The sequence below is a fragment of the Advenella sp. FME57 genome, from assembly GCF_014897675.1.
Taxonomy (GTDB): domain Bacteria; phylum Pseudomonadota; class Gammaproteobacteria; order Burkholderiales; family Burkholderiaceae_B; genus Advenella.
Genome location: NZ_JABUXU010000009.1, coordinates 1 through 219,204, shown reverse-complemented (window position 1 = coordinate 219,204; position 219,204 = coordinate 1). Strand labels below are relative to the sequence as shown.

At 54.5% G+C, this 219,204-nt stretch carries 203 protein-coding genes and 3 tRNA genes; 82 read left to right on the top strand and 124 right to left on the bottom strand.

Annotated features, from left to right (window positions below):
• Positions 1-72: 72 nt before the first annotated feature.
• Positions 73-747, bottom strand: a complete 675-nt coding sequence (locus INT32_RS12590; protein ID WP_193089074.1) for a hypothetical protein — start codon at positions 745-747, stop codon at positions 73-75.
• Positions 748-1,351: 604 nt separating this feature from the next.
• Here INT32_RS12590 and INT32_RS12585 point away from each other — a divergent pair.
• From INT32_RS12585 to INT32_RS12575, 3 genes are all read left to right on the top strand, one after another.
• On the top strand, positions 1,352-1,636 hold the full coding sequence (locus INT32_RS12585; RefSeq protein WP_193089073.1) for a hypothetical protein: 285 nt from the start codon (positions 1,352-1,354) through the stop codon (positions 1,634-1,636).
• A gap of 8 nt (positions 1,637-1,644) precedes the next feature.
• Complete coding sequence (locus INT32_RS12580; RefSeq protein ID WP_193089072.1) at positions 1,645-2,406, top strand: Bro-N domain-containing protein; 762 nt, start codon at positions 1,645-1,647, stop codon at positions 2,404-2,406.
• A gap of 146 nt (positions 2,407-2,552) precedes the next feature.
• Positions 2,553-2,813 carry a helix-turn-helix domain-containing protein gene (locus tag INT32_RS12575; protein ID WP_193089071.1) on the top strand — a complete coding sequence of 87 codons (261 nt, stop codon included), beginning with the start codon at positions 2,553-2,555 and terminating at the stop codon, positions 2,811-2,813.
• A 486-nt stretch (positions 2,814-3,299) separates the two neighbouring features.
• Here INT32_RS12575 and INT32_RS12570 read toward each other — a convergent pair whose 3' ends face one another.
• From INT32_RS12570 to INT32_RS12560, 3 genes are all read right to left on the bottom strand, one after another.
• Positions 3,300-3,647 carry a single-stranded DNA-binding protein gene (locus tag INT32_RS12570; protein ID WP_193089070.1) on the bottom strand — a complete coding sequence of 116 codons (348 nt, stop codon included), beginning with the start codon at positions 3,645-3,647 and terminating at the stop codon, positions 3,300-3,302.
• Positions 3,648-4,090: 443 nt separating this feature from the next.
• Positions 4,091-4,633, bottom strand: a complete 543-nt coding sequence (locus INT32_RS12565) for an isochorismatase family protein (RefSeq protein WP_193089069.1) — start codon at positions 4,631-4,633, stop codon at positions 4,091-4,093.
• Between the two features lie 264 nt (positions 4,634-4,897).
• Complete coding sequence (locus INT32_RS12560; protein WP_193089068.1) at positions 4,898-5,767, bottom strand: class D beta-lactamase; 870 nt, start codon at positions 5,765-5,767, stop codon at positions 4,898-4,900.
• Positions 5,768-5,888: 121 nt separating this feature from the next.
• Between INT32_RS12560 and INT32_RS12555 the strand changes: the two genes are divergently transcribed.
• Positions 5,889-7,487, top strand: a complete 1,599-nt coding sequence (locus INT32_RS12555) for a hypothetical protein (RefSeq protein WP_193089067.1) — start codon at positions 5,889-5,891, stop codon at positions 7,485-7,487.
• A 136-nt stretch (positions 7,488-7,623) separates the two neighbouring features.
• Here the strand turns inward: INT32_RS12555 and INT32_RS12550 are convergent, their stop codons facing one another.
• From INT32_RS12550 to INT32_RS12525, 6 genes are all read right to left on the bottom strand, one after another.
• Positions 7,624-8,304: a metallophosphoesterase gene (locus INT32_RS12550; RefSeq protein ID WP_193089066.1), complete on the bottom strand. Its 681-nt coding sequence runs from the start codon at positions 8,302-8,304 to the stop codon at positions 7,624-7,626.
• Between the two features lie 80 nt (positions 8,305-8,384).
• Positions 8,385-8,666 (bottom strand): hypothetical protein, encoded by a 282-nt coding sequence (locus INT32_RS12545; protein ID WP_193089065.1) that lies wholly within the window; start codon positions 8,664-8,666, stop codon positions 8,385-8,387.
• Positions 8,667-8,817: 151 nt separating this feature from the next.
• Positions 8,818-9,252 carry a hypothetical protein gene (locus INT32_RS12540; protein ID WP_193089064.1) on the bottom strand — a complete coding sequence of 145 codons (435 nt, stop codon included), beginning with the start codon at positions 9,250-9,252 and terminating at the stop codon, positions 8,818-8,820.
• Positions 9,253-9,452: 200 nt separating this feature from the next.
• Positions 9,453-9,962, bottom strand: a complete 510-nt coding sequence (locus tag INT32_RS12535; RefSeq protein ID WP_226816965.1) for a GNAT family N-acetyltransferase — start codon at positions 9,960-9,962, stop codon at positions 9,453-9,455.
• 261 nt (positions 9,963-10,223) lie between these two features.
• A complete protein-coding gene (locus tag INT32_RS12530; RefSeq protein ID WP_193089063.1) occupies positions 10,224-11,504 on the bottom strand; it encodes an aminotransferase class V-fold PLP-dependent enzyme in 1,281 nt (426 codons plus the stop codon).
• 275 nt (positions 11,505-11,779) lie between these two features.
• Positions 11,780-12,748 (bottom strand): LysR substrate-binding domain-containing protein, encoded by a 969-nt coding sequence (locus INT32_RS12525; RefSeq protein ID WP_370540222.1) that lies wholly within the window; start codon positions 12,746-12,748, stop codon positions 11,780-11,782.
• A 99-nt stretch (positions 12,749-12,847) separates the two neighbouring features.
• Between INT32_RS12525 and INT32_RS12520 the strand changes: the two genes are divergently transcribed.
• The 3 genes from INT32_RS12520 (at position 12,848) to INT32_RS12510 (ending at position 16,315) form a co-directional block, all read left to right on the top strand.
• Positions 12,848-13,828 (top strand): tripartite tricarboxylate transporter substrate binding protein, encoded by a 981-nt coding sequence (locus INT32_RS12520; RefSeq protein ID WP_193089062.1) that lies wholly within the window; start codon positions 12,848-12,850, stop codon positions 13,826-13,828.
• A 13-nt stretch (positions 13,829-13,841) separates the two neighbouring features.
• Positions 13,842-15,458 carry a gamma-glutamyltransferase gene (ggt, locus tag INT32_RS12515; protein ID WP_193089061.1) on the top strand — a complete coding sequence of 539 codons (1,617 nt, stop codon included), beginning with the start codon at positions 13,842-13,844 and terminating at the stop codon, positions 15,456-15,458.
• A gap of 410 nt (positions 15,459-15,868) precedes the next feature.
• Complete coding sequence (locus tag INT32_RS12510) at positions 15,869-16,315, top strand: universal stress protein (protein WP_226816963.1); 447 nt, start codon at positions 15,869-15,871, stop codon at positions 16,313-16,315.
• 9 nt (positions 16,316-16,324) lie between these two features.
• Here INT32_RS12510 and INT32_RS12505 read toward each other — a convergent pair whose 3' ends face one another.
• The 3 genes from INT32_RS12505 to INT32_RS12495 are packed head-to-tail and all read right to left on the bottom strand — an operon-like array spanning position 16,325 to position 18,040.
• Positions 16,325-16,804, bottom strand: coding sequence for a nuclear transport factor 2 family protein (locus INT32_RS12505; protein WP_193089059.1), 480 nt, complete (start codon positions 16,802-16,804; stop codon positions 16,325-16,327).
• Between the two features lie 52 nt (positions 16,805-16,856).
• On the bottom strand, positions 16,857-17,474 hold the full coding sequence (locus INT32_RS12500; RefSeq protein ID WP_193089058.1) for a glutathione S-transferase family protein: 618 nt from the start codon (positions 17,472-17,474) through the stop codon (positions 16,857-16,859).
• Positions 17,471-18,040, bottom strand: a complete 570-nt coding sequence (locus INT32_RS12495; RefSeq protein ID WP_193089057.1) for a pyridoxamine 5'-phosphate oxidase family protein — start codon at positions 18,038-18,040, stop codon at positions 17,471-17,473. Before INT32_RS12495 ends, INT32_RS12500 begins: the two co-directional genes overlap by 4 nt.
• Before the next feature lie 135 nt (positions 18,041-18,175).
• On the opposite strand from INT32_RS12495, the gene INT32_RS12490 reads away from it, so the two are divergent.
• From INT32_RS12490 to INT32_RS12480, 3 genes are all read left to right on the top strand, one after another.
• On the top strand, positions 18,176-19,084 hold the full coding sequence (locus tag INT32_RS12490) for a LysR family transcriptional regulator (RefSeq protein ID WP_193089056.1): 909 nt from the start codon (positions 18,176-18,178) through the stop codon (positions 19,082-19,084).
• Positions 19,085-19,507: 423 nt separating this feature from the next.
• On the top strand, positions 19,508-20,512 hold the full coding sequence (locus INT32_RS12485) for an NADP-dependent oxidoreductase (RefSeq protein ID WP_193089055.1): 1,005 nt from the start codon (positions 19,508-19,510) through the stop codon (positions 20,510-20,512).
• A 337-nt stretch (positions 20,513-20,849) separates the two neighbouring features.
• Positions 20,850-21,203, top strand: coding sequence for a hypothetical protein (locus INT32_RS12480; protein ID WP_193089054.1), 354 nt, complete (start codon positions 20,850-20,852; stop codon positions 21,201-21,203).
• 200 nt (positions 21,204-21,403) lie between these two features.
• Here the strand turns inward: INT32_RS12480 and INT32_RS12475 are convergent, their stop codons facing one another.
• The 3 genes from INT32_RS12475 to INT32_RS12465 all read right to left on the bottom strand — a co-directional run bounded on the left by INT32_RS12475 (position 21,404) and on the right by INT32_RS12465 (position 25,303).
• Entirely contained in the window at positions 21,404-23,302 is a 1,899-nt protein-coding gene (locus tag INT32_RS12475) for a bifunctional UDP-sugar hydrolase/5'-nucleotidase (RefSeq protein ID WP_193089053.1), read from the bottom strand.
• A 124-nt stretch (positions 23,303-23,426) separates the two neighbouring features.
• Positions 23,427-24,029, bottom strand: a complete 603-nt coding sequence (locus INT32_RS12470) for a glutathione S-transferase family protein (protein WP_193089052.1) — start codon at positions 24,027-24,029, stop codon at positions 23,427-23,429.
• A 41-nt stretch (positions 24,030-24,070) separates the two neighbouring features.
• Positions 24,071-25,303 (bottom strand): MFS transporter, encoded by a 1,233-nt coding sequence (locus INT32_RS12465; RefSeq protein WP_370540221.1) that lies wholly within the window; start codon positions 25,301-25,303, stop codon positions 24,071-24,073.
• Positions 25,304-25,852: 549 nt separating this feature from the next.
• On the opposite strand from INT32_RS12465, the gene alkB reads away from it, so the two are divergent.
• On the top strand, positions 25,853-26,521 hold the full coding sequence (alkB, locus tag INT32_RS12460; RefSeq protein ID WP_193089051.1) for a DNA oxidative demethylase AlkB: 669 nt from the start codon (positions 25,853-25,855) through the stop codon (positions 26,519-26,521).
• 73 nt (positions 26,522-26,594) lie between these two features.
• Here the strand turns inward: alkB and INT32_RS12455 are convergent, their stop codons facing one another.
• The 6 genes from INT32_RS12455 to INT32_RS12430 form a co-directional block, all read right to left on the bottom strand.
• On the bottom strand, positions 26,595-27,533 hold the full coding sequence (locus INT32_RS12455) for a Bug family tripartite tricarboxylate transporter substrate binding protein (RefSeq protein ID WP_370540225.1): 939 nt from the start codon (positions 27,531-27,533) through the stop codon (positions 26,595-26,597).
• A 171-nt stretch (positions 27,534-27,704) separates the two neighbouring features.
• Positions 27,705-28,685 carry a tripartite tricarboxylate transporter substrate binding protein gene (locus tag INT32_RS12450; RefSeq protein ID WP_193089050.1) on the bottom strand — a complete coding sequence of 327 codons (981 nt, stop codon included), beginning with the start codon at positions 28,683-28,685 and terminating at the stop codon, positions 27,705-27,707.
• A 117-nt stretch (positions 28,686-28,802) separates the two neighbouring features.
• Positions 28,803-29,741, bottom strand: a complete 939-nt coding sequence (locus tag INT32_RS12445) for a hydroxymethylglutaryl-CoA lyase (RefSeq protein WP_193089049.1) — start codon at positions 29,739-29,741, stop codon at positions 28,803-28,805.
• A 101-nt stretch (positions 29,742-29,842) separates the two neighbouring features.
• Complete coding sequence (locus INT32_RS12440; protein WP_193089048.1) at positions 29,843-31,033, bottom strand: CaiB/BaiF CoA-transferase family protein; 1,191 nt, start codon at positions 31,031-31,033, stop codon at positions 29,843-29,845.
• 378 nt (positions 31,034-31,411) lie between these two features.
• Positions 31,412-32,332 (bottom strand): LysR family transcriptional regulator, encoded by a 921-nt coding sequence (locus INT32_RS12435; RefSeq protein WP_193089047.1) that lies wholly within the window; start codon positions 32,330-32,332, stop codon positions 31,412-31,414.
• Complete coding sequence (locus tag INT32_RS12430; RefSeq protein ID WP_226816961.1) at positions 32,322-33,236, bottom strand: helix-turn-helix transcriptional regulator; 915 nt, start codon at positions 33,234-33,236, stop codon at positions 32,322-32,324. Before INT32_RS12430 ends, INT32_RS12435 begins: the two co-directional genes overlap by 11 nt.
• 272 nt (positions 33,237-33,508) lie before the next feature.
• Here INT32_RS12430 and INT32_RS12425 point away from each other — a divergent pair, with 272 nt between their 5' ends.
• Positions 33,509-34,954, top strand: coding sequence for an MFS transporter (locus INT32_RS12425; protein WP_226816959.1), 1,446 nt, complete (start codon positions 33,509-33,511; stop codon positions 34,952-34,954).
• Between the two features lie 358 nt (positions 34,955-35,312).
• On the top strand, positions 35,313-36,227 hold the full coding sequence (locus INT32_RS12420; RefSeq protein WP_193089046.1) for a DMT family transporter: 915 nt from the start codon (positions 35,313-35,315) through the stop codon (positions 36,225-36,227).
• A 50-nt stretch (positions 36,228-36,277) separates the two neighbouring features.
• On the opposite strand, the gene INT32_RS12415 is transcribed toward INT32_RS12420, so the two are convergent.
• Positions 36,278-36,979, bottom strand: a complete 702-nt coding sequence (locus INT32_RS12415; protein WP_193089045.1) for an MgtC/SapB family protein — start codon at positions 36,977-36,979, stop codon at positions 36,278-36,280.
• Between the two features lie 483 nt (positions 36,980-37,462).
• On the opposite strand from INT32_RS12415, the gene cysK reads away from it, so the two are divergent.
• Both cysK and INT32_RS12405 read left to right on the top strand, forming a co-directional pair.
• A complete protein-coding gene (gene cysK / locus INT32_RS12410; protein ID WP_193089044.1) occupies positions 37,463-38,380 on the top strand; it encodes a cysteine synthase A in 918 nt (305 codons plus the stop codon).
• 138 nt (positions 38,381-38,518) lie between these two features.
• On the top strand, positions 38,519-40,213 hold the full coding sequence (locus tag INT32_RS12405; protein WP_193089043.1) for an argininosuccinate lyase: 1,695 nt from the start codon (positions 38,519-38,521) through the stop codon (positions 40,211-40,213).
• 122 nt (positions 40,214-40,335) lie between these two features.
• Here the strand turns inward: INT32_RS12405 and INT32_RS12400 are convergent, their stop codons facing one another.
• Positions 40,336-41,610, bottom strand: a complete 1,275-nt coding sequence (locus tag INT32_RS12400) for a porin (protein WP_193089042.1) — start codon at positions 41,608-41,610, stop codon at positions 40,336-40,338.
• A gap of 286 nt (positions 41,611-41,896) precedes the next feature.
• Between INT32_RS12400 and INT32_RS12395 the strand changes: the two genes are divergently transcribed.
• Positions 41,897-42,073, top strand: coding sequence for a hypothetical protein (locus tag INT32_RS12395; protein ID WP_193089041.1), 177 nt, complete (start codon positions 41,897-41,899; stop codon positions 42,071-42,073).
• Positions 42,074-42,237: 164 nt separating this feature from the next.
• On the opposite strand, the gene INT32_RS12390 is transcribed toward INT32_RS12395, so the two are convergent.
• Entirely contained in the window at positions 42,238-42,555 is a 318-nt protein-coding gene (locus INT32_RS12390) for a hypothetical protein (protein WP_100697340.1), read from the bottom strand.
• A gap of 246 nt (positions 42,556-42,801) precedes the next feature.
• Here INT32_RS12390 and INT32_RS12385 point away from each other — a divergent pair, with 246 nt between their 5' ends.
• Positions 42,802-43,962: an enolase C-terminal domain-like protein gene (locus tag INT32_RS12385; RefSeq protein ID WP_193089040.1), complete on the top strand. Its 1,161-nt coding sequence runs from the start codon at positions 42,802-42,804 to the stop codon at positions 43,960-43,962.
• 33 nt (positions 43,963-43,995) lie between these two features.
• On the opposite strand, the gene INT32_RS12380 is transcribed toward INT32_RS12385, so the two are convergent.
• From INT32_RS12380 to INT32_RS12370, 3 genes are all read right to left on the bottom strand, one after another.
• Positions 43,996-44,955, bottom strand: a complete 960-nt coding sequence (locus INT32_RS12380; protein ID WP_226816957.1) for a tripartite tricarboxylate transporter substrate binding protein — start codon at positions 44,953-44,955, stop codon at positions 43,996-43,998.
• A 661-nt stretch (positions 44,956-45,616) separates the two neighbouring features.
• On the bottom strand, positions 45,617-46,198 hold the full coding sequence (locus INT32_RS12375) for a hypothetical protein (RefSeq protein ID WP_193089039.1): 582 nt from the start codon (positions 46,196-46,198) through the stop codon (positions 45,617-45,619).
• 319 nt (positions 46,199-46,517) lie between these two features.
• Positions 46,518-46,602 (bottom strand) — tRNA-Leu (locus INT32_RS12370).
• A gap of 405 nt (positions 46,603-47,007) precedes the next feature.
• On the opposite strand from INT32_RS12370, the gene dapC reads away from it, so the two are divergent.
• The 5 genes from dapC to INT32_RS12345 all read left to right on the top strand — a co-directional run bounded on the left by dapC (position 47,008) and on the right by INT32_RS12345 (position 53,562).
• Entirely contained in the window at positions 47,008-48,210 is a 1,203-nt protein-coding gene (gene dapC / locus INT32_RS12365; RefSeq protein ID WP_193089038.1) for a succinyldiaminopimelate transaminase, read from the top strand.
• A gap of 209 nt (positions 48,211-48,419) precedes the next feature.
• Positions 48,420-49,241, top strand: a complete 822-nt coding sequence (gene dapD / locus INT32_RS12360) for a 2,3,4,5-tetrahydropyridine-2,6-dicarboxylate N-succinyltransferase (protein ID WP_193089037.1) — start codon at positions 48,420-48,422, stop codon at positions 49,239-49,241.
• A gap of 2 nt (positions 49,242-49,243) precedes the next feature.
• Positions 49,244-50,386: a succinyl-diaminopimelate desuccinylase gene (gene dapE, locus INT32_RS12355; protein ID WP_193089036.1), complete on the top strand. Its 1,143-nt coding sequence runs from the start codon at positions 49,244-49,246 to the stop codon at positions 50,384-50,386.
• 47 nt (positions 50,387-50,433) lie between these two features.
• The gene (prmB, locus tag INT32_RS12350) at positions 50,434-51,333 is read left to right on the top strand and encodes a 50S ribosomal protein L3 N(5)-glutamine methyltransferase (protein WP_193089035.1); all 900 of its coding nucleotides are present in this window, start codon (positions 50,434-50,436) and stop codon (positions 51,331-51,333) included.
• A 282-nt stretch (positions 51,334-51,615) separates the two neighbouring features.
• Positions 51,616-53,562 (top strand): ABC-F family ATP-binding cassette domain-containing protein, encoded by a 1,947-nt coding sequence (locus INT32_RS12345; RefSeq protein ID WP_193089034.1) that lies wholly within the window; start codon positions 51,616-51,618, stop codon positions 53,560-53,562.
• Between the two features lie 93 nt (positions 53,563-53,655).
• Here the strand turns inward: INT32_RS12345 and INT32_RS12340 are convergent, their stop codons facing one another.
• The 10 genes from INT32_RS12340 to leuC form a co-directional block, all read right to left on the bottom strand.
• Positions 53,656-54,324 carry a phosphoribosylanthranilate isomerase gene (locus tag INT32_RS12340; RefSeq protein ID WP_193089033.1) on the bottom strand — a complete coding sequence of 223 codons (669 nt, stop codon included), beginning with the start codon at positions 54,322-54,324 and terminating at the stop codon, positions 53,656-53,658.
• Between the two features lie 138 nt (positions 54,325-54,462).
• Entirely contained in the window at positions 54,463-56,169 is a 1,707-nt protein-coding gene (locus tag INT32_RS12335) for a TRAP transporter large permease subunit (protein WP_193089032.1), read from the bottom strand.
• A 2-nt stretch (positions 56,170-56,171) separates the two neighbouring features.
• Positions 56,172-56,786 (bottom strand): TRAP transporter small permease subunit, encoded by a 615-nt coding sequence (locus INT32_RS12330; RefSeq protein ID WP_193089031.1) that lies wholly within the window; start codon positions 56,784-56,786, stop codon positions 56,172-56,174.
• A 114-nt stretch (positions 56,787-56,900) separates the two neighbouring features.
• Positions 56,901-58,001 carry a TRAP transporter substrate-binding protein gene (locus INT32_RS12325; protein WP_193089030.1) on the bottom strand — a complete coding sequence of 367 codons (1,101 nt, stop codon included), beginning with the start codon at positions 57,999-58,001 and terminating at the stop codon, positions 56,901-56,903.
• A 459-nt stretch (positions 58,002-58,460) separates the two neighbouring features.
• On the bottom strand, positions 58,461-59,273 hold the full coding sequence (gene truA / locus INT32_RS12320; protein WP_370540224.1) for a tRNA pseudouridine(38-40) synthase TruA: 813 nt from the start codon (positions 59,271-59,273) through the stop codon (positions 58,461-58,463).
• A gap of 28 nt (positions 59,274-59,301) precedes the next feature.
• Positions 59,302-59,517 (bottom strand): hypothetical protein, encoded by a 216-nt coding sequence (locus tag INT32_RS12315; RefSeq protein ID WP_193089028.1) that lies wholly within the window; start codon positions 59,515-59,517, stop codon positions 59,302-59,304.
• A gap of 2 nt (positions 59,518-59,519) precedes the next feature.
• The gene (asd, locus tag INT32_RS12310; RefSeq protein WP_193089027.1) at positions 59,520-60,650 is read right to left on the bottom strand and encodes an aspartate-semialdehyde dehydrogenase; all 1,131 of its coding nucleotides are present in this window, start codon (positions 60,648-60,650) and stop codon (positions 59,520-59,522) included.
• Between the two features lie 121 nt (positions 60,651-60,771).
• Entirely contained in the window at positions 60,772-61,848 is a 1,077-nt protein-coding gene (leuB, locus tag INT32_RS12305; RefSeq protein WP_193089026.1) for a 3-isopropylmalate dehydrogenase, read from the bottom strand.
• Positions 61,849-61,878: 30 nt separating this feature from the next.
• Positions 61,879-62,535, bottom strand: a complete 657-nt coding sequence (gene leuD / locus INT32_RS12300) for a 3-isopropylmalate dehydratase small subunit (RefSeq protein WP_193089025.1) — start codon at positions 62,533-62,535, stop codon at positions 61,879-61,881.
• A gap of 4 nt (positions 62,536-62,539) precedes the next feature.
• Entirely contained in the window at positions 62,540-63,943 is a 1,404-nt protein-coding gene (leuC, locus tag INT32_RS12295; RefSeq protein ID WP_193089024.1) for a 3-isopropylmalate dehydratase large subunit, read from the bottom strand.
• 406 nt (positions 63,944-64,349) lie between these two features.
• Here leuC and INT32_RS12290 point away from each other — a divergent pair, with 406 nt between their 5' ends.
• A complete protein-coding gene (locus tag INT32_RS12290) occupies positions 64,350-65,633 on the top strand; it encodes an aspartate aminotransferase family protein (RefSeq protein WP_193089085.1) in 1,284 nt (427 codons plus the stop codon).
• 116 nt (positions 65,634-65,749) lie between these two features.
• Positions 65,750-67,078: a fumarylacetoacetase gene (gene fahA, locus INT32_RS12285; RefSeq protein ID WP_193089023.1), complete on the top strand. Its 1,329-nt coding sequence runs from the start codon at positions 65,750-65,752 to the stop codon at positions 67,076-67,078.
• Positions 67,079-67,139: 61 nt separating this feature from the next.
• Here fahA and INT32_RS12280 read toward each other — a convergent pair whose 3' ends face one another.
• From INT32_RS12280 to INT32_RS12265, 4 genes are all read right to left on the bottom strand, one after another.
• Positions 67,140-67,754, bottom strand: coding sequence for a glutathione S-transferase family protein (locus INT32_RS12280; protein ID WP_226816975.1), 615 nt, complete (start codon positions 67,752-67,754; stop codon positions 67,140-67,142).
• Between the two features lie 384 nt (positions 67,755-68,138).
• The gene (gene aroC / locus INT32_RS12275) at positions 68,139-69,194 is read right to left on the bottom strand and encodes a chorismate synthase (RefSeq protein WP_193089021.1); all 1,056 of its coding nucleotides are present in this window, start codon (positions 69,192-69,194) and stop codon (positions 68,139-68,141) included.
• 168 nt (positions 69,195-69,362) lie between these two features.
• Positions 69,363-70,847 (bottom strand): YdiU family protein, encoded by a 1,485-nt coding sequence (locus tag INT32_RS12270; RefSeq protein ID WP_193089020.1) that lies wholly within the window; start codon positions 70,845-70,847, stop codon positions 69,363-69,365.
• 2 nt (positions 70,848-70,849) lie between these two features.
• Positions 70,850-71,224 (bottom strand): DUF2069 domain-containing protein, encoded by a 375-nt coding sequence (locus tag INT32_RS12265; protein ID WP_370540223.1) that lies wholly within the window; start codon positions 71,222-71,224, stop codon positions 70,850-70,852.
• A gap of 332 nt (positions 71,225-71,556) precedes the next feature.
• Here INT32_RS12265 and INT32_RS12260 point away from each other — a divergent pair, with 332 nt between their 5' ends.
• Together INT32_RS12260 and INT32_RS12255 are read left to right on the top strand one after the other, a co-directional pair.
• Positions 71,557-72,981 carry a YihY family inner membrane protein gene (locus tag INT32_RS12260; RefSeq protein ID WP_193089018.1) on the top strand — a complete coding sequence of 475 codons (1,425 nt, stop codon included), beginning with the start codon at positions 71,557-71,559 and terminating at the stop codon, positions 72,979-72,981.
• Positions 72,982-73,216: 235 nt separating this feature from the next.
• Positions 73,217-73,675 carry a CBS domain-containing protein gene (locus INT32_RS12255; RefSeq protein ID WP_193089017.1) on the top strand — a complete coding sequence of 153 codons (459 nt, stop codon included), beginning with the start codon at positions 73,217-73,219 and terminating at the stop codon, positions 73,673-73,675.
• 196 nt (positions 73,676-73,871) lie between these two features.
• Here the strand turns inward: INT32_RS12255 and INT32_RS12250 are convergent, their stop codons facing one another.
• Genes INT32_RS12250 through INT32_RS12240 form a run of 3 tightly spaced genes read right to left on the bottom strand, consistent with a single transcriptional unit; the run spans position 73,872 to position 76,779 of the window.
• A complete protein-coding gene (locus INT32_RS12250; RefSeq protein WP_193089016.1) occupies positions 73,872-74,678 on the bottom strand; it encodes a metallophosphoesterase in 807 nt (268 codons plus the stop codon).
• Positions 74,679-74,686: 8 nt separating this feature from the next.
• Positions 74,687-75,709 carry a diacylglycerol kinase family protein gene (locus tag INT32_RS12245; RefSeq protein WP_193089015.1) on the bottom strand — a complete coding sequence of 341 codons (1,023 nt, stop codon included), beginning with the start codon at positions 75,707-75,709 and terminating at the stop codon, positions 74,687-74,689.
• A gap of 11 nt (positions 75,710-75,720) precedes the next feature.
• Positions 75,721-76,779, bottom strand: coding sequence for an alcohol dehydrogenase (locus INT32_RS12240; protein WP_193089014.1), 1,059 nt, complete (start codon positions 76,777-76,779; stop codon positions 75,721-75,723).
• Between the two features lie 277 nt (positions 76,780-77,056).
• On the opposite strand from INT32_RS12240, the gene INT32_RS12235 reads away from it, so the two are divergent.
• Complete coding sequence (locus INT32_RS12235; RefSeq protein ID WP_193089013.1) at positions 77,057-77,344, top strand: hypothetical protein; 288 nt, start codon at positions 77,057-77,059, stop codon at positions 77,342-77,344.
• Here the strand turns inward: INT32_RS12235 and yfaE are convergent.
• From yfaE to INT32_RS12210, 5 genes are all read right to left on the bottom strand, one after another.
• Complete coding sequence (gene yfaE, locus INT32_RS12230) at positions 77,298-77,630, bottom strand: class I ribonucleotide reductase maintenance protein YfaE (protein ID WP_193089012.1); 333 nt, start codon at positions 77,628-77,630, stop codon at positions 77,298-77,300. The two genes, INT32_RS12235 and yfaE, sit on opposite strands and share 47 nt — an antisense overlap.
• The gene (gene nrdB / locus INT32_RS12225) at positions 77,627-78,760 is read right to left on the bottom strand and encodes a class Ia ribonucleoside-diphosphate reductase subunit beta (protein ID WP_193089011.1); all 1,134 of its coding nucleotides are present in this window, start codon (positions 78,758-78,760) and stop codon (positions 77,627-77,629) included. Before nrdB ends, yfaE begins: the two co-directional genes overlap by 4 nt.
• Before the next feature lie 28 nt (positions 78,761-78,788).
• Positions 78,789-81,062: a class 1a ribonucleoside-diphosphate reductase subunit alpha gene (gene nrdA, locus INT32_RS12220; protein ID WP_193089010.1), complete on the bottom strand. Its 2,274-nt coding sequence runs from the start codon at positions 81,060-81,062 to the stop codon at positions 78,789-78,791.
• Positions 81,063-81,366: 304 nt separating this feature from the next.
• Positions 81,367-82,461: a tRNA dihydrouridine(20/20a) synthase DusA gene (gene dusA, locus INT32_RS12215; protein WP_193089009.1), complete on the bottom strand. Its 1,095-nt coding sequence runs from the start codon at positions 82,459-82,461 to the stop codon at positions 81,367-81,369.
• A gap of 2 nt (positions 82,462-82,463) precedes the next feature.
• Positions 82,464-84,248: a ClcB-like voltage-gated chloride channel protein gene (locus INT32_RS12210; RefSeq protein WP_193089008.1), complete on the bottom strand. Its 1,785-nt coding sequence runs from the start codon at positions 84,246-84,248 to the stop codon at positions 82,464-82,466.
• Positions 84,249-84,428: 180 nt separating this feature from the next.
• Between INT32_RS12210 and INT32_RS12205 the strand changes: the two genes are divergently transcribed.
• The 3 genes from INT32_RS12205 (at position 84,429) to INT32_RS12195 (ending at position 87,190) form a co-directional block, all read left to right on the top strand.
• Positions 84,429-85,397 (top strand): homoserine kinase, encoded by a 969-nt coding sequence (locus INT32_RS12205; RefSeq protein ID WP_193089007.1) that lies wholly within the window; start codon positions 84,429-84,431, stop codon positions 85,395-85,397.
• A 5-nt stretch (positions 85,398-85,402) separates the two neighbouring features.
• On the top strand, positions 85,403-86,218 hold the full coding sequence (locus tag INT32_RS12200; RefSeq protein WP_193089006.1) for a BPSS1780 family membrane protein: 816 nt from the start codon (positions 85,403-85,405) through the stop codon (positions 86,216-86,218).
• Positions 86,219-86,458: 240 nt separating this feature from the next.
• A complete protein-coding gene (locus INT32_RS12195; RefSeq protein ID WP_193089005.1) occupies positions 86,459-87,190 on the top strand; it encodes a M48 family metalloprotease in 732 nt (243 codons plus the stop codon).
• 56 nt (positions 87,191-87,246) lie between these two features.
• Here INT32_RS12195 and INT32_RS12190 read toward each other — a convergent pair whose 3' ends face one another.
• On the bottom strand, positions 87,247-88,212 hold the full coding sequence (locus INT32_RS12190; protein WP_193089004.1) for a LysR family transcriptional regulator: 966 nt from the start codon (positions 88,210-88,212) through the stop codon (positions 87,247-87,249).
• A gap of 104 nt (positions 88,213-88,316) precedes the next feature.
• Between INT32_RS12190 and INT32_RS12185 the strand changes: the two genes are divergently transcribed.
• From INT32_RS12185 to INT32_RS12170, 4 genes are all read left to right on the top strand, one after another.
• Entirely contained in the window at positions 88,317-89,300 is a 984-nt protein-coding gene (locus tag INT32_RS12185) for a tripartite tricarboxylate transporter substrate binding protein (protein WP_193089003.1), read from the top strand.
• Between the two features lie 13 nt (positions 89,301-89,313).
• Positions 89,314-90,897, top strand: a complete 1,584-nt coding sequence (locus tag INT32_RS12180) for a sulfatase (RefSeq protein WP_193089002.1) — start codon at positions 89,314-89,316, stop codon at positions 90,895-90,897.
• A gap of 148 nt (positions 90,898-91,045) precedes the next feature.
• Entirely contained in the window at positions 91,046-92,029 is a 984-nt protein-coding gene (locus INT32_RS12175; RefSeq protein ID WP_193089001.1) for a tripartite tricarboxylate transporter substrate binding protein, read from the top strand.
• A gap of 130 nt (positions 92,030-92,159) precedes the next feature.
• A complete protein-coding gene (locus tag INT32_RS12170; RefSeq protein ID WP_193089000.1) occupies positions 92,160-92,351 on the top strand; it encodes a hypothetical protein in 192 nt (63 codons plus the stop codon).
• Positions 92,352-92,387: 36 nt separating this feature from the next.
• On the opposite strand, the gene INT32_RS12165 is transcribed toward INT32_RS12170, so the two are convergent.
• From INT32_RS12165 to INT32_RS12155, 3 genes are all read right to left on the bottom strand, one after another.
• The gene (locus INT32_RS12165; protein ID WP_193088999.1) at positions 92,388-93,317 is read right to left on the bottom strand and encodes an electron transfer flavoprotein subunit alpha/FixB family protein; all 930 of its coding nucleotides are present in this window, start codon (positions 93,315-93,317) and stop codon (positions 92,388-92,390) included.
• A 1-nt stretch (position 93,318) separates the two neighbouring features.
• Positions 93,319-94,068 carry an electron transfer flavoprotein subunit beta/FixA family protein gene (locus tag INT32_RS12160; RefSeq protein WP_193088998.1) on the bottom strand — a complete coding sequence of 250 codons (750 nt, stop codon included), beginning with the start codon at positions 94,066-94,068 and terminating at the stop codon, positions 93,319-93,321.
• Between the two features lie 220 nt (positions 94,069-94,288).
• Entirely contained in the window at positions 94,289-95,215 is a 927-nt protein-coding gene (locus INT32_RS12155) for a histone deacetylase family protein (protein WP_193088997.1), read from the bottom strand.
• Between the two features lie 196 nt (positions 95,216-95,411).
• Between INT32_RS12155 and mltB the strand changes: the two genes are divergently transcribed.
• On the top strand, positions 95,412-96,536 hold the full coding sequence (gene mltB / locus INT32_RS12150) for a lytic murein transglycosylase B (RefSeq protein WP_226816949.1): 1,125 nt from the start codon (positions 95,412-95,414) through the stop codon (positions 96,534-96,536).
• Positions 96,537-96,795: 259 nt separating this feature from the next.
• Here the strand turns inward: mltB and aceA are convergent, their stop codons facing one another.
• The 8 genes from aceA to orn form a co-directional block, all read right to left on the bottom strand.
• On the bottom strand, positions 96,796-98,097 hold the full coding sequence (aceA, locus tag INT32_RS12145; RefSeq protein ID WP_193088996.1) for an isocitrate lyase: 1,302 nt from the start codon (positions 98,095-98,097) through the stop codon (positions 96,796-96,798).
• 564 nt (positions 98,098-98,661) lie between these two features.
• Positions 98,662-98,811: a hypothetical protein gene (locus INT32_RS12140; RefSeq protein ID WP_193089093.1), complete on the bottom strand. Its 150-nt coding sequence runs from the start codon at positions 98,809-98,811 to the stop codon at positions 98,662-98,664.
• Between the two features lie 232 nt (positions 98,812-99,043).
• On the bottom strand, positions 99,044-100,375 hold the full coding sequence (locus tag INT32_RS12135; protein ID WP_193088995.1) for an MFS transporter: 1,332 nt from the start codon (positions 100,373-100,375) through the stop codon (positions 99,044-99,046).
• Positions 100,376-100,418: 43 nt separating this feature from the next.
• Positions 100,419-100,991: a CDP-diacylglycerol--glycerol-3-phosphate 3-phosphatidyltransferase gene (pgsA, locus tag INT32_RS12130; protein ID WP_193088994.1), complete on the bottom strand. Its 573-nt coding sequence runs from the start codon at positions 100,989-100,991 to the stop codon at positions 100,419-100,421.
• A 51-nt stretch (positions 100,992-101,042) separates the two neighbouring features.
• Entirely contained in the window at positions 101,043-102,872 is a 1,830-nt protein-coding gene (gene uvrC, locus INT32_RS12125; RefSeq protein ID WP_193088993.1) for an excinuclease ABC subunit UvrC, read from the bottom strand.
• Entirely contained in the window at positions 102,835-103,863 is a 1,029-nt protein-coding gene (nagZ, locus tag INT32_RS12120; protein WP_193089083.1) for a beta-N-acetylhexosaminidase, read from the bottom strand. The genes uvrC and nagZ overlap by 38 nt, the downstream gene beginning before the upstream one ends.
• A gap of 106 nt (positions 103,864-103,969) precedes the next feature.
• Positions 103,970-104,395, bottom strand: a complete 426-nt coding sequence (acpS, locus tag INT32_RS12115; RefSeq protein WP_193088992.1) for a holo-ACP synthase — start codon at positions 104,393-104,395, stop codon at positions 103,970-103,972.
• Between the two features lie 20 nt (positions 104,396-104,415).
• Positions 104,416-104,961, bottom strand: coding sequence for an oligoribonuclease (orn, locus tag INT32_RS12110; RefSeq protein WP_193088991.1), 546 nt, complete (start codon positions 104,959-104,961; stop codon positions 104,416-104,418).
• 53 nt (positions 104,962-105,014) lie between these two features.
• On the opposite strand from orn, the gene INT32_RS12105 reads away from it, so the two are divergent.
• The 3 genes from INT32_RS12105 (at position 105,015) to INT32_RS12095 (ending at position 108,009) form a co-directional block, all read left to right on the top strand.
• A complete protein-coding gene (locus tag INT32_RS12105) occupies positions 105,015-106,286 on the top strand; it encodes a M48 family metallopeptidase (RefSeq protein ID WP_193088990.1) in 1,272 nt (423 codons plus the stop codon).
• Complete coding sequence (gene rsgA, locus INT32_RS12100) at positions 106,283-107,173, top strand: ribosome small subunit-dependent GTPase A (RefSeq protein ID WP_193088989.1); 891 nt, start codon at positions 106,283-106,285, stop codon at positions 107,171-107,173. Before INT32_RS12105 ends, rsgA begins: the two co-directional genes overlap by 4 nt.
• Positions 107,174-107,478: 305 nt before the next feature.
• Complete coding sequence (locus tag INT32_RS12095) at positions 107,479-108,009, top strand: AAA family ATPase (protein WP_193088988.1); 531 nt, start codon at positions 107,479-107,481, stop codon at positions 108,007-108,009.
• Positions 108,010-108,083: 74 nt separating this feature from the next.
• Here the strand turns inward: INT32_RS12095 and INT32_RS12090 are convergent, their stop codons facing one another.
• The 8 genes from INT32_RS12090 to INT32_RS12055 form a co-directional block, all read right to left on the bottom strand.
• On the bottom strand, positions 108,084-108,803 hold the full coding sequence (locus INT32_RS12090; RefSeq protein WP_193088987.1) for a CoA pyrophosphatase: 720 nt from the start codon (positions 108,801-108,803) through the stop codon (positions 108,084-108,086).
• 218 nt (positions 108,804-109,021) lie between these two features.
• Positions 109,022-109,408 carry a 50S ribosomal protein L19 gene (gene rplS, locus INT32_RS12085; RefSeq protein WP_193088986.1) on the bottom strand — a complete coding sequence of 129 codons (387 nt, stop codon included), beginning with the start codon at positions 109,406-109,408 and terminating at the stop codon, positions 109,022-109,024.
• A gap of 544 nt (positions 109,409-109,952) precedes the next feature.
• On the bottom strand, positions 109,953-110,165 hold the full coding sequence (locus INT32_RS12080; RefSeq protein WP_193088985.1) for a hypothetical protein: 213 nt from the start codon (positions 110,163-110,165) through the stop codon (positions 109,953-109,955).
• Positions 110,166-110,759: 594 nt separating this feature from the next.
• The gene (locus tag INT32_RS12075) at positions 110,760-111,404 is read right to left on the bottom strand and encodes a peroxiredoxin (protein WP_193088984.1); all 645 of its coding nucleotides are present in this window, start codon (positions 111,402-111,404) and stop codon (positions 110,760-110,762) included.
• Positions 111,405-111,558: 154 nt separating this feature from the next.
• Positions 111,559-113,352 (bottom strand): acyl-CoA dehydrogenase, encoded by a 1,794-nt coding sequence (locus INT32_RS12070; protein WP_193088983.1) that lies wholly within the window; start codon positions 113,350-113,352, stop codon positions 111,559-111,561.
• A gap of 150 nt (positions 113,353-113,502) precedes the next feature.
• Positions 113,503-114,645 carry a CaiB/BaiF CoA-transferase family protein gene (locus INT32_RS12065; protein WP_193088982.1) on the bottom strand — a complete coding sequence of 381 codons (1,143 nt, stop codon included), beginning with the start codon at positions 114,643-114,645 and terminating at the stop codon, positions 113,503-113,505.
• A gap of 2 nt (positions 114,646-114,647) precedes the next feature.
• Complete coding sequence (locus INT32_RS12060) at positions 114,648-115,628, bottom strand: tripartite tricarboxylate transporter substrate binding protein (protein WP_193088981.1); 981 nt, start codon at positions 115,626-115,628, stop codon at positions 114,648-114,650.
• A 74-nt stretch (positions 115,629-115,702) separates the two neighbouring features.
• On the bottom strand, positions 115,703-117,376 hold the full coding sequence (locus INT32_RS12055; RefSeq protein ID WP_193088980.1) for an acyl-CoA dehydrogenase family protein: 1,674 nt from the start codon (positions 117,374-117,376) through the stop codon (positions 115,703-115,705).
• Between the two features lie 102 nt (positions 117,377-117,478).
• Here INT32_RS12055 and INT32_RS12050 point away from each other — a divergent pair, with 102 nt between their 5' ends.
• Complete coding sequence (locus INT32_RS12050; RefSeq protein WP_193088979.1) at positions 117,479-118,363, top strand: LysR family transcriptional regulator; 885 nt, start codon at positions 117,479-117,481, stop codon at positions 118,361-118,363.
• Between the two features lie 102 nt (positions 118,364-118,465).
• Here INT32_RS12050 and INT32_RS12045 read toward each other — a convergent pair whose 3' ends face one another.
• Genes INT32_RS12045 through INT32_RS12000 form a run of 10 tightly spaced genes read right to left on the bottom strand, consistent with a single transcriptional unit; the run spans position 118,466 to position 128,317 of the window.
• The gene (locus INT32_RS12045; RefSeq protein WP_193088978.1) at positions 118,466-118,798 is read right to left on the bottom strand and encodes a DUF192 domain-containing protein; all 333 of its coding nucleotides are present in this window, start codon (positions 118,796-118,798) and stop codon (positions 118,466-118,468) included.
• Positions 118,799-119,674 carry a type II secretion system F family protein gene (locus INT32_RS12040; RefSeq protein WP_226816947.1) on the bottom strand — a complete coding sequence of 292 codons (876 nt, stop codon included), beginning with the start codon at positions 119,672-119,674 and terminating at the stop codon, positions 118,799-118,801.
• A gap of 15 nt (positions 119,675-119,689) precedes the next feature.
• Positions 119,690-120,535 (bottom strand): type II secretion system F family protein, encoded by an 846-nt coding sequence (locus INT32_RS12035; RefSeq protein WP_193088977.1) that lies wholly within the window; start codon positions 120,533-120,535, stop codon positions 119,690-119,692.
• Positions 120,532-122,529, bottom strand: a complete 1,998-nt coding sequence (locus INT32_RS12030) for an ATPase, T2SS/T4P/T4SS family (RefSeq protein WP_370540220.1) — start codon at positions 122,527-122,529, stop codon at positions 120,532-120,534. The genes INT32_RS12035 and INT32_RS12030 overlap by 4 nt, the downstream gene beginning before the upstream one ends.
• Positions 122,530-122,539: 10 nt before the next feature.
• A complete protein-coding gene (locus tag INT32_RS12025; RefSeq protein ID WP_193088976.1) occupies positions 122,540-124,069 on the bottom strand; it encodes a type II and III secretion system protein family protein in 1,530 nt (509 codons plus the stop codon).
• 11 nt (positions 124,070-124,080) lie between these two features.
• A complete protein-coding gene (gene cpaB, locus INT32_RS12020) occupies positions 124,081-125,124 on the bottom strand; it encodes a Flp pilus assembly protein CpaB (RefSeq protein ID WP_193088975.1) in 1,044 nt (347 codons plus the stop codon).
• 14 nt (positions 125,125-125,138) lie between these two features.
• Positions 125,139-125,858, bottom strand: coding sequence for a hypothetical protein (locus INT32_RS12015; protein WP_193088974.1), 720 nt, complete (start codon positions 125,856-125,858; stop codon positions 125,139-125,141).
• A 38-nt stretch (positions 125,859-125,896) separates the two neighbouring features.
• Entirely contained in the window at positions 125,897-126,607 is a 711-nt protein-coding gene (locus tag INT32_RS12010; RefSeq protein ID WP_193088973.1) for a pilus assembly protein, read from the bottom strand.
• Position 126,608: 1 nt separating this feature from the next.
• Positions 126,609-128,021 (bottom strand): Tad domain-containing protein, encoded by a 1,413-nt coding sequence (locus tag INT32_RS12005; protein WP_193088972.1) that lies wholly within the window; start codon positions 128,019-128,021, stop codon positions 126,609-126,611.
• A gap of 11 nt (positions 128,022-128,032) precedes the next feature.
• Positions 128,033-128,317, bottom strand: coding sequence for a Flp family type IVb pilin (locus INT32_RS12000; protein ID WP_193088971.1), 285 nt, complete (start codon positions 128,315-128,317; stop codon positions 128,033-128,035).
• A gap of 273 nt (positions 128,318-128,590) precedes the next feature.
• Between INT32_RS12000 and INT32_RS11995 the strand changes: the two genes are divergently transcribed.
• From INT32_RS11995 to INT32_RS11985, 3 genes are read left to right on the top strand one after another with little or no spacing between them, the layout of a single operon-like run.
• Complete coding sequence (locus tag INT32_RS11995) at positions 128,591-129,481, top strand: amidohydrolase (protein ID WP_193088970.1); 891 nt, start codon at positions 128,591-128,593, stop codon at positions 129,479-129,481.
• The gene (locus tag INT32_RS11990) at positions 129,478-130,089 is read left to right on the top strand and encodes a DUF4286 family protein (RefSeq protein ID WP_193088969.1); all 612 of its coding nucleotides are present in this window, start codon (positions 129,478-129,480) and stop codon (positions 130,087-130,089) included. Before INT32_RS11995 ends, INT32_RS11990 begins: the two co-directional genes overlap by 4 nt.
• Positions 130,090-130,097: 8 nt before the next feature.
• Positions 130,098-130,652 (top strand): carboxymuconolactone decarboxylase family protein, encoded by a 555-nt coding sequence (locus tag INT32_RS11985; protein WP_193088968.1) that lies wholly within the window; start codon positions 130,098-130,100, stop codon positions 130,650-130,652.
• Positions 130,653-130,756: 104 nt separating this feature from the next.
• On the opposite strand, the gene INT32_RS11980 is transcribed toward INT32_RS11985, so the two are convergent.
• From INT32_RS11980 to INT32_RS11970, 3 genes are all read right to left on the bottom strand, one after another.
• Entirely contained in the window at positions 130,757-131,461 is a 705-nt protein-coding gene (locus tag INT32_RS11980) for a Crp/Fnr family transcriptional regulator (protein WP_193088967.1), read from the bottom strand.
• 119 nt (positions 131,462-131,580) lie between these two features.
• Entirely contained in the window at positions 131,581-132,252 is a 672-nt protein-coding gene (ung, locus tag INT32_RS11975; protein WP_193088966.1) for a uracil-DNA glycosylase, read from the bottom strand.
• An 88-nt stretch (positions 132,253-132,340) separates the two neighbouring features.
• Complete coding sequence (locus INT32_RS11970) at positions 132,341-132,616, bottom strand: hypothetical protein (protein ID WP_193088965.1); 276 nt, start codon at positions 132,614-132,616, stop codon at positions 132,341-132,343.
• Positions 132,617-132,996: 380 nt separating this feature from the next.
• Between INT32_RS11970 and INT32_RS11965 the strand changes: the two genes are divergently transcribed.
• On the top strand, positions 132,997-134,238 hold the full coding sequence (locus INT32_RS11965; RefSeq protein ID WP_193088964.1) for an MFS transporter: 1,242 nt from the start codon (positions 132,997-132,999) through the stop codon (positions 134,236-134,238).
• A gap of 46 nt (positions 134,239-134,284) precedes the next feature.
• On the opposite strand, the gene INT32_RS11960 is transcribed toward INT32_RS11965, so the two are convergent.
• Both INT32_RS11960 and INT32_RS11955 read right to left on the bottom strand, forming a co-directional pair.
• Positions 134,285-134,446, bottom strand: a complete 162-nt coding sequence (locus INT32_RS11960; RefSeq protein ID WP_024006252.1) for a DUF1328 domain-containing protein — start codon at positions 134,444-134,446, stop codon at positions 134,285-134,287.
• Between the two features lie 146 nt (positions 134,447-134,592).
• Complete coding sequence (locus tag INT32_RS11955) at positions 134,593-134,898, bottom strand: hypothetical protein (protein ID WP_193088963.1); 306 nt, start codon at positions 134,896-134,898, stop codon at positions 134,593-134,595.
• Between the two features lie 475 nt (positions 134,899-135,373).
• On the opposite strand from INT32_RS11955, the gene INT32_RS11950 reads away from it, so the two are divergent.
• Positions 135,374-136,549: a nitronate monooxygenase family protein gene (locus INT32_RS11950; RefSeq protein WP_193088962.1), complete on the top strand. Its 1,176-nt coding sequence runs from the start codon at positions 135,374-135,376 to the stop codon at positions 136,547-136,549.
• On the opposite strand, the gene INT32_RS11945 is transcribed toward INT32_RS11950, so the two are convergent.
• From INT32_RS11945 to INT32_RS11930, 4 genes are all read right to left on the bottom strand, one after another.
• Positions 136,534-136,986, bottom strand: a complete 453-nt coding sequence (locus tag INT32_RS11945) for a YaiI/YqxD family protein (RefSeq protein WP_193088961.1) — start codon at positions 136,984-136,986, stop codon at positions 136,534-136,536. The genes INT32_RS11950 and INT32_RS11945 overlap by 16 nt on opposite strands.
• A gap of 403 nt (positions 136,987-137,389) precedes the next feature.
• Entirely contained in the window at positions 137,390-138,802 is a 1,413-nt protein-coding gene (locus INT32_RS11940; protein WP_193088960.1) for a 3'-5' exonuclease family protein, read from the bottom strand.
• 265 nt (positions 138,803-139,067) lie between these two features.
• The gene (locus INT32_RS11935) at positions 139,068-139,838 is read right to left on the bottom strand and encodes a YoaK family protein (protein ID WP_193088959.1); all 771 of its coding nucleotides are present in this window, start codon (positions 139,836-139,838) and stop codon (positions 139,068-139,070) included.
• Between the two features lie 128 nt (positions 139,839-139,966).
• A complete protein-coding gene (locus INT32_RS11930) occupies positions 139,967-140,767 on the bottom strand; it encodes a sulfite exporter TauE/SafE family protein (protein WP_193089080.1) in 801 nt (266 codons plus the stop codon).
• Positions 140,768-141,004: 237 nt separating this feature from the next.
• Between INT32_RS11930 and INT32_RS11925 the strand changes: the two genes are divergently transcribed.
• From INT32_RS11925 to INT32_RS11905, 5 genes are all read left to right on the top strand, one after another.
• Positions 141,005-141,892 carry a LysR family transcriptional regulator gene (locus tag INT32_RS11925; RefSeq protein ID WP_193088958.1) on the top strand — a complete coding sequence of 296 codons (888 nt, stop codon included), beginning with the start codon at positions 141,005-141,007 and terminating at the stop codon, positions 141,890-141,892.
• A gap of 45 nt (positions 141,893-141,937) precedes the next feature.
• Positions 141,938-142,279 carry a hypothetical protein gene (locus tag INT32_RS11920; protein WP_193088957.1) on the top strand — a complete coding sequence of 114 codons (342 nt, stop codon included), beginning with the start codon at positions 141,938-141,940 and terminating at the stop codon, positions 142,277-142,279.
• Between the two features lie 320 nt (positions 142,280-142,599).
• Positions 142,600-142,752, top strand: a complete 153-nt coding sequence (locus INT32_RS11915) for a hypothetical protein (protein ID WP_193088956.1) — start codon at positions 142,600-142,602, stop codon at positions 142,750-142,752.
• Between the two features lie 523 nt (positions 142,753-143,275).
• Entirely contained in the window at positions 143,276-143,707 is a 432-nt protein-coding gene (locus tag INT32_RS11910; protein WP_193088955.1) for a PaaI family thioesterase, read from the top strand.
• Between the two features lie 17 nt (positions 143,708-143,724).
• A complete protein-coding gene (locus tag INT32_RS11905; RefSeq protein WP_193088954.1) occupies positions 143,725-144,684 on the top strand; it encodes an alpha/beta fold hydrolase in 960 nt (319 codons plus the stop codon).
• A gap of 166 nt (positions 144,685-144,850) precedes the next feature.
• Here the strand turns inward: INT32_RS11905 and INT32_RS11900 are convergent, their stop codons facing one another.
• Both INT32_RS11900 and INT32_RS11895 read right to left on the bottom strand, forming a co-directional pair.
• Entirely contained in the window at positions 144,851-145,633 is a 783-nt protein-coding gene (locus tag INT32_RS11900; RefSeq protein WP_193088953.1) for an SDR family oxidoreductase, read from the bottom strand.
• Positions 145,630-145,956, bottom strand: coding sequence for a nuclear transport factor 2 family protein (locus tag INT32_RS11895; RefSeq protein ID WP_193088952.1), 327 nt, complete (start codon positions 145,954-145,956; stop codon positions 145,630-145,632). Before INT32_RS11895 ends, INT32_RS11900 begins: the two co-directional genes overlap by 4 nt.
• Positions 145,957-146,104: 148 nt before the next feature.
• On the opposite strand from INT32_RS11895, the gene INT32_RS11890 reads away from it, so the two are divergent.
• The gene (locus tag INT32_RS11890) at positions 146,105-146,437 is read left to right on the top strand and encodes a helix-turn-helix domain-containing protein (RefSeq protein WP_193088951.1); all 333 of its coding nucleotides are present in this window, start codon (positions 146,105-146,107) and stop codon (positions 146,435-146,437) included.
• Between the two features lie 284 nt (positions 146,438-146,721).
• Here the strand turns inward: INT32_RS11890 and INT32_RS11885 are convergent.
• The 6 genes from INT32_RS11885 to purN all read right to left on the bottom strand — a co-directional run bounded on the left by INT32_RS11885 (position 146,722) and on the right by purN (position 153,078).
• Positions 146,722-146,798: transfer RNA gene (locus INT32_RS11885), tRNA-Val, on the bottom strand.
• 86 nt (positions 146,799-146,884) lie between these two features.
• Entirely contained in the window at positions 146,885-147,049 is a 165-nt protein-coding gene (locus INT32_RS11880) for a hypothetical protein (RefSeq protein WP_193088950.1), read from the bottom strand.
• Positions 147,050-147,092: 43 nt separating this feature from the next.
• Complete coding sequence (locus INT32_RS11875; protein WP_193088949.1) at positions 147,093-149,357, bottom strand: UvrD-helicase domain-containing protein; 2,265 nt, start codon at positions 149,355-149,357, stop codon at positions 147,093-147,095.
• Positions 149,354-150,556, bottom strand: coding sequence for a fatty acid desaturase (locus INT32_RS11870; RefSeq protein ID WP_193088948.1), 1,203 nt, complete (start codon positions 150,554-150,556; stop codon positions 149,354-149,356). Before INT32_RS11870 ends, INT32_RS11875 begins: the two co-directional genes overlap by 4 nt.
• A gap of 382 nt (positions 150,557-150,938) precedes the next feature.
• On the bottom strand, positions 150,939-152,300 hold the full coding sequence (locus INT32_RS11865; protein ID WP_193088947.1) for an RsmB/NOP family class I SAM-dependent RNA methyltransferase: 1,362 nt from the start codon (positions 152,298-152,300) through the stop codon (positions 150,939-150,941).
• 100 nt (positions 152,301-152,400) lie between these two features.
• Positions 152,401-153,078 carry a phosphoribosylglycinamide formyltransferase gene (gene purN, locus INT32_RS11860; protein ID WP_226816943.1) on the bottom strand — a complete coding sequence of 226 codons (678 nt, stop codon included), beginning with the start codon at positions 153,076-153,078 and terminating at the stop codon, positions 152,401-152,403.
• Positions 153,079-153,127: 49 nt separating this feature from the next.
• On the opposite strand from purN, the gene INT32_RS11855 reads away from it, so the two are divergent.
• The 8 genes from INT32_RS11855 (at position 153,128) to INT32_RS11820 (ending at position 161,488) form a co-directional block, all read left to right on the top strand.
• Positions 153,128-154,093 (top strand): bifunctional riboflavin kinase/FAD synthetase, encoded by a 966-nt coding sequence (locus INT32_RS11855; RefSeq protein WP_193088946.1) that lies wholly within the window; start codon positions 153,128-153,130, stop codon positions 154,091-154,093.
• Positions 154,083-156,950 carry an isoleucine--tRNA ligase gene (gene ileS / locus INT32_RS11850; RefSeq protein WP_193088945.1) on the top strand — a complete coding sequence of 956 codons (2,868 nt, stop codon included), beginning with the start codon at positions 154,083-154,085 and terminating at the stop codon, positions 156,948-156,950. Before INT32_RS11855 ends, ileS begins: the two co-directional genes overlap by 11 nt.
• Entirely contained in the window at positions 156,943-157,461 is a 519-nt protein-coding gene (gene lspA, locus INT32_RS11845) for a signal peptidase II (RefSeq protein WP_193088944.1), read from the top strand. Before ileS ends, lspA begins: the two co-directional genes overlap by 8 nt.
• Positions 157,458-158,675 (top strand): bifunctional phosphopantothenoylcysteine decarboxylase/phosphopantothenate--cysteine ligase CoaBC, encoded by a 1,218-nt coding sequence (gene coaBC / locus INT32_RS11840; RefSeq protein WP_193088943.1) that lies wholly within the window; start codon positions 157,458-157,460, stop codon positions 158,673-158,675. The genes lspA and coaBC overlap by 4 nt, the downstream gene beginning before the upstream one ends.
• A gap of 33 nt (positions 158,676-158,708) precedes the next feature.
• Entirely contained in the window at positions 158,709-159,332 is a 624-nt protein-coding gene (locus tag INT32_RS11835) for a DedA family protein (protein WP_193088942.1), read from the top strand.
• Between the two features lie 55 nt (positions 159,333-159,387).
• Entirely contained in the window at positions 159,388-159,906 is a 519-nt protein-coding gene (locus tag INT32_RS11830) for a hypothetical protein (RefSeq protein WP_193088941.1), read from the top strand.
• Positions 159,903-160,349 carry a dUTP diphosphatase gene (dut, locus tag INT32_RS11825; RefSeq protein WP_193088940.1) on the top strand — a complete coding sequence of 149 codons (447 nt, stop codon included), beginning with the start codon at positions 159,903-159,905 and terminating at the stop codon, positions 160,347-160,349. Before INT32_RS11830 ends, dut begins: the two co-directional genes overlap by 4 nt.
• Before the next feature lie 137 nt (positions 160,350-160,486).
• Positions 160,487-161,488 carry a tripartite tricarboxylate transporter substrate binding protein gene (locus INT32_RS11820; RefSeq protein WP_193088939.1) on the top strand — a complete coding sequence of 334 codons (1,002 nt, stop codon included), beginning with the start codon at positions 160,487-160,489 and terminating at the stop codon, positions 161,486-161,488.
• Between the two features lie 378 nt (positions 161,489-161,866).
• Here INT32_RS11820 and INT32_RS11815 read toward each other — a convergent pair whose 3' ends face one another.
• From INT32_RS11815 to clpS, 6 genes are all read right to left on the bottom strand, one after another.
• Positions 161,867-163,024, bottom strand: coding sequence for an ABC transporter substrate-binding protein (locus INT32_RS11815; protein WP_193088938.1), 1,158 nt, complete (start codon positions 163,022-163,024; stop codon positions 161,867-161,869).
• Positions 163,025-163,117: 93 nt separating this feature from the next.
• On the bottom strand, positions 163,118-163,774 hold the full coding sequence (locus INT32_RS11810) for a membrane integrity-associated transporter subunit PqiC (RefSeq protein ID WP_193088937.1): 657 nt from the start codon (positions 163,772-163,774) through the stop codon (positions 163,118-163,120).
• Complete coding sequence (locus tag INT32_RS11805; RefSeq protein ID WP_193088936.1) at positions 163,771-165,618, bottom strand: intermembrane transport protein PqiB; 1,848 nt, start codon at positions 165,616-165,618, stop codon at positions 163,771-163,773. The genes INT32_RS11810 and INT32_RS11805 overlap by 4 nt, the downstream gene beginning before the upstream one ends.
• 89 nt (positions 165,619-165,707) lie before the next feature.
• Complete coding sequence (locus INT32_RS11800) at positions 165,708-166,985, bottom strand: paraquat-inducible protein A (protein ID WP_193088935.1); 1,278 nt, start codon at positions 166,983-166,985, stop codon at positions 165,708-165,710.
• Between the two features lie 2 nt (positions 166,986-166,987).
• Positions 166,988-169,288 carry an ATP-dependent Clp protease ATP-binding subunit ClpA gene (gene clpA / locus INT32_RS11795; protein WP_193088934.1) on the bottom strand — a complete coding sequence of 767 codons (2,301 nt, stop codon included), beginning with the start codon at positions 169,286-169,288 and terminating at the stop codon, positions 166,988-166,990.
• A gap of 43 nt (positions 169,289-169,331) precedes the next feature.
• Positions 169,332-169,640: an ATP-dependent Clp protease adapter ClpS gene (gene clpS, locus INT32_RS11790; RefSeq protein ID WP_193088933.1), complete on the bottom strand. Its 309-nt coding sequence runs from the start codon at positions 169,638-169,640 to the stop codon at positions 169,332-169,334.
• A gap of 238 nt (positions 169,641-169,878) precedes the next feature.
• Between clpS and INT32_RS11785 the strand changes: the two genes are divergently transcribed.
• Genes INT32_RS11785 through INT32_RS11775 form a run of 3 tightly spaced genes read left to right on the top strand, consistent with a single transcriptional unit; the run spans position 169,879 to position 171,057 of the window.
• Entirely contained in the window at positions 169,879-170,127 is a 249-nt protein-coding gene (locus INT32_RS11785; RefSeq protein ID WP_014751120.1) for a cold-shock protein, read from the top strand.
• A gap of 18 nt (positions 170,128-170,145) precedes the next feature.
• Entirely contained in the window at positions 170,146-170,691 is a 546-nt protein-coding gene (locus INT32_RS11780) for a DUF192 domain-containing protein (protein WP_193088932.1), read from the top strand.
• Positions 170,692-170,700: 9 nt separating this feature from the next.
• Complete coding sequence (locus INT32_RS11775) at positions 170,701-171,057, top strand: hypothetical protein (RefSeq protein ID WP_193088931.1); 357 nt, start codon at positions 170,701-170,703, stop codon at positions 171,055-171,057.
• Positions 171,058-171,149: 92 nt separating this feature from the next.
• On the opposite strand, the gene sodB is transcribed toward INT32_RS11775, so the two are convergent.
• Together sodB and xseA are read right to left on the bottom strand one after the other, a co-directional pair.
• Positions 171,150-171,725, bottom strand: a complete 576-nt coding sequence (gene sodB / locus INT32_RS11770) for a superoxide dismutase [Fe] (protein WP_193088930.1) — start codon at positions 171,723-171,725, stop codon at positions 171,150-171,152.
• Between the two features lie 50 nt (positions 171,726-171,775).
• Complete coding sequence (gene xseA / locus INT32_RS11765; RefSeq protein WP_193089078.1) at positions 171,776-173,083, bottom strand: exodeoxyribonuclease VII large subunit; 1,308 nt, start codon at positions 173,081-173,083, stop codon at positions 171,776-171,778.
• Positions 173,084-173,658: 575 nt separating this feature from the next.
• Here xseA and lpxK point away from each other — a divergent pair.
• The 7 genes from lpxK (at position 173,659) to rpsT (ending at position 179,514) form a co-directional block, all read left to right on the top strand.
• Complete coding sequence (lpxK, locus tag INT32_RS11760) at positions 173,659-174,735, top strand: tetraacyldisaccharide 4'-kinase (protein ID WP_193088929.1); 1,077 nt, start codon at positions 173,659-173,661, stop codon at positions 174,733-174,735.
• Positions 174,736-174,764: 29 nt separating this feature from the next.
• Entirely contained in the window at positions 174,765-175,070 is a 306-nt protein-coding gene (locus tag INT32_RS22385; protein WP_193088928.1) for a Trm112 family protein, read from the top strand.
• Position 175,071: 1 nt separating this feature from the next.
• Positions 175,072-175,860 carry a 3-deoxy-manno-octulosonate cytidylyltransferase gene (gene kdsB, locus INT32_RS11750; RefSeq protein ID WP_193088927.1) on the top strand — a complete coding sequence of 263 codons (789 nt, stop codon included), beginning with the start codon at positions 175,072-175,074 and terminating at the stop codon, positions 175,858-175,860.
• A 65-nt stretch (positions 175,861-175,925) separates the two neighbouring features.
• Positions 175,926-176,585: an adenylate kinase gene (gene adk, locus INT32_RS11745; protein WP_193088926.1), complete on the top strand. Its 660-nt coding sequence runs from the start codon at positions 175,926-175,928 to the stop codon at positions 176,583-176,585.
• Between the two features lie 17 nt (positions 176,586-176,602).
• Positions 176,603-177,361 (top strand): 3-hydroxyacyl-CoA dehydrogenase, encoded by a 759-nt coding sequence (locus tag INT32_RS11740; RefSeq protein ID WP_193088925.1) that lies wholly within the window; start codon positions 176,603-176,605, stop codon positions 177,359-177,361.
• Positions 177,362-177,443: 82 nt separating this feature from the next.
• On the top strand, positions 177,444-179,057 hold the full coding sequence (gene murJ, locus INT32_RS11735; protein ID WP_193088924.1) for a murein biosynthesis integral membrane protein MurJ: 1,614 nt from the start codon (positions 177,444-177,446) through the stop codon (positions 179,055-179,057).
• A 190-nt stretch (positions 179,058-179,247) separates the two neighbouring features.
• Positions 179,248-179,514 (top strand): 30S ribosomal protein S20, encoded by a 267-nt coding sequence (rpsT, locus tag INT32_RS11730; protein ID WP_193088923.1) that lies wholly within the window; start codon positions 179,248-179,250, stop codon positions 179,512-179,514.
• Positions 179,515-180,237: 723 nt separating this feature from the next.
• Here the strand turns inward: rpsT and INT32_RS22155 are convergent.
• Positions 180,238-180,537 (bottom strand): DUF3579 domain-containing protein, encoded by a 300-nt coding sequence (locus INT32_RS22155; protein WP_014751133.1) that lies wholly within the window; start codon positions 180,535-180,537, stop codon positions 180,238-180,240.
• 292 nt (positions 180,538-180,829) lie between these two features.
• Here INT32_RS22155 and argF point away from each other — a divergent pair, with 292 nt between their 5' ends.
• Together argF and INT32_RS11715 are read left to right on the top strand one after the other, a co-directional pair.
• A complete protein-coding gene (gene argF, locus INT32_RS11720; protein ID WP_193088922.1) occupies positions 180,830-181,780 on the top strand; it encodes an ornithine carbamoyltransferase in 951 nt (316 codons plus the stop codon).
• A gap of 194 nt (positions 181,781-181,974) precedes the next feature.
• Positions 181,975-183,195, top strand: a complete 1,221-nt coding sequence (locus tag INT32_RS11715) for an argininosuccinate synthase (RefSeq protein WP_193088921.1) — start codon at positions 181,975-181,977, stop codon at positions 183,193-183,195.
• Positions 183,196-183,548: 353 nt separating this feature from the next.
• Here INT32_RS11715 and INT32_RS11710 read toward each other — a convergent pair whose 3' ends face one another.
• The 5 genes from INT32_RS11710 to INT32_RS11690 all read right to left on the bottom strand — a co-directional run bounded on the left by INT32_RS11710 (position 183,549) and on the right by INT32_RS11690 (position 191,764).
• The gene (locus INT32_RS11710) at positions 183,549-185,429 is read right to left on the bottom strand and encodes a potassium transporter Kup (RefSeq protein WP_193088920.1); all 1,881 of its coding nucleotides are present in this window, start codon (positions 185,427-185,429) and stop codon (positions 183,549-183,551) included.
• Positions 185,429-186,535, bottom strand: coding sequence for a HAMP domain-containing sensor histidine kinase (locus INT32_RS11705; RefSeq protein ID WP_193088919.1), 1,107 nt, complete (start codon positions 186,533-186,535; stop codon positions 185,429-185,431). Before INT32_RS11705 ends, INT32_RS11710 begins: the two co-directional genes overlap by 1 nt.
• A gap of 66 nt (positions 186,536-186,601) precedes the next feature.
• The gene (locus tag INT32_RS11700) at positions 186,602-187,288 is read right to left on the bottom strand and encodes a response regulator transcription factor (protein WP_193088918.1); all 687 of its coding nucleotides are present in this window, start codon (positions 187,286-187,288) and stop codon (positions 186,602-186,604) included.
• 258 nt (positions 187,289-187,546) lie between these two features.
• Complete coding sequence (locus tag INT32_RS11695) at positions 187,547-190,627, bottom strand: AAA family ATPase (protein WP_193088917.1); 3,081 nt, start codon at positions 190,625-190,627, stop codon at positions 187,547-187,549.
• Positions 190,628-191,764, bottom strand: a complete 1,137-nt coding sequence (locus INT32_RS11690) for an exonuclease SbcCD subunit D (protein WP_193088916.1) — start codon at positions 191,762-191,764, stop codon at positions 190,628-190,630.
• Between the two features lie 303 nt (positions 191,765-192,067).
• On the opposite strand from INT32_RS11690, the gene INT32_RS11685 reads away from it, so the two are divergent.
• Both INT32_RS11685 and INT32_RS11680 read left to right on the top strand, forming a co-directional pair.
• Positions 192,068-192,382, top strand: a complete 315-nt coding sequence (locus INT32_RS11685) for a hypothetical protein (RefSeq protein ID WP_193088915.1) — start codon at positions 192,068-192,070, stop codon at positions 192,380-192,382.
• Between the two features lie 61 nt (positions 192,383-192,443).
• A complete protein-coding gene (locus INT32_RS11680) occupies positions 192,444-192,668 on the top strand; it encodes a hypothetical protein (RefSeq protein WP_193088914.1) in 225 nt (74 codons plus the stop codon).
• Positions 192,669-193,221: 553 nt separating this feature from the next.
• Here the strand turns inward: INT32_RS11680 and INT32_RS11675 are convergent.
• The 7 genes from INT32_RS11675 to INT32_RS11645 form a co-directional block, all read right to left on the bottom strand.
• Positions 193,222-193,297 (bottom strand) — tRNA-Val (locus tag INT32_RS11675).
• Between the two features lie 57 nt (positions 193,298-193,354).
• Entirely contained in the window at positions 193,355-194,287 is a 933-nt protein-coding gene (locus INT32_RS11670; RefSeq protein WP_193088913.1) for a DUF808 domain-containing protein, read from the bottom strand.
• Between the two features lie 347 nt (positions 194,288-194,634).
• Positions 194,635-194,907: an HU family DNA-binding protein gene (locus INT32_RS11665; RefSeq protein ID WP_014751147.1), complete on the bottom strand. Its 273-nt coding sequence runs from the start codon at positions 194,905-194,907 to the stop codon at positions 194,635-194,637.
• A gap of 197 nt (positions 194,908-195,104) precedes the next feature.
• Positions 195,105-196,349: a cystathionine gamma-synthase family protein gene (locus INT32_RS11660; protein ID WP_193088912.1), complete on the bottom strand. Its 1,245-nt coding sequence runs from the start codon at positions 196,347-196,349 to the stop codon at positions 195,105-195,107.
• 19 nt (positions 196,350-196,368) lie between these two features.
• Positions 196,369-197,103 carry a 23S rRNA (guanosine(2251)-2'-O)-methyltransferase RlmB gene (gene rlmB / locus INT32_RS11655; RefSeq protein WP_193088911.1) on the bottom strand — a complete coding sequence of 245 codons (735 nt, stop codon included), beginning with the start codon at positions 197,101-197,103 and terminating at the stop codon, positions 196,369-196,371.
• Positions 197,104-197,203: 100 nt separating this feature from the next.
• The gene (rnr, locus tag INT32_RS11650) at positions 197,204-199,657 is read right to left on the bottom strand and encodes a ribonuclease R (RefSeq protein WP_193088910.1); all 2,454 of its coding nucleotides are present in this window, start codon (positions 199,655-199,657) and stop codon (positions 197,204-197,206) included.
• A 161-nt stretch (positions 199,658-199,818) separates the two neighbouring features.
• Positions 199,819-200,586, bottom strand: a complete 768-nt coding sequence (locus INT32_RS11645; RefSeq protein ID WP_193088909.1) for a TSUP family transporter — start codon at positions 200,584-200,586, stop codon at positions 199,819-199,821.
• A 215-nt stretch (positions 200,587-200,801) separates the two neighbouring features.
• Here INT32_RS11645 and INT32_RS11640 point away from each other — a divergent pair, with 215 nt between their 5' ends.
• On the top strand, positions 200,802-201,191 hold the full coding sequence (locus tag INT32_RS11640) for a SirB2 family protein (protein WP_193088908.1): 390 nt from the start codon (positions 200,802-200,804) through the stop codon (positions 201,189-201,191).
• Positions 201,192-201,270: 79 nt separating this feature from the next.
• Here the strand turns inward: INT32_RS11640 and INT32_RS11635 are convergent, their stop codons facing one another.
• Both INT32_RS11635 and INT32_RS11630 read right to left on the bottom strand, forming a co-directional pair.
• A complete protein-coding gene (locus tag INT32_RS11635; protein WP_193088907.1) occupies positions 201,271-201,741 on the bottom strand; it encodes a GNAT family N-acetyltransferase in 471 nt (156 codons plus the stop codon).
• A 17-nt stretch (positions 201,742-201,758) separates the two neighbouring features.
• On the bottom strand, positions 201,759-203,570 hold the full coding sequence (locus INT32_RS11630; RefSeq protein ID WP_193088906.1) for an ABC transporter ATP-binding protein/permease: 1,812 nt from the start codon (positions 203,568-203,570) through the stop codon (positions 201,759-201,761).
• Positions 203,571-203,775: 205 nt separating this feature from the next.
• Here INT32_RS11630 and INT32_RS11625 point away from each other — a divergent pair, with 205 nt between their 5' ends.
• Positions 203,776-205,350, top strand: a complete 1,575-nt coding sequence (locus INT32_RS11625) for a TerC family protein (RefSeq protein WP_193088905.1) — start codon at positions 203,776-203,778, stop codon at positions 205,348-205,350.
• Between the two features lie 284 nt (positions 205,351-205,634).
• Here the strand turns inward: INT32_RS11625 and INT32_RS11620 are convergent, their stop codons facing one another.
• The 3 genes from INT32_RS11620 to INT32_RS11610 form a co-directional block, all read right to left on the bottom strand.
• A complete protein-coding gene (locus INT32_RS11620) occupies positions 205,635-206,429 on the bottom strand; it encodes a phosphoadenylyl-sulfate reductase (RefSeq protein WP_193088904.1) in 795 nt (264 codons plus the stop codon).
• A gap of 398 nt (positions 206,430-206,827) precedes the next feature.
• Entirely contained in the window at positions 206,828-208,441 is a 1,614-nt protein-coding gene (locus tag INT32_RS11615; RefSeq protein ID WP_193088903.1) for a GMC family oxidoreductase, read from the bottom strand.
• 141 nt (positions 208,442-208,582) lie between these two features.
• The gene (locus tag INT32_RS11610; RefSeq protein WP_193088902.1) at positions 208,583-209,545 is read right to left on the bottom strand and encodes a D-2-hydroxyacid dehydrogenase; all 963 of its coding nucleotides are present in this window, start codon (positions 209,543-209,545) and stop codon (positions 208,583-208,585) included.
• 92 nt (positions 209,546-209,637) lie between these two features.
• Here INT32_RS11610 and INT32_RS11605 point away from each other — a divergent pair, with 92 nt between their 5' ends.
• The 5 genes from INT32_RS11605 to INT32_RS11585 all read left to right on the top strand — a co-directional run bounded on the left by INT32_RS11605 (position 209,638) and on the right by INT32_RS11585 (position 214,561).
• Positions 209,638-210,462, top strand: a complete 825-nt coding sequence (locus tag INT32_RS11605) for a ferritin-like domain-containing protein (RefSeq protein WP_226816939.1) — start codon at positions 209,638-209,640, stop codon at positions 210,460-210,462.
• A gap of 81 nt (positions 210,463-210,543) precedes the next feature.
• Positions 210,544-211,797, top strand: coding sequence for a D-amino acid dehydrogenase (locus tag INT32_RS11600; RefSeq protein ID WP_193088901.1), 1,254 nt, complete (start codon positions 210,544-210,546; stop codon positions 211,795-211,797).
• A gap of 393 nt (positions 211,798-212,190) precedes the next feature.
• Positions 212,191-212,664 (top strand): TM2 domain-containing protein, encoded by a 474-nt coding sequence (locus INT32_RS11595; RefSeq protein WP_193088900.1) that lies wholly within the window; start codon positions 212,191-212,193, stop codon positions 212,662-212,664.
• A gap of 66 nt (positions 212,665-212,730) precedes the next feature.
• Positions 212,731-213,234: a T6SS immunity protein Tdi1 domain-containing protein gene (locus INT32_RS11590; RefSeq protein ID WP_193088899.1), complete on the top strand. Its 504-nt coding sequence runs from the start codon at positions 212,731-212,733 to the stop codon at positions 213,232-213,234.
• A 43-nt stretch (positions 213,235-213,277) separates the two neighbouring features.
• The gene (locus INT32_RS11585; protein ID WP_193088898.1) at positions 213,278-214,561 is read left to right on the top strand and encodes an amino acid deaminase; all 1,284 of its coding nucleotides are present in this window, start codon (positions 213,278-213,280) and stop codon (positions 214,559-214,561) included.
• 167 nt (positions 214,562-214,728) lie between these two features.
• Here the strand turns inward: INT32_RS11585 and INT32_RS11580 are convergent, their stop codons facing one another.
• Entirely contained in the window at positions 214,729-215,694 is a 966-nt protein-coding gene (locus INT32_RS11580) for an acyltransferase (RefSeq protein WP_193088897.1), read from the bottom strand.
• Between the two features lie 51 nt (positions 215,695-215,745).
• Between INT32_RS11580 and INT32_RS11575 the strand changes: the two genes are divergently transcribed.
• The 3 genes from INT32_RS11575 (at position 215,746) to INT32_RS11565 (ending at position 218,628) form a co-directional block, all read left to right on the top strand.
• Positions 215,746-215,973, top strand: coding sequence for a hypothetical protein (locus INT32_RS11575; RefSeq protein ID WP_193088896.1), 228 nt, complete (start codon positions 215,746-215,748; stop codon positions 215,971-215,973).
• Between the two features lie 398 nt (positions 215,974-216,371).
• Positions 216,372-217,727: a cytochrome c gene (locus INT32_RS11570; RefSeq protein WP_193088895.1), complete on the top strand. Its 1,356-nt coding sequence runs from the start codon at positions 216,372-216,374 to the stop codon at positions 217,725-217,727.
• On the top strand, positions 217,720-218,628 hold the full coding sequence (locus INT32_RS11565; RefSeq protein WP_226816937.1) for a c-type cytochrome: 909 nt from the start codon (positions 217,720-217,722) through the stop codon (positions 218,626-218,628). Before INT32_RS11570 ends, INT32_RS11565 begins: the two co-directional genes overlap by 8 nt.
• The last annotated feature ends 576 nt before the right edge of the window (positions 218,629-219,204 follow it).

The following is a 219,204-nucleotide window of genomic DNA, read 5'->3' as shown; positions in this document are numbered from 1 at the left end:
CTTAGTGTAAGAAAAATTCTACGCTTCAGCTGTATTATTTTAGGGGATAGTTACATAACCATTTCCTCGGTTTCATTTATGAGAACCTACAGCGCTTAAATCTGCAAGTAGAGATTTTAAATCAGCAACAGCACTACAATTATCCTCCTCAAGCTTCTTAATCTGTTCAAGAGCAAATCCTGGATAGGGAAATACTGTGCTATGAGTATTAATGAAACTAAAAATTAATTGAATTCTGTTTAATCGCTTTATTACGTAAAATTTTAAATTATTAAGCCGTTCAAGTTCGTAAGGTTCCAAATAGTCTGAGTAAGCGACATAGTCAAATGAGAATTTTTTTTGTAGTTCGGAGAACGGAGTAGAAATATCGGCAAGATGTAGCTTCATTCTTTCGCAAAATATTTCGAGATCCATAGTTTGAGCGGCTTTTATCAATACCGAATAATTTATTGATTCACGATCCAATGCAGTTTGCAGCTCGTGCAACGGTTCCCTCATAGTGAGCGCAATACCTGTCCGTCGTTTTAATATTTGATCTTGTACACGTGAATCTTCACGTCTCCAACTCTCTTGGGCTATATAAACGGCGAAGGCCGCTGCAAATACTGAACCAACTGCGCCCAATGCACCTACTACATCAAAAGTAGATGGATTCGATACTGCCTTGAAATTAGATAGGAGCAGCCAAAGTAAAGAGAATACTGCACCGCCAATAAAACAAATTAAACCAAATGTCCGGTCTCTCATTTTCGCCGCCGATGGTAGAGATTAGTAGTGGCACTATTCTATGCGAGATTTAAGAATTTATAGTTGCATTTTATGAAGTAAATCTAACCGCATTTGTAGTCGCATTAAAAAATTGACCGCAACGTTGACCGCAACGATTTAATCAGCTAATTGCGGTATCGCGATGCAAGTAACTACACACCGCATAAATTCAACCCAGTACAGTATTATCCAACGCAGCTAAGTGCCAAAGATTGCTCCTGAACGTTTATATCGCTGGGAACAAAAGAAATGCTCTACGTACGCAATTTAGAACACATAGAAGTCAAGCAACACCCAAATATTGACTCCGCCCAAAATCCAGGCTTATACTATTTCCGTACCCGAACAACGGGTACCGGGTTTAGCAGCCTGAAATCCAACTCGGCGGACATACCGCCCCATTTCTATATTGGCGGTTTTTTTACGTCCGTACGCCTCTGTGCGCCTTCTTTGGGCGGGCACTGGTGGGGGCATCTTCGGATGCGCCGGTTTCCGAGTGGACCGGTCTGCTAACCCTGTCAGTTGCCCGCCCACCTCATTTAGCAGTGAGGAGCGAGTTTCATAAAACCCACTCGGAGGCCATATGCCTAGGACTCATCACGCCCCTGCTCGCCTTGAGCAACCATCTCAACCACTTATCGACTTCCTGACGAACGACGTTTCGATCTGGCTGCAAGCCGGCTCGGAATCGCTGGCCGAGCTGGCCGAACTCCTACGCGCCATCAGGAAAATCGCTCAAAACTCATGCAACCCCGCGATCTCGGACTTGGCTAATCTCGGCATCCGGGTGGCTGAAGACTATTCCAATTGCGTTGGATGTTGCGTCGAGGAATTACAAAGGACTTATTTGGACATTGCTTTAACCTGAGGTACAAAATGAAGATCATTCCATTTCAAACCCCTGAATTTTCAATCCGTGCAGTAGAAATTGACGGAGAACCATGGTTTGTCGGCAAAGACGTAGCCGAAGCATTGGGCTACGTAAATGCGTCCGATGCAATATCGAAACATTGCAAGGGGGTCGCGAAACGCTACCCCCTTCCTACAGCTGGCGGAAAACAAGAAATCCGCATCATCAACGAACCGGACCTGTTCCGGCTTGTCGTCAATAGCCAGCTTCACTCTGCTGAGAAGTTCGAACGCTGGGTATTCGAGGAAGTCTTGCCTACCATCCGCAAGACCGGTGGATACCAGGTCAGGGCCGAGCCTAGAAAACAGACAGCCGAGGCTTTGAAACTCACGCCTCTGGCGATTCGAGCTGCGCGTGCTTTCGGCTTAGATAAAAATGCTGCCGCTATTAGTGCCAACCAGCTTGTGCGCAAATTGACAGGAGTGAACCTTCTGGAAGATTTTGGCAGCACGCATTTGGTCGCTGAAAACCAAGAGGCTTTGTTTTATACACCCACCGAACTTGGCAAGATGCTTCCAGGTGAGCCATCGGCGCGAAAAGTAAATTTGCTGTTGGCGGAAGCTGGGTTACAGGCTAAGCAGGGAGAACATTGGAAGCCCCTCGAGGCTGGCCAGGACTTTAGCCGACTCTACGACACAGGGAGAAGACACGGCAACGGTGCGCCCGTACTGCAAATTAAATGGTCGGATACTGTGTTGCCGCTATTGCGAAAAGAGGAAGTGGCCTGATAACCCAGCTTAGTTAACCCCCTTTCGGAAGGCGGAGGTTCGCTACCCTGCCCGCCTTCTTACTAAACCACGTCCGGCGATGGCAACCAGCCAGGAGTCGCCGAAGCTTAACCAAACAGTAAAACAACTGAAATGGGAAATTTCCAATGAACATAATCAAAGAGTCTGCATCAACGGAAACGATCAAAGTTGACAAATCTGAGTTTGATAGAATGTTGATTCGTGCCGGTGAAATAGGTGCACAGAAAATGCTTGAAAAAATTGCTGTATTTCACCTCACTGATGCTGCAAAGCTGCTCGGTGTCAGCTATACCACGCTTCATAAGCGGATCGCAGCTGGTAAAATAAAAACAGTTGATGGTAGGATTACCGGTGCAGAAATCACGAGATATCTGAATTTGGAGTGATCCGACTTAATTTCTACTAACAGCAGCCCGGTAACCCGCATAAATGCTAGCATCTTGGTGCCTATTATCGGCACCATTTAAAATCAAAGACTTACGTCAATCATTGCTGGTTGGCGTTTTTGTTTTGTGATGTCATGAAGCCGCTATGCAAGCTTTTAAAATCAAAGCGACGGGCTTTATACAGAAGGCGGCATCAGATAAGTACAAAAGTTTCGTAGTGAGTCATCACCAGCAAACACCATCGTGTTTTCTTAGCGTGAGTCAATACTCTTGTTAGTCACTTCTCGGTTTTTAGCCGGTTTTTAACCCAAAGCTTGCACTCACGTATCAGCATATCCACCCTCTCAGGGCAAATCTATACGGATAGGCGTTTAAAGCCAGACTGTGCCATCCTGCTCTTGTATTTCTTTCAGCGTTCAGCGTTCAGCGTTCAGCGTTCAGCGTTCAGCGTTCAGCGTTCAGCGTTCAGCGTTCAGCGTTCAGCGTTCAGCGTTCAGTATCATTTTCGTCCTCATTCACCGCTTGGCGCTTGCGCTTCACTTGGTAGGGTGTAAGCACAATATGGCAAACGACGTCCAGCGTCGGGCGGGTGTCGCCAGCCTTGTCCATCCATACCTTCGGTGTTAGCGACCCCGATACGGCCACGCTGTCACCATCATCTAACGCCAGTAGTGTGGCCTGGGCTTTATCCTCAAAGGCGATGACACTGCACAGCAGGGTTTCGCCATTCCCTGCTGCCGCCTTCACTTTGGCGGTGGTATAGGTATCGCCCGTTTTACCGGTGCCCTGTTTGGCGCTGCCGTACAGTCTGCCTGCTATTAACCCATCAATCATTATTCACCTCGTTTTGTTGAAAATCCTTGCATCGGTGCAACGTGAATACGGCTGCCCCACCAATAAGAGCGATACGCTGGCCGCACCTGCCCGCATGATAGCGCTGGCACTCGGCGCAGCTACGTCGGTTATCCCGTTGACTATCTCGCACAATCAGATACCACGCCAGCTCCTGCGGCTCGCCCCATATCACCCCTTGCTTTGAAAAGCTAACACCCTGCTGCCCTCCTGATTTGCTGGGCTTTCGAGGCTATTCATTGCTGTTATTGTCGCTGTTTCTGCTATTTTTTCCTGTGGTTGCTGCTTTTGCAGTCGCAACAATAGCAGGAATAGCAGTCTCAGGATACTTGGGACAGTTTCGGTGCCGAATATACTTTTATTGTCGGAGCGGCAATGTCATTATTGGCGTTGATTCTTGTACTTAGAAAAAAAAAATGTACGACCTATGGACTGACCTGCAACTCCGAACTCGCAATGACCGAAGCAAAGTCCGCATCCAATAAAGCAAGTGTCACATTGTGAATCTGTGCTGCTCCAAGCTGATATTGGTCAAGTTCGAAGCTAATCACGGCGTCTTTCACAACTGTCATCTTAAGCCCCAAATCTGATCCCGCTCTAACGCTCGAATTGATACAGAAGCCCACAACCGCACCAATGACGACGAGCTCCGATATCCTGGCTGTTTGCAAATAGGCGAACAGTTCAGTTGAACTGAAAGCGGATGATGTGCTTTTGATGAATACCGGTTCTTCTGCTAATGCCTGAAACGATGCCAGTGGCAAAGACGATGGGGAGCTCTCGTGAAAAAGCGATCCTTGCTCTGCCGATTGATGGCGAACGTGCACAATTGGCTTTCCGGCCTGCCTGAACTGCTCAAGTACGCGTTGCATGTTTTCGATGCAGTTTTCGGGGTAATACTCAATACCCTGCTCAATGCGGTCCGCAACGAAATGCTGCATATCAATGATAAGTAAAGCTTGTCGCACCTGCTTTTTCCCTTTCGAAAACAAATCCGGTTAATACCGTTATAAATCGTCGTCTTTATTCTGCCTTACAATCTGCACATTGACGCCATCGCAGCAGACCAGCCATATTAACTGCAAATGACGACACTTGCACTGCACAACCTAATATTTCCTATACCACGCGCTGGGTGCCCTGCAAAACACCATATAGAAAAATGCTGTCTGCTACGACATCTTGCCGGTCCGGCCCGCCAAGTGCGTGCCGGATTTTTCCACGCCAGACGATCAGATCAGTCCAAGCTCCTTGAGTACCGATTTGGTCACCTCCAGGCGCAATTGTGCACCCACCGTTTTTGTGATGTCCATATTCATGGCATAGATATAGGTGTTATTGGCGGTCTCCACATAACCCACCAACCACCCCAGCGCAACGTCTTTTGCATCGCCAAAACCGACCATGCCGGTTTTGCCGCTTAAGGTCCAAGACGGTGTTTTTTCCAGTACGATCGCCTGTTTTACGATATTGGTATTCCGCCGGGCAACCCCGAGCTGCTGAAAATAAAAATGCTGCAAAAATGAAATCTGCTCAAGTGCAGATATTTTCAGTTTACCTTTCAGCCAGAACTGGTCTATTGCACCAGAAATATCGCGATTGCCATAACGGAACTGGTCCACGTATTGCTGCATACGTTGCGGGTTGATACGTCGAGCCAGTTCCTGGTAATACCAGACGACAGAGTTAGATAGCGCGCTGTTAAGAGTCTGGTCTTTCGCCCAGACAGCCGGCCACCAGGCCTGGCGCGGATTACGTTTCTGATTCCAGTCTAGACTGAAATCTGCTCCACTGGCTACGCCCGTCTCAAGCGCAATCAGCGTATTCGGTATCTTGTACGTGGATGCTGGCAAATATGGGCGATTGGCGCGAGCGGAATTATGACAGATCACTTCTCCCGTTTTTGTGTTCAGTAGTGCGATCGTGCCTTGCACCGCGGCTTTCTCAAACACAGCAGTAACCTTGGGGCTGTCGATGCAATGGGTGTTTGCGTAAGCTGATGTGCAGGCCAAAACCAGTACGACCACGCTCGTACTAATCGCTCGGAAGATAGGCGAATGCTTCATAGAAAAAATCCTTGAGTGTGAAGTTGGTAGCGTCAATCCAATGCCGGATCAGGCCAGACGAATGGTAAGTTCATGATTCAAGTGGGTAAAATGGCTTATCGTAACGATCGTAACTCCTCTATCCCTGTGCTACCATGACATCTTGGATTCTGCCTATATGTCTGCATCGACACTCAACATTGAATTGACTCCAGCACTCAGGATCAACGGTAAGCCGGCACGGTACCAATCGCTCTGGCTGCTTTTGCGTGTCTATTACGCTGGACATACCGATCATCCGGATCTGCCGGCCTACGAGATCCGGTCCCGCTTTCCAGGTAAAACCAATGGACGCATGATCATCTCACGCGCGTTTGAAGATTTTCGTGATTGGGGTGTTGATGTGGGCTGGGGATGGGACAGGTCCATACCAACCGGTTTGCTCAATACCCGAAACCGCAGTCGCGGGCCTTTTTGGCTCGACAAAAAAAGCACACGCAGGATAAAGATCACTGCAGGTGGAAAAAAAGCCAGTCTTGATTCGCTTGCTAGGTTTCTCGGAATCAATAAACCGGGTCAGCAACCATCCAGCCCGCTCGCGTATGCGATGCAGGACGTGGGTTACTGGAACAATCTGACACAGGCAATGCGCCTTGCCAAGGACGGCTTTACCGGCACAAATGCTTCTGGCGTGGCCGAACACTTTCAAACGGCTCGACTGGCGGCACATGATCGTTTCCAGTCGGCATTAGCTATCCTCAAGGAAAGCCTGGCCTTGCGTAAGCAGGGGCAGATTCAACGCAGTTGGGAGGCACTCGATAGCCTGTCGCCCTTTCTGGCCAATGACACAGAGGATGATCATGAGTCGATGGCGGCTTTTGCGGCTATGGCGGGCATCGCCAGGGCATGGAATCTGTATATGACAGAAGGAACCCGGGCAGCGCATGTAGAAATCAACCGGCTCCACGCAGATGGCCGCTCTCGACTGGTTGTTCGTTACAACCCGCGCGTACGCTTTGAGTATCTGAATCTGAAAGCGCTTATTTTCAGAGCAATCGCCCTGGAGGTCGTCGATGCGCCGATGGCTGAACGCAGGCATGCAGCTGGCCAGTCAATTACCCATTTTTCCCGTGCATTGCGAGCCGCATATGAAGCCGATTCGATCGAAGCGGCGCAGGACGTAGCAGCCAACATCGGTTTGAGTCTTTGGCTATTATGGAAGAACGCTTTGCTGGACGCTCCCTCGGACACCGCAGAGACGACCGTCCAGATGCAGTCCTTGCGCTGGATATGTCTGTCGGAATGGATCTGCGATCGATTCGGGGTTGGTGGTGGCTCGATATGGAATACGATATTTCTGCTTAGGATTGTACGCGGGGCTTGTTCAGTGAGGCAGTCGCCCACGCTTGAGCAGTTGCGCCGATCACCACCCCTGAGCGTGGCGCAGGTGGTAGCGGGAACCAAACCATTTCATGCAGCATTTTCTGCCGCCAAGGGTTATACCGACTGGTCCAGTGTCATCCGTTTTACATTGGAGGAACACGATAGCGGCCTGCTCAGATACGAAACTTTGCAACTGGCCAATTTACTATTGGAGGCCATCTGGTTCTATACTTTTGAAAACGGGCTGGGCCAGCCTGCAATGACGGCAAGCGAGAGACTGGCCGTGTTGCTGCAAGACTTGTCTACGCCCAAGCGCCGGTTTTTCAGGGATAGTATCAGGACCCTTCCAGATATCGTGCAATCTGTTTTTGAGGAAGCACTGCAGGACCCATAAGTGTCAGGATCCGATCTTGCCTGGCCCGTTCATCCGACCGCTCGAGCCCCATGCCAGCCATCAGTACGATTGGATTTTGCTTGCCTCGATGCTTGCATAACGACAGCCACAGTGCTCCGCTGACCACACGTCGCAGTCACAACAGCCCTGGCTTGCTGATTTCCAACAAGGTGAAATGCCCGTTGTACCCACCCGGCAGCCACCCGCCTGTATCAATATGATGGACATTGCCAAGTGTCAAAATCGTTGGATGGCAATTGTGACCGACGATGACATGATCAATGCCATTCACCGGTGTCACGTCTTTGCGTTCAAATCGATCGCGTGCCCACATTGCGCGCTGGCGGTGTGCCTTGGACTCAAAATAGTTTTCGAGATCGTTCCAGTGTCGACACGGCACATCTGCATGAACGATGCCAATTCGCCCATTCGCCGTGACTACCTCTATGGCCATGGGCAGAAGCTCCAGCTTGGCAACCAGCATCTCCCGATCATTCGCCTCTTTCTCAATGAACCAGCTTCCGCCGTTAAGCCGGTAATTTTCGTCATCCATCCGACCAATGCGATGATAGCGAATCGCATAATCGTCATGATTGCCACAAACGGCATAAAACCAGCTGGTGTCGATCAGATTGATCACCTGTTCATTTTCAGTGCCACGATCGACCAGATCACCCACCGAAAAAAGCCGGTCTTTGCCAGCATCGAACGTTAATGCTTTTAACGCCTGCATCAGCTTTGTATAGTGGCCATGGATATCGCCGACAACGAAATCCCGGCCGGCACAGTTCAAATCGAATTTGTGTACGTATGCCATTTACCTTGCTCCGTAACACTCGCCATCAGGACTCATGCTGAGGCTGGCCTGTTCACACAGGAAGAAAGCGAGTCAATGTTCTATTTTTTATTGTTTTTGTGGTTTCTGATCGCGTACCAACAGGGAATTGCAATCATGACCAGCGCGCTAAGAATTGCAAAAGCAATTTCTGTCCCTTCGGTATCGGACGGGGAAAAGTAAAAAAGAGAAGCACATACGGCAGCCGCGCTGAACGCGAACACCGAAGCAACGATCTGGCGCACGTAAAGCGGTTCCCTCTCTTTTCCTGATGGCGCAAAAAAGAATGCCACGACTGTGGCAGCCACCATCAATATCCCAATCAGCTGGGCCCACAAATCCATGGCAATCCCCGTCTTCGTTCAACACATGATCATTATACGGTGCCCGGCCCGGACATGCAGCACCGCAGCGGCTGTTGATACACCCTGGCGCTATGCGGTTTCAATAGCGGCAACAGCGTATAGTCCAATCCTCTTGCCAAAATCCATTACCCTATTTAACGCGCGTCAGTACACCAGAATCTTCATTGATGTCCAATGGCCTGTCCAGCACTTTCAATTTACCTTCATTAACCGCTTGCAGCGTGTTCCTGGACCTGATGCCGAATAACCAATCGTCTTCATTCTTCTTGTCGACGCTAAGGCGCAACAGCGTATGCAATCCTGATTTTTCCATGGTCCAGTTACCGTGAAGCGATTTTCCCACTGCCCCTCCGCTAAGCACAAACCGCCCCTTGGCATCCAGCTTAAGCTCAATATCGTCACCTGAAAACGTGCCAGCAAGGAACGTTTCTTCCGATTTAGCGATAGGACCCGGATCAGTGCCGGCAGCAGCCGAAGGCGTAACGAGCGTATTCGCATTAACCATGGACCCGAATATGCCAAGGCATACCAGGATGACTGTCCTGGTTAAATTGGTTATCTTCACGTTTTTTCTCTCCAGATATGTTACGAACTGACCCTATTGCATTTGAAAATACATACATCTGCGTATTGATACTTCAGCTTTTTTTCCTATCTGTCCATGCTATTGTGCGCCCTGCCTTGCATCATATGGTGCACGATAGTAGTGAGGCCACAAAAGACACTGTAACATTCGAGACCGTAACAGTAATGGCTGTGAACCAGCTATTGAGTAGCTTCAAAAGCCTCATGAAAAGACACCCGGCCAAACGGTATCTCCGCGGCAAAAGCCAACACCTGAAAATACCTGGCTGGTGCGTCTGCGTACACCAAAGACGAATTGGCCTTAAAGCCAAAACGGCTGTAGAAAGCCGGGCTTCCTAACACCACACAGCCGCGTGCACCCAGGCCTTGCAATTGTGCAAGCCCCGAACGGATTAACTGAGTACCGATACCCTGCCCCTGCCACTGAGGAAGCACGCTGACGGGACCCAAACCATACCAGCCCTGCTCACCCGAAGAGATATTGACTGGTGACAAAGCGATGTGGCCCACTATCGTGCCTTCATAAAGTGCCACCAAAGATATCTCCAGCTGGTTGGTTCGCCTTAAGCCATTGACAATAAACTGTTCCGTATGGCTGGCGAACTGCTCTGGCTCAAATGCAGTTTGGGTTACCCATGCAATAGCATCGATATCGTCCGGTTGTTCGTTACGAATGGTAATATTCAACATGGTTTTGCCGGGAGAGTGAGCTGACCGCGCCGGAATATAAAGAGCAAACCATAGCCGATAGCACGGCAAGATGCAACTCGTAAATAATGAACGAAAACCGCCGAGAGCTGGTGCGCTTTACGCGTACGCCAGCCGCTCGGTCAAGGGGCATGGCATCGATCATCTCCCACATATTACGGAGCATGCGATCCAGCACACATGGACTTAACGGCTCAACACAAATGTGTTTATTAACTTACCGTTGTTTTATTTAAACTGCTTTTATTTACCCAGTTTGTTCATGGCAACAATAAACTTGTCCATGTCACTATCACGAGTGAAAAGTGCAGGCGACACGCGAATAGCGTCACCGTTATGAATACCGCCACGGCGCACGGTTAGAATACCGTATTGGTCCTTCAACATTTTTACCAGGCCATCATTCTGTTGCTTGTCGCGCGCATTGCCATACCGAAAGGAGGTAATGCCTGCATGCAGGTCAGCAGCATCGGGCGTCAATATATTGACCGATTTATTACTCCTGAGCGCATCGACCCAGTAGTCTCGCAAATAGGTCAGCCTTTGCTGCTTGGCCTTCGCCGATATTTTCTGGTGCAAATCCAGCGCAACGGGAACGGTGAGCAAGGCGGCAAAGTTGGTTGTACCAGTGTGTACCCGAGAGCGGATATCATCCGACTCATAATCTTCGTCCGCATAATCCGGATCAATATCCATCAGGCGATTTTTTGAAATATACATAAAGCCCACGCCTACGGGCGCTGATATCCATTTGTGAAGATTAAAACCCACGAAGTCTGTGCTTAAATCTTTCACATTGAAATCTATCTGCCCCCATGAATGTGCCGCATCCACAATGACGTCCACACCCCGGGCACGGGCCATCTGAGCGATTTCGGCCACAGGAATGACCAGTCCCGTCCGATGAGAAAGATGCGTCAATAAAAGCAGCTTTAACTTAGGTGTGCTTAAAATTTTTTCGTAGGTGTCAAGAATGTTCTGTCGGGTAGCAGGTTCTGGGATATTGAATGTCTTTACCTGCGCCCCGCGCCGTTGCTGTAGCCAATTCATTGCATACTGCATTGAGTCGTAATCAAGATCGCTATAGGCAACAACATCGCCCGGCTGCAGCGCATTATAGCCAGTGATCAATTTTTGCAGTGCTTCTGTTGCGCCTCGTGTCAGTGCAATTTCCGAGACGTCTGCGCCGACGGCGCGTGCAACCTGCTCGCGCACTTTTTCCAGGGCTCCACTGAATTGGGTACGTGCATAAATGGTGTTATTGGTATTGATAAAATCGGTGCTCTCTTTGTAAGCTGAAAGTACCGGTTGCGGCATTGCCCCCCAGTATCCATTCTCCAAGTTCGTTATTTCGCGGTTAACTACATAGAGTTCCTGTATATGCTTCCATGCGGCATCTGACGCAGAAAGTGGAGCGGAGATGGTGCCTGTACTGTTGCGTGCCTGCGAGATACTCGGGACCCACGAAAGTGCCGTACTGGCCAGAGAGCCCAAAACCATCTGGCGCCGGGAAATATTTAACATGATGTTTGCTTTACTCAATTAAAAAAATAAAGCGATCATCATAAGAACAATCTATTGCTCCCTCATGACAGCGCAATGGTCAGTTGTGTATCCAGACCTTTCAGATGGCATAGCTATGCAAGGAGCCAAAAAAACTTTTCGCACACGCCAGGCAACGCCCTGCCTGCTAACGAGCGGCGATCGCTGCAGCCCGGGTACACCGCGCATGCCGTCAACACGGCTTAATCTAGCTGACTATGTCGACCAATACAGGTGCTGTCGCACATTCAATAGCATCACAATGCCACGTTGAAGCGGCTTTCAGCCGTCCTTAATGGATCCGCTTGCCGGCGAAGTTCGGCAAGAAAATCGCCGAGCACCGGATGCGAGTCGCGTTCACGATATACAGCGCCCACCGGGCCGAAGCCGGCAGTCAATGGCAAAGCATGCACCAACCCCAAACGATGCAAATGCGCTCCCAACGAAGCCGAACACACTGCGACATAATCGGTCTGCCTCAGAACCGTTTCAATGGTGATAATGGACGCGGTTTCCAGGCGTGGGCGCACACCCGCCCCGCCATTTTCCAGCAACACGGTGTCCAGCCGGTTTCGCATAAGCGTATTTTTTTCCGGCATGATCCAGGGATACGGCACCAGATCCGACCACAGCGGCTTCGCTTTTTGACGTACGGCATGCTGCAAGCCGACAATCGCCACAATACGGTCTTCGAACAGCACTTCGTGGGTCAGACCTGCCGCATAGGCTCTTGCGTCTATGGAGCCGACAACAATATCGAGTTCCCGTGCCTCCAGCCGCTCAAGCAACAGCGAAAAAGCACCCTCGGTCATATGAATGGCCATTTGTGGAACCTGCATCTGAAAGGTACAGATTGAGTTGGGAATCAGATGAGCCAGCCCCGCCGTGACGCTGCCAACATGAAGACTGGCTGGCGCACCCTGAGCCAATAATTCCAGTTCATCCTGGGTTCTGGCAATATCTCCTAGCAGCCGGGTCGCCAGACGCAGCAAAACGTCACCTTCTGGCGTAAACCTGATCCGGCGGCCACGTACAACCAGCCTGACCCCAAGCAATGTCTCAAGCTCGTTCAGCCAGTGAGACATTGCCGATTGGGTCATATGTAATGCACGAGCAGCCTCGGACAATGTACCGGCATTTCTGAGAATAAGAAAATATTCCAGATGCCGAACCTTGAGGCGGCGCGCCCAGGCAATACTATTTGCACTTGATGTATGAGCATTCACTCATGTACCGTCCATAAAATTTCATAGAAATATCCTGCATTTGCACACTAGCACCTATATACAATATGCGGAACTACAAAATATTGATAAGGCATAAACATGAGAGTTTACTCCAGTCTACACAAACTGATCCCCACCGCACTGCTGCTGGCCTGCCTGGGACAGGCAAACGCCGCAGACGAATTTCCCCAGCGAGCAATAAAAATTATCGTTTCGCAACAAGCTGGCGGCGGCACAGACAGCCTTGCTCGCATGTGGGCAGAAAGCGTCGGAAAAACGCTCAACGTACCCGTTGTCGTAGAGAACAAGCCCGGCGCGGGTGGCGTAATCGCAGCCAAGGCTGTCTTGTCCCAGCCAGCCAATGGCTATACGCTATTTATGGCCGGCGTTTCCCAGATGGTGCTCAATAAGTTCGTCTATCAGCCCTTGTCCTATTCTCCTGAAGAGGACTTCGCCGGCATTGGCATGCTCACAACCGTGCCTTTTGTACTGGTGGCCAGCACGCAATCTGGTATCAACAGCTACGACGATTTACAGAAAGCAGCCAAATCCGATCCTGAAAAAATCACTTTTGCGTCCTCTGGCAATGGCAACTCTACACACCTGGTTGTGGAAATGCTGATGAAACAGGCGGGTTTTAAAATGCTGCATGTCCCTTATCGCGGCGAACCGGACAGTATTGTTTCCACCGTGGGTGGCAACACTCAAATTGTGGCGCCGGTCTTAAGCAGCGCCCTGCCCCTGATCAAGGAAGGCAAGCTCAAGCCCCTGCTGGTTTTCAATGACAGTCGTGTTCCTGAACTTCCTGATGTACCCACCGCGGGAGAATTGGGTTTGCAGGGCTTCGGAAACATCGGATGGAGCGCCGTGGCTGTCAAGGCAGGCACGCCAGAGGTAGTAATTAAGAAACTGCATGCAGCAACACAGGCGTTCCTGAATGACCCGGCAGCCCAGGAGAAATTTGCCGCCGTTCAGGTCCGGGCAATGCCCGGTCCAGCGTCGGCTTTGATCGACTTCACTGTTCGCGATACAGCCAAATGGCAACAAGCCGTGGGCGACCTGAATTTGAACGTCAAATAAACAGGTATGACAAATGAATAGACATGGCATGGTGGTCTGCCCTCAACCTGAGGCCGCAGAATCAGGCATCGAAATCCTGCAGGCAGGTGGCAATGCGGTGGATGCCGCAGTAGCTTGTGCTTTTTCCCAAACTGTGGTCGATCCCTTGATGTGCGGTATTGCCGGGTTTGGCACGGCAGCGCTTTACCTGCCCGGCAAGCAAGCGCATGAGTATGTGGATTTTCACGCACCAGCACCGGGCCTGGCCCGGGCTGATATGTGGGAACATCTTCTGCAGGGTGAAGCGCGCGATGGATTCGGTTTTTCAATCAAGGGGCGGCTCAATGACCTGGGGCCTCAATCGATCGGCGTGCCGGGCACATTGCTGGGTCTGAAGCGCATGCACGAGCGACATGGCCGCCTGCCCTGGCGCGACGTGATTGCACCGGCGATCGAATGGGCGCGCGGCGGCTACTTTGTTCGTCCGGCCATGTATGCATTCTGGATTGACGAGCCCCTGGCAGGCCGGACTGCCAATCGCGAGCGGCTGACTCTGACCCAATCCGGACGTGATTTATATTGCCGTGCCGACGGCTCGCCTAAAACAATCGGCACACCACTATACAACCGTGATTACGCCGCCACATTGGAGCTGATCGCGCGCGATGGACCAGATACCTTCTACCGCGGAGACATCGCGCAGCAAATGATCACTGATCTGGCAAATCAGGGCGGGATTCTGTCACTGGACGATCTATCGGCTTACGAACCGACATTGAACCGACCGCTGGTCGGCACTTACCGGGATCGCCGCATCACAACCAATCAGCCACCTGGGGGCGGTGCAATGCTCATCCACATGCTCAACATCCTCGAGCGTTTCGATTTGCCCGTTTACAGACATAATGGCGCCGATTATATACAACTGGTCTGTGAGGCAATGAAACAGGCAACGGTTGACAAAGACCGCCATATCGCGGACCCGGCATTTGTAGACGTTCCCCTGGAACAAATGTTATCCAAGTCATATGCCGACGCCATTGCACGGATGATCCGCGCAGGCCAAAAGATCGACGTACCGCGATTTAACGATGCAATTGCACCACCTAAAGACACCACTCATTTATCTGTCGTCGATGCCGATGGGAACTGCGTGGCGATGACGCATTCGCTGGGTATGCCGTCTGGCGTCATTACGCCAGGACTCGGCTTTATGTATAACGGCTGCATGGGCGTATTTGATCCGCGTCCAGGTCGTGCGGGCAGCATTGCGCCGGGAAAATCACGCTTTACTTCTTCCTGCCCCAGTATCGTTTTTAGAAACGACAAGCCGGAAATCATAGTGGGTGCGCCAGGAGGCACACAAATCGTCATGGGTGTTCTGCAAACCATCCTGAACGTCGTCGACTTTGGTATGCCAATTGAATCCGCGGTGTCGGCTGCCCGGTTCTCATCGACCAGCAATATCGTCGACATATCAAATCGTATCCCGCGGTCAGTGAGCCGCGCAGTAGAGGCGATGGGATATCAGGTGGCGAGGAACCCATTTGGACACACCATAGCCTGGGTTCATGCCATCCATATCGACCAGACAGGCGCGTTATCTGGTGCGGCAGACCCGGGCCGTGACGGTGTTGCCTATAGCCTCTGAGGCGTTCAGCGGCCAGGCGTCCCGCCCAGGGCTGCCTGGCAGGTAACTGCTCTATCTGGGCCCGGACCTTTTCGCTGGCCGTTCAACTCCGTTTATGGACATGACATAACTATGAATCACCGAGAGATCCGTTCATGCGATCTACCAGGCGAAAAAATCATAAAGAGAAGATCCCTTCAAATCAGATCATTGATCACTTTAGCATGAAAATAACCTAGTGCAATTTTCCACAACAGCGTCATGATGCCTATCAGTCGTCTTGGTGATTAACGTAATAAACTATTTCTTACATTATTCTGAATAAAAATTGATTTAGTTCAATAATTACAGTTGTGGTTGTAATACACTTTAATGGCATCCCCAACATATCACATATGGGGCGCCTTTTTTCTGTTCCAGGGAGTTATATGATGAGCAAAACTATTTTAGTCCCAATCGATGGATCGAAAAACGCGAGCAAAGCGCTGGACTGGGCCATCTCCATGGCGAAACTGGCCGGCCTGAAACTGCTTGTGATCAATGCGCAGCCAAGCTTTCAGACGGTACATGCCAAGGCGCTGTTCAATCATGAGGATATTGAACAGTATCAGCAGCAGTTGTTCAATGAAGTGACTGAGCCGGCGCGAGCCATGCTGCAGCAGTCTGACGTGCAACACGAAGTCAAACTGCTGATTGGCGACGCAAAAAACTGCATTGTTCAGGAAATTACCGACAGGCAGAACAGTAACTCGCCTGTAGAAATGATTGTGATGGGCTCGCGCGGTACCAACCCGTTGTTCTCGGGGTTGCTCGGTAGCGTTAGCTACGCTGTCATCCATTCGGCCATATGTCCGGTAACCATCATTCCTCACGACTAGGCCGGCAAATTACAATCCCAGCTGGCTCAGGCCTGGGTGGTCATCGGGGCGTCTTCCCTGTGGCCACCGGAACTTGCGATCACTTTCAGCAATGGGCAGATCATTGATGGACGCATGACGTTGCAACATCAATCCGTTGCCATCAAATGCCCAGTTTTCATTGCCATACGACCGAAACCACTGCCCCGAGTCATCGTGCCATTCGTAGGCAAACCGCACGGCGATGCGCGCGCCATCAAAAGCCCATAACTCCTTGATCAGACGGTAGTCCAGTTCCCTGATCCATTTGCGCGTCAGAAAAGAAACAATTTGTTCCCTGCCGTTGACAAACTCCGCCCTGTTGCGCCATTGGCTATCGACGGTATAGGCAAGAGATACACGCTGCGGATCGCGTGAGTTCCAGCCATCTTCGGCCAGACGCACTTTCTGGATGGCTGAATCAAGCGTAAACGGCGGCACCGGCTGCCGTATTTCAGATGTCATTTCCATAAACAAGTTCCTTTTTCTGTAAAGTAAGACCAATGACTAACGCCTGGCAAAGTCATTTTTCTGCAATGCAATACATTCCGGGCATACCCACATATCCTGGCAACGCCTGTATACGCCCAACCCACTTGATCAGCGCCGGATAAGGCGCCAGGGTGATTTTGCTTTCAGGTGATAATGCAATGTATGGATATACAGCGATATCGGCAATGGTAATATGGTCGCCGACAAGCCAGTCTGAATCCTGAAGCTGCTGCTCTACAATACTATACAGTCTTTGTGTTATCTGCTCAGCCGCAACCAGATCCAGTTGCCGGCCAAATTTGTAGTGCAAGCGCAGGTCATTGGGCCCGCGCGCAACTTCATTGGCTGCAGTAGACAGCCACGCCATTACCTGCGCCATGGCCTTGGGATCGTTTGTGGCAAGCCAGCCGTGATCGCCATACTGCTTCGCGAGATAAACCAGGATCGCCTGGCTGTCACGCAATATCACATCCCCATCAACCAGCACCGGCATCTGGCCAAACGGGTTCATATGCAAAAACTGAACCGACTTATGCTCGCTGTCCATTAAGTTGACAGGACAACTGTGATAGTGAACGCCCAGCAAGGACAAGAGCAGACGTACTTTGTGGCAATTGCCAGACGGAGCAAGGTCATAGAGCGTAATCATTGAGATTCCTTTGTTTCGATCATGGCGGCAAACTCATCTTCGGTAAAGCGCGCCGTAATATGCTGCGGACAGTTAAAATCCAGCGCCTGTACGGTAATGATATATCCGCGCTCAACCCGGGCGCGATAGGCTGGCATTTGCAGGCGGGCAAGCAGCTGCGGCTCATCGCTATCGTGAATAATTCGCGCGCGGCCCCATATCTTCAGGCGCCGGCGATGAGCAAAATCCATAACAATGAGCATGACACGATCATCGTTCATCAGATTGCCAGCTGAAATATACTGCCGGTTGCCGGCGTAGTCAGCAAATCCCAAAGTATGATCATCCAGGATTTTCAAAAAACCCTTGGGTCCACCCCTGTGCTGCACGTAAGGCCAGCCGTTTGCGCCAACGCTCGACATAAAGAAGGTATCAATGTCTGGAATAAACGCCCGTTCCCGCTGCGCAATTGCATTGCGCTCTTGCGAGTCTTCTTCGAACAGGCTATTTCTTTCGCGACTGCCGTACTGCTCCTGCGCTGCACGGACGGCGGGTGTGAAAGTGATGGTTGAAAATGCGCGTGACATGGATACTCTCTCCCGCTGTTTGTCTTGGTTCGATGCCGCAATGTTGTGCTGCGGACACTGTTACTATGCAGTATTTCTTTATATAGAAGAATAGTCGTACAATACATTTCACTCTTGCATATATCGGAATAATAGATGGATCGTTTGCGAGCCATGTCAATCTTTGTGGCGGTAGCGCACGCCGAAAGTTTTTCTGCTGCCGCCCGCAATCTGGGAATGTCGGCACCGGCGGTCACCCGCGCCATTTCCGAATTGGAAACTCATCTGGGCGTGCGCTTGCTAACGCGCACCACCCGTATCGTCAGGACCACCGAAGCGGGTATCCGTTATCTTGAAGACGCACGACGGGTTATTGCCGACGCTGATGAAGCAGACGAGGCAGTGTCCGGCATCACGACCGAACCGCGAGGGCGTTTAGCGATCACCGCGCCCGCCCTGTTTGGCCGCATGTTTGTAACGCCGATTATCGTGCAGTATTTGCGCCGCTACCCGGCAGTAAATGTGACCTCGCTGTTTGTCGACCGGGTTGTCAACCTGATCGAAGAAGGCTTGGACGCGGGCCTGCGCATTGGCCATCTACCCGATTCCAGCATGAAAGCCATCCGTGTCGGCCAGGTTCGTACCGTCGTGTGCGCAGCTCCTGCATACCTGGCTGCCCATGGTGTACCGGGTACGCCCGATCAATTGCACGCCCATACCATTATTACAACTAGTGGTATCTCACCTGTTCCGGAATGGCGGTTTGTTCATCAGGACAAGACCAGTGCCATTCGCATGACACCGCGACTGACCCTCACCACAAATGATGCAGCGATCGAGGCCGTCCTGGCCGGGTTCGGGATCACGCGGCTGCTGTCGTACCAGATAGCCCCTTACCTTACTTGTGGCAAACTGGAAATCGTACTGCACGATTATGAACCAGCACCCTTGCCTATTCACGTGATTCACCATGAACACCGACAGGCGGCGGCCAAAGTACGCACATTCGTCGACATGGCTGTGACCTGCTTGCGCGAAGACACAGCACTTGCGTATCGGCCTTGATGCCAGTATCGTCGTTGTGCCTGGCCTGATCACCGGGATGAACCGGGAGTGACGCTTAGTCACCGCACCGTTCATGACACTTGCATAAAAAAACAGATCGCACCGCGGGGTATTTTTATGACAGATAGCATTTCTTACTCAAAAGATTGGACCCAGCTCCCTTTACACAAAGCGGCCCATCCCTTCCATAGGTAGAATATGACAGAACAGCAGAAACCAATAGCATCTGCAATACACGATAAACCGTGTTGAACCCTGCCCGACCAGCGCGCTTGTGCCATAAACGGCAGAGTGTCACCCTTTTCCGGCCTGCAGCCTTGCGGTGCCGACCGCTGAGGCAAATATGCGAGACTTGGTCATGAGTACGGCTCAGCCAGAGTGTTTAATAATCTGATAGACGATTGTACAAATGTAGAGGGATATATGAATACGCTTGAAAACGAAGTCATCCGGGTAATATCCAAACCAACAGGCATTCCTGCCGCAGAAAATTTCCAACTGGAAAAGCAGCCGGTACCCGAACTTCAAGCTGGGCAAATACGGGTGCGCAATGAATGGCTGTCTGTGGATCCAGCAATGCGTGGCTGGCTGGCCGATGCCAATAACTACGCAAGTGTAAATGTCGGCGACGTGATGCGTTCGCTTTGTGTAGGAACGGTCGTCGAATCCGCGATATCGACAGTCAACAAGGGCGAACGCCTGATGGGCTGGTTCGGCTGGCAAACCTACGCCACGGTCAAACCCGAGGCGATTGTCCAGAAAATAACCGCCAGTGATCTTCCCCCCTCCTTGTATCTGGGCGTATTGGGCTTGAACGGCATAACAGCTGCCACTGCACTGGACAAACTGGGCTCCCCCAAACCAGGTGACACCGTCGTGGTGTCCACCGCTGCCGGCGGGGTGGGCTCTTGCGTGGGGCAACTTGCCAAAACAATGGGCTGCCGTACAGTAGGCTTGACCAGTTCAGCTGAAAAAGTCAAAGCGTGTTATGAAGCATTTGGCTACGACCATGTCATTAACTATAAGACTGACGATATTGATCAGGCCATCAAAAATTCATGTCCAGACGGCGTGGATGTCTATTTTGATAACACGGCAGGGGCCATTTCAGACGCAGTCATGCAGCATCTGGCTATCGGCGCTCGTGTGATTGTATGCGGAACAGCCTCAATCCCGAGCTGGAATCCACCGCCCATGGGCCCTCGCGTAAACCGTATTCTGCTGACTCGCCGAGCCCGAATGCAGGGTTTCATCCTGTTCGACCATAAGGACACCTATGCTTCTTACGTCGAGCAGCTCGAGCAATTGGTCAGAGCAAAAGAATTGACTTACCGTGAACACATCACTGATGGTCTGCGCACAGCGCCGGGCGCAATTGCTGAACTGTATCGAGGTGAGAACCTGGGCAAGCGACTGATCCGGATCTAGTACGTAGTAAACCGTCTCCTGATACGCGAACCGGCGCATATACTTGCAAATGTAACATCAGCAGGCTGTGCTTTCGGTCGCGGTCGCGGTCGCGGTCGCGTTGTGATTTCACAGCGCTGGCTCCAGGGGCATATGAGTCAGGCACTGACGTTGCGGCAAAGAAATTTATTCGCAGGCAATGCCGATCACTGCTATATTGCTGCATATGGAGCATAGATCGGCATACGATAAATTACTGGGAAAGGTGCGATATAACAAAGCCGGTGCCAGATTGCAGATTAAACCGGCAGCAGTCTGGATTATTGCAAGTGCCAGAAATAGAGACAGGAGCAATCCGATGAAAACATGCCCAAAGTGCACCACCGAACTTGAAGACGCTGCGACCAAATGCGTCTCTTGCGGTTTTCAGCTGGAAGAACCGCAACGAACCCTGACCGGAAAAGTCGCCAAGTGGCTTTTTATCGCCTTTAACCTTGCCATGATTTGCTGGGTTGTGGTCGGCATGGGCGTACTTGATCGAGGATCGCAGTCCAGCGCCCTGCCTCGCGGCACCGAAGATTCCGAAGGCATGGGCGTAACCATGATTATTATGATATGGGTCATTTGCAACTTTATCTTTGGACTGGTTGTTTGGGATACAAGGGCAAAGAACAAGGCATTGCAGGAGTCGCATAACAAAATTGACGAGTAAAACGTATCGGGTAATTTTTACAGCGGTTTTTAAAATAGCACCTTCCAACGGCCTGCTCTATTGCACTGTTACGGCTGTTTGTGCCGGGCTTTGGTTCGCTCGTTATTCAAACCAAAGTACTCACAAAAAATCAGAAAATCAACAAAACCTGACGATCGTGAGCGAATAACTAAGGCGCTTATTGCACTCCTGAGCAAGCTTTAAATCTGCCGCTTCTCCCTGACAATCCTCGGCTGATAAGGTTCCATCTCCGGTATCGTCTTGTGCTGCTTCAAATAATTTTCCAGCACATCCAGCATGATCAGTGTCGTCGTCGCCGGCATATGTGCTGATTCAATGGTTGTCGCGTTGGCCTGCGCTGTATCTTTACTTTCAATGCGATTGGTTATTTTGCTTTCAACGTCCGCCCTGGTCGCATCTGTTGGCGCTGCCTGGTCAAATTCAAATGGCACGGTCAATCCCCAGGCGGCCACTTTATATTTTTCATCGACCATCAACGGCTGACTGCCAACCATGACGTTCGTAATACGCTTGCCCGACTCCTGGTCGGGGTCGATCCGGTAGCGCAAGCCACCGGTTCGCAACATATCCTGTTCTGAACGCTTGTACGCGTCAGGGTCGAAAAGCGCCTGAGCGGCGGCCTCCAACATGGCATGGATATGCCTGCCGCGCACCGCTCCCAAACACATTTGTGTGTCGCCCAATGCCAGCTGGTTGATGATATCTTCGCGGACAATTGCAGCGCCAGGCAACAGCGTCGACCCCCAGCGGTATCCGGGATACAGGGCTATTTGCGCCCCGCTGCGCTGCAACATGGCTTGCAACAAGAGTTCGTCCCAGGTGCCGTTGAAAGTGCCCCGGCGGTACAGCAGCCCTTCGGTCATGGCGATTTGCTCTGACAAGCTGGTATTGGCTGTCGCATAGGCATTATCGACCGTCTTTGCCAGGCGGCTGTCGGCCTGTACAAAACTGGCCACTACTGGCAACAGGCTATAGCGAAAATCCGCCAAGCCGCCTTTGTCGATGTCCAGATCCAGCACGGCCAGAAACCGCCCCTGTGCGCCGGCGTTAGTGACTGCCGTCTTACCCTTATTGTTGGAAACAAGAATGGGTTCGGGCAATGGGGTCGCCGAACGTCCGCCCAATATCACATCAATACCAGTGACACGAGTTGCCAGTTGCAAATCTGCATCCACACCGGCTCGGGAAAGCAAGAGCACGGCTTGCGCACCTTTTGTCCGCACATCGTCGACGATGCGCTGTAAATTGTGTTCATCCAGACGCATCACCGATCGCTCTTTGATGCCGGTCTTGGCGTCTGGCATGGTGTGTTCATCGCAGTTGCCCTTGGCAAACGGTTCGTTATGCGCCACCTGCCCAATAATGGCAACCGTGATACCGTTTCGCTTGCGCAGTATATAGGGCTCAAATAGAGGATTATCGTTAACCAGATCGAACGCATTGTGCGCAATGTATGGATAGTGCGCAGCTCGCCCCTGTGCGGGTGCCGGTAAATTGGGATCCGACGGCTGTGTCTGGCCAGCATCCTTTGAAGCAATGGCTGCCTGAATATGCGCCTGCTCCGGCAAGCCCAGGTCTATGCCCAGGGCATGATGGACCGTAATCGCCCCATCAGTTGTTGCCCAGGGGGCCGATGATTGCAGATTGCCATTGCCGCCGTCCAGCAGCCACGCTTGCTCGCGGGAACGCTTGACGATGCCAATCAATGACGCAAGGTGCGCCACCCCACCCAGCATGCCGTAGTGGGCTGCCGAGGCAGCATAGTCTGCGTTGCTGAAAGCATAGGCCTGAGCTGAGCCAATCATCAGGTTGTAGTATTGCAGCAGCGCATCGCCGGTCACATAGGGCGGTTTTGCACTGACTGGGCCAATCTCCACCTGGCCTGTGGGTTCGCGATAATACAAAGGTTTCCATTGGGCCTGTACATCTGTGATGTGCATGAAGCTGACGTTGCCAAACGCCGGCAGATCATAAAACTGCTCCATCCCTTGCTGCGCGCGCAGCACTGCGGGCGCGAACATGCCAGTGCCCGCGGCTGCCATCAACTGAAGAAAAGCCCTTCGATCTGTGATATGCATTGCCCCCTGTTTCCTTAACCGGTCTGCTAAGCCCACCTGCGGCCTCGATAAGCGGTATCGATTCGCAACATCGATTCGCGGCAACGATCATAAGCAGGCCGGCTGCCGCGCATCAGCACCCATTTTACTGAGGCTTGGTTTTGGCAATGCTTTCACGTACGGAAAATTTGTCATACCAGGCTTTCAAACCCGGAAAACGCTTCTGCCAGTTATAGTCCGGCAGCCGGAAGTCCAGATAATCGAAAGCACATGCCAGGGTGATGGTAACGATATCTATTCGATCGTAAAGCTCTTGCGCCTTGTCTTCGAAGTACTGCAATGCAGTTGTGATTTTATCGGTCTGGCCTTCCAGCCACTCGTCCCAGCGCAACGCTTCGGGACGCGCCAGTAGTTCATAGCGGACCAACAATGAAGCAGCAATGGCGCCATCTGCCACTGCGTGATCTGTTAGCAACTTGAAGCGCGTGTTGTCATCGCCAAACAGCTTGCCCTTGAAAGTGGTGTTCAGGTATTCACAAATGACTTTGCTGTCGAACAGTACCTGCTCGTCGTCCGTGATAAACGTAGGCACCTGACCCAGCGGGTTGAACGGAATAATATTGCGATCACGATTCACAGGACTAGCTGCGGCCGGCAGGCGTTCAATTCGGTCCACGACCCCAAGTTCGTCGGCAACGATCATTGTCTTACGCACGAAAGGCGAAGCGGCGGAATAAAAAATTTTCATTTGTGTCTCCCTTGATAAAAATAATGAAAAATTGACTACTACTATTTTGTTACTGTTGCTGTTGCGGGTGTAAGGTCAGCCCGTTCAATTGCTGACTTGACCTTTCGGTCTGCCCAAGTGGCCAGACCGGTCATGATCGCCAACACGCTTCCCAGCAGGCAGGTGCCGGCCCATCCGCCGTAAGTCCAGGCGACCGTACCCAGCGTCGATCCAGAAGCACCGCCAATGAAATAACTGGTCATATACACCGCATTCAAACGAGACCGTGCTTGTGGCAGCAAGGCAAATATGGTGGTTTGATTATTGATGTGCACGCCCTGCAGGGCCAGGTCGATCACCAGCATGCCTGCAATAAACCACCACAGATTATCGTGTCCCAGCCATAGCAGGCCCCAGCTGAGCAGCAACAGTACAACGCTGACGGCAGTGACCGTATCACCCAGGCCGCGATCGGCCAAGCGGCCTCCCAAAGACGCCATCAAGGCCCCCATGACGCCGGCCAGGCCCACCAGGCCAATGGCCACATCACTCAAACCATGTGCAGGCCCGGCCAAGAGGAGTGCCATGGTCGAAAACAGCGCACTGACCGATGCAAAGCCCAATCCGCCCATGAGCGCGCGCGTACGCAGGCGCGGCTGCTCACGCAGCAAAGTGAACAGTGACGCAAGAATGGACAAATAGCCGTGGCTTTGCGGGTTTCTGGAGGATGGCAGCTTGAGCCAGAGGACAGTTGCAATGCCAAGCATGATGACGCCGGATACCAGATAAACAGTCGACCATCCGCCAATACCGGACAGCAAGCCGGCAACACTTCGGGCGAGCAAAATACCGGTAAGCAGGCCGCTCATGACCATGCCCACTGCGCGACCGCTACGCGATGGCGCCGACAGGATAGCGGCCATCGGCACCAGGACCTGTGCAGCAACCGAAAACAGCCCCGCCATGCCGACTCCCACAAACAACATGCTGCTGTTGATTGCCAGGCCACTGATAAATTGTCCGATCGCAGCCAGCACCATCAGCCCGACAGCAAGCTGCCGGCGCTCGAACTTGTCGCCTAGCGGCACAATAAACAGCAGACCCAGCGCATAGCTGACCTGCGCGACCGTTACAGTGAGTGCCGCGCGGGTCTCTGTAATGTCCAGGCTAACCGAGATGGAATGCAGCAGCGGCTGGTTGAAATAGTTACCTCCGGCACACAGGCCGCAAGCGATGGCCATCAAAAGCAGCACGGGCGTTGTCAGGTATGATGGATGTGGCGATTGCTCAGACATGGGTAACCAAAAATAAAATACTATATATTTAAACAGTATTATTATAAAATAACAGCATGACAGGACACAGACCGGCCGTAATTGCCATAATGGCCTTAACAGCGCTAACGGCCATAGCGCCTTGCTCACCCCTTATCCTGAACCCGGGCAATTTGGTCTCAACGTTGATCCACTACTGTTTTGTTCTCGCTAAAACGTTATCCCCGTTGTAGCAGATGAAACATTAAACCACAGTAAGAACGCAATGTCGCAGACAGACCCCGCAACCCTGTGCTGCCGGCGCTATCAACAGCCAGCTTCGTTGTTTGCAGGCCGCTGGGTTTACACCACTACGTCATATGCGAGTATTTTTGATACGTGAACAGGTCGTTGTGCTCAGGCGAACAGGCGATGCAAGCAGCTGACATTGCCAGGAGGACCGACACCACCGCCCTATAATGCAGCGGTCACCTGCATCACTGCATTCGTCCTGCTTTATGCGGACATGACGGATTTTCAACAAGCCTTCGCCGTAGCGCTGCGTGCTACATGATATTTGAGTTCAATCTTATGAGTACGATTTCCCTTTTTCCACCTGATACCTTGCCCGCACCCGATACAGACGCCACAGACTTGCAATTGGGACCCGGCGCATGGGTATTGCGTGGGTATGCACTGGAATATGTGGACAGGGTATTGGCGGAGCTGCGTCAGATTCGCCAGCAATCGCCATTTCGCCATATGGTCACACCAGGCGGCTACACCATGTCCGTAGCGCTTACCTGCTGTGGCGCCGCCGGTTGGACCGCCGATCGCAAGGGCTATCGTTATGCGGCGATTGATCCGGAAACCGGCTTGCCATGGCCAGCTATGCCGGACGTATTTCTGGCGCTCGCCCGACAGGCAGCCTACCGCTGTGGTTATGCCGGCTTCGCGCCTGATTCCTGCCTGATCAACCGCTACGTGCCGGGCGCCCGGCTCAGCTTGCATCAGGACAAGGATGAGACTGACTTTTCCGCCCCCATTGTGTCGGTCTCACTTGGAATGCCCGCCATGTTTCAGTTCGGTGGTCTCAAACGCAGTGATCGTCCAGATAAAATTCCGCTGTTTCATGGCGATATTGTGGTCTGGGGCGGCCCCGATCGCTTGCGTTACCATGGCGTCATGGCGCTTAAAGACAATCCGCACCCATTGCTCGGCTCAAACCGCATTAATCTGACCTTTCGTAAAACCGGCTGATATCAGGCCCGTTAATGCACAGGCAGCGCTGCCAATCAATTTGAACAGCGCCTTGCCATACCAATGCCTTGCTTTAATCTACTGTTGCGCCCGAATCCTTGACTGCCTTGCCCCATTTGGCAATTTCGGCCTTAATAAAGTCATCGGCCTGTTGCGTTGTTTGCGGCATCGGCATCGCCCCGCGATCGGCAATAAAGGCCGATAATTTAGGGCTATTGAGCGCCTTGACGATTTCACTGTTCAATTTTTCAACCACGTCTGCGGGTGTTTGCTTGGGTGCAAATACGGCAGCCCAGCCAATGGCCTCAAAGCCAGGGACCGTCTCGCCCACTGTCGGCACATCGGGCAGCGCCTTTAAGCGAGTGGCGGTCGTCACGCCCAAAGGCACGGCTTTCTTGTCCTTGATATAAGGCAATGCCGCGGTCACTGAATCGACCATGAGCGGTACCTGGTTGCCGATAAAATCGGTTTGCGCAGGGCCACTGCCTTTATATGGAATATGCCTGAGCGAAATATCAGTGCCTGCCTGGAACATTTCTGCCGACAAGTGCTGAGTGCCACCAATTCCGGCACTGGCATACGCCAGCGACTCGGGTTCCTCGCGGGATTTGTCTACTACATCCTGCAGTGAATGAATCCCCGACTTGGGGTTGGCCAGAAAAATCAGCGGCACGGAAAATACACCAGATACGGCCTTCAGATCGCCTTGCAGACTATAGCCGGGTTTTGTGTAAAGTGTCTGGTTAACGGCCGCTGCGCTGCCGCCTACCACGATCGTGTAACCGTCGGGCTTGGCTCTCACCGCCTGCTGCATACCGATATTGCTGCCGGCGCCCGCCTTGTTTTCAGTGATAACAGGCTGCCCCACCGCTTTACCCAGTTCATCGGCTAGCGCACGAGCAAAGGTATCGGTCGCCTGCCCCGGCGGAAACGGAATGATCATGGTAATTGGCTTTTCCGGATACGCGGCCAGCGCACTACCCGAGACCAATGTCGCCATAACAGCCAGTATGGATTTTTTCAATTCTGTCTCCTCATCAGTAAAAAATATGCCGCTATCATATATGCAATAGTGGCCGGAGCTGCAAATGCAGACCCCAGCCACTAAAAATTTCATTGCAACCGTAATCGTTCTTTCGTGCCGGACACGCTCGCGGCGCGCTCAGGTTAACCGGTCAATTGCTCAGTTGCCACCCTTGATGCCAGCGGCATCAATCACCTTTTTCCACCGAGCCAACTCCTGGCCGGTATATTTACCCAACTGTTCCGGGCCCATGTATTCAGCAGTCGCGCCCAGCCCTTCGGCTTTCATTTTATACTCAGGCGTTGCCATGATTTTTTCAATCGCCGCATTCAGTCGTTGCACCACGTCGCTGGGCACGCCTTTCGGTCCGTACATGGCAAACCAGGAAGATACCAGCCAGTCAGGATAGCCTGCGGCGCCGGCTGTAGGCACGTTAGGAAGCGAAGGCAGCGGCTCCTTGCTTGTGACAGCCAGTGCCTTGAGCGCACCGGATTTGATATGCGGCAACAGTGGTGGTGGCGTCGTAATAGTCAGGTCAACCACACCGGCAAGCAAATCAGTCAGTGCAGGCCCGGTTCCCTTGTAGGGAACATGGGTTGTCTTGATACCGGCCATCTGGTTCAGCTGCTCGGTCGCCACGTGCTGAAGCGCACCGGTGCCGGAAGACGCGTAATTGAGCTTGCCCGGATTATCCTTGGCGTACTGCACCAACTCTTTCAGGCTATTGACTGGAAGCTCTTTTTTGACAACCAGCAATTGAGGCGCCGACAACACATTTGCGATGGGTGAGAAGTCCTTGACCGGGTCCCAGCTGACTTTTTCTATGCTGGGTGTAATAACCTGATAGCCCGAATACTGCAGCAGGAGCGTGTAGCCATCGGGCTTGGCGCGCAATACCTGCTGCGCAGCGATGCCGCCCGAGGCGCCTGGTTTGTTTTCGACGACCACTGGCTGCCCCAGTTCCTTGCTGAGCGGGTCAGCGATCATACGTGCCGCCAGATCGGTCGTGCCTCCCGGGGCGGCCGAAACGATCAATGAAATGGGGCGTTGTGGGTACGCCGCTTCCTGTGCCATTGCATTCGTAATAGCAATCGTACTAGCCAGTGTCAGCAGCGCGGGTTTTAATAATTTGCGTTTCATGTATGTCTCCGTTGTTTTGTATGAATATTCATCGATCTTCTCTGGCATCAGAACAGACTACCTTTGTTCCGATCATTGCAATTGATTTTGATCTGGCGCTTCGCTGCGTCTGTTGTTTCACGGCGTCTGCTGCAACTGCCTGACGTAATCCGGCACCGGGTGCAAGGCCATGCGGGTTCCCGCGGCAAGCGTCTGACTGTTCACGTCATGTCCAATTAGCGGCACGAGCGAGCGACTGATCGCCAGAATGCCCTCCAGGTTCACGCCGGTGTCATAGCCCATCAGTTCGAGCATATGAACCATATCTTCGGTCGTGACGTTTCCAGAGGCGCCAGGCGCATAGGGGCAACCGCCGAGACCACCCAGAGCGCTGTCAAAACGCACGACCCCTGCCTGCAAGGCGGTCACGGTATTGGCCAGCGCCATGCCGCGCGTATTATGAAAATGTGCGGTCACGTCCAGGTTCGGGAAGCGCGCCAGCACAGCCGCAAACAAACTGCCCGCTTGCGTTGGGTAGGCCATGCCCGTGGTATCGCATAGCGTTACGCCATCCACACCAAGCTGCGCAAACCGGTCTACCCAGGCCAGCACGTCTTCCTGTGCAACGTCACCCTGCATCGGACAACCAAAAACAGTAGACAAGGACACGTTGATAGCCGTACTGGTGTTTTTAACTTCGCCTATCACCGCCGCGAGCTGTTCAAATGAGCGCTCGTGGCTCATGCGCAGATTGGACAGATTGTGGGTTTCGCTCACCGACATGACCAGATTGACCTCATCGACACCGCAGGACATGGCCCTTTCGGCACCCCGCAGATTAGGCACCAGCACGGTATAGACGACATCCGGATTGCGGCGGATCCGGTGCATCACTGCCTCGGCATCCTTGAGGGCCGGAATGGCCTTGGGCGACGTAAACGAAGTCACTTCTATTTTGGCGTAGCCGCATTGGCTCAACTGATCAATAAAAGCAATCTTGTCGTCCGTTTCGATAAACCGCGCTTCGTTCTGGAAACCGTCCCTTGGGGCGACTTCCTGGATAAACAGTTTTTTCATATCATGCTCCTGACGTGCTGCGCGTCAATAAATCCCGTGCCTGGCTATGCAGCAATGGCTGCTGAAAAATGATTAGTTGACTGGAGTAAAGAATTTGCGCCTCAGATAATGCCTCGCGCTTTCCAGTCGTCACGGGTCGCGCCATCAATGCCCAGCTGATCCAGGATCTGCTCGGTGTCCTGTCCCAGCACCGGTGCTCGTCGTCGCACATCGCCCGGCGTTTCGCTCAATTTGGGCAGAATCCCTGGCAAGGTTACCGGTGTGCCATCTTCGAGCTCACCTTCAATGAGCATTTGCCGTGCATGATAATGCGGATCTTTAGCGATATCGGCTGCATCATAAATGCGTCCACCGGGTATACGGTGCGCATGCAGTTTCTCAAGCACCTGATCAAGTGTATGCTGCGCCGTCCATTGTCCGATCACGCCGTCGATATAGTCGGCCTGCTTTGAACGCCCGTCGTTATATTGAAATGCCGGGTCCTCGCCGATGTCATCGCGCCCGATCAGGGACATTAGCCGTTTGAATATGCTGTCTCCATTACCGGCAATCAGTGCGTATTTGTCGTCGGCGCAGCGATAGGCATTGCTTGGCGTTATTCCCGGCAGGCTGCTGCCCGCCGGCTGACGCACCTGTCCGAATACCGAGTACTCGGCGATGGTGCTTTCCATCATATTGAACACGGATTCATACAAGGCCACATCCACCATCTGGCCGGCGCCATTGAACTGATCACGATGCCGCAAGGCCAACAACACGCCAATCACGCCATGCAAGGCAGACAACGAATCGCCAATTGAAATACCTACGCGCACCGGGGGTCGGTCCGGCTCGCCGCTCAAGTGGCGCAGGCCGCCCATCGCCTCGCCCACCACACCAAACCCTGGAAGGTCTTTATAGGGGCCCGTCTGTCCATAACCCGATACGCGCAGCATGATCAGCCGTGGATTAATCTGCTTGAGCGCTTCAAAACCCAGATTCCACTTTTCCAGCGTGCCGGGGCGAAAGTTCTCTACAATCACGTCTACATCAGCCACCAGCCGGCGTATGACGTCCTGACCCTCCGGTTCGTGCAGATTGAGCGTAACCGATTTCTTGTTGCGCGACTGCGACGCCCACCAGACAGAAGTCCCTTCGTGCAGCAAGCGCCATTTTCTTAGCGGGTCACCGTTGCCGGGCGGTTCTATCTTGATGACTTCCGCGCCAAACTCAGCCAGCATTTTGGTGGCAAAGGGTCCGGCAATGAGCTGTCCCAGCTCCAGTACTCTGATTCCATCCAGCGGTTTCGACATGCATTACCTGTTTATTCAATATGGGTTTTCGCCATCATGACCGGAATATGCCCATTTGAAAATTGGTAATTTGATGATAACCCTTTCCATATTTTCAAGGCTTGGGGTCCGCGAGCAGTGGATTGACGGCTATTTTCCCCACTAATGAAAGGCTGGAAGGCCTCCCCACAGGGATTTTATGCCGCGAAAATTGGAGTTCGATATTGCATTGTTCGGCGTGTCCTCATATGCAATTACTCATATGCAATTACTCATATGCAATTACTCATATGCAGATACTCATATGCCAATATTCATGTGCAGATATTGATTATGGCAGTACTCGCGCAGACCCGCCCGTCTGCCGCTACGGCCACGGGCACGTGTATCTGTCAGCGGTCATCCCGCTTGATGGGCTTGCTTCAGAAAGTCAAGCAATCGCTGCGCATCGGGCTTGAGACCAACGGCGCTACGTACGCCGACATACAAAGTGCGTTGACCCCAGTCGTCATCCAGCGCCAGCGCGTGAAGCCCCTTGCCGATAATTTCCGGCCGGACCGCTTCCAGCGGCAACAAACCGACCCCCAACCCTGCTTCAATCATCCGGCAGATTCCGTCGAAGCTGCTGACCTGAACGCGCAACCGCAGCGTTTTGCCGGCAGCCAAAGCGGCATCCTGCATGCGCACCTGCAGCGAACTGCCATCCGACAGGCCGACAAAATCATTGTCCAGCACCTGCGCAAAGCGAATCCGCTTGTGTTTTCCTAACGGATGTCCGCGCGGCACCAGCACCACCAATTGATCATGACGATAGAAATATTTTTCTACCTGGCCACTAGGAATGTTGTCAGCAAAAATACCGATATCAATTCTTTCCTGCGTGAGCGCCGTAATAATTTCATGACTTAGCTTTTCGTCAAGGCTTAGCCTGATCGCCGGATGCGTTCTGGAAAATGCGGCCAGGTCCCGTGGCAGGAACTGAATCACAGATGAAGTATTGGCCCAGATACGCACCTGTCCACGCAGACCGGCTGAATATGCACTCATGTCTGACGTGAGCCGTGTCACAGCAGCAATAACCAATTGCGCATGTTCGACCAATGCGTGGCCCGCCGGCGTCAGCTCCAGTCCCCTTGCCCGTCGGATAAACAGCTCGCAACCGATCTGCTTTTCCAGTTCCGAAATCCGCTTGCTGAGCGCCGACAGCGTCATATGCGCATCTTGCGCAGCCCGGGTCAGATTCAGTGAGCGTGCCGCCAGCAAATACAACCTGAGGGTCTGTGGATCGAAGCGCGACAAATTTACTGGTTCAGGCAGCATGGGTTGCCATCCTTTTGGACAAAAGCGCGCGATGCGCCTGGTCAACCGGCACATAGACAAGCAGACGCTCGCCGGCCATCGGCATGCTCCACCAATTGGTCTGCAATACCTCCAGCGTACCAAGACCGGCATACTTGTAGCGCACGATATGATCCACCGTGGCGCAAACGCGGTTCTGATTCCAGATATCGGCAAATTCAGAAGAACAGGCAAGCAAACGCTGCAGATAGCGTTCCCACGCGGGATCGCCCAGATGCGCTGCCATCTGCGCGCGTAGCCGTGCCGCCATGTGTGCGATCGTCTCTGGCAGGTCCTGCGTGACCTTCCTGATCTGCGGATCAGTGAGTGCCAGATAAATACAATTGCAGTCTTCGGGGGCAACCTGATTCAGGTCGCAATCGATCATTCGGCAGAATGCATTGTTAAAGGCAACGATGTCATATCTGGCATTTTGCACAATGGCCGGCAAAGGATGCAACTGGTCCAGAATGGTCTGTATGGCATTTGGCATCATACGGCAGATTTTCCCGGACACCGCCGAGGCCGGGCTGGCCAGGCCAGCCAGAGTAAAGAGATAGCGCGTTTCCGTATCGGTGCACTGTAGTGCCGATGCGACAGCCTGCAGCACTTTGGGCGATACGCGTATGGGACGCCCCTGTTCCAGTTTGGTATACCAGGTGATACCGATCTCAGCCAGTTGCGCCACTTCCTCGCGGCGCAGCCCGGGCGTGCGAGTACGCCCGTATCTGGGTAGCCCCAGGCGGCGTGGATCAAGACTTTCACGTCGGGCACGCAGAAACATACCCAACTCCATTGCTCGATCTACCCTATCGTCAATAGGTGTTTTCCAGTTCTCTGCTGCCGGATGCGTTATAACGGCGCTCATGCTGTCAGTCAATCTCATTTTCACTCCTGCCATTTGGGCAGCGCTGTTGCAACGGTTTTTACAAACATGATAGCGCCAGGGCAAGCACGTATGTTTGGCTGCCCCCGTTCCATCAACATCCTGCTGCAATCACAATTGCATTATTTTGATCAGGCGCCCCGCAGCACCGGGCATTATGGCCGGTCAAGCACATTAGGCCTACACTATTTATACCAGGCTAATCAGGCTCTGGTACCCGTCTAAAAACATACTCATAATACTTCATCGATGATTTTTTTCCAGGATTTTTTATGATGTCGGATGCACCGCAAGATACCAGCCGCCTGAACAACGCTGGCCTTTCAGTCCTGCTGGCGGGCATGTTTCTGCCACAAATAGATTTTTCCATTATCAACGTGGCGCTGGATTCGGTTGCCCGCTCCCTACATGCAACAGAGTACGAACTGGAGTTGATGGTCGCTGTGTACGGTGTGGCCTTCGCCGTCATGCTGGCAATGGGAGGCCGGCTGGGCGACATGTACGGACGTCGGCGCCTTTTCAATATCGGCGTACTGCTTTTTGGTATTTCGTCACTGCTTTGCGGTATTGCGCCCAGCATTTCGCTTCTTTTGCTGGCCCGTACACTACAAGGCGTTGCGGCTGCCCTGCTGGTGCCGCAAATACTGGCTACGATCCACGTCTGCCTCAAGGGCCATTCGCACTCCCGCGCCATTGGCCTGTACAGTTCCATAGGCGGCCTGTCTTTCATTATCGGGCAAGTGCTGGGCGGCTTCCTGGTGCATGCCAATATCGCCGGGTCGGAATGGCGCAGTATTTTTCTGATCAATTTACCGGTTTGTGCGGCTGTGCTGTTTTTATCATCACGTCATATTCCCGAAACCCGCAGGGAGAATCCGGCAGGCATCGATGGGCCGGGAACACTCTTGCTGGCATTGCTCATTATCAGTATTCTGCTTCCCGTCGCGCTCGGCCCTTCGATGCGCTGGAACTGGCTGTGTCTGGCGGCGCTCGCTTGCGCAATACCGCTGGCCGTTGCACTTTGGAAAACAGAAGCCCGTCAGGAACGCCGCGGTGTCCTGCCCTTATTGCCCCCTTCCCTGCTGCGTCTGCCCACCGTACGTTTCGGTTTTTTCACCGCCATCCTTTTTTTCGCCTGCTGGAGCGGTTTCATGTTCGTGCTGGCGCTGACGCTACAGGCTGGCGCCGGTCTGACGCCATTGCAATCGGGCAATTCATTTATTGCGCTGGGCGTCTTCTTTTTCGTGGGCTCGCTGCTCAGCACCCGCGTGGTGGCCCGCATAGGCTTGCTCCCGACCCTCATACTGGGTTGCGCGATGGTCATTCCAGGTCTACTCATTCTGCTATGGGTATTGCAACAGGTCTGGCCGGCACCCAACCTGCTGTCGCTGACGATTCCGTCACTGTTTATCGGCATCGGCCAGGCTTTTATTGTCGGCGCCTTCTACCGCATCGGCATGTCGCAGATCCCGCCAGACCAGGCCGGTTCAGGCAGCGCCATGCTATCGACGATACAACAGGCGTCAATGGGTTTTGGGCCGGCGCTGCTGGGCGTGGTGTTTTCACAATCGCTGCTACAAGGTCATGATTACCAACAAGCCTTCAATGCCAGCATCCAGCTTGAAATGGTGTTGTTGGGCACATTGATGGCCGTGTCAATCTGGTATTTTCTGCGCACACGCAGCCGGGCACGGCTGGCTGTTCAGGGCAATACCTGATGAACAGTCTGGCGATCGACACGTCACTTGGCGCGTATTCCAGAGGACGACGCGCGCTTCAGGCGCCGGTCATATCATTGAAGACTGCCATAGACCCACACCATGGATCATCGCGTGTGAGCCGCCATCCCTGCATGGCGTGCCCATAACGCACTTTATTATAGTGCCCGCTTTATATCACTTGAGTGGGTCAACATTTGTGATAATGACAACACTCGGGGACGGAAAGCTCAACCAGCAACCACATACGCTGGTGTTGTCAGGGTAAATCCTCTACCATAAGAGCCAGGATTTACCCCAGTACCTTTTGCCGGACACTGCACCCGTGACAGCTCCGGCCTGCAGCCTTCGGAATCACATGAATCAGCCGACTTCGCCAATATCCAGCCCCCTGCCCGGAATCCTTTCCCTGCTGGTGGCGATGTCGGTGCTGTCCATGCTGGATGCCACCGGCAAATGGTTGATGTCTGTCGGCGTCCCCCTGCTTATACTGTGTTGGGTGCGCTACTCGGTGCATCTGATCCTGGTGACATCAATTATCATACCGGCCAGGGGCTGGCAGATTCTGAAAACCAAAAAGCCGGTGGAACAGCTGCTGCGTGGCGTTTTCATGCTCACTTCCACCATGGTGTTCTTCACCACGTTACGCTACCTGCCCCAGGCACAGGCCACTGCGATCAATTTTATTGCGCCGCTTATACTTCTTGCAGTCGCGCCGTGGATACTCAAGGAAAAGGCCATGCTGTCACGATGGATTGCCGCCATCGTGGGATTTCTTGGCATTCTGATTGTGATCCGTCCTTCAGGCGGGCTTGATCCTACCGGAGTATTTTTCGGGCTGTCCAATGCGGTGATTTTTTCCATGCAGTTTATCGCCAACAGGCGGCTCGCCGGCGACAACCCATTTACAACGCTAATATGGAGCGGTCTGTTTGGCACCGTGGTGCTGACCGTATATACGCTGTTTACAATCGACGAAGTGCTGCAGGTACTCGCTGTGCTGGACCTGAAACAATGGCTGCTACTTCTGTCTACCGGCATTACCGGTGGCCTGGGCCATCTGTTGCAAATTCAGGCATATCGCCAGGCGCCGGCATCGCTCTTGTCGCCCTTTGTCTATCTGCAAATTATCAGCGCAACGGCATTGGGCTGGCTGATTTGGAATCAGTTCCCCGACGGCATCACCTGGCTTGGCATCAGCGTCATCTGCGCCAGCGGCATAGGCATTACGCTGTATGAGCTGCGTAACAGACCGGTGCCGGTCGCCGCCTGACGTCTATGACATTTGACTTAGCGTGCCCGTCTAATTTGGTGTGCTCGTCCCTACCACGAGTATGGATCAACCTCCTCATCGGACGCCCTTTCAGAAATGGATTCAAGGCCTGGGATTTCCTTGAACTTCTTGCGAATCGCTGCATATTCCTGAGGTGACATCCGGGAAAAGACGACGTACACATCATCGTATTCTTCTTTTTCAGACGGCTGCACAATAAACTGCTTGACCCGATTCGCACTCACGCCAAGCGCCTGGTTGAAAGTACCCAGCGTTAGTTGCCCGCGCCTGACCTTGATGGTGACATGACGCCGCTGGTGGTACGCGATAAAGCGTTTTTCCAGCGGCTTGATGCCGGCAAGTATCAGCAGGATGATAACTGTCGCCGAAATGGACGGAATGTACAGCCCGCCCCCTACGGCAAGCCCGACGCCGGCAACCGACCATACGCTGGCCGCAGTTGTCAGGCCGCGAATGACCTGCCCGCGCGCAAGAATGGCGCCCGCCCCCAAAAAACCGATACCAGAGACGACCTGGGCAGCCACACGTGACGGGTCAAGAGTGACATGCTCACCCAGCGTATCTGAAAACCCATATATGGAAACAATCATGATCAGCGCAGAGCCCACGCACACCAACATATGTGTTCGCAGCCCCGCCGCCCAGGATAGTCGCTCCCGTTCAAATCCGATCACACTACCCAGCACCGCAGACATGACCAGCCTTCCTACCAGTTCCAGTTCTGACGCCATTGCCGATTTCCTCGTTCCATTCAGTTGTACCCGCAACCGGTAAACCGATGCACGATCCACCATCGAAAACGATTGTGATACGCAGCGACATTCGCTTTCGGATAGCCGGGACCACTCGTGCTACCATTTTTTCAATACGTTTTTCTTGCAATACGATTTATTTTTATTTTCTGTACCGTTTGCAGTATAGCAGGATCACCCGATCCTCAAGCAGCAGCCGTTTCTCGCAACTGCAGGCTGAACATATGCCGTGCAGTCAACCTGCTGTCAGCTGGCTGATCTTTTTTTATAAGTTGCTAAGATGCTTCGGCCCGATCTGCCTGCCGCGCCCAGTGTTACGCTGCACAGCGCTTTACCCTACGCTGCAGGCGAGCGCACAACGCGATCGCTGGCATGGCCCTCTGACCGGGAAAACCTTGTATTGCGCGGCACAGACAGTATGCTATATTCAGTTTTTTTCCCCTTAATCACACATCCCACTTCATGAAAGCAGAATCCGTACTTGACACCATTGGTCAGACCCCACATATCCGTTTTTCCCGTATGTTCCCCGGCCAGCAGCAAGTCTGGATCAAGGCAGAACGTTTCAATCCCGGCGGCTCCCTGAAAGACCGCGCAGCCCTTTCCATGATCGAAGCGGCCGAACAGGCCGGTGAACTTAAACCGGGCGCGACCATTATCGAACCGACCTCCGGCAACACGGGCGTTGGCCTGGCCATGGTTGCCGCAATCAAAGGTTATAAGCTTATTCTTGTCATGCCTGAAAGCATGAGTGTAGAACGACGTCGTCTGATCAGCGCCTATGGCGCCCAGTTTGATCTGACTCCCAAGGAAAAAGGGATGAAAGGCGCCATTGCGCGCGCTGTCGAACTGGCCGAACAAACGCCTGGCGCATGGATTCCGCAGCAGTTCGACAACCCGGCCAACCCACAGGTGCATGCCGAGCGCACCGCGAAGGAAATTCTCGACGACTTTCCTGAAGGACTGGACTTTCTAATTACCGCCGTTGGCACCGGCGGCCATATCACCGGCATTGCCCGTACCCTGAAAAAACAGTGGCCACAATTGAAAGTGCTTGCCGTTGAACCTGCCGCCTCTGCAGTCATTGCGGGCGGCGAACCCGGCCCGCATGCACTGCAGGGCATTGGCGCCGGCTTCATTCCTGTCAATCTGGACATGAGCCTGCTTGACGGCACAATCTCGGTTGAGGTCCCGGAATCGCTAGACTATGCCCGCCGCGCCGCTACGCAGGAAGGGCTGCTAGTTGGCATCAGCAGCGGCGCAACACTGGCGGCAATCGCAAAAACATTGCCCAGTCTGCCAGCCAACGCCAAAGTCATGGGAATTAACTATGATACTGGCGAACGATATCTTTCGGTCAGCGGTTTTTTGCCTGAGTAGCAGCAGGCCGCCGATGCTAGGCCCGAAACACAGCCGACAGCAGGCGAGATGCAACCTCTGTCTGCCGTCGTCCAGGCACCCGCTCACAATGGCCACAAGAGCCAGCAACAATCAATATTAAAACAAGGAGACAGCAGCATGAATCATGATCTATTTCGTTTGAAACCCCAGGCGCTGGCGATCGTGGCGCTCAGCCTGGCAGCCACGCTTGCCCACGCGGCCAATACGGGCGAGCTGCCCTGCAAGACAACAGCAGAATGCGAACAGCAGGCCATCAAGGCAGGCGCCATAGCCAAGCCAATCTCCAGCAAGGCCACCAGCAAGAATGACGAAAAGGAAGACCAGTTCTACTGGCTTGGAAAAATCAACAAGGCGTCAGCCGTCATGCTGACCGAAGAAAAAATTGTTGATCCGCAAATGGGCGCAAAGCTTGCCAGCGGCGTTGCCTATTCGTTGGCGCAATCAGAAAAGTCTGACGGCAAGCGGCCCAAAGATGTGCTGCAAATTGAAAAAATCATCACAGATGAAATCGGCCCGGATGCCTCTCTGATCCATACCGGGCGCAGTCGCCAGGATATGTACGCAACCTACCGGATGGCCAAACTACGCAATCAGGTGCTGGACTATTCGGACGCGCTGAACAAATTACGGACCGCGTTGCTTGCGGCCGCAGCCAAAAACGTCAACACCATTGTGCCGGCCTATACCAACGGCGTCCAGGCGATGCCCATCAGTTATGCACATTACCTGCTGGCCTATGAAGCCTCTTTTGCCAGGGATGCACAACGCATCCACGAACTGTACAAACGCATGAACCTGTCTGCCATGGGCACTGCCGTGCTCGCCAATTCGAGCTGGCCGCTGAACCGCGAACGCATGGCAGCCCTGCTAGGCTTTGACGGCATTATTGAAAACTCCCTGGATTCCAGCCAGGTCACGCCATCCGACGTATCCCTGGAAGCCTCGGCCATTCCCTCTTCTTCCGCGATCCGCTTGGGTGCGTTGCTCGGCGATATTCATACGCAATATCACCAGACCCGACCGTGGCTGCTACTGGATGAAGGCAGCACCTATACCAGCAGCGCCATGCCACAAAAACGTAATCCCGGGGTGATCATGCGCGCCCGCGAAGCGGCATCCAACGTGGTCGGCCTGGCGCAAACTGTCATATTCCGGGCGCACAACGTAACCACGGGCATGACCGACTATAAATCGTCATGGGACGACCTGGGCCTGTTTCCGCAGGCGATCAAAATGGTTGATAACGTCAATACCGTCCTGAAGGCACTCAATGTGAACGCAAAACGTTCTCTTGAGGAGCTGGAAGACGAGTGGACTACCTCCATGGAGCTGGCCGAAGCCCTGCAAAAGGAACATCAGATCCCGTTCCGTGTAGGCCACAGCTTTGCTTCAGCAATTGTGACTGAAGCGCGGGCCAACGGCTTCAAACCCAAAGACTTTCCTTATGCCAAGGCCGCTGAACTGTATACCAAGGCGCTACAGAAATATAAACTGCCCGATGCTAAACTGCCTATCAATGAAGCCCATTTCCGGGAAGTGCTTTCTCCCGAATTCATGGTGAAAACCAGAATGGGTACTGGCGGGCCACAACCGGCGGAAGTGGAGCGCATGCTGGCCGAAAGCAACAAGCGCCTGAGCGACGATAAGGCATGGATGCAATCGACGCGAGACAAACTGATGCAGGCGGACCAAAACCTGGACGAGGCATTTACAAAACTGAAAAACTCGGCGGACACACAATCCGATGATCAGTCCACTGAAGGCACGCCGGCAAAGCCAGCAGCGCCATCACAAGGCAAGCCCAAAGGATAGTTGATACCACTGCGGCTTCATCGACTTAGGAAAGGCCGCATTTATACAGCTACAATGAAAAAACCACCCCGAAGGGTGGTTTTTTTCTGCTTTATGAATACATCGCCAGGCGATGCATGTCATTAGAAGCGGTGTTGCAGACCAACGCCAATCAGGGTGGATTTCAGTTTGACGTTGCCGGTACCCAGTTTTTCATCAAACTTCATTTTGCCTACACCGTAAGAAGCGGCAGCATACACGCGGGTACGCTTGGACAGGCCTTGTACATAACCCACGCTGAAGATGTTCAGCTTGCCTTTTATGCCGTCAAAGTCTTCATTGGTGTTTTTGGACTTGTTACCCTGGTAAGAGAACAGAACGGTGCCGGTGTCGCTCACAGGTGCGCTCAGGCCAACCATCCAGGACTGTTGACGGAAGCCGTTGGCTTCTGTGTAGTTCAAACCATGAAATTTGCTATCGGGGTCCATAACAGTCGTGAAGCCAGCCAGTGCGCCGTTCAGGCCAATGCTACCGACTTTAGCTTCAGTAACGGCGCTGCTAGCTACAGAACCACGAATCAGACCATAGCCCAGGTGCAGTTTAACGACTTCAAAGTCATAGGCGCCGAACAGATTCCACATATGGGTGGTGCCTTTGGTTTTTTTATCGAAAGGAACCTCTTCACCCACCAATGGGTCAAATTTATAACCCCGATTACGAATATCGGTGCGGAAACGGTCATAGGAAAGGCCGACAGAAACCGGACCATTATCAAAGCCCAAACCTGTTGAAAGCCAGTTGGAGGTATCACGCTTTTCAGTTTCTTTCTCGTCTATTTCAGATGACGATTTTTTGTGAGAGCCTGAATAGGCAATACCAAATTTGAAGCCACCGAAATCGGGTGTCATATACTTGATGGAATTGTCCATACGGGCAGAAGGTGAATCCCCGAACGCACCGTCAACAACACCAGCCTGCAGAACGCCAGTGCCGAACGGATCAATTCCTGAAACCACATCATCGGCCACGTTGTACTGACGACCCAGGGTCAAGGTACCCCAGCTATCGCCGGTCAGACCGATAATGGCTTTGCGCCCGAACAGACGACCATCTTGTTTAGATTCGCCCGTACCCAGGTCAAAGCCGCTTTCCAGCTGGAAAATGGCGCTGGTGCCGTTACCCAGGTCTTCCGTACCTTTCAAGCCCCAACGGTTGCCATTCAGGATACCGTTGACCATCCCAACTTTCCGTTCTTGTGCCCAGCCCCTTGCGGTATATTTGGCTTCATTTTGCGTAATTTTGGTCTTGGTATAACCGATACCGCCGTCAACCAGACCATACAACGTTACAGAAGTTGCAGCTTGCGCCACCCCGGTTGCCGCACCGAGCAGCACGATAGATTGCAATGCCTTTTTCATATTGAATACTCCATTTACAAATTTCATTCCGGCGTACCGGATTACTTCATCACCTTTGGGCTAGCGGTATGACACCGGCCAGCTTTACCGGATTACTCCGGTCGCTCGACACCATGATTGCCGGGTTTGCCCGTTAGCAAACTAAGCAGACGCGGCAACCATGTTGACAAACCACTGCATACGGGCCCGCTTATCTTTTTGAATCAAAGGGTTACGGAAGCAGCTTGAGAAGTATTGTATTTTTGAGGGGCTGTTCGTCGCCTTGATCCATGTAAAGGAAAAAAACTTGGAAAGCATGTATATGGAGATTCCGCGCACTGTAGGTGCGACAGCGGGCTTGACGGCGCACTTAGTGCCAAAGCGCCTGGCGACAGCAAGAAAATACAACAATAATAAAAGCCTGAAAGATGTCGCTTTTTCGCATCAATCAGGCTTTTTTACGACATGTTGGGTGGTCGTTTAGACGCGGTGTTGCATTCCTGCAGCAATCTGTGTGGGTTCAAGCTTGATCTTATCGTCCAGCACATCAAACCCCACACTACCGCTGCCGTATGATGCAACGGCATAGAGTGAGGTATGTTTGGACAAATCCTGACTGTATTTTTAATGCTGCCAGCCAGCAGCCCATCAGGCGCCGGCCTTGTGCAACATGCAATAGTCGTACGCTTCCTGTCCGATACCTGTCTTGTTAAGGTCGCTATCGTACGCAACGTCAATAGCATACGTAAACATCGGATCATTACTCTTGCTACCTAGGCTGGCCTTGTCCCCGGCCCTGTCATTGTGGCCACCTTTGCGTGCCTGCAATGTAGTCTCTGCCGTTTCCTGAACGCGCTTGCACACTGAAGCCGCATTCTGATGCGCCGGCTTTACCGGCTCTGCCGCATAAGCTTGCAAGGACGCCACCGCACATATTGCGCCTATGACATATGTCATCATTTTCATTTGAATACTCCTTTTTATACTCACGATGCATCACTACTGCATCATAGCTTACCGGAAAATCACAAGTCTGATGTTTCACATTGACATACTTATAATCCTGCGCCATCCCCCTTCGAACTGCATTATGATTATGACATCCGGGACGTTCATGTTGATAACATCTGCAATAAGAATATTTCCTGGTAGTCGCCGATCCTGGTGACCACTGAAGATTCAAATTCACCCTACTGGCCTGCCTGAACACATATGAGTACGATCGCGTCCGTCACTGCTGTTGCCTTCAATGTTTCACCGAAAACCAACTGGTTTTTCATTCTCATTCAAATGAACGATGGCAGTAGGGCCTGGGGAGAAGCATCGCTCAATGGCTGGGAAACCGCCCTTCAGACAGCGACCCAGCTACATGGCCAGCCGCTGGTGGGCATGACGGCAGAAGCGGCCATTGCACAATTGCGGCCATCTGCGATGCTACCTGGCGGACTGGTTTCCAATGCCGTGCTCAGCGCCCTGGCCCAGGCACTCTGGACAATCCGCGCCGGGCAGGAGGCCGTGCCGCTACATACCGTACTTGCCCCTCTGCAAAGAAAAGCCATTTCAGTCTACGCAAACATTAATCGCGCCACGGTCGATCGCGCACCGGCAGGCTTTGCCGCCACAGCCCAACGTGCGGCCGCGGCGGGCTTCCTGGGATTCAAGGCAGCGCCTTTTGACGGCGTCACACCCGCTGCGTGCGCTGCCGGAGAAGCTGACCAGTTGATCCGACACGGGGTAGACTGCCTGTATGCCATCCGCGAAGCCGTCGGACCGCAAGCCAGATTAATGGTGGACTGCCATTGGCGTTTTGACGAGAAAAGCGCACTTGATGTGCTGGATCAACTGCAGGACGTTGGTCTGCACTGGTTTGAGTGTCCCCTGGCAGAAACTTATGACAACTGGGATTCTCTGCGTAAAATCAAGGCTCACGCCAACGAACAGAACGTGCTTATTGCAGCAGCGGAGACTCAGGTTGGCGTCGCTTCCTTTGAGATGCAGATTCGTGAAAAACTGCTTGATGTGATCATGCCCGATATCAAGTATTGTGGTGGCCCGGCCCATATGCTGGCGATCGCCGAAATGGCCGCCGCACACGATATCCTGTTCGCTCCCCACAACCCGACCGGCCCGGTGTGCACGGTCGCCTCACTGCATGTCGCCTGCGTTGCCAGCAAGGCCCATATGCTCGAATTGCAATTTGAGGAAAGTCCGCTATATGATGCGCTGGTCGGGCAGCAACACCCGACACTGGAAAAAGGCAAATACCATGTTCCCAATCGCACCGGCCTGGGTGTGGAGCCCGATATGCAATTGATAAGCGCCCATCCCTTCAAGCCCGTGCCTTTTGGAATTGAAACCTTGCTGGCAGTCTAAACGCATGATGGCAGCCGCACCGCCTGCATTGTCTCAATCTGCCTTGATATTCTTTTCCTGAGCCAGTTTTTTCCAGCGACTGACATCGTTGCGAATGCGCCCGGCAAATTCCTCGGGCGTGCCGCCGGCCGGCGCGCAACTGACTGCCTTGAGCCGCTCCTGAATATCCGGAGACGCCAGCGCCACGTTGATTTGCTCATTGACGCGTTCTATTAGTTCACCCGGGGTTCCGGCAGGCGCCAATAAGCCAAACCACGCGACCGTTTCAAATCCCGGATAGGTTTCTGCGAGTGTCGGCACGTCGGGCAACTCTGGTACACGCTCCTTTGTGGTCACGGCGAGGGCCTTGGCATTATCCGACTTGATCTGACTTAGCCACGGAGGTAAATTGCCGATCATGGTAACCACTTCATTGGAAAGCACGGCCTGCACCGCCGGTGTTGCGCCTCGGTACGGAATGTGAACCAGCGGCACGTCAGCAAGACTCTTGAACAATTCAGCAGAAAGATGAGCCGAACTGCCGATACCGCCGGAGGAATAATTGAGCGATGTTTTGCTGTTTTTTATGTAGGCGACGAATTCTTTTAGATTGCTGACCGGCAAATCCTGCCGAACCGCCAGCACATTGGCTGCCGTGCAGAACAGTCCCACGGGCCGGAAGCTTTTAACGACGTCGTAGCGCAACTTGCTATAGATGGCAGCATTGATTCCATGCGAACCGGCATTGCCGACAATCATGGTATACCCGTCGGGTTTGGCGCCGGCAACCGCCTCCGACCCAATCACACTCCCTGCCCCGGGTTTGTTCTGTATCACGATTGTCTGCCCGAGCGCCCTGCCTACCTTGTCGGCCAGCAAACGGCCAATGGAATCTGAGCCGTCGCCTGGCGGGCTGGGAATGACCCAGGTAATAGGCCGTTCCGGATAAGCGGCCAGCGCTGGCGTGCTCGCCAGGCACAACGTCATTGCCATGAATGACGAACGCTTCAACATATGTCTCCCAAATGACCCAGTGTATAAAAGGCCTTATATAATTTGAACGAACTTCTGATTCACATGTTATTGCTCTTAAGTATAACGATTGTGATGTTGAAGAGGAGCTTGAAATATAAAGAATATGCCACTGCAGGCCGTAAGCCCTCAATATTGACGCTCATGTACGACAGTGCAAGCGACCTATATGCTAAATGAGACATATTGAATATTGCAGATGATGGTCAGCACCAATGAGACGGGCATTCGGCTAAGGTAATGGCAAAGATGTAATGACAAATGTGGTTGATCCGACATAGCCACAACCGCGGAGTGTCATCGCCGGACGTAAAAAAACGCCCAGGCACACGTGCCGATAGGCGAAAATGCATACGACACTTAGGATGAAACGCATGCATTGCTGAATATTACGAAACTTAACGTTTGTTAACAATCTCGGGTTTACCCGGGATTTGGTTCGTTTTCTGGCTATGCACTATTCGTGAAACTTCTGAAATGCAGATGCACGCGCGCCACATGTATGGGTTCAGGAACGTTTAGAAAAACCGTTTGAGGATCCTGGCTCAATGCACTTGGAATGGTGCGATCAATCAGGTTAGGTGAATGCCCATCGCCCGTTTGCGGTTATGGGGAGATAGCGCCGGCTTTGATTAGGCCTTCTCTATAACTTGGGATAATCGCTGAACCGGTCCATCACTGCTGTGACAAAATCGTCTGAACGAGAAAAAGCATTTTCATCATTCTTCTTATCCATTTTCCAGACCATGTTCGTCTGGACATAATAATTGTTGAACACAGCATAGCAAAGCCGGTTGGAAGCTGGCTTATCTTTCATAAGAACGCCAACACAATTTACGTGCACGCCTTTGGGCGTAGTGAATTCCTGTTTTTCAGGGGTTGTGCTGTTATCTTTAACCACCGCCTTTTCAATTCCTTCGCCTAGCGCCTTGGCAGCCTTGATTTTGTCGAGACCAGGAGGAATTCTTTGTGCGTTGACGTTTGTGAGACGTACTTTTTGTTCGTTATTATAAATAACGCTTAATGACCCTTTTTTGGGTTCACTGTGGACTTTGTGTATTCTCAAGTCACCAGTCTTCGGTACGACGTATCCCATGATGGGATTTTCCTTGACGCCCTGGCTAATGCTTTTGTTGTTCTCGATACTTTTGACTTCTGCATTTGAAACAACGGGCAGACTTAACAGACCAATTAAACTCAGCCGTACAAAATTATCACAGTTCATCTTTTATGCCATATCCTCAATAATCTATCTTCAAGTATAACAAATGGCATATTTCAACTAGGTGAATATACATGCAGGGGTGCCGCCGGGGCCTGGAGAGAAGCTTTTCGATGGGCGAACGCATTTGACATGAATACGTACGCAACGATCCGTTTTGGTCGTCAGAATGCTTGCCGTTTTATGAGTGATGTCTGGGGAATTTATGCGTAGTTTTGTTGCGAAAATTTGATTCTATACGATCCAACCATTTCGGGCACACACGATAACTTGTTGATTTTGATGATTATTGATTCTATACAACCAACAGGTTTAAATACTGTGGTGCGAGCGAAGAGACTCGAACTCTTACACCTTTCGGCGCTGGAACCTAAATCCAGTGCGTCTACCAATTCCGCCACGCTCGCATCAAAGAACGGGGATTATAGTAGGGTTTGGTGCCCTGCGTAAAGAAATTATGTCAATTCGATGATTTTTACCATCGAAATAACCGTAAATAACGATAGAAAACCCACAAAATCATCAATCATCATCAGGAGCGGCCCAGCTTTCTGGCCGTTGCATAAGTCGGCAATATGATAAGGCACGCAGATAGATCACTCGCAAAAACGTGCCAATCCGTACCCGTTTGCGCAAAGGTCCGCCCTCGTGTGTTATCGATGAACAAACACTCATCTTGTGAAGGACGGCCACAAATCTGTCCAATAACTGCAGGCTGAAATAAACCGCCGTTTCATAGAGAAGATGGGTGGCGCAGCGACGCTGATCACCCTCTATAAATGTTAAACTTGCGCATCTACGCAAGGTCTGTCATGAATCCCAAATTACGTCTGCTGCAACCCTATCCCTTTGAAAAATTGCGGGCGCTGCTTGCCACTGCCCCTACCCCTGCTGCGGAGCTGGCCCATGTGAACCTGTCGATTGGTGAGCCCAAGCATGCCACGCCGGCACTGGTTAACGAGGCGATCACCGATCACTTGTCCGGCCTGTCCGCCTATCCGCCGACCAAGGGTGATGCCCTGCTACGTGAAACGATTGCCGCCTGGATCGGTCGCCGTTACGACATGCCCGCACCAGATCCACAAAGCCAGGTTCTGCCATGCCTGGGGTCGCGAGAAGCGCTGTTTGCCTTTGCCCAAACCGTGCTCGACGGCGCCAGCGACAGTCTGGTCATCTGCCCGAATCCGTTTTACCAGATTTATGAAGGCGCCGCCCTGCTCGCAGGCGCGCAGCCCTATTACGTCAACGCCGTACCTGAACGCAACTTCAGCCCCGACTGGTCGGCCGTACCCGCGCACGTCTGGGAAAAAACACAATTGCTATTTGTGTGTTCTCCTGGCAATCCGGCAGGCAATGTCATGCCGGAAGCCGAGTGGGCATTATTGTTCGAACTGTCGGACCGCTACGGCTTTGTGATTGCCTCCGATGAATGTTATTCCGAAATCTATTTCAACGATGCGCATCCGCCAGTAGGCGTCTTGCAGGCTGCACACAGGCTGGGCCGTACCGATTTCAAAAACTGCGTCTGTTTCTCCAGCCTTTCCAAACGCTCGAATGTACCTGGCATGCGCTCGGGTTTTGTCGCTGGCGATGCAAGCCTGCTTGAATCGTTTCTCCTTTATCGAACTTATCATGGCAGCGCCATGAGTCCGGTCTTTAGTGCCGCCAGCACAGCTGCATGGAATGATGAAACGCATGTTGAGCAAAACCGCGCTCTGTATAAAGCCAAGTTTGATGCGGTATACCCGATTCTGGCCGAGGTGCTGGATGTAAAAATGCCCGATGCCTCGTTCTATCTCTGGGCGGGAACGCCGGTCGCCGACCCTGATTTCGTTCGTGATTTGTTTGGCGCACAGCATGTGACGGTGCTGCCTGGCAGTTATCTGGCGCGTGAGGCGCATGGGATCAATCCTGGCGCCAACCGCATCAGGCTGGCGCTGGTTGCGCCGCTGGATCAATGTGTGGAAGGCGCCCAGCGCATCGCCCGGTTTATCCGGGATCGCTACACCAGCTGACTATAACCGGGTCGCTCGCGATCCGGACCCCTCAGCAGTTCAGATAAAGGGCCGCGCAAACGCCCAGTTTCACTGTAACGCCGGGGATTTTGTTAAGCTTCGGTATCCCGAGAAGGAAATGCGTATCAACCGGCCATGGGCAGACCCCATCCGGAATATGGGCTATCTTTCACTATTGTGTTTATTATTTTTCAAACTATCCAAATCTTATGACTACTGATCTTCAAACCGTTCTGGAAAAAGCGTGGGATGACCGCGCCAATTTGTCTTCCTCTACTGTTTCAGCCGAAGTGCGTGATGCCGTGGGCACTGCCCTGGCCGGACTGGACAATGGGACGCTGCGCGTTGCCGAGAAAAAGGACGGAGACTGGGTAGTGAACCAGTGGTTAAAAAAAGCGGTGCTGTTGTCTTTCCGCCTGAATGACAACGTGGTCATGAACAATGCGCCGATGCAGTTTTTCGATAAAGTGCCACTCAAGTTCCAGGACTTTACAGAAGCAGATTTCAAAACAGGCGGCTATCGCGTCGTGCCCAACGCCGTCGCGCGTCGTGGCGCTTTTATCGGTAAAAACGTGGTCTTGATGCCTTCATACGTCAATATCGGTGCCTATGTAGACGAAAACACCATGGTCGATACCTGGGCAACCGTAGGGTCCTGCGCACAGATCGGCAAAAACGTCCATCTATCCGGTGGCGTGGGTATTGGCGGTGTGCTGGAACCACTACAGGCGAATCCGACCATTATTGAAGACAACTGCTTTATTGGCGCGCGTTCTGAAGTGGTCGAAGGCGTGATCATCGAAGAAAACTCAGTGCTCGCCATGGGCGTCTTCATTTCCCAAAGCACCAAAATCTATAACCGCGAAACCGGCGAAGTGACTTATGGTCGCGTGCCTTCCGGCTCTGTCGTAGTTCCTGGGTCCCTGCCTGCTGCTGATGGCTCACACAGCCTGGCGTGCGCCGTGATTGTCAAACGCGTGGACGCGAAAACCCGCGCCAAGACCAGCATTAACGACCTGCTGCGTGCCTGATCATGAGTGATGCAATTTCTTCACCGGTACTGGCCCTGACACAGACGCTGATCGCCCGCCAGTCGGTCACGCCAGACGACCGGGATTGCCAGCAGACGCTGGCCGCTGAATTGGCCGACTCGGGCTTTGTCGCAGAGCATCTGCCTTTCGAAGAAGTGCAAAACCTCTGGCTGCGACGCAACACTGCGTCGCCGCTGCTTATTTTTGCCGGGCATACGGATGTGGTCCCCACCGGTCCGCTGGAACAGTGGGACAGCGATCCCTTTGTGCCCACGATTCGCGACGGCAAGCTGTACGGCCGTGGTGCAGCCGATATGAAAAGCTCCATCGCGGCGTTTACCGTTGCCGCCAAAGCGTTCGTACAGGCGCATCCCGACCATCGCGGCTCCATCGCCATGCTGATCACTTCCGATGAAGAAGGTCCGTCCGTCAATGGTACCGTCAAAGTCTGTGAATACCTGAAGCAACAGGGCGTGCAACCGAATTACTGCATCGTAGGCGAACCCACATCCACCGCCACGCTGGGTGATGTCATCAAGAATGGGCGGCGGGGATCGCTGTCTGGCAAGGTCGTGATTAAAGGTTTGCAGGGCCATGTGGCCTATCCCCATCTTGCCCGCAATCCGATTCATTTGTGTGCACCGGCATTGCATGAACTGGCAAGCACCGAATGGGATCAGGGAAATGAGTACTTTCCGCCCACCACCTTCCAGATTTCCAATTTCCATGCAGGTACGGGCGCGACCAACGTTGTCCCTGGCAGCGCCGAATTTCTGTTCAATATCCGATTTTCCACTGCCAGTACCGTTGAGTCGCTCAAGTCGCGTGTGCAGGCCATTTTGAATGCACATCAGCTGGAAAGCAGCATTGAATGGACGCTCGGCGGCGAACCGTTTCTGACGCCACGGGGCGAACTGTCCGAAGCCTTGTCTGCCGCGATCCAGGACGTGACGGGTGTGCAAACAACCCTGTCGACCACTGGCGGGACCTCAGACGGACGATTCATTGCGAAAATCTGTCCGCAAGTGATCGAGTTCGGGCCGATCAATGCCACTATCCATCAGATCAACGAGCATATCGAGGTCGATAGCCTGGAGCCACTGGCCGCCATTTATCGTAAAACGCTTGAAAACCTTTTGCTATAGACTGCAACTACGCAGTTGCATATCAAACATTCAATATCGGATATCTTATGGCTTCAAAAATCCACAATGAGCTCAAAACGGTGCGCGATGTTATTCGCTACGCGGTCTCCCGCTTCAATGACGCACAGCTGGCTTTTGGCCACGGCAGTGATAATGCCTGGGATGAAGCCGTCTATCTGGTCCTCTCGACATTGCACTTGCCGCTGGATACGCTGGATCCATTTCTGGATGCCCGATTGCTGGAAGACGAGAAAAAGAAATGCGTCAGCCTGATCGAGCTGCGTGTGAAAAAACGCGTCCCCCTGGCATACCTGACTGGCGAAGCCTGGCTGCAGGGCCATCGTTTCCTGACAGACAAGCGGGTAATTGTGCCGCGCTCGCCCATTTCAGAACTACTGGCTGAGCATCTTGAGCCATGGGTAGACGATCCTGAGAACGTGCAGAACGTACTAGATCTATGTACCGGCTCGGGCTGCCTGGCCATTCTTGCCGCGCTGGCTTTTCCGAATGCGCAGGTTGATGCCGTCGATCTGTCTGATCATGCCATTCGCCTGGCGCAAAGAAATGTGGACATGTATCAACTGGGCGAACGCGTAAACGTGCTGCAGGGCGATCTGTACGCACCGCTGGAAAAGCAGCGGTACGATGTCATCGTATGCAATCCACCTTACGTGAACAGCACCACCATGGCGCAACTGCCCAGTGAGTACCAGCACGAACCGGCGCTGGCGCTGGCTGGCGGGGACGATGGCATGGACATTATTCGCACGATTCTGGATCAGGCCGCCACTCACCTTGGCGACGACGGCTTTATCATTCTTGAAATCGGCAATGAATATGAAAATTTCATGAACGCTTTCCCGGCCCTCAATCCTGTATTTCTTGAAACCGCCGAGGGTGACGACTCCGTCCTGCTATTGACGCGGAAACAGTTGCAGCCACGCTGACGCTATCCTGCAAACATTCAAGGGCTTGCCGCGCGCCCTACCGAGCAAGTGCAAGCCCTGGTTTGCACGGTCGCAGGCGGCATCGAGACATTGAACGCCACTGCCGGGCGCCAGGCTGGCAAATGCGATGCGCCGGCAGCCATGATCAATGACCATCTGGGTTGAGCCCACACACCCGGGCGCTGGTCTGTGGTTGCAGATTGGTGATTGGTGCCACCTGCCATATTTTGATTGGCGCCGCCCGTCATGTTCTAATTATTCTTTTTCCTCGGATTATTCGCTTTGATTCGTTCTTCAGGCCTTACTTTACGTCGCGGCACCAAGGTGCTGCTGGAAAACGCTGATTTCGTGGTGCATCCCAAGGAGCGGGTTGGCGTCGTTGGCAAAAACGGCTCAGGCAAAACCACGTTGTTTGCCCTGTTGCAGGGCCGGATGGACGCCGATGCCGGCGATCTGTTCATTCCCGATTCTTGGCGGATTGCCACCGTCGAACAGGAAATCCACGCCACCACCCAACCGGCCCGGGAATTTGTCATTGACGGGGACAGGCATCTGCGCGAACTGCAGCAGGCGCGCGCAGCCACTCCCGATACGGACGGCACCCGCATTGCCGAGCTGGAAGCGGCGCTGGTAGAGGCAGACGCCTGGAGCGCACCGTCACGGGCCGAGCAACTGCTCGCCGGCCTGGGCTTTACGCCCGAACAATGGACCCAGGCGGTCAACAGCTTCTCCGGAGGCTGGCAAATGCGCCTGGCGCTGGCCCGCGCACTCATGGCCCCTTCGGAACTGCTTCTGCTGGACGAACCCACCAACCACCTGGACCTGGATGCCATGTTGTGGCTGGAAAAATGGCTGGCCGCCTACGAGGGAACGATCATTCTGATTTCCCACGATACCGAATTTCTGAACGCGGTGGCCCGAACCATTTTGCACGTGGATCAGCAAAAACTCGTGCGCTATAAGGGCGGATACGACGATTTTCTGACCCAGCGCGCCGAGCGTGTGCGGCAACTTCAGGTCGCGATTGATCGCCAGGGACGAGAGTCAGCCAGGCTGCAGTCGTTCATTGACCGTTTCAAGGCGAAAGCCACCAAGGCCAAGCAGGCGCAAAGCCGTGTCAAGGCGTTGGCCCGCATGGAAAAACTGGCGCCGCTGCAGGCCGAGTCTGGCATCTATATTCATATCCCCTCGCCGCCTTCCATGCCGGATCCGCTGCTTCGCCTGGACAAGGTGTCCACCGGGTATATTGACGAACAGGGAAATCAGACCGTCATTCTCAGGAATATAGAGCTGATGATTCGCTCTGGCGCGAGAATTGGCGTGCTGGGGGTCAACGGCGCCGGCAAGAGTACCCTGATTAAAACCATTGCACGCGAACTCGCGCCTCTTGCCGGCCATTACAAGCCTTCAAAGGGTCTGGAAATTGGCTATTTTGCCCAGCACCAGCTCGATATGCTTGACGTTGATGCCAGCCCGCTGCAGCATTTACAGCGGATTGCGCCCGAGGCACGCGAACAGGAACTGCGCAATTATCTGGGCGGCTTCGGCTTTGGCGGCGATAAAGTCAATGACAAAGTGGCGCCCTTTTCCGGTGGAGAAAAGGCCAGGCTAGCCCTCTCACTGATTGTCTGGCAAAAGCCCAATTTACTGTTGCTCGATGAACCCAGCAATCACCTGGATGTTGATACCCGCGAAGCGCTGGCCACCGCCCTGGCCGAGTTCGACGGCAGCATGCTGATGGTCTCGCATGATCGACATCTGCTGCGCACCACCGTCGACAGTTTCTGGATTGTTGCAGACGGTCAGGTGATTGAATTTGACGGCGATCTGGACGACTACCGCGACTGGCTTGCGCAGCGTGCCCTGTCCATGCGTCAGGAAGAGCGCGATGCCTCGCTTGCGGCCGATGGATTGAGCGCCGCCCCGGATCGAAAGGCAATGCGGCGCCAGCAGGCTGAAGAACGCCAGCGCATTGCACAGCTGCGCAAACCGCTGGACAAACGCCTTGCGCAGGTCGAAAAAGCCATGGAAACTGCCCAAACCCGAATTGCCCAGATCAATGTGCTGATTGCCGACGAAAATTTTTATTCTGATGCACGCAGAGATGAACGCGTTGCCGTGCTGGCCGAGCATGGCGAGCTGACCGCCACTGCAGAAACGCTGGAAGAAGAATGGCTGCAATTGCATGAATCAATTGAAGCACTAACAAATCAGGCTGAAATCGAATAACAAGCCCATGTGGGCCGCCGCTCGCCCTGCAAGCCTGCGCCAATTGCTTGGCGCCACCATTGACGGCACCATCGACAACCGTTGCCAAGGAACTTATAGTTTTACGGGCCAGTGCAACTTGTCCGCCTCGGAAAGCGCCAGCATAAAGGAACGCATTTTGCCGGCGCTTTTTTCGCCAGGCGCAATTTCAATGCCGCTGCTCAAATCAACCGCATAGGGATGATAGCTGCTCACCAGTGCTGCAATATTGGATGCATTCAGGCCGCCGGCGATCATTATTTTGTGCGCCGGCAAAATCTGCGTGGCCTGCGCCAGCAAACCGATATCAAATGAAATACCCGCGCCGCCATAAGCGGGTGAATAGGCGTCAAACAGGAAAGCACGGGCATTGGGATAGCCACTGACCGCAGTGGCTATCTCCTCGGGCAAGGCCAATCCCGGGGCGCCAACTCTCAGGGCCCGAATATAGGGATAGGAAAACTGCTCACAGAAATCAGCCGTTTCATCACCGTGAAACTGTATGAAATCAGGCTGCACCACGTTCACAATCTGTTCGATGGTTTGCACGTCGGCATTTACGGTCAGCGTGACGGCATTCACAAACGCAGGCACCGTGCGGCGTAGCGCCGCCGCCTGTGTCAGTGGCACATAACGTTTGCTCTTTTCATAGAGCACCAGCCCGATGGCATCGGCCCCGGCGTAAACCGCATCGTGAATATCTTTTTCTGATGACAGACCACAGAATTTAACGCGGGTTCTCATTTTCAGTCCCATAAAAAAACCCCGGCAAAAACAGATGCCAGGGTTCTGAGTGTAACGAAATTTCAGGGACCATGCCCCGAAAATACCGCTACCAGTGTGCCGGAGCAGGGAAAAAGCGCCCCTGCCCCAGAAAAACCGCTATTTGAATGCGTTAGCCGGGTCGTCATAGGCATCTCCCGAACTGCTTTCGCCCTTCTCACTACCACTATCGGATCCGTAAGGATCAGTGCCGTAGGAATTGCCGGTGTCGAAAGTGACCTGGCTCGGATCAATACCAGTTGCGGTGCCCTTGTAGTGCATGACCATGCCCGGAAATGTCAAGACCGAAGCCACCATCAACAGCTGAATGACAATAAACGGAATGGAGCCCTTATAGATGTCACCGGTCGTAACCCGTTTAATCAGCTTGCCGGTAACTCTGTCGGTGTAGTCTTGCTTAGGTGCAACCGAACGCAAGTAGAACAGCGCAAAGCCGAACGGCGGGTGCATGAAGGAGGTTTGCATGTTGACCGCCAGCAATACACCGAACCAAATCAGGTCGATACCCATCTTGTCGGCCACCGGACCCAGCAATGGCACAATAATAAAGGCCAATTCAAAGAAATCCAGGAAAAACGCCAACAGGAACGTGACGACACTGACAACGATCAGAAAGCCGATTTCTCCACCAGGCAGAGAAGCAAACAGACCTTCTACCCAATGCTGGCCACCAAACCCCGTAAAGGTCAGCGTAAAGATGGTTGAACCTACCAGAATGAACACGACAAAGCTGGTCAGCTTGGTGGTGGTGTCCATCGCCTGTTTGAGCAGCGATAGCGTTAAGCGGCCGCGGATCAGCGCCATGATAATGGCGCCAACGGCTCCCATGGCACCGCCTTCGGTCGGTGTGGCAACACCAATGAAAATGGTGCCCAATACCAGGAAGATCAAAAACAGCGGCGGCACCATCACGAAAACCACCCTTTCGGCAATCTTTGACAGCATTTTCAGCCGGAGCAAGTTGTTCAGGCCAGCGATTGCAAATGCAATAACACCCCACAGCAACATATTCAGAACGATGGTTTCATCTGCGGCGCTTTTTTCCGAGAGAAACAATCTGCCTAACAACCAGGCCCCGACGCTGGCAATAACGACCAGCACAACCAATGAAGGCAGGCCATTGCTGCCATTGGACTCGCGATAGACACGGGCCTCTGGCGGCAAGGCTGGTGCGTACGACGGTTTGATCAGCGAAGCCAGCACCACATATAAAATGTAGGCACTCGCGAGAATAAACCCGGGAATCATGGCGCCCCGATACATATCGCCAATGGAACGTCCCAGCTGATCGGCCAGAATGATGAGCACCAGTGAAGGCGGAATGATTTGTGACAGCGTGCCCGAGGCCGCGATAACGCCGGTTGCCAGCTTGCGATCATAGCCATAACGCAGCATGATGGGCAGTGAAATCAGGCCCATGGAGATGACCGACGCCGACACCACGCCCGTGGTGGCTGCCAGCATGGCGCCCACAAACACAACTGCAATAGCCAGCCCGCCGCGAATCGGCCCGAACAGCTGGCCGATTGTCTCCAGCAAATCCTCGGCCATGCCCGATCGCTCTAGGATCAGGCCCATGAGGGTGAAGAACGGCACGGCCAGCAACGAATCGTTCTGCACAATCCCGAACACCCGGTCAGGCAGCGCCTGCAGAAACGGGAAGGTAAACTCGCCAAAGGCGATACCCAGCAATGCGTAAAGAATTCCGTTGGCAGCAAGCGAAAAGGCGACCGGAAAGCCCAACAGCAAAAAGCAGATCAATGTCAGAAACATGATCGGCGGCATATTTTGAATTAAGAACTCCATGCTTAGTTACCCGCCTGCAGTGATTGTTGTCGTTTCTGTTCCGCTTCAGCCGCAATTTCTTCGGCCAGCAGCTCATCGGCTGTCTTGCCGCCCATTGGCGCCAGAGGATCCGGACCTTTTCCACTGAGAAAAGCCACGCATTTGATAAGATGAGAGATGCCCGCCAACACCAGTAACGAAAAGCCGACAGGGATCAGCAATTTGACCGGCCAGCGTACCAGCCCACCCGCATTGGAGGATTGTTCGTTGGTCTCGAACGACAACATAAAAAAGGGCCAGGAGAGATAAATGAGCAACAGGCAGGCCGGCAACATGAAGAGCAGCACCCCTACTGTCTCGATTATGATCTGAGTCCGCTTGGACAGACGCTGTGAAATAATATCCACGCGTACGTGCTCGTTCTTGAGAAAGGTATAGCCGGCCGCGAGCAGAAAAATCGCGCCAAAGAGATACCATTGGATTTCCAGCCAGCCATTGGAGCTGTAATGAAATACCTTGCGCACCACCGCGTTTGCAGCGCTGATCAGCACCACAACGAGTGTGAGCCAGATCACAACGCGGCCAACCGCAGTCATGAGCGCGTCAATAGCCCGGGAAAGAGTGAAGAGAAACTTCATTTGCTTTCACACCAAAAATAGGGAAAAAGAAGAGAATCAGGATACGCCTGTTTTACCGACCTATTTAACGCTAAGGGAAAATAGCCAGCAAAACAGGAATTTTACATGGTGTTTTTATTTTTTGTTTCTCAATGCGTCCAGCATGAATGCATCGTAGCTGAACTCGGCAACCCCGAACCACGGGTAAACGTCATTGCGGAATGCCATGTAGTCATCATGGATTTTCTTGAACAGCGGGTCTTTTGCAGACAGCTCTTCATACACTTTGGTTGCTTCGGCAAAAGAAGCGTCAAGCACGGCCTTCGGAAAACGCTTCAGGACACCACCGCCGGCAATCAGACGGCGCAAGGCACCGGGATTTTTGGCATCATACGTGCCAATCATTTCTTCGGTTGCCAACGCACTGGCCTGCATGATGGCAGCCTGATAGTGTTTGGGCAATTTTTCGTACTCGCCATCGTTGACGTACAGCGATACCTGAAAGCCGCCTTCCCACCAGCCCGGATAATAATAGTACTTGGCTACTTTGTTAAAGCCCAGTTTTTCATCGTCATACGGGCCAATCCATTCAGCAGCGTCAATGGTACCTTTCTCCAGCGAAGGATAAATATCGCCCCCCGCAACCTGTTGCGGAATCACGCCCAGGCGTGAAAGCACCGCCCCGGCAAAGGCGCTGCAGCGCATTTTCAGACCCTTGAGGTCTTCTACGCTATTGATTTCCTTGCGGAACCAGCCACCCATCTGCGTACCGGTATGACCACAAGGAAAGTTGACGATGTTGAATTTTTTGTACACTTCACGGGTTAGCGCAAGACCGTTGCCGGCCCGCATCCAGGCATTGTACTGACGGGTATTCAGGCCAAACGGCACTGCTGCGTCAAAACTGAGGGCAGGATCCTTCCCGTAATAATAATAGGCCGCGCTGTGACCGCATTGCACCGTGTTGTTCTGGACCGCGTCCAGCACTTGGAGTGCAGGAACAACTTCCCCTGCATGATGGACACTGACTTTGAACTTGCCATTTGTCGCTTCGGCCAGGTGTTTGGCAAAATTGACGCTGCCGTTATAGATCGCATCGGCACTGGTTGGAAAGCTGGAAGCCAGGCGCCAGCTGATACTGGGTGCGTCTTGCGCAAAAACGGGCGATGCCAATACAGCACCCCCCGTTGCGGCAACACCGGCTGTCGCCTGCTTGAGGAAGGAACGACGTTTCATCGTTGATGTCTCCAATGGGTATTGTGAGTAAGAGAGAAGCGAAACTTTTGGTTACCGGGGCATGCTACAGGAATTATTATTTTTTTACCCTCAAGAATTACCCTTATTTCCCAGGACATGCAGGGCTATTTCATATGCAATGAACTGCGCTGGCACGCGTGCTGCACCCCGCCCTGTCTATCTTTATTGCATATGTAATTAATTTACGACGGTCTGGCCCATTGGCCACGGCGTTTGTTTCTGTTTGTTGTTTTTATTGCATATGTAAAGAATATCGCCAAGGCAAAGGCACAAACATCGGCACAGGGCAATACAAGCAAGCTGACCAGTTGCTGACAAGCGGTATGCACGCAGCCGCCGAATCATGTGTATGACGCTTTGTGCTGCGCATCCAGCTGTGTTGCCTCGCCGATGGTCTGGCAACCACCAATGGTCCGCACCTTACCCTTGATGCTGCGCTCAGGACTCAAACAGCAGCGCTTCGATCGGCCGGCTCAGATCGAAGGCGTCAAATTGTTCCAGACCGAAATGGGCGGGATAACTGGCCTGGGCAAAATACAACCCATCGGCCATAAAGGTAGGTGCAGCCACCTTGCGGTCACGCGCGGCCATCACCTGGGGCATCCAGTCTGGCGGATAACGGCCCTTGCCCACATACAGCAGACAGCCCAGAATATTGCGCACCATGTGATGCAAAAATGCGTTGGCCCTGAGCGTGAAAACAAAAAATGCGCCCTGCTGGACGATATTGAGATGTTCAATGGTGCGAACTGGACTGGCTGCCTGACATTGCGAGGAACGAAAACTGCTGAAATCGTGCTGACCGACCAGATACTGCGCCGCCATCTGCATGGCGTTCAGATCCAGTGGATGAAAATCCCAGCCAGCCCGGCCATGCCAGTGCGGAGACAGAATGCGCTCGTTTCTGAGTAGATAAACATAGCTGCGGGAAGTTGCGGAAAAGCGCGCGTGAAAGTCGGCAGGCATTTCCTGCGCCCATCTCACCGTAATATCAGGCGGCAGATGGGCATTGACCCCTCTGACCCAGGATTCCATGCGCCTGTGTATGACGGTGTTAATGTGCACAACCTGGGCCCGCGCGTGAACGCCCGTATCTGTGCGGCCCGCACAGATGGTGGGCGTTGGCTCACAAGTGAATGCCGCCAGCGCCTTTTCCAGCATGTCCTGGACAGTGCGCCCGCCCGGTTGCGTCTGCCAGCCCAGATAGGGCTTGCCATTGTAGGCGATGCCCAGCGCGATACGTCTGGACACAGGCTCGCCGTCCCGGGAGGTTTCCTGCTCAGGAACGGGTTGATGCGTCGGAGTCAGGTGCATCAAGATCCAGATTGATGGATTTGAGTTTCTGCTGGAACGCATCATAGCCCGCCCCCGCAGGGATCCGGGCTTTCTGGCGCTGGTCATACCGCAGCATGATGAACAGGCCCACGACGATGACGCCTAATACACCAAGCAGCCAAAACGAAATGTAATTCGCTATCCAGGTGGGCAGTTCCATGATTACAGCTCTCCGATGCTGATACGCAGCATACGGCGCAACGGCTCGGCCGCCCCCCACAACAACTGGTCGCCGACAGTGAAAGCACTCAGATATTCGGGACCCATGGACATCTTGCGCAGACGCCCTACCGGGATATCCAATGTGCCGGTCGTAGCCACCGGGGTCAGATCCTGCATGGTTTCGTCACGGGTGTTCGGGATGACTTTAGCCCATTGCGTGCCTTCCTTGAGCATGTCGCTTATTTCATCAATGGACACGTCTTTTTTCAGCTTGATGGTCAGTGCCTGGCTGTGACAGCGCATGGCGCCGATACGCACGCACAAGCCATCAATGGGAATAGGTGCGCTGCCAAAGCCTTGGCCACGGCCCAGTATTTTATTGGTTTCAGCCTCGGCCTTCCATTCTTCGCGGGATTGGCCATTGCCCAGATCCTTGTCGATCCAGGGAATCAGACTCCCCCCTAGCGGCACGCCGAACATATCGCGCGGCAGTTCCGGATCCTGCTGTTTTGCCAGAACCTGGCGGTCTATTTCAAGAATGGCGGAGGCCGGATCATCCAGCAACGGTTTGACAGCCGCATTCAGCTGGCCAAACTGGGTAAGCAGTTCGCGCATATGCTGGGCGCCACCGCCCGAAGCCGCCTGGTAGGTCATGCTGCTCATCCAGTCGATCAGGTCATGCTTGAACAGACCAGCCAGCCCCATCAGCATGCAGCTGACCGTGCAGTTGCCGCCGACAAAATTCCGGACGCCTTTGCCAATGGCCGCATCAATCACATTGCGGTTGACCGGATCCAGCACAATAATTGCATTGTCTTTCATACGCAGGGTGCTGGCCGCATCAATCCAGATACCGTCCCAGCCGGCATCGCGCAATTTGCCATGCACCTGCGTGGTATAGTCGCCCCCCTGGGCTGTCACAATAATAGGCAACTTCTTCAGTGCGTCAATGTCATGTGCGTCCTGCAAGGGTGCGGCACCCTCGGCCCACGCCGGGGCCTTGCCTCCGGCATTGCTCGTTGAAAAAAAGACCGGATTGATGAAGGCAAAGTCGCCCTCATCACGCATACGCTGCATAAGTACGGAACCGACCATTCCGCGCCATCCGACAAAACCCACTGACTGTGACATAATTCTTTACCTAATTCTGTGAAGCTGAAAAATGAACTGCTGTTAAATATAACTGCAATAGCGGATGCGCGCAGCCCTGTGCGCCATCCGCTATTATAAGTAACTGAATTTTATAACTATATCAGTTTAACGCCTTCAATACGGCGTCACCCATTTGAGAAGTGGAAACTTTTGTGGTGCCAGCCTCAAAAATGTCGGCTGTACGCAACCCCTGCTCCAGCACTGCCCTGACGGCGTTTTCCACGCGATCGGCCGCGGCCGCTTCGTTCAGCGAATAGCGCAGCATCATGGCGGCAGACAGAATGGTAGCCAGCGGATTGGCAATATTTTTGCCGGCAATATCCGGTGCTGAACCGTGACTGGGCTCATACAGGCCCTGGTTGGAGGCATTGAGCGATGCGGACGGCAGCATGCCGATCGAGCCGGTAAGCATGGCCGCTTCGTCCGACAGGATATCGCCGAAGATATTGCCAGTCACAATGACATCGAATTCCTTGGGTGCGCGCACCAGTTGCATGGCCGCGTTATCGATATACATATGGGACAGTTCGACGTCCGGATAGCCTTTGGCCACATCGATCATGATATCGCGCCAGAATTGCGACGTTTCCAGCACATTGGCCTTGTCTACACTGCACAGTTTCTTGCTGCGTTTCTGCGCGGCCTCAAAGCCGATACGTGCAATACGCCGCACCTCGGACTCGGCATAACGCATGGTATCGAAGCCTTCCTGCTCGCCCTTGAATTCGCCTTCTTCAACCACGCGCACGCCTCTGGGCTTGCCGAAATAGATATCACCGGTCAGTTCGCGGATGATCAGGATATCCAGACCCGATACAATTTCCGGCTTGAGCGATGAGGCATTGGCCAGTTGCGGATAAAGAATGGCCGGCCGCAAGTTGGCAAACAGGCCCAGGCTCTTGCGCAGGCCCAGAATGGCCTGTTCAGGACGATGTTCGCGCGGCAGGGAGTCGTAGTTCCATCCGCCAACGGCGCCAAAAAGAATGGCGTTGCTGCGCTTGGCCAATGCCAGCGTTGCTTCCGGCAACGGGTGACCATGCAGGTCGAAAGCCGTGCCACCGACGGGGGCCTGCTCCATAATCAGGTCCAGCCCCAGGGCGCTGAGCACCCGCTGCGCCTGTTCAACGATTTCGTGACCGATGCCATCACCGGGAAGAACTGCAATTGTGTGTGTCATAACGCGTATTTCTCTTAATTTGGTATAGGATTATCGGCTCAGCCCAGCGCTGCCTTCGAGCCAGGGATGGCGCGCCAGACGCTCGGCTTCGAACTTGCGAATCTGGTCGGAGCGGCGCAATGTCAGGCCGATGTCGTCAAAGCCATTGAGCAGACAGTATTTGCGAAAGGCGTCTACTTCAAAGCCCAGTTCCCGTCCGTCGGCGGTAATGACCACCTGGCGCTCAAGGTCAATTCGCAGCTTGTAGCCATTGAATGCGCGCACTTCGTCAAACAGCCGGCCCACTTCCAACTCGGAAAGCACAATCGGCAGCAAGCCGTTCTTGAAGCTGTTGTTGAAAAAGATATCGGCATACGAAGGCGCAATAATCGCCTTGAAACCGTACTGGGCAAGCGCCCACGGCGCATGTTCCCGGCTTGAACCACAACCGAAATTTTTACGCGCGAGCAGTACGCTGGCGCCCTGATAGCGCGGCTGATTGAGTACGAACTCGGGGTTAAGCGGGCGCTTGCTGTTGTCCATGCCCGGCTCGCCATGATCCAGATAACGCAGCTCATCGAACAGATTGGGGCCAAAACCCGAGCGTTTGATGGATTTTAAAAACTGCTTCGGTATGATCAGGTCTGTATCCACGTTCTCGCGATCCAGGGGAGCGACCAGGCCTTCATGAATGGTAAATGCTTCCATGCTGTTATCCTAATTTTCTGACATCGACAAAATGGCCGGCAATAGCGGCCGCGGCAGCCATGGCCGGGCTGACCAGGTGGGTTCTGCCACCCTGGCCCTGACGGCCTTCGAAGTTACGGTTGGAGGTCGAAGCGCAACGCTCTCCCGGCTCAAGACGGTCGGCATTCATGGCCAGACACATGGAGCAGCCCGGTTCGCGCCATTCGAAGCCGGCGTCCACAAAGATCTTGTCGAGCCCTTCCTTTTCCGCCTGCTGCTTGACCAGACCAGATCCGGGCACCACCATGGCCTGAATCACATTGGACGCCACGCGGCGGCCGCGCGCCACTTTGGCAGCGGCGCGCAGGTCTTCAATCCGGGAATTGGTACAGGAACCAATGAACACGCGGTCTACCCGAATGTCTGCAATGGGCGTATTGGGTTTCAGACCCATATACTGCAGCGCGCGCTCCATCCCATTGCGGCGAACATCATCCTTTTCGCGATCAGGATCAGGGATGCGATCTTCAATGGAAAGCACCATCTCGGGCGACGTGCCCCAGGTCACTTGCGGGCGTACCTGACGGGCATCGATATCAATGATTTTGTCAAACTTGGCATCAGCATCCGAGTGCAATGTCTTCCAGTAGTCCACCGCCTGGTCCCACAAGACGCCAGCCGGCGAGTAAGGACGGCTCTTGAAATACTGAATGGTTTTATCGTCCACGGCGACCATGCCTGAACGGGCGCCGGCTTCAATCGCCATATTACAGACAGTCATGCGACCTTCCATGGACAGGTCGCTGATGGCCTTGCCGGCAAATTCAATGGCATGGCCTGTGCCGCCAGCGGTACCGATGACGCCGATTATATACAGGACCAGATCCTTGGCAGTACAGCCAAAGGGCAGATCGCCGCTGACTCGGATCAGCATGTTCTTGTTTTTTTTCATCAGCAGCGTTTGCGTGGCCAGCACATGCTCCACTTCCGAGGTCCCGATGCCGAAAGCCAGTGCACCCATGGCGCCATGAGTGCTGGTATGCGAGTCGCCGCAAACCACGGTCATGCCGGGCAGTGTTGCGCCCTGCTCTGGTCCGATCACGTGCACAATACCCTGACGCAGATCGTTCATGCGAAACTCGGTAACCCCGTAAGTCTCGCAGTTTTTGTCCAGCGTATCGACCTGCAGTTTCGAAATAGGGTCACTGATGCCCTGGGCACGGCCCAGTGTCGGCACATTATGGTCGGCCACCGCCAGATTGGCGGAGAGCCGCCATGGCTTGCGTTCAGCCAGCGCCAGGCCTTCGAAAGCCTGCGGACTGGTCACTTCATGCAATAAATGACGGTCGATATATAAAAGACAGGTGCCGTCGTCTTCCTGGTGCACCACGTGGGCGTCCCAGAGTTTGTCGTAAAGGGTCTGAGCCAAAATGTTCTCCTGATAATGCTGGTATGCGGGTTCATCGACTGCTGCGTGGACCCTGCTATGCGCTGCCCGTTCTGCTGCTGTCCCGAACCATACGGTATCGATACCGTATGGTTTTCCGGACTGCGCATGACAGAGCGGACCCCGCGTCGGCAAGGATCGCAGTCGGTATTGTTATTTCATGCGCCGTATGCGTATTATGGCCGAATCAATATTGATAACAAGCCAATATATTATACTGGTATCACTACTACTATACTTCCCAATAATGCCAATAGCAGTCCTCTAACAGCCTTCTCCCGGTCAAACCTGCGAGCGAAACAGAAAAATGCCGCTATTGTGAGTAGAATAGAACATCTACTCGGAGACACAAATGACGACTCAGACCCCAGATCTTTCCCATTTATGGATGCCCTTTACTGCCAACCGAAGCTTTAAGGCAGCGCCTCGTCTGCTTGCCTCTGCCAAAGGCATGTACTACAAGAGCACCGACGGCCGCCAGATTTTGGACGGATGTGCCGGATTATGGTGTGTCAATGCGGGGCATTGCCGTGACGAAATTATCCAGGCTATTGCCACTCAGGCGGCCACGCTGGACTATGCACCCAGTTTCCAGATGGGTCATCCGTTGGCATTCGAAACCGCCACGGCAGTGGCTGCGCTTATGCCCAAAGGGATGCAGCGCATTTTCTTTACCAATTCCGGATCCGAATCGGTCGATACCGCCCTGAAGATTGCCCTGGCGTACCATCGGGCAAATGGCCAGCCGCAACGCACCCGTCTGATCGGGCGTGAGCGCGGCTATCATGGCGTCGGTTTCGGTGGCATTTCGGTGGGCGGCATCAGCCCGAATCGCAAGGCATTCTCCAACTCGCTGATCCCGAATGTCGATCATCTTCCCCATACGCACAATCTGGAGCAAAATGCCTTCAGCAAGGGACAGCCGGCCTGGGGGGCGCATCTGGCTGACGAACTGGAGCGAATCGTTGCACTGCATGATGCCTCCACAATCGCCGCCGTCATTGTCGAGCCCATGGCCGGGTCAACAGGGGTGCTGATTCCACCCAAAGGCTATCTGGAACGTTTGCGTGACATCACCAGCAAGCACGGCATCCTGCTGATTTTCGACGAAGTCATTACCGGATTTGGCCGACTGGGCGCCAATACGGCAAGTGACTACTTCAGCGTCACGCCGGACATTATCACTATGGCCAAGGGTATCAGCAATGCGGCTGTGCCGGCCGGTGCGGTTGCTGTCACAAATTCCCTGTACGATACCGTGGTTAACGCCAGCGAAAACGGCATTGAGCTGTTCCATGGCTATACCTATTCAGGTCACCCGATGGCAATGGCCGCCATTGGCGCAACGCTGGCGCTTTATCAGTCCGAAGGCATCTTCGACAATGCCAGAAAACGCTCGCCCGCTTTCGAAGCGGCTGCCCATGCCCTGAACGGATTGCCAAATGTCATCGACGTACGCAACCTGGGCATGGTCGCCGGCGTGGAACTGGCGCCGCGCGAGAACGCGCCGGGCGCACGGGCTGCCGAGGTATTCCAGCGCTGCTATGATGCGGGCGTACTGTTGCGCTACACAGGCGACACCATTGCCCTGTCGCCGCCGCTGATTGTCAATGAAGAACAGATCAATACGCTGTTTGACGTGCTTGGGCAGGCTATCAGCCAAACAGCTTAAGTGACCATCGATACCCGCAGGTGCCCACAAGACGCCTGCGGGATTCTGCGAATGTGCCACGACTGCAATATTGGGTACACTTCTAAACCGGAAATTTTATTGTTAACTATTGAATCATGATTACACTAAACGCGACACATCAGGCAGACCTCACCAGCTGGGTGGACAGTGCCAACACAACCGGAAACGGTTTCCCCATTCAGAACCTGCCTTTTGCCTCGTTTCGCCGTCGCGGATCCGGCGAAGCATTTCGTCCCGGTGTAGGTATCGGCAACCAGATTGTCGACCTGTCCCGCCTGTATGACCTGAACCTGTTTACCGATAAGGCACAACAGGCGCTGGAGGCATGCCAGGGCATCCAGCTCAATGGCTTGATGGCGCTTGGCCAGCCTTACTGGTCTGCACTGCGCCTGGCATTATCAGAGGCCCTGCGCTCCGGATCGCCGCATGAAGAGGCCATCCGCCCATTGCTGGTGGCACAGGACGAAGCCGAATTTATCACGCCGTCGCGCATCGGCGACTACACCGATTTCTATATCTCAGTACACCATGCCACGTCTATCGGCAAACAGTTCCGGCCCGACAACCCACTGCTGCCAAACTATAAATGGGTACCCATCGGCTACCATGGCCGGGCTTCCAGCATCGGGGTATCCGGCCAGGCATTCCCGCGCCCGGTAGGCCAGACAAAGCCGCAAAACGAAGGTGATGCCCCGGATTTTGGCCCATGCAAACGGCTTGACTACGAACTGGAACTGGGAATATTCGTTGGAGAAAGCAATGAACAGGGCCAGCGCATTGATATCGAACAGGCAGAAAAACATATCTTTGGCTTTTGTATCCTGAACGATTGGTCGGCCCGCGACCTGCAAGCCTGGGAATACGTGCCGCTGGGGCCATTTCTCGCCAAGAACTTTGCGTCTACCATTTCACCGTGGGTCATCACGCTGGAAGCGCTCGAGCCATTCCGTACCGCTTTTTCCCATCCGGCCACAGATCCGCAGCCGCTGCCCTATCTGCACTCGCAAGCCAACGCCGAAGGCGGCGCCTATGATATCGGGCTGGAAGTGCAAATCACAACGCAGCAGTCGCGCGATAGCGGTCAGCAACCCTTTACGCTGGCCACCAGCAATTTCAAGGATGCCTACTGGACTGCCGCACAGCTGATCACCCATCACACGGTCAACGGCTGCAATCTACAGCCTGGCGACATGCTGGGCACCGGTACGCTATCCGGTCCCGATGCCGCCCAAGCGGGCTCTTTGCTTGAACTTGCCGCTGCCGGCAAAAAACCCATTTCCCTGCCGTGGGGTGAAAGCCGCAGCTTTCTGGAAGATGGCGATGAAATCATCATGAAGGCCGTCTGCAAAAAGGACGGCTATCCCGATATTTCATTTGGATCGGTATCGGGCACCGTGCTCAAAGCCAATTTCAAATCTGAGTAAGACAGCGGTCTGAACGAAGCGGATAGCGCAGAAATACTGCCCTATCCGCTTCATCATTAATTCAGCTCGCAAATGCCTCGGCAATTCGCTGTGGCGCACTGGATCTTGCATACATCCGCGTAAAATATGCCTTGAGATTCGGCAAGCCTTCAATCAATCCCGCTTCATTACCCCAGTCCAGCACATAAGCGGTAATGCAATCGGCACAGGTGATGCTATCGCCAACAATGAATTGACGCCCCTGCATATGGGCGTCAAGTATCGCCGCCATTTCCGTAAACTCTTCCCGGGCAAGCGCTACGTCCTGCGGCAAACGTTTGTTTTCCGGATAGACGAAGGTATGTCTGGCAATTCGCCACAACGGTTGTTCCAATTCTGTCATTGCAAACATGGACCAGCGATAGACAAGCGCGCGTTGCTTCAAATCGGCAGGCATCAATCCCTTGGCTGCATACTTTTCTGCCAGATACATGACGATCGCCGCCGACTCAGTGAGGACGAGGTCCCCGTCAACCAGCACGGGAAGCCTGCCGGCTGGATTTAGACGCAGAAAATCCGGATCCCGGTTCTCTCCGGCCGCCAGATTAACGGACACAAATTCAAATTGCGCATCAAGTTCCTGAAGCGCCCACAGCGCACGAAGCGAGCGCGTAGGGCCGAATCCATACAGTTTCATCATCTGTTGCTCCTGTTAAAAAGACAGCGAATTCACAATACAGGTGTTGGATCACAACGGGCGCAGGCCGAAGCATTACCCACGCGCCGCTGCAACCACGGGACCACTTCATGCAGTGACCGGATTGGATGTAATTGATCGATACCGAGCAATAAATCGGTGATGATGGGGCCTGGCATTAATTACATACCGCGACGCGGGCAAGACCCGGCTTACCATCCATTGAAGCCTGACGCCAGTGCCAACTGCGCGCAGGCTCCCCTGCTCCTCTATACCCTGCTCCTGTATAAAATACCGGCAGGACAGTTCAAGCTTAATCTCGCAGCATAAACGCTGCAAGCCGCTGCAGCTCTTTCCGCAGCTATTGCTACTGCTACTGTCACATCAACGATAGGCTTGTTGTCGCAACGCGTGATCAATCAGTATCAATGCCAGCAATGCTTCGGCAATAGGGGTAGCGCGAATGCCCACGCAGGGATCATGGCGACCCAGCGTCTGCACCATGACCGGCTCACCGGCCCTGTTTACCGACTTGCGTTCGATGCGAATACTGGAGGTGGGCTTGATGGCAAGCGAGACCGTGATGTCCTGGCCCGTAGAAATACCACCGAGCACACCACCGGCATGATTGCTCAGATAACCGTCGGGCGTAAGTTCGTCACCATGCTCTGACCCGCGCTGGGCAATACATCCAAAACCAGCGCCAATGGAAACTCCTTTGACCGCATTCAACCCCATCATTGCAAATGCAATATCGGCATCAAGCCTGTCATACAGCGGCTCGCCCCAGCCAGCCGGCAGCCCCTGGGCCACCACTTCGATGCGCGCGCCAATGGAATCGCCATCCTTGCGCAACTGATCCATAAACGCCTCCAACTCGGGAACCACAGAGGCATCGGGGGCATAAAACGGATTGGTTGCAATTTCGTCCCAGGATTTGAACGGGATCTGGATGGGGCCCAGCTGGCTCATATAACCCCTGATGACCGTGCCGAACTTTTCGCCCAGCCATTTTTTGGCGATGGCTCCGGCAGCAACGGTTGGCGCCGTCAGCCGTGCAGAAGAACGGCCGCCCCCGCGCGGATCACGAATGCCATATTTTTCCCAATAGGTCCGATCGGCGTGACCTGGACGGAAGGTATCGGCGATCGCGGAATAGTCCTTGCTGCGCTGATCCTGATTGCGGATCAGCAGGCCAATTGCCGTTCCTGTGGTTTTGCCTTCATACACGCCAGACAAAATCTCAACGGTGTCTGGCTCCTGTCGCTGCGTCACATGACGCGATGTCCCGGGACGCCGACGATCAAGCTCGATCTGGATATCCTGGGCAGACAAGGTCATGCCTGCCGGACAGCCATCCACCACGCAGCCGATCGCCGGCCCGTGGGATTCACCGAAGTTGGTGACCGAAAAAAGTTTGCCTAATGTGTTACCCGACATATCTTATCCAGTAAAAATGTGTTGCACGTCTGTTGCGGACCGAGGAAAGTACTGAAGAATACCAGAAACTGCCGCAAGGCTCGCTTTAACGTCAAATGCAGTTGGCTGCAGGTTGCCGGTCAGCCAGATCCAGTTAGAATCCGGCCCGCCTGTGGTTGACCGCTCCCGCTATGATGAACAACTGACTTCAAGCTCCCGCCCCCAATCCGGCGGCGGTTCCGCATAATGCTCCATGCCAGGCTTGGCAGTGTAGGGATCACGCAGCACCTGCAGCAGGGCATCGGTCACGCTCATATCGCCTTTTGCCGCCGCCTGTATCGCTTCTTCTGCCAGATAGTTGCGCAGTACATAAAGCGGATTGACCCGGTCCATTCGGCTGGCACGGGCCTGACCATCGCCATCATTGTCCTGCAAGCGCGCGCGGTACGATACCAGCCATTGCTCAAGCCCCGCTGTATCGGCAAACAGGCTGCGCAACGCGCTTTCATCGTCATCAATCTGCGCCAGATAACGAAAACTCAGGGTAAAATCTGCCGACTGTTCATGCAGCACGCGCCACCAGCCATCAATGAGCTCATCGTCGCCTTCCTTCCAGGTTTGTAACCCCAGCTTGGCAAGCATGCGGTCCCTGTAGGCGGCAATGAACAAGCCCTCGTAGCGTTCAAGCCGCGCCTTCAGGCGCTCTGGGTCTGCCCCCAGGGCAACAAAGCAGTTGGCAAAACGGTACAGATTCCACAAACCGACAGACGGTTGCGCATTCCAGGCGTAGCGCCCCTGCGCATCGGTATGATTGCAGACGTGATTGATGCGAAATGCATCCATGAAACCATAGGGACCGTAGTCCAGCGTCAGGCCCAGCACCGACATATTATCGGTGTTCATGACACCGTGATTGAAGCCCACGGATTGCCAGTCGGCCATCAATGTGGCAGTGCGCTCGATCACGACATCGACAAACCGCTCGATGACATCGTTCAGCGTGTGTTCGTTATCCGGGGTCGGCACCTGGTCAGCAAAAAAACTGCCAATCACATAGTCCAACAGCTCCCGCAAGCGCACCGGATCCTTTGCTGCATACCAATGCTCGAAAGAACCGAAGCGGACAAAGGACGGCGCTACACGCGCTACAATCGCCGCCGTTTCAACGGTTTCGCGGTACACAGGATCGTCCGAGCCGACCAGGCATAGCGCCTGGGTGGTTGGGATACCCAAACCGGTCATGGCCGCGCTGGCCAGATACTCGCGCATGGAAGAGCGCAACACGGCGCGGCCGTCTCCCATGCGTGAATACGGCGTCTTGCCCGATCCCTTGAGCTGAATTTCCCAGTCTACCGGCTTGCCTTTGCCGTCTGTGCCGCCAATGGCCCCCAACAGATGGGCGCGCCCATCTCCCAGTTGGCCGGCCCAGACCCCGAACTGATGCCCGCTATATACTGCCGAGAGCGTCACGCCTCCGGGCAAATCGGCGTTGCCGGACATGATAGACAGAAATTGCGGCGAACGCGCATCTTCCATGGTCAGTTCCAGCCGGGCCAGTACGTCAGGATTGACATGCAGTAGCGTCGGATCTGTCAGCCCCTGCATCCTGAGTCGTGTATAAAACGCCGGTGGCAAGGAAGCGAATTGGTTGCTGACTTTCAGATTCGATTGCATCGTTATTTCCCCTGTTTTTTGCTGCGTTTTGCCGCCTGCTTGGCCGGGCGCACATAAAGGATGGCGGCAAGAAAAAACACCAGCGACAATACTGTTTCAACGGCCCCGAGCATGGAAGACGTGGTGCTGATATCAGAATACCAGCGAACCACCCCTTCGGTAAAATACAACAGCACCAGCATGGATGACCATTGCAGCGTATACAGATTGCCTTTGTAAACACCATACAAGGGGAACAACAGTGGCAGCGCCTTCAGGACGTACACGCTGCCGCCAGGCATCAGCGGATCAAGGAATAACTCCCAGGCGATGCACAGCAAAAACAGCAGCAAAAGGGAAACAAACGCCGCCACCCGATAGCACGGATTCAATGCAATCTGCCGCGCCTGGTGGACTGACGCAAGCGCCGGCTCAGTTGCGGATGGCGGCGATAGCTGCGGGTTGGCGGAACCGGCCTGCGGCACATCGGCATCAGGCGCTGAAGAAGGCTTTGTCAAAATAATGTCCAGTCTGGCTAATCAATCTCTTCATTATATTCGTTGTCATCGCCGCAATCGCTGCAAGTGCGACAACCGCCCAGCAATTACAATTTGCAACTGCCCCGCGCGAGGACGCAACAGCATGATCTTTACGGTTTGTTATACTGAAATCATCCTGACCCGAGTATCACCGTGTTGGCACTCCGACGCGGTAAACCAGCCATCTGATCATGACAAAACACAACGATTTCGATTTGGAACAGCAAAAGAAACAGGAACAACAGGAAGCAATGGAAGCCCAGGAGGAGTTGCGACTGAACATGGGAGACTCGGAACTGGGCTTCGAATTTTACAAAAAAGCCATCAAATTCGGCCTTCAGCGACTGATTCGCGACAAACTCACGCAGGTGGCCTCGAGCCTGACCTTTACGACGGTGCTGGCCATCGTACCCATGCTGGCGGTTATTCTTTCGCTGTTTACCGCCTTCCCGCTGTTTACCGATTTCAAAGTCTCGCTCGAGCAGTTTCTGACGCACAACCTGATGCCCCAGACGGTCTCGGAAACCATCATGAGCTATCTGAACGTGTTCGCCCAGCAGGCCTCCAAGCTGACTGCCATCGGCGTAGGCTTTCTGATCGTGACATCCATCATGCTGATGATGACGATCGACGAAGTACTGAACGATATCTGGAATGTGACCCGTCGCCGCCCGATCGGGCAGCGCATCCTGGTGTACTGGGCAATTCTGTCGCTGGGTCCTGTTTTCCTGGGCGCCAGCCTGTGGACCTCTTCCTATATTGCACAGGAAAAACTCGGGTTGGTGACTCAGTTTTCCGTCATCAAGAGCGTGTTATTCACCCTGGTACCGGTGATCGTCTCTGGGCTGATCTTCGCCCTGCTCTATTATCTGGTTCCCAACCGGAAAGTCGCCTGGAAAGACGCCATGATTGGTGGCTACACCACAGCGATCCTGCTGGAAATCATGAAGGCCGGGTTCGCATACTACATTACCCGGTTTCCTTCCTATACGCTGATTTACGGCGCCTTTGCCACGATCCCGATCTTCCTGTTGTGGATTTATCTGTCCTGGCTGGTCGTGCTGTTTGGCGCGACCGTGGCAGCGCTGGCGCCACAGATACGCAGTGGTCAAATGCGCGACAAGATGTCACCCGGCGTACATTTTGTGACCGCCTTGTTCGTGCTGCGCCTGCTGCATAGCGCACGCGATCAGAACCCGCCCGGCTATGGTACCAGCTATATTGCTGGCCAAATCAAAATGAACTACAGCGAAACGCTGGATATCCTGGAGCCGCTGGTTTCCATGGGCTACATTGTCAACACGGCCGGCAAGCGCTCCGAGAGATGGGTGCTTGCCAGCAGCCTGGATGCCAGCCTGGATCCACTGGCCGATTGCTTTTTGTTTGACAGCAAGGTCATCGAAATCAGTCACGACCCCGCGTTGCGCCAGGTGATCGCCCGTCTGCTGACCGAAGACAATACCGTAAAATTGCGTGACATCCTGTATCTGACGCAGACCGGATTGGAACCAGCAACAACGCCTGCCCAAGACACCGATAACGGCGACGACAAGGACAACGACAATACAGCATCAACGCCGCCTGGTGCCACGAATACCACAGTACAGACCAGCTGACGCCAGAATCTTAAAGCCGGACGACAGGCGCATCTTCTTGGCGCGCAGCGGCCAGGGCCGCCGCTAACGGCGCCTGCCATGGGGATGACCGGCATCCGGTTTGTGACCTGCAGGGCACATACCCCCGCTGAATGGCTTTGCATCACGGTCGATTTCAGGTACATTTCCATATAATCAGGATCAGTTTCCGGTCAGCGCACCGGAGCGAGAGAAAAAAGGCTACAGGAGGATTGCCATGTTGAAAATCAGTGAAGTCTTGCGGGTCAAGGGCAATATCCTTTACACCGCCACGCCGGATCAATCCGTGGCGCAGGCCATTGCGACCATGAGTGAACGCGATATCGGTTCGCTGGTCATTATGGAGCAGGGGCAACTGACGGGGATGCTGACCTTCCGCGAAATCATTCGCCACATGCACGATTCCCCCGGGTCTCTTGAAAATACCACCATCCGCAAGATCATGGATGATGCGCCTGTGAGCGTATCGCCCAATACCGATGCAGAAGAAGTACGACGACTCATGCTGGAGCATCACGCACGCTATGTCCCTGTCATGGACGGGCCGGTGCTGATGGGGGTGATCTCCTTCTATGATATGGCGCGCGCCATGCTTGAAGCATCCAAGTTCGAAAATAAAATGCTCAAGGCATATATCCGCGACTGGCCGGGCGAACCAGAAGACGAAAAAGACTGAAAAATGACTCACCGACGAGCGGCGCTCGTCGGCTTGCCCAAAAGTGCCGCTACCTGCCTGCTGGGCTTTGCAACGCTTGCCTCCCCTGCTATCCCCGTTACCACAATAACATTTTGCAAAATCGGGCACCGCCGCCTGCGTCACGCCCGCAACCGCGACGCCCTGTCAGACGGGCCGGGGATCAGACAGGCCGGATCTAGCTTGTCTTCCACATATCCTTTTCCACGCACATGAACCGGTTGGGATGGCTGCCATCTCGTGGCTGGTAGGTCCAGGTCGTAATGTGAATCTTTTTTTCCGGATACAAGTCTACGACGTTCAATGAATTGGGGATATGTCTGCGGACCCGCAACGAGGTGGTGGTGCCTCCTTGCACAACCAGCATCGGATTGACCAGCTCAGGATAGCTTTGAGTCAGCGGATAGACAAACGGCACATGAATATGTCCGCCCATGATCAGATCTACGCCGGCTGCAGACCAGGCGCGGATGGCCGCCTCACTGTTTTCGACCAGTTGCTCCCGGTCGGCCGGATCCAGCACATGAAACGGATGGTGCGCCACCACCAGCACACTTTTGCCCGCGCTATTGTCTTGCGCCAGTTCTTGCACCCGCCGGATCTGCGCATCAGTCACAATACCGCGCTTGTGTCGAAATGGTGTGGTGGTATTGACGCCGATAACGATCGCGGCACCGGTCTCGAACAGGGGCTCTACGTCCTTGTGCAGATAGCGGCGATATCGCCCGTAAGGATTGGTGAAACGGGCCCATAGCGCGAACAGCGGAATATCATGGTTACCCGGAACGCACAGTACCGGCGACGGCAAGGTCTTCAGATACGCATTGGCCGCCAGAAACTCGCGACGCGTGGCACGCTGGGTGATATCGCCTGACACGACGCACAAGGCGGGAGACAACTGCCTGACCGCATGGACCAGCGCATTCAGGACCTGTGCATTGACCGTGCCAAAGTGGACATCTGAAAGCTGGATGATCCGATACATGCGCGATATTATTCCTGTGATGGCTGCTGCGCCGCCGATGCAGGCATCAGTATCCTGAGCAGGTCTTTATTGGCCTTGACGGTAAATGGCGCCTGCAATCTATGAACCTCGCCGTCCATGGCGACCTCGATGCTGCGCCCTCCTTTTTTCTTATCAATATCGAGCGATTCGAACGGAAAACTGATGATCTGCCGATCCTGATCCAGCTGCCGAAAAATCAGCTTTAAGGCCAGCAGCAGCATACGCTTGCGGCTGGACGGCTTGAGCACAATACCGTAAAGATAGCCGTCGCCCATTTGCTCGTCATACTCCACACCGGCCTGCTGGGCCTGAAGATTGTTATTACAGGCCATAAAGCTGACGGTCTTCACCAATTGCCGGCCGTCTCCCTTATTAAATTGCAAAATATAGGAACGACCGTATTTCATTATGCTGGAAAATGCCGCGAAAATTGCAATGCCACGACGCCGGCCAAACTGGTTCTTCCATTGCTCCCTGTCAGCCAGCAACTGGGAGTACAGGCCCAGCGTTGCATTCACAATGAAATGCATCCCGCCGATCTCCCCGGTCTGTACCGCCTGGATCCGGCCCGTGAGCAAATCGCGCAATGCCGTGTCCGTGTCCAGCGACAGGCCGTGATCCCGTGCAAACATATTGAATGTACCAAAGGGAATGATCGCCATCGGAAACTGTTCGGCAATGGCATGATTGGCCATGGCGCTGATCGTGCCGTCACCGCCGGCCACCACCAGTATTGCATCATGCTTTTTTACCAGGCTGACCGCTTCTTTTTGCTTTTGCTCATGACTGTCTCGCGGGTAGACACAGACAATGTGGTGCTCGCGCCCCTGCATGGCTGCAGCAATTTTTTCCAGAAACACTTCCGTGTCCTGGTTGCCGGAGCTGGCATTGGTAAAGAAAACAAAAGCACGTCCCGATACATCGGCCGATGTTGACTCAGCCGGGGCAGCGTCCGCTTGGACCCCGTCATTATCAACAGGAACCTGCGATGCACTATTGGGAACAGTCATTATCATTCCTTTTACGGCGTCAGGACCGCCCGACCGATCACTTTGCCTGCGTGCAGCGCCATCAGGGTCTGGTCTGCCTGCGCCAAGGGATGCCGGGTGACGGGAATAGGACGGATCCCGCCCTGTCTGACCAGTGCCATCAGTTCCTGCAACTCGGCCAGATTACCCACATAGGCCCCCTGTACCGTCGCCGCCTTCAAGGGAAACAAAGCCAGCGGCCACTCACTCTGTCCGCCGAACAAACCGATAATGACCAGCTTGCCACCCTTGGCCAGCAGGTTGAACGCCTGCGTTGCCGTGGACGGGGCCCCGACATAGTCGATCACCGACCAGATGGTACGCGTACCCGCCGCTGCCTGAATATCCTGGATCAGCGTGGGGCTGTTGCCATCGACAGCGGCCAATGCCCCAGCCTGCAGTGCTGCTTCTCGTTTGGCCGGGTCCAGATCGACGACGACCGCCCCCTTGCCGCCCATGGCGTGCAGCCATTGCAGACACATCAGGCCCAGGCCGCCGGCCCCAAAGATGATCACGGGCTCATTTTGCAGAACTGCCGGATCAAATTTGCGCAGCGCAGAATAGGTGGTCAGGCCAGAGCAGGCGTAAGGCGCTGCCTGTACCGGGTCCATATCACCAATATCCACCAGATACCTGGGATGCGGCACGACGATCTGCGTAGCGTAGCCGCCATCACGATGAATACCCAGGCAGGCCGGTGCCGCGCACAGGTTCTCATCGCCGCGCTGGCAAACGACGCAGCTGCCGCAGCCAATCCAGGGATAGATCAGGTAATTTTTCCCGGTATCCAGTTGCCCCGCGTCCGGCCCCACTGCCCGCACTGTTCCTACGGTCTCGTGCCCCGGCGTCAGCGGCAGACTGACGCCGCGATCCTTCAGTTCCAGGCGCTTTCCCTGGCCCAGATCGTAACCCCCCTCCCACAAGTGCAAGTCACTATGACAGACGCCGGCCGCCTTGACGTCCAGTACAACCTGGGTCCCTTGCGGGGTAAAGTCGTCTTTTTCCAGCATTTGCAAGGGGGATTTGAAACCGGTAATGCAATAACATTTCATATTTTTACCACTCCTATGTTCGCGCATGCCACGCGGGTCATGCCAGAGCTCCTTTGGAATAGATATTGTATATGAGGGTTTCGCAAATGCCACAAGCAGTTCGGATAATAATAGTCAAATTGCGATCTGAACCGCAGCAATATAGACATAAGTATTCGGTATTTCACATCAGAACGATGATCGCCTAGACTAGCGTTAATACTGCCGGTGGGTGACCCTGCCCGCTCATGATGGCTCGTGCCGGCAGGCAGGCAGAGCCAGATAACAGGGGAAATCGATGAAACCAGATCCGAAATGGTCTTTTGTATTAACCGTCCTGCTTTTTGCAGGGATGATGATCGGATTGTCGCTATCGGTCCTGAACGACTTCATGTCACAAGCGGCGCCACTGGCCGGGCGTGATATTTTCGTGATGACCATGCATGTTATCTGGCTGCTGCTGTGGTCCATTGCCACGGTATTCGCACTGAAGTACGCCCTGAGGCCGAATGACAAAGACAAACGGCATAAGGGCGCGCCTACTTCTGTTCGCCAACCCCGAAATCCAGCGACCTCTGAATATTGAATTCCTCACCGAGCGAAGGCTGTTCAGGCATATGCAACAGCCTGGCCTCAATCTGCAATGGCCCCTGGGGCACACAGCAGCAAGGCAGTATTTCGTCTTTCGCGATATAGGCCAGCGGCTCGGTCAGATAACATACTCTGCCCGCCAGCAGATGCGTCCTGCATGAGCCGCAATAGCCGGCGCGGCATTGGAACTCCACTTCGTGATTTGTGCGTTCCAGCCCTTCGAGCAGCGTTTCTCCCTCCAGCAATTCGAACCTGCTATCGGTCGTTACGACAGATGTCATAGTTCGAAATGCTGCAGATCGTCGGTATTCATTTGTGAATCAATTTGCCCGATCAGGTAAGAGCTGATTTCCACTTCCTGCGGCGCAACCTGGACATTATCTGAAGACAGCCAGGCGTTGATCCATGGGATTGGATTCTGTCGTACTCCCGGAAATGCAGCCGGCAGTCCAACTGCCTGCATGCGCAGGTTGGTAATATATTCGACGTACTGGCACAGGATGTCCTTGTTCAGCCCGATCATGGACCCTCCTTTGAACAGGTATTCGGCCCATTCTTTTTCCTGTAGAGCTGCCTGCTTGAACACATCAAAGCACTGTTCGCGGGTTTCATTGGCGATCTCAGCCATTTCAGCATCATCTTCGCCGCTGCGCAAAATATTGAGCATATGCTGCGTGCCCGTCAGGTGCAGGGCTTCGTCACGGGCAATCAATTTGATAATCTTGGCGTTGCCTTCCATCAGCTCACGCTCTGCAAAGGCAAAGGAGCACGCGAAACTGACATAAAAGCGAATAGCCTCAAGCACATTGACGACCATCAGGCACAAATACAGCTTTTTCTTGAGTTCGCGCAGGGATACGAGCACTTCCTTGCCGGCGAGCATGTGCGTGCCTTCGCCAAACTGGTTATACAACTGTGTATACGAGATTACGTCATCGTAATAGAAGGCGATATCGCGCGCACGTTTCAGAATATATTCATTAGCGACGATATCGTCAAACACCACTGATGGATTGTTCACGATATTGCGGATGATATGTGTGTACGAGCGCGAATGGATCGTCTCGGAAAACGACCAGGTCTCGATCCAGGTTTCCAGTTCAGGGATGGACACCAGCGGCAGCAGCGCCACATTCGGGCTGCGGCCCTGGATCGAATCGAGCAGTGTCTGATATTTCAGATTGCTGATAAAAATATGCTTTTCGTGTTCCGGCAGCGTCTGATAGTCGATTCTGTCCTGAGACACATCCACCTCTTCGGGACGCCAGAAAAAAGACAGTTGCTTTTCAATAAGTTTTTCAAAAATTTCGTATTTCTGCTGATCATAACGTGCGACATTGACCGACTGACCAAAGAACATGGGTTCTTTCATCTGGTCGTTCGGAGTCTGACAAAAGGTACTGTATGCCATTATTTTCTCTTACTCGATTACTGCCTGATCAGATCTTGCACGCGCCGCTTTCGCAGTCATCCTGTGCCTGATCTTCTTGTTTGTCTTCCGCACCGTCACGGGTGTTCTGGTAATACAGTGTTTTGACACCGAACTTGTACGCCGTGAGCAGATCCTTGATCATCTGGTTCATGGGCACACGACCACCGTCAAAACGGGCTGGATCGTAATTCGTATTGGCCGAAATAGACTGATCCACAAATTTCTGCATGATGCCTACAATTTGCAGATAGCCATCATTGTTTGGCATGCTCCACAGCAATTCGTACTTGTCCTTAAGGCGTTCGTACTCGGGCACCACCTGTTTCAGAATCCCGTCTTTGGAAGCCTTCACGGTCACAAGGCCGCGCGGCGGTTCAATACCGTTGGTGGCGTTGGATATCTGCGAAGAGGTTTCCGAAGGCATCAGTGCCGTCAAGGTCGAATTACGCAGACCATGGGTGGTAATGTCCTTGCGTAGCGATTCCCAATCCAGATGCAGCGGCTCGTTGCAAATGCCGTCAAGATCCTTCTTATAGGTATCGATTGGCAAAATACCCTTGGAATAGGTCGTTTCATCAAAGGCCGTGCACGGGCCGAACTCTTTGGACAGCCCGACCGAGGCCTTGAGCAGATAATACTGGATCGCCTCGAAGGTGCGGTGCGTCAGGGCATTACCGCTGCCATCGGAATATTTGGCATCGTTCTTGGCCAGGTAATAAGCGTAATTAATGACGCCGATACCCAGTGTACGCCGCTTCATGGAGCCAATATACGCGGCCTTTATCGGATAGTCCTGATAATCAAGCAAGGCATCGAGCGCGCGCACGGCCAGATCGGCCAGGCCTTCGAGCTCATCCAGCGATTCAATGGCGCCCAAATTGAACGCAGACAGCGTGCACAATGCAATTTCACCGTTCTCGTCATTGATATCTTCCAGCGGCTTGGTCGGCAGCGCGATTTCCAGACACAGATTACTCTGGCGCACGGGCGCCACGGCCGGATCAAACGGGCTGTGGGTATTGCAGTGATCCACGTTCTGAATGTATATGCGGCCGGTGCCGGCGCGTTCCTGCATCATCAATGAAAACAGCTCTGTTGCCTTGACCGTACGCTTGCGAATGGTCGTGTCTTGCTCGTATTTGGCATACAGTTGCTCAAAGCGGTTCTGATCTTCAAAAAACGCATCGTACAGGCCCGGTACATCCGATGGAGAAAACAGCGTGATATCGCCGTTTCTGATCAGGCGTTGATACAGCAGCCGGTTGATCTGCACGCCATAGTCCATATGACGGACGCGATTTTCCTCGACGCCCCGATTGTTCTTGAGCACCAGCAGCGATTCAATTTCCAGATGCCACATGGGATAGAACAATGTGGCCGCACCACCGCGCACGCCACCCTGCGAGCAGCATTTGACGGCTGTCTGAAAGTGCTTGTAAAAAGGAATACACCCAGTATGCTGCGCCTCGCCACCGCGAATGGCACTGCCAACGGCACGAATGCGACCGGCGTTGATGCCGATGCCGGCGCGTTGCGATACGTAGCGCACGATAGCGCTGGTCGTGGCATTAATGGAATCCAGGCTATCGCCACACTCGATCAGCACGCATGAGCTGAACTGACGCGTAGGTGTGCGTACACCCGACATGATGGGTGTGGGCAAGGAAATTTTGAAAAGCGACGTCGCATCATAGAACCCCTTGATGTACGACAGGCGCGTGTCTTTCGGATACTTCGAGAACAGGCATGCGGCCACCAGAATATACAGAAACTGGGGGCTTTCATAGATTTCGTGATTGACACGATTTTGCACCAGGTACTTGCCTTCAAGCTGCTTGACCGCACCATAGGAAAAGCGCATATCACGGCTGTGATCGATATAGCTGTTCAGCTCGTCGAACTCTTCCCGTGTGTAGTCCTGCAGAATATGTTCGTCGTATTTGCCCATTTCGGTGAGCCGGCTGACATGATCGTAGAGCGATGGCGGATCGAACTGCTGGAAGGCTTTCTTGCGCAAATGAAAGATGGCAAGGCGCGCCGCCAGGTACTGGTAATCGGGCGTAGCCTGTGAAATCAGGTCCGCCGCTGCCTTGATGATGGTTTCATGGATGTCTTCAGTCTTGATACCGTCGTAGAACTGAATATGAGACTTGAGCTCAACTTGAGACACCGAAACATGATCCAGACCTTCTGCCGCCCACGCAATGACGCGGTGAATTTTGTCCAGATCGATAGGTTCTTTTCTGCCGTCACGTTTGGTGACCAAGAGTGTGCTGTTCATTGCGTATGCATATCCATGATGGTTGATGGAACGGCTTGGAGCCGGACCGACTATAATCTATATATAGTGTTTTATTTTAGGTTTAACACAATATATAGTATTGATCAGGATATTTCAAGTAATTTCGGCTTCGTGCAAATCCTTGAAAAACAACACAATGCATTGATTAATATAGCTATTTTATCTGTTATAAAAAAATGTAACGATGTTGATTATACGCAATTGATGTGCATATTTTTCAGGCACGGCATACTCCCTCTTCATGCCCCCCTTCTTGCCCGGCCATTGGGCGATTGCTGTGCCGCTAGTCAATAAAAGCAAAGGCCTGATGCAAGACGTCCGGGTTCTGTGTTGCCAGTTGCACCGGGTCGGACAGATGGCGTCGCCATTGGCGCGCGCCTTTGCGTCCGTTGAACAGGCCAAGCATGGGCTTGACAATGACGCGCAGCGGAACACCCTGCGCCACCTCAGATTGGGCATAGCTGGCCATTTGCTGCACAATCGTGGCGTCATCGGCAACCAGCGTGTCAGGCCACAACTGTCGACTGATGTCACGCAGCAAATAGGGTTCGTGCCAGGCTGCTCGCCCGACCATCGCACCGTCGAATGCGTCGACCGCCGAACTGATCAGGTCAGGCGTGTTCAGGCCGCCGTTGAGCACAAACAGCGCATCCGGAAAATCCCGCTTGAGCCAGGTCACAACGTCGTAGCGCAGTGGCGGAATCTGGCGATTGTCTTTAGGAGACAGCCCCTTGAGCACCGCATTGCGCGCATGCGCGATAAATACCCGGCACCCGACCTCATACAGTTGCCCGACAAAATCACGCACGAAATCATAGGATTGATCGTAGTCCAGTCCGAGCCGATGCTTGACTGTCACGGGCAGGCTGACCACGTCCTGCATCGCCTTGACGCAATCGGCCACCAGGGCCGGCTCGGCCATCAGGCAGGCGCCGAACGCTCCCTTTTGCACCCGCTCTGAAGGGCAGCCGCAGTTGAGGTTGATTTCATCATACCCCCAACTTTGCCCGAGCCGGGCGCAATGGGCCAGCGCCGCCGGCTCGCTGCCGCCCAGTTGCAAAGCAACCGGATGTTCCTGAGCGCTGAAATGCAAATGTCTTGGTACATCGCCGAACACCAGGGCGCCGGTGGTGATCATCTCGGTATATAGCAACGCATTGGGCGCCAGCAGACGGTGAAAATAGCGGCAATGCCTGTCTGTGACGTCAATCATCGGCGCCACACTGAACCGCCAGGGACGCAGACCCGCTCCATCCGTATAGTCAAACACAGTGCCGCCTGCCGGGTCCCTCCCGGCAACGGCACGGGCATCGGTGCTGCCGCTGCGGGTATCCAGGTCCGCTGCTGCGACCCGCTCTGTCTTCTCTGAATGTGTCATTATCATTTGTCGCCGGAAATGCGAAAATCGATGTGAGGTGGCTGATGCCGCTCACCAAGTGCGCGCTGCTCCTCCAGTTGCTCGAGAATTGCGGATTTGCGCACCACCCCCAGTAGTATCGGTTCATCTTTTGACAACAGCATCGGCAAACGTTCGCCCGTAAAAGTCAGAAACAGTTCCAGCCCCTCGCCCAGCGTCATATCGGGATGCAGAACCGGAATGAAATGAGGCTGCACCATGAGTTCTGATAGGGGCGTGGTCATGGGCGACTGCGACAGCAGCCAGCGCGTCACCTCCTGATTGGACAGCAAGCCCAGGTAGTGATCATTCTCATCCACCACATAAATATGCCGCACGGGATGATCCTGAAACATGGCCACTGCCTGCTCCAGCGTCTGATCCTGGCGCAGCACCGTTTGTGCGTCGGTCACCAGCCCTTTGAGCGTCATGCTGCTTATCTGCCGCCTGAGCCGTGCTGCCTGCTCCCGCGACAGAGTCACGCCATACATGGCTGGGGTGCCAAACAGACTGCTGACCACATTTGCAATGACGCAGGCGAACATGAGCGGCAGCACCAGATCAATCCGATGAGTCATTTCAAATATCATCAGGATCGCCATCAGGGGCGCGTGCGTGCCGGCTGCCAGAAATGCGCCCATGCCAATCAATATATATAGTGCCGGCTGGGCCGCCTGCTCAGGCATCACGAATGAAATGACCTGGTAAAACAGCATACCCACGCTGGCTCCCACCATCAGCATCGGAGTAAATACGCCGCCGGTCGCGCCCGAGCCCACTGTCGCGCCCGTGGCCAGCACCTTGTAGGCCAGCATCAGCAATACCGCCGGCATGGTCCAGGACAGCGTCAGCATATCTTCAATCGGCCCGTAGCCGTTGCCCGACGCAGCAGGCTGCAGGATCAGAATGCCGCCCAGCAGCGCTCCGCCCAGCGCCAGACTGAATGGCAGCGGCAATCTGGTTTTACGAAACAGCTGGCGGACAGCGTCCAGAAAACGCAGGAAAAGCGGCGCCAGCAATCCCGCAACAATCGCCAGTGCACACAGCAGCAGCAGGCTCGCATCGATCGACAGCGACATGGGATTCACATCATAAGTGACGCGATAATATCCGGTCAGTTGCATGGTAATATTGGCAACCCCTGCCGAGATAATGAGCGGGCCCAGCGTCGTGATCGACAGGGTTCCCAATACGATTTCTGCTACAAATAACGCCGCGGCAAGCGGCGCATTGTAGGCGGCCGACACGCCTGCCGCGGCCCCGCAAGCGACCAGCAGTCGGATATCATTGGCATTGAAGGCCAGAAAGCGGCCGATGGCCGATGCGACCATGGCGCCCAGGTGCACCATGGCCCCTTCGCGGCCGATGGAGCCGCCGCTGACCACGGTAGACAATGACGATAACACTCGCAGCGCACCCTGCCGCAGGGAAAGCCGCCCATCTGACAGGGCCACCGCCTCCATGTAGTCTGCGTTCATATCCTTGCGCACTTTTGACGACAGCCACAGTAAAGTGCCCGCAATCAGTCCGCCCCCGACAGGAAACAGGATACGCTCGGTATTGCTCCAGCGACTGACCACGGTCTCGATCTCGCCCGGCACCGAACCAGTCAGCAATTGCCCCCAGTGTATGGCCATGTGAAACAGGATGGTCATGCCGGCGGCAGCCACGCCCACCACAATGGCCCAGACAAAGAACGCCGGACGGTTTGTAAGCCAGGCAAACTGAGTCAGTTTGTTGCGTGCCTCAAAAGGAGAAAACATGGCCATTTATTAGTCTCGGAGAAATAACGGGCGGCGCGAGAGAGATCCCGGCAAACTGCAAAAAGTGCTCCATTGTAGCAAAACTCGATTGTGATTCTTTTGCACACGGACCGCCCCACGCGCTTATCGTGCTCAACCTGCACTAAAATGATCGGCATTCAATGATTTTGTGTAGCGTATTTTCTCATGGCCGTCTTTACCCCCATCACCAACCAGGAAGCCACTGAATTTCTGGGTTACTATGCGCTTGGAGAATTCGTCTCCCTTCGCGGCATTACCGCTGGTATTGAAAACACCAACTTCTTTCTGAACACGACCCAGGGAGAATATGTACTGACGGTGTTCGAGGTGCTCAATCATGAGCAGTTGAATTTCTACATCGAACTGATGCATACGCTCGCCAGCAAAAACGTTAAGGTGCCCATGCCCCAGACCCAGCGCGATGGAAAGCGCATCGGCACCCTGAAGGGTAAACCGGCAGCGATCGTTGATCGCCTGCCCGGCGGGTACGAATCCGACCCTGGCGTACAGCACTGTATTATCGCCGCCCGTACGCAGGCACAGGCGCATCTGGCCGCCAAAGATTTCACCCTGTACCAGCCCAATCTGCGTGGCCTGCCCTGGTGGGAAGAAACCTATCCGGCCATCCGGCCGTTTCTGACTGAATCCCAAAACGCGCTGTTTGTCTCGTGCCTGGATGAGCAGCGCCAGGTCCAGTCGGGAAACGATTGGAAGCGTATGCCGGCCGGTGCCTGCCATTGTGATCTGTTCCGCGATAACGTACTGTTCGATGGCACATATGATGATCCGCGAATGGGCGGCATCATCGATTTTTATTTTGCCGGACACGATGCCTGGCTGTTCGATGTCGCGATCGCGGTAAACGACTGGTGCATTGAACGCAGCACCGGCGCACTGACCCCCTGGCTGGTTCAGGCCTGGCTTGATGCCTACTCGCAAGAACGCCCGTTCACGGAAACCGAAAAGGCAATGTGGCCGGTTGCCCTGCGCGCCGCTGCCCTGCGTTTTTGGACATCTCGCCTGAATGATTATTTCCGTCCGCGCCCTGCCCAGACACTCAAGCCGCACGATCCGACGCATTTTGAGCGTATCCTGACGCTCCGTGTTCAACAACCGCCTCCGCCACTACCGTGACCACCATGATTGCTGCAAAACTTCCCGCCTCATCCGGCTGGCAATGGCTAAAAGATGCCTTCCAGATCTTTCGCAAGCAACCTTTTGCATTGCTCGCGCTGCTGTTTGTCATCAATATGATCAGCCAGATCCTGATGCAAATCCCGGTACTCGGTGTTGGGCTGTTCATTATTACCATGCCCATCGCCAGCCTGATTGTCGTCAGTGCCTGCCGAGACATCCAGAGCAAGCCGACAGGATTCAATCATCTTGATCCCAAAAGCTGGGTAGCCAGCCTGCAAAAAACCAAGGTCATTTCCCGCCTGGCATTTTCCGGTTTCATTTACGCCGCCCTCTTGCTGCTGCTTAGCGTCGTGCTGCTATACCCATTGCTGGATGAGCAGACCATCGCCCAGATCAGCAGCATCGTCTATGGCGTCCAGGACAGCGCCCAAGCTACCGCCGACACCCTGCCAGACGGCAGTTCGCTCGTCTTGCTGTTGGGCTGGGCGATCTTGCTGTTTGTCGTGACCCTCATGTTCTGGCACGTGCCTCAACTGATCGGCTGGGAAGATCTCACTATCGGCAAGGCCATTTTCTATTCTTTTGTCGCGTCCTGGCGCAACAAATCGGCGTTTCTGATGTATTTTCTAAGCTGGTTCCTGTTATTTGTCTTGCTGCAATTTATCGTCATACCCCTGTTGGTATTGCTGGGGCTGCCCGCCCTGCTGATTGCATTTGTAATGCAAGTGGTGCTAATGATCATGGTTGCGACCATTTACTGCGGGTTCTATTCCAGTTACGCCGCCATTTTCGGCACGGAAAGACCCACGGTGATGTAACAGGTCCGACGGGCATGCCAATGCGGCAGGCATGCTCTTGACGGACCTGATTGTTGCACCTATTACTGTCCCCAATGGTCAAAAGACGACAAAATAAATATAATCAGCAGGAATTTCACGTCGCTCTCAGTGGGCTTGCTGTCATTCAGACACCCGTCCTGTATCGCATGACCGCCTTGCCTGCGCCCCCGGGGCGCTGCGGGCTGCCACTGTCGGCAAGGCTTTATTAAAGGAAAATACATGTTCAGACCCATCGCTCTTGCCGCACTTGCCGTAAGTTCCCTGACTGCCTGCCAGAATATGGATGTGGCTGGCATGGTCGGCGCCGCTTCCTCCCTGTTTCAAGCGGCCACGGTTTCCGACGAACAAATTCAGGAACTGGCTGTCAGTTCCCAGCAACAACTCGATTCGCAGAACAGGATTGCCTCTGCAAACAGCAAATATGCCACCCGGCTTGCCAGAGTGACGCGTAATCTGACCAGCTATCAGGGCACGCCGTTGCAGTTCAAGGCCTATCTCAATCCCGAAGTCAATGCCTTTGCGCTGCCCAATGGCAGTATCCGCGTCTACGCCGGCCTGATGGACAAGATGACCGACAACGAACTGCTGTTTGTTCTGGGTCATGAGGTCGGGCACGTCATCGAAGGGCACTCCAAGGCCCAGGCACGGTCAAGCATGCTCACCCTGGCTGCGCAGCAGGCGGGCGCGGCCAGCGGCGTACCCATTCTGTCCACGCTTTCGGGTAGCCAGCTGGGCGCTCTTGCCAACGGTCTGGTCAATGCCCAGTATTCCCAATCGCATGAATACGCCGCAGATGCTTTCGGCCTGAAAGTGCTCAAGGAACAGGGGCATGACAAATCAGCTGCGGTGTCCGCCCTGCGCAAGCTCGAATCCCTGTCCCAAGGCAGCGCCAGCGTATTTTCCAGCCACCCCGATTCGGGCAGCCGGGCCGATCGCATCGAAGCAATGTAATCTGCGCCAGCGGGCGGGGCCGGTTCAGCAGTTCCTTCCCGTTCAGTCCTGCAGGTTCAACCCTCCGGGTCCGGTCTCTGTGATGCATCCCCTGCTGACGATACGCGCTTGAATGCCGTTTTTTGCTGCATCAGCGCGCATGCCTGAGCAATGAGCGCGGCGTTGGGTGAATACACCAACCGCTTGTTGGTAAATAGCAGCACTTCCCCAAAATTGACTGTTTTTTCCAGTGGCAAAATGCGTAACATGCTCTGCCGTTCAAAATATCGGGCAATCCCCTGCGGCATGGCTGCCACCAGATTTTCGCGCCCCAGCATGATTACGTTTGTCATTGTCGTGCTGGAGCGGATGGCAATGGTCGGGCTCGCCAGTCCGAACGAGTCGCACAGTTCGATCAGCTTTGCATTCGCATAGGTGCCCGCTTGCGGAAAAATCCAGGTACAGTCGTGCAGCTGTGCTGCGTCCAGTTTGAGCGTCTGCGCCAGGGGATGTTGCAATCCGCAAACCAGAACCATAGGTTCGTAATCCAGAATGATCCGATCAAAACCACTCAGATCGATCAGTTCCGTTCGGCGTCCTATTACTATATCAAGACGGCCGACACTAAGTTTTTCCAGCATGGGCTCAATAATGCCATCTTCAATGCTCACCTGCAAATCCGGCACCTGCGCAAGCAATGCGCTGAGCAAATCCGGTACGACCGACAATGTGGCCGACGGTAGTGCACCAATGGCAAGCGTGCGCTGCCCCTGATACTGGACCTGACTGAGTTCGGACTGTATACGCCGCGTCGCGTGCAGGACCTGACGGGCATATTCGATCATCAGACCACCGTAGGCGGTTGGCACTGTTCCCATTGCACTTCGTTCAAACAGTGCACAACCCACCTCCTGCTCGAGCTGGGACAAAACCTTGGACGCTGCCGGCTGGGTCATGTGCAACTGCACCGACGCCTTGTGCAGATTCTGCGTCTCGGCCAATGCAACAAGCAGATCAGCCTGGCGTTTTTTCAGGTGAAACATGGGGTTATGCCAAATTGGTTATACGGTGAGTCGATAAATGAATTTTACAGAGTAAAGGTAACTGTGGAACACTTGAGCGCATAATCATATCAGGAGACAATTTCATGCGTCCTTTCCTCAAGCGCGTTCTGACGTCGCTGCTGGCTTGCTGTATCGCCCCGGCAGCCATGGCAGCCACTGCATTACCACAACAGATTACCGTTATTGTTCCCTACGCGCCCGGTGGCGCCGTTGATGCGCTGACCCGGATTCTGGCCAAGCAGCTGGCCGCCGACGAAGGCATCAATCTTGTCGTCGAAAACAAGCCTGGCGCCGGCGGCTCGATTGCAGCCCAGCAGGCGATGCGCAGCAAGCCGGACGGACGCACGCTGCTAATGGGCACCTCCAATACTCATGGTATCAACAGCGTTGTCATACCAGATTTGAAATATGATCCCATCAAGGACTTTACAGCGGTCACCGATGTTGCCGAGAATATTGTCATTCTGGCTGCCAATAAGGACTTTCCAGCCAATACGCTGACCGAGGCCGTCGACCTTATCGGTCGGTCACCTGGTAAATACAGTTTTGGATCGCCCGGCGTCGGCAGCGTGCACGCACTGGCGATGGAAAAGTTTGCGCAAAAATTGGGGCTCAATATCACACATATCGCCTATAAGGGCGCCGGCCCCGCCATGATAGACACCGTCGCCGGAAATATTCCACTTGTGATGGCGGGCGTGGTGCCGGCCAAACCGTTTCTCTCTGACAAACGAATCAAAATCCTGGGTATCGCCAACCCCAGAGACGATATGTTCAGTGGGGTAGCTGAAGTGGCCCAGATGCAATATTTTTCTGATATTCAGAAAGATACCTCGGTGCAGTCATGGATTGGACTTTTCGCACCGGCCGGTCTTGCCCCCGATCTGGCCGACAGCCTACATGCGGCATTCGAAAAAGCAATCAAATCCAGCGCCTTTGCCAAAGAACTCACGCCACTGGGAATGGTTCCCAATATCTCCAGCCGCCATGCGTTTGCCGATAAAGTCAGCGCCAACGTGCAGCATTGGCAAAAGGCTGCTTCATCAAACAAACCGGCCAAACAATAAGGCAAGACCAGCTATGACCAGACCAGTCAACTTTCTTATGTTCATTACAGACCAGCTGCGGGCCGATCATCTGGGCTGCTATGGCAATCGCGTGGTGCAGACGCCAAACATCGATGCCATTTCAAAAAAAGGTTTCCGGCTCGACAATATGCATGTGGCCACCCCCATCTGTATGCCGAACCGCGCCAGCATGATGACCGGTCGTTATCCGTCGGTGCATGGAGCACGCCACAACGGCATACCGCTATCGCTCAAAGCGCGCACCTTCGTGGAAGCGCTGCGTCTTTCCGGTTATCACACCGCACAGGTAGGAAAAATACATTTGCAGAATATGACTGCATTGGCACCACTCTGGCCACAGGATCCGGCAGACCGGCTGTGTGACGAAGCCTTTGAAGCTGATGATGGCAACTATGAGCAGGAAAAGCGCGGCAGGTGGCTCGACAGCGATCATTACGATCTTGATTATCCGTATTATGGGTTCGAGCAAGTCTATCTGGTGGATGATCATGCCGACATCGTACATGGACACTACCGCTACTGGCTGCGTCGTGAAGTGCCCGGCGCAGAGTCACTGATCGGGCCCGACAATGCCATACCCGCCCCGGACTACAAATTAACGCAAATCGGTCAGGCATGGCGTACTCGTCTGACCGAAGAGCAGTATCCTTCGGCCTATATCGCCGACCGCAGCATTGACCTGCTCAACGACTACGCCGGCAGCGAACAGCCTTTTTTTCTTCAAGTGTCATTTCCGGATCCGCATCATCCCTTTACTCCGCCCGGTAAATATTGGGATATGTATAAACCCGAGGACATGACCCTGCCCGCTTCGTTCTACAGCGATCATGAACCGCCGCAACATGTCCAATGGCTTTATCAACGTCGTGATTCCGGTGCGGCGACAAAAAAAGGCACTGCCGTATTTGCCTGCGACGAGCGCGAAGCAAAGGAAGCGTTGGCGTTGAACTATGGTTCCATCAGCAATATCGATGCGCAAATCGGTCGGGTAATGGCCGAACTGGAACGCCTCGGACTGCAGGACAATACAATTGTCATTTTCACCAGCGATCACGGAGACTTTCTGGGTGATCACCAGCTTATGCTGAAGGGCCCGATTCATTACCGCGGCCTAACCCGCGTTCCCTTCATCTGGTTCGACCCCCACATGTCTGCCGCCGCCGACAAAACGTCCAGCGCACTTACCAGCACCATCGATATTGCACCGACCATCCTGACGCGAGCCCGTGCGCCTGTGTTCAATGGCATTCAGGGCCAGGACATGCAACAGTTGATGGACGGCAGCAGCAAAGACCTGCGCGATTCGCTACTGATCGAAGAGGAAGGTCAGCGTGTCATTCTGAGTATTGACACGCGCGTGCGCTGCCGAACACTATTGACGCAACGCTATCGCATGACCATTTACGACGCGGCCTCCTGGGGCGAACTCTATGATCTGCAGAACGACCCCGACGAGATGGTTAACCTTTGGGATACGCCTGCTGCGTCGAACATTCGGGCCATGATGATGGAAAAACTGGCTTACACCAATCTGGAACTGGTTGAGACAAGCCCTTATCCAAGCGCATTGGCCTGATTCAGATCACTGACCAACCATGCCGACGCGGTGGCGTCGGCCAACTCTCGCTGTATGGCCCTCCTATGGCTGTATGGCCAAATCGATTCCAGGACGATGCGCATAGCAACCAAGAGCGATACCATCTTACCTGGAACAGGAGACGACCATGTCAATTGTAATTTCCATTGCTAAACGCGCACTGGCCGCCGGCCTGGCGATTGCCTTTGCCGGCACGGCGCAGGCAGCCTACCCAGACAAGCCGATCACCATCATTGTGAACTATCCTCCGGGCGGTGCGCTTGATCTGGCTACCCGCGCCGTGAGCGCAAATCTTTCCACCCAGTTCGACCAACCGATAGTGATTGAGAACAAGCCCGGTGCCTCCGGACTGATCGGTGCAGAAAATGCAGCCCGCCAGAAACCGGATGGTTATACATTTCTTGCAACCATCGATTCCCTGGTCACCGTCAATCCGCTAATATTTGGCCAGAAACGCTTCAATCCGGAGACCACGCTGGATGTAATCAGTCTGCTGGGCACATTCGAGCAGGTCCTGCTGGTTCCAAAAACATCGGAAATCAAGGATCTATCCTCCTTGATTGCGGCATCCAAAGCCAAAGCGCTGAACTATTCATCGGCCGGTGCCGGCACACCAGGGCACCTGGCCATGGAAAGCCTGCGACTGGCGCTGGGCATTAACATGACGAACATTCCGTTCAAAGGCAATGCGCCGGCATTGAACGCCCTGCTTGGCAAACAGGTGGATACAGGTTTTCTGGCCCTGGGTGGCTCCACCTTGCAGCATATCAAGGCGGGAAAACTGATCCCACTGGCCGTTGCGGGACAATCAAGGGAACCTGCGCTACCGGACACACCCACCCTATCGGAAAGCGGTATTGAAGCCCTGAAAGATTTTGACATGCAGTTTTCCTTCTTGCTGATGGCGCCAAAAGGATTGGACAAAACGATTACCGAAAAGTGGAACGCCGCAGTCGCACAAGCGATGCAATCGGCGCAGATCAAAACCCAATTTGACAACTTGAATGTTCACAGGGTAAACGGCTCAATGCAAGAAGCGGAGCAATGGATGGCGAAATACGGCAGCCGCATCCACGATACCATCAGGAAAGCCAATATCAAGGTCGAATAAGCCGCAGGGGTGTCCTGCCCGGACAACTGGTGCGTTGTGCCATGCACGTTGGCGCCGTATTGATGTGGGTGTCAGTTTGGGGTGAATATCGGTTAGATGTGGGTAGCGGCTTGATGCGAGCATCAGCGACATGACTGTCAACAATTCGGACCACACCACTTCGGACTGCGACTTTTCAGACTGCTGGTCGTCAAATTGCGGCGCTTCAGATTACTACAGCGAAATGCATTTCACCCGTGGTATCGACCTGATAGAGGCCGGCATCACGGGTGAAATTTATGCCAAACGTGTTTCCTGCTGCACCCTGCAGGCAGATCAATAAATTGCATCTGCCCGCACGTATCGCAACAGGACTGGATCAGATTGCTTTTTCCAGCTCTGGTACGGCAGTGAACAGGTCAGCAACCAGGCCGTAGTCGGCAACGCCAAAAATCGGCGCTTCCGGATCTTTATTAACAGCCACAATGACTTTGGAATCTTTCATGCCGGCCAGATGCTGGATGGCACCTGAAATACCGATGGCCACGTACAACTGCGGCGCAACGATTTTACCGGTTTGACCGACTTGCCAATCGTTCGGCGCGAAGCCGGCGTCAACCGCAGCTCGCGAAGCACCCAATGCGGCGCCAAGCTTATCGGCCAGCGGTTCGAGCAGCTTGAAGTTTTCTGCACTGCCCATACCGCGACCGCCAGACACAACAACCGTTGCAGCCGTCAGTTCAGGACGATCATTCTTGGCCACTTCACGGCCCACGAATGAAGACAGACCAGAATCGGCAACTGCCTGCAGGGTTTTGACTTCGGCACTGCCGCCTTCGGCTGCAACACCATCAAAAGAGGTGACACGCACGGTGATGACTTTTTTCTCGTCGGAAGACTGGACGATGGCAACAGCATTCCCCGCATAAATGGGTCGCTCGAATGTGTCTGGCGAATCGACCGCAGTAATATCAGAGATCTGTGCTACATCCAGTTTCGCGGCAACGCGCGGCGCCACATTTTTACCGGATGCCGTCGCAGGAAAAACAATATGGCTGTAATCGCCGGCAACCGCCAAGACCTGCTCGGCCATGTTTTCAGCCAGGGAATCCTTCAGATGGTCGGCATCGGCCAGCAGCACGCTGGCAACACCGGCAACCTTGGCCGCCTGGGCCGCGACATCCTGTGCGCCGCTGCCGGCAACCAGAATATGAATATCGCCACCGATTTTCTGCGCAGCTGCTACCGCATTCAATGTTGCCGGTTTTAACTGCTTGTTATCATGTTCTGCAATAACTAGAGTTGTCATATTAAATCACCTTCGCTTCATTCTTGAGTTTGTCTACCAGCGCTGCCACATCATCCACTTTGATACCCGCCTTGCGTGAAGGTGGCTCGCTCACTTTCAGTGTTTTGATCCGTGGCGTCACATCGACACCCAGCTCTTCCGGTGTCAGCGTATCCAGCTGCTTTTTCTTCGCTTTCATGATGTTTGGCAGCGTAACGTAGCGCGGTTCGTTCAGACGAAGATCGGTTGTGATGATAGCGGGCAGTTTCACCGAAATGGTTTCAAGACCGCCATCTACTTCACGCGTCACTTTGGCGTTCTCGCCTTCGATTACGACCTTACTGGCGAACGTGGCTTGCGGCCAACCCAGCAGCGCAGCCAGCATCTGCCCGGTCTGGTTGGCGTCGTCGTCAATGGCCTGCTTGCCCAGAATGACCAGATTAACCTGCTCTTTCTCGGCAACTGCCTTGAGCAGCTTGGCCACGGCCAGAGGCTGCAATTCGACATCGGTCTGAACCAGCGCAGCGCGATCAGCACCAATGGCCATGGCTGTGCGCAGGGTTTCCTGGCACTGCGCCACACCGCAAGAGACCGCAATGACTTCTGTGGCCGTACCTGCTTCCTTGAGCCGTGTTGCTTCTTCAACAGCGATTTCATCAAACGGATTCATTGACATTTTCACGTTTGCAATATCAACGCCAGACTGATCTGACTTCACGCGCACTTTGACGTTGTAGTCAACAACACGCTTAACAGGCACCAATACCTTCATCCAACAATCTCCTTGATTTACGGGGCACTCGCCCCGGACTTATTACTGAACCCGATTATTTTACATGCTTGCTACGAGCAATTTGACTAATTCATTCAATCGCGTGAATTTTGCGTTTCCTGTTTTGCACAGCGCAACAAACCACCCCATATTGGCAATACAGAGCGGGTTTTCGGATCAATAACCGGTTTTTATCGCAAAAAAAGCATCAACCGGCAGCTCACAGACCGGCCAGCGTCCGGATATGGGCCTCTACACTTCGCCCCAGCGCCGATAGCGCGTAACCACCCTCGAGCATGCTGACGATGCGTCCATTACTGTGTTTATCGGCTATCGCCTTTACCTGGCTAGTGAGCCAGACGTAATCCTTTTCCACCAGGTCAAGCTGCCCCATATCGTCTTCGCGATGGGCGTCAAAGCCGGCCGAAATAAAAATCAGCTCGGGCCTGAATGCCTCCAGGGCCGGCAGCCAAAGACTCGCAACCAGCTCACGGATCTTTTCGGCTTTGGTATAGGCCGCCACGGGACTGTTGTGCATATTGGCAGCCGGATGATCCACGCCGCTGTTCGGAAACAGGGGGTACTGAAAGAAACTGCACATCATGACCGACTCATCATTGGCAAAGGCCGATTCGGTGCCATTGCCATGATGAACGTCGAAATCGACAATGGCGATGCGCTTGAGACCATATTGTTGCTGCGCATAGCGCACGCCGATCGCCACATTATTCAGAAAGCAGAACCCGCTGGCCCGCGCCGGCTCGGCATGATGCCCTGGCGGGCGGACGGCGCAAAAAGCATTGCGTGCGTGACCAGCCATGATCTGGTCAATGGCCTGCAGCCCGGCGCCTGCCGCATGTAATGCCGCCTGCCATGTATGGGGGTTCATGCAGGTTTCTTCGGTGTCGACGTTGAAATACCCTCGCTGCGGTGCATGCTCGCGCAGAAACCGCACATGTTCCTCGGTATGAACACGTAGCAGATCGGCTTCCTGTGCTTCGCGCGCCGGCACATGATTCAGAAAATCGGCCAGACCGCTGGCGACAAGCCGATCATTAATGGCGTCGAGCCGCGCTGGCGACTCGGGATGCCAGGGATGCATTTCGTGTCTGTGGCACGAAGAATGCGTTATGAATAGTGTCTCCACAATATTCGTCCTGCTTTCAAATTACTGATTTACTATTGATTGATCTTATTTTATCTGCATACAATCTACCATATTTTGCGGCGCAACGAGACGCGCGGCAATCCTGCGGCCCATACTCAATCTCTCTGTTTTTGCGGCAACTTGTGGCATGATGCTGCTAACTGCCATATCTCAATACAACTTCACGGGGTTCCTCTTGAAACGATCATTTGCACTGCTTGTTCCTGTATTGCTGCTGTCCCTTGCAGCCTGCTCCTCCACCAGCCAATCGGGCAGTAGTAACGGCTCGGCATCCTCAGCGGGCACCAGCGGACCCGCCGGCTGGGCGGCAGAAAACAGAAAACTGAGCGCGGACCGGAACACCTTTGTGGCCCAGGTATCAGAGCGGCATGGCATACCACGCTCGCATATCGAACAGCTGCTTGCCACGGCGACCGTGGATGATCGGGTCATTCGCCTGATGACGCCCAAGGGTTCAGGCGGACGCGTCACACGCGCCTGGCAAAGCTACCGCAGCCGTTTCGTCGAGCCGATTCGTCTGCGCAAGGGGACCGCGTTCTGGAACGCCAACCGGCAGACGCTGAACCGGGCCGAGAGAACGTACGGCGTGCCCGCAGCAATCATTGCCTCCATCATCGGCGTGGAAACGGTGTATGGCGAACAAACCGGATCGTTCCGCGTTCTGGATACCCTGTACACGCTAGGCTTTAACCATCCGGAACCGAACCGTCCGGAAAAAGGCCAGATGTTCCGCAACCAGTTGGCTGCCCTGCTGGATCTGGACTATCGGGACAAAGTGGACGCCAACAGCGCGACCGGATCATTTGCCGGCGCCATCGGCCTGCCGCAATTTATGCCGGTCAGTATCGAGCACTATGCGGTCGACGGCGATAATGACGGGCACATTGACCTGCGCTACAGTACGCAGGACGCCATTCTGTCCGTGGCCAACTATCTTGCCAAACATGGCTGGCGTGCCGATACGCCCGTTTTCGCGCCGGTCACATTACCAGCCGGGGCGGCATCGCTGGTTGACGGCGGGCTGGAGCCATCCATGAGCTGGAGCCAGTTGCAAAATCGCGGCGCGACACTGCGCGCCGGCAGCACAGGCGGCAACTGGCAGAACGGCAAGGAGATCGGTGTCATTGATCTGCGCGACGAAGTTCGCGGCCGCCATGAATATCGCACGGCCACACGCAACTTTTTCGCCATCACCAAATACAATCGCAGCTATTTTTATGCCGCCTCGGTGGCAGAGCTGGCTTATGGCCTGGCCAGCCGGCAGCGCAGCAGCGGTCATCAGGTCACCATGCCGTATTGATGATGCATCTGCCCGGACAAGGGCGGTACGCTTTGCGACCATTTGTCGGTTGCCGCAGGTCCTGGCTCAGGCGCTTGCCGGTTAACACAAGCGTAATGATTGGTTATTTAACCCTGTGATCAATGATGGAATGCGCCCAACAAAGAGGGCCACCGGCATACTCAATCCGGTGACCCTCTTTATTAGTCTTATTAGTCTATAGTCAAAGCTTTTCGCCCGATCCGGTCAATCCAGACACCGCACCGGGCCAGCGGCACTATCAACCGTGAGAGAACTGAGCCTCTTCAGTAGAACCGGTCAGCGCTGTTGTCGAAGAGCGTCCCCCTTCGATTGTCTGGGTGACGGCGTCGAAATAGCCTGTACCCACCTCGCGCTGATGTTTGACAGCAGTAAAGCCCAGCTCGGCCGCAGCAAACTCTTTCTGCTGCAACTCGACAAATGCACTCATCTGATTGCGTGCATATCCATGAGCCAGTTCAAACATGCCATAGTTCAGCGCATGAAAGCCCGCCAGGGTAATGAACTGGAATTTGTAACCCATGGCACCCAGTTCGCGCTGGAATTTGGCAATGGTGACGTCGTCCAGGTTCTTTTTCCAGTTAAATGATGGCGAGCAGTTATAGGCCAGCAGTTTTCCCGGGAATTGTTTGTGAATCGCTTCAGCAAATTTTTTCGCATCATCCAGATTCGGCGTCGACGTCTCGCACCACAGCAGATCGGCATACGGTGCATATGCCAGCCCGCGCGAAATAGCCTGATCCATACCGGGATTGGTGCGGAAAAAGCCTTCGGGTGTGCGCTCGCCGGTCAGGAACGGCTGATCGTTCTCATCGACGTCGCTGGTAATCAGGTCAGCGGCATCCGCATCGGTACGCGCCAGCAGCACGGTGGGTACGCCCATGACGTCGGCTGCCAGGCGGGCAGATACCAGCTTGGCGACAGCCTCACGCGTTGGCACCAACACCTTGCCGCCCATGTGGCCGCATTTTTTTACCGAAGCCAGCTGGTCCTCGAAGTGAACGCCTGAAGCACCCGCATCGATCATGGACTTCATCAGCTCGAAAGCATTCAGTACGCCGCCGAATCCGGCTTCTGCATCGGCAATGATCGGCGCAAAGTAGTCGACATAGCCAGCATCGCCCTCTTCCTTGCCTTCCATCCACTGAATCTGGTCACAACGTGTCAGCGAATTGTTGATACGGCGCACGACCGAAGGAACCGAGTTTGCAGGATAGAGCGACTGGTCCGGATACATTTCACCTGCAATATTGGCATCGCCGGCGACCTGCCATCCTGACAGATAGATCGCTTTGAGGCCGGCCTTGATCTGTTGCATTGCCTGGTTGCCGGTAAGCGCGCCCAGTGTATTGATGAAAGGCTCATTGTTGAGCAGGTTCCACAGTTTTTCCGAACCAGTACGGGCCAACGTGTACTCATTCTGCCGGGATCCACGCAGCTTGATGACTTCCTCGGCGCCATAGCCCCGTTTGATGCCCTGCCAGCGTGGATTTTCTGCCCATTCTTTTTGCAGATTACGGATGGCGGTTTCGCGTTTTGACATGATTAACTCCTGTATATAAAAAAAGATTCCATGGAGAAAATTCTATCTGAAGACCGCAGTGCAATATACACTTATATCTTATATAAGACTAATTATTATATTTATATAAATCAGTTGGTTAGTATTTTGATTTTATATTGTGAAATCAAATTTGCGATAATGAAATATTAAATTTGCGACTGCAGCATGCAAAATTCATGTTATGAAATAGCAATATCATAATGTGAAATTTACTGCTATTTCGTTCGTCATCATGCACTACCCCGCAGCGCCTTGGTGGTCATTCTCTGCAAAAATCTGTCGGCTCAATCCAGACCGGCGCATCTACCTGCGCAGCGGCGCTGAGCCCAAAACCATGATGATCTCATGGCTATTAGTAGCCAACATAAGCGAGATACGAGTGAATAAGTACGCAGGCATAAGTACGCGAGTATATGCATGCGACGGTGTCTACGGTTTATTGGCAATTGCGCCTCAGGCAAGCGCCAGAAAGGAACAGCGCACCGGGAACACGGTATTGCGTTCACATTCGGCCGCGTACGACCCATGGCGAGCAGATGTTTATTAAAGCGCCCCGAAGCAGGACCAGAAAAGAGTGGAGACTGACACGTACAGGTCCGGATTGATGTACAGGGAAAACACAAACAGGAGCACCGCCAGGGCCAGGCCGTATCCAGCGAGTCGTTTAACGCTTGGTTTGACGTTTGTCATCATGGGAGCCTCCCTGAAAATTTGACGATGCGCATTTTGGCGCTTCGCACGAAACACGTGATTACCGGTATAAATATATCGTCGCCTTGACGATATGTCCAAGGGTGATCAGACCAGTATACGCCAGAATGCCGCAGGTCAATTGCATCTTTGCCCATGGAGCCGGCGCAAAAGCCGGTTTGAAGCCCGCATCATTGCCGCAAAGGCGCATCTGGGCGCCAGGCGATTCAGCCGATCAGGCGGCACTGCCCTGAGCAACAGAGCGGACTTCCTGCTGCCTGCGAGCGCAATAGGCAACCCAGAACGCCGCCAGCACGGCGCCAAATAGCGCCAGGCCAGACACCAGCCAGGGACCATGATACGTTTGGTGATCCAGCATAAAACCATATACGACGGGTCCCAACGCAGACCCCACATCCATGCCGGAATAGACCAGACCGTAAACTGAGCCAAGGGCACCCTTGGGCGTAACGCGTCGCACCAGCATATCGCGGGACGGTCCGGCCATGCCGCTCAGGAAACCGGCCATGCACAGCCCGGCCACCGCCAGCCCCGAAGGGAGCATCCCCATGGCCAGCAGAATAAAAACAAGCCCCGAGGTCGCCAGCGAGCCGGCCACAATACGTTCGGTCCTGTCTGTGCTGCCTGCCAGAAAGCCGCCAATAAGCAGACCCACGCCCGCTGAAACCATGTACATGGAAAGTGCGGAACTGGCCCATTCCTTGCCAATGCCATACAGCGATCCAAGAATGGGAATCGTAAAGTTCTGTACCGATGACATCGAACCCGAGGTAAATGCAAAGAACAGAAATGCACCCCACAGCGCCGGATTCTTCAACAGCAGGCGTAACTTGGCCGCAAAGCCGGGCTCAGCCGCCCGGGGGCGTTCCTGGACCGGCTTATCGTCCTGCTTGTCGCTCTTTGCATCGCCCTTTGTATCGGTCTGCGCCGCCGGCGTGGCCAGCAGCGACGCTCCGAGAAAGGTTGTCAGAAACAGGGTTAAAAGCACGACGGCGGCGGCCGCAGCAGCAAAGCGCCACGAACCGGTCTGGACAATAAAAAAGGTAATGAAGATCGGCGCCAGTGCCCAGCCCAGGTTGCCCGATACGCCATGAATACTGAAAGCATGGCCCAGACGCCGCTGGCTCACATTCTGGTTGATAATGGAAAAATCGACCGGGTGAAAGACCGAGTTACCGGCGCCGCCGATAAAGGCAGCAATGATAAAAACCCAATAGGCGTCAGCGACCGCAATCAGCAACGCTGAGACGACCATACAGGCCAAGCCGAAACGCAATACGGGACGCGCGCCCAGATGATCCACGACAAAGCCCGATGACGCTTGTCCGACACCCGAGACCACAAAGAATACCGTGGCCAGAAATCCCAGCTCAGCAAAACTGTAGCCAAAATCGCGATTGAGCGACAGGTAAAGTGACGGCAACACCAGTTGATAAAAATGCGAGCCGCCATGCAGCAGCCCGATCAGCGCAATCACCTTCCAGTCTCGTGGATCCCCATCTGCATTGGGAGCCCTGATCGAAGAGGTCAGAACTTGCGAAGTCATACGATACCTGTGATAGCCGGATTAATATGGCAGAAAAAACGCGTTAGTTTTGCTGCTGCTTGATGATGGGCCAGGCTTTTTTCATGTAGTAGAACATGGACCAGATCGTCAGAACGGCAGCAATGTAGACCAGGACCGTTCCGATGGGCGCAAACGGAATAGAATGCCAATCCTGATAAAACAACAGGCAGGGAATGGCGGTCATTTGCGCAGCGGTCTTGAATTTACCCAGCCAATGCACCGCCACGCTATTGCGCGCACCGATGGTTGCCATCCATTCGCGCAGCGCCGAAATGGTTATTTCACGTCCGATAATGATAAGTGCAATAAAGGAATCAAGCCGGCTCAGGTCCAGCAGGATCAACAGGGCCGCGCACACCATAAGCTTGTCTGCGACCGGATCCAGAAAGGCGCCAAACGATGAAGTCTGATTCCAGCGCCTTGCTAGCCAGCCATCGAACCAGTCTGTCAGCGCCGCAAAAATAAAGGCCAGCGCACCGATGGTGTCACGCAAAGGAACGTCAATCCAGTGCAGCGGCAGATAGTAAAGCGCAATGACCAGCGGAATCATGGCGATCCGCATCCAGGTCAGGATAATAGGTATGTTCAGTGGCATAGGGCTTTAATAACACAAAATACGGCGGAGGCATTATGTGTAATCCTACCACTAACGCAAAGATTCATAGATGCGTTCAGCAAGTTCCCTGGAAATACCTTCTACCGAGCGCAAATCATCAATGCTTGCCGCTGCCACGCCGGAAAATCCCCCGAAACGCGCCAGCAGTTTCTGTCTGCGTTTGGCGCCAACGCCTTCGATCTCCTCCAATCGCGACACATTTCTGGCCTTGGCGCGGCGCGCCCGCATGCCGGTGATGGCGAACCGATGGGCTTCATCACGCACCTGGGCCACCAGCATGAGCGCAGCCGATCCCAGCCCAAGCGCCACCGATTCCCGTTCGTCCGTAAACACCAGGGTTTCCAGGCCGACCTTGCGCCCTTCTCCCTTGGCCACCCCGACAATCACACGGGTGTCCAGACCGAATTCCACAAACACCTGACGGGCGATTTCCACTTGCCCCTTGCCACCGTCAATCAGCACCACTTCCGGTAGCGGCGCCTCGCCGTCTGCCACCTTGGAAAAGCGGCGGATCAGCACCTGGCGCATTGCCGCGTAATCATCTCCCTCGGTGATACCGGCGATGTTATAACGGCGATACAATGAAGGCTGCATATCATGATGGTGGTACACCACACAGGATGCCTGGGTCGCCTCGCCAGCGGTGTGACTGATGTCGAAGCATTCGATGCGCAGCGCATCGAGCGATTCGTCATCGGTATCCAGTTGCAGCAGCTCTGCCAGCGCACGTGTGCGCGCAGCCCGCGAGGCAGATTCGGACAGCGTACGCGCCAGGGAAAACTCGGCATTGCGCAAGGCCTGATCCAGCCAGGTCCGGCGTACTCCCTGAGGACGCGTCTGCAAACGGGTTTTGATTCGCGATGGTTGCTGTTCGTTGAGCAGCGCCAGCAGATTTTCATCTGCCAGTGCCTCGGAGCATACCAACACCGGCGGCAATGGGTTCTCCAGATAATGCTGCGCAATGAAGGCCGTCATCACATCGGAGCGACTTTCACCATCGGCCTGCGTTGGAAAAAACGAGCGATCGCCAAGATGCCGGCCACCGCGCACCATAGCCAGATTGACACATGCCTTGTCGGCCGCCTGCGCCACGGCAATGATATCGACATCGGTCTTGTCCATCTCTTCCATCGATTGCTGATGCAGCACAGTTGCCAGTGCATGCATCTGATCCCGCAGCGCCGCAGCCTGCTCAAAACGCAATTGATCGGAAGCCTGCTGCATGCGTGCCTGCAGATCATTAACCACGTCGTCGGCCTCGCCATCCAGAAAACGCACGGCCTGCTGCACATCGCGCTGATAGTCGTCTTCGTTAATAAAGTTAACGCAAGGCGCCGTACACCGCCCGATCTGATACTGCAGACAGGGCCGGGAACGATTGGCAAATACGGTGTCCTCACAGGTGCGCAGGCGAAACACCTTCTGCAAAATCTGTATGGTTTCGCGTACGGCCCAGGAATTCGGATAAGGTCCGAAAAAACGCCCCTTGCGACTGGTAATGCCGCGATAGTACGCAATCCGCGGATAGTCATGCGCGCTGATCATCAGGTACGGGTACGACTTATCGTCACGAAACAGGATGTTGTAACGCGGCCTCAGGCTTTTGATCAGGTTATTTTCAAGGATCAGCGCCTCGGCCTCCGAACGCGTCACCGTGACTTCCACGCGCCAGACCCGTGCAACCATCAGTGCAATGCGCGGACTGTCCGGGGTTTTCTGAAAGTAGGAAGAAACGCGTTTTTTCAGATCCCTGGCCTTGCCGACATACAATACCGTGCCTTCCGCATCCAGATGGCGGTAGACGCCAGGCAGATGCGGCAGGTCACTCAGAAAGGATTTGAGATCGAAAGTCTCGGGCATACTGATATCGTGAGTCTGATTGCAAGGTATTCCAGTCCATGAACGGCACAGCCGGCTTCAGGGCACGGATTCGGGAAACCGATGAGGCCGATGGCGCTGCTTTCAGGCAAGCCAGCAAGGTATCGGCCAGATCGGGACGGTTGCAGACCAATACCATATCACATCCGGCAGACAGTGCCGCCTCGGCGCGGGCCGTGATATCGCCGGCAACCGATGCCCCTTCCATGGTCAGATCGTCCGAAAAAACCACGCCATCGTACTTCAAGCGCTGCCGCAGGATCTGCTGCACCCATACTTTGGAAAAACCGGCGGGCGAGGCATCCACCTTGGGATAGATGACATGTGCCGGCATCACGGCCGACAGCACCGGTGCGCCCAGCCAATCATAGGGCATGGCATCGTCTGCCATGATCTGCTCCAGACCCCGTTCATCTACCGGGATGGCCACATGAGAATCGGCATCGACAAAACCATGGCCGGGAAAATGCTTGCCGCAGGAACGCATGCCGGCCAAACTCAAGCCCTGAATCAGGGCACGCGCCAGCATCGCAACGACCCGCGGATCACGATGAAAGGCCCGGCTGCCAACAACCTTGCTGACGCCATAGTCCAGATCCAGAACCGGTGTAAAGCTAAAATCCACGCCGCAGGCGCGCAATTCTGCGGCCAGGACATAACCGATCTCAGTCGCGGCACGCATGGCCTGCAGCGCGTTGCGCTCCCAATAACGGCCCAGGTCCTGCATGGACGGCAGATGCGTAAAACCTTTGTCGCGAAACCGCTGTACCCGTCCGCCTTCATGATCGACGGAAATCAGCAGCGGTTCATCTCGGGCTTCGTGAATTTGCGCGGTCAGCTCGGCCAGTTGCCGGGGATTATCGTAATTGCGGGCAAACAGGATAACTGCACCGGTCAGCGGGTGCGCCAGGCGATCCCGCTCCTGACTGGTCAGGTGGTGGCCGGCAACATCAAGCATCACCGGGCCGGGCATTTGCCGGCCGGCGGTTGCGGCGACGCCCGACTGGACAGATCGGCGAGCAGGACGGGATTGGGAAGCAGACACCTGGACTCCTTTTGGGTGTTGGGCAACAGGATGATTAAATCGGTTTACGCTCCACCATGGCAAAAGCCATGGCCAGATCGGATTCATCGGTCAGGGAAATATGGGCCAGCCCGAAGCGGGATTCGTACCACTCTTTCAAGGGCGAAGCCAGCACCACCAGCGGCTGTCCGCTGGGCGCATTGAGCGTTTGCATGCGCGACCACGTCATGGGCGTTCGCATGCCCAGCCCGATCGCCTTGGAAAAAGCCTCTTTGGCCGCAAAGCGGGTAGCCAGAAAACGCATCCCGCGCTCGGGGTCACGCGCCTGTCTGCGCAGAAACTTCTCCCGCTCCTGCGGGCCCAGAATCCGCAAGACAAAACGATCGCCAAAACGCTCGTATGCCTGGCGGATCCGATGGATATGGATCAGGTCCGTACCAATACCGGCAATCGCTGCAGGCAGTGTGACTTCGTTAGTCATGGGCATTTCACCGTGAAGTGCTAAAGCTTGATAAAATGTTCTCGGTAGTGCTTGAGTTCATCAATGGATTCGTAAATATCGGCCAGTGCCTCGTGCCGGCTCTTCTTGTCGAATCCTTTGTAGACCTCTGGTTTCCAACGACGGGACAGTTCCTTGAGCGTACTTACATCCAGATTGCGGTAATGAAAGTAGCTTTCGAAGCGCGGCATGTACTTGTACATGAAACGCCGGTCCTGGCTGATCGTATTGCCGCAAAGCGGTGACGCGCCTTTGGGCACCAGCGGCGCAAGAAATTCGAGCAGGATGTCTTCGGCCTGTTCTTCAGTGAGTATGGAGGTGCGTACTTTTTCGGTCAGGCCGCTGCGGCCATGGGTGGATGTATTCCATTTATCCATTCCCGCCAGAATCTCATCGGATTGGTGGATAACCAGAACCGGACCCTCCGCTACCAGCGTGAGATCAGGTTCGGTGACGACAACAGCCACTTCCAGAATACGTTCTTTTTCGGGATCCAGGCCGCTCATTTCCATGTCCAGCCATACCAGTCGCAGATCATTTACCGCCATTTTCGATCCTTATTGTTCAGAAACATTATTTTCGCACAGAGCACACAACAGAAATGTCCCCAACCCCGTTTACGCTTTTATTTGTCCTTTTCCTTCTTTTAGAGACGATCACCCATTTGTGGCTGGCAAGTCGTCAGGCACGCCATGTTACGCGCCATCGCGCCAAGGTGCCCGACGAATTTGCCGAAAAAATCGGGCTGCAAAGTCACCAGCGCGCCGCCGACTACACGGTCGAGCGCATGAAGCTGTCCGTGACCCGGCGAGTCTTTGATGCAATGGTGCTCATCGGCTTTACCCTGCTTGGCGGCCTGCAGATGATCAATGCGTTTCTGATCAACATTATTCCCAATGATTTCTGGCGCCAGATTCTGCTGCTGGGTTCGGTTCTGTTGATTTCCGGCGCGCTGCAGCTGCCCTTTAGCTTGTGGAAGCAATTCAAACTGGAACAGAAATTCGGCTTCAACCGAATGACACTGGGCCTGTTTGTGAGCGACACGATCAAGGGCATGATGGTCAGCGTGGTGCTGGGCTTGCCGCTGGCTGCGGTCACGCTTTGGCTGATGGCGGCCTCCGGTCCCCTGTGGTGGCTATGGGCATGGATGGTCTGGGTGGCGTTCAACGCATTCATTCTGTTTGTATTTCCGACCTTGATTGCTCCGCTTTTCAATAAATTTACGCCGCTGGACAACCCCGAACTGGCTGATCGCATCAACAATCTGGCACAGCGCTGCCACTTTGCCCTCAAGGGACTGTTCGTCATGGACGGCTCCAAGCGCTCGGCCCATGGCAATGCCTATTTCACCGGGTTTGGCAAATCACGCCGGATTGTTTTTTTCGATACCCTGCTGGGCAAACTGAACCCTGACGAAATCGAAGCCGTGCTGGCCCATGAGCTGGGCCATTTCAGCCATAAGCATGTGCAAAAACGCATGATTTTCAGCTTTTTGCTGGCGCTGGTGTTTTTTGCCGTGCTGGGCTTTCTGAAAAACCAGATCTGGTTCTATCAGGGGCTGGGCGTTTCCCCTGTCATCAATGGCTCCAATGACGCCATGGCGCTGCTTCTGTTCTTTATGGCGATGCCTGTCTTTACATTCTTCTTTGCCCCGATATTCAGCTTCTTTTCCCGCAAGGACGAGTTCGAAGCCGACCATTACGCACACACTCAGGCCAGCTCCGAGGCGCTGATTTCTGCGCTGGTCAAGCTCTACAATGACAATGCTTCGACCCTGACGCCAGACCCTGTGCACTCGGCGTTTTACGACAGCCACCCTCCGGCCTCGTTGCGCATTCGCCGGCTTCAAGAGTTGCAGGCGACAAACGGATGATGGTCGGGCGCGTTATAGCCGCTCACGGCCGTCACTATCAGGTGGAGCTGGACGACGGGCAGCTGCGTCAATGCTATACGCGCGGCAAGAAAACCGGCATTTGTGTCGGCGACTATGTAGACATCGAACCCCAGGGACAGGACGAGGGGCGGATTGAACGGGTGCACGACCGGCGCAATCTACTGTACCGCTCAGATGAGATGCGAGCCAAGCAATTTGCCGCCAATGTCGATCAGTTGCTGATTGTGGTCGCAGTCGAGCCTTTGTTTTCCGAGGACTTGACCGGGCGTGCACTGGCTGGTGCGTTCAGCGCCGACATCACGCCCGTCATCATTCTGAACAAATGCGATCTGACCGGGAGCCTGCCGCGAGCACGCGCCCTGCTCTCGGATATGAACGCATTGGGCGTGCGTATTATTGAAACCAGCACCCTGGAGCCACAGACGTTGCGTGACAGCCTTTTGCCGCTATTGGCAGACAAAACCAACCTTCTGCTTGGTCAGAGCGGTATGGGAAAATCCAGCATTCTGAATATCCTGGTTCCTGAAGCCCGCGCCGACACGCAAGCGCATTCCATTGCGCTGGGTACAGGTAAACACACGACCACCTCGTCGCGCCTGTACCACCTGCCTGGCGCCGGGGGAGACCTGATCGATTCACCCGGTTTCCAGGCATTTGGCCTCAAACACCTGGGCCAGACAGAAGTTGAGCAAGGCTTTCCCGAGTTTGCCCCGTACAGTCAAAATTGCCGTTTCTACAATTGCACGCATCGGCACGAACCCGGCTGCGGTGTGCTGGCTGCCAAAGAGCAGGGTTTAATCAGCGTCAAACGGCACGAACTCTACCTGCGTATCTTAGCCGAGTCGACCGCACCGCAGAAATATTGAGAATGTCTCGCCACCTCTTGGTTTGGGCATGGAGAGCGGCATCTGCAGGTCTTGAGACAACGGGGTGCTGGCCCCGAACGGCTTTACCCCCGAATCAGAGTCGTGTCCAGTTTCAAATTCAGTAAAAATGGCTGTCTTGATCTGATATTTTTTCATCAATTGGGAATGTGCATCCTGTCGAAATTACACAATGAATGCAAATATCTTAATTCTGTTCCACAATTGGCCGGACTATTTTCAAAGCAACAAAACAACCGTCAGCCGTCATCGAAAATCAGGAGCGGTTGCATCCACACGGAATTGTTATGGAACACGCTGGCGAAATCCTTATTCTCACAGGGCCACCGGGCTCAGGAAAAACAACCACCGCACTGGCCCTGGCCGAACAACATGGGTCTGCAAAGGTCCATCTGCATACCAACGACTTTTGGCGCTTCATCAAAAATGGCGCCATTGCGCCCTATCTGCACAGTGCGCATAGACAAAATAATGTGGTCATGGGTGCACTCTCTGGCGTGGCTCAAAGCTATGCGATTGGTGGCTATTTTGTAGTTGTCGATGGCATAATCGGCCCATGTTTTTTACCGTCTTTCCAGACAATTACCACGCCAGTGCATTACATAGTCCTGCGCCCTCCATTAGCGCTGGCAATCGCTCGCTGTCAGCACCGCGGTAACGACACGTTGACAGATCCAGAGCCTATCGCAGCGCTCCATCACCAGTTTTCGTCGCTCGGTAAATTGGAACACCATGTTTTGTCTGCTGATGGCCAAACCCGACAGCAAACGCTTAAGATGGTAATTAGCGCCATGCAAACCGATACGTTTCGTTTGTGACACCTTGACTCCAACTATGAAATTCCATTGTCACTCATTATGGAATATTTACATTTAAGGAGACACTCGACAGATCAGTCCTGAACCACGGCCACCACGCGATGGTAAAAATTCCTGATCACGTTTGCGGTTGCACCCCATATGAAATAACCATTCCAGGGCATGGAGTAATAATATCTTTCATTGCCATCCGGGGCGATGGCATGATGCAGACGATGATTGGCCGGATCCATCAGAAATGCCAGTGGCACATGAAAGACCTCTGCCACCTCCACCTGGTCTGTTTTTATTTCAACCGTATTAGCAAGCCAGCCAACGTAGGGGCGCAGCAGAAAGCCCGTGCCAGTATAAAATTCCGGCAATTGACCAAGAACCGTAACCGCCTGCGTAGGCACGCCAATTTCTTCAAAGGTTTCCCGCAATGCCGTGTGCTGTGGATTGATATCGCCGTCTTCTACCCGTCCGCCGGGGAAACTGACCTGCCCCGGATGGTGATACAGTTTTTCGGAGCGCTTGGTCAATAGCACGAAAATTTCAGCATCACGCTTTACCAGAGGCATAAGAACAGCAGAGTCAATATAGGATTCTGACTGGTATTGAATGATTTTTGCTTCGTTCCATTGGTGAACCAGCGCATCGGCAGACCAGACCAGCCCATGGTCAAAGGCGCGCTCGATGAGCGAAGCCGTGAGCACAGAAGGAGAAATAGCGTGCAGGTTTTCGTTGGCCACCGTCCATTTTTGTGCCTGCACGTCAAAACCGGGCGTAATAGGCTTTCTTAGTGGTTCAGTCAAAACAGTGTCCTGTGGAATCGATTATATTTATCAACGCGTCCATTTTACGACACCTAAGCATCGCTGCTATCCATCCGGAATAAAATGAAACGGGAAGGCGTGATAAGCGCCCATTGAAAAAGCCGGCAATGCCGGCTTTTCAACCCATTTACGCCACCATAAGACACCTGGTGGCAACAAAGGGGGTAATACTGGATAAAGCAGTAACTGAAAACCGCTTATGCAGTTGCCTTTTTGTCGGCCTTGCGTACCAATTTTTCTTTGATGCGCGCAGCTTTACCAGAACGGTTACGCAGGTAATACAGTTTCGCACGACGTACATCACCGCGACGTTTGACAACGATAGACGCAATTTGTGGAGAATACAGCTGGAATGTCCGTTCAACGGCTTCGCCTGAAGAAATTTTACGGACAATGAAAGACGAGTTCAGACCGCGATTGCGTTTGGCAATAACCACGCCTTCGTATGCCTGGGCACGTTTGCGGGTGCCTTCAACTACGTTCACGCTAACCACAACGGTGTCGCCTGGTGCAAATTCAGTCACAGGAGTGCCACCAGTCAGACGCTGGATTTCTTCCTGCTCGAGTTTTTCGATAAGATTCATAATAGACTCCGGTTCATCATGAACGGCTGTTTAGAATAACGTCACATTATTTGTGATTGCACCGACCCATTCAGGTGCGTTTGCCGACAGAGGATAAATAGAACTCGCAAGTATAACTTATTAGAGATAAGCTGACCAGCAATCTGGTCATTTTTGCGTAAACAATTGCGACTTAAGTGATTGAATTCAATAAAAAAGCAACAAAACCCCAACAAAACCGGTTCCATCGCCGCAGGCAATCGAGCGCCCTCGCACGTCATGCGCCGGACACCCCGCGTGCAACACTGCCGGGGGACAACTCAGGGCAGACGACGGCTGGCCCGGAACGGTGTGATCGACACGGCGATCTATGGGAGTAGCAGCCTGGGAACTACGGCCTATGGACACATCGATATATAGGAAACGGCTATATAGGAAACGGCTATATGTGAAACGGCGGTATATAGGGAGCAATGGTATATTTGAGAAACGGCGGCACCCGATCAGCAATATAGCTGATTGGCGATAAGCAGCGCCCGGCATTGACGCCGTGACGATATAGCCATCAAGCCAGACCGGCCGCCATACCTAAAAGATTCATGACCGGAATTAAAGCAAACCACGCAGCCACCATGCAAATATCGGCCAGCAGATGACTGCTACGCTGTATTTTGCTGCTTTTTTTACGATAAAGCGTAGCAAAAGACTGGTCGAACTGACGGCAGGCTGATATAGTTGAAGCAGAAGGGGCACCAGGCTTGCGAATTTGGGTTGTCATGATGAATTCTCCAAGAGTTAAGAGGTGCCCGCCCGGGCCGAATGACAATCTGAATGCTGGAAAACACCAAACTGGAACCACATTCAACGGCGGGCAGGCGATAACTAGGACCCTATTCTAGTTATATCGCGACTATGCATTGCGATAAGTAATACTGTATATCCATACAGTATTTTTTGCAAGCGCAATTTCAACTCATTGCAGCTTCTGTGTTGTATTCCATCTTCGCTTTCAATCAAAAAACATTTTCTTCTTTTAAATCAAAAGATTAAAACTCGTCCCTTCTCATCCCTTACAACTGCCCTGTCGCTGCCAGCGACCTGATCCATCTGACTTGCCTGCATCCACGGCTCTCACGCAGACACGCCTTCTTAAGACGAGCATCTAAGACGAACACCGCTTACGAGCGACGATTTTCAGGTCAGTGCCCGAACATTGCCGACCCTCTGGATGAGGCCACATAAATGCCGTGGCCACACGCAAAAAAGCCATGACTTGAACACCGTCATGGCTTTTTTGTCGAATCACCGCCCAAAGGCAGTTGGCGCGTTCTGGCTGTGTCAGAGCACAATCAGAACATGCCCACAGGGCTGATTATTTATTTGGCTGTGGCGTCGTACGCAAATAGGGGCGTACTTCAGTAAAGCCTTTGGGGAACTTCTGTTTCAGCACCTCAGGGTCTTTCAACGACGGAACAATGATTACGTCATCACCGTCTTCCCAATTGACCGGTGTGGCCACGCTATGGGAATCGGTCAGTTGCAATGAATCGATGACGCGCAGGATTTCGTTGAAATTGCGGCCGGTACTTGCCGGGTAGGTAATGGTCAGGCGAATTTTTTTGGCCGGATCGATAATGAATACAGAGCGTACAGTAACAGTTGCACTGGCATTGGGGTGAATCATGTCGTAAAGCGTGGACACTTTACGGTCATCATCGGCCAGAATCGGAAAATTCACCGTTGTATTCTGCGTATCGTTGATGTCATCGATCCATTTGTTGTGTGAATCGGCGTCGTCAACAGATACCGCCAGTACTTTTACATTACGCTTTGCAAACTCATCGGCCAACTTTGCCGTATAACCCAGCTCTGTTGTGCAAACAGGCGTGAAGTCGGCCGGGTGAGAAAACAGAACACCCCAGCTGTCGCCCAGAAACTCGTGAAACTTGATGGGGCCTGTGGACGAATTCTGTTCAAAATCGGGGGCGGTATCGCCCAAACGCAGTGTTGTGCTCATGGTATCTCCTTGGTAAGCGTGGGGAATGTCCGATGTATTTCATCGGACTGTATACCGGGATTATGGCAAAGATTATTTATTCCCTAAAAGAATAAATAATAATTTTGATATACCCAATTTGCATATTAAAACAAAACCGCGGCACTCATGCGTATTAGGAAAATACGGCTGAAAATGCTTCCTGCACATTGTCACCCGCCTTGACTGCAGATGACAATGACAGCGCTCGTGGCAATAGATGAGCGGCATAAAATACCGCAGTGGCCTGTTTCTGCCGATGGATATCCGATTGTCGCTCGCGGCTTTTGAGCGCAGCGTTAGCCAGGTGCCAGCCAGCGTGTACATAACCTGCGAGCATAAGAAGCGGCACGCTTCCGGCGAACGTACTGCGCATCTGTCCCTTGGCAGCGAACTGAAGTGTGGCATCCAGGGCATTCTGATAGGCCTGGACTGCCACTTCCAGTTGCGTACCGATAAAAGCAAGTGCGGGATCATCCTGGTGCTGGTTCAGCGCATTAACCGTGTCGCACATGGCGGCGATAAAGCCGCGGCTGACCGCACCGCCGTCACGCAGGATTTTGCGTCCGATAAAATCATTGGCCTGGATGGCGGTCGTCCCTTCATAAATAGGCAAAATCCGGGCATCGCGATAATACTGGGCCGCGCCGGTCTCTTCTATGTAGCCCATTCCACCATGCACCTGCATGCCCAGTGAAGCCACTTCCACCGAGTTCTCAGTACTAAAAGCCTTGACGATAGGAACCAGATACTCATATTGGGCACGATGCAAATCCGCTGTTTTTGTATCAGCATGCTGATGCGCGACATCGTTGCACATGGCCGCATACAGTGCCACAGCGCGGCCGCCTTCGGTCAGCCCGCGCATGGTCATCAGCAGGCGCTGCACATCCGGATGATGATCAATGCTGACCGGCCCGGCCGATCCTTCCAGCGCATTGCCCTGCAGCCTGTCGGCCGCATAGGCGCGGGCCTGCTGCAAGGCGCGCTCGGATACTGAAATACCCTGGATGCCCACGTTGTATCTGGCTGCGTTCATCATGATGAACATATATTGCAGCCCGTGGTTTTCCTGGCCGACCAGATAACCGATGGCGCCCTCGCCCACCACGCCTTTGTCGGCACCGTATAAAAGCACGGCAGTCGGGCTGCCATGGATGCCCAGCTTTTCTTCAATGGAGGCGCACCAAACGTCATTGCGTTTGCCAAGTGAACCGTCCTCATTGACCAGGAACTTGGGCACCACAAAAAGGGAAATGCCCTTGACGCCTTTGGGTGCGTCGGGCGTACGGGCCAAGACCAGATGGACGATATTTTCTGCCAGATCATGTTCACCATAAGTGATGAAAATTTTCTGGCCACTGATGCGGTACGTGCCGTCGTCCTGGGCAATGGCCTTGGTCGTAAGCAAGGCCAGATCGGAGCCGGCCTGGGGTTCGGTCAGATTCATGGTGCCCGTCCACCGCCCTTCGAGCATAGGCGGTATAAACGTCTGCTTGAGCTGCTCGCTGCCCGCCTGCGTGATAGCCTCAACGCAGCCATCAGTGAGCAACGGACACAAGGCAAAGGCCAGATTGGCCGCATTCAGGTTTTCGGAAATGACTGCCGATATTAGTTTCGGAAAACCTTGGCCACCGAGCTCCGGTGAATGCTGCAGGCCCTGCCAGCCGCCTTCGGCAAAAGCCTTGAACGCCTGGGCAAACGAGGCTGGCGTGGTAACTTTGCCGTTGTCCCATTTGGCACCCTGCTGATCGCCACCCCGGTTGGTTGGCGCCACCACCTCCTGGACGAATTTTGCATTTTCATGCAATACAGCGTCAACAATATCATCGCTGATTTCCTCATACCCTGGCAGGGCCAGCACCTGTTCAAGCAGGCCCATATCCTTAAGGTTGAAGAAAATATCGTCAAGAGGGGTTTTGTATGTCATGGCTGTCTCGTTATGTCGTAGTCAATTGAATAATGGCGGCCTGGCTGCGGCGCAAACGTGATTGGCGCCCGGGAAAAGCCTGTCAAATCAATATTACACTATCCGCAAAACCGTAACCAGACAGGGCGATTTAAACCGTGTTTGAACAAATCACTTTACGCCGTATTCCTGGTTATGTTCTCCAAAGCCCGGGGGTGGCGATCGAAATTGTGCAGGCGTGCGCGACAGTTTGATGGGTGTGTTAATGGCGCGATAGCTGCCCTGCTCAATCACCATCTTTCTATGACTGGTATGCGGATGCGCCAGCAGTTGAGCCACATTGTTTACCGGTGAAGCGGGCACACCGGCCTTCATCAACTCATCGGCCAGCTCGGCCGCCTGATGCGCCACCAGCACGGCGCACAGCGTCTCATGCAGAATCTGTCGATGCGCCAGCCGTTGCGCATTATCGATAAAACGCGCATCCTGGGCAATATCAGGGCACTTGAGCACCTTACACAGCGTCGCAAATTGCCGGTTGTTGCCGACGGCCAGGAACAACTGGCCGCAGGCGGTGGGGAAACTTTCATACGGGGCGATGTTCGGATGGGCATTGCCTGTCAGGCCGGGCACCTTGCCGCTGGCAAAGTAATTGGGCGCATGAGGGTGCAGCAGCGAGACGGCGCAATCGAAAAGTGAAACATCCAGATATTGCCCCTGGCCGCTGGTTCTGCGTTCGTTTACGGCAAGAAGCACCCCGATTGCCGCGTTCAGCCCCGTCACCATATCGACCACCGGCAGGCCCACGCGCGTCGGGGCACCGTCCTTTTCTCCATTGACGCTCATCAGCCCGCACAAGGCCTGGGCGCAGGCATCATAACCAGGCAAACCACCCAGGGGGCCGTCCGCGCCAAAACCGCTAATGCAGCAATGGATAAGCTGCGGAAACGCCTCTTGCAGCGCATCCTTGCCAAGCCCCCATTTTTCCAGTGTGCCGGGCTTGAAGTTTTCAATCAGGACATCAGCCTGCGACAACAGTTCGCGCAAAAAATGCTGTCCGTGCTCGGTCGACAAATCGGCGACCAAGCCTTTCTTGTTGCGATTGACGCCCATGAAATAGGCGGCGGTATCATCGATAAACGGCGGCCCCCAGCCACGCGTTTCGTCGCCTGCCGGCGGCTCGATCTTGAGCACCTCCGCGCCATGATCGGCCAGAATCTGTGTACAGTACGGTCCGCCCAGCACCCGGGTCAGGTCGATAACGCGGATGCCAGAGAGCGAGGCTGGGGAAGTATGAGTCTTTGTTGCGGTCATAGTCAATCGAGTTTGATGGATGCGTTGGAGATGACGTCGTGCCACTTCTTCACTTCGCTGTGAATAAATTGGGCCAGTTCTTCAGGCGTCTTTTTGTCGGCTTCCACAATGCCCTGGCTGCCCAAGGTGGCCTGTATGTCGGGTTCTGCCATGGCGCTTTTGAATGCGTCGTTCAATGACGAGACCACCTGATCGGACATGCCTGCTGGTCCGACAATACCGAAAAAGACACTCACGTCGTAGCCGTCCAGCCCCTGCTGCGCAATGGTCGGCAGCTCGGGCAGCGCCTTGGAACGCTGGCCTGCCGCCAGCCCCAGGGCATTCAGTTTGTGTTCGCGAATATGTGGCAACGCAGTCAGGACATCGGTAAAGGCCATGGAAACCTGCCCGCCCAGTAAATCATTGAGCGCCGGTCCGGTCCCTTTATATGGCACATGCAATATGCGGGTACCAGCCATGGTATTGAACAAGACGCCCGCCAGATGAGACGACGCGCCGGTACCAGAAGAAGCATAGGTAACCTTTTCCGGGTTGGCCTTGGCATACACAATCAGCTCCTGCACTTTCTTTACCGGAACCTTGGGATTGACAACAAGAATGTTGGGCAAATGGCCAATTTTCATGATCGGTGTAAAGCTGGTTTCCGGTTGGTACCGAAGGTTTTTGTACATGCTGGTATTGATCGCCAGCGGCCCGGACGTGCCGAACATAATGGTGTAGCCGTCAGGTTTGGCGCGCGCCACATACTCGGCGCCGATATTGCCATTGGCCCCAGCCTTGTTTTCAACCACAATCGTCGTACCAAGCTTCTCCCCGGCGCCCTGGGCCAGCCTGCGCGCCAGTGCATCGGTAGGACCGCCCGGCGGATAAGGCACCACAAGCTTTACGACTTCGGACGGAAAGTTGTCTTCAGCAACCGCAGCGCCAGGAACCACCAGACAGGCCAGCAGGCCAGCCAGGGCATAAATCCTTGATTTGTTCATGAGTCTCCTCCTGTTGCGCGAGCCGTGCAAGATAGCCGGCCGCGCATATTGTAAAAAGTGAGTATGTATGCAGATTACAGCGCGTAAGCCAACAGGGCCTGCATTGCGCCCTCGCATTTCGTCTGTGATAACGGGTCACGCGGCGCCAGACGATGGATCAAGACCTGATCGGCCAGCATGGCCCGTGATTCCAAGCCGGTGTGAGAGGCTTCCCAGCGCATGCTGGCAAGCGCTGCCACGTGATACAGCGCAGATGCAACCTGCCGCGCCATGACAGCATCTTCGCTGTCGGCCACACGCCTTGCCAGCGCAAATGTTTTGTCAATGCAGTCGGTCTGCAGGCCGGCCATTGAGGCCTCGCATGGCCTGCCAGTTTCCAGCAGAGCCTGTACATGGGTCTGCAGGGCGGCCAACCCATTGCTCTTGCGTATCGCACGCAATACGTCGAGCGCCACGATGTTGCTGGTGCCCTCCCAGATAGAGCCCAGGTGAGCATCGCGCATGAGGCGCGGCTCGGACCACTCTTCGATATAGCCACAGCCGCCCCGCACTTCCATGGCGTCTCCGGTTACCACGCGGGCATCGCGGCAGGCGCGAAACTTGATCAGTGGCGTCAGGATGCGCAGCAAATCCCTTGAAAACGTATCGCCGCCGTCCGCCTTTTCCAGCGCCGTTGCAGTTTGGAACATGACCGAGCGGGCCTGCTCGGCCCGTGTCATCATCTTGACCAGTTGCCGTTGCATTAAAGGCATGTCGATGAGCCGCTTGCCGAAGGCTTTTCTGTGACCGCAGAAATAGACCGCCTCGCTGACTGCACGACGCATCAGCCCGGCGGCACGCATCCCATTGGACAACCTGGAGTTGTTGATCATATCGGCCATCTGTTGAAAGCCTTTGCCACGTGCGCCGACCAGCCATGCGAAAGCGCCTTCCAGCCTGATTTCACCACTGGCCATTGAACGGGTACCCAGCTTGTCTTTCAACCGCAATATCCGATACTGATTGGGCGCGCCGTCAGGGCATATTCTGGGCAACAGGAACAGCGACACGCCTTTGAGCCCGTCAACGTCTTCGCTGCGCGCCAGCACCATGGCAAAACCCGCATCAGGATTCGAGCAGAACCACTTGTCTCCCGTCAACCACCAGTGTCCATCTTCGTGAGGCTTGGCGATCACCTGTGTAGCACTGACATCGGACCCAGCAGCCTGCTCGGTCATGAACATGGCGCCCTGTTGCAGATCGGCAAACTCGGTTGCCGTCACTTGCGGCAAGACCTGTTCGACCAGGGCCGGATCACCGAATTTTTTCAGCGTTCGCGCCAGGGAATCGGTCATGCTTACAGGACAGCACAGCCCGAACTCGGCCTGCACGAATAAATGTGACAACGCGTACTTGGCCGCGGGAGGAAAGGGTTGATTCCAGCCCAGAACCCCAGCCCGATGCGACATGGCTGCCAGCCCAAGTTTTTCATAAGCCATTTTCTCCAGCTCAACATAAGCCGGATGTTTGGTAACCGCGCAGGCATCCTGGCCCTGGCGGTTGCGCACCGACAGTACAGGCGGGTTTTTATCGGCCGTATCTGCAAGCTCATCCAGGCGTGACCCCACTGCTGCGCCCAGTTCATTGAAAACCGGTAACAGATGGGCATATAGCGGCGCAGGTAGGTAGGTTTTGAGCAAGGCGCCGGAATAAGGATCGAGCGTAAAGAAATTGCTGCCCCGGCTATTGGGAATATTATTTGTCTCCATGTCCTGACCTTTCTGAACTTAAATAATATACCCAGCGTAATTAAATCGATGTATATATGGAAATACTATTTTTATTTAGATCTATACATATAATATATAGATATGGATCTGGAACTGCGCGCCCTTCGCTATTTTGTTGCCGTTGCCGAAACCCTCAATTTCAGCAAAGCCGCGGCGCGCCTGAACATTTCACAGCCGCCATTGAGCCTGGCCATACGACAGCTTGAAGAGAAAATGGGCGCGCAGCTGTTTGAACGCAACAGCCGGCATGTCAGCCTGACGCCCGCGGGCGCCGTGCTATACAAGGAAGCACTTTTCCTGCTCAGTCACGCCGGCTCGCTCAAAAATCGCCTTGCCCACTCGACAGAGCGTGGCCGCCTGCGCATCGGCTTTGTGGGTTCCATGGTCTATCGCGGCCTGCCGGCACTGTTGCAGCGGCTGGGGCCTGAAGGCGAGCAGATCAATATTGAACTGGCCGAATCCAATTCAAGCGACATTGTCGATAAAGTTGCAATGGGCCATGTCGATGTGGGATTCATCCACAGCAATCGGCTGCCGACCGATTTGCAGGACAAGGTGATTGTCACCGAGCCGTTCCTGCTTTGCGCCCACAAGGACAATCCCATACTGCAAAGGAAGGCCCCTGCCCTTGCCGACTTCAGCGCGCAGCGGTTCATCTTTTTTTCGCGTCATGTGTCGCCGGTTTACTATGAAATACTCCTGTCAATGTGCATCAGCGCCGGGTTCTTTCCCAAGGCTGTAGACGAGACGCGTCACTGGCTGAGTATTCTGAGCATGGTATCCCAGAACATGGGCGTGTCACTGGTGCCGGCCTGTATGAAACACTGCGGCCTGCCGGATTTACAATTTCTGGAATTTGAGCACACCCAGCGCTCTATTACATCTGTTATATGGTCGCGAAAAAAACAGGATCCGATCATCAGTCGTACCATTGAGCGCATTATTGCATTTTATGACACCGCGTAAAGCTTCGCGATGCACGGCTGCTTCGCCTGTTGGTTGAACTGGCTGGCTTTTTTGAAATTGTTTAGCGTGTGCCGTTTGCTGATGATCGAACGAACGATTTTTTCAGGCGACATTCATGGGCAATAGCAAAGCGACAAGCTCCCGCGCTTGCCTGTTAGAGGTAATGGATCCTGCGCGAAGCTCAAGCACCGACCGCGCCGGCCAGTACCAGGCCACGCGTGCAGGAGCAAGATAATCGATAAAATGCAGGACACGCGACTGCTTGTCCAGAAAGATAACCGTCAGCGGAACAGTCATGCCGAAAGTATGGACACTGTTACAGGGAACAAAGTGGAAAACATGTCGGGGATGAATAACCTTCCGTCCCATTAAGCCGACCAGGCGCTGAAAAAAACAGTCAAACGTGATTAGTGTATAGGTGGACGATAGCCGCATTCATACTCCGGATTGCAGGATTTTTACCGCGATGGGAAATGCCAGAACGATAAAGGTGCAGGGAAAGATGCAGAAAATCAGCGGCAATAGCATTTTTACCGGCGCTTCCAGAGCCAGCTTTTCTGCACGGTTAAAACGCTCCTGTCTGCGCTGGTCCGATTGCGAACGCAATAACGGACCGAGCGACATACCCATGCTTTCCGCTTGCGCAATGGAGGCAACCCATAGGGACACTTCCGCAGTACCGGTACGCGCGGCCATGGCCTTCAGCGCATCAATGCGGGGCTTACCCGTGCGTATTTCGCTTAGGCAGTAACTCAACTCATCACGCAAAACACCAGGCGAACACAGGTTTGTCGTGTGATACAAAGCGCCTTGCAAGTTCTGGCCGGCCTCTACACACAAGGTCGTCATATCCAGCAGGAAGGGCAACTCACGCAAGATCCGCTGCCGGCGCCTGGTGCCACGTTCTCGCAACCACAACAGTGGCAGCAGCAAGCCTGCCAGCCCCATGACAAGTGCAATCAACAGCACGGATATGAGGCGTTCATTCAGTTGCGACACTTGTATGAGAACGCTACTGACGAAAGCGCAGCAGGCGAACAGGCATTGGATGCCGGCAATGTGATCGATCTGCACCACCTGCTCGAGCCCTGCGCTGCGCAGCAATGACACCAAACGCGCGCGATATCTCCATGACATAAAACGAATGATGGTGCGCCCCAGCACGTGGATCCACGGCCAAAGCAAGACTAATACTTTTTTCTCCTGATAGGCCTGTGGCACAACGACCTTTTTGCTTGCAGGCGAAAGAAAAAGGTAAAGACCAAGGCAAATGGAAATACCCGTGAATATGCAACTAACCCAGAATGCCATTTTCTTTTTTCATTCCTAAATATCGATATTCACAATTTTGAGAATAAGCCAAATGCCCAGCGCTTCCAACAAAAAAATAATCGCCAGGACGATCCACCCAGCCGGATGGAACCACATCGGATACATGGCTGCCGGATCCAGCATATTGAGCACCATCATCAGGAGCAACGGCAATCCTGCCATGACCCAGGCCTGCATTTTCCCCTGTGACGTCAACGCCCGAATTCGTCCCTGTATCTGCTGGCGGGCCTGCAGCGTCTGGGCGATGCGTTCAAGGGCCTCGGCAAGATTGCCGCCGCTTTGAGTCGCGATTTTCAATGCCGACACAAGCAAGCCCGTAGACTCTGAAGGCATGCGCACAAAGAGATCATCAAGGCATTGTTCAAAGGAGATGCCCAACCTTTGCTGTCGCTGCACAAGGCCAAATTCCTGGGAAAGCGGCGCAGGCGCTTGGCCCGTTATCTGGCCGATTGCCGCGTGGACGCCTGCCCCGGCCCGCAGGGCACCGGCAAGCGCCAGCAGCATGGAGGGCAATTGCCCGTCAAATTGTGCGAGACGCCGCCGGCGCAATCTGGCTACCAGCCAGTTAGGTGCCAGAAAGACGAGCAAGCCGGTCATCATGGCCACCCACCACAAGCCGCTGAGCGCCCAGGCAATAAATGCCAGTGACAGCGAAAGAACGACATTGCCCGACCACAGGGCCGACGGATCGATAAACAAAAAGAAATCCTGTAGCCGGCGGGTTGTCTCTGTCTTGACCCGATCTTCCCAGTTTTTCAATATGCGGCCAAATATTTGTTGCAGCAATATAAAGACAACTGCAAAAAAAATCACGACAAACAGCAACACTGCCCAGATCATTGTGAACACTCCTGCAACTGCGCTTGTGATTCAGGCAACTGATTGTCCGACGACATAAACGCATGGGCACCGGAAATGGCTGGCGTGTACTGGCTGAACATTTGCATATCGATCGGGACGCCCTGCACGCGCAAGGCATCAAAACAGTCAGGCGCTATCCCCAACCCCATAAAGGCGCCCGTGCCTTTGCGGTCGAAGCGAAAAATTTCCTGCGATTTGATGACCCCGCTTTCCAGCCCGCAAATTTCCGTAATTGACGTTATCACACGCCGGCCGCAAGCAAGACGGCTTTGCTGCACAATGAAATTGATACTGCCAGCAATGTGTTCCCGGACCGCGGCCAAAGGCAGATCCATACCCGCCATCAGTATCATGGTCTCCAGACGCGCAAGTGCGTCCCTTGGGGTATTGGCATGCAAAGTTGTCAGGGAGCCTTCGTGGCCGGTGTTCATTGCGGCCAGCATGTCAAACGCTTCCGCGCCCCTGCACTCGCCCACCACAATTCTGTCAGGCCGCATGCGCAGGGCGTTTCTGACCAGGTCGCGGATCAACACCTGGCCTTTGCCTTCGAGGTTGGCCGGACGCGCTTCAAGTGCGACCAGATGCTCATGATTCAGGCGTAGCTCTGCCGCATCCTCAATCGTGATAATTCTCTCGTGTTCGGGTATGCAGTTGGACAGGATATTGAGCAAGGTGGTTTTACCGGACCCGGTTCCGCCCGAGACAATGAGATTCTTGCGATGCCTGATACAGAGCGTGAGAAATTGCTGCATGGCTGCATCAAGCGAGCCAAGGCGCAGCAGATCCTGCATACCGGGTCGAAAGTGAGGGAACTTGCGAATGGTCAGACTGGCGCCGCGCAAGGCAACAGGCGGGATGATGGCATTGACGCGCGAACCGTCCTTGAGACGGGCATCGACCATTGGCGAGCTTTCGTCGATCCGGCGCCCCAAAGGCGTCACAATGCGCTCGATGACCCCAAGCACCGATTTTTCGCTACTGAATGCGCCGTTATAGCGGGTCAGTCGCCCGGCCTTTTCTATGAACAGTTCATCGTAGCGATTCACCATAACTTCAGTTATGGCCGGGTCTGCCAATAAGGGCTCCAGCGGCCCGAGTCCGATCGCTTCGTCCAGCACATTCTGCTTCAAGCGTTCACGATCGATATCGGCCGGCAATGCCCGGTTTTCAGCCAGAATCCGATCAAGCATAGCGGCAGCTTCAAGCCTCAGCGCCGAGTCTGTCATCTGTGATACGTCCTTACGACGCAAGTCTAGCGCCTGCAGCAGGCTGGCATGCAACTGCATTTGCCATTGCTGATACCACTGCTGATCGCGCGCAGCGTGCGTGAGGTCGGTTTGTTGCCTCTCGCCACAGTCAGCACTTGCCGGCTGCCAGGAAACAGACGCTGGCGTGCCCTGCGGCCCGGTTGGACTCTGGACCGGAACAGGATCCGGCTGCGTGACCGAAACGCCGCATTGTGGTTCCTGAGAGCGACCATTTTGTGGATCATGAACGGGTGTATCAACTGGTGTATCAACTGAATGTTGAGCAGGTTTATGGAGCGAATCGTCTGTTGGCAGATCAGATCGCCTCTGGTTCCCCTGATGTTGTGACTGCTGTTGTACCTGGGCGCTGCGGGACCGACCGTGCCCGTGTGCGTACTCGACAGAGGCGCTGCCGCGCGTGTACGCCGAATCTGCAATGAACACATCACGTATGAGCATGCGACACGGGCCGATCAGTATTTCGTCGGCGGCAGACAACGGCCCGTACTCGGTAATACGTATGCCATTGACAATCGTACCGGCAAGTGTCCCCATATCTTCAACAAAGATCCCGGCCTGCCGACGAACCAGACGGGCATGTTGCCGGGCCACGCGCCAGCTGCGCACGCAAATCTGGCAATCTTTTTGCCTTCCCACTATGGCCGGCAACGCATATTGGCGACTCTGAAATGTTCCATCTTCAAAGTGCATGTCAATCACAATCACTGTCCCACCTTCAAAAAGTTTGATCTATATCGGATAACTGCAGTCGCAGAATGGGCTTCCATCGAGAGTGGCGCACCCGTATCGGCACATGGCGCTGGCGTCGAACGCCGCCGGTACGCTCCCCCGTCAAACGACCGGCGCGGTCCGCAGGCGGCAACTTACGCGAATACTGCCACCGCTGCCCTGCGGGGATCCAGATGGGATAATGGCGTTTGACCGATGCTGGCACCGCCTGCGATTCCTCGGGTCTGCCCGCTGCCACTGGCGTATTCAGTATCGGCGCGTTCTTGAACGTCTCGTCAATGATGGCGCGGGAACGGGCTGCGCGTTTTTGCAGATCGCGGTTATCTGCGGAGACCACAACGGGTCGTACAAATATGGCCAGTTCAGTTTCATTGCGCTGAAACCTGTTTGATCGAAACAACGCGCCGAGAATAGGCAGGTCGCCCATGCCGGGCAACTTGTCGGCATTACGAAACTGATCGCGGGAGACAAAACCAGCCAACACAAGCGTCTGGCCGGACTGTACATTGAACTCTGTCGAGGTGCGGCGCGTTTTAAGCGCAGGCCCGCCGTTGAGCGCCATGGAGGCATCGACCGAGCTGACCTCAACTTCTATTTTTGATCTCACGTTACCATTTTTCTGGATGCGCGGCGTAATATGCAGACTCACACCGTAAGGCTTGAATACGGTCTGATTCTGTCCGTTCTTGTCGGTCGTCACATAAGGGACCTCGCCGCCGGCCAGAAACTCTGCCGTCGCACCGCTACGTGCCATCAATTGTGGCTGGGCCAATACAACTGCCTGTCCTTCCTGGGCCAAAGCCTGCAGTGATGCGGACAGCAGCGCATTCAGACCAAAATAGCCGGCAGGCGAGATGGCCCTGAACGGAATGTCCAGCACACTGTCGCCCGGCCTGCTCGACAGACGCGAGGACCCGGTGTCCCAGACGGCTCCCATGGAAAACCCACCAGCATGCGTGCCCCATTTAACACCGAGCTCCTGCAATACATTGCGGGGCAGCTCCAGAATCTGTACATCGAGCAGTACCATCTGGTCCCAGCCGATCTGGCTGGTCATATCCACAATTTGTGGGAAATGCCTGACAAGCACCAGCAGGCGCTCACGATCCGCATCGCTCAGATTGTCTCCTTCGACAATGATCTTGTCGCCAACCTGCGTGGTTTTAATCCGCCCTATCGTACTGAGCATACGCCGTATTTCATGTTGCAGCTTTTGTTCCCCGACAGCGCGGACCAATACGTGAAACTGCTGACTTCGATGTGTTTTGTCCCAGATGTTCAGCACGGTTTGCCCCGGCTCCCGGGCAAACAGCACCAGCTCGTTTTCACCGTCGGTGACCGCGTTGACAATTTTTCCGTCGCCCACGGCCACACGGGCCAGATCGACAAACGGCAATACTTTGACGTCACCAACCTGCAATGTGATCTGCGAGCGGGGTTGCTCGTTTGCGCAAGACGGCACCATGGCGCCCATTTCCAGTGCAACAAAAAATGAAAATGCATAAATAAATTTCATAGCGCTTCCTGCTAATCCCTGGGTACGGCTGGTGTCTGAACCTGGGTTGCTCCTATATCACGAACGTCATCGGCAGCAACAGACATGCCTTCGTTGGCAGCGATGGGTTCAACTGGCGAGGCGCTGCCTGATGTTCTGACACCTGGAAGCGAGTTGATCCATGCGCTCACGATGTCCTCTGTCTCGGGCAGTTCAATAAGCCCTCTGGACAACTCGGGCATGCTCGGCCTGGGATCGGAGAGCAGCGCTGGTAACCTGTGTTGCGGCTGGTTGCCATAAATGACTGCAGCTCTGGCCCGTGTAACCGATATCGGTTTTGCAATTCCCAGCAGCGTCGCCAGATCCCCCTGCACGCCCTTGTTGCTTGCCTTGACATCACTCGGATGTCGCAGCAAGGCCGTAATGGTGCCGGCCTGCCGCGCCGCCACCAGTCTGGCTGCTTCTTCCGGTGCCGTGTCCAACGTGACCGTTGAAAATGCTGTGCCTTGAACCGATTCGTCCCCAACGCCAGACGGTTGGCTGTCGCTACCGGTGGCCAGCACCAATACACCCTGCAATAGTGGTGCCGTAATCCTTTTGCGGCGATATTCGAACGACACGTAAAGATCGATCAGATCGCCCGGCACCAGCATGCCCGAGACCGAATTGATGGCATCCACCGGCATGGTAATGGCGCGCCTGCCGCTTCGCACTTTCTGTGAGAATGCTTCGTGACGCTGGGACGCCAGATTGGCGCGCAACAATATATCCCCTTTGCGCATTGCAGTTGTCACTACCTTGCCTTCGATGCTTTGCACGTCTTCGGGTGCAATGCTGCCGCTGGGAACCCAACTGGCCGGGACCTGCATGACCGCCAGATGCAAACGCTCCAGTCGCAATCCTTCGGGCAGATCAAAATCGGCGACGATCCGGCTGACCGTTCGCACTTTGGCCTGCTCGTCCAGCGCCCGGATATGATCCTGTATATAGCGCCGCGCAAACCAGGCCGCCGCCAGACCTGCCGCAATTGCCGCAAGCAATAGCAAGGCGTTGCGGCTTAATCTGAAGATTCGCATTTTTTCCTCCCGCCCTACCACAAGATTGCAGGCGCCATCAGATAAAGCGTTGTATTGCCTTTGACGTTGGCCAGGAAATATTGAAACGTTCGACCGTGACGAATCCAGGTAGCAAGACCTGCCGCTATGCTTTGGGCTTGCCAGTTGGCAGCAATAAGCGTCGTCTTCAATGCATTGGCAAGCTGTTCGGTACTCAGATGCGCATAAGAATAAACTTGATGGCAGGTGCGCTCGCGATCGGCATAGCAGATATCCATTAGCAGCCGGGCGCCATCGGGCACCAGCTGGAGCATGCGACTGCCTGGCAAGCGCAGTGGGTCTATTGCTGGATTCGGATCGGTACCGGCAGGCGCCAGCGTCGTCGCACTCAATAGTGCATGGGTGGTATCTGTATTGAGCACGTCTACCACCAACTGCAGACTCGTCTGGCCAAGCAAGCCACTATAGAAAATCTGGTTCCCGACTCGGGTGAACTGCGAAAACGGTGAAGACCGGCCATGCAATCGCTGCATAAGTTGTCCTGGCGGTTCCTGAAGATTGAGCACCATAAACGCGGAAGGCATACCAAACACCTGAACTGATACCGGCGTCACCTTGGTGCACAGCTTCAGTTCCCGACATACATTACGCAGCAATGCAACGGGAGCATTTTTTGCAGCACTCGCTGCAACCACATCGCCATGCCACAGCAACGATGTAAATACAAAGACGATTTTGACGAATAAAACCTGCATACAATGGTCCAGAAAATGATTCAAGTAACAACAGGGACTTAAGGTTTTTTGCCGGCCCAGGGCATGAACCAGTCAAAAACGGACGCCGCTCGCCCCCAGGGTGTATCAACGGGCATGGCAGCGGCTGCCATTTTTTTCCCTGCCGCATATGACGCGCGCGCGATCTGCTGCCATGCAGTATTGGAAGCGGCCGCGCGCTCGTGTGCCGACTGTGCATTGATGGCGTGCCCGGCATCAACCAGAATTGCGGTATGCCTGCGCAGCGACACTGCAAGACTGTCGATAAAATCCAATGCCCACCCTACCCGTTCAGTACGCGTTAGCGTTTTTTCGGATGGCGTAGTCGCTCGCGGACGAATGCGCAGTGACACATTGGCGATGCCGCTGTCCTTCAGTTCCCACTCCTCGCGTAAAATGGTCGCGTTCCTGTCAACTGCGCCAGGCTGGCTTTGAGGATCAAGGCGGGCCTGCCTGTTGTACGTAACCTGTATTCTGTCATCGACCACCAGCGCATTACCCTGCCGGTTGCGCCAGCCCGCATGCCGCCCCTGGAAAAACCGGGGCGACAATTTGGCGTTGTCGATATTGCCTGCTCTGGCAAGCTCAAACGCACCAAAACGGCTGGCATGTTGCTCATACAACGCCACATCTTGCAGTCGCCCCAGCCAGGTGGCAGCAGCAAAAAAAGTAAGCACGCATAAAAGCACAATCAAGCCTTCGGTGAGTGCCTGTCCATGCTGATATTTCATATCAATTTCCCTTTTTGACCGGATTTGGAACAAGGTGCGCCTGCCAAAAGGGATGCCACATCCCCGGCTGTTCGTTGCGATACTTCCTGTTTTCGCTGGCTGGTTCAAAGAATGTCTCTGCCGACGCAGATACAACAAGCGCGGGCTGATCGGCAAAATGCTGCCTGACGGTGATCGCGAACCCCAATGGGCGACGGCGATAAGCGTCACGCACATCGTAAAAAGGAACCAGGCCGCCCCCCTCCCATTGAGGTTTTCCGACGACGGCCCGTGAGTTTGCCAGCGGATTGGCGCTGCCGGAAAAAATATCCCAGCTTGTGGCCCGAGTAACCCAGCGCCAAAAATCAATATCGCCAAAGTTATCGGGTGCGTTTTCTGAGTAAGGCATATCAGTGCCAGGCAGATTCGCGCGGCCGGGGATCCAGCCCCATCCCATGGGATATTCCCGGTAGTAGCAGCCAATATACTGATTGCTTCTGAGCGCATGATAGGACTGGGTATCTGTTGATTGCCAGTTACCGCTGCTGTCGAGCACTGTTCGACCACGCCGCCGCAGTTCGTGGCGCAGTTGCGGACATTGATACTGCACCATCCAGCTATTGCGCTGCACATGGTCACGAACATCCAGAAAATCATAAAGCGCGACCACGTCTTCAAGAAACCGTCGATAGCCTGCGGCTGGCCTGTAGCGCGTGGTGTAGGGCTTTTCAAGGTGATTGCGGGCAACCCATGACAACGGCGCAGATTGGTCCGCCGGATAGCTGACGGGCACGACCGTTGCTGGCTGACGAACCGGTCCGCCCTGTGTGAACAGCGCTTTCTGCGTAACAGCACTTTTTGGAAAATTCTGCTCAAGCACCTGCGTGATCGCCCGATCCCTGGCGCTTTGCATGCTTTGATGGACTGCTTCAGAGGCCGCCTGCAGCACATGCCGGACGATCCGGTCATGTTCTGCAAAAAGACGTGGCAGTTCGCCCCCTGTGCGGGCCATGTCTCGTAACGCCAAAGCACGGGCAGAGGCGGTGTACCCTGCCAGGTGCTGCGCACCGAACATCATGCCGATCACATGGGCAGGCGGATTGAACGTTGCCAGCTGCTGGCCCTGTGTTGCCGCAAACAGACCCCAGGAGCCGAGTGTCACCAGATGCGCCATCGCCACCTGGTGCGCCGTCTGGGTAAGATTGATATACGCCTGCATATTCAGCGCCCGGGCCTGTACTAACGCACCTGAATAGGCCGCCGCGTCTACCGCGTGCATCAGTCGCGCCTTACGCCCGACTACCTGCCCGACACCGAACTGATAGATAAGTGCCACGGCCAGCAGCATGACCAGAAAAAGACCCAGCACCAGCGCCTGACCTCGTTGAGTGTCAAGCCGCATGTTCTGGCGATGTTTCAAGTACAGCTCGTTCATGACAAATGCAATTACTGCCCTGTTGAGCCGCCACCGACAGCGTCTGCATTGCCCGTAAAGCTTTTGAGCGATTTGGCTGCAGTTTGCCCTGCTGCCCGTTCAGCCGCGCTGCGGGCGGCCTGGGATTCGGCTGAGCCGTCTTCGCCGGCCAGTTCCCTGGCAATGGCTGCGGTCTGCGAACGCAGCGTTTGACCGAACAGCTGAAACACTGCAATAGCAGAAATAGCCACCAGGGCAACAACAATAATGTACTCAGTCATGCCCTGCCCGCGTTGCGCTTTTAAACGTTCCTGCATACCTGTCCTCCGATTGATTGATGAGGCAGATAGTGTGCCGTGCAGCGGCGACCGGTGCAATTCGCAGAATCCGACAGCGACATTTCCATATGCCGCAGCTTGCGCAATCGCCCCTGGCTGCCTGTGTATACGTTTTATGCATAACAGAATTCAAAACCGGCCCATTGCGCTTGCTGCCACAGCCTACTAACATGAGCAACAAGCGAGCTAATATGCCGTTTGAAATACCACCTCTGAAATACCGCCTTTGAATATCACCAAGGAACGCGACCCATGTTTGACTGTGCGCCGGCAAAAAAGCACACCGAAAAGATCACCTTCGATGTCCCCGTCAATGCCTGCGACAGCCATTGTCATATCTTCGGCCCGGCCGAGCGCTTTCCTTTTGACGCCAATCGCTCCTATACGCCACCCGATGCAGGCCTTGACGATCTGAATACCAAACAGGCCAATCTGGGTCTGCGCCGCGCCGTATTGGTCCAGCCCAACTGCCATGGTTACGATATGACAGCGATCACAGATGCCATAGGACGAAGCCGGGGTCAATACCGCGGGGTGGCGCTACTGCCGGCACACGTAAGCCGGAATCAGTTGCTGCAAGTGGACCAGGCCGGCATTCGAGGCGTGCGTTTCAATTTCGTTGCCCATCTGGCTGGCGCAACAATCGACGACGTGACGGCTATGGCCGGCAAAATTGCCGACTTGGGCTGGCATATCTGTATTCACGCCGATGAGATTTCACTGTTGCGCCTGCTGCCGGACCTTAAAAATCTACCCGTCCCCTTTGTGATTGATCATATGGGACGAATAGACACGAATAAAGGCTTACATAGCGAAGCCTTTGAAGCGCTGCTGCAACTGCGTCACTGCCGGCAGGCCTGGGTCAAGATTTCCGGCGTGGATCGGCTGGCCGGCGGCGCCGCGCCTTATACGGCAGGCCATGCATTCATGAAAGCCATTATTGACGCCATGCCCGATCGTACCCTATGGGGCAGCGACTGGCCGCACCCCAATGTCACAGGCGAGGTGCCTGATGATGGCCTGTTGCTCAATATCTTCGGTGCGGTCTGCGAGGATCCCGCACTGCGCAACAAGATCCTTGCCGACAACCCCCAGGTGCTCTATCGATTCGATGATTGCCAGGCCACCGGAGCGGCCAAATGACTATGTCAACTGTCATTGTCATCCGCATTCCCGGCCTTCGACTGACCCGCGAGCACTGCGATGCGTTACTGAGTAATGTCCTGGGCGCCAGTGACCACCGTGCCCACCTGTGCCATGCCGTAGACGCGCCAGAGACTTATATCTATCTTGCCGATGCCCTGGATAACACCGCGCCGCAAGAGCCAACGAAAACCACAAGCATGATTCGGCCGACCGATACGCTGGCGGCCGCTATTGCACAGCACTACCCTAATGCGAGCACAGACCTGCTGCAGCTCACGCTGGATCTGCGTGGCCAGGCCTGGGACAAAACAGCGACCTGGCATTACGTTGTGGAAACCGACGTTGACGCCACTGCCGAAGCCGACTTCAATGACTGGTATACACAAGAGCATATGCCAGGCCTGGCAGCCGTACCAGGCACCGTCAGAGCCATGCGCCTACACAATCGTGATGGCGCGCCGCGCTACCACGCGCTCTATTTGCTGCAGGCACAAGACATCTTTGGTTCACCGCAATGGCTTGCAGTCCGGGGCACCGAATGGAGCAGCCGGGTACGCCCGCACTTCAAAAATACCAAACGCACCATGTTCAACATTATCAGGTAAGGAACACGATGACCCGCCTATCAGTGCCGGATCCGGCCACTATGAACGACCATCAAAAGCAGGTATATGCTGCTATTGCCGCGGGCCCACGCGGTCAGGTACGCGGGCCGCTGGCTATCTGGCTGAACCGGCCCGGTCTGGCCGAGCATGCTCAGGCGCTGGGTCAATACTGCCGCTATGACTCGAGTCTTTGCACCCGCCTGTCTGAACTGGCTATTTTGACGATGGCAGTGTTGTGGCAATCTGAGTTTGAATGGTGGGCGCACAAGCCGATCGCGCTCAAAGCGGGTGTTTCACAGGACACTATTGACGCACTGATGCATAACCGTCAGCCCATTCCCTTTGCGCGGGAAGATGAACAGGTTGTACATGATTTTGTGCACACGCTGGTGACCACCCGCCAGATACCCCAGTGGCTGTACGACAAAGCAATCGACACGCTGGGCCAGGACAACGTTGTGGACCTGGTCGGGCTGGCTGGATACTACACTCTGATCTCAATGACCCTGAATGTTTTTGAAGTTGGACTGCCCGAAGGCGCGCAGGCACAGTTCACAAGATAAACTCGGATTTAAACGATGATTTAAACCCCGATGAGCACGGGACATCGAATCCTGCTCTGCCAGCATGCGATGAAACACGACCGGCGTGCGGGTATATAAATGTGCTACCCGCTTTCCAGGGTTTCGTAGGTTTGCAGGCGGGCTGGATCAGGAATATAGACGTCCCTGCCTTCTACCATAATAAGGTTACGCGCACACAAGTCGCGCATGATACGTGAAAAATGCTCTGGTGTGATGTTTAGCAGTGAAGCAACCAGCGCCTTGTTGGTGTTGAAACGGAACTGCCCGCCATCCTGAAGCTGTGCATGCTCAAGAAAATAGTCCACTACGCGCTGGGTAGCCGATTTGAGCGTATAAGACTCTATGTCCTTGAGCAAAGCATACACCCGGCGACTCATGTTGCTGAGCATGCGCATGGCAAATGCCGGCTCGCGTTCAAGCAGAGCGAGCATACTGTCCTTTGAAATATGCAGTAAAAACAGAGCGCTGGTGGCCTGCGCGGACACCAGGCTTTCCATATTCTCCAGAAAGACGCTCTCTTCTCCGAAGCTATCGCCCGGCCCCAGGGTACGTACGACTTTTTCGCCACCATTGGGCGCGACAAACAACAGCTTGACACTGCCGTTGACGACAACGTGAAACCCTTTGCGGGTCGCGCCTTTTTCAATGATGTCATGAATGAGTGCGCCCTTGTGGAACGAGCGATGCGTGACTGACTGCGCTATTGTCTTGACTGCGGCCGGCGCCAGACCTTCGAACATGGGCAAGCGAGCCAGGAATTCACAAACAGATAGACCACCTCTGACCATAGGCTTAATCCTTCCAATGAGAATAAGCGCTATTGTGAAAGCATTAATGAAAATACATTTTGATACAAGTCAATAAAATCTCATCATTTCGATCAATTTTTGTTTAGACCTGCCATTTTTTAAACCTGCCAATCGATCGGCGCCAGGCCTTGGGTTTGGAGATATTCGTTGGCTTTTGAAAAATGCCGGCAGCCAAAAAATCCACGGCTTGCAGATAGCGGAGAAGGATGAACGCCTGTCAGAACCAGGTGGCGTCTTTTGTCTATGAACTCGCCTTTCTTTTTGGCGTGATTGCCCCATAGCATGAACACCAGATGTTCCCTTTTTTCGCTGAGCGCACGAATCACCTGGTCTGTGAATGTTTCCCATCCCCAGGCAGCATGTGAATGAGCCATGCCCGCCTGGACCGTGAGCACTGTATTCAGAAGCAGCACGCCCTGCTGCGCCCACTTTTCAAGATAACCGTGGTTGGGCATGGTGAATCCTGGAATATCGGTTTTAAGTTCCTTGTAAATATTCAAGAGTGACGGCGGAATGCGCACCGACGGTTTGACCGAAAATGCCAGGCCGTGTGCCTGATCCGGTCCATGATAGGGATCCTGCCCCAGAATGACGACTTTGACCTGCTCCAGTGGCGTCAGCCGAAAGGCGCTGAACATGTCTTGTTCCGATGGGTATATCGTATTGCCGTTTGCCCGGGCCTGGTGGACACGTTCGCGCAGCGATATGAAATAAGGCTTTTCCTTTTCGGACCCGATGGCATCGGCCCAGCTTTGGACGACTTCAGTCATGTGTTTTAGCGGCACCAAGCGCCGGATTGGTTAGTGAAAAACCGAATTGTACCAACTATTGTCATGCCCGCCTCGCAGCAGACATGGGTTATCGCGCACTGCCACTGTCTGGCGACATCGAAGTAACCGCTGTTGTCAACACCCGGTCAAACGCGCCTGAAGCAGGTGCTATCAAGGTTGATTCGAGTGTGCCGGGACCCGTATGGATCGGTGCGGACGCGACATCGTCAGCGTGTGACATGGCGGCGCCCAGATCAGGTGCGGCGTATGCCGCCCGCATGAGCGCAACCGCGACCAGCAACGCAGTCGTCAGGCACATCTTTAGCAGCCGTTCCTGAAACAGGTGCGATTGGGGCACATTCATCTGTGCAGTATGTCCTTGATAATCAGCCGCTTACCGAATATGGCGCAGCCTTAAGAAACTGGGGGGAGATTGCAGCGTGAGGCGATTGTACAAGAAAAAGCCATTGCGTTTGTGTCGCTGCATTTGGATCGCCCGGCGCCGTCGTAAAAATATGACACATCGTCGGGCAACGGCGCAAAGGCAAGTGCCAATTGAGCATCAATTTAGGTATTTTTCAGGGGTTTTTCAGTCACATTATCGCAATTGTGTTTAAAGTGAGACTCTTGCGTTTCGTATCACTTTTCAGCTCAACGCCCGGCGGTTTACGACGAATCGCGCTTAACTTAGACAGTCTTGGCAGCTGACCATTCACAAGCTGCTCCCCTAGCGAAGTTCCGTTTATGACCACCCCGCACAGCGCCAGCGAAAATGAAGTCCAGCAGATTGCCTGGAAACAGAATCTGTATGTCTGCCTTTTTGGTTCCTTTACCACCATATTGGCGATGACGCTGATACTACCGATACTACCGGTATATATCCAGAACCTGGGTGTCACCGATCCCGAGGCCGTCGTCAGTTGGTCGGGTTGGATCTTCAGCATCACATTCCTGGCGGCCGGGCTGATGGCGCCGGTGTGGGGCCGGTTTGCCGACCGCTATGGCAGGAAAATCATTCTGATTCGCGCCAGCCTTGGCATGGCCATTGGCATCGCCCTTATCGGTTGCGCGCAAACGGTCTGGCAACTGTTCTGGCTGCGACTGCTGGTCGGGCTGCTGGGCGGCTACGCGTCGGGCGCCACTATTCTGGTGGCTACCCAGACGCCACGTGCCCATACCGGTTGGGCCGTGGGTATGCTGGCCTCGGGCACGCTGGCCGGCAACCTGCTGGGCCCTCTGATCGGCGGCATCGTGCCGGCGTTGCTGGGAATCCGACTGACATTTTTTGTTGCCGGCGGCATTATTCTGCTCGCGTTTTTCTGTACAGTATTCATGATCCGCGAAACCCACAAGCCACGCGAGGCGCCGCCCAAAAACGCAATACCCTACTCGTTCTGGAAATCGGGCCGGCAGCGCAATCTGGTGTTGCTGATGCTGCTGGCCGGTACCCTGCTGATGTTTGCCAATATGTCGGTAGAGCCCATCATTACGCTTTATCTGGCGTCGCTGCGTACACTGACCGACCAGATTCCCTTGCTGGCGGGCATTGCCATGTCCGCCACGGCCTTCGGCAGCATGCTGTTTTCTTCAAGGGCAGGACGCTGGGGCGACACGCACGGTCACCTTAAAATGCTGATAGCAAGCTTTATCGCAACGGCTGTTCTGTTACTGCTGCAAGGACTGGCCCAGACCGACTGGCAATTTATCACCTTGCGTTTTCTGATGGGGATGACGCTTTGCGGCATTATGCCGGCGCTGACAGCCATGATCCGACATAATGTGCCGGCCGATGCCGCCGGTGGCGTACTCGGATATGCAACGTCCACGCAATATGCCGGCCTGGTACTGGGACCGCTGGCCGGAGGATTGGTTGCCAATCAGGCAGGATTTACGGCTGTGTTCGTGATGACCGGGGCGGTCATGCTGCTTGCCGCAGCATTGCTTTTCAGGCAAATGCGCACGACCGCCGGGCCGGATACCGCCTGAACGGAACGCCTCAAGCAAACGAACGCTTCAGGGAAACACGAGCGCCCTACTTGAATCTGCCGCCGAATACCAGCGACAAAATGGCCAGTACAATGAAGACAACGAACAGGATCTTGGCGATGGACGCGGCCCCGGCCGCAATACCACCAAAGCCCAGAACAGCGGCGATGATGGCAATAATGAAAAATACGACGGCATAGTGCAACATGGGCTTCTCCTGCTACATTGTTGGTTATTAATAATCAAACAACAGGCCCGTACTGCATTTACGGTTGAGTATTCTGATCTTTAATTCAACTGAAATCGGGCACTGCGTGTACTCACGATTTACTTAATAAAGACTGCACGTGAATATTACCATACGTCGCGAAAACGAGAATACCTGCGATGTGAATCATAGCGGCGGTCCCAGCGATGACGACGGTCATACCTGCGATCATCACTGTAATAACGCGGCTTGTTACGCCAGCCATGATGGCGGTAACGTGGATGATGCCTGTGATAATGACGATCGCCGTAATGGCGGTGGTCAACCTGCATTGTATAAGGGTGGCTGCTATACCCACGCTCGTAGGGACGCTCGTTTGCCAGTGCAGACGTAGCCGCGCCCAAAGACAGGCAGGCAAGAACGATAGCAAGCAGTTTTTTGATGGAGACCATAGTCATACTCCTTTCTTGACGGCATACCATTTTGGTGCCGAAACCATGTGTATGAAAAACACGATTCGATAGTAATAGCCTGCACGCGCGATTGCTATTACCAAATATGACTGGCATTTCGCAGGGTTTCTATTCAGACTCCGACCAATTTCGGTCGGTTTCAGAAACGGGTTATTTGCGCCTCCGGGAGCGCGCCGCGCCGCTTGCGCCGCCGCAACAATCATTGCAAAAGGTCGTATTTTCAATATTTTTCAAGACAGCAGCGTACACCCGGGTAGCGTACGCTGACGCTGCCAATTCAGCGAATCATGGTTGTCCTGTGGCCTGCTGTCTAATTCAATTGATATTGATTTTTGTCAACTGCACAACAGACCAGAACCCGCACAATGAGATATTCACAAGCGCCGCGTCTCATCAGTCAATACCACGGGAACCGGCTACGCAGCTTTGTGCTCAATCCAACCAGGACACCCGCATGCATTCCTTCTCGCCCCTACGAATCAAAAATCATACATTGTTGCCGATGGTGCAAGGCGGCATGGGCGTCGGTATTTCCGCCAGCAGCTTGTCCGCCGCCGTCGCGCGTGAAAATGCCGTGGGAACCATCGCCAGCATCGACCTGCGGCACCTGCATCCGGATCTGCTGGAGCAATCCAAGGCACTGGCCAGCCAGGAACACTATGACAGGCTCAACCGGATCGCCCTGGACCGGGAGGTCAAAAAGGCCTTAAAACACGCCAACGGCCAGGGCATGATCGCCGTCAACGTGATGAAGGCAGTAAGCGACTACGCCGCCCTTGTACAGCAGGCCTGCGAGTCCGGAGCGCAAGCGATTGTCATGGGAGCCGGGCTGCCGCTGGAATTGCCGGACCTGACCCGCGAGCATCCCGACGTCGCGCTCATTCCAATTCTGTCCGAATCGCGCGGCATACAGATTGTGCTCAAGCGCTGGATGAAGAAAAACCGCCTGCCCGATGCCATTGTGATCGAGCACCCCAATCACGCCGGCGGCCATTTGGGCGCAACGACTATTGACGATCTGGGCAGTGGCCGCTTCTCTTTTGCCCGAGTGCTGGAAGAAACCGTGCAGGTGTTTCGGCAACTGGGGCTGGAGGGCGAAAAGATCCCGCTCATTCTGGCCGGTGGAATGGCTAATGTGCGCAAGATCAGTACCGCACTGCGGCAATGGGGGGCGGCCGCCGTACAGATCGGCACCGCGTTCGCCGTCACCCGCGAGGGCGACGCGCATGACAATTTCAAGCAGATACTGGCTGGCGCCAGAGACGAAGATATTGTCGAATTCATGTCCGTCGCCGGACTCCCGGCACGGGCGGTGATGACACCCTATCTACAGAAGTACCTGCGCAACGAGCAAAAACTCCAGGCATCTGCCAAGGCCGATCCGCGCCGCTGTGTACAAAGCATGAACTGCCTGCAGGTATGTGGACTGCGCGACGGCATTTCAAAAATCGGTCAATTCTGCATCGACCAGCGCCTGACCGACGCGTTCAACGGCGATGTGCGCAAGGGTCTGTTTTTCCGGGGCAAGGATCCGTTGCCGTTTGGCCAGCAGATTCGCAGCGTGTACGACACCATTCAGTACCTGCTGACCGGGAATGCCGCGCCGCAGGTCAATCACGCTTTGGCGTAACGCGCCAGCAATTTGTCAAGCTGGCCGGCAAACGCACGCGTGTCTGCCTGATCAAAAGACCTGGGGCCGCCGGTTTCAATGCCGGCACTGCGCAACTCTTCCATCATGTCGCGCATGGTCAGCCGCTCGCGGATGGTTTCCTTTGAATACAGCTCCCCACGAGGATTCAATGCCTGAACCCCCTTTTCCAGCACTTCGGCAGCCAGCGGGATATCTGCAGTGATCACCAGGTCGCCAGCGCTGGCGTGCTGGCTGATATAGGCATCGGCAACATCGAAACCCCGCGGTACCTGACGTGACTGAATATAAACAGACGGGGGCACATTGAGCATCTGATTGGCCACCAGCGTCGTTTTCACCTGCCAGCGCACAGCGGCTCTGAACAGAATGTTTTTGATCACAACCGGGCACGCGTCCGCATCCACCCAAATTTCCATTTCCTGCTCCTGCCGCAGACAACCCGATTTACAGTCTCTGGCCAGACTGTCCGATGTATACGTTTATCCTGTAGACACCTACGCACCATTGCGCCAACTCGCAAAATTATACGGCGCTTTGCCCGCCAGTCGTCAAAAGGATGCTACCCGTGCTGCGATCGCTTATCTGTTAGGTCGTGTATTTGTAAGCATGCGCATATTGCCGTGGCAACATCGCATGCCAAATGGCAGTTGCGATAGCAATAGTAAAAATAATAGCAACGGGCATTGCAGATGACCATCTGTCGGCGGCACCCTGAGCCAGTTGCCCCTGAGCGTTCAACACACCAGAAAACATGTGACATCCGCGCATGCCCGCCCCAGCCCAAATGCAGAGCCTCGACCAATCATGCACGTGTCTGCGTTACTCCAGGGCCAGGCTGACTGCCCTGGCATCCAGCAGTTTGTCCCGATGCTTGACCAATATCCGATAGGTATCCCGGGAAAAATCACCTTTGCCACAGTCCATCAGTGCCTGCAGTTCTGTTTCGTCCCGGGCCGTTCCCAAATAGCACCACTGATGAATGACATGCACCAGATTTCCTTCTCGCAGCAGCGCAGCGCCCTCGAATGGCCAGTCCCGCAGCCTTAACGCCGACAAGGCGGTCATCAGTCGGGCCGAATGGGCAATAGGCGACTCTTGCCCGACGCAGGCGCCGGCACAAGACTTCAATTGCCGCGCAAAACACGGGCTGGCGCTGTGTACCTTCTCCAGACCAAGCGTTGCCTTGCATAGTTTTTCGCTTTTGATGATAGCCAGTAGCGCCTCTTTCGCATCCCGCGCAGATGAAAACAGACCGTACAGATGCAAGCCATGCCCGATCGCAATGTCAGTTCCGCCCAAAAGAACGGGAACCCACAGGCCGGGGGACTTCTCGATCAGTTGCCAGGTAAAAACATCCTTTTGTCTGCGCAACTGGCGATTCAAGGTGGGCATCCATTCCTTGATCAAGCGCGACTCGGTCAGCAGCGCATCCACTTCGCCGGCACAGCGAATATGCTCGATACGTCGAATCTGCATGGAAATTTTCATTTCCTTGGGCGCCGTATGATCGCTGGCAAAATGCGATAGTACTCGCTGGCGCAAACGATTGCTTTTGCCAATATATATCGGCAGCTCGTTCTCGCCATAAAACACATAGACGCCAAAACTATTGGGCAAAGCGTCGATCACGGCCGGATCAATATGCGCCGGCAGCGATGGCCGGGCTACCAGGCCCTGCACAATGTCATCAACGATTTTCCGCTCGTGCTCCCGGCAGACACATTCCCAGAACTGCAGCAATGCATAAGCATCATCGTAGGCGCGGTGCCTGTCCTGCATGGTCAGGCCATGCCGCTGAATCAGGTAATCGAGCCCGTGACGCCGGTGCTGCGGATAGAGTCGGCGGGACAGCTTGACGGTACAAAGCATATTTGCCGTGAAATCCTGCCCTACCCGCCGAAAGGCATTCTTGATAAAACCATAATCAAAGCGGGCGTTATGGGCGACAAAAATGTGCCCGGCAAGCAGTTGCTGAATGTGTTCTGCCAGTTGCGCAAAGGTGGGCGCACTGGCCACCATCTGGCTGGTAATTCCTGTCAGGCTTTCTATATAGCCCGGGATACGGCATTCCGGATTGATCAGGCTTTGCCAGGTACTGACGGAGTGCCCGTCATAGCGCACAATGGCGATCTCGGTCAGACGATCGGTCGAAGCCGACCCGCCGGTCGTTTCGACATCGACAAAAGCAAAGGGCTTGTCTGGAGTAGCAACAGTTGGAGCGTAGCTGGACATGGGCAGGATTGAGCACTGTAAATTTATACAGCATTTATACACCATTCTGGCCCACTGTGCTGCAGACTTCAGCCCCCTGTTGCAATTGCGCCAAGTGCGTCTGCAAAACCATATTGGTATCTTTATAGAGAGTCGATCTCTTGCCTTGATCCCAGTGCCTGCAGGCCTGATCGATATGCCCGGCTCCGACCGTTAAGTCCAGGGAATGAAAGGGCACGCACGCCAATGGCCAGCAGTCCGGCACTGACGCCACAAGCGATGCGGTCTATTCGGCCGGGCGTCGCCTGTTGGTGAGCCATGCACGCATATCGTCAAATGCCGGTATGCCGGAAACCAATACCAGCAGGCAAGCCAAGGGTACCGTCGCGATATAGCCAATATGATTAAACCCCCAGGCCCCCATTGTGCCGCCAGCAAAAAAAGCAATCAGCAACGCACAATGCAGACGCAGGCGAGCCCGATCTGCCACCACAAAATGGCTGTCTTCCCGCACGCGTCCCCGGTTCCAATAGAACAGCTTACCCAGCTCAATGCCGATATCGGTAACGATTCCCGTCACATGGGTGGTTCGGATAACGGAACGGGAAAGCTTGGTGATCAACGCATTCTGCAAGCCCATGAGAAACGACAGAATCATGACTGTGATCGGCACAAATAGACCGTGCATCTGGGCAAGCCGGGCCCCCAGTACGCCGAAACACAGCAGCAACACCGCTTCCAGTAAAAGTGGCAAGGCATACTCGCTGCGCATTTGGTGCACCCTGGCGTAATTGACCATGATGGTGGTGCAAATGCTTCCGCACAGAAAACAGATCAATGCAGCCAAACCAGCCAGGACCAGCTCGTACGCGCCCAGAATCAACTGATCAGCCATGGTCGAAACAATACCGGTCATGTGCGAGGTGTATTGATGAACCGCCAGAAATCCACCGGCATTGATTGCGCCGGCCACAAAGGCCAGCAGTGTGCCGATCTGTTTATCGGCTTTCTGTGTGCGAACAGAATCGGTCAGCGTTCGGGTATATCTGAGTGGCATATAGGTGACGGCCCGGTTGTACAGGCTAGCGTGAAAAGGACATCGATCATTTTATTGTTTGCACCTATTATATGCCGTTTGCAGAACAATGGCGCGAACCATGATCGGACCACGCAGACTGGCGCTTCTCAGACAGCGGCAGCCACTTGATAAAGCCCCAGTACGATCAGACTGCAAAAGAAAACCTTCTTGAAATGGGCCACTGGCAACCTTTGCCTGAGCGATTGCCCCAATGACATACCCATCAGTGCCGGGATCAGCATCAGCAGTGAGACCCCTGCGGCGCCAGGGGCATAGCTGTGGTTGAGCCACAGCCCTAGGGCCAATGCAATAGTTGAAACACTAAAGGACACTCCCATCGCCTGAATCAGGCGATCGCGTGACAGTTGCAGCGCCTGCAGATAGGGTACTGCCGGCACAACGAAAACACCGGTTGCCGCGGTAATGAATCCGGTCGCAAAGCCGACCAATGGCCCCATCCAGGTTCGTGCAGCAGGTGAAACCACGATTGAACGCCCGGTCAACCCCCAACATGCATAGGCCACCAGCGCCACCCCAAGGGCGACGCCGGCTGCATCTCCGGCTGGCGCCCCCAACAGCCAGGCTCCCATCATCGTACCGACAAATATCCCAATCTGCATTGTGCCAATACTACGCAATAATGGAGGCACGGCATCAAAGGGCCGCATTTGCCAGATATTGGTCAACAGCGACGGGATCACCAGCAATGCCGCGGCCTGCGCCGGCGACATCAACAATGCCAGCAACGCCATGGAAATGGTGGGCAATCCCAGCCCCACAACGCCCTTGACTGCGCCGGCAAGGATGAACACGGTTGTCACCAGCACCAGTGTGCCGACTGAATAGGCGCCACTTGCGTTGAAGATAGAAAAATGCTCGGTGAAAAAGTCCATGGATTTGCGCGCCATAAAAAGTGTGAGCATGTGCTCAATTGGAAATCTGCATAAGGAAATACCTTAAGCTGGTCGTGAGAACATGGACTCGTCTACAACCAGTGCCTACGACCATTGCCGAATATTTTGCCGGCCTCCCAGGGACAAAATCGCAACATACCCCTATTGTAGGGGCTGGTCAAAAAGCTGAAAATCAGGAAATGTCGATTACAGATTAAGGAATTTCCATAATCAGCCTGTTATACTGCGACCATGCGCTTTGACCTGACCGACCTTCGCCTGTTCCTGAGCGTGCACGAATCGGGCACCATTACCGAAGCTGCACGCCGCTGCCATATCACCACGGCATCGGCCAGTGAGCGCATAAAGGGAATGGAAGACGTGCTGGGCGTGCTGCTGCTCAATCGCAGCCACAGAGGCGTGCAACTGACGCCTGCCGGGCGCACGCTGCTGCATCACGCCAGCGTTGTTGTGCAGCAAATGGAACGCATGCACGGCGACCTGGGGCAGTACAGCAGCGGGATCAAAGGACATGTCAGGCTGTTGGGCAACACATCGGCCTGCAACGAGCACCTGCCGGCGTTGCTGGGCACCTTCCTGAAGCGTCACCCTGATATTTCAATCGATTTGGAGGAACGCACCAGTACTGATATTGCTGATCTGATCCGCCAGGGCATGGCCGATATCGGGCTGGTTGCCGATTCGGCTGATCTGCACGACCTTCAACTTTTCCCGGTAGGCGCAGACCGACTTGTTGTTATTACCGGGCCCGAGTATCCTGAAGCCATTGCAAATCCGGCCAGTCTTGCCCAGATCAGCCATCTGGACTTTGCCGGACTGGTGGCAGGCAGCGCCTTGCAGGAGCACATTGCAGCGCACGGTCGCCAGGCGGGCAGGCATCTGCATTACCGGGTGCGGGTACGCAGCATCGACGCAGTCTGCAGAATGGTAGGCAATGGGGTCGGGATTGCCATTGTGCCGCTGGCTGCTGCCAAACGCCACCGTCGGGCACAGCAATTGAATATCATTGCACTTTCTGACGCCTGGGCCTGCCGCAATCTGGTGCTATGCGTACGGGACAGCGAACAATTACCAGCCTATGTAACGGCGCTGATGCAACATATTCTGGCTCCTGAATAAAACACGGATGCATCCGGCCCCTTCTTGCCTCAAAGGATCGCGCGCATGAAACCACACAATACTGATTCTGCAGATACAACGCCCGCGCAACAGGACCCGCACTGGGAGATTGATGGCGCAGCCATGTACCGCGCCGCCAGCTTTGCCGTGGCGCTACCTTCGTTCATGATCGGCACCGCCCTGTTCATGCTGGGGTTTTCATTGTCAAACCCTACGGTGCTGCATATCGCCTGCATTCTGTACAGCCTGTCCTTTGCAGGTTTCACCAGCCGCTTTATCGTGGGCCAGCGGCCCTGGCTTAGTGCCCCCCCTTACATTGCATGCATCGCCGCAGCCGGACTGGCTTTCTATGCGGTGACCAGACTGGGGCTGCTGCTGGTTCGCTGATCCTGCCGGGTGCCGGACCTGCTCAAACCGCCTTTACGGAGCACATTCGCTTCACCCTTGCGCCCAAAGATGCAAACTTGACATTTGTTAAATTGTGCTTTGGGAGCCATCCCCCTACAATGGCATTAACTCATTGCTTTTGGGTGAACTCGCCAGCTATTGCAGCTGGCTTTTTTTTGCCCTGCGTTTATGCTCCCGTATCCAGCTTCTGTATTCAACATAGGTACTTGTGGATATCAAGCAACATATACTGGTTTTCACCGAATGCATCAACTTGTAATAAAAGTGTAAAATCGGTATGTATTCACGTGGAGATGAGTATGAACGCAGCATACCAACAGGTCCATATCGGCCTGATCCGAAAGGCAGTGACCAAGTATAAACTGGCCCGCTCCAGCGGCAACAGGAACGTGGCAAAAGGTTACATGCTTCAGGTTCGCGATTTGATTCGCGCCTTCAAGGCTGGCACATAAGCAGCCTTCTAAGTAATTCGCCAGGCATCGCAGTACCGGACGCCTGTGATCTTCGTACCGCTGTCGCCTGCGTATTGCATTTACTTGCCATCACTGTCAGCACCGTCTTCGCTGTCTTCTTACCCCGCCTGTCCCCAACCTGGACTCTCCCTCAATTGCGTTCATTGAACCCTTAGTGCTGCCCTTGCCTGCGTATGTACAATCTATGCTGAGCCTCAAAAGCATCGGACCTATAGTGTGTTTTACCCTTGCCCCCCGGAAAGCATGGTCATATCCACCATAAAAGCCACTGACAGTGGCAACCCAACAGAAGCATAAAAGAGAAAAATCCTGAAGTGATCCCCAGGCAGAAAAACAGTCCTCCAAACCAGAGAGGCCATCACCTTGCCAGACGCCCCCTTGCAAATCGATCAACGACATCGATGCGCCCCACGCCTGGCCACTGCACTGGCCATCGAATCCTCTCCTATAATCGAACTGGGGAGACATTCTGTCTTGATTAATCATTCACTAATGACCAGTCATGGATAACAACATACAGCAACGAATAACAGCCAGCTTCAACAAACAGGGATTGATGCATACCCTGGGCGCCAGATTGACGCTGATACAGGAAGCAGAGGTGCACATCACATTGCCATTTTCAACGCACCTGTCGCAGCAGCATGGCTATTTGCATGCCGGCGCCGTCACCAGCATTGTCGACAGCGCTTGCGGTTATGCCGCCCTGACCATGGCGCCGGCCGGATATGAAGTTGTGACTGCGGAGTTTAAAATCAATCTGCTACGCCCGGCGCTTGGCCCGGCCTTTATCGCAATCGGAAAAGTACAGAATGCGGGCAGACTGCTGACCGTTTGCACGGGAGAAGTCCACAAGCTGGACGACAACGGCAGCGTTGGCAAAACCGTTGCGTTGATCCAGGCCACCATTGTGAATGTTGCCCATAACGGTTGAGACGAAGGACCTTTGCCATGCCGCAGCCAATTCAGATAATCACAACCGATGGATACCAGCTGCAGGCGAACTTGTGGCGCTTTGCGCAGATCAATTCGCACCGCCCCGTGGTCATCATCAATAGCGCCACATCAGTACGCTGTCGGTACTACGACAGGTTTGCCCAGGCATTGCACGCACGGGGCTGCACAGTGCTGACCTATGACTATCGCGGTATCGGCGATTCAAAATACGGTTCATTGCGCGGCCTTGCAGCAGGATGGCTCGATTGGGGCCAGGCGGATTTTGAAGCGGTGCTTCAATATGTCCACACCCATTTTTGCAATTCACCCATCTATGTCGTGGGCCATTCGATTGGCGGATTTCTGATCGGACTGGCGCCATCGTCACATTTGATCAAGCGCATTTTCACCATGGGCGCGCAGTACGCTTACTGGCGCGATTATGCACGACGGTCACGTACCAGCATGTTCCTGCAATGGCATGTCGTCATGCCGCTACTGACAAAGGCATTCGGATTCGTACCGGCCAGGCGCCTGGGGTGGATGGAAGACACGCCCAAAGGCGTGGCTATGGACTGGGCCGGCATGGGCCCACGGTTTGAACGATCTATTGGTCGCAAATACGGCAAAACGGTCGCCGAAATGAGCGTACTGCCGGCGCGCTTTGGGCAAGTGGAGGCATCGGTGCTGGCGCTGGGTGTCAGTGACGATCCCTTTGGCACACCGGCTGCACTGGACCGAGTACTTGACTACTATAGCGGCTGCGAACGATATCACCTGCGAATATCGCCAGCAAGCATTGAACATGAGAGAATCGGGCACTTCGCGTTCTTCCACAGCCGCTTCGTTGACTCGCTGTGGCCAATTGCCTTTGACTGGTTGCTTGAAGAAGTCATTGAACCTGCGCGGGGCACGATCATCAGCCACAGGGATAAACAAGAAGCATACCGAACACCTGACCTGCAATCACGCTGACGGCATCATCGCTGTCCGGATATAGCCACCTTTACCAAAAGCGGCCATAAGCCAAGGCTTTCGTCACGTCACGGTCCCCTTCTCTTCTGATATGATTTACACGACCATGGAACCGTTGTGCGCCCCTGCGCGCATATTGACTCATTGCCAGACGGTTTTACTGCTGTCAGACTGTAGGCACCGTGCCACCATCGATCACATATTCGGTGCCAGTGATTGAGCCCGCTCTGGGCGAGACCAGGAAAGCGATAAGATCAGCCACTTCCTGCGGCTTGGCCGGGCGCCCTAACGGAATCCCGCCAAGCGCGTCCATGATTATTTTTTTCCCGCCGGCATAATCGGTATTGTTGTTTTGCGCCAGGCGACTAGCCAGTTGTGCGGCGGCCTCGGTTTCAATCCAGCCTGGCGATACCCGGATTACCCGCACCCCTTTTGGAGATACTTCTTTTGACAAGCTCTTGCTGTAGGTGGCCAGTGCTGCCTTAGCTGCGGCATAGGCAGTTGTAGCTTCCGGCAATGGCAGTTCGTGCTGAATGGAGGTGACATGAATAATCACGCCTGATCCCTGCTTGATCATGGACGGCAGCAAGGATCGATCAATACGGACAGCTGGCATCAGATTCAGGTTCAGCTCCTGTTGCCAATACTGGTCGTTCAACGCCAGATAACCGCCGGGTGGCGAACTCGATCCGCCGACAACATGAATGAGGAAATCAACACCACCCCATTGTTCCAGTACAGCATCGCATACCGCAGCGCATCCGTCTGGCGTTGCGATATCTGCGGCAATGTAGGATATATTGTCCGGCGCGCGATCGGGCACCTTGCGGGCTGTAGCAATGATGTGTACGCCCAGCTCATGCAGCACGTTGACAACCTCTGCCCCCACACCCGCGGTGCCGCCGGTAACCAGCGCCCGACAGCCTTCGATATTCAGGTCAAAGCTCATGGGGCAATCTCCAGCGAGGCGATTTTATTGTCTTCTAGTACGAAACGATACCGGATATGAATTGGACTGCCTGGAAAATTGCCTTGCAAACGGCTGCTCACGATGATTTGCTGGTCCTGTTCGATCACATCGAAAGGCTCGGACGTATAGACGTATTTTGCAGTCGCTTCAGCGCGCCAGCGCTCAATGGCAGCGCGTCCGTTATACGTTTGCTTTTCATCTATAACGACACCTTGTTCAGTAAAGCAATCGGCGAGCGCCTTGCCGTTATCTCTATCGGCATTGAAATAAGCCAGGATCGGTTCCGGTAAATTGACAGACATTCAAGTTCTCCATGCATGTGGGGTAAACAAAAATCGACAGCTTTAATTTGATTTTTGAAAATACTGGCACTAAACTTACTTTTCAACAAGTACGCACTAAAAAGTAAGTGCTAAAAAGTAAGCACCATTGACCCACAAAGAAATGACCATGAACATAACCCGACCCGCGTATACCGCCGATACAGCAGCCGATGGCGTTGAGCAGGCGATTCGCGTGCTGGAAGGACGCTGGAAACTGCTTATTCTGTTTCGTCTTTTTGGTGGAAGTTTACTGCGTTTTTCCGAACTCGAACGCACACTGCCTGGCATTTCCCAGAAGATGCTGATTCAGCAATTACGCCAATTGGAGACCGACGGCATTGTGCGCCGGATCGATCACCAAGAGGTGCCACCCAAAGTGGAATACGGCCTGACTGAATGGGGCCAGGCGCTGTGCCCTGCCCTGGATTCGCTGCTCAAATGGGCCGAACAGCGTCCCTGAGCGCGGCAGATTGGCAGCACACACGCGCCTTGAGCAAAAACTGAAAAATAGATTCATGCCATTGCCGGATTGCCAGATCGCGATTTGTCATCAATGGTAGCTGTAGCGGCCCCTGCGGGACAAATAAAGAGATAGACAGGCAGATAATTGAAAAATTGACAGGCAATAAAAAACCCGCAGGGCAAAATGCTTGCGGGCTTGATGATATTGTCTGGCCGGTGATAAAGCTTAAAAAGTCTTTGAAAAAAAACTCGAATACTCTACCAGTGCATGACAGATAAAACTGGTAGGCAGTACTGGATTCGAACCAGCGACCTCTACGATGTCAACGTAGCGCTCTAACCAACTGAGCTAACCGCCTTCAAGAAAGAAGAGAATTCTAACACTGTATTGCCTGGCTTGTCCACATTTTTGAACCACAAAGATGAACAATTTAATCAGACTGTCTCAATCACGGGATATGCTCTTCGATTGATAGCCAATGCCGGAGTCGACAGTGCCATAAATCTGGACTTTACTGCCGCTGCGCCCGCTGTCCGCCGCCTTACCAGCGCACCCGCCGAGCAGACCAAAACCCAGGAAAAGGGCCAGAGTGCATATCATCGCTTTCATAAAAATTCCTTGAGCTGCTTAAGTATCAACTGACCCGATACGTTCAGGCGGCAATAATATCCAGTTTGGCAACGGCCAGGGCCAGCGTTTTGGCGCCGGCATCCCTGAATACGATCTCCGCCTGGGCATCTGCGCCCTGCCCGCTTAATCTGATGATGGTTCCATCGCCAAAGCGCGCGTGACGCACGCCCTGGCCAATCCTGTATTGTTTGCCGCTGACACTGACGCCCGAGCTTAAACTGCGCGGCGCCCGCGGCTCTATTCTGCCCGTGGGAGGACGTGCGTGCGCGTCAACATGCAAACGCATGCCCCAGGAAGGCTCGGCCTGCTCGCGCGTACGCGGCGTCAGCCATTTCAGATGATCCTCGGGCAATTCGTCCAGAAAGCGCGATCGCATCGAGTAACGCGTCTGTCCATGCAACATGCGCGCATGTGCCAAACTGATGGTCAGGCGTTCCTTGGCACGGGTAATGGCCACATACATCAGGCGGCGTTCTTCCTGTAGTCCGTCCTCGGCCATCATGCTGTTTTCGTGAGGGAACAGGCCCTCTTCCACACCTGTGATAAAGACCGAATCAAATTCCAGCCCTTTGGCGGCATGAATAGTCATGAGCTGAACGGCATCCTGACCGGCCTGTGCCTGGTTGTCGCCTGCTTCAAGCGAGGCATGGGACAAAAAAAGCGCCAGCGGTGTTGTCTGCTCCTGGGCAAAAGGCGAATCGGGATCGTCAGGTGCTACCGAGCGCTCAACCAGGGCCATGGCGGCCTTGCCATCCAGATTTTCCTCGGCACAGAACGCAGTGGCCGCATTGATAAGCTCACCCAGATTTTCCAGCCGTTCCGCTCCTTCGCGTTCGGCTTCGTAGTGTGTGGTCAAGCCGGAAATGTCATTGACGTGCTTGATCAGTTCCGCAAGCGTCAAGGTTTGCGCCGCTTCGCGCAGCGTTTCGATCAATTTGGCAAAGGCCAGCAGCTTGCCACCACTGCGGCCAGACACTGCCCCCACAGCGTGAATCAGGTTGCACCCAATCTGACGTGCCGAGTCAGTGAGGTTTTCCAGGGTTCTGGCGCCAATACCGCGCGTCGGAAAGTTAACAACGCGCATGAATGAAGTATCATCATCACCGCTGGCTACTAACCTGAGGTAGGCCAGAACATGCTTGATTTCCTGGCGCTCGAAAAAGCGCAGGCCGCCGTATACCTTGTAAGGAATGTGCGCGGAAAAAAGGGCGTGTTCGATGGGCCGCGATTGCGCATTGCTGCGATACAAAACCGCAATTTCACTGCGCATGCGGCCTTCACTGATCTGCGCACGAATTTCGTCCACGACCCACTGGGCTTCCAGCAGATCGGTAGGCTGCTCAACAACTCGAAGCAGCTCGCCTTCTCCCCTGTCGGTCCACAGATTTTTGCCAAGACGCTCCGTATTGTGCTCGATCAGCGCATTGGCGGCATCCAGAATGTGGCCAAAGGAACGGTAGTTCTGTTCCAGCCGGATAATATTGTCGCCGGCATAATCGCGTTCAAAGGTGGACATATTGCCCACGTTGGCGCCACGGAAGGCATAGATGGACTGGTCATCGTCACCCACGGCAAACAGCGACGCATCGCCGCCTGCCAGCAGGCAGAGCCATTTGTATTGCAGTGTATTGGTGTCCTGAAACTCGTCGACCAGAATATATCGAAAACGCCGCTGATAGTGCTCGCGCACCAGGGCATTGCGTGACAACAGCTCATAGGCGCGCAGCAGCAATTCGGCAAAATCGACGACACCCTCGCGCTGGCACTGCTCCTGGTACAACTGATAAATTTCTGCCAATCGCTTGCGATGTGCATCCCACACCTCAACGTGCTCGGGCCGTTCGCCGTTTTCCTTGGCATTATTAATGAAGCGCTGCACGTCCCTGGGCGGAAACTTTTCGTCGTCGATATCATTGGCTTTGATCAGGCGCTTGATAGCTGCCAGCTGATCTGCGATATCCAGGATCTGGAAATTTTGTGGCAAACCGGCATCGCGATAATGAGCGCGCAAGAGCCGGTTGCATAAACCATGAAAAGTGCCGACCCACATGCCGCGGGTGTCCACCGGCAACATGGCCGTCAGGCGTGTGAGCATTTCACGCGCCGCCTTATTGGTAAAGGTAACGGCCAGCACACCGTATGGACTGACTTTTCCATTCTGGATAAGCCAGGCCATGCGGGTGGTTAGAACTTTGGTTTTACCACTACCGGCGCCAGCCAGAACAAGTGTATGCTTACTGGCTGTGGTAACGGCCGCCAGTTGCTCAGGATTTAACTGCCCAATCATGCGGCATAGCGGCGCAGACGGAGAGCAAACTGTTCAAGGCTCTGAATACCGCTTTGCTGCGCATGCTGGCACCACTGTTGCAGGTCACCAAGCAATTGCTCACTGCTAGCAGTGGAGCTTGTCCATACACGATACAGTTCTTCGCGCATATGAACCAGCTTGGCCAGCATCGTGTTTTGCGACAGCATGCTGTCGAGCTCCTGTTTTTCCTGTGGATTCAGGGCCAGATCGGCCTGTCCAAGGCGCGACTGTACTTTCTGCAGCAGTTCACGTTCCTGGTCGCTGGCGCCAGCCTGGGTCAGGCGCTTGATTTCAGACTGGACGGACTGGCGCAACATGCTGGCGTAACGCGCCATGATTTCATAGCGGTGCGTAATCACCCCTTGCAGAGTTTGCTCGGTCACAGAATCGGACTTTTCGCGAACCAGTTTCAGCTTGGGCGCAACCTTCTTGACCTGCGCCAGGCGCAGTGCCTGCAAAATCCGGATATAGCCCCAGCCGATATCGAACTCATACCATTTGCTGGAAAACTTGGCGGACGTACCGTAAGCATGGTGATTGTTGTGCAACTCTTCGCCACCGATGATAATGCCGATGGGGAACAAATTAGTACTGGTATCGGGGCTGGAAAAATTCCGGTATCCGATATAGTGACCCAGACCGTTGACCACGCCGGCGGCCCAGAATGGGATCCATGCCATTTGCACAGCCCACACGGTCAGACCGAGTGCGCCGAACAACAGCAGGTCGATGGCCAGCATAGTGAAAATGCCCAGCGTGGTATGGCGGGAATAGACGTTGCGTTCCATCCAGTCATCGGGCGTGCCGTGACTGAAGCGCTTGACGGTTTCTTCGTTGGCGGCCTCTTCACGATACAGCTCTGCCCCTTTCCACAAGACCCGGTCGATACCGTAAATAATGGGAGAGTGAGGATCGCCTTCACGTTCGCATTTGGCATGGTGCTTGCGGTGGATCGCCACCCACTCACGCGTGACCATCCCTGTGGTCAGCCAGAGCCAGAAGCGGAAGAAATGCGACACGGCCGGATGCAGATCCAGCCCCCGATGAGCCTGACTGCGGTGCAGATAAATCGTTACCGCGGCAATGGTGATGTGCGTAAGCACCAGCGTGACAAGAATCACCTGCCACCAGCCAAGTTGCAAAAAGCCACCGGAAATAAAGTCGAGAATTGTATCCATATACCCTTTAAGGTCTCCTGAGATGCCCAAGATTACCGGGCATTGGCCCGCTGCGGCGGGCAGTGTGCCCTTATTCGGGCAGGATGCTGAGCGATATCAAATCGCGCAGGAATTATAACACTATGATTTAACTAAGAAAAAACTTTATTGCCTTTTTTCTTGATTTTGAGCAAGTTGTGAGCAGAATGTCATTATTCTGACACAGTACCCGCTGCTTTTCTTTAAATATAGCCCTATTTTCAGTCTGCAATGCGCGTTTATACACCGATTGTGTTGCGCAAGGTTACAAACGCACATTCACAGAGAAATTAGCGGGTTTTAACCGCCTATTTCTCTATTTTAAGACCATTTTGACAACAACAGGTTCCCTGCCGCAGCAAATTTATTTACTACGTTCCAGCACAGCGGCAAAAAAGCCGTCGGTGCCGTGAACATCCGGACGCAGCCTGAGATAAGGCGTCGTCATGCCCAGGTCAGGACATCGGTCTCCCAATACCTCCTGAGCGTTGAGCAGCGTGAATTCGGGATGGGCTGCCAGGAAGGCATCAACCTGCTGTTCATTTTCCTGCGGCAGCACGCTGCAGGTGGAGTACACCAGCCGGCCGCCCGGGGCGACACAGCGTGCGGCACTATTGAGAATGCGCGCCTGCAGTTCGGTCAGTTCCTGCACGCTGGCCGGAGACTGGCGCCACTTAAGATCAGGATTGCGGCGCAGTGTACCGACACCGGTACATGGAGCATCAACCAGTACCTTGTCCGCCTTGCCGGCGAGTCGTTTCACACGGGTATCATTTTCGTTCGCTATGGCAATCGGCGTCACATTCGATAGACCGCTACGGGCTATGCGGGGCTTGGCCTTGGCCAGACGCGCGGCCGATACATCGAAGGCATAAAGGCGGCCGGCCGAGCGCATCAACGCGCCCAGCAACAGCGTTTTGCCGCCAGCACCGGCGCAAAAATCAATCACCATATCGCTGCGTTTTGGTCCGACCAGCAGCGCAAGCAACTGACTGCCTTCGTCCTGCACTTCGAGCGAACCGTTTTCGAACAAGGCCCACCGTGAAATCGCCGGCTTGCCGTTGAGCCGAATGCCCCAGGGAGAATACGGCGTCGGCTGAGGATCGAACTCGGCCACCGGTGTATCCTGCAATTGAGCCAACACCGTATCCCTGTCGACCTTGAAGGGATTCACACGCAGATCGAGCGGCGCCTTGGTATTGAGCGCGGCGATCAGGCTTTCGAATTCGTCCAGCTGACTCATATGTTCATATAGCCAGTCGGGCAGGCTGCCGCGTATTTCCGGGGCCAGCGAAGCCGGGTCTATGGTGTCCATGCGCAACAGCCAGCTTTTCTCTTCTTCAGAGAGCTGGCCGGCAATGGTGTCCTTGCCCACCACCGAGGCCAGCCCCAGAATGGCCAGACGCTCCAGTGCTGGCCCTGTGCCGCTTTCGGCGTATTGCCGGTAACGACGCAAATGACGCAGCACATCGAATACAGCCTCGGCCACTTCATTGCGATCATGCCCGCCCAGTGATTTGTTGGCGCGGAACCAGGCAGACAGCACGGCGTCTGCCGGATGTTTCCACTTGAGCACTTCGTTCAGAACGTCGCGGATCTGGCCCAGGCGTGTGGTGTAGATGCCGCGCTGGCGCGCGCCGGGCTGGGGCGAGCGCTGCGTGCGACGGGTGAAATCGGGTTTGACAGAACGACGTCCTGTGTCTTTTCTAGCGGATTTGATTGTCATAATTTTTGCCTGATTGAACGATATGTCAAATGGGGTATATCAATAGTGAAATATCCGGCGCTGATGCAAACGATACCCGTAAACGATATAGGCGGGTATATCAGCTGACATATTCCGTGTCTGCGTAAAACTGCTGTAACGGCAGTTTTTCTGTAAAGCCTACCTTGCCTTGTTCATCCAGAAACACCGCTTTTTGCGCCAGCCAGCGCATGACCTGGGGATAGAGCTTATGCTCCATGACCAGCACCCGCTGGTCCAGACTCTGGACGGTATCGTCAGCCATGACGGGAACGACCGCCTGAGCGATGATGGGGCCCTGGTCCAGCGCGGGAATGACAAAGTGCACGCTGCAGCCATGAACACGCACCCCGGCATTCAGCGCCTGCTGGTGAGTATGCAGTCCCGGAAAGAGCGGCAAGAGTGAAGGATGTATATTGACCAGCCGCCCGGTGTAATGTCGCACGAACTCATCGCTCAGAATGCGCATAAACCCGGCAAGCAGCACCAGATCGGGCTGGTAGCGATCAATGTGTTCGGCCAGCGCCTGATCATATTGAGCACGGGTCTGCCCGCCTGCCGCATCATACACCAGTTGTTCGGTCTGAATACCCTGCGCCCGCGCCCAGGCCAATCCTTCGCTGTTGGCACTATGCGAGATGACGGCACTGATATTGACATTTGTCATTTGGCTTGCGGCATGCACCAAGGCTTTCATATTGGAGCCACGACCGGAAATAAGGATGACGACCCGGGTTACCGCAGGATTTGTTGGTTTCAACTGAACACTTCCGTAATGCTTGCAAGTTTAAAATTGTAAACTGTATAGCGTGAAAAATCCTCTTCAAATCTCCCGTCAGGCTTTTGCCTCGGCTGCCCAAACCGGCAGCGCCCTTACCATTGGCAATTTCGATGGTGTCCACCTGGGCCACCAGCAGTTGCTCTCGCATGTCGTGCAAACCGCAGCCAGCAAGGCGCTGGTGCCTTCAGTCATGACATTTGTGCCCCACCCACGCGAATACTTCGCCCTGCGCGAACAACGCCCCGAGCTAGCACCTACGCGGATTTCAACCCTGCGAGACAAAGTGCGGGCCCTGTCCTGTTGCGGCATCCAGCATGTTCATATCCGGCGCTTTGACCAGGCGTTTGCCCAGCAGACGCCGGAACAGTTCATCGAAGACATCCTGGTGCGCCAGCTGGCAGTCAGGTGGCTTTATGTCGGCGAAGACTTCCGCTTCGGCAGCAAGCGACGCGGCGACATCGCCCTGCTGCGCGATGCCGGCGCACGGTTTGGCTTTGAGGTAGAGACGCTACGCGATGTACTGGATCCTAACGGCATTCGCTACTCCAGTTCTGAATTGCGTCATGCGCTGGCTTACGCAGAGATTGAACGGGCCGGCGAATTTCTTGGCCATCCCTATCAAATCAGCGGGCATGTGGTGCATGGTCGCAAGCTGGGTCGAACTATGGGCTTTCCGACGCTCAATATCCGTGTCATGCCGCGCTGCGCCTTGCGCTCCGGCATCTACGTGGTCAGGGTGGAGGGACTGCAGGCCGGGCCGCTGGCAGGGATCGCCAGTCTTGGCGTGCGCCCGACCGTCGAAGAGGACGGACAAGTCCTGCTGGAAGTGCATATTCTCGATAAAAACGTATCGGCATACGGTAAACTTATTACAATAAGCTTTTTGCACGCCGTGCGGGACGAAGAAAAATTCCCCGATTTACAAACTCTGACTGACGCCATCCGCCACGATGCGGACGTTGCTCGCAACTACTTTGCTGTCCATGGATTATAAGAACACCCTGAATCTGCCTGAAACCCCCTTCCCAATGCGGGGAAACCTGCCAAAACGCGAACCCGGCTGGGTGCTTGAATGGGAGGAAAAGAAAGTGTACCAGGCGATTCGCAAGGCCTGCGCCGGTCGCCCTGCCTATATTTTGCACGACGGCCCGCCGTATGCGAACGGCGATATTCATATAGGTCACGCGGTCAACAAGATTCTCAAGGACATCATTCTCAAAAGCCGCACGATGGCAGGCTTTGACGCGCCTTATGTCCCCGGCTGGGACTGCCACGGCATGCCCATTGAAATCCAGATTGAAAAAAAATATGGCAAGAACCTGCCGGTGGCTGAAGTCCAGTCGAAGGCTCGCGCCTACGCCCTGGAGCAGATTGACCGCCAGCGAGCCGACTTCAAACGGCTGGGTGTACTGGGCGACTGGGAAAACCCCTATCTGACCATGAATTACGGCAATGAAGCCAACGAGTTGCGGGCGCTGGCGCGCATCATGGAAAAAGGCTATGTGTTCCGTGGCCTCAAACCGGTGAACTGGTGCTTTGACTGTGGGTCGGCCCTGGCTGAGGCGGAAGTGGAATATGCCGACCGCAAGGATCCGGCCGTCGACGTGGCCTTCCCCTTTGCCCAGAAAGATAAACTGGCTGCCGCTTTCGGCCTCGATAGTGTAGAGGATGGTGCCGTCGTCATCTGGACCACAACGCCCTGGACAATTCCCTCGAACCAGGCCCTGAACGTGCACCCTGAAGTGCTCTACGCCCTGGTGCGCCTGAACGCGCCGCTGCCTACCGGCCCATTGCTGCTACTGGCCAAGGATCGTGTGCAGGCCTGTCTTGAACACTGGCAGTTGCAGGGCTCGGTCATCGCCGAGTGCGCCGGGCAAGCGCTGGACCACATTGCGTTCCACCACCCGCTGGCCACTGCAGATGCAGGCTATGACCGCCTGTCTCCGATCTATCTGGGTGACTATGTCACGGTAGACACCGGCACCGGTATTGTGCACTCTGCACCCGCCTACGGCGTAGAGGATTTCCAGTCCTGCAAGGCCAATGGCATGCAGGATGCGGACATCATCAGTCCCGTCATGGGCGATGGCAAATATGTGCCTTCCCTGCCTTTGTTCGGCGGCAAGACGATTTGGGAAGCGAATCCGGATATTGTCAAGGCAATGCAGGACGCCGGAACATTGCTGCATGTGGAATCGCTCAAGCACAGCTACATGCACTGCTGGCGTCATAAAACGCCCATTATCTATCGCGCGACCAGCCAGTGGTTTGCCGGCATGGATCGCCAGCCCGATGATCACACTGCCACGCTGCGCGAAAAGGCGCTGGCAGGCATTGACGCCACCGGCTTCTACCCGGCCTGGGGGCGCGCCCGCCTGCATGCCATGATTGCCAATCGTCCCGATTGGACCCTGTCGCGTCAACGCCAATGGGGCGTACCCATGGCGTTTTTCGTCCACAAGGAAACCGGCCAGTTGCATCCGCGCACGGTTGAACTGCTTGAACAAATTGCACAGCGCGTCGAAAAGCAAGGTATTGAAGCGTGGCAGGCGCTGGATCCGGCAGAATTGCTGGGCGAGGACGCCGTGCATTACGAGAAAAACCGCGACACACTGGACGTCTGGTTCGATTCGGGCACCACCCACTTCACGGTCCTGGGCGGCAAGGACAATGCAACCACGGGTTCGCATTCCGATACGCTGCGCTGGCCGGCCGATCTGTACCTGGAAGGGTCGGATCAGCATCGTGGCTGGTTCCATTCGTCGCTACTGACCTCTTCCATGCTGTTTGGCGAGCCACCCTACCGCAATCTGCTGACCCACGGCTTCGTCGTCGACGGCCAGGGACGCAAGATGAGCAAGTCGATGGGCAACGTGATTGCCCCGCAGAAAGTATCCGACTCGCTGGGCGCCGAGATCATCAGGCTGTGGACAGCTTCTACCGATTATTCGGGTGAATTGTCCATTTCGGACCAGATCCTCAAGCGCGTGGTCGAAGGCTATCGCCGTATCCGCAATACCGTGTGTTTCCTGCTGGGCAATCTGAATGATTTCGATGCTGCAAAAGACATGGTGGAAACCGGCAAGCTGTTCGAAGTCGACCAGTATGCGCTGGCGTTAACGCTGGATATGCAAAATGAAGTGACCGCCTATTACGACGAATTCAATTTCCATCCGGCCATGGCGCGCCTGCAGATTTTCTGCTCGGAAGATCTGGGTTCGTTCTATCTGGATACGCTCAAGGACCGCCTGTACGTCACCGATCGCAACAGTCTGGCGCGACGCTCGGCGCAAACGGCCCTGCTGCACATCACGCTGAGTCTGCTCAAGCTGCTGGCGCCTGTGCTGTCCTTTACAGCCGAAGAGGCCTGGCAGGAACTGCAGAAATCAACGCTGAAAAACACTGACAGCGCGAGCACCGTCACGATCTTTACCGAAGTATTCCACACCCTGCCCGAGGTGGCTGATCACGCCGCACTGAGCAAAAAGTGGCAACGTATTTTGCAGATTCGCGCCGACCTGAACAAACAACTGGAAGACGTGCGCAGTGCCGGCCGGATTGGTTCAGCGCTACAGGCCGAAGTGGACGTTTTCGCCGACGGGCTGGACCTGGAGTACCTGCAAAGCCTGAACGACGACCTGCGTTTTGTATTCATCGTATCGCGCGCAACGGTACACGCCGGGGTGCCGGGCGAAGGTGTTAATTTCACCATCACGCCATCCGAGCATCGCAAGTGTGAACGCTGCTGGCATTACCGCGAAGAAGTGGGCACCATTGCAGATCATCCGGATATCTGCTCACGCTGTGACGACAATCTGCATCACGGCGGCGAGGACAGGCACTATGCATAAAGCAGTGCAGCCGGCTGCACGCGCAGTGCCGTATATGATGTGGATCGCACTGGCATTGGTGCTGATCAGCGCAGACCAGATCAGCAAACAGTACTTTGAGCATAATTTCGAGTATCTGCAACGCGTGAACGTGCTGCCGGTCTTCGATTTCATTCTGATCTACAATCAGGGTGCGGCCTTTAGCATGCTGGCAGACGGCGCTGGCTGGCAGCGCTGGTTTTTCATGGTGCTGGGACTGGCTGCATCAGCGTTCATCCTTTATCTGCTGCGCAAACACCGCGAGCAACCGCTTTTTTGCCTGGCACTGGCCCTGATACTGGCCGGCGCCATCGGCAACGTCATAGATAGAACGCTCTACGGGCATGTCATTGATTTTCTGCTGTTTTACTGGAACGACGCCTATTTCCCGGCGTTCAATCTGGCCGACACGTTTATTACCATCGGGGCCGTACTGCTGGTCCTGGATGAACTGCTGCGCTATCTGCGCAACAAAAGGGAGCAACAGACATGAGTCCGCTTTCCGGCAAGCGTATCCTGATCGGCGTCACCGGCGGCATTGCCTGCTACAAGGCGGCAGAGTTGGTACGCCGGCTGCAGGACCACGGTGCGACCATCACCGTTGCCATGACGCATGCGGCAACCCAATTTGTCACGCCCACAACGTTCCAGGCGCTATCAGGCAATCCGGTGTACACCGAAACGCTGGACGAGCGCATGGAAAACAGCATGGCGCACATCAATCTGAGTCGCCAGGCCGATCTGATTCTAATCGTACCGGGCAGCGCCGACTTCATGGCCAAACTGGCTCATGGCCTGGCAGACGATCTGCTGTCAACGGTGTGTCTGGCGCGCGGGCTGTGCCCGCTGGTCGTGGTGCCTGCCATGAATCGGGAAATGTGGGGCCATCCGGCAACGCAACGCAATGCGGCGCAACTGCGCAATGACGGCGTAACGCTCTGGGGGCCGGCCAGCGGCTCGCAGGCCTGCGGCGAAGTGGGCGATGGCCGCATGCTGGAACCTGAACAGATCGTCTTTGAAACACATGCTTTTTTCCAGAGCAAAGCGCTTGCCGGAAAAAATATTCTGGTCACCGCCGGACCGACACAGGAAGATATTGACCCGGTCCGCTTTATCAGCAACCGCTCCTCGGGCAAAATGGGTTATGCAATTGCGCGCGCCGCCTGGGAAGCCGGCGCGCGTGTGACGCTGGTCTCCGGCCCCACCGCACTGGATGCGCCTTACGGCGTTGATTGCATCAATGTGAAAACGGCCCGGCAAATGCATGCCCATGTCATGCAATTGGCGCCAGAGCAGGACATCTTTATCTCTGTAGCGGCCGTGGCAGACTGGCGGATCAGCAATGCGCAAACCCAGAAAGTAAAAAAAACCGGCAGCCAAAGCGGCCTGGACCTGACGCTGACCGAAAATCCGGATATTCTGGCTGAAGTGGCCGCGCTGGCCCTGGGCCCATGGTGCGTTGGTTTTGCCGCTGAAACCGAAAACCTGCACGACTATGCCGAGGCCAAGCGCAAGCGAAAAAAAATCCCCTTGCTGGTAGGCAATCTGGCCCAGGAAACCATGGAGTCGGATCAGTCTCGCATGGTGCTGTTCGACGATCAGGGCAGCCACCCTTTGCCCGTGCTGGACAAGCTGGATGCCGCCCGGCGACTGATCGCCGAGATCGCCAATCGCACCACCAGGTCTGACGCCTCCCCAAGCCATTGATCGCCGGCCCAGGCCGCGTCATCACGATCGCCAATGCAACCCTATATTGATCAGATTCTTGCATTTATCACCCTGCATCAACACTGGGCGGGGCCGGTGATCGGCCTGGTGTCGTTCGGAGAATCACTGCTGATCGTCGGGTTATTTGTCCCTGCGACCGTCATTCTGCCGCTGACAGGTATACTGATTGCCAACGGTACGCTCGAATTTACAGGGGTGCTACTGTGGGGAATAGCTGGCGCCATCCTGGGCGATGCCGTTTCCTACTGGATCGGCAATGCCTACGGCCCCGCCCTGCTCAAAAGCGGCGCCTTGCGCAAACGCCGACGCTCGGTCGCGCGTGCCCGTCTGCTGTTTTACCGATATGGCTTTCTGGCAGTATTTGGCGGTCGCTTCATGGGTGCATTCCGCTCGCTTATCCCCGGCATGGCTGGCATAATGAAGATGCCACAGGGGCGATTTCAGCTGGCCAATGTGCTTTCCGGAGTGATCTGGTTCCCATGGCTGCTCTTGCCCGGGTATCTTGGCGTGCGCGGAGCCGATGCGCTGGGCGCCACAGGCAGCGCCGCCATATTAGCGATACTAGCAGTCGTGTGTATTATCGTTATCGTTTCAAGACGAAGGCGAACTGTGCGTCAGCCGCTGAACAAGCAGTGAGGCCGGCGCAGCAGAACGCAGCTATCCACGCAGTGACAGCCAATGGAGCGCAACAATGAATATGGACTACCGCGAACCCAGAAATGGCGACTTCGCCTTCTATGTAGAAGAACTGAGTCGCCATTTTGATATGAAGGAACAGGCAGTGAACCCGGACTTTTCTTCGGGCTTTCCCTCGCAGTTGGTTAATACGACAGCGCAAGGCAACAGCAAAGCGGCGCAAGCCGGGCCACCACGCAACACTGCTGCCGGGACGGCGACTGCGACCAGTCGCCAGGCTGATATCGACTTTCCCGTGCCACCTAGCGGCAAGCAGCACACAGGGTTTGAAACCAGGCCTGCAGCACCGGCAAAGAAAAAAGGGCCGTCTTTTCCCCTTGCCCTGGTGGCCGGATTGATTGCCGTGGCTGTTTTTATCCTGGCCAACAATACCGACCCTGGCGGCGGTCTGGACATGGACGGCATGCGCTGGCCGCTGATCTTCATTCTGGTGATTCTATTTATTATTTTCAGGCGGATCCGCAATGCCGCCAAACGATTTCCCACTTCGGTCAAAGCCAAAAAACAAACATGAAACTTGATGTCAAAATTTTAGACGAGCGCATGCGCGACCAGTTACCAACCTATGCCACTACCGGTTCGGCCGGGCTGGATTTGCGTGCCTGCGTCGATCAGGAGCAAACCCTGGCGCCCGGCGCCTCGCTATTGGTGCCCACCGGTATTTCCATTTATTTGCAGGATCCTCGCTATGCGGCCATGATTTTGCCACGCTCGGGTCTGGGGCATAAAAGCGGAATCGTGCTGGGCAATCTGGTCGGACTGATCGATGCCGACTATCAGGGTCCCTTGATGGTGTCGGTCTGGAACCGCAGCCAGACGCCGTTTGTCTTAAAACCCATGGAGCGCATCGCGCAACTGGTCGTCGTACCCGTCATGCAGGTCTCGTTCAATGTCGTCGAGCAATTTACACAAAGCGAACGCGGCGCAGGCGGTTTTGGCAGTACCGGCAGCCACTGATACGGCTGCAGCATTGGTCGGCACCGTATGATGCCCATCGTATTCCAGAGCATGGACGCTGGCAGTCCGTACCCGTGAATAGGCTGGAGTGATCTGCTTATACGAGGCCGGCCCCCCTTATTTTCCAGGAAAAAGTAATGAATCAGACAAAACGAACGCTGTTAAAAAGCGCACTGGCCACCCTGATGGGTGCCACCCTGCTGCAACCGGTCATGGCTCAGGAAAAATCGTATCCGAGCAAGCCAATTACCTTTGTTGTGCCGTATTCTCCCGGTGGCCCGCTCGATGGCGTGGCACGTCTGCTGGCCGAACATGCGGGCAAGACGCTAAAACAAACCATTATTGTGGAGAACAAACCGGGTGCAGGCGGCAATATCGGCGCAGGCATGGTCGCTCGCGCCAAGCCTGATGGCTATTCCATCGTCATGGGCGCGGTCGCCACACACGCCATCAACCCGTGGCTGTACAAAAGCCTGAGTTACGATCCGGTGAAGGATTTCGAACCCGTATTGCTGGTATCTGAAGTACCCAACGTGCTGGTGGTGAGTACGGCATTCTCGGACAAAAACAATATCAAGGATGTTGCATCGCTGCTTGAATACGCCAAAAGTAATCCCGGCAAGCTCAATTACGCTTCGGGCGGCAATGGCAGCGCAGGTCATCTTGCCGGCGAACTGCTCAAGCAGCGTACCGGCATTGATGCGGTACACGTCCCCTATCAGGGCGCCAGCCCCGCCAAGCTCTCGCTGCTGTCGGACCAGACCCAGTTTATGTTCGATAACCTGGCCTCTGCCCTGCCCCTGGTCAATGACGGCAAGGTGCGCGCCCTGGCGCTGACCACCAAAGCGACATCGGACATCATGAAAGATGTGCCGACAATGGAAGCGTCCGGCATCAAGGATTTTGATATCAGCACCTGGTTCGGTATTTTTGCCACAGGCGGCACACCAGATGCTGTCGTCAACACATTGCACCAGGCGTTTGCCACGGCCATGCAGGACGAAGCTGTCAAGAAACAACTGCTGACCATGGGTTCGGATACCCAACCTTCCGCTCCCGAGGAGTTTGCCGCGAAGGTCAAAAGTGAAATGGCAAAATACAAGGAGATTGTCAAAATCTCCGGCGCAACAGCGCAGTAATAAAATGGTGCCTGACTTGCGAGGATGAAGATTTGCAATAGTCAGCATTGCAACAGGCACCACAGCAATTATCACCTGGCATCACACTTGCAATCAGTCATGTGTGATGCCAGTTTGCTATCTGGCCTCAGGCAGGCAGTCAAGTATGACCGACAATACGCACGATCGAATCAGGCCGGATGCAGGTCCTTGCCGCTCACCTCTGGCAGAGGCGTCCGGCACCCAGATCCAGGCTTGAGGCACTGGCCGCATTAACGGTGCCAACTTCTGGCAAGAAAAAGGACCGCATTCTGTTTTGCACAAAGATACAGTCCCTGCTCACGATCAACTCACGCTCAACGGCTTGCGCCGCGCCTTACAACACCGTCACGTTCTGCATTATTTGTCTGCCGCATACTGGAAACGACCGTCCTCAATTTTTCCCATGACACGGGCCCGATCATCAAAGCCCTGGTGATCCTTGGCTGAAATATTCAGTACGCCATTGGGGACAATGAGCTCTTTGGTCGATTCAATGGCATCGCGCAAGGCGCTACGAAACTGCGGTGTACCCGGCTGGACGTTGTGCTGCAGCGCCTGCTTCACTGCCTTGTCCAGCAACATGTACGCCCCCCAGGCGTCGCCGGCAAACTGCGTGGCTGAATTGGCGCCGTATTTGGCTTCATATTTTTCTGTAAATTCGCTGGCCACTTTCTTGACCGGGTTGGTATCGGGCAACCCTTTGGCGACCACACCCGGACCGGTAGGAAACAAGGTCCCTTCTACATCCTTTCCGCCCACTTGCAAAAACTCTAGCGTACCAATGCCATGGGTCTGATAGATCACTCCTTTGTAGCCGCGTTGCTTGAGCGTTTTTCCAGGAAGTACGGCGGGCGTGCCGGAACCGGCAATCAGAATGGCATCGGGCCTGGCGGCCATCAGCTTGAGCACCTGCCCGGTTACCGACGAATCGGTCCGCTGATACGACTCGCGGGCAACCACATCAACCTTGCCGGCAGCCAAGTTGGAAAATTCCTTCCACCAGTTTTCTCCGTAGGAATCGGCATAACCGATAAAAGCGATTTTCTTGAAGCCTTTCTTGACCATGTCCTCGACCAGCACCTGGGCCATCAGGCTGTCATTCTGCGGCATCTTGAAGGCCCAGTGGCGCCCCGGATCATCTGGTGGCGTCACAATGGCGGCTGACGCGGCCAGGGCGATCATGGGCGTTTTCGTTTCCTTCAGAACGTCCAGAATCGCCAGCGCAGCCGCGGTCGTATTGGGCCCCACCAAAATATCGATTTTGTCTTCCGAGGTCAGCTTGCGGGCGTTTCGTACCGCTTTGCTGACATCGGTCCCATCGTCAAGTACGATATATTTGGCAGGCTCGCCGCCCAGCGTTTTGGGCCACAGGTCAATCGCATTGCGCGACTGAATGCCAATGGCCGCCGCCGGGCCGGTACTGGAAAGGCTAATGCCCACGGTCACGTCCGCAAAAGCCAGTGGCGTGAGCGTTACGGCAAGCAGGCCGACAAGAACGGTAGTCTTCAATTTCATGGATAAACCTCTGGAAAAACAATGTATCCTGCGGTGCCGCACATTTGCGCAACAGTTTGGGGCCCGACAGGCAACGCAAGAAGTGGCTGCATTCTAACCCGAATGACATCCCAGCGACTGAATCTGGCCGCCGTCAGTCGCGCTTACCTGGGTATGACCATCGATGGCCCCTGCAATCACATCGGACAACAGGGCCAGCGCCTGCGACTGACTATGCACCAATGCATCCACACCACTGCCGGCCTGAACCTGGATCCTGGTCTGGCAGACGCGGGACGACTGCGCCCCCATGCGCACCGGGTTGATGCGCCAGGTGGCGTCAATCACTGCCGCTTTGTTCAGAATCATATCAAAGCGGTGAAAGGTGACCTGTATCAGCCAAACCGGCAGCTTCTGTTCACTGCCGGTAATGCCCTGGATATTGATTGCCCCAAGACGGCTCACCAGGTTCGACGATAGTGTTTTCTGGATTTCATCCTGCAACGAACCCGCCCAGCGGGATCCATTGAGCGGGACCACGGCCGACGAATCGGTTGAACTGCGAATCATCAATTGCGGTTTGTCCACGACATCGGGAATGGTCACATCATGGATATTGACGCCGTATCGGGCCGCGCCCTGCGCACTGGCCGGATCGCTGGCGGCCAACGTGTAATATTGCGTGGGCGCAGAAGCGCAGGCGCCGAGCATGGCGGTGACGGCGACCAACGCCAATGGTCGCAGAGCTGCGGACAAATTACGCATTATCATTGACTTTCCTTGAACGGGATATTGTCTTGCGAACGACCTCGGATCAGCGAGCTGGGCTCAGCCTGAAGATAGTCGCCCAGGCTGCGAATGGACTTGGCCGCCCGCGACAGTTCCTTGATCATGCTATTGAGCTGCAGCATGACCGGGCTCTCGTCGGCTACAACGCCGCGAACGCTGCCCATGGTTTTATTGACGCCATCCAGCGAACGACCGGCCTTCTGCACCGTCGTGGTCAGCGCCGGCACCATCGTGGTATCCAGCGTACGGGCCAGTTTGGATATGCTTTGCAGGGTCTCGTCAAGCGAATGACCGATAGAGTCTATCGGCAGGTTTTTCAGTTTTTCGACGATGACATTCAGTTGCTGCTGCAGTTCGTCAAAGCTGCCGGGCACGGTGGCAATTTCCACAGGCTGCGTGTTCACGTCGGGAACCGGCGGCTTTTTGGCCATTTCCGGGAAATAGTCCAATGCCACATACAGCTGGCCGGTAAAGATGTTGGCAAAACGCAGTTGCGCCTGGATGCCGCTGCTGACAAACTCCTTGAGCGCCACGTCATGAAGCGCTTGGCCATTTTTATCGCGCCGCTGTCCTTCCGGTATCGCTGCGCCCAGGCGATTTTCATAGATCACGCCGTCGACAATCACCGTGGTTTTCTTGGTGGCAATATCAAACTCCATGGAAATATTCTTAACTTCTCCCAGAAGAATACCCTTGAAATCGATGGCAGAGCCTGTCTGCAATCCCCTGACCGACTTGTCGAACTTCATGCGTATCGGAAAAGCAAGCCCATCGGGCCTGGCCAGAGCCTTGTCTTCTGTCGGATTCAGTACAAATCGGGTCCCGTCAGGCGCCGGCTCGGGCTGCGCCTTTTCGTCGACAAGCGGCAACTGGCCGAATGAAATCCCGCCGGCCAGCACGGAAACCAGCGACTGGGTTTTCAGATTGAGTCCGCCCGCATTCAAGGACAGGTCAACGCCGCTGGCATTCCAGAAGCGGCTGTCTTTGGTGACAAAGCGATCATAGGGTGCGTCAATGAAAATCTGGACTTCAACGCCTTTGCCATCCTTGCTGAGCGTGTAGTTGATCACCTGTCCGACCTCCAGGCGGCGATATAGAACCGGCGAGCCCAAGTCTAGGGAATTGAGGCTGGGAGCGGTAATGGTAAACCGTTTGCCGGGCCGGCCGCTGATCAGTTCAGGCGGCTTTTCCAGTCCAATGAACTCATTGCGATATTCTGCCTCGCTCTGATGCGAATCGTCGATATCCACGCCGATATAGGCGCCGGAAACCAGCGTGCCCAATCCGGACACGCCACTGGCTGCCAGGCGAGGCTTGACCACCCAGAACCGGGCCCCTTCGCGCATCAGAAAGTCGGCGTTCTGCTTGAACGATACCTTCACGAGCACCGAGTTGTGGTCATCGGTCAGGGTAATGTCGGTCACGGTGCCCACCACCACATCCTTGTACCGCACCTGGGTCTTGTCGATTTCCAGGCCCTCTGCCGTTTTGAAGGTCACAGTCGCAACCGGCCCCTGCTGCATATAGTCACGCACCAGCAGTGACAATCCGATGATCGCTGCAATGAGGGGCACCAGCCAGATCCACGAGATATTTTTATTTTTCTTTTGCGTAATGACCGGCGCTTTGGAGATGACCGGATTAGGCTGATTGGATGACGCGTCCTGGCCACCTGCCTGCGAATTTTCCTGAGCCCAGCCGCCATGGCCTTGTGCCGCCGCACCTGCTGCTCCCCCGGAGGCAGGTGTTTGGCGGTCTGCCTGCGTCGCGTCGCTTTGCGACGGGCGCTCGGAGGAGTCCGACGGTGGCAGATCTTTTTCAGACATATGATGCTCCTGCCGACAACTTGTTCAGTAAACTATGCATTCTATAGAATAAACGGAGATCCGTTCCTGTTTGTTCCGCAATAAGGCCACTAAGAAAAGGTGGGCGCAGTGGGTGCCGGCTGATAGTCGGGCTGTTCGATATTGTCATCGACCTGATCCCAGCCCTTGCGTATGTCGAAATTCATGGTCGCAAACATGGTAACGACCACAACCATACCAAAGGCAGCGGCACCGACATCGGGTCTGACCGACATCAGAGAACCGAAATTGACTAGTGATGTCAACAGGATAACCACGAAGACATCCAGCATGGACCATTGACCGATCAGTTCCACTGTCTGATACATGCGCGTGTACCGCATCATCGTATCACGACGACCCTGGGCCGAACGACCGATCAAAATACCCAAAATGACAATTTTTGTCAGCGGCACCACAAAGCTGGCGACAAAAACAATCAGCGCCAGGTCCCAGGAGCCTAGATTCCACAACTCCAGGATACCGCCCAGAATGGTATGGGAAGCGGTGCCGCCCAACACAGTGGTGTTGATCATAACCGGATAGAGGTTGGCCGGAAAGTACAGAATAATGGCGGTAAGCAGAATGGCCAGCGTGCGCGTCTTGTGCGCCGGCTTGCGAAAATGCACATGATTATGACAGCGCTGACACGACGCCTCTGGTTCCGTGCTCATGGTGATCTGGCCACATACCTCGCAGTCCAGGGGCAACTGCTGCTGATCAATGGTCACCGGTATGTTCTTTACGGCGCCATCCTGTTCGGCCAGCAGCCAGACCCGCTCGGAAGTGAGCTTGCTCAGGCCGGTAAGCAGAAATGTGAGCGCGGCATAAGCCCACAAGCCGGCCCCGGGCGTGAGCGAGGCCATGTCGGCCAGTTTGACGATAGCCACCAATGCGCCAAGCATGAATACCGGGACCATCGCCCACGGCCGCACCAAATGCAGCCAGCGGCTCAGTTGATTGAGTCCCGGCGCACGCCGACCCTTGCGTGAAAACGCCAGGAGCCAAGTCAGAATCAGGACGTCCAGCAACGGCATCAGAAAGCCGGTGGCAAAACACATGATGGCGACACTAGGATAGCCGGCGCGCCAAGTGGCAGCAACCGCTTCCAGGAAAGTCGAACTGCTTTTGAGCCCGACTGCCGAGATGGTGCCCACCGGCATAAAACTGGCAATGATAAAGGCGATCAGCGCAGTCAGGACAATGGCCAGCCAGGCCGAACTGTTGAGCACCCCCTGGGACCACAAGACCGTACCGCAACGAACGCAAGAAGCGCGCTGGCCCGAGACCAGCGCGCTTCTTTCATGCAGTTGCCCGCAATGATGGCAGGCGATGTAATTGCCCGTCATGCTCAGGAGACCAGCGCTTCTTCCTCAGAATCCTTTTTTTCCTTCGGGTCGGAATCATTGAAAGTGAGCGTGACTTCGTCCTTGTCATCAATATCGACATAGACCGACCCGCCGTTTGCCAGACGACCAAACAGCAGTTCGTCAGCCAGGGCACGGCGGATCACGTCCTGGATCAGTCGTTGCATGGGGCGCGCACCCATAAGCGGATCAAAGCCTTTTTTGGCCAGATGCTGACGCAGGCTATCGGTGAAGGTTGCCTCCACCCGTTTGGCCTGCAACTGCTGCTCAAGCTCAATCAGGAATTTGTCTACCACGCGCATGATAATGTCTTCGGACAACGAAGCAAACGGAATGATGGCATCCAGCCGGTTACGGAACTCCGGCGAGAACATGCGTTTGATTTCGGCCATCTCGTCGCCGCTCTGGCGGCTGTCAGCAAAACCGATAGAACGCCGATTAAGCAATTCAGCCCCGGCATTGGTGGTCATGATGACAACGACGTTGCGAAAATCCGACTTTCGACCGTTGTTATCGGTAAGCACGCCGTGATCCATGACCTGCAGCAGGATATTGAAAATATCCGGATGGGCCTTTTCAATCTCGTCCAGCAACAACACACTGTGAGGCTGCTTGTTGACCGCTTCGGTCAGCAGACCACCCTGGTCAAAACCGACATAACCAGGAGGCGCACCGATCAAGCGCGATACCGCGTGGCGTTCCATATACTCGGACATATCGAAGCGAATCAGCTCGACACCAAGAATGAAAGCCAATTGTTTGGCAACCTCGGTCTTGCCCACGCCCGTGGGTCCGGAAAACAGGAACGAACCGATAGGTTTATCGGGTTTGCCCAGACCTGAGCGCGACATCTTGATCGCAGAAGCCAGTGCCGTGATGGCCGTATCCTGGCCAAAAACCACTGTTTTCAGATCGCGATCCAGCGTCGCCAGCTTGTTGCGATCGTCCGTGCTGACCGATTGCGGCGGAATCCGTGCCATTTTGGACACGATATTTTCAATATCGGCCTTGCCAATGACTTTTTTCTGCCGTGACTTGGGCAGCAGCCGCTGGGCCGCGCCACTCTCGTCCAGTACGTCTATGGCTTTGTCCGGCAAATGACGGTCATTGATATGTTTGGCCGACAGCTCCGCCGCCGCGGTAATGGCGGCCGCCGAATAGCGAACATGATGATGCTCTTCGAATTTGGATTTGAGACCGCGCAAAATAAGGATCGTCTGCTCAACCGTCGGCTCGCTGACGTCGATTTTCTGAAAACGGCGCGAAAGCGCGTGATCTTTTTCGAAAATACCGCGATATTCCTTGTAGGTGGTCGCCCCCATGCAACGCAGCGCGCCCGAGGATAACGCCGGTTTAAGCAGGTTGGAGGCATCCATGGTGCCGCCAGAGGCAGAGCCGGCGCCAATCAGCGTATGAATTTCGTCGATAAACAACACCGCATCGGGCTGGCTGGCCAGCTGTTTGAGCACGGCCTTCAGACGCTGCTCGAAGTCGCCCCGGTATTTGGTGCCGGCCAGCAATGAACCCATGTCCAGTGCATAGACGCGGGCCTTGGAGAGAATCTCAGGCACATTGCCCGTAGAGATGCGCAGCGCAAGGCCTTCGGCAATCGCGGTTTTGCCCACGCCGGCCTCACCGACCAACAAGGGATTGTTTTTGCGGCGCCGGCACAGGATTTGCACCACGCGCTCAATTTCACTGTCCCGCCCGATCAGCGGATCGATTTTGCCGGCCTTGGCCAGCGCATTCAAATCAGAGGCGTACAGCGCAAGCGGCGACTTATTCTCTTCGGGCTCGCCGGACTGCGGCTCGGCAGGCGCAGCGCTTTCGTCTGGCGACGGTGCCGCAGACTTGGTGATGCCGTGGGAAATATAGTTAACCACATCCAGGCGTGTCACGTTCTGCTCCTGCAGATAAAACACGGCATGGGAATCTTTTTCGCTGAAAATGGCGACCAGCACATTGGCGCCGGTGGCCGGGCTTTTCGCATTGCCATTGGAGGAGACATGCATGATGGCCCGCTGAATGACTCGCTGAAAACCCAGAGTTGGCTGCGTATCTACTTCATCGGAGCCGCCCACGATGGGCGTATTGGCGTCGATAAAGGCGCGCAGTTTGCTGCGCAACTGTTCGATATCGGCGTCGCAGGCGGTCAGCACCTCCCTGGCGGCCGTATTGTCCAACAGTACCAGCAACAGGTGTTCGACGGTAATAAATTCGTGGCGTGCCGAACGCGCATCCACAAATGCCATATGAAGTGTCACTTCGAGTTCTTGAGAAATCACAATTTCCTCCGTCTAAACAACTGCCCTGGAAATGCCAGGACCATTACAAATCCACGGGTTCCATCACGCACTGCAATGGGTGCTGATGGGAACGCGCGTACTGCGCAACCGTTGCCACCTTCGTGGCGGCAATATCTCTGGTATAAACGCCACACACTCCCTTGCCATCATGATGTACTTTTAACATGATCACCATGGCTTCTTCTTCGGTTTTCGAAAAAATCTTTTGTAAAACCGAAACCACGAAGTCCATCGGGGTGTAATCGTCGTTTAGCAGTAACACCTGATACATGGGTGGGGGCGCCAATTTTGCCTTTTGCGCTTCAGTGACAATGCCTGACTGCTGAGCCATACCAAACCTGCTTAAGAAAGTCTTTATATTGATACTTTATACGATATTTCAAGTGGTGTTGTTTATGAACCCCAGAATTATCGGTAATTTCCACTATTGACTCACATAATATTAATCCGCATCATTTATTTATACTGAAAAATAGTATCCACAAAGCTGTTTCAGTATCTTTTCGGCAGATGACGCGTCACCGGTCATTTGCCATGGGTTGGTAAAATCTTGAGCAGAGGCTGTAAGAATGTCAGAAACAACAGAAACATCAGTCCCGGAAGAAGGCGGTAACAAACAGACCGGGACCGTGAAATGGTTTAACGATGCCAAAGGATTCGGTTTCATTACACCCGATGGCGGCGGCGAAGACCTTTTTGCCCACTTTTCGTCTATTCAGATGAATGGATTCAAAACACTCAAAGAAGGTCAGCGCGTTACTTTCGAAATTGCACAAGGTCCAAAAGGGCAACAGGCGCTTAATATAATGGCAGCATAGCCTGTATAATTACAGACTATGTCCATACCCCTGCCCGCATCAAGGTTCTTGCGGTTAGCGTTTATTGCGGGCTGCACCATCCTGGCAGGCCTATTGCTGGCCCCACGGATTGCTGTCGCCCGCGTTTCCATTTCCGGCCCTTCTGGTGCCGGCGCTTCTGCCGCAAACATCTCATTGCAGATCAACAACAACGCAATCACAGCCGAAGTGGCCGACACCGAACCGTTGCGCACCAAAGGGTTGATGCATCGCAAAACGCTGGCACACGACCACGGAATGCTTTTTGTGTTTGCCGACGACCAGCCCCGCTGTTTCTGGATGAAAAACACCCTGATCCCGCTTTCCATCGCCTTCTTGGACAGGCATGGCACCATTGTCGCCCTGGATGAAATGCAGCCGCACAGCGAGGTGCCTCACTGTTCCGGTGCAGATGCCCGATACGCACTGGAGATGAACCATGACTGGTTTCGTAGCCACCACATCCAGGTCGATGATAATATCAAGGCTGTCATACCGGACACCCTGCCCGCTGCAAAAGATGGCGTGCCGGCAACACTACAGTAAAGGTTATTTATGAAAGGAATCAGGATCGCCCTGCTGGGAAGCTGCATAAGCTTGCTTGCTGGGTGCGCAGGCATTACGCTGCCCGAATATCACAAACCGGCCATTGAACGAGATTCGGACATTCAGCCCAAACAACTGGCCAACTGCATCATCAATGGCTGGAAAGGCCCCTATCCTGCCGCCAATTTGACAGAGTCCGATGCCGACTATTATTTTGGCGCCATTCCAGGACCGGATGCGCCCAAAGCAAAAATCAGCGTCACGCCGCGTTCTCTTGATTCCAATTCAGGGTCGCGCGTTACCCTGCGGGTGGCACAAGGCACGTCGGCAGACATCGTGACCATTGTCGAGCAATGCATGCGCTGACGAGCAATGCTCCGCAGCCAAAAAGAAACCGCCAGTCATTAACTGCACTGGCGGTTTTTTTTCATGCAAGGACGAATCCCTGCCTGGCGTTATCAACCCAGATTTTTACTGGCAAAATCCCAGTTGGCCAGCTTCCAGAAAGATTCCAGATATTTGGGGCGCGCATTGCGATAGTCAATGTAGTATGCGTGCTCCCAGACATCACAGGTCAACAGTGCAACGTCGTCTGTCGTCAGCGGTGTTTTGGCATTGCTGGTATTGACGATATCGAGTGAACCGTCTGTTTTTTTCACCAGCCAGGTCCAGCCTGAGCCAAAGTTGCCTGCAGCGGCTTTGTTGAATTCTTCCTTGAACTTGTCAACACTGCCCCATTTTTTGTTGATGCCTTCGAGCACGGCACCTGACGGTTCGCTGCCACCAGGAGTCAGGCTGTTCCAGTAGAACGTGTGGTTCCAGATCTGCGCTGCCTGATTGAACATCACGCCATCGGATTTTTTCACGATCTCTTCCAGGCTGGCATTTTCGAATTCTGTACCAGGGATCAGTTCGTTCAGCTTGTCAACGTAGGCCTTATGATGTTTGCCATAGTGGTATTCGAGCGTTTCTTTAGAAATTGTGGGAGCAAGTGCATCCATTTCATAGGGAAGTGGAGGTAAGCTGTGTGCCATGTAGATCTCCTTGTCAAAGTGAAAAAGGTCTTCTGATGATACCTTAAATTCTAGCTGCGATTGGGAATGACCCTGACTTGCTGCGTACCTTTCTCCAGTTCCACCTTCAGGGTCTGTCCATCATGCAGCGCGCCGGGGTCGCGCTGCACATGCCCTGCTTCATCATAGACGATGGCGTAACCGCGTCCCAGCACAGCACGTGGATTTATGGTTTCAAATTGCGTATGCGTGCGCTCAAAACGGCGCTGGGTTTGGCTAATGACGCGGTCTGTCGCACGATCCAGGCGCGCCATCAGGGTTGCAACCCGGTTTCTCGCGTGCGTCACCTGGGGCGCAGTGTGTTCCAGCGCCTGGGTCAGCATGGCGACCCGGTTCCTTTTATGAGTCAAGCCGGTTCGCAAACTGCCATCAAGCTGCCTGACCGCATGCACGACGCGCACCCGATCGGCACGGATCTTCTGCGCCGGCGACACCAGCCGGCCCGTCAAACGATCTAGCCGCAAGCTGTAATGCTCCAGCATACGTTGCTGATGCCGTGACAGCCTGCCGGTCAAACCGGCAATATCATTCAGGATATCCTGCCGCGGCCGGCAAACCAACTCTGCGGCGGCAGTGGGTGTGGGCGCGCGCAGGTCTGCGACAAAGTCGGCGATCGTAAAGTCGGTTTCGTGCCCCACGCCCGAAACCACCGGAATCCGGCTAGCCGCAATCAGCCGGGCCAGCGCTTCATCGTTGAAACTCCACAGGTCTTCCATACTGCCGCCGCCACGAACCAGCAGCAAGACGTCTACTTCATTGCGCATCTGGGCCTGCGCCAGGGCACTCATGATTTCGGTGGCGGCATCCCTGCCCTGTACCGTGGTCGGATAGATCACGATGCTCACATGCGGCGCCCGGCGAGTGAGTGCGCTGAGCACATCCTGCAAGGCGGCTGCGCCGAGCGAGGTGATGACGCCGACGCGACGGGCAAATGCCGGCAACGGGCGTTTGCGAGACGCATCCAGCAGGCCTTCTTGCTGAAGGCGCGCGCGAATGGCCAGAAATTGTTCATACAAATTGCCCTGTCCCGCCCGGCGCAGCGACTCCACCTGCAACTGATAATCCCCGCGAGGTTCATACAGCGTCACGCGGGCACGTACGTCGATCCGATCACCCGACGCTGGCACAAAATCAAGCTGCGTCGTCTTACCGCGAAACATGACGGCACGCACCGACGCGCGATCATCCTTGAGGGTGAAATACCAGTGGCCGGACGAGGCCCGGACAAAGTTGGAGATCTCGCCCGTAACCCACAGCGTGGGCACGCCTTGTTCAAGCAGCCGGCCGACGCGCCGGTTCAGTTGAGCGACCGATAACATTTTTTCGCTTGACAAGGCGTCGTAATTTTCCTGATTTTCCAAAATTCCAATTCCAAACTGTCCACAAAAATTAAAAATCAAGAGCCTGGGCTTTTTTCCGGCGCATTACAATGGCTTCCTGATTTGATTTCTGAGAAATATCTCGTATCTTATTGAATTTAAACAAAATTAAATATTTCAATTAAATTGCACAATGATTAAGCAAACAAGCCCGGCACTTGTGTAGATACGCCATTACAGCATCTTATTCACAGAATTATCCACAGAAAATGTGAGTAGTTACATTTGCCCATTTTGGCACCACCGTCAACTGCAGATTTTGTGCATTGCATGATTTGCCCGCGCCTGTCAAGACCGGCGATTTGTGCAATCGATCATCAGTGCAAACGCCGGCCCACTCAAAAAGCAATATTCCGATTTGATGCAATAATGTTCGTGATATCCGGCGCCATCGATGACGATGGACCGCGATCGGTCCGAATGACCATCGCTGGCTCGAGAAGCCATTTTTCGGCACAAGAAACAAGTACACTGGCCGTTTCCGATTTTACCGGACGCCAGTCATATATCCGACCATGGTACTGAAAAAAAACGCTGACCTGACCGACACCCTGCTGCGCCAATGGCAAAGCGGCGGGCCGCTGTCCAACATACTGCTGCCGCTGTCATGGATCACGCGCCTGGCCGTTGCCATCCGGACAGGACTCTACAGGCACGGTCTGAAAAAACCGAATCGCCTGCCGGTCCCGGTCATTGTCGTAGGCAATATTTTCGTTGGCGGCACCGGTAAAACCCCATTTGTTCTGAGCCTGATCGCTGCATTGCGGCAACGTGGCTGGCAGCCTGGCGTGGTCAGTCGCGGCTATGGCATTAACGTCGGTCCCGAACCTCGCCATGGCTACGGCGCCCAGGTCGACGCCACCTACTTGGGCGATGAACCCTCCATGCTTGCACACGCCGCGCCTGTCGCGATACACCCGGACCGGGCGCGGGCTGCACGTTGCCTGCTGCAACAGTATCCGGACACCACGGTCATCATCGCCGACGATGGCCTTCAGCATCTGGCCCTGGGGCGTGATATCGAGATCGCTGTGCAAGACAGCCGCGGCATCGGCAATGGCCGCCTGCTGCCTGCAGGCCCGTTGCGCGAACCCGCCACAAGACTGGCATCGGTTGATTATCTGGTAATCAATATCCCTGCAGATGAACCCGTTGCAAAGCTGCCGCCAGACAAAGCCGACCGAAGCGAACAGCGCAAGCCGCGGCAGGTGACCATGCAATTGCACCCGACCCGCATGCTTCATTTGCGCTCCGGTCAAAGCATGCCGCCAGCGCAATGGACGGCTGCGCACCGGGGACAGCGCATTGCTGCCATTGCGGGCATCGGTCATCCGCCACGATTTTTCAGGACACTGGCGCATGCTGGTATCGCCGTGCATCAGTCCATTGCCTTTCCCGATCACCACGCCTATTCGGAGACCGAGATTCGGGCCATTGATGCCGACGTGATCCTGATGACGGCCAAGGACGCAGCCAAATGTGCGGCCATGCAGGACGAGCGCCTGTGGAGCATGGAGGTCGCCCCCCGGTTTTCCGATGCAGTTTTTTTTGACCGAATCACCGAACAACTCAAATCATTACCGGTATACTGACCCATTCAACCGATTACACCACACTTACTATGGACACGCATTTTCTCAAGCTCCTCGTCTGCCCGCTGTGCAACAGCCCCCTGCGCCATGACCAGAGTGAGCAGGAACTGATCTGTCAATACGACCAGCTGGCCTACCCGATCAGAAACGGCATACCCATTATGCTCAAAGAAGAGGCGCGCGCGCTCAGCCAGAATCACGGCGCATCGGCAGCAACGGCTCGTCCCCAGGACATCCGCCCGAGCGAATCCGCCGCAGAACCGGCGCCAAAGCAGACTGGCAGCAAGACAACCGCGCCCCAATCCAGATCGGCCACGCCCGGCGGCAAAGACTAATATGGCAGGTTTTATCGTTATAGTGCCGGCCCGCGCCGCTTCTACTCGGCTGCCCGGTAAAATGCTGGCCGATATCGGCGGCCTGCCCATGGTCGTGCGTACTGCCCAGCAGGCGGCACGCTCTGCGGCCAGCCAGGTTTACATTGCCACCGATGATCCGCACATCGCCGACGTTGCGCGCCACCACGGCTATACGCCTTTGCTTACCCGTGCCGACCATCCGTCGGGTACCGACAGGCTGGCCGAAGTAGTTGCGCAGCTGGCACTGCCGGATGATCAGGTCATCGTTAACGTTCAGGGTGATGAGCCTTTGATCGAACCGGACATCATCAACCTGACGGCAGGGGATCTGCTAGCCCACAGCACGGCCGCCATATCAACCTGCGCCTATCCGCTGGCTGGCCAGCAGGATTTTTTCAATCCGAATATTGTCAAGGTGGTTTGCTCGACTGACCAGTACGCGCTGTATTTTTCCCGGGCACCCATCCCTTGGGCACGCAACCATTTTGCTGCCGATAGCGCCTGTTCCGGGACCGAGCCATCCGCATTGCCTACAGGTTTTCCCGCATTGCATCATATTGGGTTATACGCTTATCGTAGCGGGTTCCTGAAAATTTTCCCGTCCCTCCGTCAGGGGCCGCTGGAAACCTTCGAGTCGCTCGAACAGCTCCGGGCACTGGAGCACGGGTTCCGTATCCACGTGCTGGTGACCACCAGCGCGCCCATGCCGGGCGTCGATACACAGGAAGATCTCGAACGAGTTCGCGGTTTTTACCGCAACTCGGTTTAATTTTGCAATGCATCATATAAAATAGCATTCCGTCAGTAACACATAACAACATCCAGGAGGGATCCATGCGTCTCATTTTGTTAGGGCCACCAGGCGCAGGCAAAGGCACTCAGGCAACTTTTATCACCCGGAAATACGGTATTCCGCAAATTTCCACGGGCGACATGTTGCGTGCAGCGGTCAAAGCCCAAACTCCTGTCGGCCTCGAAGCGAAACAAGTGATGGATAATGGCGGACTGGTGTCCGACGACATTATAATCCGGCTGGTCAAAGACCGCCTGCTTGAAGATGACTGCAAAAAGGGTTACCTGTTTGATGGTTTTCCACGCACCATTCCACAAGCCGATGCATTGAAAAATGCCGATATCGGCCTGGATTACGTCATTGAAATCGATGTTCCCGAAGAGGACATCATCGAGCGCATGAGCGGGCGTCGTGTACACCCCGCCAGCGGACGCACCTATCATCTGCGGTTCAATCCACCCAAAGTGGAAGGCAAGGACGACCTGACCGGCGAAACTCTGGTACAGCGCGATGACGATCAGGAAGAAACCGTCAGAAAGCGTCTGGAAGTCTATCGTAATCAGACTCGGCCCCTGGTCAAGTACTATTCCGACTGGGCCGCACAGAATGACCCCAAGGCGCCGCAATATGTCCATATTTCAGGGGTAGGCAAGGTGGAAGAAATTACCCGCCGTATCGAACAAGCGTTGAACCAATCCTAACATCGCGAGGAAAGTAAATGGAAATCAGGGATAAAGTTTTTATCGTCACCGGCGGTGCATCGGGCCTTGGCGCCGGCACGGCAAGAATGCTGGTCGAACAAGGTGCACAGGTTATTATTGCCGATGTTCAGGACGAGCCGGGCCAGCAGCTTGCCAGCGAACTGAACCAGCAATACGTACACTGTGACGTTACTCTTGAAGAAGACGCGAGCGCCGTCGTGAACGCCGCCACGGCTGCCGGAAAGCTGGTCGGCCTGATCAATTGCGCCGGCATCGCGCCTGCTTCGCGTACGGTTGGCAAAACCGGGCCGCACCCCCTTGATCTTTTCCAGAAAGTCATCGCTGTGAACCTGATCGGTTCATTCAACATGTTGCGCCTGGCTGCACACGCCATGAACAGCAACGAGCCGGAACCCACAGGGGAGCGCGGCGTCGTCATCAACACGGCGTCGGTGGCTGCCTATGAAGGGCAGATCGGCCAGGCCGCCTATTCGGCCTCAAAAGCCGGTGTCGTCGGCATGACATTACCCGTTGCCCGCGATCTGGCCCGCTCCGGCATCCGCTGCAACACCATCGCTCCCGGTATTTTCGGCACGCCCATGATTTTTGGCATGCCCCAGGAAGTGCAGGATTCGCTGGCGGCAAACATCCCCTTTCCGTCACGCCTGGGAACACCGCAGGATTACGCCAAATTGGTCTATAGCATCATTACCAACGAAATGATCAACGGCGAGACCATTCGGCTTGACGGCGCCATCCGGCTTGCGCCAAAATAATTTTTACTGTCATCCCGATCACAGGCACGTGAGTTCGCCAAAGGCGTAATATTCACGTGCCTTGTTTTTTTCTGACAATTCCATGAGCCTTTTACGGTCTGCCGCCACCATCAGCGGCCTTACCTTGCTGTCGCGCATCTCGGGCCTGGCCCGCGATATTCTGGTTGCCCGAACCTTCGGCGCCAGCCCGCTGACCGACGCGTTCTGGGTTGCATTCCGGATCCCCAACCTGTTGCGCCGCCTGTTTGCGGAAGGCGCTTTCTCCCAGGCATTCGTGCCGATTCTTGGCGAAGCGCGTAACCGGCACGACCAGGACAAAGTCAAGGTGCTGCTGGATCACGTATTTATCGTACTGCTTTATGCGCTAATGCTGATCACCGTCCTGGGCATTATCGCTGCGCCATGGGTTGTTACCGCGATGGCCACCGGGATGTCCCACGCATCCACTGATACCGCGTTTGAATCCGCTGTATGGATGACGCGGGTGATGTTCCCGTATATCCTGTGCATGTCGCTGGTCGCCTTTGCCTCTGCCGTGCTCAACACCTGGAGCCGGTTTGCCATCCCGGCGTTCACGCCCATCCTGCTCAATCTGTCGATGATCTTGGCCTGCGTGCTGTTTACGGACATGTTTACCACGCCCGTTTACGCCCTGGCTGTAGGCGTCATGCTTGGCGGTGTCGCCCAGTTGATCATGCAATGGGTAGCCCTGGCAAGGCTGGGACTGACTCCCCGGTTTTCATTGAATGTCAAAAACGCCTGGGCCGATCCGCTGGTGCGCAGGATCATCCGCCAGATGGGACCGGCGACACTGGGCGTGTCGGTCGCCCAGATCTCTATTCTGATCAACACCAATATTGCAACCTGGTTGCCCGCCGGCAGCGTCACCTGGCTCTCGTTCGCCGACCGGCTGATGGAATTTCCCACCGCCCTGCTGGGGGTTGCGCTGGGGACAGTGCTATTGCCCAGCCTGTCGGCTGCACACAGTAAACAGGATACTCAGGCCTATAGCCATCTGCTAGATTGGGGCCTGAAACTGGTACTGCTGCTCGGATTGCCCGCCGCCCTGGGGCTGGCGCTGGCTTCGGACGCGCTGGTTGCCACCCTGTTCAATTATGGCGCCTTCAATGCCGCCGACGTACAGCAAACCCGTCTGTCGGTCATGGCATATGCGGTCGGGCTGATCGGCATTCTGGCCGTCAAGATCCTGGCGCCTGGTTTCTACGCAAAACAGGACATTCGGACACCAGTAAAAATCGCCATTGGCGTACTCATTTTTACGCAAATCATGAATCTGATTTTTGTCCCGTTTATCCACCACGCCGGCCTTGCGCTGTCCATCGGACTGGGCGCGACGGTGAACGCACTATGCCTGCTGGTGGGGCTGCGCCGCAAGAACATTTACCAGCCTCACGCTGGATGGCTGGCTTTTTTCGTAAGACTGACGCCCGCCGTGGTCGCACTGGCCTTGTGGATTCTGTTTTTGCAGCAATATATGAGCTGGACCGCCCTGACTCCTGGCACCATCAACACATGGATCAACGGCGCACTCGCGCAGCTATTGCCCGCGCATGTGACCTTTACCCTGTCGCGCCTGCTGACATTGATTACCCTGCTGGTTTCCTGCGGGCTGGTCTACTTCGCTGCGCTGTTCCTGGCGGGGTTTCGGCCAGCCGATTTCACGCGCCGTCGCTGACAGCGCCAATGCCCGTGCCGACCACGACACATCGGATCACGGGCCGCCAGCGCGGGATTGTTGTTGTCCTAAGCGCACAAATCTGTAAAAATGCGGCGTAAACCAGTGTTTTTGCACAGATTTCTTGCATACCACGATGAATATGCTAAACTACCAGACTTTGCTGAATTAACTTAATTAAAGAACTACCATGGCCAATACTGCACAAGCACGCAAACGTGCACGTCAATCCGTTGCTCGTAACAAACACAACTCCAGTCTGCGCTCACTGCTGCGCACGTCTGTCAAACGCGTACGTCAGGCAATTGACGCCGGCGACCAGACTGCCGCAAACGAAGTGTTTGCCAAGGCAACCAGCGTCATTGATCGCGTAGCCGACAAAAAAATCATCCATAAAAACAAAGCTGCCCGTCACAAAAGCCGCCTGTCTGCTGCAATCCGCTCAATCAGCGCCTGATCTGCATCTCTGGCAGTACCTTGCCGGGGCAGGATAAGCGATAGCGCGCACCAGCCGCATCGCACCAAATACCGGCAAGCCTCACGGTTTGCGTCAATGGTAATCATAAAGCGTGGCTTTAGGCCGCGCTTTATGCTTTGTCGACTTTCGGTAATATACCGATATACGCTCACGCCCCCAAGCCATTGCCTCGCCATTGAGTTAAATTGCGTTTTCTGTCCAACAGTTTTCGTTCGCGACAGCCTATGCACGCCTGACGATTCCTGGAACGTGAGGCCCAAGCCACTTCGTACCAGCTGCGACACTTATTGAATACAAAATACGCCCGGGCCCCTGGCAAAAAGGCCCTGCGCGGACCGACCATGCGTCACATGCCCGTGTCCAGGCCGACCGGTACAATTTGCCTACAGACAACTTGCTCGCAATACGAACGCAAATCGCTATCTTCGTCTGCCGCACCCCACTCCCGACCATCGTCACACTCAGTGCGCATTGCGGATATTTTTCCGCTCGCAGCGCTCAGAAACTGACATGACATACGCAGACGCTGCCAGGACATACGCCGATATCCCCCGGAAAAACCGCCGATGCTGTCTGGATAATGCGACACCCAACCGGCCACAAGCTACGCGCGCAGCATCCACCCCCTTATCTAAAGGGGTGGGTCTAATTACGAGAACGGGTCAGACAAATCTGGAATAAAAGGGAGAAATCGAAAGACAATCAGCGTGTCCGTTCGGACGTTTTGAGCTTGTTATCTTTGGCAAAGTCAGCGACAAATTTCCAGGCCAGGGGCTCGAGTTCGCGCAGGCGAAAGTCAACAATCACACATTTGACGCCATCAATGATATTGGGCACAACATAGGGCGAATAGGTAATGTGATTTCCCGGGCCAACATTGCCGCCGGGGCGAAAGTGCGACATCACGCCGGCGAGCCTTTCCGCCCAGTCGCTCGGGCGAAAGCGCTGGCCTTCTTCGGTCACTCCGTGGATAATTAATTGTTGCACTTCAATTATCTTCAAGAAAAAGTCTCTTGCAATAAAAACCGTCAGAGAACAAAGATATACTAAAGACAGAATTGTATATGATAGCGTCTGGCGGCACCGGCAATTTGCCGGGTTATATGAAAGAAACAACAGATATATCCCGGTGCCGGAACACGCCCATTCCCTCTCAAGACAATCGCCTGGCATCTCCTGCACGGAGTGCCGCCGGGAGCCATATTTTGTTTTTCTTTTTCCTGTTTACTACGGGTTTTCTGTTTTATTTGTTTACCTGTTTATTTGTTTACGTTAGCGACTGAATCATCCTGCCATGACAACCTTGCAATCGACCGGCCCGATGCGGCATTTCCTGCAGATCAAAGACTTTACTTCTGACGAACTCCTCTACGTGCTCAATCGCGCGCTGATCATCAAAAGCAAATTCAAGCGATACGAGCCGCATATGCCGCTGCACGATCGTACGCTGGCGATGGTTTTTGAAAAAGCCAGCACCCGCACCCGAGTATCGTTTGAGGCCGGCATGTACCAAATGGGCGGTTCGGTGATTCACCTGACCACCACAGATTCGCAACTGGGTCGCGCCGAACCGATAGAAGATACGGCACGCGTGATTTCTCGGATGGTCGATATCATCATGATTCGTACCTTTGAACAGACGCGTATCGAGCGCTTTGCCGCCCACTCGAGGGTACCGGTCATCAACGGACTGACCAACGAATTTCATCCCTGCCAGATCCTGGCCGATATCCTGACTTATATGGAGCATCGCGGCGCCATCAAGGGCAAAACCGTTGCCTGGATTGGCGACGCCAACAATATGGCCTATACCTGGATTCAGGCAGCCCAATTGCTGGGGTTCAAAATGCATGTCTCGGCTCCTAAAGGTTACCGCCTCGAAGAAGACCGGATTGCAGGCGTTTCCAGCGATGTGCTGGAACAGTTTGACGACCCGGCCGCCGCATGCCGCGGCGCCAGTCTGGTTACCACCGATGTGTGGACCAGTATGGGCTACGAAGAAGAAAACGAAAAACGCAAACGTGCATTCAAAAACTGGCAGGTCAACAGCCAGCTCATGCAGGCTGCGCAATCGGACGCGTTGTTCATGCATTGCCTGCCTGCGCACCGTGGCGAAGAAGTCACCGGCGAGGTGATTGACGGCCCGCAAAGTGTCGTCTGGGACGAAGCTGAAAACCGTCTGCATGCACAAAAGGCTCTGATGGAATTTCTGCTGCTCGGACGATTGCCCGACGTACAAGCCTGAGACTGCCAGCAATCATGAAACGCGTTAAAATACCGTCTATGCGTCGCATCTGAACACGCGCAGCAGCAAAGGTTTCATGGCAATATCTGCCACAAGCCCCTGATGCAGTGTTACGCGCTGCCGGACATCCGGCGGCCCGCCTCAGCCCGACATCCGAGCTATTTCTCACAACCTGCTAAATATACGAGTTCCTAATGAGCGAAGTCAAAAAAGTTGTTCTCGCCTACTCCGGCGGTCTTGATACCTCTGTCATTCTGAAATGGCTGCAAGATACCTATCAGTGTGAAGTCATTACATTTACCGCCGATATCGGACAAGGCGAAGAGCTTGAGCCCGCACGCCGCAAGGCTGAAAAATTCGGCATCAAGCCCGAGAACATTTTTATTGACGATTTGCGCGAAGAATTCGTGCGTGATTTCGTTTTCCCCATGTTTCGCGCCAATGCAGTATACGAAGGCGAATATTTGCTGGGCACCTCCATTGCCCGTCCGCTGATCGCCAAACGCCAGATCGAAATTGCCAATCAGGTCGGCGCCGATTCCGTATCACATGGCGCAACCGGCAAAGGCAACGACCAGGTTCGTTTCGAACTGGGCTATTACGCGCTGAACCCCGCCATCAAGGTTATTGCGCCATGGCGCGAGTGGGACCTGCTGTCGCGCGAAAAACTGCTGTCCTACGCTGAAAAAGCAGGCATCGAAATCGACATGAAACACAAGAATGGGGGCGCACCCTATTCCATGGACGCCAATCTGCTGCATATCAGCTTCGAAGGCCGCCATCTGGAAGACCCCAAGGCCGAAGCCGAAGAAAGCATGTGGCGCTGGACGGTCTCTCCCGAACAGGCTCCCGATACCCCGGAATATGTGGATCTGGAATACGAACGCGGCGATATCGTCGGCATCAACGGCGAAAAGCTCACGCCGGCCCAGGTGCTGACCAGACTGAACGAACTGGGTGGCAAGCATGGCATCGGCCGTCTTGACCTGGTCGAAAACCGCTATGTCGGCATGAAGTCCCGCGGATGTTACGAAACACCGGGTGGCACCATCATGCTGCGCGGACATCGCGCCATCGAGTCCATTACCCTTGACCGCGAAGTCGCCCATCTGAAAGACGACCTGATGCCCCGCTATGCAGCTTTGGTCTATAACGGATATTGGTGGTCTCCGGAGCGCAAGGCGCTGCAGGTGCTGATTGATCACTCTCAACAGTTCGTCAATGGCTGGGTACGCCTGAAACTATACAAAGGCAATGTTTACACCGTCGCCCGTGATTCAAAAGATACCTTGTTTGACAAAACCATTGCTACCTTTGACGATGATGGTGGTGCATACAACCAGGCGGACGCGGGTGGCTTCATCAAGCTGAACGCGCTGCGTATGCGCATTGAAACCACAGCTGGCCGTAAATAAATTACTGCGCCCTGTTATGAACTGACCGCCGGCTTTGCCGGCGGTTTTGTTTTATCTGCACGATTGCCCGGAGCAGCCGGGCGATTGCCAACAAAAAGCGCAGTACATATACCGAAGGGGCTGCCGGCGTGCAAGCGTGAGCGGCAGGCTCTGTCCCTTGTTACGTCGTTTAATGCCATGTTACGTCGTTAGGTGCCATGCTACGTCGTTAGGTACCCTGCACCTCCTCGCTGCGCTGTCAGGCCATTGCTGCCTTGCAAGGTAGTTGCGACCGCGTAGTCGTTGCAGCGTTGCCGCGTTTGCCTGTTGGTATTGCCGCAAGCACCCGGGTATGTGAGACCGGATATGCCAGGCTACAGTTCGACCTGTATGCCCATTTCAATCACCCGATTGGGCGGAATCTTGTAAAAACGCGTACTGCGCGCTGCGTTGCGGGACATAAAGGCAAATAGCCTGCGGCGGTAGCGCTTGATCAATGGCGCACGGTTTGACACCATGATGGTCTGGCGCGACATGAAATAGGACACCACCATCGGCGACAAATCAATCTGCGGATGTGCTGCATGAACCTGCTCGAGCACTTCGGGTACATTGGGTTCCTGCTTGAACCCATAGGTCGCCGTGACCTGCCAGGCATTAGCGTCGACCTCGGAAATCACAAACCTCTCCTCCTGCGAGATAAAAGGCACATCGGCGCTTTTCACCGACAAAAAGACCAATTGCTCATGCAATACCTTGTTGTGCTTCAGATTATGCAACAGGGCTGATGGCACACGCTGCGGATTCGAATGCATGAATACCGCCGTGCCCGGAACGCGGGGCACAGTATCGTGCAACAGCATATTCAGAAACGGCTTAAGTTGCTGCGCCTCGTCAATATCAATCCTGTCGAGCCTTTCGCGTCCCTTGCGCCAAGTCATCATCAGCGTAAACAACCCCAACGCAATGAGCAATGGCAGCCAGCCGCCCTCTTCGATCTTGATGGCATTGGCCGAAAACAGCAGCACGTCAATAATCAGAAAAATGCAGAGCAGCACGTAAATAAAGGTCCGACGAAACCCCTTATACATGCCGGGCATCACACTGAAGGCCAGAATCGACGTAATCAGCATCGTACCAGTCACAGCAAAGCCGTATGCATGAGCAAGTTTTTCAGAACTCTGGAACACCAGCACAAGAACGATCACAGCAACAAAGAGCAGCCCATTGACGCGCGGCATGTAAATCTGCCCTTCTTCTTCGCTTGAAGTATGCAGTATTTCCATGCGTGGCCACAGACCGATCTGCACTGCCTGCCGCGTGACCGAAAACGCGCCCGAAATGACAGCCTGAGAGGCAATGATGGTTGCCATGGTCGCCAGAATGACCATGGGAATTTGCCCCCAGACCGGCACAGACATGAAGAACGGATTTTTCGCGGCGGCGGGATTCTGAATCACCATGGCGCCCTGACCGAAATAACAAAGCAGCAAGGCAGGCAACACAAACCAGAACCAGGCCCGGCTGATGGCCGGTCGTCCGAAATGACCCATATCGGCATAGAGCGCTTCAGCACCAGTCAGCGCAAGCACAACATACCCAAGCAGCAGAAAACTGTGCGCCGGGTCATTGATGATGAAGCGCAAGGCATATATCGGTTCAAGCGCCAGCAACACCACTGGATTGTCGATGATATTCCAGATACCCAGCAATCCCAGCGCGAGAAACCAGACAAACATGATCGGCCCGAACAGACGCCCGACCAGCCCGGTCCCGTGAGACTGGATCATGAACAAGCCAATCATGATGATGATCGATAGGGGTAGAATCCAGTGATCAAGCCGGTCCGAAACAACACTGATGCCCTCCAGCGCCGACAGCACCGAAATGGCCGGGGTGATAACACTGTCACCATAGAACAGGCAGGCACCGAAAATGCCGAGTACCAGCAGGATAGGCCGATACCCGGGTTTGATGTTGCGGATCGCCAGTTCCATAAGCGCCAGCACCCCGCCCTCGCCCTTATTGTCGGCGCGCAGCACAAGAATGACATATTTTACCGAGACCACGATCATGACCAGCCAGAACAGGATGGACAGGATACCCATTACGGAATCCTGACCCACGCCAACGCCGGCGCCGTTCAGGCTGGCCTGGATGGTATACAGCGGGCTGGTGCCAATATCACCATAGACCACCCCCAGGGCACCAAGCAGCATGCCGGCGCCAGGGGATTTCTTCGAGTCCTGCTGCATTATTTATCAACCTTTGAACGGGTAAGCCGGGTGCCGATACGCGGTCCGGGAAAAATCACGGTAATCTGCGTACCCTGAATTTGCGGCCGGCTCAGCAGACTCCACCAGGCGCCGTGGGCTCGGGTAATTTCGCGCACGATGGTCAGGCCCAGACCGGTTCCTGTGGCATCTGCCTTGGGGGACCGGTAAAATGCATCGAAAATCTGTGCCGCATCATCGGGATCAATGCCGCAACCATCATCACGCACGGTGAGCGATGGCGGATTGGATCCCACGGTCAGCGTAATATTACTTGCCCCCTGGGCATACTTGAGCACATTGTCGATCAGGTTGCCCAACAACTCTTCCAGCAGCAATACATCCCCGTCTATCCATACCGCAGTGTCGGGGGCATCCAGAAAAAGATCAACCCCATGCTGCCGCGTCTTGGGCACCCATTCCAGGCCGGCGTTCTGCACCCATTCGCATAAATTGATTTTTGTAAAAACATCCTGGGGACGAATGCCCGGATCGGCCCTGGCCAGCACCAGCAACTGCTGCCCCAGGTGAATAAGGCGATTGCTGATGGTTTTGATTCGCTCGGCACGCTCCCTTACATCGTCGGGCAGTGCGCGCGCCAGCATCAGCTCCGACTCCAGGCGCAGGCCCGCCAAAGGCGTGCGAAACTGATGCGCCGCGTGGCCGATAAAGCGACGCTGGGCCACCAGAGACTCGTCCAGCTTGCGCAACAAATCATTCAGGCGATCCAGCAAGGGCAGCAGCTCGGTGGGCACGTTGTGCAATTCAATAGGTTGCAGATCCTCTTCGGAGCGCTGGGAAATCTCTCCGGCCAGCATATTGACCGAACGCAACCCCGAGCGCACCCCATAGAAGACCAGCCAGGCAAACAGTGCCACCAGCAGCAGTTGCCCAATGATAATGACAATGAAAATATCCTTGACAACCCAATCAAGCGCATCCTGCATAATCAACAGGGTTGCGCTGAAATCAAGAATAATGAGAACTAGCAGGGCCGGGATCAGGCGGATGATCAGATGACGAAACAAGGAACCTTTCTGAAGAAAGGAACTGCTGCGCCGGGCACCGCCACGTTTGGGATTGGTCATGGAATAAGAGAAAAGGAAGTCCTGGCGCAGATTCTAGAGCATCGCCCCAGCTGGTTCAACGTATTCTCAGGCCGTGGTGACAGCCGCATCATCGATTTCAAGAAGATAGCCAAACCCACGTACGGTCTGGATTGACGTACCGGTGCCCTCCAGGCGCTTGCGCAGACGGTATACATAGACTTCGACCGCATTTTCACTGAAATCGGCATCCCAGGCCGAAAGCGAATTGACGATCTGACGCTTGGTGACCACTCTACCTGGGCGGGCCATCAGCATTTCGAGCACTGACAATTCACGCACCGACAGGTTCAGCCGCTCGCCATGGACACGCACTTCGCGACCCACAGTGTCAAACTGCAGCGGCCCCACTTCTATGACCGGACTGGACTGGCCGGACTGGCGCCGCGCAAAGGTACGCACCCGGGCAGCAAGCTCGGACAGCTCAAACGGCTTGGTCACGTAATCATCTGCGCCTGCGTCAAGTCCGGCAACCCGGTCTTCAACATCATCGCGGGCAGTCAGAATCAGCGTCGGTTCCTGATGTCCCTGCACCCGTAATTGCTTGAGCACCTCCAGCCCGTTCATATCCGGCAAATTCAGGTCAAGGATAAGCAATTGGTACACCTGACCTGAAACCGCGCCAAAGACCTGGCTTCCGTTGGACACCCAGTCGACTGCATATCCCTGTTCGCGCAAAAACTCTTGCAGGGCTGAACCCAGAATATTGTCATCTTCGATTACTAAAATTCGCATATTGATTCTGCCTGTTGTTTAACGGTCCGCTATGCCCAACTTTCTGACAAAAAGCTGAAATTTCAATCACTTAAATTGAGACCAGACCATTATTCTACTCAATTTTGCCCGGCTGCTTTTGATTTTTTGTGCACCCGCGCAAGTGAGCAGCCGACGGACCTGGCACTCAAGACGGCTGGCAAGCCTCGTGCCACATATAGACAGCGGTACAGTGCCGCCTGGTTACCGGGTACGCGCAGTATCGCCCGGTACGTCCGGTCATTTGCTGTGCAACAATTGTGTATCGACAATTCCGGGCGCCTGTACACGAATCCGGCTGCCCGACACATGTGGAATAACGTCCACTCGCAACGACATCTGTTCTTTGAGCTCACTAACATGAGAGATAATGCCGATGGTTCTGCCTCCTGCCTGCAGATCGATGAGCGTTCGTATGGCCAGCTCCAGCGACTCGGCATCCAGGCTACCGAATCCCTCGTCAATGAACAGGGTATCAAGGCGAATCCCGCCAGCATAGGCTTGCACGACGTCAGACAAGCCCAGGGCCAGCGCCAGTGCGGCCATGAAAGACTCGCCGCCGGACAGCGTTGCAACGGCGCGCTGCTGACCCGTGTACTCATCCATGACATCCAGATCCAGACCCGAGGCGCCGCGACCGGCCTGTTCACGACGAATCAGTTGATAGCGCCCGCGACTCATTTTACGAAGACGCAGCGATGCGCCGATCAGCACATCATCCAGCAGCACGCTCAGCACGAAACGCTGCAGGCTGACTTTGCTGCCCTGGCGTCCGGAAGCAACATCGCTGAGCGTGCCATACACCGCATACTCTTCATCCAGCGCCGCACTGCTTGTTCTGATTTTTACCAGCCGGTCCTGCAAGGTGGTGAGTGCCAACAGACGATCACGGATCTGCTGCCAGGCCTGCTCGGCTTGCTGGGCCATGGTGGCAGCGACCTGTTCCTCGCGTAGACATTGCTCAAGATCAGGCTGAACCAGGCCATCGAGCGCCTTGCCCAGTTCGGCGTACCGCCCTCGAGTCTGATGCAGCTCTTCGTAATAACCGTCTATCGCACTTTGCAGCGCCGCACATTGTGCCTCATCCCGTTGTGCGGCCTGCCAGTTGCCGGTGCCGGCAAACTCGCTGTGCTGCAAGGCGTGCTCGTACTTATGCATCGCAGCCACATGAAGCTGATTATCCTGCGCCAGTTGCTCCCGCAGCGCAGTGATCGTAGACTGCAAACCCAGAATCTGGTCCTGTCGCTGCCGAACCGTGTTCTCGGCCTGACGCCATGCCTGGGTCAGGTCTTCAATCTGCCGCGTCAACCCGTCGATCTGCAAACGCAGTTGGGCTTCGGAACGACCGTGCTCCGGCAGTTCCTGCTCAAGCATGTGCAATGTCGCCTGCTGGCTGCCGTGTGTCACGCTCAATGTCTGAAGACGCGTACGAAGCTCTGCCAGGGTCTGTTCCTGCGTATATTGATCCTGTTCCAGCGTCGCCAGCAGGCGCAGGCCCTCATCCAGCTTTTGGCGCGCGTTCAGGCACGCCTGCAGTTGTTTCTCCTGTTCCTCGAATCTGCTTTGCAATTGCGTCAGGTCCGAGTGCGCATCTTGTCCCAGTGCTTGCCGGCGCTGATCCAGCTCGATCTGCCCTTCGCCGCACTGACGCGCCAGTTGTGCCACCCGGGCCTCGTGGGCAGCCAGGCGCTGTCCTGCCGCCTGTACCTGCTGCCTGGCCTGGCGCAGCATCTGGTCGCTGATCTCATGGCCATCCGAAGGCGCCGGTGCCGGATGAGACACACTGCCACATACCGGGCATGGCAGCCCTTGCTGCAAGCGGGCAGCCAGCCGGCTGGCCTGACTCTGATGCCAGGCCAGTTCCAGACGGTCCTGTTCGCGCTGGGCTGACCGCAAGGCCTGCTGCAGGTGGCCCTGCTCGTTCACCGCTTCTGCCTGATCGTCGCGCAGCGCCTTCAAACGCCCGGCCAGAGCATCACAGGCCAGCCATTCGCTCAGGCGCACCTTGTTGTGCGTGACCGCTACACTCTGGTCTGGCAATGTCGCCACCAGCGCTTGTAATGCCTTGTGCTCTTGCTTCATGTCCGCCACGCGCTCAAGCCTGGCTTGCTGCTCTGCCGTCCGGGCCTGTAGCGCAAGGCGCGCCTGGGTCAGATCTGCATTTAGCGTAACTAACCGCTGCTGCTGGCGATGCCACTCCTGCGCCTTGGGAAAGAGCGCCTGCAAGCGGCTGCGTTCGACATTGAGCGCAGCGGTTTGCTCGTAGGCGATGGCGTGGGTTACCTGGTCTGCTTTCTCCTGCGCCAGCTGCTGCGTGAGCGTCTCAAGTCGCGACTGGCTGTCGGCCAGGCGCGCCTGGGTCTGCGTCAACCGCTGGCTGATTTGATCGGCGCTATCATGCAATTGCCGCAACTGTGCCGCAGCACGGGCCTGGCGTAACGCGCTTTCCTGCCCGCCGATAGCGGCCTGGCGCTGATCCAGCTGTGCCAGTTGTACGGTCAGCGCATCGCGTTGCTCGAACTGCGCGCGTATCCGCCGGGCCTCTTCGATCTTGCGCTGAGCGCGCATATGCAGATCGACCGCGTCGGTGCGACGGCTTTTTGCCAACGCTTCTGCGCCAGTTAGTTCGGCAATGTCGGGGGCAAGTTGCTTTTCGTCTGCGATATCGGCCTGTTCAAGCAATCCGGCTATCTGCAGCTCATTGGCCTCGCGACGAGTACGGATATCTTTGGCCCGTTCCTGCAATTGCAGTTCGATCTGCCGGAAGACGTCGGTCTGGAACAGCTGCGCAAACAGGGCTTCGCGCTTGAGCGACGTTTCCAGCAGCAGTTCGCGAAACTTGCCCTGCGGCAATACCATCACCTTGCGAAACTGTTCGGCTTTCAACCCGGTGAGGCTTTCTACATAATCAGTAATCTGCCCGGCTTTTTTGGCAACAAGCACCTTCGGCGTGGCGTCGGTCAGATCAAGCATGACGCCTTCAGTGCCGATCTCCCTCAGGCCGCTGCCCCGGGTTTTGGGTACCCGCTGTGCAGGCTGGCGCTGGATTTCGTATACCTTGCCGCCAAGCCGGAAGCCAAAAACCACGCGTGCCACTGTCGCAGGATCGGCCAGGTCCGAACGCAGCGAACGCGGGTCTTTTTCATCGCCCGTGGTCTCCCCGTACAGGGCAAAACAGATGGCATCGAGCAACGTGCTTTTGCCGGCCCCGGTTGGGCCGTTAATCAGAAACAGCGGATTAGGCCCCAGCTGCGTGAAATCGAGCTTCTGCTCGCCGGCAAATGGCCCGAAGGCCTGCAGATGCAAATACAAGGGAACCATTTATGCTTCCCTTTTCAATACATTATCGACCACACTCTGCATGGCTGTGCTTTGCGCCTGCGTCATGGGCTGCCCGCTGACCTGTTCAAAAAAGTCGCTGAACAGTGAAAACTCATCACGGCGCAGCCTGGCGGCTGACATCAGCGGCCCAGTCTCGTCCTGGTAAAGTTGGGGTTTTTCCATTTGCAGCAAATTCGGATATACCGCTCGCAGTTTCCCCATGGGGTCAAGAATCGCGTGATCATCGGTCAGCCGGGCAAGCAAATAGTCGTCGCAATGTGCGTCGGTCTGTGCTGCACGAACCAGGTCGTCCAGCTTGCCTTCGATGGTGCGCACTTCATGTCGCGGATACAGCGGCAACGGCGTAGCCGCGGCGACGCCGTCCTGATCGATGTCAACCAGCAGCACGCCTTTCTTGTGTTTTTCTTCGGAAAAACTGTACTTGAGCGGCGAGCCGCTGTAGCGTATGCGCCCCTGCCGAAATGCCTGAGGCCCATGCAGATGGCCCAGCGCCACGTAGGCAAAACCCTCGAACAACGCAGCAGGAACCTGGTCGGCGCCGCCGACAGCCAGCGGGCGTTCGGATTCGCTTTCCTGGCTTCCTGCCAGAAAGCAGTGGCTGATCAGGACATGAACGCCCTGGGCCGGTTTGTTTCGGGCAATTCGCTCAATCAGATACCGGTGCGCCTGTTCATAGCTGTCAATGGGTTCCTGGGCAAACACCCGTACCTGTATCGGATCCGTATAGGGAATGCCATGAAAATACAACGGCCCCATTTGCGTCTTGACCATAACCGGCTGCAGCATTTGCTCGTAGTCGGCAATGATATGCACACCGGATGCGTTCAATGGGGTCGCGGCAAAACCCAGCCGGTCAGCACTGTCGTGGTTCCCGGGAATAATCACAACTGGAATATTCAGGCCGTGCATGCGATTCAGAAAATCATTCAACAGTCGCACGGCGCCCGCAGGTGGGACTGCACGATCGTATACATCACCGGCAATCACCAGCGCATCTGCCTGATGCTGCTGGGCATAGTCTGCAATTTGCTGCAGAACATGGGCCTGATCATCCAGCAACGGGTGATTGCACAGCGAACGACCCAGGTGCCAGTCGGAGGTATGGATAAATTTCATGAAGCACAACAACGCAAGAAAGGAAAAAATGACCGGGCTACCCAGCCGGGCGCCGCGCCGAAGCCCGATATGTTCAGGAACAGCACAGCCGACAGGCTCTATCTTATCCTGTCAGTGAGCCTTTATCATCCCTGCATTTGTACGCTACTAATTTTGGCGATTAGCGTCTAATGGGTTGACAGCCGGATACCGCCTGCAATAATATAAATTCATTACAGGCCTTCTGACGAAGCCCTGTATGGGGGAATTTAGTCCAACTTGCTGCCCCGACATTCGGTCAAACCAGCTAAACAGGAGCGCTCAATGAGTATTTCTGCCCCATCCCCATCATCTTTTGCATCCACTGCCGGCAACGCCGTCAAAATCATTGTGGATAGTAACCAGGCCTCGCACATCGACCCCACCGGCAACTGCTATGTCAATCCTCAGGATTGTGCAGTACAGTACAGCCCAGGCTCTACCGCCTACATTTTTGATATCGAATTTTTGCAACAACTGCGCCGGCATTTACGTAAGGCCGGCCGCTTCGAACTCGACGTTACGCCGCTGAACCACGACCTGAAGCACGTTGCCGCCTCGTTGCTCACTGTCCTGCAAAAGAACGTAACACCAGGTTGACCCATCCCCTGTTGATGTTAGACTGCATATACCTTATTGCACATATCAGAAGGATTGACCTATGTACAAGTTGAATGAGCATGGCCGCGAATCGATCAGCACCTTCCTGGACGCTGTCGCCAAACCTGGCACTGCCCGTGACGCGTTTATGGTCCGCGCCGAGCAAATTGCCAATGAGTCGTTCGCAGTAGATCAGAATGCAATCATGGATATTCAGGGACCCGATACGCAAAGCGGGGACGCCGAATCGATGCAATTGCTCAAAAGCTGGTTCGACCTCGTCTGAGGCAGTTGCTCCTGCACGCTGCCCGGGATTGACGGCAAGGCCGATGCAAGACCGGGTATGCGAAATATACGATGCGCAACGCAGGGCAACATGCCAAGTTGCGAGCAAAAGAGATAAAAATCAGCTGAGCTGAAAATACCATCAAACCACATCTACATTTAGAAGACGTCAAAGACTCATGGCCTTTACTCATGGCCGTTACTCATGATCTTTACCACGACCTGCATTCTTGATCGCCGCGTTGCCGCATGCATCTGGTCAAGCCGTTTCTGTTTCGTCTTGTCGACCCGGACGCGGGCGTGTTCTTAGTTTGAAAAAGTTCGTGAGACGCACTTCGATGCCCGCGATTGTTTGCTGTGCTGTGCAGCGCTTGTTGCAGCAGCAATAACAGGCCATGCGGTTATCCTAAACACCATACTGCCCCCTAAGCGCCGTGTAGCATCAGGGTCATTGCCGCTAGCCAATGCTACACAACATGGTCGCATGAAAAACAAAAAAGGGCTTACGATAAATTCGCAAACCCTTGATTCGTATTGGTAATTGACCTTCGGATTGGTGGGTGCTACAGGGGTCGAACCTGTGACCTACGCCTTGTAAGGGCGCCGCTCTACCAACTGAGCTAAGCACCCGTCGATCAACTAAGCATTAAATTATAAGGAGGTCTGAAAGACAATGCAAGCATTTTTTTACGCCGCATGTTCTTTTTTGTGAAAATGTGACACTACTGCAACTATCACCAGGCCCACGAGCAGGCCGACCACAAAATGCACCAACAAAGTAAGGATGGCGTCCAGCATGCCGGTGCCGTGTCCCGGCAAGACAGACTCGAGCCAATGTTCAGCGCCAGGAATACCGTGCAAAATGATGCTGCCACCAACCAGGAACATTGCAATGGTTCCGACAATGGACAGCAATTTCATCAGATACGGGGCAAGCCAGAGAATGCCCTGCCCGATCTTTTGGGCGATACTGCTCTGCAAACTGGACAGGTACAGCCCCAAATCGTCCAGCTTGACGATACCGGCGACCAGCCCATAGACAAAGACCGTAATCAGCAACGCGATCACGCTCAGAATAATCACCTGGGTCATGATGGGCTCGCTGGATACCACGCCCAGAGAAATGACGATAATTTCAGCTGAAAGTATGAAGTCGGTACGAACGGCGCCGCTGATTTTCGTTTTCTCATCCACTGGTGCTGCCTGCCCTGTCTGCTTTTCTTTTCCCTTGTGGAAAAACGTATGAATGACCTTCTCCGCCCCCTCAAATGACAGGAATGCACCACCGAGCATCAACAGCGGCAGGATCAGCCACGGAACAAAATAGCTGATCAGCAAGGCGGCGGGCACCAGAATCGCTTTATTGAGCAGCGACCCTTTGGCCACGGCCCAGACAACCGGCAGTTCCCGATCGGGGTTGACTCCCGTGACCTGCTGTGCGTTCAACGCCAGATCGTCACCCAGCACGCCCGACGTTTTTTTCATGGCAGTCTTGCCCAGTACGGCAACATCGTCAAATGTCGCGGCGGATCCCTTGACGGCGGTCTTGCTCATCAGCGCCACGTCATCCAGCACACTTGCAATATCGTCCAGTAACGCCAATAGGCTTCCAGCAGCCATAATGTTCCCCATTTAAGTATTTTGTAGATGTCGGATATCGACAACGGTCTACTCGTGGCAATGCAGCAGCTTAACGCTAGCCAAAATAATACTTGAGTCTGGCGAAAATAATAAAGGCTTTTCTTTACAAATAATCTTTTTCCAACCGGCGCCGACCACGACAAGGGTACCGGGCGCCGCGATCTGGTAAACAAAACACCATTTCAAACAGCATAAAGACCGCCCAATAACGACAACGTGCAGCAACGACCAAACAAAAAGCCGACTGCTTTTTCAAGCAACCGGCTATTTGTTTGTTTGCGATCCCCAACTGCCATGCGCAGCGGCGACCCGCTCTCGACTATGAATTAGTTGACAGCGTCTTTCAGTGCTTTACCTGGACGGAACTTAGGCACTTTGGCTTTCTTGATTTTGATGGCTTCACCTGTACGTGGATTACGGCCAGTGCGAGCAGCGCGGGTAGAAACGGCAAAAGTACCGAAGCCAACCAGCGTCACGGTACCGCCTTTTTTCAGCTGTTGTTTAACAGCAGCGATAACGGCATCAAGAGAGCGGCCAGCAGCAGCTTTAGAGATATCTGCTTTGGTAGCAATGTATTCAACGAGTTCTGTTTTGTTCATTCAGACAACCCCAAGTTAGTAAATTATGATGGTTAATTCATCCGGAATATAATCGCCTCTAAATCAATGACTGTCAAGAAAAAAACCTGGCAACAGCCGCATATTTATTAGCTTTTTAACAAATTTCAATCAAAAACGAAATATTGTGTTTTTTTTCATACACCCCGGCACGGTGCAAAAAGCAGATTTTGCTTTGTCTATTTCCCCATGCAGCGATCAAGTGCCTGAGCAAAATCATTGATCAGATCAACTTCATCTTCGATGCCCACAGAGATTCGCAACAGGTTATCGCCGATCCCCATTTGTGCGCGCCGCTGTGCACCCATTTCATAATAAATGGTATGCGCCACCGGCAGCGACAGAGTCCGCGAATCACCCAAATGCGTTGCCAGTATAACAACGTCCAGCGCATTGAGAAAATCAAAACAGTCAATGCCGTCAATCAATTCAACGCCCAGTAGCGCGCCGTAACGGCCACCAAAAAGCCTTGTGGCCAACTCGTGTTGTGGGTGATCGGCCAGCCCGGGATAACGTACGCTTGCAATCCCTGGATGGGATTGCAAAAATCTGGCCAGCGCAAATGCATTGGAGCAAGCCTGATTCATACGCAGGGCAAGCGTTTCGGCGCCAACGGCGATTTTGTGCGCAGCCTCTGCGGACAAGGTTCCGCCCATATCGCGCAGCCCTTTCTTTTTAATCTGGGTCAACCCCCAGCTGTCAGGACTGCCTTTTTTATAATCATCGTAAATATTTGCATATGTCGACCAGTCATACAGCCCGGTGTTGGTAATGGAACCGCCCAGGGCGTTGCCATGGCCACAAATATATTTTGATAAGGAGTTCATGACCAGCGCCGCATGCACATCGCGGCCCTTGAGCAGATACGGTGATGTCAGCGTATTGTCTACGACATAGACCAGATTATGGTCGCGACACAGCAAGCCGATTTTTTCCAAATCGGCAATCTGGGTTCCCGGATTGGCAATGGTTTCGACAAACACCATGCGGGTTTCAGGCCGGATTGCCGAGCTGACGCTGGCGGCGTCGGACGGATCTACAAACGTGATATCAATGCCGAAATGCGTCAGCGTACCCAGCAGGCTGTTGGTGTTGCCGAAAATGTAACTACTGGAAATAAGATGATCACCCTTGCGCAGTAGCGTCAGGAATATGGCGCTTAACGCGGCCATGCCAGTGGCAAAGGTGACGGTTCCCTTGCCCTGCTCCAGCAAAGTAATTTTATTTTCCAGCGCCGCCGTGGTCGGCGTGCCCTGACGCGCGTAGGTATATCCAGGCTTACCCTGAAATACCGCGGCCAGTTCACGCGCATCATCATAGGCGTATTCGGTCGACACATGGATGGGCTTATGGATGGCCCCATGTTCTATACAATCACGCCGGTCGGCGTGCAACACAGTTGTGGTCAGCTGTTTTTCCTTCATATTGCATCTCTGATAAAAATTACTTTCTCTGACGGACTGTTTCAAACAGACAGACCGCACTGGCAACGCTTACATTCAGGCTTTCGACAGACCCCAGCATCGGGATCCGGACCAGCTGATCGCAGGTTTCCCGTGTCAGCCTCCTGAGGCCCTCGCCTTCTGCGCCCATGACCCAGGCCACCGCGCCCCGGGCATCGACCGCATGCATATCGCTGGGGGCCTCATCATCGGTACCGACAAGCCAGATATCCCGTTCCTTGAGCGCCCGCATCGTTCTGGCCAGATTGGTGACCATGATATAGGGCACGGTATCGGCAGCGCCGCAAGCAACCCGCTGCACGGTTGCGTTCAGGCCGACAGCGCGATCCTTGGGTGCGATCACCGCATGCACGCCGGCCGCATCTGCGGTACGCAGGCACGCGCCCAGATTATGCGGATCGGTGACGCCGTCCAGGATCAGCAGATGTGCCGGCTCGGTTATGACATCGAGCACATCATCGACATTGACTGCCAGTTGTTTAGGGTCCGCCACGGCTACCACGCCCTGATGACGCACGCCTTTGGCCAGACCTTCGAGCCGGTCCGGCGCCACGGGAATGACCTTGATTTTATGTTGTTTGGCCAGGTCAACCAGGCTCTGCATGCGCTTGTCGCTGCGCGAGGCTTCTATATAAATTTCCCGGATGGAATCGGATGCGTGACGCATTCTTGCAGTCACGGCATGAAATCCTGCCAGTATCTGACGGCTAGACATAATAGGTTCCTGAACTCAATATATTTACCACCCGATGCGCTGATCCCGGCGGATACACGCATCGGGCTCCTGATGGCTTAATCGCTGATATCGTGATTGATCAGCGCCGGCGGGATGCCTTCTTGCCGGCAGGCTGTGCAGCCTTTTTACCGGCCTTTTTTGATGCGGCCCGACGCTCAAGGGCCTGCTGCCCGCGGCTTTTGATGCCGGCCGGCTTGGGCTTGGCCGCCCGTTTGGATTGTCGCGGCGGTGTGTCCTGGCGCTGGGCTTCCTTGCGCAGCGAATCGTAGGTGATGCCTTTGACCAAGGCAAACTCGATGCGCCGCGCTTCCAGATCCACGCGCGTTACCTGCACCTGCACACTGTCGGTCAGCCGGTATTTCTTGCCCGTGCGCTCGCCGCGCAATTCATTCAGACTTTCGTTGAACTGGAAGTAATCGGTTCCCAGCTCTGACACATGCACCAGACCTTCGACATAAAGCGTATCGAGCGTGATGAACAGGCCAAAGGACGTGACACCAGTGACCTTGCCGCTGAATACTTCACCCACATGCTCGCGTACGAACCAGCATTTGAGCCACGCTTCAACGTCGCGCGAGGCATCGTCGGCACGGCGCTCGTAGGCCGACAGCACGATCCCCAGCTTCTCCCACAGGGCGTGCTCATGTTGCTGGCGTGACTCGCCTTCCACCCACGCCACGCCGGCCGTTTCCGGAACATAGGCGCGTTTGGCCAGAATTGCCTTGATGACTCGATGAGTCAGCAGATCTGGATAACGCCGGATAGGCGACGTAAAATGCGTATAGCTGGGATAGGCCAGGCCAAAGTGCCCGCCATCATCGGGGCTATAGATCGCCTGCTGCATGGAGCGCAGCGCCATGGTCTGGATGATCTGAAAATCGGGGCGGGCCCGTGCTGCATCGAGCAACGCGGCGTAATCCTTGCCGCTGGGTTCGTCGCCCCCGGCCAGGGACAGGCCCAGCGTGCGTAGGTATTCACGCAGATTTTTCAGTTTTTCCGGTGTAGGACCTTCATGCACACGATACAGGCTCAGGCGCTTATTGGTCTTGACGAACTCGGCCGCGCAGGTATTAGCGGCAAGCATGCATTCTTCGATAAGCTTGTGTGCATCGTTGCGCACATGCGGGACGATTTGCTCGATTTTGCCCAGTTCGTTGCTGATGATCTTGGTTTCGATGGTGTCAAAATCCATCGCGCCGCGCTGCTTGCGGGTGCCTTCCAGCAGTTGATAAAGCGTATACAGGTCCTGGATATGCGGCAATACATGTTTTAAGGCACGGGCAGTGGGTCCGTCAATTTGCTGCAGCGCCGTCCAGATCTGGGTATAGGTGGTGCGTTCATGCGAATGGATGACCGCGTTATAAAACTGATAGGCTGCGACCGTGCCAGCCTTGGCGCCGGTGGCGGGTATTACCATGTCGCACACCAGCACCAGGCGATCTACCTGCGGATTGAGCGAACAAAGTCCATTGGACAACTTCTCGGGCAGCATGGGAATGACTCGCCGCGGAAAGTAAACGCTGGTGCCACGCGCTAGCGCATCGGTGTCAATGGCATCTTCCGGGCGCACATAATGGCTGACATCGGCAATAGCCACCAGCAGGCGCCATCCCTTGCGCCGCCGTTGTTCTGTACCGATATTGACCGGTTCGCAGTAGACAGCGTCGTCAAAGTCGCGAGCGTCCTCGCCGTCAATCGTAATAAAAGGCACGTCACGCAGATCAACGCGGCCGTTCAGATCTCGCTGCACTACGGTTTCCGGCAATGCATCGGCCTGCGCCAGCGCCGCCTCGGAAAACCCGACAGGCACATCAAACTTGCGTACCGCAATCTCGATTTCCATGCCCGGGTCGTCAATTTCCCCGAGTACTTCGATGATGCGTCCGAGCGGCTGAGTGTGGCGGGTAGGCTGTTGCACGATCTCAACCGTGACAACCTGGCCATGCTGGGCGCCGCCCACATCCGATGCGGGCACCAGGATATCATGCTTGATGCGCTGGTCTTCGGGCGCCACCACGTATATACCCTGCTCCTGCAGCAGACGACCTACCAGCCGGTTGGTGCTGCGCTCCAGCACCTCGACAATGGTACCTTCGGGCTTGCCGCGATACTCTCCGGTGGGCTTGACCTGCACCCGATCGCCATGCAATACCTTGAGCATTTCTCGTGGCGACAAAAACAGATCCTGACCGCCATCTTCAGGGATCAGAAAGCCGAAACCATCGCGATGCCCCTGAACACGGCCGATCACATAATCTTTGGGCTTTGCCGTGACCTGCCAGCCCAGTGGCGTATTGTCCAGCTGACCGTCACGCTGCATGGCCGCCAGGCGTTTTTCCAGCCCGTCTACGCCGCCCTGCCGGGTCAGATTGAAGTGATTGATAAGCTGCTGCAAGGGCTGCGGTTTGTCGGCGCTACGCAGCAAACTGAGTATATTTTCCCGTGAAGGGACGTCCGGATCGTAATCGTGACCGGGTTCGGGCAGCGGCAGCGACGACTGCTGGGTATTAGCTGATTTTTTTCTCGTTGCCATGCGTAATTTCTTTAAAATTGGATGAGTTGCACACCGGCCCGCGCGGGGCCTCTGGGCTTTAGGTTATCACCATTCTATTACATTAATCCGCCATCTTTGTCCAAATACAGGCCACTGCCCGATAAGACAAAACAATCATGGCACCCCCGCTTGCTGCTGCCTCAGCCCCAGAACCGCTGCACCAGAAACCGGATGACCATGGCAAAACAAACCACCACGATCAACGGTCGGATCAGGCGGGCACCATGATTGACCGCCACCACCGAGCCCGATACCGATCCGACAATCTGACCACAGATCATGACCGCGCCGACAAGCCACAGCACCTGCCCGCCCACAATGAAAACCGCGACCGAGGCGACATTACTGGCGAAGTTGAACAATCGTGCCGCCCCCGAAGCCTTGACAATATGCATGCCGCGCAACGTGATATTGGCCAGGGAAAAGAAAGAACCTGCGCCTGGCCCGAAAAAACCGTCATAAAAACCAATGGCCGGTACCACGCCGAATTCAAAAGGCTTGGAACCAATGCGTGCGGCCCTTTCGGTCTGTCCTGCCGACGGAGTGAGCAGAAAATACAGCCCGATTGCCAGCAGAACAAGAGGAATCAGGAAATCCAGCACACTCGGGTCGACCATCTGGATCAGCACCGTGCCCAGGCCCGCCCCTGCAAAAGACATAAGGGCGGGCACACGCAGTTCGCGAAATTGAATCACGCCGCGACGCATCATGGTCAGTGATGACGCAAGCGTACCAATGCTGCCCTGCAGTTTATTGGTGGCCAGCACATTGAGCACCGGAAAGCCCATAAGCATCATGACTGGAATGACAATAAGCCCGCCGCCGCCGGCCAATGCGTCCACAAAACCGGCCAGCATGGCCACAAAAAACAAAATGAGAAAAACGTTCCAGCCCAGCTCTACGTCCATGTTGAACACCTGCTACCCTGTCCGGTCACGCCAGCCTGACGGGATAGAATACGAACAGGCCAGCGCTGCAACTATACCGGAAATTGCGCCCATCCAAGGTAAAATGAGCGCAGCACTATTCACGGGAAAGCCTGGCATTCGCCGTATTGGTCACCAGGCCGACCTTTTACTCAATATATCTGCCGCAAGTCAGGTATTTACCAGGAAGCTGCCGTATGTCCGGTTATTTGATGGTCAAACATTCTCACATGACCCTCGCCATTCTGAGTCTGCTGTTTTTTATTTTGCGCGCTGGCTGGTCGATCTCGGGGTCAGCGCTGCTGGCGCGGCCATTTGTGCGCATCGCGCCCCATGTGATTGACACGCTATTGCTGGTCTGTGGGCTGTACCTGCTGTCTTTCATCGGTATGCAGGCATTCATTGTGGCCAAGCTGATCGGGCTGGTGCTGTATATCGCACTGGGCACCATGGCGATCAAGCGGGCCCGCACTTGCCGACAAAAAGCCGTGTTTGCTGCGCTTGCAGTACTCACGTTCTTCTATATCATGGGCGCCGCAATCGAGCACAGTCCGTGGTCGTGGCTGAGCCCCACGCTGGGCGCATAAGCGATCAGTCGCCCGGTTCCTTGCTCCTTGCTAAACGGTAGCCAGGCTGTTGTCGCCACGCTGCCGGTCAATGAGCCCGTCAGGCAAGCTGCAGGCTCATCGTGCGATGGGCAATACCGGCATCCATATAGACATCGCCTTCGGCCACGAACCCGTAACGCGCATAAAACCCCATGGCATGAACCTGGGCACTAAGCACCACTTCGGCATCGCCGCGCGCCCGCGCTGCCTGAACCAGGCGCTGTAGTACCAGCCCGCCAATGCCGGTCCCTCTTGCTATCTTGCGCACTGCCATGCGGCCGATATGACCGTCAGGCAGCAGCCGTCCGGTCGCGATCGGCCGGTGCTGCGCGTCATAGGCGACTGCATGAATGCATTGCGCATCCATCTCGTCCATTTCCAGTTCTGGCGGCACCTGTTGTTCAAGCACGAACACTTCGTGCCGCACCATGGATGCATGGTCTTTGAGCGCCCCCCAGTTATCGACGCGCAGCACCGTCGCTGCTGCGTTGTTCGCGTTCTCGGGCGTATCGGGCTGTTTGCGTTCCATTATCATCACTCCGGCAATCAGGCCTGGGCCGGTGCAGGCGGCGTCTCGATGGGGCGCCAGTACCAGGTCCCGTCACCGTTCAAGTGCAAAAGATGCGTGTGTTGCGCAATCAATGTGCTGCGATGACCGACACTGATCAGTTTCAGATCGGGCAGGCGCTGATGTACCAGACGATACATAGCGTCTTCCAGGCCTTCGTCCATTGCCGACGTTGCCTCATCAATAAAAGCGGCAGACGGCGCTGCCAGGAGCAAACGGGCAAAGGCAACCCGCTGCTGCTCGCCCTGCGACAAGGTGTGCGACCAGCTGACGGTTTCCTCGATCCGCGATTGCAGGTGAGCCAGGTGAACATCAAGCAGGGCCTGCTGCCCTTTCTCCAGGCCGTCTGCCGGCACCGCATGCGGGTAATAAAGCGCCTCAAGCAGCGATCCTTCCGGCACGTACGGTTTCTGCGACAGGAACAGAATATCGTCCTCGGGACGCACGATCATGCCGCTGGAGTATGGCCACAGGCCGGCCACGGCACGCAGAATGGTGGTCTTGCCCGAGCCGGAGGGGCCCTGCAGCAGCCAGGACTGGCCTTTTTCCACGCGCAGGGACAGATCGTTGACCAGTTCCTGGCCCAACGGCGTGCGAATGCTCACACCCTCAAGCAGGACCGTGTCGCCATCCTGCCGGACATCAGGCTGTGGCAAGGCGTCGGCATTTTCAATATTAGTGAGAAACCCGTGCAGACGATTCAATGTAGCCCGGTAGCTGGCAAAGGTATCATACGCGTTACGGAAGAACGACAAGTTATCGTGCAGCGTGCCAAACGCCTGGGCACTCTGGGTCATGGCGCCCAGCGTAATCTGCTCGGAGAAAAAACGCGGCGCCTGAATAATAAAGGGGAAAATAACCGCGGTCTGCGAGACAAAGAAGTTGAACCCCTGGAACTTGACGCTTCGATGCACAATGGCCCAGACATTGCTGATAATCTGCTTAAAACGGCTCATCAGCTTGCCCATTTCGATTTTTTCGCCTTTGTAGAAAGCGATACTTTCGGCATATTCACGCACACGCACCAGGGAATACCGATAGTCCGCATTGAATTTCTCATCCAGGAAATTGAGCAGAATCAGAGGTCGGCCGATCCGGAATGCAAATACCGTAGCGATCAGGATGTAAATAAACAGGGCAAAGACCATGCCTCGCGGAATGGTGACCCCTGCCAGCGTGATGTCGCCGGACAAGGTCCACAGGATAATGGTAAAGGCGACTGCCGAAACCAGGGAACTGACCACGCCCAGACACAGGTCTAGCGACACCGTCACAAAACTGGAGATATCCTGCTGAATCCTTTGATCCGGATTATCCGCCGGGGTACTGAGGTAGTGGGAACGGTAATAACTAGTGTGCGACAGCCATTTGTTCAGGAACACGCCGTTGAGCGATTCGCGCCAGTTAATCGTAAAGGCTTGCTGCAGATAGAAGGTGACCAGGGAACGGACAATGTGGATACCGGCCAGAATGGTAAACACGCCCATCTGTATCCAAAAACTGGTCTCATCCAGTTTTTGCAGCGCCGTATACATGCTATTGTACCAGTTGGAAAACAGCACACTGACGCGTACGCCCGACAGACTGAGCAGCAGAATGACGCTGAACATCGCGATGGGACGTACTGAGCGCCGGGGATTGAAATAGTTGCCGGCCAGCTTCCAGAATTGCCGCCCCCAGTGCGTATAGCGAGTCAGCAACCAGCCGCTGACCACGATAGCGACAAATGAAATAACATAGGCCTGTATAAGCCAGAAGGCGCTATCCTTTAATTCCTGACCCCAGTCCATTCACACTCCTGTATCCTGATTTGTGCGCTGCATTGCGCGAACATCGGGCGCAGCATTCCGCAAAAAAGAGTCACTTTACCTTAACTGGCGGGGATTCTGTCAATCACGGCGTGCATAAATGTAATAATTATTGCGCTCGCAAGGACCTGAAAACCCATGGATTTATCTGCTACTATTTGATGATCTAAATAACTGGAGTCCCTTGATGGAGCTGTTGCTTGACCCAAATATATGGGTAGGCTTGATTACACTGATTGTTCTGGAGTTGGTGCTGGGCATAGACAACCTTGTCTTTATTGCCATTCTCGTCGATAAACTCCCCCCCAAGCAGCGTGACAAAGCTCGCATTACCGGACTTGCCCTGGCCCTGATCATGCGGCTCATGTTGCTGTCGGTCATGTCCTGGCTGATCAAACTGACCGCGCCGCTGTTTTCCCTTTACACGCTATCGTTCTCGGGCCGGGACCTGATCCTGATTTCAGGCGGTTTTTTTCTGCTGTTCAAGGGCACCCTAGAATTGCACGAGCGGCTTGAAGGCAAGACCAAAGCCTCTACCGGCCCGCGCGTCTACGCCGGCTTCGGCGTGATTGTCACACAGATCATCGTCCTGGATGCCATCTTTTCCCTGGACTCGATTATCACCGCTGTCGGTATGGTTGACCATCTGCCGGTCATGTTTGCCGCAGTGATCATTGCCATGGCGGTCATGCTGGTTGCATCCAAGCCCCTGACCAACTTTGTCAACCAGCATCCCACTGTTGTCGTGCTGTGCCTGGGGTTCCTGCTTATGATCGGCTTTTCGCTGCTGGCCGAAGGCTTTGGCTTCAAAGTGCCCAAGGGCTATCTGTACGCGGCTATCGGCTTTTCGGTCATGATCGAGATCTTCAACCAGATCGCGCGTCACAGCATCAAACGCACCGAAGCCACCCGCCCCATGCGCGAGCGTACGGCCGAAGGGATTTTGCGAATGCTGGGCAAACGCCCACCCGATGAAGCGCATATGGAAAACCCCAATCAGGAAGCTGAACAGCCCGTTGTCTTCGAAGACGAAGAACGCTATATGGTCAGCGGCGTGCTTACGCTTGCCGACCGCAGCATTCATTCGATCATGACGCCGCGTGCGGATATTTCATGGATCAATATCGAGGATGATATTAACAAGATCCGCGATGAAATCATCAACACGCCCCATACCTTCTTTCCGATCTGCCGCGGTGCGCTCGATGAAATCATCGGAGTCGGCCGGGCACGCGACCTGATTGCGGATATTCTTACCGAGGGCCGGATCAATGTCAAAAAACTGCGCAAACCGCTGGTGGTGCCCGAATCCATCAACATCCTGACACTGATCCAAACGCTCAAGGAAAGCCGCGGCCAGTTGGTGGTGATCACCGACGAATTCGGCGCGATCGAAGGCCTGGTCACCCCGATGGACGTTTTCGAAGCAATCGCCGGTGAATTTCCGGACGAAGACGAAACCCCCGACATTGTGGAGCTGGGCGAGGGACGCTGGATGATCGATGGTGCAGCCGATCTGCGTCACCTGGAGCAGATCCTGAACATCGACGGACTGTACGACGACAACGAAGAAACCGCCACGCTTGCCGGCTATCTTCTTCGACAGTTTGATCGGCTGGCCGAGCCTGGCGATGTATTCGAACTGGTGCATGGTCACATTAAAACCGTCTTTAAGGTCGTGGCCCTGGACGGCCGTCGTATCGGCCAGGTCAGCGTTGACCAGTATCGTGAGAAAAACCCCGAAGAGTTGCTGGACATATAGTCCACGATCTAGCGCACGGCCAGACCCGTGCGCCACTGGCAATAGCACATCGGTTTATAAACTTATTACCTGATTTTCAAAGCCCGCAATCGCGGGCTTTGTTTTACATTCTTTTTATCACAAACGAAATAAAACCACGAGCGCTACCGATATTGCAGATAAAGATAATATCTACAGCCCCGTATGCAGATGGTCCGGGTAATGATTGATCGAGCCGAATAAGGCATCCATGGCCCAATGTAGTTTCCTGATAATGTGTTTTTCTCAGTGCAGATGCAGCAATGTCAACTGTGAACGTGCAATCCGCATTCTCGGCTGTCCTGGTTTTCCCACCACCAGCGGCCGGCACGCGGGTCTTCGCCGACGCGGACCGCCTTTGTACAGGGGTCGCAGCCAATGCTTGGATACCCCTGGTAGTGCAGCGCGTTTACCGGCACCGAAAACCGGTCCACATACGCCCAGACTTCCTGCTCAGACCAGTCAAACAGCGGGTTGTATTTGCTGATCCCTCGAGCCTCATCCTGCTCATGCAAGTCCAGATCGCTGCGCGTGACCGATTGCTCACGACGCTGGCCTGTAATCCAGGCATCGGCATCCGCCAGTGCCGCCGCCAACGGTATCACCTTGCGTATATCACAGCACTGGCGGCGCGCCTGCAAACTTTCGTAAAAGCCATTAATACCGTGCTGTTCGATATAGGCCTGCACAGCCGATTCTTCTGGCGTGTAAATAGCGAGCCGTATGCCGTAACGAGTCTGAATCTGATCCAACAATGCAAGTGTTTCCGCCGGCAGACGACCGGTTTCCAGAGTAAATATGTCAATATACGTCGCGATATCCCGATATTGTTCGCTTTGTCCCGCCTCACGCAATATCACGTCTGTAATAACCATGTCTTCCGCCGACAAACTGGATGCCAGACGCGTGCGCTGGTGTGTTCGAGCGATACCTAACAAGCGTTCGCGCAGTTGCAGGCATTTGGCGTCGAGCGCAGCCGGATCAATCGTACGCTTTGGCGGCTTCCACAGAATCGGCTGTTCAGAGAACATTGCTTGAGTTTGCGCGGAGTGAAAATTCATAATATGTCCGTCCAATGCTTAGTCCGCTACCCGATGGGCAGGCAAGACTACTTCGGTAAGGCTTTATCTTATCGGTTCATCACAGGAATAAGAACGAATAAATAGGTCTTTATTTATAGATAGCGGATATAAACCAGTACGTTCAGATAGTGCTGCATTGAAAAACGATAGCGTAGATACCCGTTGCGCAAAGAGACTGGGTATGTGCCTTCTGCAGTCCTTGTTATCCCGGCAGGCAGCAAAATATGCAAGTAATATAAGCGAAACCGCCAGCTATTCTTTTTGAGAAAAAGATCGGAATAAGCCGCATTAAACCCTAACAACTTGTGCAAGGCAACGGACTTGCCAGCACTGTCAGACGCAAACCAGGTTGCCAAGCTCCCCTTACAAGTGCCCGTTCAGCGCGCGGCCAATATCAGTTGGGCGCCTTTTTCTGCAATCAGCATGGCTGGCGCGTTTGTATTTCCCGAAGTGATGGTTGGCATGACAGAAGCATCGACAACACGCAACCTATTGATCCCATGCACGCACAGATTGGCGTCGACCACGGCCATGTCATCGGTGCCCATCTTGCAGGTGCCCACCGGGTGAAAGATGGTTGTGCCAATATCGCTGGCTGCCCGTATAAGGTCGTCGTCGGTTTTGGCCAGCGGGCCTGGCCGGAACTCCTGAGGCGTGTATTTTTCCAGCGCAGCCTGATCGGCGATACGCCGTGTCAGCCGGATGCTTTCCAGGGCAACCTGGACATCTTCGTCCGTGCTCAGATAATTGCATAGAATATCAGGCCGGTCTTCAAGCGAAGGAGAAACAATGGTCACCATACCGCGGCTGGTTGGCCGAATGTTACATACGGAGGCAGTAAAGGCTGGAAACGGATGCAGACCATCGCCGAATTTTTCCAGCGATAGCGGCTGTACATGATATTCCACATTGGCGCGTTGCTGCCTGGGAGAGGAACGCGCAAAAATACCCAGCTGTGACGGCGCCATCGTCAATGGCCCCTTTTTCATAAAGGCGTACTGCAGGCCCATATACGCCTTGGACAACGGTGACTGCATCATCGTGTTGAGCGTGCGCACCTTGTTTACCTTGTAAATCATACGCAGCTGCAGATGATCCTGCAGATTGCGCCCCACCCCCGGCAAATGATGAATGAGTGGAATGCCCAGCGACTTCATGAGATCGCCGGCCCCTACGCCGGAGCGCTGGAGGATTTGTACCGAGCCAATGGCGCCGGCGCTGAGAATGACTTCTCGGCGTGCATTGGCGTGGAAAAAGTGGTCGTTATGGCGAAAGCGCAAGCCCTGGGCCGTCCGGTCTGTGAAATTGACACGGTCTATCATTGCATTTGTGATAACGGTCAGGTTGCTGCGCTCCTTGATCGGCCGCAGGAATGCAGTGGCGGCGCTGAAACGCACGCCTTTTTTCTGGGTGACATGAAAATACGAAGAACCTTCATTGTCACCACAATTGAAGTCTTCAATTTGGGGAATGCCTGCCTGTTCGGCTGCCCGGCGAAAGGCATTCAGGATATCCCAGCGCAAACGCTGCTGCTCGACGCGCAGCTCGCCGTGGCCACCATGGAATGCCGTATCGCCCGCGTAATGATGTTCGAATTTTTTGAACAGCGGCAGCACATCATCCCAGCCCCAGCCCGGGTTGCCGGCGTCGCGCCAGCCATCGTAATCCTCTTTTTGCCCCCGCATGTAGATCATGCCATTGATGGCGGAACTGCCACCAAGCACGCGGCCGCGCGGATAGGCAATACTGCGGCCATTGAGCCCGGCGTCGGGGTGCGTGGTAAAGCACCAGTCGGTATTGGGATTGCCGATGCAATAAAGATAACCTACCGGAATATGCAACCAGCGCCATTTATCGTCACCGCCTGCCTCCAGCAGCAGCACCTTGCAGGAAGGGTCTGCGGACAAACGGTTGGCCAGCAGGCAGCCTGCCGAACCGGCACCCGCAATGATGTAGTCAAAGTCGCCATATAGCGTTGTTGTTTCTGCCATGCTCCCACTCTGCTTATTATTATTTGTTATACGGATAGGTCCGTATCCTGATCATTATTGAAAATATTCAACGTTATGACAACGCGTATTTCTACCTATTAGAGTCATAAGCTGTAAGCACACGCGACTGATGTGTCCGAATCAAACCTGATTGCGGATATCGTTACGTACGAACGCATTGATGTTGTCCACCAGCTGGTCCGCCAGCACCTGAATCGCCTGGCGGCTGGCCCACGCCACATGCGGCGTCAGGATAAAATCCGGTCGGTTCATCAGGCGCATAAACGGGTGGGTATCGGGCATGGGTTCCTGAGTGACAACATCGAAACCTGCGCCACCGATACTGTTGTTTTCCAGGGCGTCTGCCAGCGCGGCTTCGTCCACCAACCCGCCCCTGGCCGTGTTGATCAAAATAGCGGTCGGCTTCATTTGCGCCAGCTCTGCCGCGCCAATCATATGACGGGTTGTCGGAGTCAGGGGCAGGTGCAGCGAGAGGATATCAGCCTGTGCGATTACCTCTTCAAAGGGGGTATGCGTTTGCTTTACATCAGTCTCTCCCTTGCGAGCGGCAAACAGCACTTTCATGCCCAATGCCTGGGCGCGCTTGGCAACCGCGCTGCCAAGCGCGCCGGAACCGAAAATACCGATAGTGCTGTCGGCCAGATCGCTGACCGGATAATCAAAATAGCAAAACTGGCCGCTTTGCGCCCAGCGCCCCTGGCTGACCGAGCGATGATAGGGAAGCAAACTGCGACGCAGTGCAAAAATCAATGCAAGTGTATGCTCGGGCACGGTATTGACCGCATAGTTGCGGATATTGGTCACAACAATACCCTTGTCGCGGCATGCTTCTATGTCAACGATATTGGTCCCGGTTGCCGCCACAGCCACCAGTTTAAGCTCGCCCGCCTGCGCCACGTCTTGCGCCGACACCGGCACCTTGTTGGTAATCACGATTTGCGCGTTCCGAATCCGCTGGGCAACGTCGGCCGGCGCAGTCTGGTCGTAGGCAGTCACTTCATGCTCGAACTCAAACGCCTTGAGCGCGATAAAGTCAGGCAACGTGGCCCGATCAAGAAAGACAATGCGGGCTGAAGAAGACATGAGTTTTCCTGTGAAAGTCAAAACAAGACTATACCATTGCCTGCCATTGACTAAAATAGCGGTTTTGGTGAACCCGTTGTTTGTAAACCGACATGCCCTCTCCTGTCACGCCTCTTCCTGTCATGCCTCCTCTGTACCCATCGCTGCGTCAGGCAGCACTAGATGCCCTGGCCGAACCCGACCCCTGCAAAAAAATCACCGCTGTTGACCAGTTGGTATCTACGCTGCCCGTGCGCGCCGATCTGGTCCTGCAACCGATGCGGCCACTGCCGGGTCGCCCGCAACGGCCGCAACTGGTGGACCCGCGCGAGGTATCGGTACGCTCGACGCAGACGCAACAGGGAAAAGCGGCGCTCATTCACTCCATTGCCCATATCGAATTCAATGCCATCAACCTGGCGCTGGATATCATCTGGCGCTTTCCCGGCATGCCCGATGATTTCTACTACGACTGGCTGCAGGTCGCCCGGGAAGAGGCCTATCACTTTTCCCTCGTGCGGGGGCACCTGGCCTCTTGTGGCTATCAGTATGGCGATTTTGCGGCCCATAATGGTTTATGGGACATGGCGGAAAAAACTGCCAACGACATTCTGGCCAGGCTTGCACTGGTGCCGCGTACGCTGGAGGCGCGCGGCCTGGATGTATCCCCGGCCATCCAGAACAAGTTGCGGGCCGTCAACGACGACCGCGGCGTGCAGATCCTGGATATTATTCTGCGCGACGAAATCGGTCATGTCAAAACCGGCAATCGCTGGTACCTGCACTGCTGCGAGCAGCAAAACCAGGAGCCCGTTGCCGCTTATGCGGCGCTGATCGATACCTATCGCGTCGGCAAGCCTCGCGGGCCCTTCAATGTCCAGGCCAGAATGGCGGCCGGATTCACCCAGGCCGATATTGACTGGCTGAATTCCTTATAATTGCATTATTGGTCTTCACAGGCCGGCCTGATCCGGGCCTTGGCAATAGAACCAATGCCTTTTCATACTGACGGAAAAATTATGGACGTTCTGGTACTTGGGGCCGGCATCATCGGGCTGACAACTGCTTATTATCTCAACCGGGACGGGTTCAACGTCACCGTTATCGAGAGAAACAGCGACGTTGCGCTGGAGACTAGCTATGCCAACGGTGCACAACTGTCATACAGTTACGTGGCGCCACTGGCCGGCCCGGGCGTCATGAGTCACGTGCCCAAATGGCTGCTGGACCGCAACTCGCCCCTGCGTTTTCGCCCCAGCCTGGATCCGGCCACCCTGTGCTGGAACGTGCGTTTTGTCAAAGCCTGCAATGCGGCTCAAAGCAACCAAACGACGCGACAATTGCTTTCACTGTCGTTTCTCAGCCGTGACCTGTATCACGACATGATGCAACAGGAGGCCATCTCCTTTGACCATAAACGGGCAGGCAAGCTGGTTGTGCATCGCAGCCGCGATTCTTTCGAGCATGCCGTCGAACAGCTGGACTTTCAGCGTTCACTGGGTTGCGAGCAACGTGCCATGTCGGTTGAAGAATGTATCTCGCTGGAGCCAGCCCTGCAGCGTATGCGGGATCACCTGAGCGGCGGCATCTTTACCGAAAGCGAAGAAAGCGCAGACTGCTTCCAGCTTGCCGTTGCCCTGAAAAACATTTTGCAGCAACGCGGCGTCACCTTCCGCTTCAATACCACCGTCAGCCGGCTTGCGGCCGACAGCAATCGCAAAGTGAGTGTACAAACAACCGCCGGAGAACACCTTACGCCGGATCATATCGTGGTGGCACTGGCATGCGAGAGCACAGCGCTACTCAAACCGCTGGGCATTGCGGTGCCGGTCAGTCCGCTCAAAGGATACAGCCTCACAGTGCCCATTGAGCGAGCCGCCGACGCGCCGATGGTCAGCATCACCGATTATGAACGCAAGGTAGTCTATGCAAGGCTGGGGGAGCGCCTGCGCATCGCCGGCATGGCCGACATGGTGGGCCTGAACCGCCGCATCGATACCTCACGTATTGAAGCGCTGAAGCAGGAAGCCCGCAATTTGTTTCCCGATGCGGGCAATTATGATCTGGCCACGCTCTGGACCGGGCTGCGTCCGGCTACGCCAAAAGGCAAACCCATTATTGATGCAACCCGATATGGTAACCTGTGGCTCAATATTGGCCAAGGAGCCCTGGGCTTTACCCTGGCCCCGGGTTCTGCAAGCGTGATCAGCCATTTGCTGCGCGGCCAGGCACTGCCATTTGGCAAAAACGTGTTTACGCTGGCTGATGCCTGAGCGCCAGGCACAGACGGTGTAAAGGCCGAATTGGCGGTGTACCCTGCCTTTGTGCTGCTCACTGCGCGCCGCATGCAACAGCCGGCCAATTGCCCTGGCAATATACAGCTGGCGGACCAGTTATGGTTGCAGTCAGGCAAAGGAGACCAATCCATGACGCATGCCGTATTTTGTACCCGAAACGCAATGAAGCATCCATGCGCCGAACCACCCCGGCCCAACCTTGTTTTTATGCGAATATACCCTTATCTAACATTCGCTTATCAAACGTTTATCTAACGCTTATCCAACGTTTACTGATTCAGATTTACTGCCTCATTAACCCGCGCCCGTCATGCGATTTCGCAATGCAAATCCCTAACGGTCGTTTTGTGCCCATCGAGACCCGCTGCCATGCTCCAGAAAATTCTCCTGCCCATTATCGTCTTTATCATTGTCCTGATCGGACTGACCTTCGGCGAAGGCGTGTTCACCGCGCTGGCTGTGTGGCTGCATGACATCACCGGTCTGGTCATCTATAACTTTTCCGATCTGTATTACACCGTCTCCGAATACGTCTCCCGGCATCCCGTCAAAATACTGGTCGCCCTGGTGGTGACGGCTATCGTGTGCATCTGGATATACAAGAACAAGGATGAAGAACTGACACGCCAGGCAAGCTCCCGTAAAATAGCCATTTTTCTGGCGATTTTCCTGGGCTGGCTGGGCGCGCACCGCTTTTACAACGGCCAGATAGGCATGGGGATGCTGTATCTGATCATCAGTTTCATCTGGTTGCCGCTCACGGTATTTCTAAGCCTGATTGATGCGGTAAGATATATTTTCATGAATGACGAAGAATACCGTCTGCGCATTCAATCGTCATAATAACCACGCGGCAGGGGTACAGGCGGCCCGACACTTCTGCCCACGTCAACGACGCAAGGAGCGCACGTGAATCTGAACGACCTGACCATTGCCACTGATAATCTTAACCAGCCACGATTGCTGAATCACTGGCAATGGCTCCTGCCAGCCCAGGTCGAAATTCTGCTTGTCACCAAAACGGCAGACTGCTTTTTGCTTGAGCCTGAAACCGGTCATATTCTGTTTCTGGACACCAACGACGGTGAACTGGAGCACATTGCCTCGGACTTTGATGAGTTTCGCGCTGTGCTTGCCGATCCCGAATTCATTACCGATTACTTCTCGCTGCTGCTGATGGCATCAAAGCTGGAAACCCCGTTACCTGAAAATTCTGTTTTTGCGCTCGCAACCCCCCCGGTCTTGGGTGGATCGTTCGAAACCGACGAACTGACGCTGGTAGATATTTACCAGTATTTCGATGAAATGGGTGCGCTCTGGCAAAAGCTGAGCCAGATCGAGCTCCCGGACGACACGGCCGATGAACCTGGTTCGTCCTCGGATACTGATAGCGACAGTAAAAAACCCGAATAGAGATCGACACCAAACGTTGCAGCGCATTAAGCAGGACAAACTGATGAGTGACCCCCTTCCGATACAGGCTTGCACACTAAAGCATTTTCCAGCAGAACTTGCCACGACGGCACCCGAAACCTTCGCCGCAGCCCGGCTTAACGTTTACGACAACGCCTTTGCGTTCCCGTTGGCGGTGCTGAACCAGCCGGCCCTGGAACACAATTTGCAATGGATGCAGCGTTTTGCCCGCGACAAAGGTGTTAGCCTTGCGCCGCATGGCAAAACCACCATGTCGCCTGAACTGTTTGGCCAACAACTTGCCGCCGGTGCGTGGGGGCTCACCTTTGCTACCATGTTTCAGGCCCAGACCGGCATTCAGGCCGGTGCAAAGCGTATTATTATTGCCAATCAGGTTGTATGTGATGCCGACCTGCGCCAATTACAGTCACTTTTGCAAATGCATCCCGACCTGCGCATTTGGTTTCTGGTCGATTCAATTGAACAGGTCGCTTATATCGAAGCCTGGGCTAGACGTTACAGTGAGGACAACCAGCAGCAAAGCATACGCTTTGACTGCCTGCTGGAAATCGGTATTGCAGGCCAGCGTACAGGCTGCCGCCAATTGGAACAGGCTCTGGCGCTGGCCCGCTGCATACATCAATCATCCGTACTCGCGCTGGGCGGCATCGAATGCTACGAAGGAAACCTGGCCACCGACACAGAAAAGGACAAGCCGGCCGTTGACGCACTCATGGCCCGTTGTGAAGCAGTCGCGCGCGCCTGCGCTCAACAGCAGCTGTTCGACACTGACGAAATCATTATCTCGGCCGGCGGCTCGGCCATTTTTGATCTGGTCGTCCCCGGTCTGAAAATCAGCCTGGATCGGCCAGTACGAGGCGTACTGCGCTCGGGATGCTATATCACACACGACCACGGCGTCTATAAGCGTCATCTGGCCAAAGTCCAGGAGCGCGAGCACCTGCAGGAAAGCCTAAGGGCGGCCCTGGAGGTATGGACCATGGTGCAGTCGGTGCCGGAACCCGGGCTGGCGCTGCTTACCTGCGGTAAACGGGACATTTCCTATGACCTTACGTTGCCCTTTGTCACTGGCTACGCGCCGGTAGGTGAACGGGTTCGCAGCGCGCCGGAACCGACCTGGCAAATCACTGCGCTCAATGACCAGCACGCCTATTTACATTTTGACGCTGCCGGCCCTGCTCCTGCTGTGGGCGACAGGATCATGCTGGGCATCTCCCATCCCTGCACGACATTTGATAAGTGGAAATGGATGCCTGTTATTGATGACACGGGCCAGGCGCGGTCCTACATTACTACGCGCTTCTGAATTCTACTTCCCGGCTTACATTGCGCGCTGTTACGGCTATGTAGACCATGGCTGCCTGCTGCGGCGCATTCGTATCAGCGCCGGCCAAAGGCCTTGCCGGACTGTGGCTATGCGTAGCAACCGGCCTGCTGCCACATTCGCCGTGCATTCCATGTGAAAGGTCGGTGTCAGAACAGAATATTCCACCTACGATCAGACCAGACCAGCAAGGCTGATACTACGGTGCTGGCAAACATCACCATGACAAACAGTGGCGTGCCCTGCTCCATCCAGCCTGTGTTTAGCAAAATATTGATAAAGAATACGTGCGTCAGGTAAATGGCGGTAGAAAGCTTGGACAGAAAGTCCGTATTCAGTCTTGCAGAGCGGCTGTGAAAAAAAATGAAAAGCAGCGGACACAGCACCAGCAGAGAAAGGTACATATCTACGCCCGCCTTGGCGGGGTGCAGAAAATAGTGCACGGAGCTTTCCGCTACCAGCAGCATGACTGACGCAAATATGGCGCACAGCAATTGTGGGTCACGACGAGGCAATTTGTGCAGGCGGTGTTTGGCGATCAAATACCCTATGGCAAACAGGGGAAAGCCAAAGAACAGAAAGTTGCGGAAAATCCAGCCAGAATTCAACAGATACCCCGCTACCCCTTCTTCGATCGGCGCATAATTGCCAATTGCCTGCAACACATAGCCCATCACAAACAACGCTACGGCAGAGATAAGAATGTGTTTGTCACTGCGTGTACGCAATACATGCAATACCGCCCCGGCGCCCAAGGTGCCCACCAGATACCATAAATGATGATAGCCAAACACCAGCTTTTCCAGCAGGCCAATCTGATCACGGGCGAGCTCCCAGTGTACCGGCCAATAGAATGGCAAATACAGCAACATCCAGATACCGTACAACACAGCCAGGCGTTTGGCCCAATTAGTAAAGGAACGATTTCGGGCTATCAACGGATAGAAGTAAAAACCATTGATGATAAAGAAGGTCGGCACGGCAATGCGAAGCAGCCCGTTCACGAATATGTAATTAAGATACTCGGCGGTCTCTGTAAACAACGACGCATGCAGGGCAACCACCATCATTGCCAATGCTATCTTCAGCCCATCTGTTCCCGCGTTACGCTGCATGTATCGTCCTCTGTTGAATCATATATTGTAACGATCCGAGGCGCTCAAGGCATGAAGGATGCCTACCAATTGCTGTGGAATGTAACTGAAAGCATTGGGATGCCAGATTTCAACGTAGCGAGCGAGCCAATAGCGGGAAAGACCAAAGCAGTTGTCCCTCCTTGGCTAATACTGGGGTCAGCACACAATCCAGTTGTTGAGCGACGATTAATTTGCTTACGAGAGTGTCTGCTCATATTAAATGAGCTCTATACCAACGGCTTTGAAAAGGCTATTTAAGATGCGTTTTCCTTAGTGGGCCAATACGCGGCACTACATAAACGAACCGTTTCACGAATAGATAAAACAATAATCATTGTCACGATAATCGAAATTTCGCCGTTGGCTTATGCGTACCTGTTGTCGCGACAAGGGAATCGCATTGACAGTGTCCTGGCGATGTATTTGCATACAGATGCCATCAACTGTCTATTCCGCTCAGTTGAGCTACTAGCCTGAATAGGCCGTGCAATGCAGATTGGTTCTTTTCAGGCATATGGGCGTTTTACCACAACAAGAAGCTTCGTTTGCGGTAGGTCAAAACAACTTCAAGTAATACAAACCAAACAAAAGTGATCGCAGTACCATATATGCGAAACGTGATTGATTGGTCCGGTCATAGTCTTGAAGTAAACGCCATGAAAGTATTGAAATCTCTACTGTTGTTTCTTTTATTGATGTTGGGTGCCGGTTATGCAGGCTCGCAGCTACTGCTTCATGAACGAGCACCGGCAGATAACCAACAAGTCGATATTCTGGATCCGCAACTCATTCAAAGAGGCAAATACATTGCCCGCACAGCTGATTGCATCGCCTGTCACACCACCGCCGACGGTCAGCCATTTGCCGGCGGACTAGCGATGGACACTCCATTGGGCGTCATTTATTCGACCAATATCACGCCAGACAGGGAGACTGGTATAGGTGCCTACACATTCAGTCAGTTCGATAATGCCGTGCGTCACGGAGTCAGTGCCACAGGGACTCCGTTGTATCCCGCCATGCCCTATCCCTCCTACACAATCATGCCGCAAGCGGATATCAAGGCACTGTATGCCTATTTTATGTCCGAAGTCATACCTGTCAGGCAGCCTAATGAAAGCTCCACCTTCCCCTGGCCCTTGAACTTGCGTTGGCCCATCGCCTGGTGGCAGGCGTTGTTCGCGCCGAACCGCCAGTTCGTTGCCGAGGATCCAACCGATACGCGCTTGTCGCGCGGCCAGTATCTGGCCGAAGGCCCAGGGCATTGCGGCGCCTGTCATACTCCTCGCGGCCTCTTCTATCAGGAAAAAGCACTGAGACTGGCTGATGGGGACAGCTATTTGTCCGGCGCCGTCATTGATGGCTGGCGCGCCAAGAGCCTACGAGGCGAAGCGCGGGGACTACAGTCCTGGAGTCAGGAAGACCTGGAACTGTTTTTCAAAACCGGGCGCAATAACATTGCTGCAGCCTTCGGCGCAATGGCCGACGTAGTACAGCACAGTACCCAGTACTTTTCCGATGACGATATCGGTGCATTATCGGCTTATCTTAAGCGGCTGCCTCCGGTTTCGGACAAACTACAGCATTTTTCCGACAAAACAGATACGACCACAGCAGCGCTCTTGACTCGGAACAATCCCGGCAGCCTGGGCGCTATCGTATACATGCAATATTGCGTTACCTGTCATCGCGCTGATGGCAAGGGTATGGCGCGCATATTCCCTGCACTCGCGGGAAATTCGGCCATTTACGCGCGCAATCCCCAATCGGTCATCCAAATCGTCCTGGAAGGCGGGCGGATGCCGCATACCCAATACGACCGCATGGCATTTGCCATGCCGGGTTTTGCTCAACTGAGCGACGAACAGCTACTCTCAGTTATCAATTTCATTCGTAACGGCTGGACAAACCAGGCACCCGAAGTTCAGCGCAAGGACATTCAACATATGCGGCAATTCCTCGCCGACAAAGCGGTTAACTCCAATACGTTTCAGGAGGGAATACATGAATAAATTCATTATCCATCTGCTGGCCTGTTGCAGTATGTACGCAACCGAGATCCCCGCCTCCCCGCAGGCAACGGAATTGGACACGCTCACGGGCACACCACAACGCTATAGTGTAAAAGACAAGGATGGTAGAACTTTGCCCGATTACATCGTACCCGACGATCAAAGCATTTTGAACGAACAAAACGCAGACGAAATCCTGTACGGAAAACGTCTTCTAAATGAAACCAATCGCCTGTTGCCAGATTACGTAAAATCACAAATGGCATGCAACAGCTGTCATATCGCTCAGGGCAAAGTGCCTCTGGGCGCGCCGTTCATCAATACCTATAATGCTTTCCCACAGCCCAACCCGAGGGCAGGACGGGTATTTAGCCTTGCCGACCGGATAAACGGCTGTATGCAACGCTCTATGAACGGCAAGCCTCTTGCTGAAGACAGCAAGGAAATGAAAGCGATGATCGCCTATATGAAGTGGCTGGCTCAGGGACTGCCTCACGGGGCGAAAGTGGATATTCGCAACGCGGGCCGGATCGATATGACATTGAAACCAGACCCACTGCGCGGCGCAGAAATTTACCGACAATATTGTGCAAGCTGTCACGGCGATAATGGTGAAGGCAAGCGTGATTCAGCCGGCAATATAGCTTTCCCTCCGCTGTGGGGAGATGAATCATTCAATATTGGCGCCGGCATGGCGAGAACCTACAAAGCCGCCGCTTTCGTCAAATACAACATGCCCATGAGTGTCCATACAGGAGGGCTATGGGGCGCTGGCAACGTGCTGACAGACCAGCAGGCAATCGACGTAGCTGAGTACTTTACCCACCAGGACCGTCCTGACTTTGCTGGCAAAGTGAACGATTGGCCTAATGGGAAAAAACCAAAGGACGCCCGTTACTAGGCGCATGGCCATTATGAAAGTAAGGCACCTCCGGCTGGCGTCGGCGCCGCGTTGTCAATGTGCTGGTATTGATCAACATTGTGTTCAGATGTGATGAAGTCGGTTCTACGGTCCCATCAGAAAAGCCCGGTGGCATTTTAGAACAAAGGAGATCCTAGCAGACTGGTTCATAAGGGGCAGTTCGAGACAGGCATCCACGGCCAATTCATCAATCTGTTGACATTAAGGCGCACCATTGCAGTGATCTATAAAAGATAATGGCCGCTTATGCGGCCATGTCCATATGTGTTTATAGCCCATCTATTCTGGGCGGTCTCAAGAGTGCGCAAGGACGTTGTTAATGAAAATAAATTCGTCTGCCAGGCTGTCCACTCATATTAATTGGACAGGATCTTTGAATGATACGTTCTCAGATTACGGCAATTGAATCACCATTTGGCGTAGTCACGGGAAGTGCATGCCGTACTGAGGCAGCGCATAAAACAATATTCGCATAAATAACGCGTGCGTTAAAGCACAAACGCCCCGCAATGGTTAAATTGCGGGGCGTTTGAAGGAATAAAAAGCCTGACGATG

Bases quoted from the DNA above. Each gene is read 5' to 3' on its own strand.
- INT32_RS11815 (WP_193088938.1), bottom strand. From the start codon at position 163,024: ATGAAATTGAAGACTACCGTTCTTGTCGGCCTGCTTGCCGTAACGCTC.
- INT32_RS12420 (WP_193089046.1), top strand. From the start codon at position 35,313: ATGAATCAGCCGACTTCGCCAATATCCAGCCCCCTGCCCGGAATCCTT.
- INT32_RS11995 (WP_193088970.1), top strand. From the start codon at position 128,591: ATGTTTGACTGTGCGCCGGCAAAAAAGCACACCGAAAAGATCACCTTC.
- INT32_RS12465 (WP_370540221.1), bottom strand. From the start codon at position 25,303: ATGTCTGAGCAATCGCCACATCCATCATACCTGACAACGCCCGTGCTG.
- INT32_RS12450 (WP_193089050.1), bottom strand. From the start codon at position 28,685: ATGAAACGCAAATTATTAAAACCCGCGCTGCTGACACTGGCTAGTACG.
- aceA (WP_193088996.1), bottom strand. From the start codon at position 98,097: ATGTCAAAACGCGAAACCGCCATCCGTAATCTGCAAAAAGAATGGGCA.
- nagZ (WP_193089083.1), bottom strand. From the start codon at position 103,863: ATGCCCGGCCCGGTGATGCTTGATGTTGCCGGCCACCACCTGACCAGT.
- alkB (WP_193089051.1), top strand. From the start codon at position 25,853: ATGAGTACGATTTCCCTTTTTCCACCTGATACCTTGCCCGCACCCGAT.
- INT32_RS12095 (WP_193088988.1), top strand. From the start codon at position 107,479: ATGGAACACGCTGGCGAAATCCTTATTCTCACAGGGCCACCGGGCTCA.
- dusA (WP_193089009.1), bottom strand. From the start codon at position 82,461: ATGACACATTCAGAGAAGACAGAGCGGGTCGCAGCAGCGGACCTGGAT.
- INT32_RS12065 (WP_193088982.1), bottom strand. From the start codon at position 114,645: ATGACCGCAACAAAGACTCATACTTCCCCAGCCTCGCTCTCTGGCATC.
- lpxK (WP_193088929.1), top strand. From the start codon at position 173,659: ATGGTACTGAAAAAAAACGCTGACCTGACCGACACCCTGCTGCGCCAA.
- INT32_RS11945 (WP_193088961.1), bottom strand. From the start codon at position 136,986: ATGGAAATTTGGGTGGATGCGGACGCGTGCCCGGTTGTGATCAAAAAC.
- INT32_RS12590 (WP_193089074.1), bottom strand. From the start codon at position 747: ATGAGAGACCGGACATTTGGTTTAATTTGTTTTATTGGCGGTGCAGTA.
- INT32_RS11900 (WP_193088953.1), bottom strand. From the start codon at position 145,633: ATGAGCTTTGACCTGAATATCGAAGGCTGTCGGGCGCTGGTTACCGGC.
- INT32_RS11785 (WP_014751120.1), top strand. From the start codon at position 169,879: ATGTCAGAAACAACAGAAACATCAGTCCCGGAAGAAGGCGGTAACAAA.
- aroC (WP_193089021.1), bottom strand. From the start codon at position 69,194: ATGTCGGGTAACACATTAGGCAAACTTTTTTCGGTCACCAACTTCGGT.
- INT32_RS12035 (WP_193088977.1), bottom strand. From the start codon at position 120,535: ATGATCTGGGCAGTGTTGCTGTTTGTCGTGATTTTTTTTGCAGTTGTC.
- lspA (WP_193088944.1), top strand. From the start codon at position 156,943: ATGCATAAAGCAGTGCAGCCGGCTGCACGCGCAGTGCCGTATATGATG.
- INT32_RS12480 (WP_193089054.1), top strand. From the start codon at position 20,850: ATGAAAACATGCCCAAAGTGCACCACCGAACTTGAAGACGCTGCGACC.
- INT32_RS11600 (WP_193088901.1), top strand. From the start codon at position 210,544: ATGGACGTTCTGGTACTTGGGGCCGGCATCATCGGGCTGACAACTGCT.
- sodB (WP_193088930.1), bottom strand. From the start codon at position 171,725: ATGGCACACAGCTTACCTCCACTTCCCTATGAAATGGATGCACTTGCT.
- INT32_RS11895 (WP_193088952.1), bottom strand. From the start codon at position 145,956: ATGTCTGTCAATTTACCGGAACCGATCCTGGCTTATTTCAATGCCGAT.
- INT32_RS11615 (WP_193088903.1), bottom strand. From the start codon at position 208,441: ATGGCAGAAACAACAACGCTATATGGCGACTTTGACTACATCATTGCG.
- INT32_RS12080 (WP_193088985.1), bottom strand. From the start codon at position 110,165: ATGACAACCCAAATTCGCAAGCCTGGTGCCCCTTCTGCTTCAACTATA.
- INT32_RS11820 (WP_193088939.1), top strand. From the start codon at position 160,487: ATGAATCAGACAAAACGAACGCTGTTAAAAAGCGCACTGGCCACCCTG.
- INT32_RS11685 (WP_193088915.1), top strand. From the start codon at position 192,068: ATGAGTATTTCTGCCCCATCCCCATCATCTTTTGCATCCACTGCCGGC.
- INT32_RS11835 (WP_193088942.1), top strand. From the start codon at position 158,709: ATGCAACCCTATATTGATCAGATTCTTGCATTTATCACCCTGCATCAA.
- cpaB (WP_193088975.1), bottom strand. From the start codon at position 125,124: ATGCGAATCTTCAGATTAAGCCGCAACGCCTTGCTATTGCTTGCGGCA.
- clpS (WP_193088933.1), bottom strand. From the start codon at position 169,640: ATGGCTCAGCAGTCAGGCATTGTCACTGAAGCGCAAAAGGCAAAATTG.
- INT32_RS11670 (WP_193088913.1), bottom strand. From the start codon at position 194,287: ATGGCTGCTGGAAGCCTATTGGCGTTACTGGACGATATTGCAAGTGTG.
- INT32_RS11640 (WP_193088908.1), top strand. From the start codon at position 200,802: ATGTCCGGTTATTTGATGGTCAAACATTCTCACATGACCCTCGCCATT.
- INT32_RS11710 (WP_193088920.1), bottom strand. From the start codon at position 185,429: ATGCAGCAGGACTCGAAGAAATCCCCTGGCGCCGGCATGCTGCTTGGT.
- ileS (WP_193088945.1), top strand. From the start codon at position 154,083: ATGGATTATAAGAACACCCTGAATCTGCCTGAAACCCCCTTCCCAATG.
- INT32_RS12470 (WP_193089052.1), bottom strand. From the start codon at position 24,029: ATGAAAATTTTTTATTCCGCCGCTTCGCCTTTCGTGCGTAAGACAATG.
- acpS (WP_193088992.1), bottom strand. From the start codon at position 104,395: ATGACTAACGAAGTCACACTGCCTGCAGCGATTGCCGGTATTGGTACG.
- INT32_RS12165 (WP_193088999.1), bottom strand. From the start codon at position 93,317: ATGACAACTCTAGTTATTGCAGAACATGATAACAAGCAGTTAAAACCG.
- INT32_RS12335 (WP_193089032.1), bottom strand. From the start codon at position 56,169: ATGGAGTTCTTAATTCAAAATATGCCGCCGATCATGTTTCTGACATTG.
- uvrC (WP_193088993.1), bottom strand. From the start codon at position 102,872: ATGCCCGAGACTTTCGATCTCAAATCCTTTCTGAGTGACCTGCCGCAT.
- INT32_RS11565 (WP_226816937.1), top strand. From the start codon at position 217,720: ATGAATAAATTCATTATCCATCTGCTGGCCTGTTGCAGTATGTACGCA.
- INT32_RS11575 (WP_193088896.1), top strand. From the start codon at position 215,746: ATGAAGGATGCCTACCAATTGCTGTGGAATGTAACTGAAAGCATTGGG.
- INT32_RS12440 (WP_193089048.1), bottom strand. From the start codon at position 31,033: ATGTCGAAACCGCTGGATGGAATCAGAGTACTGGAGCTGGGACAGCTC.
- asd (WP_193089027.1), bottom strand. From the start codon at position 60,650: ATGTCACAGTCAGTGGGTTTTGTCGGATGGCGCGGAATGGTCGGTTCC.
- INT32_RS11570 (WP_193088895.1), top strand. From the start codon at position 216,372: ATGAAAGTATTGAAATCTCTACTGTTGTTTCTTTTATTGATGTTGGGT.
- INT32_RS11980 (WP_193088967.1), bottom strand. From the start codon at position 131,461: ATGGTCAGAGGTGGTCTATCTGTTTGTGAATTCCTGGCTCGCTTGCCC.
- INT32_RS11800 (WP_193088935.1), bottom strand. From the start codon at position 166,985: ATGACGGGCAATTACATCGCCTGCCATCATTGCGGGCAACTGCATGAA.
- ung (WP_193088966.1), bottom strand. From the start codon at position 132,252: ATGACTGAAGTCGTCCAAAGCTGGGCCGATGCCATCGGGTCCGAAAAG.
- INT32_RS11605 (WP_226816939.1), top strand. From the start codon at position 209,638: ATGCCCTCTCCTGTCACGCCTCTTCCTGTCATGCCTCCTCTGTACCCA.
- INT32_RS11925 (WP_193088958.1), top strand. From the start codon at position 141,005: ATGCGCTTTGACCTGACCGACCTTCGCCTGTTCCTGAGCGTGCACGAA.
- INT32_RS12210 (WP_193089008.1), bottom strand. From the start codon at position 84,248: ATGGCCATGTTTTCTCCTTTTGAGGCACGCAACAAACTGACTCAGTTT.
- INT32_RS12495 (WP_193089057.1), bottom strand. From the start codon at position 18,040: ATGTCACGCGCATTTTCAACCATCACTTTCACACCCGCCGTCCGTGCA.
- INT32_RS12025 (WP_193088976.1), bottom strand. From the start codon at position 124,069: ATGAAATTTATTTATGCATTTTCATTTTTTGTTGCACTGGAAATGGGC.
- cysK (WP_193089044.1), top strand. From the start codon at position 37,463: ATGAAAGCAGAATCCGTACTTGACACCATTGGTCAGACCCCACATATC.
- INT32_RS11905 (WP_193088954.1), top strand. From the start codon at position 143,725: ATGCCGCAGCCAATTCAGATAATCACAACCGATGGATACCAGCTGCAG.
- INT32_RS12195 (WP_193089005.1), top strand. From the start codon at position 86,459: ATGTTCAGACCCATCGCTCTTGCCGCACTTGCCGTAAGTTCCCTGACT.
- INT32_RS12055 (WP_193088980.1), bottom strand. From the start codon at position 117,376: ATGGAGACAAATAATATTCCCAATAGCCGGGGCAGCAATTTCTTTACG.
- INT32_RS12445 (WP_193089049.1), bottom strand. From the start codon at position 29,741: ATGAAAAAACTGTTTATCCAGGAAGTCGCCCCAAGGGACGGTTTCCAG.
- INT32_RS12200 (WP_193089006.1), top strand. From the start codon at position 85,403: ATGATTGCTGCAAAACTTCCCGCCTCATCCGGCTGGCAATGGCTAAAA.
- INT32_RS11810 (WP_193088937.1), bottom strand. From the start codon at position 163,774: ATGATAATGCGTAATTTGTCCGCAGCTCTGCGACCATTGGCGTTGGTC.
- rnr (WP_193088910.1), bottom strand. From the start codon at position 199,657: ATGGCAACGAGAAAAAAATCAGCTAATACCCAGCAGTCGTCGCTGCCG.
- INT32_RS11700 (WP_193088918.1), bottom strand. From the start codon at position 187,288: ATGCGAATTTTAGTAATCGAAGATGACAATATTCTGGGTTCAGCCCTG.
- INT32_RS11695 (WP_193088917.1), bottom strand. From the start codon at position 190,627: ATGGTTCCCTTGTATTTGCATCTGCAGGCCTTCGGGCCATTTGCCGGC.
- INT32_RS12390 (WP_100697340.1), bottom strand. From the start codon at position 42,555: ATGAAAATGATGACATATGTCATAGGCGCAATATGTGCGGTGGCGTCC.
- INT32_RS11715 (WP_193088921.1), top strand. From the start codon at position 181,975: ATGAGCGAAGTCAAAAAAGTTGTTCTCGCCTACTCCGGCGGTCTTGAT.
- INT32_RS12585 (WP_193089073.1), top strand. From the start codon at position 1,352: ATGCCTAGGACTCATCACGCCCCTGCTCGCCTTGAGCAACCATCTCAA.
- INT32_RS12190 (WP_193089004.1), bottom strand. From the start codon at position 88,212: ATGTTTCACCTGAAAAAACGCCAGGCTGATCTGCTTGTTGCATTGGCC.
- INT32_RS12140 (WP_193089093.1), bottom strand. From the start codon at position 98,811: ATGATGACAAACGTCAAACCAAGCGTTAAACGACTCGCTGGATACGGC.
- INT32_RS11610 (WP_193088902.1), bottom strand. From the start codon at position 209,545: ATGTCTTCTTCAGCCCGCATTGTCTTTCTTGATCGGGCCACGTTGCCT.
- INT32_RS11585 (WP_193088898.1), top strand. From the start codon at position 213,278: ATGAGTGACCCCCTTCCGATACAGGCTTGCACACTAAAGCATTTTCCA.
- INT32_RS12255 (WP_193089017.1), top strand. From the start codon at position 73,217: ATGTTGAAAATCAGTGAAGTCTTGCGGGTCAAGGGCAATATCCTTTAC.
- INT32_RS12175 (WP_193089001.1), top strand. From the start codon at position 91,046: ATGTCAATTGTAATTTCCATTGCTAAACGCGCACTGGCCGCCGGCCTG.
- INT32_RS12575 (WP_193089071.1), top strand. From the start codon at position 2,553: ATGAACATAATCAAAGAGTCTGCATCAACGGAAACGATCAAAGTTGAC.
- INT32_RS11705 (WP_193088919.1), bottom strand. From the start codon at position 186,535: ATGACCAATCCCAAACGTGGCGGTGCCCGGCGCAGCAGTTCCTTTCTT.
- INT32_RS12510 (WP_226816963.1), top strand. From the start codon at position 15,869: ATGAGCAAAACTATTTTAGTCCCAATCGATGGATCGAAAAACGCGAGC.
- INT32_RS11690 (WP_193088916.1), bottom strand. From the start codon at position 191,764: ATGAAATTTATCCATACCTCCGACTGGCACCTGGGTCGTTCGCTGTGC.
- INT32_RS11955 (WP_193088963.1), bottom strand. From the start codon at position 134,898: ATGGTCTCCATCAAAAAACTGCTTGCTATCGTTCTTGCCTGCCTGTCT.
- INT32_RS11580 (WP_193088897.1), bottom strand. From the start codon at position 215,694: ATGCAGCGTAACGCGGGAACAGATGGGCTGAAGATAGCATTGGCAATG.
- dapC (WP_193089038.1), top strand. From the start codon at position 47,008: ATGAATCCCAAATTACGTCTGCTGCAACCCTATCCCTTTGAAAAATTG.
- nrdA (WP_193089010.1), bottom strand. From the start codon at position 81,062: ATGAACAGCACACTCTTGGTCACCAAACGTGACGGCAGAAAAGAACCT.
- INT32_RS12245 (WP_193089015.1), bottom strand. From the start codon at position 75,709: ATGACTGTTCCCAATAGTGCATCGCAGGTTCCTGTTGATAATGACGGG.
- INT32_RS12250 (WP_193089016.1), bottom strand. From the start codon at position 74,678: ATGTATCGGATCATCCAGCTTTCAGATGTCCACTTTGGCACGGTCAAT.
- orn (WP_193088991.1), bottom strand. From the start codon at position 104,961: ATGGCGGTAAATGATCTGCGACTGGTATGGCTGGACATGGAAATGAGC.
- INT32_RS12270 (WP_193089020.1), bottom strand. From the start codon at position 70,847: ATGCAATCGAATCTGAAAGTCAGCAACCAATTCGCTTCCTTGCCACCG.
- INT32_RS12045 (WP_193088978.1), bottom strand. From the start codon at position 118,798: ATGCGGCTATCGTCCACCTATACACTAATCACGTTTGACTGTTTTTTT.
- INT32_RS12520 (WP_193089062.1), top strand. From the start codon at position 12,848: ATGAGAGTTTACTCCAGTCTACACAAACTGATCCCCACCGCACTGCTG.
- INT32_RS22385 (WP_193088928.1), top strand. From the start codon at position 174,765: ATGGACACGCATTTTCTCAAGCTCCTCGTCTGCCCGCTGTGCAACAGC.
- adk (WP_193088926.1), top strand. From the start codon at position 175,926: ATGCGTCTCATTTTGTTAGGGCCACCAGGCGCAGGCAAAGGCACTCAG.
- INT32_RS12235 (WP_193089013.1), top strand. From the start codon at position 77,057: ATGAAACCAGATCCGAAATGGTCTTTTGTATTAACCGTCCTGCTTTTT.
- INT32_RS12185 (WP_193089003.1), top strand. From the start codon at position 88,317: ATGCGTCCTTTCCTCAAGCGCGTTCTGACGTCGCTGCTGGCTTGCTGT.
- INT32_RS12485 (WP_193089055.1), top strand. From the start codon at position 19,508: ATGAATACGCTTGAAAACGAAGTCATCCGGGTAATATCCAAACCAACA.
- leuD (WP_193089025.1), bottom strand. From the start codon at position 62,535: ATGGAAGCATTTACCATTCATGAAGGCCTGGTCGCTCCCCTGGATCGC.
- INT32_RS11665 (WP_014751147.1), bottom strand. From the start codon at position 194,907: ATGAACAAAACAGAACTCGTTGAATACATTGCTACCAAAGCAGATATC.
- INT32_RS11875 (WP_193088949.1), bottom strand. From the start codon at position 149,357: ATGATTGGGCAGTTAAATCCTGAGCAACTGGCGGCCGTTACCACAGCC.
- INT32_RS12290 (WP_193089085.1), top strand. From the start codon at position 64,350: ATGCCCTTTACTGCCAACCGAAGCTTTAAGGCAGCGCCTCGTCTGCTT.
- INT32_RS12425 (WP_226816959.1), top strand. From the start codon at position 33,509: ATGATGTCGGATGCACCGCAAGATACCAGCCGCCTGAACAACGCTGGC.
- nrdB (WP_193089011.1), bottom strand. From the start codon at position 78,760: ATGGCATACAGTACCTTTTGTCAGACTCCGAACGACCAGATGAAAGAA.
- coaBC (WP_193088943.1), top strand. From the start codon at position 157,458: ATGAGTCCGCTTTCCGGCAAGCGTATCCTGATCGGCGTCACCGGCGGC.
- INT32_RS11865 (WP_193088947.1), bottom strand. From the start codon at position 152,300: ATGACAATCAAATCCGCTAGAAAAGACACAGGACGTCGTTCTGTCAAA.
- ggt (WP_193089061.1), top strand. From the start codon at position 13,842: ATGAATAGACATGGCATGGTGGTCTGCCCTCAACCTGAGGCCGCAGAA.
- INT32_RS12280 (WP_226816975.1), bottom strand. From the start codon at position 67,754: ATGAAACTGTATGGATTCGGCCCTACGCGCTCGCTTCGTGCGCTGTGG.
- INT32_RS11595 (WP_193088900.1), top strand. From the start codon at position 212,191: ATGCTCCAGAAAATTCTCCTGCCCATTATCGTCTTTATCATTGTCCTG.
- INT32_RS12005 (WP_193088972.1), bottom strand. From the start codon at position 128,021: ATGAACGAGCTGTACTTGAAACATCGCCAGAACATGCGGCTTGACACT.
- INT32_RS11935 (WP_193088959.1), bottom strand. From the start codon at position 139,838: ATGCCACTCAGATATACCCGAACGCTGACCGATTCTGTTCGCACACAG.
- INT32_RS11645 (WP_193088909.1), bottom strand. From the start codon at position 200,586: ATGGACGTAGAGCTGGGCTGGAACGTTTTTCTCATTTTGTTTTTTGTG.
- INT32_RS11985 (WP_193088968.1), top strand. From the start codon at position 130,098: ATGACCCGCCTATCAGTGCCGGATCCGGCCACTATGAACGACCATCAA.
- INT32_RS12075 (WP_193088984.1), bottom strand. From the start codon at position 111,404: ATGAGCACAACACTGCGTTTGGGCGATACCGCCCCCGATTTTGAACAG.
- fahA (WP_193089023.1), top strand. From the start codon at position 65,750: ATGATTACACTAAACGCGACACATCAGGCAGACCTCACCAGCTGGGTG.
- INT32_RS12340 (WP_193089033.1), bottom strand. From the start codon at position 54,324: ATGAGAACCCGCGTTAAATTCTGTGGTCTGTCATCAGAAAAAGATATT.
- rplS (WP_193088986.1), bottom strand. From the start codon at position 109,408: ATGAATCTTATCGAAAAACTCGAGCAGGAAGAAATCCAGCGTCTGACT.
- INT32_RS12060 (WP_193088981.1), bottom strand. From the start codon at position 115,628: ATGAACAAATCAAGGATTTATGCCCTGGCTGGCCTGCTGGCCTGTCTG.
- INT32_RS11910 (WP_193088955.1), top strand. From the start codon at position 143,276: ATGGATAACAACATACAGCAACGAATAACAGCCAGCTTCAACAAACAG.
- INT32_RS12240 (WP_193089014.1), bottom strand. From the start codon at position 76,779: ATGAAATGTTATTGCATTACCGGTTTCAAATCCCCCTTGCAAATGCTG.
- INT32_RS12415 (WP_193089045.1), bottom strand. From the start codon at position 36,979: ATGGCGTCAGAACTGGAACTGGTAGGAAGGCTGGTCATGTCTGCGGTG.
- INT32_RS12430 (WP_226816961.1), bottom strand. From the start codon at position 33,236: ATGAGATTGACTGACAGCATGAGCGCCGTTATAACGCATCCGGCAGCA.
- INT32_RS11805 (WP_193088936.1), bottom strand. From the start codon at position 165,618: ATGTCTGAAAAAGATCTGCCACCGTCGGACTCCTCCGAGCGCCCGTCG.
- rsgA (WP_193088989.1), top strand. From the start codon at position 106,283: ATGATGGTCGGGCGCGTTATAGCCGCTCACGGCCGTCACTATCAGGTG.
- argF (WP_193088922.1), top strand. From the start codon at position 180,830: ATGACAACCTTGCAATCGACCGGCCCGATGCGGCATTTCCTGCAGATC.
- INT32_RS12260 (WP_193089018.1), top strand. From the start codon at position 71,557: ATGACAAAACACAACGATTTCGATTTGGAACAGCAAAAGAAACAGGAA.
- INT32_RS11890 (WP_193088951.1), top strand. From the start codon at position 146,105: ATGAACATAACCCGACCCGCGTATACCGCCGATACAGCAGCCGATGGC.
- INT32_RS12500 (WP_193089058.1), bottom strand. From the start codon at position 17,474: ATGATTACGCTCTATGACCTTGCTCCGTCTGGCAATTGCCACAAAGTA.
- INT32_RS11780 (WP_193088932.1), top strand. From the start codon at position 170,146: ATGTCCATACCCCTGCCCGCATCAAGGTTCTTGCGGTTAGCGTTTATT.
- INT32_RS11880 (WP_193088950.1), bottom strand. From the start codon at position 147,049: ATGAAAGCGATGATATGCACTCTGGCCCTTTTCCTGGGTTTTGGTCTG.
- INT32_RS11940 (WP_193088960.1), bottom strand. From the start codon at position 138,802: ATGTCCAGCTACGCTCCAACTGTTGCTACTCCAGACAAGCCCTTTGCT.
- INT32_RS12050 (WP_193088979.1), top strand. From the start codon at position 117,479: ATGGATCTGGAACTGCGCGCCCTTCGCTATTTTGTTGCCGTTGCCGAA.
- INT32_RS11830 (WP_193088941.1), top strand. From the start codon at position 159,388: ATGAATATGGACTACCGCGAACCCAGAAATGGCGACTTCGCCTTCTAT.
- INT32_RS11960 (WP_024006252.1), bottom strand. From the start codon at position 134,446: ATGTTGCACTATGCCGTCGTATTTTTCATTATTGCCATCATCGCCGCT.
- INT32_RS12170 (WP_193089000.1), top strand. From the start codon at position 92,160: ATGACTGTCAACAATTCGGACCACACCACTTCGGACTGCGACTTTTCA.
- murJ (WP_193088924.1), top strand. From the start codon at position 177,444: ATGAGCCTTTTACGGTCTGCCGCCACCATCAGCGGCCTTACCTTGCTG.
- INT32_RS12580 (WP_193089072.1), top strand. From the start codon at position 1,645: ATGAAGATCATTCCATTTCAAACCCCTGAATTTTCAATCCGTGCAGTA.
- INT32_RS12490 (WP_193089056.1), top strand. From the start codon at position 18,176: ATGGATCGTTTGCGAGCCATGTCAATCTTTGTGGCGGTAGCGCACGCC.
- INT32_RS12015 (WP_193088974.1), bottom strand. From the start codon at position 125,858: ATGCAGGTTTTATTCGTCAAAATCGTCTTTGTATTTACATCGTTGCTG.
- INT32_RS12400 (WP_193089042.1), bottom strand. From the start codon at position 41,610: ATGAAAAAGGCATTGCAATCTATCGTGCTGCTCGGTGCGGCAACCGGG.
- INT32_RS11740 (WP_193088925.1), top strand. From the start codon at position 176,603: ATGGAAATCAGGGATAAAGTTTTTATCGTCACCGGCGGTGCATCGGGC.
- INT32_RS11630 (WP_193088906.1), bottom strand. From the start codon at position 203,570: ATGGACTGGGGTCAGGAATTAAAGGATAGCGCCTTCTGGCTTATACAG.
- dapD (WP_193089037.1), top strand. From the start codon at position 48,420: ATGACTACTGATCTTCAAACCGTTCTGGAAAAAGCGTGGGATGACCGC.
- INT32_RS12380 (WP_226816957.1), bottom strand. From the start codon at position 44,955: ATGTTGAAGCGTTCGTCATTCATGGCAATGACGTTGTGCCTGGCGAGC.
- INT32_RS11915 (WP_193088956.1), top strand. From the start codon at position 142,600: ATGAACGCAGCATACCAACAGGTCCATATCGGCCTGATCCGAAAGGCA.
- INT32_RS12405 (WP_193089043.1), top strand. From the start codon at position 38,519: ATGAATCATGATCTATTTCGTTTGAAACCCCAGGCGCTGGCGATCGTG.
- INT32_RS11660 (WP_193088912.1), bottom strand. From the start codon at position 196,349: ATGAAGGAAAAACAGCTGACCACAACTGTGTTGCACGCCGACCGGCGT.
- INT32_RS12550 (WP_193089066.1), bottom strand. From the start codon at position 8,304: ATGGCATACGTACACAAATTCGATTTGAACTGTGCCGGCCGGGATTTC.
- prmB (WP_193089035.1), top strand. From the start codon at position 50,434: ATGGCTTCAAAAATCCACAATGAGCTCAAAACGGTGCGCGATGTTATT.
- INT32_RS12545 (WP_193089065.1), bottom strand. From the start codon at position 8,666: ATGGATTTGTGGGCCCAGCTGATTGGGATATTGATGGTGGCTGCCACA.
- INT32_RS12315 (WP_193089028.1), bottom strand. From the start codon at position 59,517: ATGGAACTGCCCACCTGGATAGCGAATTACATTTCGTTTTGGCTGCTT.
- leuB (WP_193089026.1), bottom strand. From the start codon at position 61,848: ATGACACACACAATTGCAGTTCTTCCCGGTGATGGCATCGGTCACGAA.
- INT32_RS12010 (WP_193088973.1), bottom strand. From the start codon at position 126,607: ATGAAATATCAGCATGGACAGGCACTCACCGAAGGCTTGATTGTGCTT.
- INT32_RS11930 (WP_193089080.1), bottom strand. From the start codon at position 140,767: ATGGCGCGCAAATCCATGGACTTTTTCACCGAGCATTTTTCTATCTTC.
- INT32_RS12535 (WP_226816965.1), bottom strand. From the start codon at position 9,962: ATGTTGAATATTACCATTCGTAACGAACAACCGGACGATATCGATGCT.
- rlmB (WP_193088911.1), bottom strand. From the start codon at position 197,103: ATGTCTAGCCGTCAGATACTGGCAGGATTTCATGCCGTGACTGCAAGA.
- INT32_RS11775 (WP_193088931.1), top strand. From the start codon at position 170,701: ATGAAAGGAATCAGGATCGCCCTGCTGGGAAGCTGCATAAGCTTGCTT.
- INT32_RS12435 (WP_193089047.1), bottom strand. From the start codon at position 32,332: ATGCTGCCTGAACCAGTAAATTTGTCGCGCTTCGATCCACAGACCCTC.
- INT32_RS12040 (WP_226816947.1), bottom strand. From the start codon at position 119,674: ATGGCATTCTGGGTTAGTTGCATATTCACGGGTATTTCCATTTGCCTT.
- dapE (WP_193089036.1), top strand. From the start codon at position 49,244: ATGAGTGATGCAATTTCTTCACCGGTACTGGCCCTGACACAGACGCTG.
- INT32_RS11920 (WP_193088957.1), top strand. From the start codon at position 141,938: ATGAAACCACACAATACTGATTCTGCAGATACAACGCCCGCGCAACAG.
- INT32_RS12385 (WP_193089040.1), top strand. From the start codon at position 42,802: ATGAGTACGATCGCGTCCGTCACTGCTGTTGCCTTCAATGTTTCACCG.
- INT32_RS12505 (WP_193089059.1), bottom strand. From the start codon at position 16,804: ATGGAAATGACATCTGAAATACGGCAGCCGGTGCCGCCGTTTACGCTT.
- INT32_RS11970 (WP_193088965.1), bottom strand. From the start codon at position 132,616: ATGAATGTGCCCCAATCGCACCTGTTTCAGGAACGGCTGCTAAAGATG.
- yfaE (WP_193089012.1), bottom strand. From the start codon at position 77,630: ATGACATCTGTCGTAACGACCGATAGCAGGTTCGAATTGCTGGAGGGA.
- INT32_RS12105 (WP_193088990.1), top strand. From the start codon at position 105,015: ATGTCCCCAACCCCGTTTACGCTTTTATTTGTCCTTTTCCTTCTTTTA.
- pgsA (WP_193088994.1), bottom strand. From the start codon at position 100,991: ATGCCACTGAACATACCTATTATCCTGACCTGGATGCGGATCGCCATG.
- INT32_RS11620 (WP_193088904.1), bottom strand. From the start codon at position 206,429: ATGAATTTTCACTCCGCGCAAACTCAAGCAATGTTCTCTGAACAGCCG.
- INT32_RS12530 (WP_193089063.1), bottom strand. From the start codon at position 11,504: ATGTTAAATATTTCCCGGCGCCAGATGGTTTTGGGCTCTCTGGCCAGT.
- xseA (WP_193089078.1), bottom strand. From the start codon at position 173,083: ATGTTATCGGTCGCTCAACTGAACCGGCGCGTCGGCCGGCTGCTTGAA.
- INT32_RS11680 (WP_193088914.1), top strand. From the start codon at position 192,444: ATGTACAAGTTGAATGAGCATGGCCGCGAATCGATCAGCACCTTCCTG.
- INT32_RS11950 (WP_193088962.1), top strand. From the start codon at position 135,374: ATGCATTCCTTCTCGCCCCTACGAATCAAAAATCATACATTGTTGCCG.
- INT32_RS11965 (WP_193088964.1), top strand. From the start codon at position 132,997: ATGACCACCCCGCACAGCGCCAGCGAAAATGAAGTCCAGCAGATTGCC.
- INT32_RS11625 (WP_193088905.1), top strand. From the start codon at position 203,776: ATGGAGCTGTTGCTTGACCCAAATATATGGGTAGGCTTGATTACACTG.
- INT32_RS12555 (WP_193089067.1), top strand. From the start codon at position 5,889: ATGTCTGCATCGACACTCAACATTGAATTGACTCCAGCACTCAGGATC.
- INT32_RS12135 (WP_193088995.1), bottom strand. From the start codon at position 100,375: ATGACTTCGCAAGTTCTGACCTCTTCGATCAGGGCTCCCAATGCAGAT.
- INT32_RS12000 (WP_193088971.1), bottom strand. From the start codon at position 128,317: ATGCAGGAACGTTTAAAAGCGCAACGCGGGCAGGGCATGACTGAGTAC.
- INT32_RS12205 (WP_193089007.1), top strand. From the start codon at position 84,429: ATGGCCGTCTTTACCCCCATCACCAACCAGGAAGCCACTGAATTTCTG.
- INT32_RS12375 (WP_193089039.1), bottom strand. From the start codon at position 46,198: ATGAACTGTGATAATTTTGTACGGCTGAGTTTAATTGGTCTGTTAAGT.
- rpsT (WP_193088923.1), top strand. From the start codon at position 179,248: ATGGCCAATACTGCACAAGCACGCAAACGTGCACGTCAATCCGTTGCT.
- kdsB (WP_193088927.1), top strand. From the start codon at position 175,072: ATGGCAGGTTTTATCGTTATAGTGCCGGCCCGCGCCGCTTCTACTCGG.
- INT32_RS11990 (WP_193088969.1), top strand. From the start codon at position 129,478: ATGACTATGTCAACTGTCATTGTCATCCGCATTCCCGGCCTTCGACTG.
- INT32_RS12570 (WP_193089070.1), bottom strand. From the start codon at position 3,647: ATGATTGATGGGTTAATAGCAGGCAGACTGTACGGCAGCGCCAAACAG.
- INT32_RS11635 (WP_193088907.1), bottom strand. From the start codon at position 201,741: ATGGAACGCAAACAGCCCGATACGCCCGAGAACGCGAACAACGCAGCA.
- INT32_RS12475 (WP_193089053.1), bottom strand. From the start codon at position 23,302: ATGCATATCACAGATCGAAGGGCTTTTCTTCAGTTGATGGCAGCCGCG.
- INT32_RS12160 (WP_193088998.1), bottom strand. From the start codon at position 94,068: ATGAAGGTATTGGTGCCTGTTAAGCGTGTTGTTGACTACAACGTCAAA.
- dut (WP_193088940.1), top strand. From the start codon at position 159,903: ATGAAACTTGATGTCAAAATTTTAGACGAGCGCATGCGCGACCAGTTA.
- INT32_RS12330 (WP_193089031.1), bottom strand. From the start codon at position 56,786: ATGAAGTTTCTCTTCACTCTTTCCCGGGCTATTGACGCGCTCATGACT.
- INT32_RS12180 (WP_193089002.1), top strand. From the start codon at position 89,314: ATGACCAGACCAGTCAACTTTCTTATGTTCATTACAGACCAGCTGCGG.
- INT32_RS12070 (WP_193088983.1), bottom strand. From the start codon at position 113,352: ATGACATACAAAACCCCTCTTGACGATATTTTCTTCAACCTTAAGGAT.
- INT32_RS11870 (WP_193088948.1), bottom strand. From the start codon at position 150,556: ATGGATACAATTCTCGACTTTATTTCCGGTGGCTTTTTGCAACTTGGC.
- INT32_RS12325 (WP_193089030.1), bottom strand. From the start codon at position 58,001: ATGAAACGTCGTTCCTTCCTCAAGCAGGCGACAGCCGGTGTTGCCGCA.